This is a genomic window from Serpentinicella alkaliphila (assembly GCF_018141405.1).
Taxonomy (GTDB): Bacteria; Bacillota; Clostridia; order Peptostreptococcales; family Natronincolaceae; genus Serpentinicella; species Serpentinicella alkaliphila.
This window is the reverse complement of the sequence record NZ_CP058648.1, coordinates 880,072-1,110,757: the sequence shown is the minus strand read 5'-3', so window position 1 is coordinate 1,110,757 and position 230,686 is coordinate 880,072. Positions and strand designations below refer to the sequence as shown.

At 33.5% G+C, this 230,686-nt stretch carries 222 protein-coding genes, 28 tRNA genes, 9 rRNA genes, 3 pseudogenes, 2 riboswitches and 1 other annotated feature (2 of these 265 running past the window's edge); of the genes and pseudogenes, 126 read left to right on the top strand and 136 right to left on the bottom strand.

All coding sequences use genetic code 11. The features are described from left to right. Positions 1-135: the end of an argininosuccinate lyase gene (gene argH, locus HZR23_RS05620; RefSeq protein WP_132847454.1), read on the top strand. The gene continues 1,257 nt to the left of window position 1, outside the view; the window shows 135 of its 1,392 coding nt (coding positions 1,258-1,392); its start codon lies off the left edge, out of view; its stop codon occupies positions 133-135. 56 nt (positions 136-191) lie between these two features. Here argH and cls read toward each other — a convergent pair whose 3' ends face one another. The 9 genes from cls to HZR23_RS05575 all read right to left on the bottom strand — a co-directional run bounded on the left by cls (position 192) and on the right by HZR23_RS05575 (position 11,700). Then, positions 192-1,631, bottom strand: a complete 1,440-nt coding sequence (gene cls / locus HZR23_RS05615) for a cardiolipin synthase (RefSeq protein WP_132847453.1) — start codon at positions 1,629-1,631, stop codon at positions 192-194. Between the two features lie 16 nt (positions 1,632-1,647). Beyond that, entirely contained in the window at positions 1,648-2,844 is a 1,197-nt protein-coding gene (locus HZR23_RS05610; protein WP_132847452.1) for a patatin-like phospholipase family protein, read from the bottom strand. Positions 2,845-2,958: 114 nt separating this feature from the next. After that, the gene (gene nifJ / locus HZR23_RS05605; RefSeq protein ID WP_132847451.1) at positions 2,959-6,477 is read right to left on the bottom strand and encodes a pyruvate:ferredoxin (flavodoxin) oxidoreductase; all 3,519 of its coding nucleotides are present in this window, start codon (positions 6,475-6,477) and stop codon (positions 2,959-2,961) included. A 379-nt stretch (positions 6,478-6,856) separates the two neighbouring features. Further along, complete coding sequence (locus HZR23_RS05600) at positions 6,857-7,783, bottom strand: sensor histidine kinase (RefSeq protein ID WP_165913606.1); 927 nt, start codon at positions 7,781-7,783, stop codon at positions 6,857-6,859. Positions 7,784-7,811: 28 nt separating this feature from the next. Then, the gene (locus HZR23_RS05595; protein WP_132847449.1) at positions 7,812-8,267 is read right to left on the bottom strand and encodes a hypothetical protein; all 456 of its coding nucleotides are present in this window, start codon (positions 8,265-8,267) and stop codon (positions 7,812-7,814) included. Between the two features lie 23 nt (positions 8,268-8,290). Further along, positions 8,291-8,413 carry a cyclic lactone autoinducer peptide gene (locus HZR23_RS05590; RefSeq protein WP_132847448.1) on the bottom strand — a complete coding sequence of 41 codons (123 nt, stop codon included), beginning with the start codon at positions 8,411-8,413 and terminating at the stop codon, positions 8,291-8,293. A gap of 18 nt (positions 8,414-8,431) precedes the next feature. Continuing rightward, on the bottom strand, positions 8,432-9,034 hold the full coding sequence (locus tag HZR23_RS05585; RefSeq protein WP_132847447.1) for an accessory gene regulator ArgB-like protein: 603 nt from the start codon (positions 9,032-9,034) through the stop codon (positions 8,432-8,434). 166 nt (positions 9,035-9,200) lie between these two features. Then, positions 9,201-10,592 (bottom strand): asparagine--tRNA ligase, encoded by a 1,392-nt coding sequence (gene asnS, locus HZR23_RS05580; protein WP_132847446.1) that lies wholly within the window; start codon positions 10,590-10,592, stop codon positions 9,201-9,203. A 178-nt stretch (positions 10,593-10,770) separates the two neighbouring features. Next, a complete protein-coding gene (locus HZR23_RS05575; RefSeq protein ID WP_132847445.1) occupies positions 10,771-11,700 on the bottom strand; it encodes an ABC transporter ATP-binding protein in 930 nt (309 codons plus the stop codon). 252 nt (positions 11,701-11,952) lie between these two features. On the opposite strand from HZR23_RS05575, the gene HZR23_RS05570 reads away from it, so the two are divergent. Next, a complete protein-coding gene (locus tag HZR23_RS05570) occupies positions 11,953-12,144 on the top strand; it encodes a hypothetical protein (RefSeq protein ID WP_132847444.1) in 192 nt (63 codons plus the stop codon). Positions 12,145-12,187: 43 nt separating this feature from the next. Here HZR23_RS05570 and HZR23_RS05565 read toward each other — a convergent pair whose 3' ends face one another. Continuing rightward, positions 12,188-12,487 (bottom strand): DUF2325 domain-containing protein, encoded by a 300-nt coding sequence (locus HZR23_RS05565; RefSeq protein WP_132847443.1) that lies wholly within the window; start codon positions 12,485-12,487, stop codon positions 12,188-12,190. A gap of 171 nt (positions 12,488-12,658) precedes the next feature. Continuing rightward, positions 12,659-13,651: a hypothetical protein gene (locus HZR23_RS05560; RefSeq protein ID WP_132847442.1), complete on the bottom strand. Its 993-nt coding sequence runs from the start codon at positions 13,649-13,651 to the stop codon at positions 12,659-12,661. Between the two features lie 222 nt (positions 13,652-13,873). Between HZR23_RS05560 and HZR23_RS05555 the strand changes: the two genes are divergently transcribed. Together HZR23_RS05555 and HZR23_RS05550 are read left to right on the top strand one after the other, a co-directional pair. Beyond that, on the top strand, positions 13,874-15,421 hold the full coding sequence (locus tag HZR23_RS05555; protein ID WP_132847441.1) for an FAD-dependent oxidoreductase: 1,548 nt from the start codon (positions 13,874-13,876) through the stop codon (positions 15,419-15,421). Between the two features lie 27 nt (positions 15,422-15,448). Next, a complete protein-coding gene (locus HZR23_RS05550; protein WP_132847440.1) occupies positions 15,449-16,420 on the top strand; it encodes a tocopherol cyclase family protein in 972 nt (323 codons plus the stop codon). A 12-nt stretch (positions 16,421-16,432) separates the two neighbouring features. Here the strand turns inward: HZR23_RS05550 and HZR23_RS05545 are convergent, their stop codons facing one another. Then, the gene (locus HZR23_RS05545) at positions 16,433-17,350 is read right to left on the bottom strand and encodes a tetratricopeptide repeat protein (RefSeq protein WP_132847439.1); all 918 of its coding nucleotides are present in this window, start codon (positions 17,348-17,350) and stop codon (positions 16,433-16,435) included. Between the two features lie 214 nt (positions 17,351-17,564). Here HZR23_RS05545 and HZR23_RS05540 point away from each other — a divergent pair, with 214 nt between their 5' ends. Together HZR23_RS05540 and HZR23_RS05535 are read left to right on the top strand one after the other, a co-directional pair. Continuing rightward, the gene (locus tag HZR23_RS05540) at positions 17,565-18,650 is read left to right on the top strand and encodes a CAP domain-containing protein (protein WP_132847438.1); all 1,086 of its coding nucleotides are present in this window, start codon (positions 17,565-17,567) and stop codon (positions 18,648-18,650) included. 142 nt (positions 18,651-18,792) lie between these two features. Beyond that, on the top strand, positions 18,793-19,812 hold the full coding sequence (locus HZR23_RS05535) for a branched-chain amino acid aminotransferase (RefSeq protein ID WP_132847437.1): 1,020 nt from the start codon (positions 18,793-18,795) through the stop codon (positions 19,810-19,812). Between the two features lie 50 nt (positions 19,813-19,862). Here the strand turns inward: HZR23_RS05535 and HZR23_RS05530 are convergent, their stop codons facing one another. The 5 genes from HZR23_RS05530 to HZR23_RS05510 form a co-directional block, all read right to left on the bottom strand. Then, a complete protein-coding gene (locus HZR23_RS05530) occupies positions 19,863-21,125 on the bottom strand; it encodes a glycosyltransferase (protein WP_132847436.1) in 1,263 nt (420 codons plus the stop codon). Between the two features lie 84 nt (positions 21,126-21,209). After that, positions 21,210-21,881, bottom strand: coding sequence for an ABC transporter permease (locus tag HZR23_RS05525; protein WP_243098155.1), 672 nt, complete (start codon positions 21,879-21,881; stop codon positions 21,210-21,212). 56 nt (positions 21,882-21,937) lie between these two features. Continuing rightward, a complete protein-coding gene (locus tag HZR23_RS05520; RefSeq protein ID WP_132847434.1) occupies positions 21,938-22,663 on the bottom strand; it encodes a fluoroquinolone export ABC transporter permease subunit in 726 nt (241 codons plus the stop codon). Further along, positions 22,656-23,510 (bottom strand): ABC transporter ATP-binding protein, encoded by an 855-nt coding sequence (locus HZR23_RS05515; RefSeq protein ID WP_132847433.1) that lies wholly within the window; start codon positions 23,508-23,510, stop codon positions 22,656-22,658. Before HZR23_RS05515 ends, HZR23_RS05520 begins: the two co-directional genes overlap by 8 nt. 201 nt (positions 23,511-23,711) lie before the next feature. Then, a complete protein-coding gene (locus HZR23_RS05510) occupies positions 23,712-25,619 on the bottom strand; it encodes an ABC-F family ATP-binding cassette domain-containing protein (RefSeq protein WP_132847432.1) in 1,908 nt (635 codons plus the stop codon). 138 nt (positions 25,620-25,757) lie between these two features. Here HZR23_RS05510 and HZR23_RS05505 point away from each other — a divergent pair, with 138 nt between their 5' ends. Beyond that, complete coding sequence (locus HZR23_RS05505) at positions 25,758-27,347, top strand: ABC-F family ATP-binding cassette domain-containing protein (RefSeq protein ID WP_132847431.1); 1,590 nt, start codon at positions 25,758-25,760, stop codon at positions 27,345-27,347. A 32-nt stretch (positions 27,348-27,379) separates the two neighbouring features. Here HZR23_RS05505 and HZR23_RS05500 read toward each other — a convergent pair whose 3' ends face one another. The 4 genes from HZR23_RS05500 to HZR23_RS05485 all read right to left on the bottom strand — a co-directional run bounded on the left by HZR23_RS05500 (position 27,380) and on the right by HZR23_RS05485 (position 29,103). Continuing rightward, entirely contained in the window at positions 27,380-27,535 is a 156-nt protein-coding gene (locus tag HZR23_RS05500) for a hypothetical protein (protein ID WP_165913605.1), read from the bottom strand. Between the two features lie 6 nt (positions 27,536-27,541). After that, a complete protein-coding gene (locus HZR23_RS05495) occupies positions 27,542-27,982 on the bottom strand; it encodes a DUF421 domain-containing protein (protein WP_213050335.1) in 441 nt (146 codons plus the stop codon). A gap of 80 nt (positions 27,983-28,062) precedes the next feature. Continuing rightward, positions 28,063-28,509 carry a YaiI/YqxD family protein gene (locus tag HZR23_RS05490; protein ID WP_132847429.1) on the bottom strand — a complete coding sequence of 149 codons (447 nt, stop codon included), beginning with the start codon at positions 28,507-28,509 and terminating at the stop codon, positions 28,063-28,065. Positions 28,510-28,671: 162 nt separating this feature from the next. Beyond that, entirely contained in the window at positions 28,672-29,103 is a 432-nt protein-coding gene (locus tag HZR23_RS05485) for a peptidylprolyl isomerase (protein WP_132847428.1), read from the bottom strand. A 307-nt stretch (positions 29,104-29,410) separates the two neighbouring features. Between HZR23_RS05485 and HZR23_RS17530 the strand changes: the two genes are divergently transcribed. Next, on the top strand, positions 29,411-29,542 hold the full coding sequence (locus tag HZR23_RS17530; protein ID WP_283669804.1) for a hypothetical protein: 132 nt from the start codon (positions 29,411-29,413) through the stop codon (positions 29,540-29,542). Between the two features lie 6 nt (positions 29,543-29,548). Then, on the top strand, positions 29,549-29,641 hold the full coding sequence (locus HZR23_RS18005; RefSeq protein ID WP_408641304.1) for a YcxB family protein: 93 nt from the start codon (positions 29,549-29,551) through the stop codon (positions 29,639-29,641). 122 nt (positions 29,642-29,763) lie between these two features. Here the strand turns inward: HZR23_RS18005 and HZR23_RS05480 are convergent, their stop codons facing one another. From HZR23_RS05480 to HZR23_RS05445, 8 genes are all read right to left on the bottom strand, one after another. Then, positions 29,764-30,954 carry an S-layer homology domain-containing protein gene (locus HZR23_RS05480; RefSeq protein WP_207667831.1) on the bottom strand — a complete coding sequence of 397 codons (1,191 nt, stop codon included), beginning with the start codon at positions 30,952-30,954 and terminating at the stop codon, positions 29,764-29,766. Between the two features lie 261 nt (positions 30,955-31,215). Next, positions 31,216-32,304 carry a DUF5305 family protein gene (locus tag HZR23_RS05475; protein WP_132847426.1) on the bottom strand — a complete coding sequence of 363 codons (1,089 nt, stop codon included), beginning with the start codon at positions 32,302-32,304 and terminating at the stop codon, positions 31,216-31,218. Between the two features lie 163 nt (positions 32,305-32,467). Beyond that, positions 32,468-33,190, bottom strand: coding sequence for a hypothetical protein (locus HZR23_RS05470; protein WP_132847425.1), 723 nt, complete (start codon positions 33,188-33,190; stop codon positions 32,468-32,470). A gap of 257 nt (positions 33,191-33,447) precedes the next feature. Beyond that, positions 33,448-34,518, bottom strand: coding sequence for a signal peptidase I (locus HZR23_RS05465; RefSeq protein WP_249536749.1), 1,071 nt, complete (start codon positions 34,516-34,518; stop codon positions 33,448-33,450). A 223-nt stretch (positions 34,519-34,741) separates the two neighbouring features. After that, positions 34,742-35,272, bottom strand: a complete 531-nt coding sequence (locus HZR23_RS05460) for a hypothetical protein (protein WP_132847423.1) — start codon at positions 35,270-35,272, stop codon at positions 34,742-34,744. Positions 35,273-35,297: 25 nt separating this feature from the next. Continuing rightward, entirely contained in the window at positions 35,298-35,936 is a 639-nt protein-coding gene (locus HZR23_RS05455; protein ID WP_243098154.1) for a response regulator, read from the bottom strand. Continuing rightward, on the bottom strand, positions 35,933-37,639 hold the full coding sequence (locus tag HZR23_RS05450) for a sensor histidine kinase (protein ID WP_132847422.1): 1,707 nt from the start codon (positions 37,637-37,639) through the stop codon (positions 35,933-35,935). Before HZR23_RS05450 ends, HZR23_RS05455 begins: the two co-directional genes overlap by 4 nt. 145 nt (positions 37,640-37,784) lie before the next feature. Beyond that, positions 37,785-37,869, bottom strand: a riboswitch (cyclic di-GMP riboswitch). A 264-nt stretch (positions 37,870-38,133) separates the two neighbouring features. Continuing rightward, the gene (locus tag HZR23_RS05445; protein WP_132847421.1) at positions 38,134-39,027 is read right to left on the bottom strand and encodes a LysR family transcriptional regulator; all 894 of its coding nucleotides are present in this window, start codon (positions 39,025-39,027) and stop codon (positions 38,134-38,136) included. Between the two features lie 115 nt (positions 39,028-39,142). On the opposite strand from HZR23_RS05445, the gene HZR23_RS05440 reads away from it, so the two are divergent. From HZR23_RS05440 to HZR23_RS05420, 5 genes are all read left to right on the top strand, one after another. Further along, on the top strand, positions 39,143-40,333 hold the full coding sequence (locus HZR23_RS05440; protein ID WP_132847420.1) for a coenzyme F420-0:L-glutamate ligase: 1,191 nt from the start codon (positions 39,143-39,145) through the stop codon (positions 40,331-40,333). A gap of 133 nt (positions 40,334-40,466) precedes the next feature. Further along, the gene (locus HZR23_RS05435) at positions 40,467-41,174 is read left to right on the top strand and encodes a FadR/GntR family transcriptional regulator (RefSeq protein WP_132847419.1); all 708 of its coding nucleotides are present in this window, start codon (positions 40,467-40,469) and stop codon (positions 41,172-41,174) included. Positions 41,175-41,224: 50 nt separating this feature from the next. Continuing rightward, entirely contained in the window at positions 41,225-41,803 is a 579-nt protein-coding gene (locus HZR23_RS05430; RefSeq protein ID WP_132847418.1) for a hypothetical protein, read from the top strand. A 100-nt stretch (positions 41,804-41,903) separates the two neighbouring features. Next, positions 41,904-42,416 carry a hypothetical protein gene (locus HZR23_RS05425; RefSeq protein ID WP_132847417.1) on the top strand — a complete coding sequence of 171 codons (513 nt, stop codon included), beginning with the start codon at positions 41,904-41,906 and terminating at the stop codon, positions 42,414-42,416. A 24-nt stretch (positions 42,417-42,440) separates the two neighbouring features. Beyond that, on the top strand, positions 42,441-43,115 hold the full coding sequence (locus HZR23_RS05420; RefSeq protein ID WP_132847416.1) for a uracil-DNA glycosylase: 675 nt from the start codon (positions 42,441-42,443) through the stop codon (positions 43,113-43,115). 18 nt (positions 43,116-43,133) lie between these two features. Here HZR23_RS05420 and HZR23_RS05415 read toward each other — a convergent pair whose 3' ends face one another. Then, on the bottom strand, positions 43,134-44,252 hold the full coding sequence (locus tag HZR23_RS05415) for a GerAB/ArcD/ProY family transporter (protein ID WP_132847415.1): 1,119 nt from the start codon (positions 44,250-44,252) through the stop codon (positions 43,134-43,136). A gap of 91 nt (positions 44,253-44,343) precedes the next feature. Between HZR23_RS05415 and HZR23_RS05410 the strand changes: the two genes are divergently transcribed. The 3 genes from HZR23_RS05410 to HZR23_RS05400 are packed head-to-tail and all read left to right on the top strand — an operon-like array spanning position 44,344 to position 47,335. Further along, positions 44,344-45,942 carry a spore germination protein gene (locus HZR23_RS05410; RefSeq protein ID WP_132847414.1) on the top strand — a complete coding sequence of 533 codons (1,599 nt, stop codon included), beginning with the start codon at positions 44,344-44,346 and terminating at the stop codon, positions 45,940-45,942. A 17-nt stretch (positions 45,943-45,959) separates the two neighbouring features. Continuing rightward, positions 45,960-47,111, top strand: a complete 1,152-nt coding sequence (locus HZR23_RS05405) for a Ger(x)C family spore germination protein (RefSeq protein WP_132847413.1) — start codon at positions 45,960-45,962, stop codon at positions 47,109-47,111. Next, positions 47,111-47,335 carry a hypothetical protein gene (locus HZR23_RS05400; RefSeq protein ID WP_132847412.1) on the top strand — a complete coding sequence of 75 codons (225 nt, stop codon included), beginning with the start codon at positions 47,111-47,113 and terminating at the stop codon, positions 47,333-47,335. The genes HZR23_RS05405 and HZR23_RS05400 overlap by 1 nt, the downstream gene beginning before the upstream one ends. Positions 47,336-47,413: 78 nt before the next feature. Here HZR23_RS05400 and HZR23_RS05395 read toward each other — a convergent pair whose 3' ends face one another. The 4 genes from HZR23_RS05395 to HZR23_RS05380 all read right to left on the bottom strand — a co-directional run bounded on the left by HZR23_RS05395 (position 47,414) and on the right by HZR23_RS05380 (position 49,682). Continuing rightward, complete coding sequence (locus tag HZR23_RS05395) at positions 47,414-47,599, bottom strand: hypothetical protein (protein ID WP_132847411.1); 186 nt, start codon at positions 47,597-47,599, stop codon at positions 47,414-47,416. Positions 47,600-47,937: 338 nt separating this feature from the next. After that, the gene (locus tag HZR23_RS05390; RefSeq protein ID WP_132847410.1) at positions 47,938-48,864 is read right to left on the bottom strand and encodes a vanadium-dependent haloperoxidase; all 927 of its coding nucleotides are present in this window, start codon (positions 48,862-48,864) and stop codon (positions 47,938-47,940) included. Positions 48,865-49,285: 421 nt separating this feature from the next. Further along, positions 49,286-49,495: a hypothetical protein gene (locus HZR23_RS05385; RefSeq protein WP_132847409.1), complete on the bottom strand. Its 210-nt coding sequence runs from the start codon at positions 49,493-49,495 to the stop codon at positions 49,286-49,288. 37 nt (positions 49,496-49,532) lie between these two features. Further along, positions 49,533-49,682 carry an SH3 domain-containing protein gene (locus HZR23_RS05380; protein ID WP_165913601.1) on the bottom strand — a complete coding sequence of 50 codons (150 nt, stop codon included), beginning with the start codon at positions 49,680-49,682 and terminating at the stop codon, positions 49,533-49,535. A 766-nt stretch (positions 49,683-50,448) separates the two neighbouring features. Between HZR23_RS05380 and HZR23_RS17525 the strand changes: the two genes are divergently transcribed. The 4 genes from HZR23_RS17525 (at position 50,449) to HZR23_RS05365 (ending at position 52,591) form a co-directional block, all read left to right on the top strand. Beyond that, entirely contained in the window at positions 50,449-50,583 is a 135-nt protein-coding gene (locus HZR23_RS17525) for a hypothetical protein (protein ID WP_279229877.1), read from the top strand. Positions 50,584-50,627: 44 nt separating this feature from the next. Then, positions 50,628-50,897, top strand: coding sequence for a hypothetical protein (locus HZR23_RS05375; protein WP_132847408.1), 270 nt, complete (start codon positions 50,628-50,630; stop codon positions 50,895-50,897). Positions 50,898-50,921: 24 nt separating this feature from the next. Continuing rightward, positions 50,922-51,269: a methyl-accepting chemotaxis protein gene (locus HZR23_RS05370; RefSeq protein WP_132847407.1), complete on the top strand. Its 348-nt coding sequence runs from the start codon at positions 50,922-50,924 to the stop codon at positions 51,267-51,269. Positions 51,270-51,631: 362 nt separating this feature from the next. Beyond that, the gene (locus HZR23_RS05365) at positions 51,632-52,591 is read left to right on the top strand and encodes a M15 family metallopeptidase (protein WP_132847406.1); all 960 of its coding nucleotides are present in this window, start codon (positions 51,632-51,634) and stop codon (positions 52,589-52,591) included. Between the two features lie 81 nt (positions 52,592-52,672). Here the strand turns inward: HZR23_RS05365 and HZR23_RS05360 are convergent, their stop codons facing one another. Beyond that, positions 52,673-52,972: a nitrous oxide-stimulated promoter family protein gene (locus tag HZR23_RS05360; RefSeq protein ID WP_132847405.1), complete on the bottom strand. Its 300-nt coding sequence runs from the start codon at positions 52,970-52,972 to the stop codon at positions 52,673-52,675. Beyond that, entirely contained in the window at positions 52,953-53,387 is a 435-nt protein-coding gene (locus tag HZR23_RS05355) for a YbaN family protein (RefSeq protein ID WP_132847404.1), read from the bottom strand. The genes HZR23_RS05360 and HZR23_RS05355 overlap by 20 nt, the downstream gene beginning before the upstream one ends. A 354-nt stretch (positions 53,388-53,741) precedes the next feature. Here HZR23_RS05355 and HZR23_RS05350 point away from each other — a divergent pair, with 354 nt between their 5' ends. Continuing rightward, on the top strand, positions 53,742-54,398 hold the full coding sequence (locus tag HZR23_RS05350) for an FMN-binding protein (protein WP_132847403.1): 657 nt from the start codon (positions 53,742-53,744) through the stop codon (positions 54,396-54,398). A 126-nt stretch (positions 54,399-54,524) separates the two neighbouring features. Here the strand turns inward: HZR23_RS05350 and HZR23_RS05345 are convergent, their stop codons facing one another. After that, positions 54,525-55,202, bottom strand: a complete 678-nt coding sequence (locus tag HZR23_RS05345; RefSeq protein WP_132847402.1) for a copper amine oxidase N-terminal domain-containing protein — start codon at positions 55,200-55,202, stop codon at positions 54,525-54,527. 348 nt (positions 55,203-55,550) lie between these two features. Here HZR23_RS05345 and HZR23_RS05340 point away from each other — a divergent pair, with 348 nt between their 5' ends. Continuing rightward, on the top strand, positions 55,551-55,868 hold the full coding sequence (locus tag HZR23_RS05340) for an LbetaH domain-containing protein (protein WP_132847401.1): 318 nt from the start codon (positions 55,551-55,553) through the stop codon (positions 55,866-55,868). A gap of 96 nt (positions 55,869-55,964) precedes the next feature. Here HZR23_RS05340 and HZR23_RS18000 read toward each other — a convergent pair. The 5 genes and pseudogenes from HZR23_RS18000 to HZR23_RS05315 form a co-directional block, all read right to left on the bottom strand. Then, positions 55,965-56,318, bottom strand: a pseudogene (locus tag HZR23_RS18000) (DODA-type extradiol aromatic ring-opening family dioxygenase). 134 nt (positions 56,319-56,452) lie between these two features. Continuing rightward, a complete protein-coding gene (locus HZR23_RS05330; RefSeq protein WP_132847400.1) occupies positions 56,453-58,144 on the bottom strand; it encodes an IS1634 family transposase in 1,692 nt (563 codons plus the stop codon). A gap of 133 nt (positions 58,145-58,277) precedes the next feature. Further along, positions 58,278-58,574 (bottom strand): DODA-type extradiol aromatic ring-opening family dioxygenase, encoded by a 297-nt coding sequence (locus HZR23_RS05325; protein ID WP_132847399.1) that lies wholly within the window; start codon positions 58,572-58,574, stop codon positions 58,278-58,280. Positions 58,575-58,626: 52 nt separating this feature from the next. Beyond that, positions 58,627-59,814: an oxygen-binding di-iron domain-containing protein gene (locus HZR23_RS05320; protein ID WP_132847398.1), complete on the bottom strand. Its 1,188-nt coding sequence runs from the start codon at positions 59,812-59,814 to the stop codon at positions 58,627-58,629. A gap of 148 nt (positions 59,815-59,962) precedes the next feature. Continuing rightward, positions 59,963-60,589 (bottom strand): peptidylprolyl isomerase, encoded by a 627-nt coding sequence (locus HZR23_RS05315; protein WP_330571368.1) that lies wholly within the window; start codon positions 60,587-60,589, stop codon positions 59,963-59,965. A gap of 965 nt (positions 60,590-61,554) precedes the next feature. Here HZR23_RS05315 and HZR23_RS05310 point away from each other — a divergent pair. Together HZR23_RS05310 and nspC are read left to right on the top strand one after the other, a co-directional pair. After that, on the top strand, positions 61,555-62,754 hold the full coding sequence (locus HZR23_RS05310) for a saccharopine dehydrogenase family protein (protein WP_132847397.1): 1,200 nt from the start codon (positions 61,555-61,557) through the stop codon (positions 62,752-62,754). 1 nt (position 62,755) lies between these two features. After that, positions 62,756-63,883 (top strand): carboxynorspermidine decarboxylase, encoded by a 1,128-nt coding sequence (gene nspC / locus HZR23_RS05305; protein ID WP_132847396.1) that lies wholly within the window; start codon positions 62,756-62,758, stop codon positions 63,881-63,883. Positions 63,884-63,963: 80 nt separating this feature from the next. Here nspC and HZR23_RS05300 read toward each other — a convergent pair whose 3' ends face one another. From HZR23_RS05300 to HZR23_RS05280, 5 genes and pseudogenes are all read right to left on the bottom strand, one after another. Continuing rightward, the gene (locus HZR23_RS05300) at positions 63,964-64,725 is read right to left on the bottom strand and encodes a MerR family transcriptional regulator (RefSeq protein WP_132847395.1); all 762 of its coding nucleotides are present in this window, start codon (positions 64,723-64,725) and stop codon (positions 63,964-63,966) included. Positions 64,726-64,892: 167 nt separating this feature from the next. Further along, positions 64,893-65,267, bottom strand: coding sequence for a DUF4180 domain-containing protein (locus tag HZR23_RS05295; RefSeq protein WP_132847394.1), 375 nt, complete (start codon positions 65,265-65,267; stop codon positions 64,893-64,895). Positions 65,268-65,346: 79 nt separating this feature from the next. After that, positions 65,347-65,796: pseudogene (locus tag HZR23_RS16905) on the bottom strand (formylglycine-generating enzyme family protein); the annotation flags it as partial. 290 nt (positions 65,797-66,086) lie between these two features. Beyond that, positions 66,087-66,527 (bottom strand): helix-turn-helix domain-containing protein, encoded by a 441-nt coding sequence (locus HZR23_RS05285; protein WP_165913600.1) that lies wholly within the window; start codon positions 66,525-66,527, stop codon positions 66,087-66,089. 173 nt (positions 66,528-66,700) lie between these two features. Continuing rightward, entirely contained in the window at positions 66,701-67,147 is a 447-nt protein-coding gene (locus HZR23_RS05280) for a hypothetical protein (RefSeq protein ID WP_165913599.1), read from the bottom strand. A gap of 478 nt (positions 67,148-67,625) precedes the next feature. Here HZR23_RS05280 and HZR23_RS05275 point away from each other — a divergent pair, with 478 nt between their 5' ends. After that, positions 67,626-68,063, top strand: coding sequence for an acyl-CoA thioesterase (locus HZR23_RS05275; RefSeq protein ID WP_132847392.1), 438 nt, complete (start codon positions 67,626-67,628; stop codon positions 68,061-68,063). Positions 68,064-68,215: 152 nt separating this feature from the next. On the opposite strand, the gene HZR23_RS05270 is transcribed toward HZR23_RS05275, so the two are convergent. From HZR23_RS05270 to HZR23_RS05250, 5 genes are all read right to left on the bottom strand, one after another. Then, a complete protein-coding gene (locus HZR23_RS05270) occupies positions 68,216-69,544 on the bottom strand; it encodes a S41 family peptidase (RefSeq protein WP_207667830.1) in 1,329 nt (442 codons plus the stop codon). 130 nt (positions 69,545-69,674) lie between these two features. Then, positions 69,675-70,424, bottom strand: a complete 750-nt coding sequence (locus tag HZR23_RS05265) for an ABC transporter ATP-binding protein (protein WP_132847390.1) — start codon at positions 70,422-70,424, stop codon at positions 69,675-69,677. Positions 70,425-70,435: 11 nt separating this feature from the next. After that, entirely contained in the window at positions 70,436-72,766 is a 2,331-nt protein-coding gene (locus HZR23_RS05260) for an FtsX-like permease family protein (RefSeq protein WP_132847389.1), read from the bottom strand. 7 nt (positions 72,767-72,773) lie between these two features. Further along, positions 72,774-74,087, bottom strand: coding sequence for an MFS transporter (locus tag HZR23_RS05255; protein ID WP_132847388.1), 1,314 nt, complete (start codon positions 74,085-74,087; stop codon positions 72,774-72,776). A 118-nt stretch (positions 74,088-74,205) separates the two neighbouring features. Then, positions 74,206-74,838 carry a TetR/AcrR family transcriptional regulator gene (locus HZR23_RS05250; RefSeq protein ID WP_132847387.1) on the bottom strand — a complete coding sequence of 211 codons (633 nt, stop codon included), beginning with the start codon at positions 74,836-74,838 and terminating at the stop codon, positions 74,206-74,208. A gap of 221 nt (positions 74,839-75,059) precedes the next feature. Between HZR23_RS05250 and HZR23_RS05245 the strand changes: the two genes are divergently transcribed. The 3 genes from HZR23_RS05245 (at position 75,060) to HZR23_RS05235 (ending at position 78,267) form a co-directional block, all read left to right on the top strand. Continuing rightward, the gene (locus HZR23_RS05245) at positions 75,060-75,665 is read left to right on the top strand and encodes a TetR/AcrR family transcriptional regulator (RefSeq protein WP_132847386.1); all 606 of its coding nucleotides are present in this window, start codon (positions 75,060-75,062) and stop codon (positions 75,663-75,665) included. Positions 75,666-75,769: 104 nt separating this feature from the next. Further along, a complete protein-coding gene (locus HZR23_RS05240; RefSeq protein ID WP_132847385.1) occupies positions 75,770-77,710 on the top strand; it encodes a serine hydrolase domain-containing protein in 1,941 nt (646 codons plus the stop codon). 245 nt (positions 77,711-77,955) lie between these two features. Beyond that, complete coding sequence (locus HZR23_RS05235) at positions 77,956-78,267, top strand: DUF3784 domain-containing protein (RefSeq protein ID WP_132847384.1); 312 nt, start codon at positions 77,956-77,958, stop codon at positions 78,265-78,267. A 736-nt stretch (positions 78,268-79,003) separates the two neighbouring features. Here the strand turns inward: HZR23_RS05235 and HZR23_RS05230 are convergent. The 3 genes from HZR23_RS05230 to HZR23_RS05220 all read right to left on the bottom strand — a co-directional run bounded on the left by HZR23_RS05230 (position 79,004) and on the right by HZR23_RS05220 (position 81,734). Then, complete coding sequence (locus HZR23_RS05230) at positions 79,004-79,564, bottom strand: TetR/AcrR family transcriptional regulator (protein WP_165913597.1); 561 nt, start codon at positions 79,562-79,564, stop codon at positions 79,004-79,006. A gap of 12 nt (positions 79,565-79,576) precedes the next feature. Continuing rightward, positions 79,577-80,551 carry an alpha/beta fold hydrolase gene (locus HZR23_RS05225; protein WP_165913596.1) on the bottom strand — a complete coding sequence of 325 codons (975 nt, stop codon included), beginning with the start codon at positions 80,549-80,551 and terminating at the stop codon, positions 79,577-79,579. 580 nt (positions 80,552-81,131) lie between these two features. Continuing rightward, positions 81,132-81,734, bottom strand: coding sequence for a hypothetical protein (locus HZR23_RS05220; protein WP_132847381.1), 603 nt, complete (start codon positions 81,732-81,734; stop codon positions 81,132-81,134). 388 nt (positions 81,735-82,122) lie between these two features. Here HZR23_RS05220 and HZR23_RS05215 point away from each other — a divergent pair, with 388 nt between their 5' ends. Both HZR23_RS05215 and HZR23_RS05210 read left to right on the top strand, forming a co-directional pair. Continuing rightward, positions 82,123-82,695: a sigma-70 family RNA polymerase sigma factor gene (locus HZR23_RS05215; protein WP_132847380.1), complete on the top strand. Its 573-nt coding sequence runs from the start codon at positions 82,123-82,125 to the stop codon at positions 82,693-82,695. Beyond that, positions 82,688-83,644 (top strand): DUF4367 domain-containing protein, encoded by a 957-nt coding sequence (locus HZR23_RS05210; RefSeq protein ID WP_132847379.1) that lies wholly within the window; start codon positions 82,688-82,690, stop codon positions 83,642-83,644. Before HZR23_RS05215 ends, HZR23_RS05210 begins: the two co-directional genes overlap by 8 nt. A 670-nt stretch (positions 83,645-84,314) precedes the next feature. Here HZR23_RS05210 and HZR23_RS05205 read toward each other — a convergent pair. Beyond that, the gene (locus HZR23_RS05205; RefSeq protein WP_132847378.1) at positions 84,315-86,558 is read right to left on the bottom strand and encodes a U32 family peptidase; all 2,244 of its coding nucleotides are present in this window, start codon (positions 86,556-86,558) and stop codon (positions 84,315-84,317) included. A 732-nt stretch (positions 86,559-87,290) separates the two neighbouring features. Between HZR23_RS05205 and HZR23_RS05200 the strand changes: the two genes are divergently transcribed. Next, on the top strand, positions 87,291-89,030 hold the full coding sequence (locus HZR23_RS05200) for an ABC-F family ATP-binding cassette domain-containing protein (protein WP_132847377.1): 1,740 nt from the start codon (positions 87,291-87,293) through the stop codon (positions 89,028-89,030). A gap of 419 nt (positions 89,031-89,449) precedes the next feature. Here the strand turns inward: HZR23_RS05200 and HZR23_RS05195 are convergent, their stop codons facing one another. The 4 genes from HZR23_RS05195 to HZR23_RS05180 all read right to left on the bottom strand — a co-directional run bounded on the left by HZR23_RS05195 (position 89,450) and on the right by HZR23_RS05180 (position 93,760). After that, positions 89,450-90,382, bottom strand: coding sequence for a phosphotriesterase family protein (locus tag HZR23_RS05195; protein ID WP_132847376.1), 933 nt, complete (start codon positions 90,380-90,382; stop codon positions 89,450-89,452). Positions 90,383-90,433: 51 nt separating this feature from the next. Next, positions 90,434-90,748 (bottom strand): MBL fold metallo-hydrolase, encoded by a 315-nt coding sequence (locus tag HZR23_RS05190; protein WP_132847375.1) that lies wholly within the window; start codon positions 90,746-90,748, stop codon positions 90,434-90,436. 370 nt (positions 90,749-91,118) lie between these two features. Next, positions 91,119-92,051 carry a helix-turn-helix transcriptional regulator gene (locus HZR23_RS05185; protein WP_243098153.1) on the bottom strand — a complete coding sequence of 311 codons (933 nt, stop codon included), beginning with the start codon at positions 92,049-92,051 and terminating at the stop codon, positions 91,119-91,121. 1,541 nt (positions 92,052-93,592) lie between these two features. After that, on the bottom strand, positions 93,593-93,760 hold the full coding sequence (locus HZR23_RS05180; protein WP_165913595.1) for a hypothetical protein: 168 nt from the start codon (positions 93,758-93,760) through the stop codon (positions 93,593-93,595). 97 nt (positions 93,761-93,857) lie between these two features. On the opposite strand from HZR23_RS05180, the gene HZR23_RS05175 reads away from it, so the two are divergent. Both HZR23_RS05175 and HZR23_RS05170 read left to right on the top strand, forming a co-directional pair. Further along, the gene (locus HZR23_RS05175) at positions 93,858-94,400 is read left to right on the top strand and encodes an RNA polymerase sigma factor (RefSeq protein ID WP_165913594.1); all 543 of its coding nucleotides are present in this window, start codon (positions 93,858-93,860) and stop codon (positions 94,398-94,400) included. Between the two features lies 1 nt (position 94,401). After that, on the top strand, positions 94,402-95,706 hold the full coding sequence (locus HZR23_RS05170; RefSeq protein WP_132847373.1) for a DUF4179 domain-containing protein: 1,305 nt from the start codon (positions 94,402-94,404) through the stop codon (positions 95,704-95,706). A 551-nt stretch (positions 95,707-96,257) separates the two neighbouring features. Here the strand turns inward: HZR23_RS05170 and HZR23_RS05165 are convergent. The 5 genes from HZR23_RS05165 to HZR23_RS05145 form a co-directional block, all read right to left on the bottom strand. Further along, the gene (locus tag HZR23_RS05165) at positions 96,258-96,452 is read right to left on the bottom strand and encodes a hypothetical protein (protein WP_132847372.1); all 195 of its coding nucleotides are present in this window, start codon (positions 96,450-96,452) and stop codon (positions 96,258-96,260) included. 242 nt (positions 96,453-96,694) lie between these two features. Beyond that, on the bottom strand, positions 96,695-98,944 hold the full coding sequence (locus HZR23_RS05160) for a M56 family metallopeptidase (RefSeq protein ID WP_132847371.1): 2,250 nt from the start codon (positions 98,942-98,944) through the stop codon (positions 96,695-96,697). A 42-nt stretch (positions 98,945-98,986) separates the two neighbouring features. Further along, on the bottom strand, positions 98,987-99,382 hold the full coding sequence (locus HZR23_RS05155; RefSeq protein ID WP_132847370.1) for a BlaI/MecI/CopY family transcriptional regulator: 396 nt from the start codon (positions 99,380-99,382) through the stop codon (positions 98,987-98,989). Positions 99,383-99,777: 395 nt separating this feature from the next. Further along, positions 99,778-101,451 (bottom strand): recombinase family protein, encoded by a 1,674-nt coding sequence (locus HZR23_RS05150; protein ID WP_132847369.1) that lies wholly within the window; start codon positions 101,449-101,451, stop codon positions 99,778-99,780. 81 nt (positions 101,452-101,532) lie between these two features. Then, complete coding sequence (locus HZR23_RS05145) at positions 101,533-101,676, bottom strand: hypothetical protein (protein WP_165913593.1); 144 nt, start codon at positions 101,674-101,676, stop codon at positions 101,533-101,535. Positions 101,677-101,811: 135 nt separating this feature from the next. On the opposite strand from HZR23_RS05145, the gene HZR23_RS05140 reads away from it, so the two are divergent. After that, positions 101,812-102,852, top strand: a complete 1,041-nt coding sequence (locus HZR23_RS05140) for a hypothetical protein (protein ID WP_132847368.1) — start codon at positions 101,812-101,814, stop codon at positions 102,850-102,852. 163 nt (positions 102,853-103,015) lie between these two features. Here HZR23_RS05140 and HZR23_RS05135 read toward each other — a convergent pair whose 3' ends face one another. The 10 genes from HZR23_RS05135 to HZR23_RS05090 form a co-directional block, all read right to left on the bottom strand. Then, positions 103,016-103,351: a hypothetical protein gene (locus tag HZR23_RS05135; RefSeq protein WP_132847367.1), complete on the bottom strand. Its 336-nt coding sequence runs from the start codon at positions 103,349-103,351 to the stop codon at positions 103,016-103,018. Between the two features lie 402 nt (positions 103,352-103,753). Then, positions 103,754-105,451, bottom strand: a complete 1,698-nt coding sequence (locus tag HZR23_RS05130) for a hypothetical protein (protein ID WP_132847366.1) — start codon at positions 105,449-105,451, stop codon at positions 103,754-103,756. Between the two features lie 61 nt (positions 105,452-105,512). Then, a complete protein-coding gene (locus HZR23_RS05125) occupies positions 105,513-105,824 on the bottom strand; it encodes a hypothetical protein (protein WP_213050334.1) in 312 nt (103 codons plus the stop codon). Positions 105,825-105,829: 5 nt separating this feature from the next. Continuing rightward, positions 105,830-106,060: a hypothetical protein gene (locus tag HZR23_RS05120; protein WP_132847364.1), complete on the bottom strand. Its 231-nt coding sequence runs from the start codon at positions 106,058-106,060 to the stop codon at positions 105,830-105,832. 33 nt (positions 106,061-106,093) lie between these two features. Then, on the bottom strand, positions 106,094-106,288 hold the full coding sequence (locus tag HZR23_RS05115) for a DarP family protein (RefSeq protein ID WP_132847363.1): 195 nt from the start codon (positions 106,286-106,288) through the stop codon (positions 106,094-106,096). 445 nt (positions 106,289-106,733) lie between these two features. Beyond that, positions 106,734-106,961 carry a hypothetical protein gene (locus tag HZR23_RS05110; protein WP_132847362.1) on the bottom strand — a complete coding sequence of 76 codons (228 nt, stop codon included), beginning with the start codon at positions 106,959-106,961 and terminating at the stop codon, positions 106,734-106,736. Next, entirely contained in the window at positions 106,954-107,232 is a 279-nt protein-coding gene (locus HZR23_RS05105; protein ID WP_213050333.1) for a hypothetical protein, read from the bottom strand. The genes HZR23_RS05110 and HZR23_RS05105 overlap by 8 nt, the downstream gene beginning before the upstream one ends. Before the next feature lie 200 nt (positions 107,233-107,432). Then, complete coding sequence (locus tag HZR23_RS05100) at positions 107,433-108,158, bottom strand: NgoBV family restriction endonuclease (protein ID WP_132847360.1); 726 nt, start codon at positions 108,156-108,158, stop codon at positions 107,433-107,435. Further along, positions 108,158-109,447, bottom strand: coding sequence for a DNA (cytosine-5-)-methyltransferase (dcm, locus tag HZR23_RS05095; RefSeq protein ID WP_132847359.1), 1,290 nt, complete (start codon positions 109,445-109,447; stop codon positions 108,158-108,160). The genes HZR23_RS05100 and dcm overlap by 1 nt, the downstream gene beginning before the upstream one ends. Then, positions 109,431-109,673, bottom strand: coding sequence for a helix-turn-helix domain-containing protein (locus tag HZR23_RS05090; RefSeq protein WP_132847358.1), 243 nt, complete (start codon positions 109,671-109,673; stop codon positions 109,431-109,433). Before HZR23_RS05090 ends, dcm begins: the two co-directional genes overlap by 17 nt. 370 nt (positions 109,674-110,043) lie before the next feature. Between HZR23_RS05090 and HZR23_RS05085 the strand changes: the two genes are divergently transcribed. From HZR23_RS05085 to HZR23_RS05055, 7 genes are all read left to right on the top strand, one after another. Further along, entirely contained in the window at positions 110,044-110,661 is a 618-nt protein-coding gene (locus tag HZR23_RS05085; RefSeq protein ID WP_207667828.1) for a recombinase family protein, read from the top strand. A gap of 85 nt (positions 110,662-110,746) precedes the next feature. Further along, positions 110,747-111,013 (top strand): hypothetical protein, encoded by a 267-nt coding sequence (locus HZR23_RS05080; protein ID WP_213050332.1) that lies wholly within the window; start codon positions 110,747-110,749, stop codon positions 111,011-111,013. A 93-nt stretch (positions 111,014-111,106) separates the two neighbouring features. Next, the gene (locus tag HZR23_RS05075) at positions 111,107-111,487 is read left to right on the top strand and encodes a hypothetical protein (protein WP_213050323.1); all 381 of its coding nucleotides are present in this window, start codon (positions 111,107-111,109) and stop codon (positions 111,485-111,487) included. After that, positions 111,484-111,804, top strand: coding sequence for a hypothetical protein (locus HZR23_RS05070; protein ID WP_213050331.1), 321 nt, complete (start codon positions 111,484-111,486; stop codon positions 111,802-111,804). Before HZR23_RS05075 ends, HZR23_RS05070 begins: the two co-directional genes overlap by 4 nt. Further along, positions 111,801-111,959, top strand: a complete 159-nt coding sequence (locus HZR23_RS05065) for a hypothetical protein (RefSeq protein ID WP_213050330.1) — start codon at positions 111,801-111,803, stop codon at positions 111,957-111,959. The genes HZR23_RS05070 and HZR23_RS05065 overlap by 4 nt, the downstream gene beginning before the upstream one ends. A gap of 407 nt (positions 111,960-112,366) precedes the next feature. Beyond that, the gene (locus HZR23_RS05060; RefSeq protein ID WP_213050197.1) at positions 112,367-112,828 is read left to right on the top strand and encodes an IS1634 family transposase; all 462 of its coding nucleotides are present in this window, start codon (positions 112,367-112,369) and stop codon (positions 112,826-112,828) included. A gap of 54 nt (positions 112,829-112,882) precedes the next feature. Then, positions 112,883-113,182, top strand: coding sequence for a hypothetical protein (locus tag HZR23_RS05055; RefSeq protein WP_213050329.1), 300 nt, complete (start codon positions 112,883-112,885; stop codon positions 113,180-113,182). Positions 113,183-113,538: 356 nt separating this feature from the next. On the opposite strand, the gene rlmH is transcribed toward HZR23_RS05055, so the two are convergent. From rlmH to HZR23_RS05000, 11 genes are all read right to left on the bottom strand, one after another. Next, positions 113,539-114,018: a 23S rRNA (pseudouridine(1915)-N(3))-methyltransferase RlmH gene (gene rlmH, locus HZR23_RS05050; protein WP_132848521.1), complete on the bottom strand. Its 480-nt coding sequence runs from the start codon at positions 114,016-114,018 to the stop codon at positions 113,539-113,541. Positions 114,019-114,068: 50 nt separating this feature from the next. After that, entirely contained in the window at positions 114,069-114,236 is a 168-nt protein-coding gene (locus HZR23_RS05045) for a CxxH/CxxC protein (protein ID WP_132848520.1), read from the bottom strand. Between the two features lie 150 nt (positions 114,237-114,386). Beyond that, positions 114,387-115,568 (bottom strand): serine protease HtrA, encoded by a 1,182-nt coding sequence (htrA, locus tag HZR23_RS05040; protein ID WP_132848519.1) that lies wholly within the window; start codon positions 115,566-115,568, stop codon positions 114,387-114,389. A 25-nt stretch (positions 115,569-115,593) separates the two neighbouring features. After that, positions 115,594-116,400 carry an MBL fold metallo-hydrolase gene (locus HZR23_RS05035; protein WP_132848518.1) on the bottom strand — a complete coding sequence of 269 codons (807 nt, stop codon included), beginning with the start codon at positions 116,398-116,400 and terminating at the stop codon, positions 115,594-115,596. 3 nt (positions 116,401-116,403) lie between these two features. Next, positions 116,404-117,657, bottom strand: coding sequence for a UDP-N-acetylglucosamine 1-carboxyvinyltransferase (locus tag HZR23_RS05030; protein WP_132848517.1), 1,254 nt, complete (start codon positions 117,655-117,657; stop codon positions 116,404-116,406). A 244-nt stretch (positions 117,658-117,901) separates the two neighbouring features. Next, positions 117,902-118,774 carry a two-component system regulatory protein YycI gene (gene yycI / locus HZR23_RS05025; protein ID WP_132848516.1) on the bottom strand — a complete coding sequence of 291 codons (873 nt, stop codon included), beginning with the start codon at positions 118,772-118,774 and terminating at the stop codon, positions 117,902-117,904. A 15-nt stretch (positions 118,775-118,789) separates the two neighbouring features. Further along, on the bottom strand, positions 118,790-120,184 hold the full coding sequence (gene yycH, locus HZR23_RS05020; RefSeq protein ID WP_132848515.1) for a two-component system activity regulator YycH: 1,395 nt from the start codon (positions 120,182-120,184) through the stop codon (positions 118,790-118,792). 19 nt (positions 120,185-120,203) lie between these two features. Beyond that, positions 120,204-120,707 (bottom strand): hypothetical protein, encoded by a 504-nt coding sequence (locus tag HZR23_RS05015; protein WP_132848514.1) that lies wholly within the window; start codon positions 120,705-120,707, stop codon positions 120,204-120,206. 104 nt (positions 120,708-120,811) lie between these two features. Then, complete coding sequence (locus HZR23_RS05010; RefSeq protein ID WP_132848513.1) at positions 120,812-122,614, bottom strand: sensor histidine kinase; 1,803 nt, start codon at positions 122,612-122,614, stop codon at positions 120,812-120,814. Between the two features lie 4 nt (positions 122,615-122,618). Further along, a complete protein-coding gene (gene yycF / locus HZR23_RS05005; protein WP_132848512.1) occupies positions 122,619-123,308 on the bottom strand; it encodes a response regulator YycF in 690 nt (229 codons plus the stop codon). A 22-nt stretch (positions 123,309-123,330) separates the two neighbouring features. Continuing rightward, positions 123,331-124,137, bottom strand: a complete 807-nt coding sequence (locus HZR23_RS05000; RefSeq protein WP_132848511.1) for a peptidase MA family metallohydrolase — start codon at positions 124,135-124,137, stop codon at positions 123,331-123,333. A 177-nt stretch (positions 124,138-124,314) separates the two neighbouring features. Between HZR23_RS05000 and HZR23_RS04995 the strand changes: the two genes are divergently transcribed. Then, complete coding sequence (locus tag HZR23_RS04995; RefSeq protein ID WP_132848510.1) at positions 124,315-125,601, top strand: S8 family peptidase; 1,287 nt, start codon at positions 124,315-124,317, stop codon at positions 125,599-125,601. A 76-nt stretch (positions 125,602-125,677) separates the two neighbouring features. On the opposite strand, the gene HZR23_RS04990 is transcribed toward HZR23_RS04995, so the two are convergent. Both HZR23_RS04990 and HZR23_RS04985 read right to left on the bottom strand, forming a co-directional pair. Beyond that, entirely contained in the window at positions 125,678-127,171 is a 1,494-nt protein-coding gene (locus tag HZR23_RS04990) for a peptidoglycan DD-metalloendopeptidase family protein (RefSeq protein WP_165913681.1), read from the bottom strand. Between the two features lie 197 nt (positions 127,172-127,368). Next, complete coding sequence (locus HZR23_RS04985; RefSeq protein WP_243098224.1) at positions 127,369-128,871, bottom strand: M1 family metallopeptidase; 1,503 nt, start codon at positions 128,869-128,871, stop codon at positions 127,369-127,371. Between the two features lie 192 nt (positions 128,872-129,063). Between HZR23_RS04985 and HZR23_RS04980 the strand changes: the two genes are divergently transcribed. Further along, positions 129,064-130,134, top strand: coding sequence for a DnaD domain-containing protein (locus HZR23_RS04980; protein WP_132848508.1), 1,071 nt, complete (start codon positions 129,064-129,066; stop codon positions 130,132-130,134). Between the two features lie 22 nt (positions 130,135-130,156). Continuing rightward, the gene (locus HZR23_RS04975) at positions 130,157-131,137 is read left to right on the top strand and encodes an ATP-binding protein (protein ID WP_132848507.1); all 981 of its coding nucleotides are present in this window, start codon (positions 130,157-130,159) and stop codon (positions 131,135-131,137) included. A 22-nt stretch (positions 131,138-131,159) separates the two neighbouring features. On the opposite strand, the gene HZR23_RS04970 is transcribed toward HZR23_RS04975, so the two are convergent. The 16 genes from HZR23_RS04970 to HZR23_RS04895 form a co-directional block, all read right to left on the bottom strand. Further along, positions 131,160-132,434, bottom strand: coding sequence for an adenylosuccinate synthase (locus HZR23_RS04970; protein ID WP_132848506.1), 1,275 nt, complete (start codon positions 132,432-132,434; stop codon positions 131,160-131,162). 127 nt (positions 132,435-132,561) lie between these two features. Further along, on the bottom strand, positions 132,562-132,762 hold the full coding sequence (locus tag HZR23_RS04965; protein ID WP_132848505.1) for a DUF1858 domain-containing protein: 201 nt from the start codon (positions 132,760-132,762) through the stop codon (positions 132,562-132,564). 139 nt (positions 132,763-132,901) lie between these two features. Further along, the gene (dnaB, locus tag HZR23_RS04960; RefSeq protein WP_132848504.1) at positions 132,902-134,242 is read right to left on the bottom strand and encodes a replicative DNA helicase; all 1,341 of its coding nucleotides are present in this window, start codon (positions 134,240-134,242) and stop codon (positions 132,902-132,904) included. A 26-nt stretch (positions 134,243-134,268) separates the two neighbouring features. Further along, positions 134,269-134,715 carry a 50S ribosomal protein L9 gene (rplI, locus tag HZR23_RS04955; RefSeq protein ID WP_132848503.1) on the bottom strand — a complete coding sequence of 149 codons (447 nt, stop codon included), beginning with the start codon at positions 134,713-134,715 and terminating at the stop codon, positions 134,269-134,271. Continuing rightward, positions 134,712-136,709 (bottom strand): DHH family phosphoesterase, encoded by a 1,998-nt coding sequence (locus tag HZR23_RS04950; protein ID WP_213050328.1) that lies wholly within the window; start codon positions 136,707-136,709, stop codon positions 134,712-134,714. The genes rplI and HZR23_RS04950 overlap by 4 nt, the downstream gene beginning before the upstream one ends. 18 nt (positions 136,710-136,727) lie before the next feature. Next, the gene (locus HZR23_RS04945; protein WP_132848501.1) at positions 136,728-137,663 is read right to left on the bottom strand and encodes a YybS family protein; all 936 of its coding nucleotides are present in this window, start codon (positions 137,661-137,663) and stop codon (positions 136,728-136,730) included. A 20-nt stretch (positions 137,664-137,683) separates the two neighbouring features. Then, positions 137,684-138,013: a MazG-like family protein gene (locus tag HZR23_RS04940; protein ID WP_132848500.1), complete on the bottom strand. Its 330-nt coding sequence runs from the start codon at positions 138,011-138,013 to the stop codon at positions 137,684-137,686. A gap of 12 nt (positions 138,014-138,025) precedes the next feature. Further along, positions 138,026-139,042 (bottom strand): aromatic acid exporter family protein, encoded by a 1,017-nt coding sequence (locus tag HZR23_RS04935; protein ID WP_132848499.1) that lies wholly within the window; start codon positions 139,040-139,042, stop codon positions 138,026-138,028. Positions 139,043-139,128: 86 nt separating this feature from the next. Beyond that, positions 139,129-139,395: a pro-sigmaK processing inhibitor BofA family protein gene (locus tag HZR23_RS04930; protein ID WP_207667876.1), complete on the bottom strand. Its 267-nt coding sequence runs from the start codon at positions 139,393-139,395 to the stop codon at positions 139,129-139,131. Between the two features lie 107 nt (positions 139,396-139,502). Further along, a complete protein-coding gene (locus HZR23_RS04925; protein WP_243098223.1) occupies positions 139,503-139,793 on the bottom strand; it encodes a DUF2508 family protein in 291 nt (96 codons plus the stop codon). 490 nt (positions 139,794-140,283) lie between these two features. Then, positions 140,284-140,883, bottom strand: a complete 600-nt coding sequence (recR, locus tag HZR23_RS04920) for a recombination mediator RecR (RefSeq protein ID WP_132848497.1) — start codon at positions 140,881-140,883, stop codon at positions 140,284-140,286. A gap of 25 nt (positions 140,884-140,908) precedes the next feature. Further along, the gene (locus HZR23_RS04915; protein ID WP_132848496.1) at positions 140,909-141,253 is read right to left on the bottom strand and encodes a YbaB/EbfC family nucleoid-associated protein; all 345 of its coding nucleotides are present in this window, start codon (positions 141,251-141,253) and stop codon (positions 140,909-140,911) included. An 88-nt stretch (positions 141,254-141,341) separates the two neighbouring features. Beyond that, positions 141,342-143,000, bottom strand: a complete 1,659-nt coding sequence (gene dnaX, locus HZR23_RS04910) for a DNA polymerase III subunit gamma/tau (protein ID WP_132848495.1) — start codon at positions 142,998-143,000, stop codon at positions 141,342-141,344. Positions 143,001-143,065: 65 nt separating this feature from the next. Beyond that, entirely contained in the window at positions 143,066-143,788 is a 723-nt protein-coding gene (locus tag HZR23_RS04905; protein ID WP_132848494.1) for a CvpA family protein, read from the bottom strand. 11 nt (positions 143,789-143,799) lie between these two features. Further along, positions 143,800-144,912: a DUF5711 family protein gene (locus tag HZR23_RS04900; protein WP_132848493.1), complete on the bottom strand. Its 1,113-nt coding sequence runs from the start codon at positions 144,910-144,912 to the stop codon at positions 143,800-143,802. Between the two features lie 98 nt (positions 144,913-145,010). Beyond that, complete coding sequence (locus tag HZR23_RS04895; RefSeq protein WP_132848492.1) at positions 145,011-146,078, bottom strand: YkvI family membrane protein; 1,068 nt, start codon at positions 146,076-146,078, stop codon at positions 145,011-145,013. A 150-nt stretch (positions 146,079-146,228) separates the two neighbouring features. On the opposite strand from HZR23_RS04895, the gene yyaC reads away from it, so the two are divergent. After that, a complete protein-coding gene (yyaC, locus tag HZR23_RS04890; RefSeq protein WP_207667875.1) occupies positions 146,229-146,828 on the top strand; it encodes a spore protease YyaC in 600 nt (199 codons plus the stop codon). A 44-nt stretch (positions 146,829-146,872) separates the two neighbouring features. On the opposite strand, the gene HZR23_RS04885 is transcribed toward yyaC, so the two are convergent. From HZR23_RS04885 to HZR23_RS04860, 6 genes are all read right to left on the bottom strand, one after another. Continuing rightward, on the bottom strand, positions 146,873-147,127 hold the full coding sequence (locus HZR23_RS04885) for a YkuS family protein (RefSeq protein ID WP_132848491.1): 255 nt from the start codon (positions 147,125-147,127) through the stop codon (positions 146,873-146,875). 49 nt (positions 147,128-147,176) lie between these two features. Beyond that, positions 147,177-148,058 (bottom strand): diacylglycerol/lipid kinase family protein, encoded by an 882-nt coding sequence (locus tag HZR23_RS04880; RefSeq protein ID WP_132848490.1) that lies wholly within the window; start codon positions 148,056-148,058, stop codon positions 147,177-147,179. 16 nt (positions 148,059-148,074) lie between these two features. Continuing rightward, positions 148,075-148,614: a DUF4446 family protein gene (locus HZR23_RS04875; protein WP_132848489.1), complete on the bottom strand. Its 540-nt coding sequence runs from the start codon at positions 148,612-148,614 to the stop codon at positions 148,075-148,077. 597 nt (positions 148,615-149,211) lie between these two features. After that, positions 149,212-150,360, bottom strand: coding sequence for an aminotransferase class V-fold PLP-dependent enzyme (locus HZR23_RS04870; protein ID WP_132848488.1), 1,149 nt, complete (start codon positions 150,358-150,360; stop codon positions 149,212-149,214). A 26-nt stretch (positions 150,361-150,386) separates the two neighbouring features. Next, positions 150,387-151,271: a ParB/RepB/Spo0J family partition protein gene (locus HZR23_RS04865; protein ID WP_132848487.1), complete on the bottom strand. Its 885-nt coding sequence runs from the start codon at positions 151,269-151,271 to the stop codon at positions 150,387-150,389. After that, complete coding sequence (locus HZR23_RS04860; RefSeq protein WP_132848486.1) at positions 151,272-152,048, bottom strand: ParA family protein; 777 nt, start codon at positions 152,046-152,048, stop codon at positions 151,272-151,274. Positions 152,049-152,223: 175 nt separating this feature from the next. Here HZR23_RS04860 and HZR23_RS04855 point away from each other — a divergent pair, with 175 nt between their 5' ends. Continuing rightward, complete coding sequence (locus tag HZR23_RS04855) at positions 152,224-152,493, top strand: TMEM165/GDT1 family protein (protein WP_132848485.1); 270 nt, start codon at positions 152,224-152,226, stop codon at positions 152,491-152,493. A 36-nt stretch (positions 152,494-152,529) separates the two neighbouring features. On the opposite strand, the gene noc is transcribed toward HZR23_RS04855, so the two are convergent. From noc to rpmH, 9 genes are all read right to left on the bottom strand, one after another. Continuing rightward, on the bottom strand, positions 152,530-153,330 hold the full coding sequence (gene noc, locus HZR23_RS04850; protein ID WP_132848484.1) for a nucleoid occlusion protein: 801 nt from the start codon (positions 153,328-153,330) through the stop codon (positions 152,530-152,532). A gap of 129 nt (positions 153,331-153,459) precedes the next feature. After that, positions 153,460-154,179 (bottom strand): 16S rRNA (guanine(527)-N(7))-methyltransferase RsmG, encoded by a 720-nt coding sequence (gene rsmG / locus HZR23_RS04845; protein WP_132848483.1) that lies wholly within the window; start codon positions 154,177-154,179, stop codon positions 153,460-153,462. Between the two features lies 1 nt (position 154,180). Beyond that, positions 154,181-156,073, bottom strand: a complete 1,893-nt coding sequence (gene mnmG, locus HZR23_RS04840) for a tRNA uridine-5-carboxymethylaminomethyl(34) synthesis enzyme MnmG (protein ID WP_165913680.1) — start codon at positions 156,071-156,073, stop codon at positions 154,181-154,183. Positions 156,074-156,094: 21 nt separating this feature from the next. Further along, entirely contained in the window at positions 156,095-157,483 is a 1,389-nt protein-coding gene (gene mnmE, locus HZR23_RS04835) for a tRNA uridine-5-carboxymethylaminomethyl(34) synthesis GTPase MnmE (RefSeq protein ID WP_132848482.1), read from the bottom strand. A 132-nt stretch (positions 157,484-157,615) separates the two neighbouring features. Then, a complete protein-coding gene (gene jag, locus HZR23_RS04830) occupies positions 157,616-158,236 on the bottom strand; it encodes an RNA-binding cell elongation regulator Jag/EloR (RefSeq protein WP_132848481.1) in 621 nt (206 codons plus the stop codon). Between the two features lies 1 nt (position 158,237). Continuing rightward, positions 158,238-158,903, bottom strand: a complete 666-nt coding sequence (locus tag HZR23_RS04825) for a YidC/Oxa1 family membrane protein insertase (protein ID WP_132848480.1) — start codon at positions 158,901-158,903, stop codon at positions 158,238-158,240. Positions 158,904-158,918: 15 nt separating this feature from the next. Then, positions 158,919-159,143 carry a membrane protein insertion efficiency factor YidD gene (gene yidD, locus HZR23_RS04820; protein WP_132848479.1) on the bottom strand — a complete coding sequence of 75 codons (225 nt, stop codon included), beginning with the start codon at positions 159,141-159,143 and terminating at the stop codon, positions 158,919-158,921. 23 nt (positions 159,144-159,166) lie between these two features. Continuing rightward, positions 159,167-159,502 (bottom strand): ribonuclease P protein component, encoded by a 336-nt coding sequence (gene rnpA / locus HZR23_RS04815; protein WP_132848478.1) that lies wholly within the window; start codon positions 159,500-159,502, stop codon positions 159,167-159,169. A 58-nt stretch (positions 159,503-159,560) separates the two neighbouring features. Beyond that, the gene (rpmH, locus tag HZR23_RS04810) at positions 159,561-159,695 is read right to left on the bottom strand and encodes a 50S ribosomal protein L34 (RefSeq protein WP_132848477.1); all 135 of its coding nucleotides are present in this window, start codon (positions 159,693-159,695) and stop codon (positions 159,561-159,563) included. 582 nt (positions 159,696-160,277) lie between these two features. Between rpmH and dnaA the strand changes: the two genes are divergently transcribed. From dnaA to HZR23_RS04755, 10 genes and pseudogenes are all read left to right on the top strand, one after another. Beyond that, complete coding sequence (gene dnaA / locus HZR23_RS04805) at positions 160,278-161,606, top strand: chromosomal replication initiator protein DnaA (protein WP_132848476.1); 1,329 nt, start codon at positions 160,278-160,280, stop codon at positions 161,604-161,606. A 224-nt stretch (positions 161,607-161,830) separates the two neighbouring features. Further along, entirely contained in the window at positions 161,831-162,928 is a 1,098-nt protein-coding gene (dnaN, locus tag HZR23_RS04800) for a DNA polymerase III subunit beta (protein ID WP_132848475.1), read from the top strand. Positions 162,929-163,161: 233 nt separating this feature from the next. Further along, a complete protein-coding gene (gene yaaA / locus HZR23_RS04795; protein ID WP_330571415.1) occupies positions 163,162-163,371 on the top strand; it encodes a S4 domain-containing protein YaaA in 210 nt (69 codons plus the stop codon). 16 nt (positions 163,372-163,387) lie between these two features. Beyond that, positions 163,388-164,491, top strand: coding sequence for a DNA replication/repair protein RecF (recF, locus tag HZR23_RS04790; RefSeq protein ID WP_132848474.1), 1,104 nt, complete (start codon positions 163,388-163,390; stop codon positions 164,489-164,491). Positions 164,492-164,579: 88 nt separating this feature from the next. Beyond that, on the top strand, positions 164,580-164,888 hold the full coding sequence (gene remB / locus HZR23_RS04785; RefSeq protein WP_330571414.1) for an extracellular matrix regulator RemB: 309 nt from the start codon (positions 164,580-164,582) through the stop codon (positions 164,886-164,888). Between the two features lie 12 nt (positions 164,889-164,900). Continuing rightward, a complete protein-coding gene (gyrB, locus tag HZR23_RS04780) occupies positions 164,901-166,814 on the top strand; it encodes a DNA topoisomerase (ATP-hydrolyzing) subunit B (RefSeq protein ID WP_132848472.1) in 1,914 nt (637 codons plus the stop codon). A 15-nt stretch (positions 166,815-166,829) separates the two neighbouring features. Further along, on the top strand, positions 166,830-169,268 hold the full coding sequence (gyrA, locus tag HZR23_RS04775) for a DNA gyrase subunit A (protein ID WP_132848471.1): 2,439 nt from the start codon (positions 166,830-166,832) through the stop codon (positions 169,266-169,268). Positions 169,269-169,416: 148 nt separating this feature from the next. Next, a complete protein-coding gene (locus HZR23_RS04770) occupies positions 169,417-169,704 on the top strand; it encodes a transposase zinc-binding domain-containing protein (RefSeq protein ID WP_213050327.1) in 288 nt (95 codons plus the stop codon). Continuing rightward, positions 169,647-170,576: pseudogene (locus HZR23_RS16900) on the top strand (IS91 family transposase). Before HZR23_RS04770 ends, HZR23_RS16900 begins: the two are co-directional and overlap by 58 nt. Positions 170,577-170,687: 111 nt before the next feature. Continuing rightward, positions 170,688-170,897 (top strand): hypothetical protein, encoded by a 210-nt coding sequence (locus HZR23_RS04755; RefSeq protein ID WP_213050207.1) that lies wholly within the window; start codon positions 170,688-170,690, stop codon positions 170,895-170,897. Positions 170,898-171,063: 166 nt separating this feature from the next. Here HZR23_RS04755 and HZR23_RS04750 read toward each other — a convergent pair whose 3' ends face one another. Together HZR23_RS04750 and HZR23_RS04745 are read right to left on the bottom strand one after the other, a co-directional pair. Continuing rightward, on the bottom strand, positions 171,064-172,437 hold the full coding sequence (locus tag HZR23_RS04750) for an IS1634 family transposase (RefSeq protein ID WP_213050324.1): 1,374 nt from the start codon (positions 172,435-172,437) through the stop codon (positions 171,064-171,066). Then, complete coding sequence (locus HZR23_RS04745) at positions 172,407-172,787, bottom strand: hypothetical protein (RefSeq protein WP_213050323.1); 381 nt, start codon at positions 172,785-172,787, stop codon at positions 172,407-172,409. Before HZR23_RS04745 ends, HZR23_RS04750 begins: the two co-directional genes overlap by 31 nt. Before the next feature lie 294 nt (positions 172,788-173,081). On the opposite strand from HZR23_RS04745, the gene HZR23_RS04740 reads away from it, so the two are divergent. The 41 genes from HZR23_RS04740 to HZR23_RS04540 all read left to right on the top strand — a co-directional run bounded on the left by HZR23_RS04740 (position 173,082) and on the right by HZR23_RS04540 (position 193,017). Further along, on the top strand, positions 173,082-173,399 hold the full coding sequence (locus HZR23_RS04740; RefSeq protein ID WP_132849903.1) for an STAS domain-containing protein: 318 nt from the start codon (positions 173,082-173,084) through the stop codon (positions 173,397-173,399). Between the two features lie 11 nt (positions 173,400-173,410). Then, complete coding sequence (gene rsbW, locus HZR23_RS04735) at positions 173,411-173,881, top strand: anti-sigma B factor RsbW (protein WP_243098308.1); 471 nt, start codon at positions 173,411-173,413, stop codon at positions 173,879-173,881. Continuing rightward, positions 173,862-174,668 (top strand): SigB/SigF/SigG family RNA polymerase sigma factor, encoded by an 807-nt coding sequence (locus HZR23_RS04730; RefSeq protein ID WP_132849902.1) that lies wholly within the window; start codon positions 173,862-173,864, stop codon positions 174,666-174,668. Before rsbW ends, HZR23_RS04730 begins: the two co-directional genes overlap by 20 nt. A gap of 235 nt (positions 174,669-174,903) precedes the next feature. Beyond that, positions 174,904-176,414 (top strand): 16S ribosomal RNA (locus tag HZR23_RS04725). Positions 176,415-176,621: 207 nt separating this feature from the next. Next, positions 176,622-179,546 (top strand): 23S ribosomal RNA (locus HZR23_RS04720). Positions 179,547-179,600: 54 nt separating this feature from the next. Beyond that, a 5S ribosomal RNA gene (gene rrf, locus HZR23_RS04715) occupies positions 179,601-179,717 on the top strand. A 53-nt stretch (positions 179,718-179,770) separates the two neighbouring features. Then, positions 179,771-179,847: transfer RNA gene (locus HZR23_RS04710), tRNA-Met, on the top strand. A gap of 5 nt (positions 179,848-179,852) precedes the next feature. Next, positions 179,853-179,930 (top strand) — tRNA-Asp (locus tag HZR23_RS04705). 31 nt (positions 179,931-179,961) lie between these two features. Further along, positions 179,962-180,036, top strand: a tRNA-Thr gene (locus HZR23_RS04700). 5 nt (positions 180,037-180,041) lie between these two features. Then, positions 180,042-180,115 (top strand) — tRNA-Gly (locus HZR23_RS04695). A 13-nt stretch (positions 180,116-180,128) separates the two neighbouring features. Further along, a tRNA-Arg gene (locus HZR23_RS04690) sits at positions 180,129-180,205 on the top strand. 11 nt (positions 180,206-180,216) lie between these two features. Further along, positions 180,217-180,308, top strand: a tRNA-Ser gene (locus HZR23_RS04685). Between the two features lie 13 nt (positions 180,309-180,321). Next, positions 180,322-180,398: transfer RNA gene (locus HZR23_RS04680), tRNA-Pro, on the top strand. A 12-nt stretch (positions 180,399-180,410) separates the two neighbouring features. Further along, positions 180,411-180,487, top strand: a tRNA-Ile gene (locus tag HZR23_RS04675). Between the two features lie 113 nt (positions 180,488-180,600). Then, a tRNA-Phe gene (locus HZR23_RS04670) sits at positions 180,601-180,676 on the top strand. 269 nt (positions 180,677-180,945) lie between these two features. Further along, positions 180,946-182,458, top strand: a 16S ribosomal RNA gene (locus tag HZR23_RS04665). 141 nt (positions 182,459-182,599) lie between these two features. Further along, positions 182,600-182,675, top strand: a tRNA-Ala gene (locus tag HZR23_RS04660). Positions 182,676-182,824: 149 nt separating this feature from the next. Beyond that, positions 182,825-185,753 (top strand): 23S ribosomal RNA (locus HZR23_RS04655). Positions 185,754-185,807: 54 nt separating this feature from the next. Further along, positions 185,808-185,927: ribosomal RNA gene (gene rrf / locus HZR23_RS04650) — 5S ribosomal RNA — on the top strand. A gap of 86 nt (positions 185,928-186,013) precedes the next feature. Further along, a tRNA-Leu gene (locus tag HZR23_RS04645) sits at positions 186,014-186,102 on the top strand. Between the two features lie 4 nt (positions 186,103-186,106). Beyond that, positions 186,107-186,181, top strand: a tRNA-Glu gene (locus HZR23_RS04640). A gap of 6 nt (positions 186,182-186,187) precedes the next feature. Next, a tRNA-Val gene (locus HZR23_RS04635) sits at positions 186,188-186,263 on the top strand. Positions 186,264-186,311: 48 nt separating this feature from the next. Continuing rightward, a tRNA-Asp gene (locus HZR23_RS04630) sits at positions 186,312-186,388 on the top strand. Between the two features lie 29 nt (positions 186,389-186,417). Then, positions 186,418-186,492 (top strand) — tRNA-Thr (locus HZR23_RS04625). 8 nt (positions 186,493-186,500) lie between these two features. Further along, a tRNA-Tyr gene (locus HZR23_RS04620) sits at positions 186,501-186,585 on the top strand. Positions 186,586-186,601: 16 nt separating this feature from the next. Further along, positions 186,602-186,684, top strand: a tRNA-Leu gene (locus HZR23_RS04615). Between the two features lie 5 nt (positions 186,685-186,689). After that, positions 186,690-186,764: transfer RNA gene (locus tag HZR23_RS04610), tRNA-Gly, on the top strand. A 27-nt stretch (positions 186,765-186,791) separates the two neighbouring features. Continuing rightward, positions 186,792-186,867, top strand: a tRNA-His gene (locus HZR23_RS04605). Between the two features lie 12 nt (positions 186,868-186,879). After that, a tRNA-Gln gene (locus HZR23_RS04600) sits at positions 186,880-186,955 on the top strand. Between the two features lie 7 nt (positions 186,956-186,962). After that, positions 186,963-187,038 (top strand) — tRNA-Lys (locus HZR23_RS04595). 7 nt (positions 187,039-187,045) lie between these two features. Beyond that, positions 187,046-187,120, top strand: a tRNA-Cys gene (locus HZR23_RS04590). 9 nt (positions 187,121-187,129) lie between these two features. Continuing rightward, positions 187,130-187,203: transfer RNA gene (locus HZR23_RS04585), tRNA-Gly, on the top strand. A gap of 6 nt (positions 187,204-187,209) precedes the next feature. After that, positions 187,210-187,285: transfer RNA gene (locus HZR23_RS04580), tRNA-Lys, on the top strand. Positions 187,286-187,290: 5 nt separating this feature from the next. Beyond that, a tRNA-Ser gene (locus HZR23_RS04575) sits at positions 187,291-187,379 on the top strand. A gap of 8 nt (positions 187,380-187,387) precedes the next feature. Continuing rightward, positions 187,388-187,464: transfer RNA gene (locus tag HZR23_RS04570), tRNA-Pro, on the top strand. 11 nt (positions 187,465-187,475) lie between these two features. Continuing rightward, positions 187,476-187,552: transfer RNA gene (locus tag HZR23_RS04565), tRNA-Ile, on the top strand. 191 nt (positions 187,553-187,743) lie between these two features. Beyond that, a 16S ribosomal RNA gene (locus HZR23_RS04560) occupies positions 187,744-189,252 on the top strand. Positions 189,253-189,394: 142 nt separating this feature from the next. Further along, positions 189,395-189,470, top strand: a tRNA-Ala gene (locus HZR23_RS04555). A gap of 149 nt (positions 189,471-189,619) precedes the next feature. Continuing rightward, positions 189,620-192,543 (top strand): 23S ribosomal RNA (locus HZR23_RS04550). A gap of 54 nt (positions 192,544-192,597) precedes the next feature. Then, positions 192,598-192,714 (top strand): 5S ribosomal RNA (gene rrf, locus HZR23_RS04545). The 16S, 23S and 5S rRNA genes sit together here with 28 tRNA genes alongside, the layout of an rRNA operon. A gap of 144 nt (positions 192,715-192,858) precedes the next feature. Next, positions 192,859-193,017, top strand: a complete 159-nt coding sequence (locus HZR23_RS04540; RefSeq protein WP_165913703.1) for a hypothetical protein — start codon at positions 192,859-192,861, stop codon at positions 193,015-193,017. Between the two features lie 53 nt (positions 193,018-193,070). Here the strand turns inward: HZR23_RS04540 and HZR23_RS04535 are convergent, their stop codons facing one another. After that, positions 193,071-193,571 carry a superoxide dismutase family protein gene (locus HZR23_RS04535; RefSeq protein ID WP_132848784.1) on the bottom strand — a complete coding sequence of 167 codons (501 nt, stop codon included), beginning with the start codon at positions 193,569-193,571 and terminating at the stop codon, positions 193,071-193,073. A 190-nt stretch (positions 193,572-193,761) separates the two neighbouring features. Between HZR23_RS04535 and HZR23_RS04530 the strand changes: the two genes are divergently transcribed. Then, on the top strand, positions 193,762-193,968 hold the full coding sequence (locus HZR23_RS04530; RefSeq protein ID WP_132848783.1) for a hypothetical protein: 207 nt from the start codon (positions 193,762-193,764) through the stop codon (positions 193,966-193,968). A 603-nt stretch (positions 193,969-194,571) separates the two neighbouring features. Here HZR23_RS04530 and HZR23_RS04525 read toward each other — a convergent pair. The 7 genes from HZR23_RS04525 to HZR23_RS04495 all read right to left on the bottom strand — a co-directional run bounded on the left by HZR23_RS04525 (position 194,572) and on the right by HZR23_RS04495 (position 201,283). Next, positions 194,572-195,246, bottom strand: coding sequence for a methionine ABC transporter permease (locus HZR23_RS04525; protein ID WP_132848782.1), 675 nt, complete (start codon positions 195,244-195,246; stop codon positions 194,572-194,574). Further along, positions 195,227-196,261, bottom strand: coding sequence for a methionine ABC transporter ATP-binding protein (locus HZR23_RS04520; RefSeq protein ID WP_132848781.1), 1,035 nt, complete (start codon positions 196,259-196,261; stop codon positions 195,227-195,229). Before HZR23_RS04520 ends, HZR23_RS04525 begins: the two co-directional genes overlap by 20 nt. 20 nt (positions 196,262-196,281) lie before the next feature. Continuing rightward, a complete protein-coding gene (locus tag HZR23_RS04515) occupies positions 196,282-197,103 on the bottom strand; it encodes a MetQ/NlpA family ABC transporter substrate-binding protein (protein ID WP_132848780.1) in 822 nt (273 codons plus the stop codon). Positions 197,104-197,133: 30 nt separating this feature from the next. Then, entirely contained in the window at positions 197,134-198,225 is a 1,092-nt protein-coding gene (locus HZR23_RS04510) for an iron-containing alcohol dehydrogenase family protein (protein ID WP_132848779.1), read from the bottom strand. A 42-nt stretch (positions 198,226-198,267) separates the two neighbouring features. Further along, a complete protein-coding gene (locus tag HZR23_RS04505) occupies positions 198,268-199,551 on the bottom strand; it encodes a homocysteine synthase (protein ID WP_132848778.1) in 1,284 nt (427 codons plus the stop codon). A 132-nt stretch (positions 199,552-199,683) separates the two neighbouring features. After that, a riboswitch (SAM riboswitch) is annotated at positions 199,684-199,792 on the bottom strand. 85 nt (positions 199,793-199,877) lie between these two features. Next, the gene (gene cysK, locus HZR23_RS04500; protein WP_132848777.1) at positions 199,878-200,810 is read right to left on the bottom strand and encodes a cysteine synthase A; all 933 of its coding nucleotides are present in this window, start codon (positions 200,808-200,810) and stop codon (positions 199,878-199,880) included. A 38-nt stretch (positions 200,811-200,848) separates the two neighbouring features. Continuing rightward, complete coding sequence (locus HZR23_RS04495; protein ID WP_132848776.1) at positions 200,849-201,283, bottom strand: RrF2 family transcriptional regulator; 435 nt, start codon at positions 201,281-201,283, stop codon at positions 200,849-200,851. Between the two features lie 163 nt (positions 201,284-201,446). Here HZR23_RS04495 and HZR23_RS04490 point away from each other — a divergent pair, with 163 nt between their 5' ends. Together HZR23_RS04490 and HZR23_RS04485 are read left to right on the top strand one after the other, a co-directional pair. Then, a complete protein-coding gene (locus HZR23_RS04490; protein WP_243098234.1) occupies positions 201,447-201,731 on the top strand; it encodes a metal-sensitive transcriptional regulator in 285 nt (94 codons plus the stop codon). A gap of 11 nt (positions 201,732-201,742) precedes the next feature. Further along, positions 201,743-201,958 carry a heavy-metal-associated domain-containing protein gene (locus HZR23_RS04485; protein ID WP_132848774.1) on the top strand — a complete coding sequence of 72 codons (216 nt, stop codon included), beginning with the start codon at positions 201,743-201,745 and terminating at the stop codon, positions 201,956-201,958. A gap of 18 nt (positions 201,959-201,976) precedes the next feature. On the opposite strand, the gene mltG is transcribed toward HZR23_RS04485, so the two are convergent. Continuing rightward, entirely contained in the window at positions 201,977-203,008 is a 1,032-nt protein-coding gene (mltG, locus tag HZR23_RS04480) for an endolytic transglycosylase MltG (RefSeq protein ID WP_132848773.1), read from the bottom strand. A gap of 122 nt (positions 203,009-203,130) precedes the next feature. Here mltG and HZR23_RS04475 point away from each other — a divergent pair, with 122 nt between their 5' ends. The 3 genes from HZR23_RS04475 (at position 203,131) to HZR23_RS04465 (ending at position 204,456) form a co-directional block, all read left to right on the top strand. Next, a complete protein-coding gene (locus HZR23_RS04475) occupies positions 203,131-203,808 on the top strand; it encodes a TVP38/TMEM64 family protein (RefSeq protein ID WP_132848772.1) in 678 nt (225 codons plus the stop codon). A 164-nt stretch (positions 203,809-203,972) separates the two neighbouring features. Beyond that, positions 203,973-204,161: a hypothetical protein gene (locus tag HZR23_RS04470; RefSeq protein WP_132848771.1), complete on the top strand. Its 189-nt coding sequence runs from the start codon at positions 203,973-203,975 to the stop codon at positions 204,159-204,161. 124 nt (positions 204,162-204,285) lie between these two features. Next, the gene (locus HZR23_RS04465; RefSeq protein ID WP_132848770.1) at positions 204,286-204,456 is read left to right on the top strand and encodes a sigma factor G inhibitor Gin; all 171 of its coding nucleotides are present in this window, start codon (positions 204,286-204,288) and stop codon (positions 204,454-204,456) included. Between the two features lie 40 nt (positions 204,457-204,496). Here HZR23_RS04465 and HZR23_RS04460 read toward each other — a convergent pair whose 3' ends face one another. After that, on the bottom strand, positions 204,497-204,643 hold the full coding sequence (locus HZR23_RS04460) for a hypothetical protein (RefSeq protein ID WP_165913702.1): 147 nt from the start codon (positions 204,641-204,643) through the stop codon (positions 204,497-204,499). Between the two features lie 104 nt (positions 204,644-204,747). Between HZR23_RS04460 and HZR23_RS04455 the strand changes: the two genes are divergently transcribed. The 7 genes from HZR23_RS04455 (at position 204,748) to rsmI (ending at position 211,056) form a co-directional block, all read left to right on the top strand. Next, positions 204,748-206,178 carry an aminotransferase class I/II-fold pyridoxal phosphate-dependent enzyme gene (locus HZR23_RS04455; protein ID WP_132848769.1) on the top strand — a complete coding sequence of 477 codons (1,431 nt, stop codon included), beginning with the start codon at positions 204,748-204,750 and terminating at the stop codon, positions 206,176-206,178. A gap of 21 nt (positions 206,179-206,199) precedes the next feature. Further along, positions 206,200-206,823, top strand: coding sequence for a dTMP kinase (gene tmk / locus HZR23_RS04450; protein WP_132848768.1), 624 nt, complete (start codon positions 206,200-206,202; stop codon positions 206,821-206,823). A 2-nt stretch (positions 206,824-206,825) separates the two neighbouring features. Continuing rightward, positions 206,826-207,821, top strand: a complete 996-nt coding sequence (holB, locus tag HZR23_RS04445; protein ID WP_132848767.1) for a DNA polymerase III subunit delta' — start codon at positions 206,826-206,828, stop codon at positions 207,819-207,821. A 105-nt stretch (positions 207,822-207,926) separates the two neighbouring features. Beyond that, positions 207,927-208,817 carry a PSP1 domain-containing protein gene (locus HZR23_RS04440; RefSeq protein ID WP_132848766.1) on the top strand — a complete coding sequence of 297 codons (891 nt, stop codon included), beginning with the start codon at positions 207,927-207,929 and terminating at the stop codon, positions 208,815-208,817. Positions 208,818-208,835: 18 nt separating this feature from the next. Beyond that, positions 208,836-209,432, top strand: coding sequence for a peroxiredoxin family protein (locus tag HZR23_RS04435; protein WP_132848765.1), 597 nt, complete (start codon positions 208,836-208,838; stop codon positions 209,430-209,432). A gap of 26 nt (positions 209,433-209,458) precedes the next feature. Then, positions 209,459-210,220 (top strand): tRNA1(Val) (adenine(37)-N6)-methyltransferase, encoded by a 762-nt coding sequence (locus HZR23_RS04430; RefSeq protein ID WP_243098235.1) that lies wholly within the window; start codon positions 209,459-209,461, stop codon positions 210,218-210,220. After that, positions 210,220-211,056, top strand: coding sequence for a 16S rRNA (cytidine(1402)-2'-O)-methyltransferase (gene rsmI / locus HZR23_RS04425; RefSeq protein ID WP_132848763.1), 837 nt, complete (start codon positions 210,220-210,222; stop codon positions 211,054-211,056). The genes HZR23_RS04430 and rsmI overlap by 1 nt, the downstream gene beginning before the upstream one ends. Before the next feature lie 21 nt (positions 211,057-211,077). Here rsmI and HZR23_RS04420 read toward each other — a convergent pair whose 3' ends face one another. Further along, positions 211,078-211,365, bottom strand: coding sequence for an AbrB/MazE/SpoVT family DNA-binding domain-containing protein (locus HZR23_RS04420; protein WP_456300197.1), 288 nt, complete (start codon positions 211,363-211,365; stop codon positions 211,078-211,080). 249 nt (positions 211,366-211,614) lie between these two features. On the opposite strand from HZR23_RS04420, the gene HZR23_RS04415 reads away from it, so the two are divergent. Continuing rightward, positions 211,615-213,048, top strand: coding sequence for an HDIG domain-containing metalloprotein (locus HZR23_RS04415; RefSeq protein ID WP_132848762.1), 1,434 nt, complete (start codon positions 211,615-211,617; stop codon positions 213,046-213,048). Between the two features lie 83 nt (positions 213,049-213,131). Here HZR23_RS04415 and HZR23_RS04410 read toward each other — a convergent pair whose 3' ends face one another. Next, positions 213,132-214,571: a nicotinate phosphoribosyltransferase gene (locus tag HZR23_RS04410; RefSeq protein ID WP_132848761.1), complete on the bottom strand. Its 1,440-nt coding sequence runs from the start codon at positions 214,569-214,571 to the stop codon at positions 213,132-213,134. A gap of 174 nt (positions 214,572-214,745) precedes the next feature. Between HZR23_RS04410 and HZR23_RS04405 the strand changes: the two genes are divergently transcribed. The 6 genes from HZR23_RS04405 to HZR23_RS04380 all read left to right on the top strand — a co-directional run bounded on the left by HZR23_RS04405 (position 214,746) and on the right by HZR23_RS04380 (position 220,460). Further along, positions 214,746-215,321, top strand: a complete 576-nt coding sequence (locus tag HZR23_RS04405; protein WP_132848760.1) for a nucleoside recognition domain-containing protein — start codon at positions 214,746-214,748, stop codon at positions 215,319-215,321. After that, positions 215,318-215,854 carry a spore maturation protein gene (locus HZR23_RS04400; protein WP_132848759.1) on the top strand — a complete coding sequence of 179 codons (537 nt, stop codon included), beginning with the start codon at positions 215,318-215,320 and terminating at the stop codon, positions 215,852-215,854. Before HZR23_RS04405 ends, HZR23_RS04400 begins: the two co-directional genes overlap by 4 nt. A gap of 94 nt (positions 215,855-215,948) precedes the next feature. Next, positions 215,949-216,719, top strand: a complete 771-nt coding sequence (locus HZR23_RS04395) for a transposase (protein WP_165913701.1) — start codon at positions 215,949-215,951, stop codon at positions 216,717-216,719. A 97-nt stretch (positions 216,720-216,816) separates the two neighbouring features. Continuing rightward, positions 216,817-217,051, top strand: a binding site (T-box leader). An 87-nt stretch (positions 217,052-217,138) separates the two neighbouring features. Next, positions 217,139-219,103 carry a methionine--tRNA ligase gene (gene metG / locus HZR23_RS04390; protein WP_132848757.1) on the top strand — a complete coding sequence of 655 codons (1,965 nt, stop codon included), beginning with the start codon at positions 217,139-217,141 and terminating at the stop codon, positions 219,101-219,103. 13 nt (positions 219,104-219,116) lie between these two features. Then, positions 219,117-219,890: a TatD family hydrolase gene (locus HZR23_RS04385; RefSeq protein ID WP_132848756.1), complete on the top strand. Its 774-nt coding sequence runs from the start codon at positions 219,117-219,119 to the stop codon at positions 219,888-219,890. Between the two features lie 81 nt (positions 219,891-219,971). Then, complete coding sequence (locus HZR23_RS04380; protein WP_132848755.1) at positions 219,972-220,460, top strand: pyridoxamine 5'-phosphate oxidase family protein; 489 nt, start codon at positions 219,972-219,974, stop codon at positions 220,458-220,460. Between the two features lie 57 nt (positions 220,461-220,517). On the opposite strand, the gene HZR23_RS04375 is transcribed toward HZR23_RS04380, so the two are convergent. Beyond that, the gene (locus HZR23_RS04375) at positions 220,518-221,450 is read right to left on the bottom strand and encodes a polysaccharide deacetylase family protein (RefSeq protein ID WP_132848754.1); all 933 of its coding nucleotides are present in this window, start codon (positions 221,448-221,450) and stop codon (positions 220,518-220,520) included. A gap of 371 nt (positions 221,451-221,821) precedes the next feature. Here HZR23_RS04375 and HZR23_RS04370 point away from each other — a divergent pair, with 371 nt between their 5' ends. The 4 genes from HZR23_RS04370 to HZR23_RS04355 are packed head-to-tail and all read left to right on the top strand — an operon-like array spanning position 221,822 to position 225,595. Next, complete coding sequence (locus tag HZR23_RS04370) at positions 221,822-222,868, top strand: 3D domain-containing protein (RefSeq protein ID WP_132848753.1); 1,047 nt, start codon at positions 221,822-221,824, stop codon at positions 222,866-222,868. 58 nt (positions 222,869-222,926) lie between these two features. Beyond that, positions 222,927-223,463, top strand: coding sequence for a ribonuclease M5 (gene rnmV, locus HZR23_RS04365; RefSeq protein ID WP_132848752.1), 537 nt, complete (start codon positions 222,927-222,929; stop codon positions 223,461-223,463). An 8-nt stretch (positions 223,464-223,471) separates the two neighbouring features. Continuing rightward, positions 223,472-224,344: a 16S rRNA (adenine(1518)-N(6)/adenine(1519)-N(6))-dimethyltransferase RsmA gene (gene rsmA, locus HZR23_RS04360; protein WP_132848751.1), complete on the top strand. Its 873-nt coding sequence runs from the start codon at positions 223,472-223,474 to the stop codon at positions 224,342-224,344. 60 nt (positions 224,345-224,404) lie between these two features. Next, positions 224,405-225,595 (top strand): hypothetical protein, encoded by a 1,191-nt coding sequence (locus HZR23_RS04355; protein WP_132848750.1) that lies wholly within the window; start codon positions 224,405-224,407, stop codon positions 225,593-225,595. A 266-nt stretch (positions 225,596-225,861) separates the two neighbouring features. Here the strand turns inward: HZR23_RS04355 and HZR23_RS04350 are convergent, their stop codons facing one another. Together HZR23_RS04350 and HZR23_RS04345 are read right to left on the bottom strand one after the other, a co-directional pair. Further along, a complete protein-coding gene (locus tag HZR23_RS04350; protein ID WP_132848749.1) occupies positions 225,862-226,299 on the bottom strand; it encodes a hypothetical protein in 438 nt (145 codons plus the stop codon). After that, on the bottom strand, positions 226,296-226,625 hold the full coding sequence (locus HZR23_RS04345; protein ID WP_132848748.1) for a YtrH family sporulation protein: 330 nt from the start codon (positions 226,623-226,625) through the stop codon (positions 226,296-226,298). The genes HZR23_RS04350 and HZR23_RS04345 overlap by 4 nt, the downstream gene beginning before the upstream one ends. A 203-nt stretch (positions 226,626-226,828) precedes the next feature. Here HZR23_RS04345 and HZR23_RS04340 point away from each other — a divergent pair, with 203 nt between their 5' ends. The 4 genes from HZR23_RS04340 to HZR23_RS04325 form a co-directional block, all read left to right on the top strand. After that, the gene (locus HZR23_RS04340) at positions 226,829-227,182 is read left to right on the top strand and encodes a hypothetical protein (protein ID WP_132848747.1); all 354 of its coding nucleotides are present in this window, start codon (positions 226,829-226,831) and stop codon (positions 227,180-227,182) included. 306 nt (positions 227,183-227,488) lie between these two features. Then, positions 227,489-229,033, top strand: coding sequence for an AbgT family transporter (locus HZR23_RS04335; protein WP_132848746.1), 1,545 nt, complete (start codon positions 227,489-227,491; stop codon positions 229,031-229,033). A 134-nt stretch (positions 229,034-229,167) separates the two neighbouring features. Continuing rightward, a complete protein-coding gene (locus HZR23_RS04330) occupies positions 229,168-230,289 on the top strand; it encodes a M20/M25/M40 family metallo-hydrolase (protein ID WP_132848745.1) in 1,122 nt (373 codons plus the stop codon). A gap of 144 nt (positions 230,290-230,433) precedes the next feature. Continuing rightward, positions 230,434-230,686: the start of an aminotransferase class I/II-fold pyridoxal phosphate-dependent enzyme gene (locus HZR23_RS04325; protein ID WP_132848744.1), read on the top strand. Its footprint extends 1,217 nt past the window's final position; 253 of the gene's 1,470 nt are visible here — the first part of the coding sequence; its start codon is at positions 230,434-230,436; the stop codon falls past the right edge of the window.

Here is a 230,686-nt window from a genome sequence, read left to right as displayed (position 1 = left end):
CATGAAATATTTGATAATGATATTTTCGATATTCTTACTCCAGAATCTGCAGTCGATCGTCGATCTACTTACGGTGGTACAGCTAGAAGCGAAGTTAGAAGACAAATAGAAAAAGCCAAATCTTTATTAAAATAAGACTTAAAAAGTGGACATTTGAACTGACATTTGTCCACTTTTACTTATATTACCGATTAAAGTATTGGTGAGAATAACCTTGCTAAAGATTCCTTCATTCTATCAAAAACTGATCTCTTGCTTAATTCTTCTAATGTTATTTCAGTACTATCCTTTAAATCTTCAAAATAGTGTTTTTTCATCTCAGCACTAATTTCACTATTATAAACGAAAGCATTAACCTCAAAATTTAGTTGAAAACTTCTAATATCTATATTAGTTGTACCTATTGTCGTAAAATCATCATCTATGACAATTGTTTTACTATGAATAAATCCTTTCTTATACTGATATATTTTAACTCCTGTTTCTAGTAATTCCATGTAATATGATTTAGATGCACAGAAAACTGTCCTATGATCCGGCTTATGAGGCATTAAAACTCTAACATCTACGCCTCTTAATGCAGCGGTTTTTAAGGCAAGTAATATTGATTCGTCTGGAACTAAATATGGTGTAGTTATATATATGCACTTATTTGCAGAGCTTATAGCAGTAAAAATACCTTGGTGTATTGATTGCCAATAAACATCCGGTCCACTAGCAGTTATTTGTACTGGTGTTATCCCGCAATAACCTTGACTTGGAAAATACTCTTTGCTTTCCAATTCTTCCTTACTTACGAAAAACCAATCCCTAAGAAATATTACTTGCAAGACATATATGGCCTCTCCAGTAATTTTTAGATGTGTGTCTCTCCAAAAACCAAACTTTTTTTCTTTTCCTAAGTATTCATCTCCTACATTTAGACCCCCTAAAAAACCTATCTTACCATCTACTACTAATACTTTTCTGTGATTCCTATAATTCAAACGACTACCGAAGAAAGGAAGAGTAACAGGCAAAAACGCCTTAACTTTAATTCCAACCTCTATCATCGGTTTAAAGAAATCTTTGTTAAGCTCCCATGATCCTACTGCATCATAGATAAGTCTAACCTCTACCCCTTCCTTAGCTTTCTTAATAAGATGCGTTTGAATCCTTCTCCCAATATCACTGTCCTTTATTATAAAGTACTCCATATGTATATGATGCTTTGCACACTTTATTGCTCTAATAATTTCCTTAAATGTTTCATCACCATTTAGTAATATCTTTACATCATTATTTGTTGTGATAGGAGAATCAGCATTATTTATAAGTAATGGGATTACCTTCTCTTTTACACTTCCATCTCCACTGTTAAGATAATCAACATATTTTAGAAAGAATACTTGCGCTCCTAATAAATTCTTTAATATTCTGTAATCCTGTTTCTGCTTAATTTTAAAAGTTTTCTTCTTTCTATGATTTTGCCCAATATATAAATATAGGAATAGTCCTAGAACCGGCACAAAAATTAATATTAATAACCAAGCTACTGTTCTGGAGGAGTTTCGATTATCTAGAACAATTAAAATACTTACGAATATTACAACTATTGTAAATAGCCATGTAAAAGAGCTAAAAGCATTCACTAATACCACCACCCGATTATATATGAATGTACGGTTCATTTAATAAAATAATATCTACAGACCTTTTTATTAACACTTTTTTATTTGGAAATATTTCAGATTTATATTTTTTTGGCTTTGTTCTATCCCCACTATTATACCTTTCAATATTTTCAACTAGCATATCAATTGTATATATATGAAAAGGATTGATTTTCTTTCTTAAGGCCATTTGCTCCAGTATAGCAAAAAATAGATCACTATACCTCGATTGTTCGTCTAAATCTAAAAGGTTAAATAGCTTGGGTATTATGCCCTCTAATAAGGCTCTTGTTAAGGACATATATTGAGGTATATTAAATAAATTACCAAGCATTATTATACTTTCATTGCTTAGGGACATAAAAAATTTAAATGCCTTTTCATCACTAATGTCTCCTAAAATATAATATTCTTTTCCTTTGAGATTCTTGAAGTGTTTTAACGTGTCATAATATCCTAGTTGGAGGTTTCTACGGGCCCGTTCCCTAGAAAAATCTAATATCTTGCCCAAATCTTGGTATGGCTTTATAAATGTTAAATTTAATTCCTTAAAACAGTTCTTTTTAATTATACCCTGACTATTTAATCTTAGAGCTATAACTTCTTTATACCCTTTTTCATACAACATATCCACAGGAAGATTATTATAGAAGGCCCCATCTAAAAATTTTTTTCCATCATACTCCTTTGATCTAAATATAGGTAAACATGAAGAAGCAAGTAAATAATCACCCATTTTACCTATTGGTACATTTTCTTTATATAATTTAAGGGGCTTTAAATCTGTTAGACATACAGTAACAAAGCCAAAATCCATATGAGAGTTACGTATAATGGCCTCCTTAAGACATTTATTCACAAGGAGTTGAAGAGGTTTACTATCTAAACCAATTCCTTTAACAACTTTTACTATTTGCTTATAAATAATATTTAGTTCCTTAGAGCTTATCCTATCATCATCTAGTACTTCATAAATTCTATCATCAACATTAAGAATCCTGTAGGGCTCCATATTGTACCATAGCTCATAGGCCAGATCATAGTCATCCTGTACCATTAATGCACCATTCAAGGCCCCCACAGATGTACCAGTAATTCCATCAAACTCAATTCCTATTTCCCTGAATGCCTTCCATGCTCCAATTTGATATGATCCTCTGGCTCCACCGCCCTCTAAGGTTAGTCCTAACATTAAAATCACCTCTTAAAATTTGCTAATGCAAATATTATGCCCCTCTTAAGTGTTATTTAATTGAAAAAAAGAGACGGAAAACTCTCCGTCTCTTAATATATTATTCAAGTATTATTATAATTGTGCCAATCTTTTGTAACCTTCGTATCTTTCTTTAGCTTCTTGCTCATTTTTCTCAAATAACTTCTCAGCTATTTCAGGGAATGACTTAGTTAATGATTTGTAACGTACCTCACTCATTAAGAAGTCTCTGAATGATGCAGTTGGCTCTTTTGAGTCTAAGATAAATGGATTTTTACCTTGATCTTTTAACTCAGGATTGTATCTGTATAAATGCCAGTATCCTGTTTCAACAGCTCTTCTAGCTTGCTCTTGAGTTTTACCCATACCAGCTTGGATACCATGAGCGATACATGGTGAGTATGCAATAATTACAGATGGTCCGTTATAAGCTTCTGCTTCTTTAATAGCTTTAAGTGCTTGGTTTTTGTCAGCTCCCATAGCTATTTGAGCAACATAAACATATCCGTAGCTCATTGCAATCATACCTAGGTCTTTCTTCTTAGTTTTCTTACCAGCAGTAGCAAATTTAGCAATTGCAGCTGTTGGAGATGCTTTAGAAGATTGTCCTCCAGTATTTGAGTAAACCTCAGTATCCATAACTAAAATGTTTACGTCTTCACCAGATGCGATAACATGGTCTAAACCACCGAATCCGATGTCATATGCCCAACCGTCTCCACCAAATACCCAAGTAGATTGTTTAATGAAGAAGTCTTTTAAATCTAAGATATCAGCAACTACTTTATTGTCTGCAGCTTCTTTTTTAAGAAGAGGTAACATTGTAGCTGTTGCAGCTTTAGAAGCTTTTGCATCGTCTTTACCAGCTAACCATGCTTGGAAAGCTTCTTTTAACTCTGCAGATATATTCATTTCTAATGCTTGATTCATATAGTTAGCAATTCTGTCTCTAATTTGAGCGTTTCCTAAGAACATACCATATCCGAATTCAGCATTGTCTTCGAATAATGAGTTTGCCCAAGCTGGACCTTTGCCTTCTTTATTTGTACAGTATGGTACTGATGGAGCACTTCCTCCGTAGATAGAAGAACATCCAGTTGCATTACCAATTACCATTCTATCTCCAAATAATTGAGTAATAAGTTTTACATAAGGAGTCTCTCCACAACCTGCACAAGCTCCTGAGAACTCAAATAATGGTTGAGCAAATTGGCTTCCTTTAACTGTTTCAATATTTGTTAAATAAGATTTATCCTCGATAGTTACTGCGAAATCCCAGTTTTCTTTTTGTGCTTCAACTTGTGGCTCAACTGGCATCATAACAATTGCTTTGTTTTTAGATGGACAGATGTCAACGCAGTTTCCACAACCTGTACAGTCAAGTGGGCTAACTTGTAATCTATATTGTAATCCTTCGAACTCTTTACCAACAGGTTTTAAGGTGTTAAATCCTTCTGGTGCTTTGCTCATTTCTTCTTCATTTAATAAGAATGGTCTAATTGCAGCATGTGGACATACGAATGAACATTGGTTACATTGTATACAATTTTCTGCAATCCACTCTGGTACTGTAACTCCGATACATCTTTTTTCGTATCTTGAAGTTTCAAGAGGGAATGTACCATCTTCTACTCCAACGAAAGTACTTACTGGTAGAGCATCTCCAGCTTGAGCATTCATTGGTCTTAAGATGTTAGTGATAAATGCTGGCTCTTCTGCAGTAGCAGCAGCTTCTTCAATAGCAACACTTCCCCAAGTAGCAGGAACGTCAACTTTTACTAAAGATTCGATTCCACGGTCTACAGCAGCGTTGTTCATTTCAACAACTTTTGAACCTTTCATTCCGTAGTCATCTACGATAGACTCTTTCATAAGTCTTACAGCATCTTCTAATGCAATTACGTCAGCTAATTTAAAGAAAGAAGCTTCCATAATCATATTGATTTTTCCACCTAATCCTAATTCTACTGCGATATCAGTAGCATTGATTGTGTAGAAGTTGATGTTGTTATCTGCAAGGTATTTTTTCATTTTAGCTGGTAACTTTGCATCTAACTCTTCTTGTGACCACATACAGTTTAGTAAGAAAGTACCACCTGGTTTTAATCCTTTTAATAAATCATATTGGTTAACATATGATTGATTGTGACAGGCAATAAAGTCAGCCTCATCAATTAAATAAGTTGATTTAATTGGTTGTTTTCCAAATCTTAAGTGAGAAATAGTAACCCCACCAGATTTTTTAGAGTCATATGAGAAATATGCTTGAGCATACATATCAGTGTTATCTCCGATAATTTTGATAGCACTTTTGTTTGCTCCAACAGTTCCGTCTGAACCTAATCCCCAGAATTTACATCTAATTGTACCTTCTGGTGCTGCAGAAATTTTATCTGTAACTTCGATTGAAGTGTTAGTTACGTCATCTACGATACCAACTGTGAATCCTTTTTTAGGAGTCTCAGCTTTTAAGTTATCATAAACAGCTTTGATTTGAGCTGGAGTAGTATCTTTTGATCCTAATCCAAATCTACCACCAATAATCATTGGTCTAACATCTTTATCGTAGAACATAGTTTTGATATCTTCTAATAATGGCTCTCCTAAAGAACCTGGCTCTTTACATCTATCTAAAACAGTAATTCTTTTTACTGTTTGTGGTAATACATCAAAGAAGTATTTTTCAGAGAATGGTCTGTAAAGGTGAACTTTAAGAACCCCTACTTTTTCTCCTTTTTTTGCTAAGTAGTCAATTGTTTCTTCAATTGCATCTGTAACTGAACCCATGGCAATGATGATGTTTTCTGCATCTGGTGCACCATAGTAGTTAAATGGTTTGTAATCAGTTCCTCTTAACTTGTTAATTTCTTGCATATAATCATTTACGATATCTGGTAAAGCATCGTAGAATCTGTTTGATGCTTCTTTAGCTTGGAAGAAGATATCTGGATTTTGAGCTGTTCCTCTTAATACTGGGTGCTCTGGATTTAATGCATTATTTCTAAATGCTCTAACAGCATCCCAATCAACTAATTTTTCAAACTCATCGTATTCGATAACTTCAATTTTTTGTACTTCGTGAGAAGTTCTGAATCCATCAAAGAAGTGAACGAAAGGTACTCTTCCTTTAATAGTTGCTAAATGAGCAACCCCAGCTAAGTCCATAACTTCTTGAACACTTCCAGATGCAAGCATAGCGCATCCAGTTTGTCTTGCAGCCATAACGTCAGAGTGATCTCCGAAAATTGATAAAGCATGTCCAGCTAATGCTCTAGCACTTACGTGGAATACTCCAGGTAATAATTCCCCAGCAATTTTGTACATGTTAGGAATCATTAATAGTAAACCTTGAGATGCAGTAAACGTTGTAGTTAAAGCACCAACAGCTAAAGAACCATGAACTGCACCAGCTGCTCCAGCCTCTGATTGCATCTCAACTACTTTAACTTCTTGACCAAACATATTTTTTTGACCATAAGAGCTCCACTCATCAACGTACTCTGCCATATTTGATGACGGAGTAATCGGATAGATAGCAGCTACATCTGTGAATGCGTAAGCTACGTGTGCTGCAGCGCAGTTACCATCCATAGTCTTCATCTTTCTTGCCATGTGTATTTCCCCCTTATTTTTTAAATTAGTGGATATTTCTATCTCAAATTTAGACAGAACAAACAATCTTGGTACTTACACGTTAATGTAATGCCAAAATAAATAACATTTCATATACATCCCATTATAAACGATTTAGTTTGAAAATTGCAATTATTTTTTAATATTAGATATCCCTGTGTTGTCTACAATTATAGGGCTATATACGTATAAGTACTGAAATCATTAGGTTTTACACTTGTTCAGTAATCTAATATAATTAGATACTAAATATGCAACATAATTATAACACAAAGTTATAAAATTAAGCACGTTAAATATTTCCTAAAAGTGTATAAAAAAAAGTCAACTTTCATTCAATTGACTTTTTGTAAACGCTTTAGTTACTTTCTGTGTACATAAGGTTTACATTTTTGAATCTAATTATAAAGTTTGTACCGTATTCCTCATCGCTAACAACCTCTATAGATCCACCGTATTTCTCAACAATATTTTTGACATTATATAGACCAATCCCTGTGCCTTCCTCACCCTTAGTTGTGAATCCCCTCTGAAACATTTTATCCATAATATGTCGCTCTATTTTGGGCCCTTTGTTAAAAATTTCAATGTTTATATCCTCATATTCCTCGTATATATCGATACAAATTTTCCTATATTCCACTGGTAGTTTTTTTACTTCGTAAATTGCATTATCAATTAAATTTCCAAAGATGTTCACTAAATCTATGGGGTTGATAGCACTTAAACGTTGTAAGTCATATAAATTCAATTCCATATCAATATTTGAGTCCTTACATTTATGAAGTTTATTTATTAATAGAGTATATAAGTATGGATGCTCCTCTTTATTAATTTCTGAAATTTCTATCTTATCAGTTTTCAAATCATTGGTAAGTTTCTGAATATAACTTACGGCCTTATCCCGATCATTAATTAACGCTAATCCCCAAATAACTTGTAGACTGTTTAAAAAATCGTGCTTTTGTGAGCTAAGTAGATCATTAGCTTCTTGCATTTGACGTAGTTTTATATCCTGAAGTTCATATGTCTTTTCCTGCTCAGCTATTGAATTCATCTCTTTAAACCAATAAAGACCTAGGCCTCCTATTGAACCGCTTAATAATAAAAGTGAAATAACCAAGTAACTTGAAGGAATAGTTTCATAGTAATCTACATAAAGTCCAAGTTCTCTATAACAGTAATGCATTACTGCTAAAAGAGAAATAAATATTTGCGATAGCAATATTAATATATAAACTTCTAATGTAGTAAAACTTTTCAGCCATTTGGTTATTTTTTTCAATAGCATTCACATCCTATTTTATTCTTAACTAAGCTCTTAACAATACCTTTTTCATGTTAATAAGTCTACCTACTAAAACCATTGTTACTAAAGGAACAATGCCTAAGCCTAAAGCTATCGCCCTGTGTAGAATGTTTTCCTCATATGATTTCATCGTTATATTTAGTAAATTCATAACCGGTAAGCTGATCATACCATCTGCAAGTATTAATACTATAAATACAATTACTGTCATAATAATACTCTGCTTAGCTGATATTTTACACAAGTATGTAAATAGTATTATGCTAATTAATATTAAAATAAATGTATGGGTACCAAATGGTACAGGTAAAAATTCATATATTCTTCTAGAAAGATATACTGAACAGCCATAAATTAATGTGAAAATCAAATGTTGCCTTCTTTCAGGCCTATAGTTTAAAAAACTTAAGGGAGCAAGACAAAAAAACCATGCATGTATAAAGTTGCTTAAGAAAATCACAATATTCCTCCTAAAACTGATTATTATTTTTTAAACTTGTTTGGTAATTCTGGTTGATAAAACGTTATAGTTGATGCTGCTGCCACATTAGTTAGAGCTAAAAAAGTCAATAGAGTTACAAATAAAGAAACTAATTTCTTTTTCATTGGTATTCCCCCTAAACTTTATTTGTGCCCAAATAACATATAAGTTATTGGCCATAGTGATACACTTTGCCAAATCAAACCTAAGCAACTGGCTAAAACAAGCTGCTGTGGCATGGTCGCTCCCCTAAAGCAAACCATCATAAAGATACCCCAAATTAAAAGAGAAATAAATGCTAATGTCTTCAATTTTTTTCTATGTACCTTGGCAGTTATAGGTTTTCCCGGTGCATCTGCCGGTGCATATAAGTAAAAACTAATGACCGCAATGCTAATCACCATAATAAACAATGTTCCTATGTAATTTGTATTTGAAATAGCATTGTTTAAATGAACAGTTATTAAACCTAGTAAATTAAAAATGCAGGCTCCAAATAGGATACACTTAGTAGGGCTGTTTGCATGTGCCCCCCCAGTAAAAGCCCGAAAAAATGCTGCAGTTATCGTAGCTACTAAAACCGTTAGAAATATGCCTAAAATATAGGCTACTCCCAAGATTGAAACAAAGCCGAGAATACTGTTAACTAATAAATTGTATCCAAATAGAATCACTTCTGTATCATCACGACTTAACTTTTGTTCTTCAGCTATTTTATTAATGAAATTAGCCTTTTCTCTAATCATTTATCTCTTACTTCTCTCCCTATTCCCATTTAATATAAAAGAAATACGCTTTGACATTATACCACATTTTAGCTTTCTAGTAAATTATTCATGCTCCTATAGAAGCAGGTCTTTATACTATAGAAAATTAAAAGCCCAGTTCATTATAATAAACTGAGCCATCAAGTTAAAACTCTGCAGTTTTTGGGGTTCTAGGATAAGATATTACATCTCTTATATTAGTAATTCCTGTCATGTACATAATCGCTCTCTCAAACCCAAGTCCGAAGCCTGCATGTTTAACTCCTCCATATTTTCTTAGATCTAAATACCACCAATAGTCTTCTTTACTTAATCCCATGGCAGTCATTCTTTCCTCTAATATGTCTAATCTATCTTCTCTTTGACTACCACCTATTATTTCACCTACACCTGGAACTAATAAGTCCATAGCCGCAACGGTTTTATTGTCATCATTTAATTTCATATAAAATGCTTTAATATCTTTTGGATAATCTGTAACAAATAAAGGCTTCTTAAATGCTTTCTCTGTTAAATATCTTTCATGCTCTGTTTGAAGATCACTTCCCCACTCAACTGGGTATTCAAACTGTTCGCCAGAGTTTTTAAGTATATCTATTGCCTCTGTATAAGTAACTTTTCCAAATTCAGAATTCACTACAAGATTTAGACGCTCTTTAAGACCTTTATCAACAAAGTTATTAAAGAACTCTATTTCATCAGGTGCATTTTCTAAAACATAATTAATAATATATTTTAGCATTTCTTCTGCTAATTCCATATCATCCTGTAAATCAGCAAAGGAGATTTCTGGTTCAATCATCCAAAACTCAGCTGCATGTCTTGCAGTATTAGAATTCTCTGCTCTAAAGGTTGGTCCAAAGGTATAAACATTTCTAAACGCCATTGCATAGGCTTCCACATTTAACTGTCCGCTAACTGTCAAACTTGTCTCTTTTCCGAAGAAGTCTTTTGTAAAATCAATATTTTTTTCTTCGTTTAAAGGCATATTATGAAAATCTAACGTTGAAACCCTAAACATTTCACCAGCGCCCTCGCAGTCACTAGTAGTGATGATTGGTGTATGTACATATACAAAACCTTTTTCTTGGAAAAACCTATGGACAGCATAAGCAGCAATAGAACGTACTCTAAAAACTGCTGAAAATGTATTGCTTCTAGGTCTTAGATGTGCAATTTCTCTTAAAAATTCAAATGAATGTCTTTTCTTTTGTAAAGGATAATCTAAATCAGCTAAGGCATCTACATTTATCTCTACAGCTTTAATTTCAAAGGGTTGCTTTGAATTTGGTGTAATTACTAATTCTCCTACGACTGTAATTGCAGTACTAATAGATAATTTAGATATTTCTTTAAAGTTACTCAAATTCTCTTCAAAAACAACTTGAACATTTTTGAAAAAACTCCCGTCATTTAATTCAATAAAACCAAAAGCTTTAGATGCTCTTACAGTTCTAATCCAGCCTTGTACTTTTATTTGTTGATTTTCATAAGAAGCAGTATCCTTAAAGATTTCTCTTATCAATGTTGCTTTCATGCTCTTACCTCCTTTTTAATGAAAAAAACCTTTCGTCACACTGCAACGAAAAGCTAGTATTTGCTATTGATATTATATTACTTCCATAAATGTATGTCAAAATATTTCATCTTTATGTTAATAATCCCCCAAAAAAAGTTTCATATACATTAATATTTAATCTTTCTTACTTTAAACTTTAATCCCTCAAAGTTCTTCCCGTCTTACTTAGGAACACGTCTTCTAACGTAGGCTCCTTTACAAAAAAAGATGTAATTACGCAGTCTAAATCTTGAGCTATTAGTAAAGTTTTTTGGAGTAAGTTAGAGTTTTTTTCACAAGTAACCTTTATTGTGTCCCCTTCAACTATTAAAGACTTAACATCCTGCATACTTTTAATAGCATCAACTAAATTATTATTAATATATTCAAAATTTATTATGATTGTATTCTCCTTAGTCATGCTTGCTTTTAACTCTTCCTTTGTACCTTGAGCTATTATGTGTCCATCATCCATAATATATATTCTATCACATAAGTACTCGACTTCATCCATATAGTGACTTGTATAAACTATAGTCATACCTTCCCTATTGAGCTTTTTAACAGTCTCTAAAATATAAGTTCTTGATTGAGTATCTATTCCGACTGTCGGCTCATCCATTATTAATATTTTAGGATTATGAAGCAAAGCACAGCCTATATTAACCCTTCTTTTCATTCCCCCGGAATATGTTTTAACTGGAGTTTTTGCCTTTTCACTCATCCCTATAATATTTAAAACTTCATCTATTTTCGATTCCAGCTCTGCCCCATTTAACCCGTATAACTTTCCGAAAAACTTAAGATTCTCATAAGCAGATAATTCAGGATATAAGGCTATCTCCTGAGGTACCATACCCAATAACCTTCTAATAGCTTTAGGATTTTTGACTATATCCTGCCCCTCAAAGATGACTTGTCCCTCCGTCGGTGGGAACAAGGTTGATATAATAGAAATTGTAGTTGATTTTCCTGCCCCATTTGGTCCAAGCAAACCAAGTATTTCCCCTTCCCTTATTTCCATATCAATTCCCTTTACGGCCTCAGTACTTTTATATAATTTTCTAACCCTGATCAACTTAATCATACTTCTACCACCCAGCCCCATTTTTTGTATTTTCTGAAAGCAATCCTATTATGTTCTCATATATTATGAATACACTATTCCCATCAAGTAAATTTGAAATAATATCTGTTTAATTCTACCATATTAGGTATAATAATAAAATTTTCAGAATTTTTCAATTTTTTAGATAATTATATTGATTATAGTATTTTCCCGTGCTATAATTAGTAATTATAAAAACTTATTATTTTTACTTTTATGGAGGTGCTTAGTTTGAAAAATAAAGAAAATTCAATGGAAAAGTTACACAAAATCAATCTACAAACATTTAATGAGAATTCAAAAAAACAAAATAAAGGTGTTAATAACATCACATATAAAGAAATAATGCCTTCTGTTAATTATTTTGGTGCAGGAAGTTCTGATGAAGATAAGAGTTTTAAAGACTTTTTCAACAAATTTTAATAACATTAAAAAAATCAGCTAATGCTGATTTTTCTTTTTTTGTTTAGTTCTTGCACAGATTACAGTTAGTACACTTTTCCATTTGAACAGCTATATCACTAATTGATCTTTTACTAAATATACAAGGAATATCTTTTTGTTTAGCCTTTTCCTTTATAATTTTAGTTATATTGTGCTCTATAAAGTCATAAAAGACAACTACCATGCCTACCTCTGCAGGAATATCCAAACTTCTCATCTTCTTTTTTCTTCCGTCCCAGTGAATATAATCCTGCACACCGTAGTTCATTAATGTATTTGGAATATTCCCTAATTTATCTGCTCCCACTAATAAAGCCTTCATACCCATTCCCCTTTATGTAACAAAATCTATGTACAAATGATAATGATTATCATTTTATACATTAAATATAACATCTTATTCATACTTTGTCAAACTATTTAGGGAAAATAAGCAAATTTTTTGGAAAAATCTATTTCATTTCCAGGTAATGATATGAATTTTAAACAAGAATTATTTCTTATATTGACCTACTGGTAAAACTCTTCCTATATATACCCTGTTTATTATTACATTACCGTACTTTCTGCCATCTGCTCTTCGAACATTAAAATACTCTGTATTATTTGATATTCCATGGGTTGTTCCTTGACTAGACCAATACCTTACTCCTACAACTTTATCTCCTTCTCTAACCCAATTTAAAAATACCCCAGTATGTCCTGTACTGTTTTCTCTACTTATATCAATAAAATCCCCTGCTCGTGCATCCTCTAAATCTTTTATCCCTACCCCTAGTCCATACTTTTCAAGTGCAACAGTAATATTACTTTGTGGTTTTGGACCTTGAGCTGCGTACCAATGCAGTATAAAATCAAACATCTGGTCCCAATTCATCCCATTAATGTCGTCCTTTGGTATGCCAAGCTGCTGATTTCTTCTTTGCATTGCCTTAAAAAAGACTTCAAATGTAATTCCGGAGCAGTGACTAGCCCTATTTCCACTTGGATGGGCTTTTAGTAGGACTTGGTCTTGATAGTAAAGCGTAGTGGTTACTCCATTGTAGTTCTCATAATCATTATTTAGTAAATACGGTGTTTTCCCATATGTTTTTATTATATCTAAAACGTAAGAATTCAAATAGCCTGACAAATTCAATTCCTTTTGTACTTTAGGGATAGTTTCCCTTTCTATAACTGTCTCTTTCTGACTATTTGTTATGTTTTGCTCTTTAGGTCTGTTTTCCGTTGTATTAATACTATTATTTATTTGTTTAGACTCTATTTTTATCTCCTCTTTTTCAGCTACCTCAAAGATCTCTGGCCTTCTTAAGTTAATACTACTAATTGATGTCTCGTAATGCTTATAGTCCATACTGGATTTAAGAATACTAACAGCGTCAATATGTAACGGTTCCATTCTCACAATAGCTGTTACTGGCATAATAGCGCCGATTATTATACAAAATGTTGATATATACAATTTTTGAGTTTTTGTTATTTTCATATCAGCCTACCCTTTATTTTTCATTGGTTTATTGTTTATCAACATTATACAAAAATAATTTTTTTAATCATAGGTCCAATTTATGTAAGCTTTCTCTAGCTTATTTAACCTTATAATTATCCTCTAACCATTTAAAATATTGAAAAAGTATAGGATATTTTTATTTCAATTCGCCAATCATATATTTAATAAACTAATAATTAACTTTGGAGGTTTTAATTCATGAATAATATAGACATTTGCAATATGCATTCAAACTCATATTGGATTGATTCTACACCAGAAACGGATTACCCATCCTTGAACGAAAATATCACAGTAGATGTTGCTATCGTTGGCGGTGGAATGGTCGGAATTACAACTGCGTATTTACTTAAACAAGAAGGCCTATCTGTGGCAGTTTTAGAAGCAGATAAAATAATACTCGGTACAACCGGGAATACTACAGCAAAAATAACCTCTCAACATGGTTTAATATATGCTGACTTAATTAGCACTTTTGGTGAAGAAAGGGCAAAATTATATGCAGATGCAAATGAGCAAGCTATCAAAACTATTTCCACTATAGTTAGTGACAACGACATTGACTGTGATTTTAGCTGGCAATCAGCCTACGTATATACACGATCTGAAGATTATGTTGAAAAAATTCAAGATGAGGTAGAAGCAGCCATTAGCCTAGGTATAGAAGCTACTTATAGAGAGGAAATTCCCCTACCCTTTACGGTAAAAGGGGCTATTGAGTTTAAAAATCAGGCTCAATTTCACCCTCGTAAATACTTATTAAGTCTTGCAAAACAAATTCCGGGTCAAGGTAGCTATATTTTTGAAAATACTAAAGCCATTGATATAGTAGAGGATACTCCTTTGGAGATAATGACTGACTCAGATTATAAAGTCAAAGCTAAATATGTTATAGTAGCTTCACACTACCCGTTTTACGATAATCCAGGTTTATACTTTACGAGAATATATCAAGAAAGATCCTATATTCTAGGTGTAAAAATAAAAGAAGAGTTTCCAGAAGGTATGTATATTAGTGCCGAGAAACCAACCCGTTCCTTAAGATCTCAGCCCTTTGAAGAAGGGAAATTAGTTTTAATTGGTGGTGAGCATCATAAGACTGGACAGGGAGAGGCTCCCTCTAAGCATTACGATAACCTAAAAACTTTTGTTGAGGGCATCTACAATATTGAATCAATCCCCTATAAATGGTCTGCTCAAGATTGCTCCACTGTAGATAACGTGCCCTATATTGGTAAATTAACTTCTACAACACCCAATATATTTGTCGCAACAGGCTTCGGAAAGTGGGGCATGACTAATAGTACTGTGTCCGCATTAATATTAAAAGACTTGATTACAAAAGGGCAGAGCCCCTGGTCAGAAGTATATGATCCAACAAGATTTAATCCAGGTGCTTCTATAAGAAACTATTTAAAAGAAAATTTAGATGTAGCAAAACACTTTATCTTAGGTAAACTTCAGTCTCCTGCTAACAATATTTCAGTTCAAGAGGGTGAAGGTAAGGTTGTAGAGATTCATGATAAAAGAGTGGGAGTTTTCCGTGATAGTAATGGAGAGCTACACTTTGTAGATACGACTTGTTCCCATTTAGGCTGTGAGGTTCAATGGAATGATGCAGAAAAATCATGGGACTGTCCTTGCCATGGTTCTAGATTTACCTATAGAGGTGAGGTAATAGAAGGCCCAGCTATAGACCCATTAGACACCTTAATAATTGATGATTTTGAAGATGAGAGTAATTAGAAAAACAAAAAAAGAGGGAGATTTATAATGCCTAGTTTATATAAGCTATTTAACCCAGAAATATTCCAAGGAAATCTTCATAAAAAGAACTATTTTGAAGGATGGTATATTAAATTAATTAGCAGTTGTCATAATCATGTATGGGCTATAATTCCTGGAATTTCATTAGACAAAGATGGAGATGGACATTGTTTTATACAATTAATAAATGGTATAAATAACGAAAGCTATTATTTTACATATCACATTTCCAAATATAAGTATTCAAATGATAAGTTTGAAGTTATTATTGATAGAAATTATTTTAGCCCTGAATATATAGAACTCAATCTAAAAAATAAGGATATTGAGGTAAATGGAAGTTTAAGCTTTGAAAATATAGTTAAATTTCCTAAAAAACTTTTTTCACCAGGTATTATGGGCCCCTTTTCCTTTATACCTTTTATGGAGTGCTATCATGGTATAGTCAACATTCATCACGAAATTAATGGAACTTTAAAAGTAAATTCTAATGACGTTAATTTTTCAGATGGCTATGGATATATTGAAAAAAATTGGGGAAAATCCTTCCCAAAATCATGGATTTGGATTCAATGTAATCACTTTGTTGAAAAACCTATTTCTTTAATGTTTTCAATTGCTAGAATTCCTTTAATGAGTTTTTCTTTTGTTGGATTTATTTCCTTTTTAAAAGTAAATAAGAAGTTTTATACCTTTGCTACCCATACTGGAGCTAAAATTGAATTATTAAACTGGGAGAATAATAAAATAAAAATACTCCTTAAAGATTTCAGGTATAAACTTTTGGTATGTGGAGAGCTAAACATAGGTGGTAAGCTAAAAGCCCCTGTAAATGGCTTAATGACTCGTGATATTATTGAAAGTATTTCCTCAACTGTATTCTTCAGACTTTATTCTTTCGATGGCATTTTGTTAGAAGAAGGATTTGGAACTAATTGTGGTATGGAGGTATGTGGAGAAATCACTGAACTTTCTTAAATAATAATTATTTTAGTGAAATAAATCAGTGAATTCCTCTATACCCTCAAGCACCTTTAACTCTTCATCTAATTTAGTGTATTGCTTAAGTCCAGGATTTAATAGAAGTGCCATTTTAATATCCTCAAGTGCATTCTCTATTTTATCTAGATGCACTAAAATACAAGCTCTATTATAGTATAAAACGGATACATTGGCATTATAGCTTATTCCTTTATCTAAAACTTTCACAGCCTCTTCATATTCTTTCTTTTCTTTTAATATAATTGCTAAGTTCAAAAAACTAAATGCAAAATTCGGATTTACATTTATTGCCTCCTTATAATAATTAATACTCTCTTCAGTTTTTCCCAGCTTGTTTAGTATTACCCCCATATTAAATAAAGCCTTATAATTATTACTCTCTATACTCAATGCCCTCTCCATCATCATAAGTGCTTTCTCATTTTCATCTAATTCCTCATAAATACATCCAGAATTTACATAAGCCCAAAAATAGAGAGGATTTACCTCTGCAGTTTTGTTGTAATATTCAACAGCCTTTCTTTTATTACCCATTTCATCATAAGCATTAGCAATAAAAAAGTATGCTTTATCATATAGAGGATCAATCTCGATAGCTTTTTTGTAATAGCTAATTGCTCTTAAATAGTCTTTTTGATTATCATAAGTCATACCTAAACTATAATAACCTCTCGCATCCTCCGGGTTATTTTCAATAACCTCAAGATATTTTTTTTCAGCAGATGTGTAATCCTCCAGTTCATCATAAATTAAGCCCATATCTAGCAATAATTCATTATCATTGTCTCCACCTCTACAATTATATGCCTTATTGAAAAAATCTAAGGCTTTATGTAATTGGTTTTGCTCCTTAAAAGTATTTCCAAGTATTTTATAGTTTTTGAACATATAATCCTGATCTTTCATATTTAAATCACACCTTATATAAGAGTCATCAGATCTAAACTGTATTGGTAAAAGTATGTATTACATGTATAGTTTTTATTCAAAATAAATGTGTTTTATATCTTCCTTTATATTTACAAAAAACCATTATTTACTTTGGTATTTTATCTATCGATGCAAATAATATAATTATTCATTACTATTATTAAATATTAATTTGGAGGGATAGTATTATATGAAAAGGAAATTTTTAATACTTACTATTATAGCAATTCTTGCTATTACCGGTTGCAGAGGACAAGAACGTCCAATACCAAGAGATCAATTAGAAACTACTCAATCATCTATCTTTGATATGGCACGTATTGAATACTGTAAAATCACCTCAGATAACGCAGAAGTAAAATCTGGGTTTGGTAATCAGTTTGACAAAATTGGTACTCTAAAAAGAAATGATGTTGTTAGAGTATTGGATCATGTAGGGGACTGGTATGCTGTCCAATTAGATAATAATCGAATTGGCTGTATCCCAACAAATTTAGCACAGCCAGTAATTCGTGAGGATGAAACTGTTACTCCTGCTCCTGATCAGCAAACACCTGACTTAGAAACAGATCCTGATGTAGTTGGAATACCTGCTGAAGAACAAGAGCAACCAGCACGAGACCAAAGAGATATTGCACTTGTACCTACTCCGCAGGCCCCTGGAACTACAAGAACCGTCCCAGGTACACCTGATGATACTAGAATTGGCCAAGATGAATTAGCGCCAGGAGGCCAGACTCCAGGAACTCAAACACCTCAAGCTCCAGAAGTAGAAAGAACTGATACTAGGAGAACTCCTGCTACAACAGAAGAGCCTCCTATTCAACAAACCCCAGCCAGACAACAACCTCAACAACAGCAACCAGCTGAAGGACCTATTAGAGAATTGTCTGATCAGGAAAGACAAATGGTAGATTTAGTTAACCAAGCAAGGCAGCAGAATGATCTTCAGCCTTTACAGGTTGATTTAGAATTAACTAGAGTCGCTAGAATAAAATCTCAAGATATGGTTGACCAAAACTACTTTAGTCATTATTCTCCGACCTATGGAAGTCCTTTTGAGATGTTAGATTCATTCGGAATAAAATACTTGCACGCAGGTGAAAACTTAGCAGGTAATAACAATGTTCAAAATGCTCATACTGCATTAATGAATTCTAGTGGTCATAGAAAAAACATATTGAATCCAAACTTTACTCATATCGGTATTGGAGTCAGACCTAGTAATAGATACGGATATATCTATACTCAATTGTTTATCAGCAAACCTAGATAGCAACAAATTTATAAATATTACTAAATTATTTGAAAAATTAAAAAATAATACTTCAATCAAATTCAATAATCTGTTAAAATATTAATTAATTTATCTAGTATGATTGTTTAAATACATTCATAGTTATTAAGGGGGGGATTTTATGTCAAAGGTAGATATAGATTGGAAAAATTTAAGTTATAATTATACGAAAACGGACTTTCGTTATGTATCGAAATGGCAAAATGGTCAATGGGATGAAGGTGCATTAGTTGAAGATAATATGCTTTCAATAAGTGAAGCCTCAACCGCTCTCCATTACGGTCAACAGTCTTTCGAAGGATTAAAGGCATATCGTAGACAAGATGGCAAGATTCAGTTGTTTAGACCAGATCAAAATGCGAAAAGAATGCAAGATAGTTGTAGAAGGCTTTTGATGCCTGAAATTCCAGAAGAAAAATTTATTGATGCTGTTAAGCAAGTGGTAAAAGCAAACGAGCATTTTGTACCACCATATGGTACCGGCGCTACTTTATATATTAGACCATTTATAATTGGTGTTGGCCATAATATTGGTGTAAAACCTGCTCCTGAATATTTATTCTGTATTTTCTGTCTTCCTGTGGGGTCTTACTTTAAAAGTGGTTTAACTCCTGTAAACTTTATAGTAACAGATTATGATAGAGCTGCACCAACTGGTACAGGAAGGGTTAAAGTTGGTGGAAACTATGCAGCTAGTCTTTATCCTCATAAGTTAGCTGTAGAAAAAGGTTTTGCTGATTGTATTTACTTAGATCCTTTAACTCATACTAAAATAGAAGAAGTAGGCGCAGCAAACTTCTTCGGTATCACTAAAGATAACAAATTTGTTACTCCAAACTCACCTTCAATACTACCAAGCATTACTAAGTATTCTTTAATGCATTTAGCAAAAGAGTACTTGGGTATGGAAGTTGAAGAGAGAGATGTATTAGTTGATAACTTAGATGAGTTTAAAGAAGCAGGGGCTTGTGGAACTGCAGCAGTTATTACTCCTATTGGTGGTATTCACTATAAAGATAATCTACACGTATTCTATAGTGAGAAGGAAGTTGGCCCAGTTACTAAAAAGCTATATAATACGCTTTATGGTATACAATTCGGAGATGTAGAAGCACCTGAAGGATGGATTGTTGAAGTTTAATAATATAATGTATATATCAAAAATAGCTTTCTTTTGAAGGAAGCTATTTTTTATTTATTGCTCATAACTATTTTTTCATGTATAAATTTAATTGTTTTTTCTATCCCTTTTTCACTATTAATTTTAATTGCGATGCTTTCTGCTGTATCCCTTAACCTTTTATTATTAAGTAGCTCTTTTATCCTATCGATAAACGTTTCAACTGACATATCGTTTTCTTTTAATGGGAATGTTGCTACACCTATTTTTTTCATTTGTGTTGCCCAAAAGGGTTGATCCCCAGAAAAAGGACAAATAAGCATTGGCTTACCCGCCTGTAATGCCGCAGCTGTCGTTCCAGCTCCTCCATGATGAATAATTCCTCTAGTTTTAGGAAATAACCATGAATGGGGTATAGAGTCTATGACAAAAATGTTATCATTTTTCTCAGTTTCCTTAATTCCGCTCCATCCAGATATAAAAATTCCCCTTTGTCCAGTTCTTTCTAACGCCTCAACAAACATACGCTTAACCGATAAGGGATTATTTAATGGCATACTGCTAAAACCTATTGCAATGGGTGATATACCCCTTTCTAAAAATCTTACTAGCTCCTTTGGTGGCTCCCATTCTTTATCTTCTAAAAACCAAAACCCTTCCATTGACACATTACTCCCCCAGTTATTATCAAAAGGGATTACAGTCGGACTACATCCGTAAATAATTGGTATGAGTTTACCATCTATCACTAAGTCATTAGTAAATAGAGTGCGTTTGTTTTTTAGTCCTAAAGTTTCTTTGCGCCATTTATTAATTATATTAAAGAAACTAGCCATAATTAAAGAATTTGCTTTATAACTAATTTTATTTAGAAATCCATTATTAATAGAGAAAGGGAGCGCTGGATTTGTAAATAATGTAGTCGGAGCAATAATTGGTATTGGATGAGCTAAAAATACCGGTATCTTAAGCTTTTCTGCAATATCATACCCTCCAAATGCCTTTGGACTATAGATCAAAACCTCTGCATCTTTTGAGGCCTCCCATAAATCCTCTAACATCCTTTCCATCATTGGAAAAATTAAAGTTTTCATATTTTTAAATATTTCTAATGGACTACCACCCATCATTTTCTTACCTTTTTCTGATTGAGTTAACTCTAGAAAGTCAACTCTAACTGGTGAAAAAGACACTCCATTACTCTCAACAAACTCTTTGAAATTCACAGCCGTACATATAGTTACTTCATGTCCACATTGGACTAGCCTACCTCCTAGTGCCACAAAGGGTTGTACGTCTCCCCTTGTACCAACAGTAAGAATTCTTATTTTCATAGGATACCCCTCCATTTTTGAGAATAAACACATAGTTCTATTCTAAATATTTATAATTATATAACTAATATAAGTAATTCAGTTTTAATCTACTTTTACTTTATGAATAAACAGTTTAAATAATAAAATATTTAAAATTAATAAATAGATTATCCCTATTAAATAATACTGACTGAAAGTTAAAAATAGCAAACCTTTGCCTGTAACCATTGAACTTAATGCTTTAACAACCCAGAAGCCTGGGGCAAAGGAAAAAAATAATTCTCTAACATCTCTAAAAAACAATGAAACTATTGGAAATACTAAAATTATTCCGGTCCCTTTCATTATAGCAAACCCCTCAATTTTATTTTTCGCAACAACATTTATTAATAGTCCTGAAATAGGGGCTCCCAAAGATGCTAGCATTGCTAAAACTATAATTTCATAATATGTTAAAGTCCATATGTTTGAAAACCATATTACAAAGAAACATGCAACAAATGATAGAATAAAAACTGTTAACACCTTAAACAATAAAAAATTAATAATATTTAAAGGGGTTACCTTTATTGAAGTAAATATATTATCATCCCTATCATCTAATATTGAGAATCCAATAATTGCTCCAAATATATGAGGTACTAAAAGAATCAGTATACCTAATATTAAGTCAGCAGCCTCTTGAACTGTAAATCCACTACTAGTAGCAATCTTAGGTACAATAAATCTTGCAATAAAGCCTAGTATAATTGGGTATATTAACATGAATTTCATTAAGGAATCTCCAAACCACTTTTTGAGTTCGCTTTTAACAAAATTTATATACATTCTTATACCCCACTTTCTTTAATTGCAAAGTTAGTAAATTTCTTAACTACTTGAACATATAGTAAAGCTGATAGGAAAATAGTATATATAATAGAATAATATATTTCCCAAGTTTCTATTCCTGAGACTGGGGCATTTAAAATAAGTAGAGATGCCTTTGTGGGCAGTATATATAGTAGTCTACTAAACAGTTGGTTTCTTATAAGACCAACTTGCTCTAATAATGGTGGAATCATTAGTAAAAATGTATATTTCATCATCCCCATTAAAAGTTCTGTAAAATCTCTTGATGCATAAGTAAATAAAAAACCGATTAATGAATGTAAAAAAGAGACTAAAATGACCGCAATTCCAAACCATAAAACGTTTAAATTAATCTCTTTAAATATTCTGGCGTAAATATATAGTATAACTAGCGCCTCTAAATTTGTAATTATGTTAGCACAGGTTTTTGCAAGTATATATTCACTCTTATTAATAGGAGAAACCATTAAAGTTTTCAATGCATTCTCTTGCTTCTCATAAAACATTGTTACTCCTATTAGTAATATAGCCATCGAAGTTGCATCTATAAATAATAGTAGCGGAAATATAAAGCCTACATCTTGTACCTCAGTAAAATGTAGCATAGCTACCCATAGCAGTGAAATTACAATGCTACCAGTAAAAATATTGTACTTTTTCATCCTCTGTAATTCACCTAAAAACAATACTTGAAAATTACTCATAGTCTCCCACTCCCGTTACTTTAATAAATATATCATCTAAGGTTGTTTCCTTACTATGAATGGTTATTATATCTTTTGTATTAACTATATTTAAAAACTCTCCATTGTTTTTTAATCTATCTAAACTAAACTCTTCTTTAACTATGCCGTTACCACCAATATATTCTACTTCAACTATTCTTTTTCCGAATTTAAGTTTTAAATTTTTAGGAGAGTCTGTCTCCACAATTTTTCCATCTGCCATGAAAGCAACCCGATCACATAATTCATCTACATCGTTCATTAGGTGAGTCGTCAGTAAAACCGTCCCCCCACTTTCTTTAAACTCTCTAATTATATTTTTTACTATTCTTGAATTTTTTGGGTCTAGCCCATTAGTTGGCTCGTCTAAAAACAATACCTTGGGATTGTTTAGTAATGCCCTAACAAAGTTTAATCTTGATTTCATCCCCTTTGAAAACTCAGCTGCTTTTTTATGTCTATCATCATAAAGTCCGACCTTTTCTAAAAGCTCATCCACATTTGCACTAGTTTTATATAATTTTTTAAAGAATTCTAAATTCTCCACTGCTGTAAGTTTAGAAAAATGGACTGGCATCTCAAAGCCAACGCCTACCTCCTCATAAAATTCCTTTCCAAATCTGTCTAAAGGTTTATTTTTATATAATACTTCACCTTTATAGTTATTTAGTAATTTGATTAGGATCTTCTGTGTTGTAGATTTGCCTACCCCACTAGGTCCTAATAGCCCAAATATCTCACCAGTTTTAATTTCAAAGGTTATTCCTTTTATTGTTTCTTCAATAGCCTTAGGATATTTAAAAGTTAGATCCCTTATTTGGAACAATTCGTTTTCCTCCTATTAAAAGTAATCACCAATAGCATAGGTAATAATAGACCTGATGTCTCGACTGTCGAGTCTACATATTTCATCAGTTAATGTTAAATATTCTTAAAATTAATATTCACTTTTTCCTATATATTTATTATTATCTTACGCTTGTCCTCTAAATAACCATAAAAATAAGCCTAGGTATTACCCTAGACTTCAACCTTTTTGTTTTTGAATTTTATCTGCTAAATCGTTTAAATACATCCATCTTTCCATTTTTTCTTCTAATAGTTTCTCTTTAGTTTCCTTATCGGTTATTAATTGTTGTAAAAGTACATGATTAGAAGATACTTTATTAATTTGTTCTTCTATATCCATAATTTGACTTTCTAAGCCTGCAATTATTCCATCAATTTCCTCATGCTCTCTTTGTTCATTAAAAGAAAATTTTAGCGCCTTTGATTTTTCTCTTCTTGTATCTGTACTACTAGTTTGATTTTTTTCTATATTTAAAATATGTTTTTGACTTTGTTGTTCTTCTTCAAAAGTAAACTTTTCCTTAAAGTCCGAAAAATTACCATTGTTTTGAATGATATTACCGCCCTTATCAATAAAAAATATTTTCTCTACAACCTTGTCTAAAAAATATCTATCATGGGATACAGTAATTACTGCTCCAGGGAACTCTTCTAAATAATCCTCCAATATCATTAACGTTTCTGTATCTAAATCATTTGTAGGTTCATCAAGTACTAAAACATTAGGTGCTTCCATTAGCACTTTTAAAAGGTATAGTCTTCTTCTTTCACCACCAGAAAGCTTCCCTATAGGGGTCCATTGCAATGGTCCTGGAAACAAAAATCTTTCTAACATTTGTGATGCGGTTATTTTATCTCCATCTGCAGTGGTAACAAATTCAGCTACTTCCTTAATATACTCAATTACCCTTTGACTTTCATCCATATGGTCTGTTTCTTGAGAAAACAGGCCAATCTTAACGGTTTCGCCAACTCTAATTTCTCCCTTGTCAGGCTTTATCTTACCAGTTATTAAACTTATTAGAGTAGTTTTTCCGCTGCCATTAGGCCCTACTACTCCGACTCTATCGTCTTTTTGAACAATATATTCAAAATTATTGATAATTACTCTGTCATCATAGGATTTACTTATATTATCTATCTCAATTACTTTTTTCCCAAGTCTACTACTACCTACTGAAATTTCTAATCTATCTGTAGAACTTTCATTTTCAAGTTCATCATTTAATTTTTCAAATCTATCGATTCTAGCTTTTTGCTTAGTTGTTCTAGCCTTTGCTCCCTTTCTCATCCAAGCTAATTCTCTTTTGAAAAGGTCCTTTTTCTTTTTCTCATTAGCCTGCTCTAGTTCTTGACGTTCTAGCTTTTTAACTAGAAACTCACTATAGTTACCCTGGTACTCATAAAGATTTCCTCTTTCTAATTCAACTATACGGTTCACTACTCTATCTAAAAAGTATCTGTCGTGGGTAATCATAAGTAAAGCACCTTTTCGTTTATTTAAATACTGCTCTAACCACTCAATCATGTCACTATCTAAATGGTTGGTTGGCTCATCTAAAATTAGTAAATCAGATTGACTAATTAATGTGGTTGCTAAGGCTATCCTTTTCTTTTGACCACCTGATAAGTTACCGACTTTAGCGTTAAAATCAGTAATTCCTAGTTTTGTTAAAACCGTTTGAGCTTCACTTTCTATATTCCACGCATTTAAAGCATCCATTTTTTGTGTTAAGCTAATTATTCTATCACTTGAAACATTTTTATCATTACTAACTTGTTTATATTCTCTCAAAAGCCTCATTTCTGGTGAGTTGCCCTTTAATACCTGTTCTAATACGGTGTCATTTGGATCAAACTCAGGACTTTGTGAAAGGTATTCTATTACTACTGAATTCCCTTTCATTATTTTACCTTCATCTGGCTGTTCTACCCCAGCAATTATTTTAAGTAAAGTAGTTTTACCTGTGCCATTGATTCCTATTATCCCAATTTTATCGCCGGAATTAATACCTAGATTTATTTTATTAAGTAATTGTTTTTCACTATAACTTTTAGAAATATTCTCTAAACTAATTAAATTCATATAAATTCTCCTCAACATGTATTACATTTGTGTTTTTGTTCCATTATATATTATACACAATTTTACGGATGTTTTTAAAATTAAAATGTGTTATAATAGAAACAATTTGAAAATTTAGTAGTAGAGGAAGGTAAGAAAATGATAAATGTTACAAATCTAAGTTTAAGATATGGAGATAAAAAGCTCTTTGAGGATGTAAATCTAAAATTCACTCCAGGAAATTGCTATGGGGTTATCGGTGCTAATGGAGCTGGAAAAAGTACATTTCTTAAAATATTATCTGGAGAAATGGAAGCTAACTCAGGAGATGTTCATATAGCTCCAGGAGTGAGAATGTCTGTTTTAAAACAGGACCATTTCGAATATGATAATAACGAAGTGCTTGAAACTGTTATTATGGGAAATGCTAGACTATATGAAATAATGAAAGAAAAAGATGCATTATATGCTAAAGAAGATTTCACTGATGAGGATGGAATAAAAGCATCTGAACTTGAAGGTGAATTTGCTGAACTTAATGGTTGGGAAGCAGAATCAGAGGCATCTTCATTACTACAAGGCTTAGGTATTGGAACTGAATTACACTATAAAAAAATGTCAGAACTTCAAGGTTCAGAGAAGGTTAAGGTTTTATTAGCCCAAGCTTTATTCGGCAAACCTGGTATATTAATTTTGGACGAGCCTACTAACCATTTAGATATTAAATCTATTGCATGGCTAGAAGAATTTTTAATAGAGTTCGAAGGAACTGTAATAGTTGTATCCCATGATAGACATTTCTTAAATAAAGTATGTACTCATATGGCAGATGTAGACTTTGGTAAAATTCAATTATTTGTAGGAAATTATGACTTCTGGTACGAGTCTAGTCAACTAGCACAACAAATGATGAAAGATCAAAACAAGAAGAAGGAAGAAAAAATTAAACAATTACAAGAATTCATTGCTAGATTTAGTGCAAATGCCTCTAAGTCAAAGCAGGCTACTTCTCGTAAAAAGCTTTTAGACAAAATTACTATAGATGACATTCAACCCTCAACTAGAAGATATCCTTTCGTTGGTTTTAAACCTGAAAGAGAAGTTGGAAACGATATTCTTTTTGTTGAAGGTATTTCTAAAACTATAGATGGTGAAAAAATCTTAGATAACGTAAGCTTTACAGTTAGGAAAGGTGATAAAATTGCCTTCGTTAGCGAAAACGAAATTGTAAATACTACACTATTTAAAATTTTAATGGGAGAAATGGAGCCAGATAGTGGTTCATTTAAATGGGGAGTAACTATTTCAAAAGCTTATTTTCCTAAAGACAACTCGGAATTTTTTAATGGTGTTGATTTAAACCTAGTTGAGTGGTTAGCTCAATACTCTGAAGAAAAATCAGAAAGCTACTTAAGAGGTTTCTTAGGCAGAATGCTTTTCTCAGGGGAAGAAGCCCTTAAGAAAGTTAATGTTTTATCTGGAGGGGAAAAAGTTAGATGCATGCTTTCTAGAATGATGTTAAGTAGCGCTAATGTACTTGTTCTTGATCAGCCAACTAACCATTTAGATCTAGAATCTATCACTGCTTTAAATAACGGATTAAAAGATTTCAAAAGTAATATATTATTTACATCCCATGATCATCAATTTATTCAAACAATAGCTAATAGAATTATTGAAGTTACTCCAACAGGTGTAATAGATATGGAAATCACTTATGATGAGTATCTTGAGAAAAAGAGTTCATAAAATTTAAAGCCAGGAAACCCTGGCTTTTTGTTTTATGCTAAGAAGCTTTCGTTGTTATCTTTAGTTTCTCTATCTAAAGTAACCTCTGTAAATATATTTGCTTGAGTTCCATTATTTTGCAGTTGCAAAATTAATCCTTCCATCATTTGCTTAAACTCACCAACAGTGAGAGGCTTTTTATCTTGCATTAACTCTTAACCTAACTGGCCATTTGCTTCTATTGTAGCCACCTTTACATCTGTAATATTAGAAGAAATACCCTGTTGGCTTAATCTCATCTCTAGTTGATCAACTGTAAATCTTAGCTTCTTCATATTTTCAACAACTAATCCTCCTTCCTGTATTACTACCTTTGCTTTTCCCATTAGGAAATTTTCCATTAAATTTGATTTTACCTGAATATGCTCTACAAAAATTAGAAATGTAATAAATATTACAGCAGCAACAACTGTTTTCCAAACACTCGTTTCAACAATTGGTTGAATGATTATTGATCCTATTGATATCATTACAACCGTTTGGCTTATGGTCATCTGTGAAATGGATTTACAGCCTGATATTCTAAGCAAAATAATCCCTGCAATTACTAAAATTACAGATTCCCACATAAAACTCATATGTAACATTCCTTTCATAACTATTGTATTTTTAAGTTTCCCAAATTATTTTTAATAAATACATAGAATATATAAAGAAATGATCCTTAACAATAGCATTAATTATTGCTAATATTCTGTTTTATTAGTTCTCTAAAAGCCTTTTCAAAGTTTATATTATCTTCCTTACTTCTTTTTGGAATCTTTGTATACCTTTTTTCTTTTCTTCTTATCTGTTGGTTAATATGTCTTTGCATAAGTAATCCATCTATATTCCCATTGGTATATTCCCATCCATTTTGATTAATTGCCATTGCGTTTTTTCCAAGAGCAAGAGCTGCTACCCCATAGTCCTGTGTAACGATAATATCCCCAGATTTTGTATTGTTTATTAGAACTAAATCAACCATATCCTTTCCTTGGTCTACAGTGATTATAGTAGCATAATCATCATAAATCTCATGACAAATATTTTTAATCATTATAGTTTCAACATTATGCTCCTTAGCTACCTTTAAAATTATATCCTTAACAGGACATCCATCTGCATCAACTAATATTCTCAAATCTCCACCCACTTTTCATATAATATCTATCTATAATTCGTTTTTTCATAACAACTTGTTGAAAACTTAATAATTTAAGTAATCTTATCCACAATATAGCCATTCTTATTATTATATTGTGTATAAATTAAGGCCAACCACTTTGTGATTGACCTTTATTTTTTATTCTTCTACTATTGTTACATTTAACATTTTATCTTGGGCTCTTATATCATCAACAACTTCTAAACCTTCAATTACTTTACCAAATACTGTATGCCCACCATCTAAATGTGGTTGAGGACTGTGACAAATAAAGAACTGACTTCCACCAGTATCTCTTCCGGCATGAGCCATTGATAGAGAACCTCTTAAATGCTTATTAGGATTATCTTTAACTTCGCATTTGATAGAGTATCCTGGCCCACCTGTACCAGTTCCATAAGGACATCCACCTTGGATAACGAAATTAGGTATAACTCTATGGAATGTTAACCCATTATAAAAACCTTCTTTTACTAATTTTTCAAAGTTAGCAACTGTTCCCGGAGCATCCTTTTCAAATAACTCCGCTACTATTGTCCCTTTTTCTGTTTCAAATACTACTTTTTTCAAAATATGTACCTCCTCTTATAACTAAAGCTTATTAATATTTTACCAATAAACACGGTAGTTCATTCAATTTCTACCTATCTTTTTATTATATACCATTTTATATTTTTATTTCCATTAATTTTCACTTAATTAAAATTAACGAATAAGTTAACATTAAAGGTAGCTATCTTGCGTCAAAAGTAATTGTAATCCTATATTTTATTATTTCTAGGAGGAAGTATTTATTTACACTTACAGCTAGAGGGACCACTAATTGTAAAAATAATTACATTGATTATTTATTTGGGCAGTGATGATATTTTTACTTTTGGCATGTCTTGAGTTACAATTAATGCTATCTTTTGATTCAAAGCCTAGAATATTAGGATTACATTCAATTGAAATATACACAGAAGCACTATTTGAAATAACATCTGTTAATGAATCTAAACACGTCTAGAGTGGTATTAGAAACATCTATTCAAATGATTCATATATATTTATTTTTGTTAATAAATTCGTAGCGCATATAATACCTACACGGGCTTTTTATTTATAAATAGCAATAACAAACTAAAACGGTATGAGATTTTTCCCATACCGCTTTTAAGTTAATTGTTTACTGATCATGCATTAACTTCTTTGATACTGCTTGCGAATTACTTCTACTTGAAACTTCATTTAATTTACCACTTCCTGACTCATTTTTAAGAGTCTGCATAAAATGGCGAATACTTCAGCTCTTGTAATACTATTTTTAGGCCGTAAAGTATTATCTGGATATCCGTTTAAGATTCTGTTACCAACTCCAGCCTTAACATAATCTAATGCCCATTCGGATATTTCGTCTTTATCAATAAAACCTAACTCTACTTCTTCCTCTAAGCAAAGACTAAAAGCCCTTATAAATACAGCAACCGTCTGTTCTCTTGTAATAAAGGCATTAGCCATAAACACCCTGCCTCCATTTGCAGGAGAACCAATAAAGATTTCTTGTTCTGTTAAAGCTAGTATATATCCCCTCGCCCAATAAGGGATTGGGTCTAGATACCCAGAATATAGCTTATCAGATGTTTCTAGTTTGAATGCCCTAGCTAGTAACGCAGCAGTCTCTGCCCGTGTAATATAGTTGTTTGGTCTTATCGTCCCATCCTCATAACCAGTGATTATCCCTTTTTCAATTAACCACAATATACAGTTCTTAGCCCAGTGATCTTTAATATCCCAAGGAATTGGTTTTTCAACGGGTTTTTCAATATTAGTTCCCCATCCATCACTACCATTACCGCCATTACTAGCATTACCGCCATTACTACCCTTACCTCCATTGATTGGTTGTTCATGAGCTGCTCTCTCATTAACATTTAGCGTCATCGATATTGTTGCGGTTATATTTTGCAACTCATTACCTGCCTCTTCATGCATAGTTAAAGTGTACTTTAAATCCACAAAGTCATTTTTTTCAATTATGAATCTCTTTCTTTCTTCAAAATTGTATCCTTTTATTAATTGCTCCAAACTAACATTATCAATAATTTTAGTTGAAATTGCATCTAACTTCCCTCGACTTAATGTCAGTCTCATTTTGTTATTAAACTCATTGTATATACTGTCTTTAGTATATATTCTGTTATACTTTTCTAGATTTATTTCAAAGCCAATGTCATCGGTATATATAGGTTTATAATAATTATTAATGCGTATAACTCCACTCTTTTCTTTACCAGGATACCATAAATCCTCTCCAAATAAATTGCCTTCAGTTTCAATAGTCCCATTGCTAAATATTGTTACCATTATATTAGGTTTGCCTAGTGAAAAAGTTGAATATGAAGTTTGCATTAGACTACTTGTGATAAAAATCATTACCATAGTAAAAATTAAAAATCTCCCTACTCTTTTAAAGAAATTCTTGATATTAAACACCTCCATAAAGCAAGTTACCTATCTTTACTATATTTTATATAATTATCGTCAATTTATTCCATTCAAAAGGTTACTTTTAGTGCTACTTTTGATTTAATTTAATAGTCCATCAGTAGTATACTCGTCTATATATTTATTTTTATACTAAAAAAGAAGTCATTTTAGCATCTATTGACTTCTTTTGTTTTTTACTATTTTATTTATAGTTTAACTATTTGATTTGGACTCTACAATAACTCTATTATCTGCTTCTAGTGCCTGATTCAAATCAAATACATAAATTGACGGACTATCTAGAACATAAAACTCTAAAATCTCTTTAATGTTGTTTCTATATTTATATATAATAGGTTTTTCTACTTCATCGGCTATTTTAACTAAATCCTCTATTCCTTTCACACTATACATATTTTCGTAAGTAGTATCTAATTCATTTGTAATAGCAACCAATCGATTACCATGTTGTTTAAATATCATTTTGATAATTTTAAGAACATTATCATCTTCATCACCATTAGTAGTTAGAAACTTCATACTTATTAAAACAGAAATAAAAATAACTAAAATGATTACATATGTTAATATTAATTGTTTTTCAACTGGAAGTTTAACATTTTTAATTTCATCAATGGAGCCTACATCATAAATTGTTCCAAGATTATCAATACTAAAATAACCAACATTAAGCGGAATTACTAGTGTTGGATTTATGGTTTCTTGAACTTTTCCATGATCTGTAGTTACATCCATATTAATAATCATTGATACAATTAATTTACTATTTAATCCAATTTTTGATTCAGAAGTAACTAGTTTAACAAATTCATTGTATTTATCTAAATCAATTGATACTTTCTCTTCTATTAATATTCTCTTACCTATTTCACTAAATTCTGTGCTATTTAAAAGTGTATATTCCTTTGTCCAGATATCTTTCTCTTCTTTGTTTTCTATTGTATATCCTTTAACTTCAGCTATTATCTTATATTCTCCTTTTATTTCTGAACTCTTTTCTCCCATAAATTCGTACCTAAAATGTGCATCTAAATAATCTACAAACTCTGTAACATAAATCTGTCCCTCTGGAAGACTACTGTTATTATATACAATGTTAGGTTTTAATAATACTTCATAATTTATATTCGAAAGTTTTTTATATTCATAAACAGAACTCTTGTGTTCTTCAAATCCAGGGTATTTAATTCCTCTATAAGTTGAAACAAATGTGATTCCAATTAAAAATAACAATACATATATTATACTCATCCTATATTTTTTTCTTATTTTGCGTTTCAACCAAAACCCCTCCTTTTGATCAAATAATTCTATAAAAGCATTTAATCTCCTTTAAAATGTTATACTAACTTTATATTTTTACTACTTATATAGGGGTAGTTTTTATTAAGATCAGGTTTTTATAAAAAAATTGGAGATTTCTCCCCAACTTAATTAATAAAGCTTAGAAATATTTTGCGTTATGTTGTTCCCAATTAATAATAATTTTGAAGTTAGCTATTGCATTTTCAACATCATCTTCATTTTTGACTGAAACAGGTAGTTCTATAGTTAGTGCATGTGATCCTCCACCCGCAGTGCTAAACTCCACAGACTCACCTGGTTCTAATCTTATACCTTTAAGTGCACTATTTAATGCATCTTCTAGAGAAGTTTTTCCATCAGCTCCACCTAGTCTTGAATTCGGAACATCAATACTTTCAACTGACCCATTATTTCTTAATATTTTTGCCTTACCACTAAATTCTAATACTTTTGCTAATTTGTCATTAACATTAATATTTTCAATCTCAACATTGTTTACTACCGCTGGTATTGTTCCGTTATTTTGGGCCTTAGCTGCAATCTTTACCATAGTACCTGGATACATATTACTAATTTTTACTTCTAATGATTTATCGTCAACCTTATTAACAATGAAAGTCCCAGGATCTTGTACATTATCTGCTTTACCCATATAATGTCCATCTCTCCAACTTGCATATGCATTTGGATTTGCTTTATATCTCTCTTTTCCAAACATCCCTTGTCCGGTAAAATCAACCCTAAACTCTCCAGTTGATACCGTACTCGTGATTGTTAGTTGATCAGTCCAGAATGCATAACCTGCCCCCATCATCATAACTGCAACTACTAATGCCATTGCAATAAATTTAGTTTTTTTCATTAATAATTCCTCTCCTTTTAATTTGATTTGTAATTTCGCAAGTAGCATTTATATCTTTAATATACTTGCTATATGTTAATTATAGCCCTGATTTCTTTAGCTCAAATCCCACAAAAGTAGAATTTATACTACCTCTAGAGAACCAAGTTTTTTTAAATGCAAACCATACTTTACTCATTTAGACTTACAATTTATATAACAACTTTTTATTGTTGGTATATAAATTAAAAATAGAGGATAGTTTGTCAACATATCCTCTAGAACACAATTTCATCTAAATTTACATTCTTTCTACTCCTAAATAGCAAAGTAGGCCAACCTACTTTAGGGACAACTTTTACAATTTTGCCTCTTACATATTCAGGCTTGACAATTTCCACGTCTACAGAAGAGTTGTTATCACCTTTGGTTACAAAACCTACTAATGCCCCTCTATCCTCCTCTATATCAATAATTCTGTGAGTTATTAAAATATTGCCTCTTTGAAACTGTATTACATCGCCTTCTTGAAGTTCATTTACTATAATATTCTGCTTCACTAAAATCACATCACCAGGGTAGATAATTGGTTCCATACTTCCTGTAGCTACTGCTGATGGATATATTGGAAATACTCCTAAAGAAAACCATACAATCATTATAGATAACACACTAGTCGTCATCCAACTTATAGGGCTCTCCTGGGTTTTTTCTCTTCTTTTTAGCTTTTTACTCTGTGTAAGGTGAATACTCTGAATAGTAATAAGAAAAAACATTGGAACTAGTATGCCGATTAAGGCTGAAGTTATCCATTTTAAATCTGGTAATATTGGAGACATCCAATGAAAACCTTGCAAAATTCCCATGTAAATAATAGAAGGTATAAGTCCTCCAATAAAAACTAAATAGGTAGCGAGTAGATTATGACAAAATTCTGGTGCAAAGTACTGTCCTACAAACTGTACTTTGCTATCTAATCCCTCTAAGGATAAAATTCTACTTAACTGAAAACTTACAATAGTTATAATAGAGGCTATTATAATAAAAATATATAACTTCTCTTCTTTTAATATTGTATTTACTATATAGTTTCTTATAACCTCTAGGGCCACCAATTTAGGTACAACAAATATGATATTAAAAAATAATCCTGAGACAGAATGGTTATACGGGCTTTTTCCTAGTCCGTCAAACAATCCTGCCACAATTGAAATTAATATAAACATAACTGCGAAATTAAACGCCCACATATTTATATTTTCTCTATACTTTAACTTTGTCTGAGATCTTACCTGTGGAAACATCCACACAAGAATAATTAGCCCACTCCATAAAATAGGCTTTATCACATAATTAAATTTATAACTCCCTAATACCGTGACTAACGGTGAGTTCTCTACTAAATATATTGCTATTGCTAATGAAGTCAATATTATCCACTTTTTTTTAAGTATAATGCCTTGCAAAACACTATAAACTACCACTTATATCCCCCGCTTAACATATGAATCTCTTATAATTAACATCGACTACATTTCCTCATAAGCTTCATTAAAGCAATTTATTTTAATATCACTTTTCTTGTAGTCCGCTATCAAATTCTATTTTTTCAATCCCAACTGTATCTGTACCCAAAACTGGAAGTGGTTCCGTTACATTTATTCCGCCCTTTATCGTTAAATCTTTCTCCCAACCAAAGCCATTATACTGAATATACCTTAGTACTACCTCATAGGTGTATTCTCCAGGAATTTCAGGAGCAGTAAGTTTTATACCATTACCTGTAAAACTAATATCTATATTCGTTGGATATGAATATACATCGTAACCTATAAATTTATGAGGCACGGTTCCAGCATCATGATCAACTTCTATTTCCAACTCAACAATCTCATTCGTTAGTAAATCCAGTGTTCCTACTGAATAGGTTCTACCCCCTGTAGTAAATACAGGATTAATATACCCAGTAGAAACAGTTGATTCAATAATCGTTCCTGTATTCCATAGAGCATAACTTATTCCTACTAGATTCAGTGCAATTACACAAGAAACTATTATTATTTGTTTTCCTATACCAATTCCCTTTCTTTTTTTTCTTGCCAATTTAACTCCTCCTCTAATTTTTGCATCAAATAATCGTAGATCGCTTTAATTTTAATGAACTATTAATATAAAGTGCTGCCTCAGTCCGGTGATGTAAATTTAGCTTGCTTAATATGCTACTGACATGCTTCTTTACTGTATAAGGTGAGATATAAAGTGTTTGTGCTATTTCAATATTGCTTTGCCCTTTACCTAACTCTTCTAGAACTTCCATCTCTCTAGAAGTTAACTCGTCTAATTTTTCTTTTTCTCTTTTATTATTTTTCATGCTCTGTTGCAATATTTCATTATCAATAAACTTTTTTCCCCTCTTAACTATACTTAACGCGTATATGATATCTTCTGTAAAAGCATCCTTTAATATGTATCCATCTACTCCTATTTCTTGAGCTTTTTCAAAGTCTTCCTTTTTATAAGAAGAGGTTATAATAATAAATTTGCTATCAGTTTTTGACTTAGCTTTACTAATCAAATCTAATCCGTATTCTTTTCCTAAGTTTAAATCTAGAATTGTGATTTGTGGGTTATATGTTTCAAGTAAATTCGTTGCCTCTTTAATGTTAGCGGCTTCTTTGATTTCGTTAATATCATCCTCAAGTGATAAAATTGATACTAGCCCCTTCCTAACTAGGGGATGATCATCCACAATTAGTATATTAATCATCCGACTTCCTCCTTAACTAAAAGATTTTCATTATTTGAAACCGTAATTTCTATTATCGTTCCTCCACCGATTGAGCTGTTAAAATAAATATCCCCTCTTAATGTATTAACCAAATTCCTTATATTTCCAATGCCTAATCCCATCTTATTCTCACTCTCTACTCTTTTTATGTCAAAGCCTACACCATTATCTATAATCTCTAAAGTAGTATACTCTCTATCTAAGGTAAGAATTATGTATATATTAGTTGCTTTTGCATGCCTTATGGCATTACTCGTTCCTTCACAAATTATTCTATATAGTGCCTTCTTTTGCTTGAGTGAAAGCATTTCATCTGAACCATTTAGACTAAACTCTATATTTATATTGTTTAATACCTTAGTATCATTTATAAAATTTAGTATTTGTGCAATAAAGTTGTTTTCTCCATTCTTCTTCCAACTAAGCCCGTATACGGTTTCTCTCAGTTCTCTCATTGTTTCATTAAGTGATTTCCTAATAATATTTAAATCCCTTTCAATGTCTATTAGACTGCTTTTTTTAAGTCTTTTAATCGTTTCATAAATTCCACATGAAGTGCTAAATAATCTTTGTAGTGTTCCATCATGTATCTCATCAGCTATTCTATTTTGCTCTTTATTTATTAGTAGCTCCTCTGCAAATTGCTGAAGCTCGAATTTCTCAAATAATATAGAGCTAAGATTTGCTACTAACTTTAACTGCTCTACTACCTCTTCTTCTGTATTTATTTTTAAACTTGAATCCAAATCTATTCCGATAGCGCCAAAGTTTTTGCAATTGTTCCCCACCGATACAAACAAAAACCTTTTATCATTTATAATATGTTCGAGAGTCTCACAGTTAGCTAAGCAAATATTTTTGCTTTGCAACTCATTTGCAATTTTTTTATCTAATTGTTCCATTTCTGACCTAATTGTTATTGGCGTAATACCTTTGGTTTGACTCATAAATATTACAGTCTCAGTTCTTATTACTTTATTACAATACTCTGTTATTATATTAATTAAATCTCTACTATTTTCTTGTGATGCAAACAGCTCAACAGATTTATATAAATCCATAATATGATTCATTGATTCTTTTATTCTATGGTTTGCATAGATTAGTTTACTGTTAGCTATCTTTAAATTATTAGTTTTTTCTTCATTTTCTTGGGCATATTTGGCTAAAAGTAATATAACTCCTGTAATTAAAACAAAACTTAGTATTAGATTTGATTCTTTAACAAAAGCTTCAAACAAATTAACTTGTTCATTAACTAATAAGTTAGTAATGTAAGTTGAATTAAATAAATATATAGCTAAATTTAACCAACAAACCTTATAATCCAGTTTCACTGCAGCTACTAAAATTGTATTCAGTGAATACCATACATATGGGCTATTTAACCCTCCAGATGGAATGAGTATTGCTGAATTTCCTATAGTTTCAATTAGGATTAATACTATCGTATTATATTTAGATTGCTCACTTTTTATGTATAATAGATTAAGTACTATTGCAGATAAACTTATGCAGAATATAATGATCCATTTTCTTAGAAAGGAGTGTTCCACACTTCCAAATAAGTAGAACAATGATGTAATCAATAAAGTTAAATATCTAAAAATAAAAGTGATTTTAATGAACTCTGGATATCCTTGTAATAAAGATATTTTCCTGTATTCTTTAATTTCTAACAAGAAAACCCCTCCTTTATCTAACTGTTACTTTATTAACAAAAAAAAATCATTTTAATTTAAGAGCATCCCTCTTATATATTGATGTTACAGGACCTGTCTCATTTTGCTTTTAAAAAAATCGACCTAAACTATTGTATATTACAACAATAACTCAGGTCGGTTGCACCACTCACTCCATACGCCTTAAAGTGCCCAATTATTAAGCGTACTTCTTCGTCTCCTGTTATATTTATTAAATCTTATTTAAAATTTAGGATTTTATTCCTATTTTTTTCTTTTTTTTAGAATTTTATACCAAAATTAAGTTGTACTATGATTAATTCTTTTTTAAATACACTTTGTACCTCACAAAGTCTTTAATAACCATTGCTATATTTCTGCTTACCTTATTATTTGATCATATTGACATAACCTGATTTTTATATTTACATCAATTTTTTATAAAAAAAATCCACCCTGTCGGATGTTAAAATGTTAGTTTAGTTATTTTCCACTTAAGCAGTATGGCTTTCTTCTAATATCTCAATAAACCTTTTTGATGCCGGAGACAATGATACACTCTTTAAATAACATACTCCCATCCCCCGCTTTGGAATACTTTTATTTAAGTGAATTTTATGAACTAAACCTGTATTTAAATATTCTTGGGAAAATTCCTTAACTACACAGGCTATTCCAAGATTTATTTTTGCAAATTCAAGTAATAGATCATGAGATCCCAATTCTATTTCTGGTTTTATTTTTATACCCTTTGTTAACAAATATTTCTCTACATAATTTCTTGAGTTAGATTTGGGCTCTAGAAAAATTAAAGGATGTTTCAGTAGCACTTCAATATTCATTGGTTCCTTTGTTAGATGTTTAAACTTGTCTCCACATACAAAAATATCATGTATATCTATAATCTTCTTTACCTCAATAGCAGGATCTTTTATAGGTAGATTGCAAATTGCTAAATCTACCTCTCCTGACTTGGTCATATTAATTAATTCCATAGTTGTTCTATTCATTATTTTTAGCTTTATATTAGGTGATAAATTGTGAAACTTTTCTAAATATGGCAATAAGTAATACTTAGAGATTGTATCTCCTACTCCTATTTTTAATTCTCCTGTCATCAAGTCTTTTGATTCCAACAGCTTTTTTTCGCCAACATTTATTAAGTTAATAGCAGAGCTTACATACTCAAATAATATATGTGCTTCATTAGTTAATGTAACTCCTTTAGCTGTTCTTGTAAAAAGTCTAATTTGCAGTTCCTTTTCTAATTGCTTTATTCCTTGACTTACAGCTGGTTGAGTCATATATAGCTCCTTAGCAGCTTTAGAAAAGCTTTGATTTCTCACAACTTCAGTAAATACTTTATATAAATCTAATTTACCAATCATATAACTTCTCCTTATGTGTAATATTACATCTATTTATTTTACTTATATCATAAATATAATATATAGTACAAGTAGAGAATAACTCTATGATAATAAAGTGTTAGGAGAGATACTAATGGAAAGAATAGTTGGAACTATTGTAAGAGGTTTAAGAGCACCAATTATACATAAAGGTGATAATATCGCTGAGATTGTTGTTGATAGTGTATTACAAGCATCAAAATCCGAAGGGTTTTCATTAAATGATAAGGACGTTGTTGCAGTAACAGAGTCTATAGTAGCAAGAGCACAAGGTAACTATGCAAGTATTGATGCTATAGCTAAGGATGTTAGTTCTAAATTTGCAGAAGAGACTTTTGGCGTTATTTTTCCGATTTTAAGTCGTAATCGCTTTGCAATTTGTTTAAGAGGTATAGCAAAGGGTGCGAAAAAAATAGTTTTAATGCTAAGCTACCCTTCAGATGAAGTTGGTAATCACTTAGTTGATATTGAGTTACTTGATGAAAAAGGAATTAATCCTTGGACAGATACACTTACAGAAAAACAATTTAGAGATAATTTTGGATATATTAAACATACTTTTACAGGTATTGATTATATAGATTACTACAAATCATTGGTTGAAGGGTATGGCGTAGAATGTGAAATCATTTTCTCTAATGACCCTAAAACTATACTAAATTATACTAAAAATGTTTTAACCTGCGATATCCATACTAGATTTAGAACTAAAAAAATATTAAAGGCTAATGGTGGAGAAAAGGTATATAGCTTAGATGATATTCTTTCTACCTCAATAGATGGAAGTGGATTTAACGAATCATATGGTTTACTAGGATCAAACAAATCTACCGAGGAAAGTGTGAAGCTATTCCCAAGAAATTGTCAGCCTGTAGTAGATGAAATACACGAAAAACTTAAAGCCTTAACTGGTAAAGCTGTTGAGGTTATGATTTATGGAGATGGAGCTTTTAAAGATCCTGTAGGTAAAATATGGGAGTTGGCTGACCCTGTTGTTTCTCCAGCTTATACATCTGGATTAGAAGGTACTCCAAATGAAGTAAAATTAAAGTATTTAGCTGATAATGACTTCGCAAACCTGCGTGGAGAAGAGCTAAAGAAAGCTATTTCTGAATATATTAAAAATAAAGAGGGTGACCTTACTGGAGCAATGGTTGCTCAAGGAACAACACCAAGACGACTTACAGACTTACTTGGTTCTCTTTCAGATTTAACATCAGGTAGCGGAGATAAAGGTACACCTATAGTACTTGTACAAGGGTATTTCGATAATTACACAAAATAATGGTTTTCAGTCCCTTAGTTTAATCTACAGGGACTTTTTTCTCGTTGTAATGAACTATATCTTAAAGTATAATAAAAACAATAGTGTATTTACTGAAATTGGGCCTTTATATCAATTTTTAGGAGCGTGTGTCATGTTTAGTCCAATAAAGACTACTAAAGTATACGAACAAGTAATTAAACAAATAGAACAAATGATTATTAGTGGAGAACTTAAAAGAGGTCAAAAACTTCCTTCTGAAAGAGATTTATCCGAACAATTACAAGTGAGTCGAGCTTCTGTAAGGGAAGCCTTTAGGGCCTTAGAAATTATAGGGCTTATACATGTTAGACAAGGTGAAGGTAGCTATATAAAAGAAAGCTTTGAAGAATTTTTATTTCAACCACTTACTTTGTTGTTTACTCTACAACAAAGTAACCCTCAAGAAATAATAGAGCTTAGAAGAATTATTGAATTAGAGGCAGCCTATTTGGCCGCAAAGCGATGTACAGATGAAGAAATTGAACTGTTAAGATCACTAGTTGTAGAGTTAATCGAGGCTGATAAAATTAATGATACTCTGAGAAGTGAAATTGCGGATCAAAGGTTTCATTATTCTATAGCCAAAGCTTCTAAAAACCTATTACTTTTAAATATTTTACATTTATCTTCTGGACTAATTGATATTTCAGTTCAAGAAGCAAGGGGTAAAATTACGACAACTGTAGAAAAGAAAGATTTGGTTTCATCACAACATTACAGAATATACGAGGCTATTAAGAATAAACAGCCCTTAGAAGCTAAAGCTTGTATGAAGGAACATATAGATTTCATTGAAGAACAGTATTTGAAAAACTTTTAATTCGCTTTAATTAGTCTATTTAAATGTAATTTTCCGCAAGGATGGTGCAAATGAACTCTTTAATAACTAATATAAAAACTACTGTTAAGAAATTATCTTTAAATAATCCTAAAAGAGAAGTAGAAATAATTGAAAAATTAATTGAAAATCTATCTCTATATAAACAAGAAGTAATAAAATCTGGCGGATTCAATAGCAAATCTGAAGGAAAGTTAAATTATCATGGTTTAAAAATTGACAAGATTTCCGACGAAGTGTTTTTATATAAACCAGTTACCACTAAAAACTATTATGACGATGATTATCTCGAAAAATTTTCGGAGATAAGAACCTCTGACTTAAGCTATAGTGGTGTTTTAGAAATTCATAACAAGTTTTGGGGTGCTCATGAAATAATGTCAGGGAATATTTTTGCAACTACTCCCTTAGAGCTTATTGATAGCTCTCAATGCAAAAAGCTACAAAAACTTAATTGGGAACTTATTAATGCGGATATTTATGAGGTAAAAGCCGATTCTAGCATATCTAAGTTAGCACTTTTAAATGCTATTGAAAAGATGTTTCGATCTTATTTGCTTGTAAGAGAGGTTTCTGGAAATATATTGATGGTAATAGAATTTAAAAAATAAAGTTAAAGAGACTTTTAAGTCTCTATTATTTTAGTTTTTTAAAATATTCTGCAAACATAATTGACATACTAATAAATAAAATAACACTAGGAGGTTCATTTTGAATTTTAGAACAGTGCTAAATCTTATTTATTATTATAGACTCCCTTGGGTAATCTTGGCAATTTTTACATGGGCATTAATTATATTTACCTGCTCACTTCGTCAATTTATATATGCGATGCCTATAGGATTATGGACCATGCTAGTTGGGGGATTACTCGAAAATTTCTTTATCAATGCTAAGTTCTGGCATGAGAGTTTTATATTAATTCCTATAGGTGAATTAGATTTGTTTGTAATGCTTGGACCCTTTTTCACTATAGGTGTAATTTTAGTAAGATACTTACCTAAACGTCCAGTTCATAAACTACTGCTTGTATTACTACTCTCTTTATTAGCTACAGGTATAGAATTAATTGCTATTCGTTTAGGATTACTTACATATGCACAAGGTAAATGGCAAAGCATGCATTCAGTTTTTGCTTATGTACTTGGGTTAATGAGTGCTCTAGGCTTTTACTTTGTATATTATAATCTTCCTACAAAAACTATTTATAAAAATAAAAAATAGCTACACTTGAGTAAAGGTGATCTAATGCAAATATTAAAAAATGATTGGCATTTGCTATTGAAAAATGAATTTAATAAAGAATATTATTTGGGCTTGCGAGATTTTTTAAAGAAAGAGTATAAAACAAAAACCATTTATCCAAATATGAATGATATTTTTAATGCCCTACACTATACACAATATAAAGATGTTAAGGTAGTTATTCTTGGTCAAGACCCCTATCATGGTCCTAATCAGGCCCATGGTTTAAGTTTCTCTGTCACTCCAAATGTTTCAATTCCGCCGTCACTGCTAAATATCTATAAAGAGCTCCTTACGGACTTAGATTGCTACATTCCGAACAACGGCTATCTGAAAAAATGGACAGATCAAGGTGTTCTTCTTCTTAATACTGTATTAACAGTAGTCGAAGGACAAGCTAACTCCCATAAAAATATGGGTTGGGAGTATTTTACAGATAAGGTTGTGAGTCTATTAAATGAGAGAGAAGACCCAGTAGTTTTTATACTATGGGGAAACAATGCCCAAGCAAAAATAAAACTCATTACTAGCTCTAATCACCATATTATTAAATCTGTTCACCCTAGTCCTTTATCTGCCCATAGAGGTTTCTTTGGAAGTAAGCCTTTTTCGGGGGCCAATAATTTTCTACTATCTATAGGCAAAAAACCTATAGATTGGCAAATTGAAAACATATAATATCGTGGAGACAGTTATCTATTGATTAACTGTCTCTTTTTTATTTTTTTTATTTTTATACTTGATTGTTGCATATAACAAAATGGGTATCGGAAAAAACAATGGTATAGATAAAATAAAATATGGTACTACTGTTCGTAATATAATATCAAACTTATGAATTGCATAGGGCATAAATACCCCTATCAATACAGCCACTGGAATAGCAAAGTCCCTAGGTTCCCCTACATTAAACAACTCCGATATAATTTCGCATATCACATAAAATGTTATTAGAAATTTAAAAAAGGTAGCTATATATAATATTGCATAAAAGAATGGATCTAACCTCTCTATAACATCTCCAACCTGAATAATTCTAATTGTACTTAAAGGCGGAAAAGTTAGGGTTTTCAATGTGAATTCCTCGAAAGCAGTAGTTGATGCTAAGGATCTTATACTTAGCAGTATGGTAGCTCCTAGAATACCTAAAAATGAATATTTTATAAATTTTTTACGTTCATTCCTATCCCCTTTAATATGTTTATAAAAAAAGACTACTGGTAGTACTTGAGCATATGGAAAATTTAAATTTGGTATTGCACCTGAAAATACAGGTTTTATGCCATCTGACATAATAGGTAATATTTTTTGATAGTCTAATTTAGGTATAACTAGTAAATATAAAATTATATATATTACTACTAAAATTGGCAATATAAATTCCATGAATCTTATAAAAACCTCCACGCCTAACTTTAAAGCATACATAGTTGGAATAAGAAAAAAAATGATGAAAATGTATCCTGGAGTTTCAGGCATTGTTATCTTTCCTAAATAATATACATCAGAAACAATAAGGAGACTTAAAATAAAAAAGAATAAGAGATAGTATACATTAACTAGCCCACCAAAAATCTTACCCCAATATTTATTTAATGTTTTTGTCATAGAGCCGCCTGGACATAAAGAAAGTGGTAAGTAATTACAGTAAATTACTATATATGCCATAACAGATGCAATAATATTAGAAATCCATACATCTCGTCCAGCCTCTTTCATACCTGGTAAGTACAGAATTGCAGCTCCGCCTAATTGAGCTATTGTTAGAAACAAAATCTGTCTATAGGATATAATTGTTAAATTATTATTATTCATAGTCTTCTCCACCTTTTTTATTTACTTGTCATATTTTAACCATAATTGTACAAAATATTTATTATTATACATGAGGGGGCTTTAAAAGATAATGTTTAATTTCATAAAAAATACTATATCAAAATTATTCAAATCAAATAATAGTAGTGATGCTACAAATGATAACAACAATATAAAATCAATTGAGTTTAATAAAGACTTTAATAAAAATATAGAATTAATTAAATTTTGTTTAGGAAAAAGTGATGATTTGATCTTTAGATATTTTAATATTTCTACACAACCTTATACAAAAGCAGTGGTTATTTATATAGAGTCAATGGTAGATGACAAATCCCTTCAATCTTCAGTATTAGACCCACTTATAAATGAACTTGCCCAAAGAACTACAGAAGATAGAATTTATTTAAAATCAAAAATACATACTTTAATTGAACAATCACTTTCTATCTCTAAACTATCTTTTAAGAAAAATCTAAGTGAAGCAATAAATGAACTTGTAATTGGCAATAGCTTATTACTTATTGATAAAGTACCCTATGTAGTATCTGTAAATACTTTGAAGGCAGATAATAAAGAAAGCACAGAACCCCAAACAGAAAAAGTAGTGAAAGGCCCTCAGCAAGGCTTCGTAGAAAGTATTAATACTAATTGTTTAATGTTAAGACGGCGTATAAAATCCCCTAACTTAATTTTTAAAAATTTTAAGGTAGGACGACAGACGCAAACAGATATTAGAATTGTGTACCTATGTAATATAGCTGACTTAAATATAGTCGATGAATTGTGTGATAGGATAAACAGAATAGATGTTGATGGATTTGTTAGTTCAGCAAGCATAGAAGAGTATATAAATGACAATCCTATAAATCTATTTCATACTACATTTTACTCGGAGAGGCCTGATAGGGTTCAAAGTCTTCTTCTTGAAGGCAGAATAGCAATAATATGTGATGGTACCCCGTTTGTAATAATTGTTCCTGCAATAATTTCAGACTTTTTTATAAGTATGGATGATTATTATCAAAATCAATACTTTGCTTCCTTTTGTCGTTTATTAGGTTACTTTGGAGCTATTTTACTAACTTTTTTACCATCTATATATGTTGCTATAACGACTTTTCATCAAGAGGTACTTCCAACTCAACTTGCTCTTACTATCGCTGCTGCTAGAGGAGGAGTTCCTTACCCTGCTTTTATTGAGGCAGTAATTATGGAGGTAGCATTTGAAGCCCTTAGGCAGGCAGGAACTAGACTTCCAACCCATATAGGTCAAGCCGTAAGTATCGTTGGAGCCCTTATTATAGGCCAAGCTGCTGTTGAAGCTGGTCTAGTTTCCTCAATAGTAGTAATTATTGTAGCAATGACGGCCATTTTTTCATTTACTATCCCTTATACTAACTTTGTATTAAGCTTAAGGCTTGCTAGGTTTTTTATGCTTGTCTTAGCAGGGATTCTTGGGATTTATGGTATTATGACTGGACTTTTAATACTAGCCCTTAACTTAATTTCCCTCAGATCATTTGGCGTGCCCTTTATGGTGCCCTTTGCACCCCTAAGTCTTAAGGAATTGAAAGATTGGTTTTTAAGAATGCCCCTATGGTCGATTACCGAAAGGTCAGGTCATATAGTCAAGAAAAATATAGTTAAAAAAGATAAAAATATAAAACCTACTCCTCCATCAAAATAAGAAAGAAGGAAAACATTATGAAAAAATTTCTTATTATACTTACAACTGTGCTATTCACTACATCTTTAACCTCCTGTTGGAGCCGAAGGGAAATTAATAACCTAGGTTTTGTTATTGGACTCGGCATTTCAAAAACTGACGCTGGACTTTACTCTGTTGTTGCTCAGTTAGCTAATCCACGTTCTATTGCAGCCGAAGGGGTAACTGGAAAGGAAATTTATACCACTATTGGATCCAAAGGCCTTACAATTTTTGATGCTTTAAGAAATATGAGTAAGATAGCTAAAAGACGTCTGTACATCGGCCATATTAAGTCCTTAGTTATTGATGAAAAAATTGCAAAGGAAGGCTTGGGTGAGGTTGTAAGCTTTTTTGCACAAGATATGGAAGTAAGATTAGAAATGATTGTATTAGTAACTAATGACCCCCCTGAAAAAATTTATGATACACCAAATTTTGTCGGTATAGTTCCGGCACTAGGTTTATCTATTATAGCTGAAAACTTTGGAGCAAATAATAAAATATATGTAGCAGATATGCACGAGACTGTTGAAGCTGTAAATAACCCATTTATAAATTATGTAACTACTCTTGTTACTATAGTGTCCCCACCAACAGAATTAGAGAAGCCCGAGTTAATACTTTCTAGAATAGCAATATTTGATAGTGATAAATTAGTTGGCTACTTAGACTATGAAGAGGGTCAAGCGTATAATCTAGTGACTAATAACTTTAAAAATGGTTTAATAGTTTTTGATTATGCTCTGAACAACGATAAAATTACTATTGAAGGTCTAGAGTCTAAAGCTGACATTAAACCAAAGTACGAAAATGGTAAAATAAGATTTGATATTGAATTAAATGTAAAGGGTAATGTAGCTGAAAGAGTATCTACGGAGGACCTACCTCACGAGTTAGATATAGAGATTCTTCAAAGGCAATTGAATAAAGTCTTAGCAGATAAAATTAATAAGGCCATAGTTAATGCCCAGAAAGGTTATGGGGTAGACTACTTTAATTTAAGTGGCTACTTTTTTAGAGAATACCCTAAAGAATTTAAAGAAATTAAGGATAATTGGAATGATGCATTCTCATCTGCTACTATTAATGTTACAGTTAACAGTACTATTATTCACTCTGCACTTAATTTAAATAGGGGGAGAATTTAATGAATATTATAACTACTGTTGTTACAGGGCTAGTAATATTAGTTGATTTCTTAAGAATTGAAAAGAGCAGTAAAAAAATAATAATTGTTTATTTTTTTATTGTAGCATTAGCTATATTAACTAGTCTTGAAAGTAAATATCAATTTTTTGAAATAAGTCCGTTCGAAATTATGATAGATAAGATGCAACCTATAACAGATTGGTTATTTGGTTTATTAGCTTAACTGAATATTGTTAAAATCTCCTTCTTAAAATTTATTATCTAAAAAGGAGATTTTAACTATTACTATATTAGAATTCTTTTATAAGACACTTCCTATTCCAGCACTTTGAACTACTGAATATATACTTTTAAAATGAGGGAAACTAGTATTGGTGCTATCCATAACCCAGATAATTGTAAAATCCCAACCTAAATCAATATGTGTTGTGCTAGTTCTAGCATCATTAAATGAAATGGTATCTCCATTTTCGCCATTCCCTGCCACAAAAATCATCTGATCTAATGCAAAACTATTGCTATAACTTGAACTCCTTGACTTATTCCTACGATCCTGCCAAAGTTCTGAAGGACATAAATGGTCCTGTCTAATAATCTATTTAATGCAGAACTATTATCAATACTACTATTTTGATTGTGCCCACCAATCCTGGTCACTTATAAAAGTCTTAGTGCTTAAATAGATATCCCGTGGAATTACTCTATCAAAACCTTCAAGTATTTTCTTCAATCTACACCCTCTCCTAAACTTTTTAGTAAATATTGTATATATTTAACATATACCTGTTTTTCCCTCTATATTTTAATATGTTTTTATTACTTCCATTATTCAGGCAAAAGTGGCAAATCACATAACCTAGCCCTTGGGGTATAAGGAATAACCTGCTCATATGGTGGTGGGTTTAACTCTGCATGCAAAGGCTTCAGTACTGGCTCATAAATTAATTTCCCATTACTATCAAACTGACCCCTTAAAATATCTACGATTATCCTTCCAATCTGTCTTCCAAGCCTTAATCCTTCATTTATGTCAGCTAAAAAATGTACTCCTCCGTATAAACGTGAAATAGAGTTTTCTTCGGCTAGCTCTTTAAGTTTCTCAGCTTCTGTAGGGAAAAAATAGCTTAAGATTACTTCTGCTGTACCAGAAATTACAGAATGACCAGAAGGGTACGCAGGGAATTTTGGTGTACAAATTACAGTGAGTAAATTATGGTCTAATTGATTTGGGCGAGGTATTTCCCACAAATACTTAAAATACCAGGTAACAACAAATGCATCATTTATTCCCGCCTGTACAGCTGCTATCACTCGAGCAGACTGCGCTGGACTTAAATTATATGTGTCTACAAGTCTATCTATTATTGGAGTCCATTGCTTTGTAGCTGGACCATCTCCCCAATAATCGGCTATTACCTTTTGATGTTTTGTAACATTTCTTAAGGTTTTTTTTACTAAAGCTAATTCTTTGCAAAAGTCAATATTGTCCGGGTTCTCAATATCAAATTTTATAAGCTTACCATCAGAAGAAATAAACTGCCCTTTTCTATTTCTTCTTATGTAATATAAAGGCCAAGACCCTGCGGCTGGATCAATCCCTTTTGGTCTTTCTGTCTCTCCAGCATAAGGCAATTGGTACCATTTCTTCATAGGTCTTTTAATTCTATTTTTTCTGTTATTTTTTCTAGATACTTTTTTATCCTCAACAGTAGCAATCATGTCTTCTAAAGAACCATTTGAATAATTCATCATAGCTAACTCCCCCAAAGGTACATTTTTACTTTATTTTATGTATCATTAGTTTATGGTGCTACTTTGGGGAACACGATTTTTCTTAAATGTTTTCATTGCTTGTACCCGTCCCTTTACTAGTTTAGGCATGTAAAAGAGCTAGCACCTTATGATACTAGCTCGATTTCATTAATATTGGTAATCATAGGAACCATCCCTATAATTCAAGAATTTAGTAAATTACATTATTATACATTAAATATTACTACAATGCACCTATTTCTACTAAAAAAGCCTATTCAACATTATTCAAAGTAGCTCCTGGACCCATAGCTTTTGCTACTTCAGAGATGACATTTACAACATTCTTGCCTTTTCCAATCATAATAGGCTTGTTAAAAGTCTTTAATATACGGTTGCTACAGCTGGTGCAGCAGGGTAATCAACAATAATTGTTTCTTAACCTCACCTCGACTACTTTTTTTTCGTATTCAGCAGTTCCATCTGGACCGCCTGCATTTGTTAGTGCTGTCACTATAACGTTGTATGTACCAGCTTCTGTAATTTCCCATGGAAAACTAAATGAGTAAGCAGAACCACTACCACCCATAGTATTAACTTTTGCCTTTAAAGCATTATTTGCAAAAAGCATTACATATTCTAAACTCCCATTATACTTACTGCTCCTGTTACATTATGTATCTGTGGAAAGCTTGTGTATTGTAAATTTCAATCGGATTAACATTAACATTTATTGTTGTAGTCCCTGCCATAGCTACAACACTCATGCATAAAACCATAAGCAAAGCAAAAAATATCGATAAGCTCTTCTTTTTCATTTCCATTCCTCCTTGTATAATGATGATATAGCCATTGAGGCTACAACATAGTCAATCACTTCTATATCTAAGTAACCGAAGAAGGTATTCTCCCTTCATCAGCAGTTGCTTCATTAGTTATCATGCTTGAAGGTTTCCAGATAGACCCCAGTTGTTTCATAAGGTATCATCTTTAAGGATAGGACAAAGAATCCGCTCATATAGCCCAAGTGTCCTCATACAGGCTATACTTTCTAGCTACCCTTTTATTGCTTCGAGGTGAACCTACTATGTAAGTCTCATCCTCATCACAGTCTCCGTAGCAGGTCTACATCTAGTCTTACAACACAGTGGACGTTTCACTGTTTCTTTTATTCTCAACTGATTGTAACCGATACAATCAGAGTGAATCCGAGTTTTGTAAATCTGTCTCTCTTTTTTTCATTTGTATGCTTTAGTTAGTGCAATAATTGGTATTGTTTTTAAAATTATGCTTGTTTAAAGATATATAGTCGTTTGAAACCTCGTAAATTCAAAGTGTTCGGCAGGTTTTGTCGATAAGAATACTCTTATATAACTTAGATTAAATACATATTTTTTTACAATATTAATTTATTATCTTTGTGTAATCGAATCTGTGCTTTTAAGATTTTATTTTATGAGATTTATTAGAGGGTAGATACTTTAATATAATTATTGCCCTGGAAATGTTAATAATTCTGAATATAATTTGTTAATGCAGGATATTTTATAAATTATTCGAATATTCGAGACAGGGGTTGGGATTGTGCAAAAGAATAAGAAGATAATAAATGACTTTATTAAGATAAGTCCACTATTACAAGAATTGTTTGATGAGGATTGTATAATTGGGATAGGTGATCTAAAACATTTTCAAAGTATTTACCAGGAACTGAACTAGATGTACGTGCTATTGAAGGTGCATCGTTACAATCTTGTGATGTTATGTATAGATGTATTTGTGAAAATAGAAAAATAGTAGAAATTATACCAAAAGAAGTATTCGGGATTCCTTTTAAATCTATTACAGTACCTTTAAGGAACTCTAAAAGAAAAGCCATTGGGTCAATTAACATTGGTAGAAGCTTAAAACGACAAAACACTCACAAAGAGCTTACAGAAAATATTGCTGCTGCTTTTGAAGAAATTATTGCTAGTGTTAATGAAATTTCTAACTCAGCCATTGGTATTGCTAATTCATCTGAAAAACGATGAAAAAACAAAAATGCTATAAATGCAATGTCCCAGAGCGATACTATTTTAAGATATATTAAAGAAATATCTGATGAGACTAATCTTTTGGGATTAAATGCTGCAATTGAAGCTGCAAAAGCTGGAGACCAAGGAAAAGGTTTTTCTGTTGTAGCAGAGAGGATTAGAAAACTATCAAAAGAAACGACTAGTGTAGTAGTTAATATAAAAAATATTTTAGATTCTATCAGTAGTTCTGTATCAATTATGCATAGCAGTCTTGAAACCCGTCAGATTCAACAATACACAGGCTATAAACTCAGAGCAAATATTAAGTGCCCTATAGGAACTTTGTGCAACAACTCAGTTGTTGGCAAATTTATCCAAAACCTTTAGTGCGAATTCATGTACAACTATATTAAGTTACGAAATTAATTAATCAGAAGTGAGGATAATCAAAAATATGCTCACTTCTAAAATAATTAAATATCCTACAAATTAATTTGAGTTATCTTTTCCTAATCTCATCATGGGCCTAACTATTGTTTATCTAGTCTTTTTTTAGTAGTTATGGTTTTTTTCGACTTCTTCTAAATCTATAACTTTCACTAATCTATTTTAAAAATTCTTAGTCTTTAGACACATAAATACATTGCCTACTTTATAACCAGGGTAATATTTATCTAAAGCTAACACATAAAATAATATATCAGCACTTTAAAAAGAATTAGTTTATAAAAATAATAAGTAGGTGAACTATGAAAACCTTTAAAAAGTATACGTTTTTTCTTTTAGTTATATTTGGAGTTTTTTCAGTACTGACAGTCCACTATATTATTGGCAGAACCGAAAAAACATCCGTCAACTCTACTTACGATTATGAGACGACATTGAAGCAAGATATTTTTTCACTTATGCTAGCCTATCCAGAGTATATTATAGATTTAGAAGTTGTGGATTCTAGTAAGGTATACCTCATTTTAAAATCTGGTGAGAAGATCTTATACGACGATGGAAAAGAGAAAACTCACGAACAGAAGTTGAGTAACCCTGATATTAAAGATATGTTGGAGCAAAGGTACGTAATAGGGGCAATAAATAAGCTTATGCCAGAAGACTATAATCCAGGAAGAATAAGAGTCTATCCCCTATTAAATGTAGTTTATGGAGGTACACAACACTTAATAGAAAAAAATCTTGTGGGTGTACAAATAAACTTAAATTATCATCGTTTTAATAGCAATAATAATGCTTCAGATTATCTTAAAGCTGCTATCACAGAATTAAATGCCCTAGCAAAGGAAAAGCCTCTGCTTTGGTCATATATATATCCCTTAGGGGGTACATATAATTATAGGTACATTTCTAAAACTAATAGGTTAAGTCCTCATGCCTTTGGTTTAGCAATAGATTTAGCTAGTAATAAAGATGACTACTGGCAATGGGCATCTAGAGCCGCCGGTGAAAAACGACTTAAGGGCTACCCACAAGAAATAGTAGATATCATGGAAAAAAACTATTTTATTTGGGGTGGTAAATGGGGACAGTTTGATATACTTCACTTTGAATATCGTCCTGAAATAATAATGAAAGCTCTATATTTCACGAACGAAGGTAAAGATGTGTGGTTTGAGAAACTTCCTGTTGATAATAAAGATATATCAGAACTTGTTTGTTTCATAGAAGAAAGACTTGAAAACTTCATTTCTCCTCATTAGTATGTTTTATTTGAAAATGGTCATATTTTTGGAATATGACCATTAATCTATTTACTATATTATTTAATATCTTATCTTACTTTATTTAACAAGGTGTCTTACAAACTCCATGGGTTTATATATTATTATCCTAGGTCCACAATATCTCATTACTTCTTTTATCTTTATTTTCATTTCAGGTCTATAACATGGTGTCTTACACCTTCTGCATGAGCTTTTTCTATTTCCATATTTACAATTACTTAAGCGCATAATAGCATAAGCTAAAAGCCCCTTACATTGATTGCAAATTTCATTTTCATTATTATCATGTTTTCTAGTACAATATAGCCTTATCATTAAATTAATTATATCTTTTTCCTTATCTATTCTGTTGCTCATAAAAATCCACCTGCAATGGCCCTCCTTCCCCACTATCGGCCTCAGCTTTAATAGTTTTGATTCTATATATAAAGTAATAATATTTAAATAAAACAAGAACAATTAAAAATAATCTGACATATAAGTTATTAATAACTATCAAAGGTATTGCAATCATTGTGTCCGCAAACAATAATATGTAAACCTTTTGTCTCAAAGTCATAGCTCTATTATTCACGAACTCTTCTAAATATTTCTTATAGAGCTTCGTTTTTACAAACCAATCATTACATCTTTTAGAGCCCTTAGAAAAACAAAATAATGCTAGCAATAAAAATGGTGTAGTAGGAAGTATTGGGAGAAATGCCCCAATTGCTCCTAATGAAAAAGCTACTACTCCCATACATATATAAATTACTTTTTTTATTTTTTCCATACCTCACCTCTTATTTCTTTTCCTTTTACTTAATTCCACTTATATTAAACATCATTTAAACTAATTGTACATTTTATTACTACATCTTTATATTACCATATTATTGTTAATTTTCTTAATGCTAAATGCTACATTAAATTCCTAGACTATATATACTATTCTATATAACTTAGAATATATCCATCATTATCTTATTTTTATAAAATAACTTCTATTCTCGATTAATTCGTGCATATTTAACAGATATATTAAATAGTTGACATTATTAAGTAATTAGTTTATTATCTTATACAAGACAATGATAACAAGTGTCATTTGATCGAAATATTCATTATATTAAAGGAGGATTTACATTTGCGTTCATTTATCAAATTTATTGCTCTATGTACAGTAGTTTCTATTACTTTACTAGGCTGCAACACTCAAAAGGATACGTCTAAAAAACTAGAGGACTCCAATACAAAAATAGAAATATCAGAAACTAATTTAGAAGATGATGTAGAAACAGAAGAAAGTGATTTAAATGAGGATGTAAAAATAAATGAAGTTGAAGAAGAAAACCAAGAAAAAGCTACTCAGCCCCTTGCTCCTTCAACTAAAGAATCTATAAAAAAAGAGGTTAGTACTAAGGAAAATTCTATACCAAATAATCAAAATAACGGGACTTCACAAAATAGTAATAATAACATAAAGATTGAAAATAATGTAAACATAGAGGAACAAAAGGAACAACCAATAGTAAATACAAATAAATATAAGGATGGTACCTATAAGGGTTCTGCAATGGGGTATGAGGATACTATAGATGTTACAGTGAGCGTTGTTAATGGAAAAATTAATAAAATTGACGTTACATATCATGATGATACTCCTAGTATCGCGGAAAAAGCCTTTAAAACTTTATCAAATACTATCATTTCTTCTCAAGAGCTAGAAGTAGATGCTGTATCAGGTGCAACACATTCATCAAATGGCTTTATAAATGCAGTAAAAAATTCTCTTAATCACTAGTTACTATTATTAAAAGTTAGCATATCATTGATAACGCTAACTTTTTTAGTTTGCTAAAATTTTACCAACAAAAATAGTAGGCACTTTTATACCTACTATTTTTGCTATGTACATATTTAATTTAAATTATTTTTTAGGGTAGCTATATACTCCTCTGTTAAGACTATCTCTAATTGCAGATATTATTTTACCAGATCTTAAAGTTGCTCCTGTCATTGCATCTACTTGACTTGTAACAATTTTTCCTGGATCATAAAGGTCTTTTAAGCTTACCCTAATATCTTTACCTACTAGGTAGTTAATTAAGTCTTCATGTTGTGTTCTTAATCCTATTATTTTGGCATCTTCTTTCTCTGCTCTATAATCAACACCTTTATACGCTAAATGTGCAAATCTAATATTTTGGATTACATTGTTTTTAAGCTCAAATTGAACTGCTACTTGTTGTATCCCTTCATAATCAAAAGTTCCTCTGTAAATCCCATCCTCATATGATACTGTAGCTGGTGCTTTAGTTTGTACTTGGGCTTGAGCCTGTGGTTGAGACTTATCAGTAATATATACAGAATTAGTATTTTTATCATATTCTACATTTGCTCCTAATGTCTCTGCTACGAATCTTAGTGGTACATAAGTTGTATTATCGTGAATAAGTATGTGTGATCCTACAGGTGCCTTCTCTACCCCGTTAAAGAAATACTTAATTGATGAAACAGATGCCTCAACTTTCTTTCCTGACGCATATGCTACACCAGTTGCTAACATTACTGCTACCAATAAACCTGATACAATTTTTTTCTTCATTAAAAAATCCTCCTTGGTTGTCTTTTTATTTTGATTATCCTTTTATAACAACCCCTATCAAACAACTGTCATTCATAATCAATTTTAAATGATAAATTAATTGTAGTGATTGTTTTTGTTATGTGATAACACTTATCAGTAATATTACCATGTTTTTTATATAATGTAAATATTTTTTTTAAATTATTTTGTAACACTTCCAAATATATCGCCTTATGCTATTTACGAGTATTATTCACTATTTTTTTAAATCACTTTCTATCTTCTAATGGATGTTCCTTATTTAAGGTACTTTTATTTTTACTGTTGCATATCATGTAGCAAATTACTCTTATGAGGTGCCTTTAAATGAATAAAAAACATGAGACCGAGCTATTACAGCAGAAGTATTCTTACTGTAGGTGCAATCCTTCAAATATTTATACAGTCTTTATAGGCCCGAGCCCTATAACTTCCTTTACTCCTTACGCATATTATCCAATTATTCATCCCAGTAGTTTTTCGAGTCCATTTTCAAGCATAATAGGGGCTGTTGTAATAAATGAAAATGTATTTATTGCCCCTAGTGCTTCAATTAGGGCAGATGAGGGATTCCCTTTTTATATAGGAACAAATTCAAATATTCAAGATGGTATTATTCTTCACGGTCTAAGAGCCCTTTGTTAATATATGTAGTTAGACTCTCCCTAGCTAGTCTAACATAAGGGTGCCTCTGATTTATTCTTTTCTCGAATGCGTCATACCGTTGTTTTTCCAGCTTGTCTAGTAGCGGTTCTTCTCAGATAATACATTAAACTTCATTACTCCATAGCCTACTCCAAAAGTGCTTTCATAGCTTAGAAGTTCTCCGTTAAACTGCTTGCCTTCTAAGGCACCAAGTAATATAAGTACAGATCTTCTTCCACATTCCGCTGCATTACAAATAGTTTCGTCAGAAATAGCTAGTACCCCCTCAACATCTCCCTTTTGTAAAAAATGAAGAAACTGCTAGTCAAATATTTCACCAGAAATATCATATCCGTAGGGTCCATCTTCTTTAAGCCTATGTGATAACTTCCCACTAGCTGTAATAACCACCTCTTCAGCGATCCCTTCTACTGCCCTATTAATTTGTATACCTAATTTATATAAATCAATATCGTTTAAGGCAGCATAAGTAATATATACAAGCTTATACCCGAGTTTAGAGGTTAAGATAAAAACAAACAGTTCAAACCCCTTTAAACAACTAGGTTTGAACTGTTTATTTATTAGTTTTTGACGTTGTGAACTATTTCCTTTCGGTATAAACGAATCTGCTCTATCCTGACGTTTTTATAATTAAGAGATACATCATAAGCATTTTCTAAGGTTCTAAACACATCATCTTGTTTGTTTAATGAATAGATTCCACTGGTGATTTTTCTGCAAGTAGCATTTTTTAAAGCCTCTTGTATTTTTCTAATCGAATACTTATTGCATAGTTTATTCTCTAGAAGTCTTGTCATTAGAAGGGCTACAAAGCATAATAGAAAGTGTCCTTCTATGCGATCTTCTCTTCTAACATAAACAGGACGGCCTTCTAGGTCCGATTTCAAAACTCTAAATGAGTCTTCAATCCTCCAAAGCCCCCTATACCTCTCAATAATATCCGAATCAGGCATGTCTATTTCACTTGTTACTAGGGCATAATAGCCATCTAAGGCTACATCCCTTTCATATTTATCCTGTTCAAATTTTAAAATTGTTTTTTTATCTTCTACTTCACCGGTTATTGTATCAACTTCAATTTCTTTCAAATATTTTTTTATCCCATGTCGATTTGAAGCTTTGTATTTTGAAGGATTAGTAAGGTACTCGTTAATTTTATCTTCTAATAACTCTCTTTTATGTTTTTCTCTTGAGTCAAAATCTTGTGACCAGAAAGCAACTACTTTTTCTTTTAGCAAGACATCATTTCCATTTTCATCTTTTGTACTTCTTTCTCTTAGAAAAGATTTGATTTTAAATGTTTTCGAGTCGTTATAGACATAGCCATCATCTTCTAATATCTTATTTATGAATGCTTTAGATGAGCCTCTTACCTTTTGTGAAACTATGTAACCATCACCATTGCTAACAAGAAATGCGAGATTTTTACCACTATTGAGCGCTTTATCAGCTGTTAATATAACTCTACCCATTTTATATCGCTCTTTCATATCAATCATAGATGGAATCAACATTGTACTATCATGGGTATTACCAGAGAAAAGCTCATAGCCAACAGGCAGTCCTTCTTGATCGATAGCTAGACTCATTTGAACAATGTGTGTTCTTTTTTTCTCTTTTGAAACACCAACCTTTTTTAACTCATTTTCAATTTCTGTCTCGAAATAATAATTGGTTACATCGAAGAAAATGAGCGAGGTATCTCTTCCTTGGGTTTCGGTAATCTTTCTATGAAGATGTAGCTGTAGATCGCCCTTAATCTCCTTCATCAATGATAGAGTTTCATAGACAGAATCTAAAGTCACATCAAAGGGTTCAAAGAATTGATTTCGATTCTCAACTGTCGCCTTTTTACTAGCTGGATTTAGTATCCTACTATAAAGAAGAAGTTTGAAAACTTGATCCACGTCAAAAACATATTTTTTATTATTCATCTTATTTTTAAAGAAGTTAGATATTTCTAGATCTTCATAAAGTCTTTCTAAAAAGAAGTAACCATAGTTTTGGTCTACTTCCATATCATCATTGGAACTATTAAGATTAAGAGTAATATTCACCTGGTTTTTGGTCATATTTTTTGCTTCGTCTTTTAACTTTTGAAGTATATTTGGATCTTTTGCTTCTAACTCCTCAAGATTACCATATGACTTAACTATTCGTTGTTTTGACTTACCATTTTCATCTCGATAACCTTCAACAAGATATACTTTTGTGAACTTTGAAGTATTACCTTTACTTAGTCTTATATACATAAAATGGCACCCTCTTCTATTATACCAATAACTAACTACAGCTCACAACAATAATTTTATTGAAAAAACATAAAAAAACACCTGAAAAGTCAAGTGCTTTAAGTGTTTTATTTATTTTCTTTTATTTGTTAATTCATATTATCTTCTTTGTGAGTTCTCTACTTAATTGTATTGTCATTTTTACTTCTGGTGCTCCAAAATTCTTTAAATCCCCATTAATCTCATCCTCTGATGCAAGGGCAATAGCATCTTGAAACATTGGGCCATGTGGTGTAATTAATATAATTGTACTAGGCCCTTTCATACTGATATCTGCAGCTATATCATTTAAACTTTCCCTAGTATTTTTAATCTTTTCCTCTGCTCCCTTTCCAACCTCTGGAACTATAATTGGAGGATGAGGAAGCAAATAAAACCCCTGAATGCTCATTAGAATCACCTCTTTTAATGATAGCTCTATATACTTTATTTTGTACCCTTGCTTAGTTTTCCTGCAACTTCTTGCCAAAGCTCTTCCCAAAATCAATGCATTCTTCTAACTCGTCCTTATTTGGTACATATTTAACCTTGAAACTGTCTTGAATAATTTTAACCTTTGCTTTTGTTAATAACTCCTCTAGTACCTTTGTTGATTCTCCACTCCAACCATAGCTACCAAAGGTAGCTCCCACTTTACTAATAAATTTAAGTCCAATCATTTCTTCTAGTACTGGGGCTAAAGAGCTAAGTATTCCATTGTTAACAGTTGATGACCCACATATAATTCCTTTTGACTTGAATATTTCAGTGAGCAAATCATTTTTATCTGTTGTAGCTGTATTATATATTTTATAACTTATGCCTACCTCGTCCAAACCTTTCCCTATGTACTCCGCCATTTTTTTTGTCGCTCCCCACATAGAGTTATAAAAAATAACTACACTGTTTTCTGACTTTCCACTCGCCCACTCGTAGTATTTTTCAACAATCCTCACAGGGTGTTTTCTCCATATTATTCCATGGCTTGGTGCTATCATTTCTATAGGCAAGTTAAAGGATTTCAGCTCATCTATTTTTTGCATAACTAGTTTACTAAAGGGTGTTAGTATGTTAGCAAAATACTTTATAGATTCTTGATAAACCTCTGTTTCATCTACTTCATCATCAAATATTTCAGAAGAAGCAAAATGTTGTCCAAAAGCATCATTTGAAAATAAGATGTTTTTACCTGTTAAATATGTAAACATACTATCCGGCCAATGTAGCATTGATGCTTCAACAAATATTAAATTGTTTTCACCAATATTAATTTTATCCCCTGTTTTTACAATATTAATATCCCATTGCTTATGGTAGTGTCTTTCTATACTTCCCTTTCCATTTCTCGATGCATAAATAGTCGCATTTGGGCAGTATTCCATTATACCTGGCAATGCTCCAGAATGGTCAGGCTCTGCATGATTTATCACTATATAATCTATTTTACTTATATCTGTAACCTCTTTTAATCTTTGTAAAAATGCTTCTGTAAGTGGCTCCCATACCGTATCTATCAGCACAGTTTTTTCATCCTTAATTAAGTAAGCATTATATGTAGAACCCCTATGGGTAGATAACTCAAAACCGTGAAAATGTCTTACTTCCCAGTCCTTTGCTCCAACCCAATAAACCATATCTTTTAATTCCTTCATACAAACATCCCTCCAGTTCCAGTCTTTATATTTAACATTATGATTTGTTCTAAATCTTTTATTATACCTATTAATAGATTGCTTAGGATGTAAACATTAATAACAAAAAAAATTGAGCATCTATCCATAGACGCTCAATTCATCTTAACTATTCTAGTACTGTTATTTTATTAATTACAATATTCTCTTCAGGTGTAGAAACTTCCCCTGAATATATGTTTGGTTTTACTGGAGTCCCTGCAATTTTGTCTAAAGTCTCTTCTCCCTCTATTAGCTTACCAAAAGCAGCATATTTACCATCTAGAAACTCTTCATCTCCGTGCATAATAAAAAACTGGCTACTTGCAGAATTAGGTTCCTTACTACGGGCCATAGAAATAACCCCTCTTGTATGACTTAAAGTGTTTTGAGAAAATCCGTTTTCAGCGAATTCACCTCGTATATTTTTCCCTGATCCACCTGTCCCATCTCCATTAGGATCTCCACCTTGAATCATGAAACCTTCAATAATTCTGTGAAATGTCAATCCATTATAAAACTCAGACTCCACTAAGTTTACAAAGTTTTGAACAGTTTCTGGAGCATATTCTGGGTATAGTTCTAGTACCATTGTACTTCCATCTTGCATCTCTATTTGAATTTTAGGATTTTCCTCAAAGTTGTTACCCTGTGGTGCTTCATTTGTTTTGTTGCTACTACATGCAGTCATAAGCAAAGTAATAGACAGTATAACCCCTAAAATAGATGCTATTGATTTAAATTTTATTTTTTTCATGTAAATTCCTCCTATTGGTCATTTGTCTTAAGTACTTAGTTAATAATTACATACTATTCTTAAGCACAAATGTTCTTAGTAATTTTAGCACAGGTATTATTATATGATATATTTATCTAGAAAACAATAAGTCTGACTTTTCTACTTGGCTGCTCCATATGTATTAATTATTAGTGCTTCAACAGACTTTTATTAAACGTAGCTAGAAATTTAATCTATTTTGAATTAGACTATTAAACTAATGTATAGAATCTTTTAGAAACTTACATACTATGGAAATTAAAGAAATAGCTAATGGCTTTTTCAGAATATATCTTACATTACTAGTATATCTGTTAATCTTGATTAAAATATTTACTCTTAAACCCTTTTAAATGCGCATTAACGCTTGCTTTTTAAGTCTGCAGTCGAAATTTGCGATAATTATAAAATTTCCTATTGCTATTTCTACTATATACTGTTAAAATAAAGAAGCGTTAGTTGGAAAGCTACTATTCAATATATCTATCTGAGTCTTTCCACGCAGATAATTATGACCACTTCCCTAAGAGGTTAAGGCCATACGGACAGCCGGGTCAAATGCCGATTGGCAACTTTAGTTGCTTTATTGATTGAGTTAAAAGCTCAAATTTTATAAGTTGGTTACTTTACAACCAGTGCATATGCACATCAACTTGTGAAACGGTCAATAAGAGTAGTAAAAGTAATTATTTGCTATATAGACTCTGATGATACTAAGATATATTTGAATATTAAAAAGCTTTTTACCTAAAGGTCTATTGACTTATATGGTAAGTGTATAAATGTGGCCATTAGCCACTCTATACTTATTTTTAATATGAATGATTATATCTAAAAGCAAGTGTTGTGCGCGATTATGCGTTTTCACACCTGCTTTTTTTATTGTAAATGGTTATTAACAGTAATAACCTATAAAAAATTTATTTGATAAGGAGATATGAAAAATGGGAAAAGCACTTATCATCGGTTGTGGCGGAGTGGCACAGGTAGCCATTCACAAATGTGTACAAAACAGTGAAGTCTTTGAAGAGATATGTATAGCAAGTCGTACAAAATCTAAATGTGATGATTTAAAAACTAAACTTGACGGTGGAAAAACAAAAATCACAACTGCTCAAGTAGATGCAAATAACGTAGATGAATTAATAGCTTTAATTGAGGAAGTAAAACCAGATATCGTTATGAATTTAGCTCTACCTTACCAAGACTTAACAATAATGGATGCTTGTTTAGCAACTAAAACAAATTACTTAGATACAGCAAACTATGAGCCAGAGGATACAGCAAAATTCGAATATAAATGGCAATGGGATTACCGTGAGCGTTTTGAAAAAGCTGGCATTACAGCTCTTCTTGGTAGCGGTTTTGACCCTGGTGTAACTGGAGTGTTTTCTGCTTATGCTTTAAAACACTATTTTGATGAAATTGAATATATTGATATTCTTGATTGTAATGCTGGAGATCATGGATATCCATTTGCTACTAACTTCAACCCCGAAATTAATATTCGTGAAGTATCAGCTAACGGAAGATATTGGGAAAATGGTGAGTGGATTGAAACTCAGCCAATGGAAATTAAAAGAGTATATAACTTCCCTGAGATTGGTGAAAAAGATATGTACTTACTATACCATGAAGAGCTTGAGTCTCTTGCTGTAAACATACCTGGCTTAAAACGTATTCGTTTCTTTATGACATTTGGACAAAGCTATCTTACACACTTAAAATGTCTTGAAAATGTTGGAATGACTTCAATCGAACCAATTGAATTCGAAGGAAAACAAATTATACCGTTACAGTTTTTAAAAGCTGTATTACCAGATCCTTCTTCCCTTGGACCACGTACAAAAGGTAAAACTAATATTGGTTGTATTTTCCGTGGAAAAAAAGATGGACAAGACAAAACTTATTATGTCTATAATGTTTGTGATCATGAAGCATGCTACAAAGAGGTGGGGTCTCAGGCAGTAGCATATACAACAGGAGTTCCTGCAATGATTGGTGCCATGATGCTAATGACAGGAGCATGGAATAAAAAAGGTGTATTTAATATTGAAGAATTTGATCCAGATCCATTTATGGACGCATTAAATAAATGGGGATTACCTTGGAAAGAAAGCTTCAATCCGGAGCTTGTAGACTAAGATGAGATTTAACGAACTACCAACCCCATGCTATGTAGTAGATGAAGCTTTACTTATAAGGAATCTGGAAATCTTGCGCGGAGTCATGGATCGTACAGGATGTAAGATTGTTTTAGCCCAAAAGGCATTTTCAATGTATAAAATGTACCCACTTATTGGGGAGTATTTAACTGGTACAACAGCCAGCGGTTTATATGAAGCCCGTCTTGGATATGAGGAAATGGGAAAAGAGAACCATGTTTTCGCCCCTGCATATCGTGACGATGAAATTGATGAGATTATATCTATTTGTGATCACATTATATTTAATTCATTTTCTCAGGTAGAAAGATTTAAAGATAAAGTATTAAAAGCTGGTAAAAAGATGGGCTTACGTATTAATCCTGAATGCTCTACACAAGTTGGGCATGCTATATATGATCCATGTTCACCAGGTTCTCGTTTTGGTGTAACAATAGAACATTTTCGCCCTGATTTATTAGAAGGCATTTCTGGTTTACATTTTCACACTCTTTGTCAGCAAAACTCTGATGATTTAGAGAGAACTTTAAATGCAGTGGAAGAAAAGTTTGGACCATGGTTATCAAAAATGGAATGGATTAACTTTGGTGGTGGTCACCACATTACTAGAGAAGATTATGATATTCAATTACTTGAAAGCTGTATTAAAAAAATGCAAGATAACTATGGTTTAAAAGTATATTTAGAGCCAGGTGAAGCTGTTGCTCTAAATGCTGGATATCTTGTTACAACTGTATTAGATACTCACAAAAACAAAATTGATATAGCTATACTTGATACTTCTGCATCCTGCCATATGCCTGATGTATTAGAAATGCCTTATCGTCCTCCTCTATTTGGTTCTGGAGAATCTGGGGAAAAGCCATTTACGTATAGACTTGGTGGTCAAACTTGTCTTGCGGGAGATGTTATAGGTGATTATTCTTTTGATGAGCCTTTAAAACCTGGGGATAGATTAGTTTTTGGTGATATGGCTATTTACTCAATGGTTAAAAATACTACTTTTAACGGAATGCCTTTACCTGCTATCGCTCTTCAAGATAAAGAAGGGGAATGTCATATAATCCATCAATTTGGTTATCAAGATTTTAAAATGAGATTATCATAAAATATCAAACCAGTCATTGCATTGCAGTGACTGGTTTTTTTATATTTATCAATATTTATATTAAATCAAGTCTTTCATAACTATTTTAATCCTGTATACACCAAAATAGCATCTCTTAAAAATTCTGCAATACCTGGCTGATCTTTATCATAATATGCGGTGAATCTTTCATCAGCTACATACATTTGCCCTATACCTGCATGGGCCTCTTTTGAATACTCATTCCAATAAAAGCATAACCATTGACGGTGTAAGTTTGCTGCTTTTTGTGCTAATTCTCCTGATGGATCACCAGTTTTAAATGCTTCATTCAGTGTTTCTAATACTTTCGCTGCTAACTTATTTGCTTGTTCATATTCTTCCTGAGTCATTTTCTTAATCTTGTTATATGATTTATCTACTGCAGCATCTCCATACTTTTTACGAATTTCGCTACCATACTTTGACTCATTATCATCAATAAGTGTCTTCTTAAAGCCCTCAAATTTTTCTTTATCACTCATATTAATACTCCCTTCTTTTGACGCTATAGTCTTATTCACATTACTTATTAATAAGTTTAACTCCTCTATTTTCACTAGAAGCTTATCACGATGATCTCTAAGTGCACTTACCTCATCAAAAGCAGGACTTGTTACAATTTCATGAATATTTTCCAAATTGAGGCCCAACTCTTTATAGAAGAGTATCTGTTGTAATCTATCAACCTCTTTTTTTCCATAAATTCGATATCCTGATGAATTAATTCTTGCCGGCTTAAGAATTCCTATTTCATCATAATACCTTAATGTACGTGCACTTATGCCTGCAATTTGAGCTAGTTTTTGCACTGTGTATTCCATGCTTTCACCTCCTGTTAAAATAATAGTACACCTTTACGCAGCGTCAATGTCAACGGGTAATATAGAATTTCTTTTTTTTTATTGAATTTATTAATCTTTAATTAATTTAAATAAGGTAGGAATTATCCTACCCATTTAATCTTCCCCTTCTATAGTATTCTTAAGGTTTATAGTATAGCTAAGTAAGCTAATTTATCTATAGCCTCTTGCTCATTTCTCAAGAAAAATAAATCTTTTCCATTATTACTCTCATAAATAAAATCAATTAAACTCTTACTTGAATATATTGAAAAATCACCTACTATAGCTACTTTTACCCTATAATTTATAAACTTCTGTAGAATTTCTTCAGCCAGTTTTGTTTTTAAATCGAAAAAATCCTCTACAATTGCTGTTTTGTTTAAAACTATCAAATCACTGACTGTTTCATAATTGATTGTTGCAATTAAATTTAAGGCTGATTGAATATTATATATAACTGTCTCTTCACTTCTAATAACGGCAACATTTGTATTTCCAGTTTTAATAGTTGTTATATGCATAACTTCTCCCCTTTTGCTTTTTCTCTACTATTTATTCCTTGTTGACTCATCTACAATAATAGATTTTGCAATTCTAAAACTAGATCCTTAATATAAAATGTAGGATTTGACTACGGCGGCGATTTGTAGCAAGACAACCTCGCTCTGAATCAGACCATCCACCTCCACGAAAAATACCATATGAGCCGTATACCTTTTCGTCATATAAATCCCAACACCACTCCCAAACGTTTCCTAACATATCTTTTAGGCCACATGAGTTTTCTTCTTTTTTTCCTACCTCGTGGGTTTTACCCTCTGAATTTTCCATATACCAAGCTATTTTGTCTATTTCTCCGTATCTAATTTCTTTAGAGCCTACTCTACAAGCATACTCCCACTCTGCCTCTGTAGGAAGCCTATACCCATTTGACTCTGAATCAAAAATTATACTTCCATCACTATTTACAATGTAGTATTCTTTAAGTTCTTCACTTAGAGAAAGTGAATTACAGAAATTAACTGCATCATACCAAGAAACGTTTTCAACTGGTTTTTGTCTCCTCTAAAAGAAGAGGGTGATTTTTGTGTTATGTTATAATATAACTCCTGAGTTACAGTGTACTTAGCTATCAAAAATGGTTTTATCTCTACTCTCCATTTAGATTTTATTCGGTCGTCATTTAATACAATCCCGCCAGCTGGTATTTTTACCATCATATCACTTGCATAACTTCTGTTTTCTTCACTTGATCCATAGGATCACTCCTAGTATTCTTAATTTTTTATACTTAAACGACTTGTTTTCCTATTCTATTTCGTTACTAATCAAATTTAATTCTATTTAGAATCTATAAGCATTGTTATGGAACTTAACATTCCTTCTATATACTCTACACTCCCCCAAAGGATTACCCTTACTCTTCTGTCTCTCTCATCATACTTGACCTGAATTGTTGAATTCCCTTTTTCTGGCTCATTACAATTAGTTATAGCAATAAGCGTATTAGATATCCTTATATACTCTTCCTTTCCTAGCTGGCTAATATCTACAACAGTTGATACATTTATCCTCTGCTTATTTCTTTTAGCCAGATCAGTTATTGAGTACTCAATACTAGCGACTGCATCATGCTTATACCTGTTCACTCCTATATTGTTTTCCTCAACAAAAGCTATTAAATCCTGTTCAGATATTCTCCACTGTTTACCAATTTTAAAAGCTGCAAGTTTTCCAACTTTGTTTAACTTTATTAACGCGAGACAAACCACATATAACACATAACACAATAAAACTTAAAAATCCCCGACACATATATGACAAGGACTTCTATAACCTTATTTTATTTAATCTAAGCTCTGAAAATATTACACTAGGCATATTTACCTTGGATCAACTATTTAACTTTCCGCACCTAACATTATACTTGAATCCTATTTAAATGTTACAAATACTACTCGCTTATACTATTATTCTTTTCATCCAATAGTTTTTTAATCTCCTCTAGAGAATTTCTCGACACATTAATATCTACTGGGTATGTGTGTTTCAAGAAAAGTAATTTTGACTCTATTATGAGCTCTAGAACTAAATCATTATGTTCTTTACAATTATAATTTAATATTTCTTTCCATAAATAATATTGGTTTGCATACTTAATCCCATTTTCAGCTATATAGTTTTCACCAAACAATAGCTCTGTAATTATATAGATGCTGACTATCATTGATAGTAAATATAATACAATGTAATAAAACGGACTTTCTATAAATATTACAATGAATGCCCCTCCACTTAAAAGAAAGAGAGGAGTTATTATAATCGCAAAAAACCATTTCCAGATTCTAATATGTACATGCAATTCAAATATTACTTTACAGCTTTTAGTGTGTAATTCCATCTCGAAATTAAAAATGCCAGTCCCACAACAATATTTATTATTATCATAACCAATCTAAGGTCGAAATTAATATCTATTCAATTTAAAATTGCATATATCATCTCCAGTGTGGTTATGTAATTAAATTGTAAAAGAAACTATAAAGCTTACCCAAATTGATATTATGCATTTTTTTAATAATCTACTGTTAATATACTCCATCCTCCCATTTTAGCCTACAAATAAATTATCGCAATTTATATTTATTAATTTCTCCATAATTTATTAAGGAAGTGTCTTAAAATATTTGAATGCTAACTATAACTATTTTTCTATTTACGGATAATACAGATTTATAATATTATCTTTTTAAGAATTCTTGTAGTATTGATTATTGTTTGCTAAAATTTAATTCATACAATAATATTTTGTACAAACAAACACACTATATAGAAGGGAGATTATGGTTAATTCTTGATTAATCATACAAAAGTTACATATGAACAAGATAAATTTAAAAAATCTTACACTCAATGACTTTCCACTCAAAACCTTTGACAAAATCAGATATCGTGATACGGATCGCCAAGGTCATGTAAACAATGCGGTTTTCACTACCTTTCTTGAAACCGGAAGAGCAGAGTTTTTCTACAATCCTAAAAGACCCATGTCAAGCCCTGGTGGATCTTTTGTTATTGCCAATATTACGCTTGATCTCTTAGCAGAAATAAATTGGCCAGGAGCAGTTGATATAGGCACTGCCATTTTAAATGTTGGTAAAAGCTCTATTCATTTGGTTCAGGGGATTTTTTATAATGGTGAAATTGCTGGTACTGCAGAAACTGTAATTGTCCATATCAATGATGAAACTAGACGTCCACAACCATTGTCTGAAGAAACAAGAAGCATTCTTCACAATTTTCTGCTTCAAAAATAAAAAACTAATACACCTAATACAAAAAACCGCTGTTATATAGTATACAATTTTAGTATCTATTAAACGGCGGTTTTTTTTATCAGCTTATCATACGGTAATTTTTTTCTGTTTTAATTATAGAACTATATGAAAAATATTACTTAAACTAAAAGTCAATTACTGAGCTTTAGAAATTGTAATGCCTTTTCCATTTGAACATCCCTACCATTTAATATATCTTCTATGCTTGGAGAAATACTAATATGTGGTTTAATTCCTTCATCTTCAGACATTCCATCTACTGCAACCTTATAAGTTAGGGTTGAATAATGAAACCTTAGTCGTGTATTATTAAGTACCTTATCCTTTGAACTGTCAGTGCATACATAAGTTCCACCGGTTTCACTTCCTATAAGGGTCCCTAAATTATGATGTTTTACTAATGCACAAAAGTGTGCAGTCGTTGAAAAAACTGCTCCGTCTATCAAAACTACAACATCCCCATCAAACCTTATATTAGCAGGATAAACAGGCTTTGCATACCCAACTATGTTATGAAGTAATGGCAAATTGCCCTCGAAATATTCTATTTTCTCAGATACTAGATATGATAATAATGTTTTTGTAATAGGAGGTCCACCATAATTTCCTCTGACATCTATTATTAACTTAGAGATGTTTTTTTCTTTCAGGCTTATAAAAAATTCACTAAGATACTCTTCAAACTTAGTTCCTTCTTCTTCAAAAAAGAAACGAATACTTAATATGGCAAACTCATCTCTTATAATACTTTCGTAATAATTTCCGTCTTGAATTTCTGTGAAATGAAGACTCCAAGCAGTTTCATTAAATTCATCTCTATATTTTGAATTCAAGTTAACTTTTCTTATTTCGCCTTTATTATTAGCTATTTCCACAGTAAAGCTATCTGAGTTATCTACAAAATCATAGAACTTGTTATTAAAATGCTTGCTTATAATATATTTAGCCTTCTGATTATTTCGGCTATCTCCACTAACATTTTTAATTAGCATACTAATAATTTCATCATCTGTTCTGCCATTAATTGATAGGATTCTATCTCCTGCATTAATGCCCCTTTCCAAGTCCCCTTCTACCATGTATAATTGATCATCAACGAATGTTACCTTTAATGGAAAAAATGCTGCTGTTTTGACTCTATTTTTAACTAAGGCCTCGGAAATAGAAAGGTTGGTATGCCCACACCTTACAGCCACAGTAATTGGGTTGACTAAACGATAAAACTCTAACTCTGTCATTCCATCTTTAATTTCACCGTAGGCTGATGAAAAAAGTTGTTTTAGCTCAGCTTTATCTGCAAAATATAATGGATTTTCTTTTATAATACACTTTTCTAATTGCTCCAAATCCTCTGTTAGCTCTTTTACTGTGTACCCTTTGGTATTAATAGTATTTACTTCAACAAACCTCCCGAATCCCCCGATACTAAAGAGTATAATTGTAATAATTAACCATGACAAACACCAAAATTTAAATATATTTTTTCTATACCCTTTAAATTTTTTTATACATATAAGCCCTAACCCTATTGTTAGTAATAGGCATATCATAAGAAACAATATTGGAGTGTCTATTGGAATAAAACTAGATTTATTCATTGAGAACAAATTTATCACCTCCTAGTAATAACTCATTTAACCATCTATCCAGTTCCTTTAGGCGGTCTGCACCCTCAACAAATTCCTTACTGGCAGCTATCTGACCATCCCTGATATAAAGCACTTTCTTTGCTCTAGCGGCAACACGGGGGTCATGGGTTACAGTCATAATGGTTATTCCTTCATCGTTTAAATCTTCCAATATTTTTAACACCTGGTCTGTAGCACTGGAATTGAGAGCTCCTGTCGGTTCATCTAGAAATAATATTTCAGGATTATTTATCATAGCCCGGCAAATAGAAGCCCTTTGCAGCTGCCCCCCAGAAACTTCGTTAATATCTCGATCCACTATTTCATGAATATCCATACGCTTCATTAATTCCGCTGCGCGTTTTCTTATATTATCAGGAGATTCTTTTTTTGCTACAAGGCCGGGTAATATAATATTATCAAAGATAGATAGATTTCTTAACATGTGGGGATTTTGAAAAACAATCCCCATTTTACTCAGTCGAAACCTTGATATTTCATCCTCCTGCATTTCTGATATGTTTATTCCTTCAAACAATACACTACCTGAACTAATGCTATCCATTCCACTTATGCTATAAAGAAGTGTAGACTTACCAGAGCCTGAAGGGCCCATAATTGCAACAAAATCTCCACTCGTAATCTCAAAAGATATATCATGCAAAACCAATGTTTTTTTAAATAATTTTCTAATCTTATCTACTTTTATCATGTCTTTCCTCCTTATTCTATAATTTGATTTCTAATATGATAGTTTTTGACTCCTTTGGTACTCACTATCACTGCTAATAATACTATAATCAACTGAATCGCCGGATAAACCAAATATGTGGAAACCGGCTCAACTAGAATTTTTATTTTTGAAGCACCCATAGAAGAAAGCATCCACCCAAAAATTGCCTCACCTGAAAAGTTTGCCATAATTGTTCCGATAAGGATTGCAGCCATTTGGATCATAAGAATTCTCATCCCCAACTGTATTCTTATGTCTTTATTTGAGAAACCGATTGCCTTCTTTATTGCAATTGCACTGTGTTCCCTGGCTATAACAAGCTTTAAAATCAAGGTGGTAATCAGTAAAATTAACAACAAGGAAATAACAATAGCTGCCCGTTCAACTAGTATCATGTTATTTGTAATACCTCCTAATGTCTGGGAAACAAACTCTCTGACCGGAGTTATTTTAATATCATTAAACCTATTTCTTAATTCATTTGCCTTTTCTTGTATATTAACCCCCTCTTGGACATCCAAATAAACTATATAGACTTCTACGTTATTTTTATCAAAATCAATAGCTGCTTTAGCTGTTTTTCCCCCATAAGTAATATCCTGATAAATTCCACTTACCGTAAACAAAAGTTCTTCACCCTGGCAGATTACTTTTATGGAGTCTCCAACCTCTTTTCCTAATTCTAGAGCGCTTAAATAGGAAAGTGCTATTTTTCTGCTGTCAGCCGGTGAGCTTCCTTTAAGATATTTCAATGGGAATATAGATTGGTCTCCATTTTCTACTCGTATACGTTCCCATTCACCCTCCCTATTTTTAATCTGTACATGACCATAACGATAAATTGCATACTTATCAACTTGAGCATCTTTATCTAAGTAGGAACCAACTGCTACTTTTTGTTCCTCTAGCTCCTCGCTGTACTGGATATCAATCCGAATATCACTTTCTCCAACACCCATATAGGTCATAAAAGATGGGTTTTTAATGGTATTCGTTATATTCAACGGTAGTAGAATCAAAAATGATGAAAAAGCATAAACCATAAATATGAGAGTATATTCCATCCATTTACATTGCAGTTCACCGAGTGCTATTGTAAAATTCGGATGTTTAAGCCCTGTTAGGGGTAGAGAGTAATGACCTTCTTTTTTCCTCTTCTCTTCTCCACGGATCAGTTCCATAACGGTCCTCTTTGAACTCTTACGAATAATTCTGCGGCATCCTAGAATGACAAATATGCTAAGAAGAGTTACCCCCACTAGAGAAAAAACCCATTGTATCCATTCAACAGTCCCGTCTCCATAGTACATTATTACAGATGATGAAAATATATCTGAAAATGGAATAGCTCCTATATAGCCAACTAAAGCTGCAACAAGCACAAGTATTATGTACTTCAGCTGATATAATTTCTCTATTTCTTTTCCTGAAAAGCCTATTGCCTTCAGCTCTCCTATGGTATAACTCTCTTCTGCCATTGTTGCTCGAATAATATATGATAAACACAAAAAAGCTATCATTATTAACAAAATACTAATTGCAATTACAATAACTGCTATTAAACCATGAGAAATTGCATTGAGCATGGTTACAAGACTCCCACTTATCCCAACTCCATTAGAAGGCATCCCTGCCTCCATATAATCCCTCTCCAAAGTTGACCCTGATGCACCCTCCTCTAACAGAAATTCAAAGCAATACTCCCACTCCCCCATATACAAGCTTAGTTCTTCAATATCTGTATCATTAACTAGAAAGCGCTTTGACGATGTAAGTGCGGCGTTCATCTGTGCGTCACGAATAAAGGTTGATACAATCAATTTTTTTTGGTAATCGCCTTTTTTTAATGTAATAACATCTCCGACCTGAATACCAAGCTCCTCTACATAATACACCGGGACCCCGATTTCACCTTTTTGCACAGTTGCAATTTCATTATTCATATTAAGAAGGAAATCAAATCCTTCATTCTGTACAATAAACCCATTATCCATAAGATACTTTTCTAGTGTTTCACCCTTATATATGATATTTTCATTCTTGATATTGAGCATCTTTACCACAAGAGAATCCTTAATGTAATTATGGTTTTTTACAAAATTCTCAAAAGCCTCCTGGTCATAGGCTCCCTTATGCATCTGTAAGTATTGTGGCGGAGCAGCAAGTTGATTTAACCCACTAATTGAGGATATTATTGTAACTGTCGTTCTTAATCCTCCCGCCATTAGGAGGAAGGCTAGGATTAGAAATATTGCCAAGACAGCTGTAATAACCCTGTTTTTCTTAAAATCCTTTTGAACAAGATTCAGTAATATTTTCATTCTTTACTTATCCCCTTTCCAGTTCTTTTATATTTTTTATACCAGAAACAACAACCCCCACTACTGCTAAAGTCATACCTGAGATCAATATGAGCAGTGCGTTTCCTCTTCCGGATCCGGCACCAATCACTCTTCCTATCTTAATTGCTAATAAACTATCCCCCCGCATAAAAGGCTCAAAAATATAATCAGAAAGGGCCCCTGACAGTATAAAAGCAATAATATAGCCCATCTGAGTAATAAAGCCTATCAATCCAAAAGCACGCCCTTGCACTTCATTTTTAAGATTTTTACGAATGAGAACCTCTGCTCCTGTATGAACAGCTGGCATAAATAAAAACATCATAAAACCGAAAACTGCTACTAGAAATATATTCTCCTTAATTCCAATCATTGCAATAAAGAGTCCGGAGCCAAGCAATCCCCTAGAAAGCAACCTCACATAAGATTTTAAATTCTTCATGCAGCTAATTATAAAACTACCCACCATCATTCCCAATGCAATAACTGTAGAAATAATCCCAAGTTCTGTTTCACTTGCAAAAGCAAGAATAAGTGGCTTACTTAAAATCTGTACAAACCCAAGGCAAAACGTTGCAATTCCCATAATTCCAATCAAAAATACAATGCCCAGCTTACCTTGTATAGCATTAATCCCTTCTTTCATTTCTCCCCAAAAGCCTAAATTAGAATTTACATTGGGTTTTGAAACCATCCCTTTCCTCATAGTTAAGATAATAAATGCCGTTGTAAAGAAAGTAAGAATATCGATAGCTATCAGGGCACTTACAGTGGTAATCCGTAACAATAGTCCTGCAATAGCTGGTGATATTATAAGCTTTGTACTATTCGCTATTTGAACCATGCCACTGGCCCTAGCAAAATCCTCTTCAGGTAATAAATCCGTAATCGTTGCTTTAAATGCAGGTTCCATCAAAGCTGTAAATATTGAACTAACACCTATACCAATACAAATTAGCACAAGGGAAGGATTTGTACTCATAACTGAAACAAGACACATGACTAACCCTAAGCCAGATAATAATTCTCCGAGAATCATCATTACCCTTCTATCATATCGATCCCCCAGAACACCCCCTACTGGTGACAACAGAATAGCAGGCAGAAACGCACAAATACTAAAAATTCCTGTAGCCATAACAGATTTTGTCAGCGTAAATATATAGATAGCAAGCCCAAAGCTAGTTAATCCACTACCTATACTCGATATAATCTGACCCACAATCAGTATCTTGAACTTCTGCATAGCTTTATCTTGATTTATTATAGTGCTGTTTTGTATTCCATCACTTTGATACATTTTTGTCCTCCTTTAACCTATTGATCTATTTAAACTTTTCTCTATTTAACTTTACTTACTATTCGTAGTTTTTCATCGACCAATGGTCGATTGATGGGTAAAAAAAATTATTCTTGTATTATCTCATCTGTCCAAACATCTGTAAAAAGACTTTAAGTTCTCCATCTTTGGCTCCTAGCATTCTCTCGGTATTACTCAAGAACGCCTGTATTTTTCTAGGATACTCTTCTATGTTCCATTCGCAAACATTACAATCAAACATCATATGTCCCAACAGTAAAATAGATTCTATACATTCTGTCGGATAATCCATTTGAAAAATACCTCGTTCAATACCTTCTAAAACAGGTTCCTGAAGTATTGGAGTCATACGTCTAAGCATCGTCTTTAAATATAGTTGTTCCAGCTTTGCATTTTCAACCTTATGCAATTCATCCTTAATTTCATCTGCTCCTTCAAATTCAGGGGCCTGTGCCATTATGGCCATCATTATACGGTTTACTAAAGGAATATCTTTATTCTTTATAATCTTCTCTGCCTTCCTTGCTCCTTCTTCAACGATATCAAGAATAATTGCCTCCAGAACTTCTTCTTTAGAAGCAAAATAATAGTAAAAAGTGCCTTTTGCAATATTTACAATATTTAGTATATCGTTAACAGAAGTCTGATCGTATCCTTTATTGACGAATAACCCTCGGGCTGCAATTAAAATTTCTCGTTTTCTTACTTCACCATCCTTGACTGTTTTCATAAGTAGCTCCCTTTCTGTCGACCGACGGTCTATAAGAATATGATAGACCTCCTTCTAAAAAATGTCAATACTTATTTGTTATTTTTTAAGCATAAAATCTCTCCTCAAATACTTTATATAATTTTCACTAAAGTGTATTGACAAATCGTCAGTTGAGTGCTATATTATATTGGTAACTGACACTTTGTCAGTTAAAGTCTATTCTTAAAGGGTGTTGTAAAATGAGAGAGATAAAAGATCCTGAAGTTCGTAAAGCCGAAATAATGGAAGCTGCAAAAAATTTATTTTACAAGAAAGGCTATTTAGATACAACAACTCAAGATATCATTAACTCTCTAGGTATTTCAAGAGGTTTGCTCTATTATCATTTTAAATCAAAAGAAGATATATTATTTTCTATTGTAGAAAAGCACATAGAACCCATTATTGCTCGATTCAGATTAATTACTTATGATAATAAACTTTCTGCTAAAGAAAAGGTAAATGCATTTTTAAATAGCACAATCATTGAAGAAAATGCAGTAAATGTAGAGGACTACTCTCTACATGAAGCAATTCATTTACCGGAAAATACCTTTATGATGGATAAAATTAATCATAAATTGTCATATACTATGACAGAGTTTTTTGCTGAAATTATTACTCAAGGAAATAGAGAAGGATTATTTAATGTAAAATATCCCTATGAAACATCTGCATTCTTAATGGTTGGCTATACATTTGTAGTTAACAATAGATCTTTTCATGAGATTGGTCTTGAAAAGGCTACTGAATATTTAAGAGCATATAGACATTTACTTAATCTAACATTATATTCAGACCATTGAATTATAAACTGTCCAATAGAATTCTACTGTTGGATTATTTTATTTGCTACTACTGACTTTTAGTCAGTCTTTTGTAGCATTAATTAAGGGAGGAAATTATTAAAATGAAAAGAAAGTTTTTGTCACTATTGTTTATTAGCTTTTTTATAATTCACACGATTATTAGTACTCTTTTTACACCAGTCTTTGCTCTGAACTTAAATTTATTTGAAGAAAAAACACCTTCAGGTATCCCTTTTAATAAAATGGAAAAGGTGATTGATGAGTATGTGTCAAAATATATTGGAAAAACAACACCTGGTGCTGCTATAGCCATTGTAAAGAATGGTGAAATAGTTTTTCTAAAGGGTTATGGATATGCTGACTTAGAAAATCAGATTCCTGTTGATCCAAAACTTACAGTTTTCGAATGGGCATCTACAAGCAAATTGTTCACATGGACATCTGTTATGCAATTAGTTGAATCAGGTAAATTAGATTTAGATGCAGATATTAAAACATATCTTCTACCAGAATTTGCTGAGAAGCTTAATTACAATCAAACTATAACTATGAGAGATATTATGAATCATTCTGCTGGATTTGGAAATTATGCATTTAATACAATTGTTTTATCTCCAGATAAGTTAGTTTCTTTAGAAGAGGCACTATTACGAGATAAACCCAAACAGTACTATAAAGTAGGTACGGCTAGTGCATATAGCAATTATTCAACATCCCTAGCTGGATATATAGTGCAGAATATTAGCCAGCAACCCTTTGAGGCTTATATAAGGGAAAATATTTTTAATGTACTATCAATGAATAATACTTCATCTCACCCAACACTTGGAGATAATAGTAAAATTATAGAAAAAAAAGCTCAAGGGTACATACCAAGTCAGAAAGGTGGATTTAAACTTGGAAATTGGTCATATGTTTCCCACCTTCCAGCAGGTTCTATCAATGGCACTGCAGAAGACTTTGCTAGGTATGCTATTGCCCTTACTCCTGATTTCAGAGAAAAATCACCCTTATTTAAAGATACAAACACGCTAATAACTATGCTATCACCGAGCTATGACATCAATGGAGAAATGGTTGGTACTTCACATGGTTTTTTTGAGTATGTTGGAAATTACCGTACACTAGGTCATGGTGGTAATACCGCTGCTTTTTCAAGCCAATTTGCAGTAGTGCCAGAAGAACGTTTTGGAATTGTAATACTAACGAATGCTTACCTTGAGATGAATATTTTATTTGGATTGCAGGATTTATTACTAGGAAAAGATTATTCTGACATCAAGGTTCCTAATGAAGAACTTCCTTCTTCAAAAAAGGTTACTGGTAGATATATACCTGTCGATCGACAGGAAGGAAACTTTGTGGCCTTCACAGAGTATTTCAATCTATACACGGTTAAGGCTACTGATCAAAATACAATAATGATGAACATAGGTCCATATAATGGTACTTACCTTCAAACCAAGCCATACTACTATGAACTAATTGATGATAACATACCTTTTTTCAGGAATATGTATCATGTTATTCGATTTAAAATTGAAAATGATGCTGTAAAACATGTTTTTGTAGGTAATGGAGTGGATTTGTCCCCGCTACCTACAGGAAGAACAATGCCATTTTTGATTAGTAGTTTAATAATATTATTAGTAAACATATTATTCTTCATTATAGCACCTGCTGTCCTCATCATCACAATAATAAAGGACAAAAACAAAGGATTCCATCAGGGAAATAAACGCTTTAATTTGTACTTTTTAGTTTTAGTATTACTTGGTTTAGTTACTCTAACTAATAACTTAATTCCTACTTATAAAATAATGATAAGTAGTTTTCGCACTTTTGCAGAGATGAAACCACATATTTTGTTAAATTTCCCATTGCTTATTGCAACGATTACAGTGGCAGTGCTTTCCTTTATATCAGTAAGAAAGGCATCTATCTCAAGAGGATTTAAAGCCCTATATTTAATATCAATTGTTTTATTAATTTCATTATTTTCATTGCTATTTCACTGGAACTATTTTTTTGTTGTTGGATAAATAATAGAAACTAATACTAACGTTTCCTTATAGCCGAAGTCTTTGGTTCTAAAAGAATCACCACTTGGAAAACTTGTCCGGAAAAAGTCATTAGAGCCAACAATACACCACAATATGGGGTAGGGTGTTGGTAAGAAGGATTTGTTTAATATTACTTAACTTGGAATAAAAGTGGTAGTTTATGTTACACAACAGTAAAAAACATTAGATGAAACTTCTATTAAATCAATTAAGGAGGAAAATTTTTGATTAATGAATTTATTGCATGGTTAATAGTAGTATTATTAATAATTCTTTCTGTCATATTGTTATGTGGTAAAGGAGAGTTTTTAATAGCAGGCTATACTATGCTAAGCAAAGAAGAAAAAAAAATATACGAAAAGAATATATTCAATATACTGGGAATAGGCTTAAGTGTTTTAGCTCTAGTTTCTGCTATTAATATATATTTTGGTGAAGAAATACCACCATTTCTAAAATGGACTATGCCTTGGGGTATTTTAATACCTATTGCTCTTATGGTTATTTTAGGGAATACACTTGGACGTAAGAAATAACTTCCTCCGTAAACCTACTCTTTAAGACAATATTTTGGAAGTGAGAAAAGAAGTATTTTAGTTGAGCGTATAGAATCCTTCCTTGCTCTTATTACACGTAAATCGCTGAACCAATTCGTGGTTAAGTATTTAAGCATGTCCATGAATTGATATTTGAATATATCAGTACTTTCTATAACAGTTAGGATCATGAGCACTTCAACATAAGTCATCTTATGATTTTAACGTAAAATATGCAATTTAAAACTTAAAACTTTAATATCTCATATTTAACTTGCCTGGGTATTAGCTGTTCACCGGCCAATAGACTCGTAGCGCTTACGCTACGAGCCATTCCCTGAGGTGCCGGTGTTACTGATAGGTGTTCATGGCTCTAAGCGATAGTCCCCTCCTATCTAATAATTTATTACTCTCTTATTTATGTTTATCCCAATATAATTTACTTTGGTGTACAAAAACATAAATAGTAAATCTTCGTTTCTTTACTCACGTTCTCTACAGCATTATATTATAGATTTTTATATTTCAAAAGATTAGAATACCTACAATTTTCACCTTATATTTGATTTAGTCACTTTTTCCAACATTTCTTATTACACACTCAACAGAATAAGATCAATAAAAGGTTATTCCTAATCTTATAGTTGTTTAAGGTGACAAAGTAGTTGTTTAAGGTGACCAAGCAGCAGACCTTCTATATCCTATTCCAGGCCCCTTATAATTGATAAAGTGTTTTCTAGATACCTAATGCTTTTAGAAAACTTTCCATTATTTCATCGTAGTCATCTAATAAAATAGTATTAGTATTATGTTCTTGCCCTAAATATTTCCTTAATCCCCCTTCTTTCAGAAAGATATATTGAATAGGTGCAACAACTTGAATAGCAAGATATTTAATTTCCTTCTCCGATAAATCAGGCTTAATTTTTTTTAAAAGATCTACAATTGTTTCTGGTGTACTGAAGCGATTACTTAATATCTCGTCTTTAATAAGTATACTCGTATACTTTTGATACTTACAAACCACTATAGCCATTGCTTTTAAGAATATCCTCAATTGCTGCTTTGGTGAATCATCTTGCTTTGACAATGTTTTAAAGGCCTCGGTAGCAGCATCGTCAATAATGCTAGAAATTGCTGCTACAATTAAAGCCCATTTGCTACCAAAATGATAATTAATCAACCCAATGGATACATGGGCTTCGTATGCAATCTGCCTAATCGTTAACTCTTCAACATCAAATCCATCATCAATTAGTGCTATGACCGATCGAATCAGTTGTGCTTTTATCTCCAATATATACCCCCCTTAATAAGCACTGACGAAAAAATGCTTTATAGCTTTAGTAATTTCTTCATGATGGCCGAAAAACATATGTCCACCATCCTCAAAAGAGAGCAATGTAGAGTTTGGAATTTTTTCGTGAGTGTACTCAGCATAATAAAACGGTTGTAACGTATCATCTTCAGCATGGATCACTAATGTCGGGGATTTTATCTCCCAGATTGGATAGTCTTCAGGTAATAATTCTTTAAATTGGATGTTTGCATCGAATATCCCTTGTTTTCTCAAAGAAATAGGATTCATTATTTCAAAGAATTCTTTAGCCATTCGAATTTCATCTTCTGTCATTTTATCCTGAACTTCTTTAGATACACCCAAAACATTCAACAAATCTGATTGGATATACTCTGTAACTATCCAGAAAAGAAAATCATTATGAAATATTGTTCCAAAAACCACTGACTGTACAGTTGTCAGCTTGGGTGGAGTTTTACTCTTTGCGCAAATCATTGTAAGTGATCTTACTCGTTCAGGGTGATTTATGCTAAATTTTAGCGCAGATGGTCCTCCATCAGATACAGCTACCACATGAACTTTGTTTATATCCAGTTCGTCGAGTAAGGCTCTGTAAAGACCCGCCTGGCAATCTGTGGTGGATCCTCCTGGCAATGGGGTATTTAGATATCCGAATCTAGACACTGCAATCACCATGCAATCTTTTGGCAAAAACGCGTCTGCTAGCATCAACCCTTGATCATAACCACCTCCAGCACCATGAATCATTAGAACAGGGTCTCCTTTACCAGAGATTGAATATTCAATTGTTCCCTGATTAGTATCAACTACAATACTGTTTGCATTCAATTTATCAATCTGGTCTGACTTAATCTTTAAGAATTGTTTGTATTGGGTCCCTAGTAAAACAATAGTTGTGCTTATTAATATAAAAATGATAATCACTGCTATTTTTTTTAAAGCATTTCTATTTACTATACTCATCTTCATCATTCCCCTTTGTTGAACATGTTCAATCGTTATAAGTATACCTTGGAGAATGAATTAAATCAATTAGTCTTAGTTTAAATCTAAACCATTGGAAATACTTGAACGTAGTAATTTGTTCAATATATCCTAAAGGCTTCGAATAAAATAACCCCTCTTTCTACTTATATAAAGTTTTCAGTTTAAATTTTATTTCCTTAGGAAATAAATTTGCCCACTTTAGAAACCTTCCTTCATTTTAAAATATTCACTTTTTTTGGTAATCAGTATGAACAATAAGTGAGAAAATGGATAAGGGAAAGAGCATACCACCACTATGAAAACTGTGTCTCATAAGACTCGATATACATAGTTTGATGACACTATAAAGAATGTATCATTAATCATTAAAAATACATTTAACGTATTTACTACTCGAAATTCATCCATTTACAAACCATAACCTTTTCTCTTTTTCCTTTGATTTAACAATATGTGATAAAAAGTAAAACGCTGAAGGTGATTACGCTATTAATAAAAACCACATACAATCAATCTGAGGCTATTCTCTATTCGTTGCAGCAGTTTCTTATTATTTTTAAACTCTTATATCAAAAGTGGTTATTATATCCCTTCTTACACTAATATCAAAATTGCTGCCCTGTTTCCACTTTCTGCTTTTACTTTTCTTATTTTCTTTATCCTTTATGTCTAGGGGCAGAGCTTTATATTCTCCTTTATTTTTAAATTCTTTCATCACATTATTATAAGCACTTATCAATAATTGCTTATCTGGATCCTTTTTATGAATCATGGATATGGTTTCGTTATAAGCCTGTTCTACTTCTTTTTTTGACCTACATCGCTTTAATTTATTCTCTAATGCTTCTCTATTCATCTGAATCCTTTTAATGCGCATATACATAATGGGATTTGTTCTTTGTATATAACTCATCTCCTCTTTAGTAAGCTTTTCACCTAACTTAACCTTTTCACCTATTCTTTTTTCATAGCTTTCTTTTTCTTCTTTTGTTTTAAAATTAGATCCTTCTATAGTTTTCTTAATACTTTCAAATGTCGTTTTAAGTATTGCCTCTTTGTTCTTTTCATAAGGTACCATAGTTTCATTATAATTCGCGTCATTTGAAATTTTTTTTATAATCATGTTCATATTCACTCCTGACTGTTTAACTAACCTCATGTTTCTCATCCTAACTTCTATAATAAACAATTAAGAATTTATTCTTTATAACCATAAAAGTTACCTCTAGATATAAAAGTGTCTATAAAATAGATCGTCAAATTTTTATGAAGACAACAGCTCTGAAATGTAATTTTGTCTAAGTGATAATTCTATATAAGCTTTTGAGAGAACTTAAAAAAAATAGAAAAGCCTCCTTCTACATTTTTATATAAAGAACAGTTGCTATCTCTCACTACAATGTATATAATTGAACTTCAAAAACTCCAGCTTATAGGAAATTACTTTTTAAATTGAAAGTATCTGTAATGAAATAGAGGTTTTTACGTATTAACAGATGAAATTACTTAGCTAAGTAAAATATCAAAGATTGTAGGTGACTCAAGTGATGCAACAATTTACCGTAATCAAACCCTTAAGTGAAAGAACTAATCAGAACCCTTTATGTAAAGAAGAAATATATACTCACATATTCGAAACCTATTATAAAAGAATCTATAACTATATGTATTATCGAATTGCCTGTCAGACTACAGCAGAAGATCTTACAAGTCAAGTTTTTGAAAAATTATTACTTAACCTTAGTAAGTATGAGGAAAAAAAAGGTTCCTTCGAAGTATGGCTCTTTACTATAGCTCGAAATGTTTTAAATGATTATTTCAGAGCTTTAAAAAGGTATAGTATTTTTTCTTTTGAAGGGGTAAAACAAATGGTATCTAAAAGTAAAACTCCTGAGGATGTAGTTCTCTTTACAGAAACCAAAGATAAACTTTCGGAGGCTATTAATACTTTAGATGGAAGAGAAAGACATATCATAGCACTTAAATTCGGTGGATGTCTAAAGAATAATGAAATTGCAAAAATTTTAAATATTACTGAAAGTAATGTGGGAGTCATTATTTATCGTTCGCTAAAAAAGTTAAAACAAAAAATGGTGTCGGAGGAAAAAATATATGAATAAAAAGAGTATGGAATATAAACTTTCTACTGATTTAGATGCTTACTTAGCTGGTATTGAGAATAAAGATGAATTATCACCCCAAGAGTACAAAGAGCTTTTAGAGTTAGGTAAACTTCTCATAGACAATGATTTCAGTAAAAATAGTAATAAAGAGTCAGTATATAATCAAACCTTAAAAAATATTCGCTCATATAGAGTACAATCTCCTTGTAGAATAGCAAATAAATTTAACCGTATTATTGCTATATCAGCATGCTTGATATTGGTATGTGTTTTAAGTATTTCCTTAATCCAACCATCCCTTGCACACAATGTGTTCGAAAAAATAATAAAAACTATAACCCTTGGTCATATAAATGTGGTACAATTCGAGCCTCAGAACACAACTTTAAATATTCCACATCATCTAAAGGGCAAAATCTTTGATGAAAAAGGAGATGAAATAAAAGTATTTTCTGAAACGTACACAGGGAAAATATATACTGCCCAGGGCCAAGAAATAATTGCTTTTGCAAATGGAGAACCAGTTACCAAATCTAATGATAACGAAAACATACTAGTGATACGAGAGTCTCATGATCTTTCTAAATATACCTGCTTTGAAGTTATACTTCCGAGCTATTTACCAGAGGGCTATCAATTTGACAGAGCGGAATTTTATAAAAATGAAGATGGCATTGTAGAAAATACTAAGTATATCAACTTATATTTTACTAACAGTAAAACAGGCAAGTACATTTATATGCAGCAAAGATATGCTGATAAGGAAACAGCATATACATTGTCAACTAACAGTAAGGTGGAACAAATAGAAATTAATGGTGTAAAGGCTATACTATCTGATAACAGAGGCATAGATTGGGAAAGGGACAATGTACTCTATGGGTTATCGAGTAGAGGAGAATTTACCAAAGATGAACTAATCAAAATCGCTGAATCCATTCAGTAATCAATGCTCACAAATGTAGCAATTTAGGATTATCCTTATCTGAATTCATACAAAAAAAGACCTGTTCTCGTTCTTGAAACTAGGTCTTTTTTGAATGTTCTATGCGCTCAAGTAATCATACAAAATAAACACTTTCCTTAGCAACTCTGATTTGATTGTACTCTAATAAACCAAAAAAATGTGTCTATTAACTATGGTAGTCGATCCTTATTAAATAACTTAAAAATGTTTTAACTGCTTCAATAAATGACCTTGCTGTATAATTTAGTCAATAGCAATGTAATTTTATTTCTATCCTTTTATAGACAACCCTTTTATGTGCAATTATATCAAATTTATCCTATAAATTACCTTTAATTCAACATTCTATTTTTTTATGAATAACTGGTAGAAGCACATATATATCTTGACCTTATAAGAAACGGCAGTCTCTTATGATAAGGTTCACAGTATCGCTGTAACTACGGTTTTTTATCAAGTCTAAATAATAGATAGAATTGCAACTTTTCAGGGAAATTTTATCTGTCCCCTTGTCCTTTTAGAATTATCATTTGCTTTTTATATCAACAGAATGAGAATTAATATCACGTTACTTAACTCCAAACACTAAATAAAGCAGGACTTATAGAATTTTCATGGAGGCAACACCCAGATTTGAACTGGGATTTCCCTACAAAATCTCTTTATTAAAATGTCCTCTTGTGTCTGTTTCCTTATTAAAGACAGCATTATTCATTGAGCCATTTAATTTGCCTAAGGCCTTATTAATGGTTTTCACAACCTCCTCTTTTGATTCAACTGTGAAGTTTAGTCTGAATGCCTCGATTCCTTTGATGTTTTGTAGCTCATCTAAAAGATTAAGGGTCTTCCCATTCAGGATAGTCGTTGTACAATCATCATGAGCAATAATAGGGAACGTTCCGTGCTCATCTTTTAACTCATAGGTCTTCGTTCTGCAAATACCGCATTGATTCATTTTTTTCAGCGGACAATATTTTGTAAATAACAAAGGAGCCTTACCATATACAATCATTTCTAGTGCAGGATACCCGTCATTTTCTTCATAATAAGCATTAATTAAATCTTCAATTTGTCTCTTATTCAATTCATAAGATAAAGTGACTCGTTTTGTACTTAATTTATATAATTCATAGCAACTAGTTGCATTAACAACATTTAGAGAATAGTCAGTAACAAAAGGATTAGTTTCTCTGTAGTGATAAATTCCGCCATATCCTCCGATTAGTAGCTGCCCTTCTTTTTCCTTATAATCATTCTGATTTCTTCTAACAACGTTTTCAAAATAGATTTCCTTAATGCCACAGCTCATGCAAGCATCATACTGTTCCTTAGTCGTTACAGTGGCAGTAAGGTATGGTTTTTTAGGAGTAAAGCTTATTTTTTCTTTAGCTTCCAAAGGCTTGGTTCTTTTCTTTTTGCTGTTAAGCTTTAATTCATATAATCCCTGTACAATATCTCTTCTTGCTGCATTTAACTGTTTAGCTGGAATAAATGCATTGCATTCCTCAAACTCTATATGATTAAGTTCGAATATAGTATCATTTAATCTTGAAAATTGCTTTATTATCTGGTCTTTTGTTGTTGGATTATTAATTGCTTCACCTAATATTTCCTCGCTTTCATATAAATAATTAAAGCCTAAGCCCTCAGCATCTATGATAAGCTTTGAATCTGGATATGCATGCACTCTAATGTCTAGGTTGAAACGCTTAAATTCTTTTTCCAGTGATGATTCTAACACTTTGTAATAGAAATAATCCTTCGATATATATACTGAATCACCCTTAGACAACTTTTCTTTGATTTTTATATAGCAGATATCATCTGCTTTGTTGATTAGATTGCCATCTTTATCGTACAGTTTTACAACAGTTAAATTAACATCTTCATTGTTATGACTTATTCTGATTATATCGTTTTGATTTAAAGTACGTGTCAGTGTTATTTCATACATGTCTTTAAGTACCTTGCTAATTTCACCAATTTCATATCCACAGTTATTAGGTCTTAAGATGTTTGTAATATCTTTCGTATCCTCGTAAAACAGATATCCTTTAGTAAATGTTCTATTAAATGTTTTGTTCAGTTTTTCTTTATCTTCTTCGGTTATTTTATTATCTAATGCCATGCGATATCTTGATACAACATTAGCAACATACGCAGGCTCTTTCATTCGACCTTCTATTTTTAAAGAATCAATTTCTTTTAAATCATTGATATAATCGATTGTGTTTAAGTCCTTAGTAGATAGAATATAGTTTTTCCCTAAAGATGTATCTGTTGTCTTATCAATTAATTCATACTCCTTACGGCATGAACCAACACATCTTCCGCGATTTCCGCTCCGATAGCCGATTAACCCAGACATTAGACAGTTTCCAGAATAAGATACACATAAAGCACCGTGAACAAAAATTTCTAAAGGTATTTTAGCTATTCTTTTTATCTCTTTTACTTTTTCAATCTCAACCTCACGGGACAGAACAACTCTTTTAGCACCAAGTTCTTTAAATAATAAAGTTCCGTCTAAATCGTCTATTCCCATTTGCGTTGAACAATGTGCTTCCATATCAAGAAAGTTTTTAACTATATAATCGAAAGCAGCCAGATCCTGAACGATTATGCCATCAACACCGATTTCATTTAATTCGTGCATCTGGGCTTTCATCTCTTCAACTTCGTTTTCAAAAACGATGGTATTCATTGTAACATAGATTTTAACATTTCTCAGGTGCGCATACGTAACAGCCTCTTTTAACGATTCTAAATCAAAATTAGATGAGTATGCACGTGCACCAAATTTTTGCATTCCTAAGTATATTGCATCACAACCATTAGAAATTGCAGCTTTTAAAGCTTCCATATTTCCTGCTGGTGCTAATAATTCAGTCATTTTTTTCCTCCCCAACACCTATAAATTATAAAAGTTTGCAGTTATCTTCAACACCAAATTTATTCAATTTATGATTTTGATTTAATGATTTTTCTAATATTAACTTAATAAAGCCCTTTGAAATTTATATATGGAACATTTTGGGTAATTCAATCCAATAAGCGCCCAATAAATAAATGCATCCTGTGAAACTCACTTGTTGCAAACTCGAATATACCTTGGTGTTTGTAAACACCCCCCGTTGCTACTACCTCCAATTAGTTAAGCGCCTATTTTTATTTTAGTATCACAGTACATTCTTATTTTTATGTATATTATAACAAACAGATGTATCGAAAGATAGTAACTAGTAATAGGAAAGAATTTTTAAGATATTTAGTTTTTAAAACAAACCAGCAGTTATTTATGATAAGACTCGCCGCACCTTTGTATCAGCGGTTTTTACTAAAGTTTTCTGTATAATTAACAAGTCAAACTTCCATTGCATATATACCCCTTGGATATCTACGCCCTTAATCATACCCTCCTCTATGTGTGGTCATGATGTTCATTTTCTTAAAATTTCTATATTAGATAATTGAAATTAGAGAAAGAAAGTGTTATACTATCCACTTAAGTCAAAATAATTACATTGTTATATAATATTGAATTTAAGAATTTCTATTGGCAATATTATATAATAAAGAGCTTATTTTAGAAGGCTCTTTTTGAATGATAAAGAGAGGTAATAATATGATAAAAGTTGATAACTTGTCCTACTCGTTCCCGCAAAAAGATATCTATAAGAATATTTCATTTACACTAGAAGATGGTCAACATTGCGCTTTTATAGGAACAAACGGCAGTGGAAAAAGTACATTAATAGATATACTTATGGATCCAGAAAAATATATGTTTGATGGCAAGTTAGAAATAGATCCTCAGTATAGAATTGGATATGTAAGTCAGTTCTCACAACTAGAAAAAATACACGATACTACAGTTTATGAATTTATAGGAGAAGAATTTTTCAAGTTGCAAAATGAAATAACATACATTTGTTCTCAAATGGAAACATCTTCGGATATTGATGCTTTACTAGACAAATACCAGCTTGCTTTAGACGCATTTAATGCAATTGGTGGGGATGATTTTGAAAGCATGATTAATAAAAAACTGAATCTTGCAAACCTAACTAAGCATAAAGATCTAATGGTATCTGAGCTTAGTGGTGGAGAATTCAAACTTATACAAGTGATTAAGGTAATGCTCAGTATCCCAGACTTAATAATTATGGATGAACCAGATGTATTCTTAGACTTTGAAAACATTGATTCTCTTAAAAACCTAATTGATTCCCATAAAGGAACTCTATTAATTATTACCCACAACAGATATTTATTGAATCATTGTTTTAACAAAATTTTGCACCTTGAAAACAAGGAACTCCAAGAGTTTGATGGAAGATTTATCGATTATAATTTTTCATTACTTCAAACTAAAATTGAGTTGCAAGAATTGGCTATGGCCGATACAGAAGAAATTGAGAGAAACGCTATGTTGATCGATAAATTAAGGTCTATTGCAACTCACAATTCTGAAGCTTCTAGGGGAAAGGCTCTAAAGGCTAGAGTTAAAATTCAAGAAAGATTAGAAGCAAGACGTATTAAAGAACCTTTCGTTGATATTAAGCAGCCGAATATCAGTTTTCATACGGATAATGAGGTCGAAGAAACCATCGCTTTAAAAGTTAATGATTTTAGTGTTGTCTATGATGAAGAGGTACTGTTAGAAAATGTTAATTTCGAGATTAAATCTACTGATAAAGTAGCTCTCATCGGTTCAAATGGTACAGGAAAAACCACTTTGTTGAGGGCTATTTTTAAAAACAATGATTCAATTGAAATTAATCCTAATATAGAAATGGCATATTTATCTCAGAATCAAGGTGAAACACTAAATGAGTCTAATACAATACTCGAAGAGTTATTAGATGCCGGTCTTAGAAATTCAACAGCAGTTATATCCTATATTTCAAACTATGGTTTTGACAGAAAAATGCTTCATCAAAAAATCCAGTACTTATCTGGTGGTGAGAAAAATATGCTTCAATTAGCTAAAATTGCTGTTAGTAAAGCAAATATGTTGCTTCTGGATGAACCAACAAGTCATTTAGATACATATTCACAAATAGCTCTCGAAAAAGCCATAGAAAACTATAAAGGCGCCATATTAACCATTTCACATGATTACTATTTTATATCTAATTGTATGGATTATGTTCTGATAATTGAAAATATGACTCTCAGAAAAATGAGTATGAAGAAATTTAGAAGAAAGATATATGCTAATCATTTTGATAGGGACTATTTAGAAGTTGAACAAAAGAAAAAATTAATTGAAACGAGTATAGAGTTGGCTTTAAAAGATACCAATTTTGAGCTTGCAAAAACTTTATCTGAAGAGTTAGAAGATGTAATTAAGCTGCTTTAAATTGCATCCTTTATAAACAATAACTAACATCCTCTCTTTGCATTAAGATTATATAACAAAGTCTCAATGCTAGAGGGGATTATTTATTCCCAAATAAAGATTTTGGGCTAAATTAACACGTTCTTTCTTTATTGGCCATCTTAGTCCAATTCGCTTACGCTTACTACTATGATAGGACTCTCCTTATCATCAAACTGTACCTGCAGTTTTTTTCAAGTTTGTGCAATATATTAGTGAATATTTTTTAGCTATAACGTATTTTTAACTTTTAATACATTACCTAAACCCGACATCATTTATAATAAGGTTCACCGTATTGTTGTAACAGCGGTTTTTTGTTATATATAATTCTTGTAACACTCCTAAAGAAAGGGGCAAAACATGCAATTGCTTCTTTGTATCAGTTGCAAATAAGATTTCTAAATATCGTAGAATCGTGCAGGATTGTCCACGATCATGCTTTCTATCACATCTTGGGGGATACCATTTTCTATACAATATGGTACAAATACATTGAAAAAGGCACAATATCTTTCTATCCCATCTTTCTTTTTACTCTCTGCATAAAAATCATAATCCTCGGATAGTATCACTTGATGGCTATAATTATGCTCTAGGGCATGATCAATAAGTTCTTTTCTTTCTTCATATTTACCTGCTTGTATCGTATCAAATCCAATCCAATACCCCTTCTTAACAACTTCCAAAATCATTTCACGATTACTTTCATAATCTGCATGGGCCCAGACAAATTTATGGGGTGGTACTTCCATTTTCTCTAGGATCTTCATAACTTTTGGCATATGCTCTGCCTCCAATACATGACAGTGTATCGACATTCCAGTGGCTTTACAGGCTATAGCAGCAGCCTTGAGCATAGCCTTGTCCACATTATTAACGCCGCCTCGTTCAAGAAGCAATTTAATATGTCCAGGTTTTATGCATACATTATCAATCACATCTAGACCTTCCTCAAAGTCTTGAATCCACTTTTTAGCTAGTTGCTCTTCAAATTTTTCAGGGAAAATATGATATGCATACTTAGTGATGTTTATTCCTGTGCTGGCAATGATATTGATGTTGGTTTTGAAGGACAGATCATATAACAGTTTTAAATTTTGTCCTCCAAGAGGAGGTGAAGCTTCCACGATGGTTTGACATCCTGCCTCCCTTAATCCACTTATTATTGGTAACACTTTATCAAATATTTTCTGATTATAGTCCTCATCATACTGTTTGCCAAAATACATTCTGCTTGCAAAATTTTGATCAAATATCCAATCTAGATGCTCATGGGATAGTGTTCTACCCATTTGTGTTTTATCAATTGGTCCTCTTACTGTATAAATCATTTTAAAGCACCTCTCTTCATATTCTGAAAAAATTCAATTTTCATTTCAATTTCAGGCATATATTTTTGAGCTAGTAAATAGAATATTTCTATTTTCAAATTTCTTATCATTAACTCTAATAAGGGATTTTCCATTATGTGTATAAAAGTATATTTGAGATATCCTTTCCAATTGAATAATTGACTCCCATTGCCTTCTTACATCTTCTTTTGTCATACATGGTAATATTGGTTCTCCTTTATTAGAGAACATTAATTCATCTGCTACATGTATATACTCATCATTTATTTTAACAATACTAGTGCATATTGAATGTCCTGGGTATGGTATGATTTCAATTACATGACCTCCAAACTGAACCTTCACAGGTGCTTCAACACAAACTGTTGGAGTAAAATATCTATGCTCTTCTCTCGGCGTCCACCTATCTAGGGTATTCTTATAATAGCTGCTTCCATATTACTAAATGATTTGAATGTAAGTCCTTAATAACTTCCATGGCTTGATGCTTATGGCCTGTGTCTATAAGTATTACCTTGCCTTTGTTGAGCAATGCTGTTATTCTATCTCCAAAATGCAGTCCTTTTTTTCGCTCAAAAACATATTCTATAATATCTGGTGATAATTCTTTCTTTAGAATTCTTCTTCCTCCCTATCTAATAATCATCTTGTTATATGGCATAATTCCTTCCAATTAGCAAGTTCATTATACTAAATAATGACTGACACCATTATGTCAGTCATTATAATTTTCTAATATTCTTTTTAAGTACTTTTTTGTATCTTCTCTTAAATAATTGGGCTCTATTACTTCACACTCACATCCAAAACCTAGTATAAACTTAATTAGTCCCTCATCATATGGAAAAGGCTCCTCAACAATAAAATAACCTTCTCTGTCTTTCTTTATGTTATCCTTAAAAAAGTATTCTGTTAACTGCTCCCCTATTTTGCTACTAAATTTCAACTTCACATTTACATTATTAGTCTCATCGCTTCTACGAAATATTTCGTCTAGTTTCTCCTCCATTATATCTCTTTTAACAAAACTGTCACCTAAGCTTAGGTTCTTCATCCTCACCAGCTTAAATTTCCTATAGTCACTTCTATTTCTGCAGTATCCAGTTACATACCACTGACCATAAGAGAATTCTATTCTAGTAGGCTCCACATTTCTCTCTGCAAGTTCCAAATTCCTATTGATATATTTAAACACCAATAATCTACTTTCTTCTATTCCTTGATTGATTATGTATAAAAACTCTTTTAATTCACTCTCCATACTAAAATGCGACATATCTATATTTAGTTTGTTATTTTTATCCTTTTCATTTTCATAGATGCTCTGAAGTTTAAGGACGATGTCATTAAACTGATGGTTATTCCCAAAAACGATATTTAAGCTATTTAGCACCTCCATTAAAGTATGTAGCTCTCCTTTATTGAAGTATAGATCATCTAGCTTATAATTTTCCATTATATAAAATCCACCAGACTTACCTCCAATTGCTGCAACAGGTATACCAGCCTCGGAAATTTTATCGATGTCTCTATATATTGTTCTTACTGACACATCAAAGTGTTTAGCAAGCTCTTTTCCTGTAACTATAGCTTTTTTTGATAATATAAGAATAATAGAAAGTAATCTATCTGCCCTCACTCTATCCACAATCCCCTTAAAAAGTATTTAGACAATGTTGTTTTCCTTTTATATTCTTTATGTCTATAAAAACATAACAATCTAACCTTTAACTATAAAAACAATTCCTTTACGATTCACTTGTCTTATCTTCCGTACCGTTGTATTAGCGGTTTTAAATCATAAACGGCTGCTACTCCGAAATTTACTATAAAACCCATCAAAATCTCCGTGTTCAAAGTTCCTCACCTCATATAATCATTCTTGCGTGGATTAGAGGTCAGTAAATAAAAAAGTTGTTTTAGTTAAGTAGAATATTTTATTTTATTTTGCGATTATTTTAGGTTGTTTTGAAGTTATATTTAGATTTGATTAGATTTGATTAGATTTGATTTTTGAGGTTTTTTTATTTTTTAGATTTTTGAGAGGTTTTTTAGATTTTAGATTTTTTAAGGTTTTTTTTTTAGATTTTTATTTTAGATTTTTTGAGGTTTTTGGAGGTTTTTGAGTTTGATTTTTAAAGTTTTTTTAAGGTTTTTATCATTTTTATGTTTTTTAAGTTTTTAAGGTTTTGAGGTTTTTTAAATTTCTTAGCTCTAGAACAGCCTAATTACATAAATAGCCTGTACCTATTCCACACTAACAGTATTTTAACATATTTTACTATTATTGAATAGATATTCTTCAGATTTTCAATCTATTAATTTCTATTCAGCATAATTTAGTAATATTGAGAAATGGGTTTACCTTCTATCTATATAGCAATAGCAAAAACAAAAGAAAGGGAAGAGTCTTCATCATCTGAAGATTCTTCCCCTAAGAAGGTTTTATTAAGTTTTTTAATGTCTCACTGAAATGTATCTCAATTGTATCAATCTTTTCTATTGTCACCCACTGTAATTTTATTTACCATTAGTTGTAAGAACATTTTTCGCTGGTCTTTATCTGCACTACTAAGAAGTTGAGCTATTTATTTTTATTTTATCCATAATATCAAGTTTTTTTCTTCCAGTTGCTCTAAGGTAGTTTCTATCTCCTTTAACCGCTCAGTCAACATTTCTTTTGGCAGGTGACCATCTTCGTAGAGGTCGAAGACTCTTTTCTTCTTCACCATATGGCTAACCATCTGCCTCAATTCCTGAACAAACACTACCTACACTTTTAATTTCCATATACTGCCCCCAAATCTTTATAATTAACTTTTCTATAACTGTACTAATCTATTTAAATAAGAACACTTATAGATAATCCAAGTCATAAAGCATATCTAATATGGTTTTTTTGTGAGATATCGATCGTTGGATTTCTCTTAAATAATCATAACATATTCATACACTAATCTCAAAATTTTATAGATTATTAATATTACAATTTTTAGCATTTCCCACTAAGTAATTATTGCAATACATAATATTGTTTAGTCATTATTATTTAGTATTATAAGCACATTCAATGGAAAGTTTATATCACCAAAAAACCGCAATCATTTGTGTGATAGGGTTCACCGTGTCGTTATATTGGGGTTTTTTTTTATAGTAAAAGAGTCAAAAATAACCGTTCCTTTTGACTCATTAGAAAACATGGTATGGTAGGAATTTATAAAAACCACCGTTACAATGTACTATTCCCTCTTTAAATTCAAAAACATCTCCAGCTTCTCCAATGACTATTTCTATCCATAAACGTTTGTCTGCATTATCATAGATGATATTTTTAAAATAATCGTGAACCAATCCCATATATGAAACTGTCTTATATGTAGTACAGTGAAATAATTCCATGGAAATTATAAACTAGTTTATAATGTAAGTATTGGTAAAATAAGGAGGTTAAATTTTGGAATTCACAGAACAATGTCAATTAGGTTCCGCTACGAGCCTTACTGTTATAAAAGCTATTCAAGGTAATAAATCAGCATTTTCTATTTTGTTTAAGGAGTACTATAATACTTCTTATCGTGTATCACGCTCTATTCTCAAAAAAGATAGCGATATTGAGGATGCCCTACAAGAAGCTGCTATTAAAGCCTACAAAAGCATTATCAAATTAAAAGATGCCGATCTATTTAAGTCTTGGTTTATACGTATTGTTATCAATGAAAGCTATAATGTCCTTAAAAGAAAGACACACCTCCCCCTAGATACTTTAACAAATTGCACATCTACTCCTAATGAGATTTGTAATGATATAGATATAAAGAATGCAATTTTAAATCTAGATGATGACCTAAGACTTGTCACAGTCCTTTATTACTATGAAGATTTATCGATAAAGTCTATATCAAAACTTCTTAATATCCCAGAGGGAACAGTAAAATCAAGGCTTTCGCGCGCAAGGAACAAGCTTTATGATATTTTGAGTATTGAGGAGGATATTTAAAATGAATGATAAATTAAGAGAAAAGATAGTAAAAGAAGATTTTATTATGCCAGATAGTACCTCTAAAAAATTAGATGATTTTGTTAATAAGCTACCGAATAAAAGAGTTTTTTATTTGAAGAAATTCATGACTGTAGCATCTTTACTACTGGTGTTCACCATTGTATCTATTGCTGGAGCCTATGCAAATGGTTATAGGCTGAATGATATATATCACTTATTTAGCTTCTACCCTTCAGGCAAGGATCTCTCGGAGTATGTTGTTATTAATAATACCTCTGTACAATCGAAAGGTATTACGGTAACTATAAATGAATCTATCTTAGATGAAAATAATCTTATATTAAGTATGACTGTAAAGAATTATACAGCCTTTGAGAAATCTGATTCATATAATGATCTTGCAGTTGGAGTTATAGAAGGATTTGTGGATGACACATTAGTTTTTAACTCTGGGTCTGGTTATGGGGAATTCATAGATCAACATACCTATAATATGTCTATACATCATATGATAAATACTAATAATCTTCCTGCTGAATTTGGTTTGAAATATGTAATTAAAACGATTAATGATATTAATGGTAATTGGACTTTCCATTTAGATTTAAACAAAGAATCTATAAACAACGCTAGTAAGATTGTTAATTTAAATGAAATAATAGATTTTCAAGAGGGTAAAGTGGTAATTAACAAGGCAGCATTTACACCTATTAGCACAAGAATTTCCCTATTGGGTTCAGCTGAACTACCTGCTCCTAAGTTTCCAGATGATCCTTTAAGGGATGGTTTTATAGTTTACAATCAGGACGGTACAGAAATACCTTTCATAGGTATAGATTACAATATCGACAGTAATGGAAATTATATGGCTTCTATTGAATGTGATCCAGTAGATACCCCACCCTCGTCCCTAACATTAATACCATATAGGCGAATCTTTAGTGATTCTAATAAAGAAATCTCTGCAAAGATAAAGCCTAACACACTACCTATTGTCTTAACTCGGGATTCTGGAACCACTATATCCATTAGTAAAATTGAAGATTCTAAAGATGGTTCCTTGATATCCTTTATATTTGATTTGGTTTCACCCGATAATGGACCAACGTTTGTAATCTATGATGAAACTGGCGACATCATTGAACCAAAGTCAACTATTACTAATAAAAAAGTTGGCTCTCGTATAGAAGCTACACTTTTATATTCCAAACTTTCAGAAGATAAGGAATATGTAATCATATTGGAGAATTCCTATATCTTCGAGATATATGAAAATGAAAAGATAGTAATTCCTATAGAGTAGGCTTCACCCACTTTACTAGTTTCTATATTTCAAATAACCCCTAATTTTTCAAATCAAAAGCTAGGGGTTATTTTTAGGCAACATCTGTAGAATCGATAAACTATAAGTACGAGCCCCATGTGCAGGGACAAATAGGGGATGTCCAAACAACTCTCCTATTTTGTTACACTCTAGCGAGACAGCCCTTTTTTCCATTCGGCGATCCACTCTGTTTTCCCAGTTCCATAACTTTCTTTTTGACCAATATCTTGTAAAAAACTTCTCGTCTACGGCCATCAATTTCTTTAAGTCATAACCCGTAACATTTTTAATGACACGAACAAGATTATATTTATCAAAGATGTGTTGTTCTGGATTTTTGAAACGCTTATTTTGTTCGTCGCTTCTTCTGTATTTTTCAACAATGTATAAAAATAATGTCCCACTGCATGGGCCTTGTCTCTGTTATCATATTACCTTGTACGGTTATGTCTTGCTTAATTATAATTAACCTAATATCAAATATACTCTGTTTGATTTTAAATCTGACTATGTATCGATAATAGTTAATTTCAGAGAAAACCGCCATTACTTATGGTACGGTTCTCCGTAACGGGTATAATGGCGGTTTTTATATATTTTTCTAAGTTATAATCTATAGGGACAGCCGAACCTAAATCTAATACAGAAGCATCTGTCAGCTTGTTCCTTCTTAAATGCATTATAGCCTTTAAGATAACCCCAGTTGTAACATTTGCGGGTTTCATTTTTTCACTACTTAAATTTTATATAGCATTCACAAACTCTGCTTGCTAGTTAAATCATCTCTAATTCTCATATGTTTCTATCAGGTGAACACCCCTATTAGGCATTTTCACAACGCTATAATCTTTTCTCTCTATTTAATCGCTATTTAATTGCCTCATTTATAAAATAGCACTAGTACTTGAGGCCATTATTTTTTAGTAGTTTGATATCAACTGCTTAGAATATCATATTAGATTCTAATTTACCTCAAATAATCAGTAGGATTTACTTGTTTTCCATTAACCCACACCTCAAAATGAAGATAATTTCCCGTTGCATACCCAGTGCTACCTATTTCTGCAATCTTTTGCCCTTCTTTTACTTCATCTCCAACAGATACATTATGATGTGATGCATTAGCATATAGCGTCTCCAAGCCATTTCCATGGTCAATCTTAATTACTTTTCCATACTCCTTTGATTCCTCGGACTTAACCACCTTTCCATCTTTAAAAGCAACAATCTTTTCTCCTCTAGGAGCTGGAACCTGTATTCCTGTATAAAATACTTTATCCTTTGAAATAGGATGTATTCTTTCTCCATAGGGAGTAGCAATTCTATTATACCCTGGCACTGGCCATTGCCCTTTGCCATCAGGTCCTATTTCTTCACTCTGCTTAATTAATTCTTGTGCATCCACAGCCATCTCTTTCAAAACTTTTATAATACCATCGTGTAAAGAGCCTGCAACTTTCTTTCTAAATTCTTCTATCAAAATGTTTTTGGTATCAGAAGGGTTTACGATATAGGCTGGTTCAATAATGACTGCCGGTATTTTAATACCACTAAATTTCAGTCTATTAGGTATTTCTGTTATTTCACTGGTTTTATTCTTGGTTGCATTAATCAGCTCTTTATGTATAATTTGAGCCACTCTTTCCCCTGTTATTATGCTTGTATCTCTATCTGTTGAAGAGTACAGCAGAGCCAACATATCACTTTCAGACGCTCCCCCAAAATTATTGTGAATGCTTACAAATAGAGAAGGATTAAGCTGGTTCACCAATTCTATTCTATTCTCCAAGGGTACTCCAGCATCCTCTTGACGAGTCAATTCAGCATTGACTCCTGATTCTCTTAACATATTATATAGTAAAAGTGATATTTCAAGGCTTAGATTCTTCTCCTTTACCTCACCAAAATTAGGGATGGTATAAACCGCCCCATAGTCATCTCCCCCATGCCCAGGATCAATGAGTACAAGCATATCTTTAATAATATCTTTATAGTTAGGTTCTTCTTCCTTTTTCTTACTCAACAAATTCTCTTGTTCTAATCCCTGTGTAGCATCATCCTTTACAGCTATATTTGTACTTATAAGATTTGTGTTATCAAGACCAGATGGGTTAGTCAGAACCATTCCCCCTATGATTATGCAAAAAATAATAGCTACTATAGATATTTTAAAGGATCCTTTTTTGAACTTTTCTATCATTTTTATTCTCCTTTCCAGTAAGCTGCTTGCTTCATAAAAGCTTACTGAATAAATCTTATTATAATTGCTCCTAAATCCCTTAGCTGAATTAATAATGGTCATCCCATAGGGTATGATTTCTTCTTCTTCTATTATCTCCATCACATACGCATCACAGGCAATCTCCCTATCATGCCTAATATACTTAATTGCAAACCATATGATAGGATTAAACCAGTGAATTAAGACTGCAATAAAAGTAATCAAATTATAAATTAAATCTTTTCTCTTGTAATGAGCCGATTCATGCAGGATTATATACTGAAGTTCAGTATGGTCAGTCTTAGTAGAAATATCTGTTGGCAGATAAATACATGGATTAAAGACTCCTCGAATACATGGACTTCCTATATAATCACTTAAATAGACTGGAATAGGCTTTCTTATATTCAATTTTCTTCTGCTTTCTTCTACTAAAGACTGTAGCTCAGGTGTTGAATGTATTCTTAACATTTTGTATTTGCCTTCAAACATAAATAAGGTGCTACCAAAGAATAGTGTGAATAACAACACTCCAAACAACCATATTCTAGCAGATACTTTTATGAGCTCCCCACTTGACTCTTTAGCTATTATGCTTTCCCCCTGCTCTGCAGAATCATATTCTGATAAGTAATCGTATATGGGCTTTTCCTCAATATAAAGCTCATAATTTGTCTCTTGATTTTTATCAAAATCCCAAGTTCTATAAGCTAGAGCATTCTCCTCGGCAGTAAGTGTTTTAGAAAGATTTTTTTCAACATAGGTTTCTAGGATTACTAAATTATTCTGTGGAAGTAGATTTAAAATGCTAATAGAACTTTCAATGTTGATAGGTATCAATAATCTGATAATCAGTATCATCCATAAGGTATGATGATATCGTGGTCCAATTCGTTGGAAATAGGACTTTTTAACAAGAAAATATGCTATTATAAAAATGCTTGTAGTCAACGATGAATATAGCACATGCAAAAAAACAATCTCTAAAATATCCATCTCCTGTATCCTCTCTTTTTCATAATTATACTTACAACAATTTTATTTTTTATTGTGCTGGTTTTCGTGTTTTTTCTTTTCAAGGATCTTCTGAATTTTTTCGATTTCATTCTCAGATAAGGATTCTTCCTCTAAAAAATTAGAAACAAGCATGCTCAAGGCTCCATCATATACTTTTTCAAGAAAGGATCTATTTTCAGTTTTAATGTAATCTTCTCTAGGAACCAGTGGATAGTATTTATAAATACGACCTTCCTTTTCAAAATCTATTATCCCTTTTTTGAGCAATCTATTTATTAGCGTCTTAATGGTTTGTGCTGACCATCCCATCTTAGGAGACAAAGCACTTATTATTTGTTCAGATGTGCTAGGATTATTATTCCATATAAGCTTCATCACTTCCCACTCTGCATCTGTTATATTTGGAGCTCTTTTCATGATTATTTCCTCCTTTTGTTTACATGTGTAAACGCTAAGCTCAGTTTACATCTGTAAACAGTTTTTGTCAAGAAATTAATGAATGTTTTTGATTTCTTGTTTTAGTTTTTATCGTTTTAACAATAAATGCATTGGTTAAGAGCTTTTATCTTCTTATTCCAATGCACTATATGTTTTTATAATTAAGTTTTTGGTCGATATAATATATTAATATGGCTATCTCTTATACTTGTTCTTATTTCTTCCAACATTTTATCAAATAATTCTTTTTCTCCATTATGAGTACCTACCACTACATAATCTAGACCCTTAGATAATGGAACACATATATAAACATCAAATCAATCCTTTGCATTGTGTTTATACCTGCAAATATGCCTCGTCTATTGCAATTCCTAATATTCAATAAAACCGCCGTTACTTATGGTACGGTTCACCGTATCATAGTTAGGGACATACGGTTTTAAGTTCTCTTTTTTAGCGGAAGTATCTAGGTATTCCAAAACATCCGCTTCACTAAATGCCAAAATGATTTTATCGACCACTCGCTCTTTGAAGTTATCCGACTTCTTTATTCTTATCTCTTTGATGACTGAATGAATCAGTCGTTTCCTTTCTTCATATGTTGCCAGTTCAAATAAAACCTTAAAGTGTTTAAGTGCTAGAGCTATCTGCTCAAAGGTTTGAGTTTCTCTTTCAACCGCTTTGAGTTGGTAATTTACATCATCAATTTCAGCTTCTATATCAGCCATTTTAGTGTTCAAGTCACCAATCATTGCTATAATCTTATCTTCTTTGAGGACCTCGAGTTTGTTGAGGTCACCTAAATAGGAATAATATAAACTTTCTTTATGTTTAAGTTCTTTAAGTGACTTTTGGAGTCTCTCCATATCCTTTAGAAGAGCCGAATTATCAGGCCTTTGACGCTTTTCGGCTTGTTCTGCTATAGCTTTAATTAAGTCTGGGTTTGAAACAAACTCTAAAAGCTTATCAACAGTATATTTTTCAATGGTTTCGGCCTCTACCAAATTCGGAAGACATACACTCGTATCTTTGTTACTATATTGTGAGCAAATGTAGTACCTATACATAATCCCTTCTGGATGCTTTTTGCTCTTTCTCTTTGTCCTATGAGCAACCATACTTGCACCACAAGCAGGACATTTTGGTAGCCCAGATAAAAGCCAATCGCCTTTCCAAACCTTCGGATTTGCTTTGCCTACTTTTTCTCTCTTCGCTCTTGTTTGTTGCCAAAGCTCCTCTGATATGATAGGTTCATGAATATCAGATTTCACCATTGTAAATTTATCAGTAATCCCTTTTCTTCTTTTGTTACTCCAATTTTCACGCAAACCCCATTTGATATATCCAGCATATGTAGGGTTATCTAAAACTGTTCTAACCGTGGCAACAGCCCAAGTGTTTCCCTTTTTAGTTTTCATATTACGTGTGTTCAAATGCTTGCAAATAAGGCTATAGCCATAGTCTTTATTTACATATAGGTCAAATATGGTCTTAACTATTTCAGCCTCATCATCATTCTTTACAAGTTTTTTGTCAATATTATCATACCCGAGTATGATACCGCCACCCCAATGTCCTAATTCAGCTCTTTTGAGCATTCCAGCACGAGCATTTGAAACAATGTTATCACGTTCCATCTCACTTACTGCGCCTACAATCTGAGCCATAAATCGCCCAGTTGCTGTACCTGTATTTATACCGTCTTCTTTACTAATCAGAACAATGTCCTTCTTTTCAAGATATGTCATTAAATGAGTCAAATCATTGAGTTTTCTACTTATTCGTGAGAGTTTCCAGATAAGTATAGCATCTACAGCAGTTGGATTAGAGTCAATGTATGACAACATATCTTGATATTGAGCCCTGTTTTCGGTACTCTTGCCTGAAATACCAGCATCGGTGTATGTGCCAACCACTTTATAATCAAATGCCTTGCAGTATGTCAAAAGACTATCAAGCTGGTTTTGAAGAGAAAACCCCTCAGTTTGTTCCTCTGTCGATACCCTTGTATATATAACAACATTTTTTATCAGTTTGTCTTCCATATCTTCACCTCATAACCAATTCTATCATTAAACCGTGCTTAATAATAGGACAAACCGAATTTGAACATAAAAAAAGACTACTTACGCAGTCTTTGCAGTATCCTTATTCTCATTTTCTATCTTAGCAATAACCTCTTCACCATACTTTTCTATCAGTTCTATCATAATATTTATAAATTCATCCCTCTTTGCTTCCCTTGCTTTCCTATCAGTGCTGTTTGTCATAATCATAAACCCCCTATAAATCGTGTATTTATAGTCGATTTATGAAGGGCTTGACTCGTAGGCACTTAAATATGAAGAAATTTTCATCGGCCTATGGTAAAATATCATAGGCATAGTTAATGGAGGTGACCTGTAATGGCTAAGCAGATAAAGCAAATATCCCGCAAAGACAGACAAGAGCTGATTAAAAGCACTTTAAGAAGAAATCAAGGTCTTTCAAATAAAAAGATAGCTACGCTTTTAGGGTGTAGTCCTACAAGCATAGCTAAGTATAGATTAGAACTGTTTGGAGAGTCCAAGTTGGACTCTATGCCCGTGAATACTGAGGATTGGACGCAGCACCCTTGGGTTCAAAGGCACAAAGATATTTTAGAAAAGAAGAAGTTATCTGATAGAACCCTTAAATGCCTCAGAACTCCGGGCGTACTAGACAAGTTGGTAGAGCTAGAGGGTGTCACGAAAAGCCCACGGCTTGCTCTGACAATTCTAAGGAAAGAACAACGGGAATTGAATAAGAACCCAAGCATAACGGTAACTGAGGACGCTGTGAAGTTGTTCGTGGCTGATTTACGCAATGAGAGTGACTACGACCAGATAAAACCCGAATCCATAGATTTAATCTTAGTCGATTTTATGTACAAGGCAGAGTATGCTGACCTGTATCCACACCTTGGGCGTATAAGTGCTAAACTCTTAAAACCAACGGGGTCTTTGGTTGTGGTATGTGGTCAACTGCTCTTGCCTCAGGCTATGCAAGCTCTCGGGGAATATCTGACATATAATTGGACACATGCTTATATGACCCCCAACGGCACTCAATTAGTACATAGTCGGAGGGTAATCCCAAAATGGAAAGCCATCCTACACTACACTAAAGGTGAACCAGATAAAAACCTTGCGTATATTCCTGACCTACACATACCTCCTCCTCGTGTCGCAGAAGATACCGGCCTACACCCTTATCAACAAAGTGTAGATGTTGAACTTGTAAAGGCGTTTAGCAATGAGGGTGACACGGTCATGGATGTCTGTATGGGAAGTGCTTCATACATCATAGCAACGCTGTTAGCTGGGAGGCGTAAGGTCTATGGCTCAGACGCTAATCCTCAATATGTCGCTACTGCTAAAGCTAGGGTCAAGGAGTTTTGGACAAAAAGAGAACAAGTGGAAAAGTAAAAAGACAGATACTCTGGTGTACCTGTCTTTTTAATATGATTAATTCGCCCTATTAAAGTTTGTAAGGGTCTTTGGAATTGGTTTTAGGGAAAGGTGCTATAAGCCATATAAAACCTCTCTGCGAGCTTTATATGAGGTTTTAAATATGGTGAGGTTAAAAGCCCTATATTGTCTTACATTGGTCATTGTCATAATCTGCGATTACAGCGTCTATATTGTGCCAGTCAAGCACACAACTCGGTATTAAGCACCTATAAGTATCGCTACTTAGTAGGTGTGTCAGAGCAGCATTATGGCTGATTGATTGCTTAACCATCACATACTGGATTAACGCCTCTTTGTAGGACATTACAATGGCCGCATTATTGCTATAATAAATAGCCTTGTCATCTAGCCTGTCACCAAAATACTTATTGACATGATAATCATAACTACCGCCAGATGTATAGTACCTGCGGCTAATCTCTGCTACTATATCCCAAAACTCCTGTTTATCCATATGTATACCTCACCTCTCTGTAAAATAATCTAAGATTAGCATACAAAGCAATGCAGTACAAGATAGTAATGACAGGTGTTATACTCCGTAGCAGATAAAGCCCTTATGTATCTGCTACCCCACATAGCTGTAAGGTTCGCTGTGTATATCCAAGTATCAAAGGCCCCGCAGTCTTGAGGGAAGCATAGAACCTCCCCACGGGCTTGTAGTATTCTACAAGCTTATACAACACATGACAGGAAATAGAACTATTTTAACTATATCTCATAAAATCTTTACACCTTCAACCTGAATGGCTGAAACGCAACCATGACCGCCTGTCTTCCATTTTCACTATCTGACCACTTTACATCATTCCAATTCATAACCAGACATTTTAGGAGGAGTATGCTTTTAAACCCCTTAAATATCCGCATCTTCGTCGCTCTGTTCCTCGAGTGGAAAACGATAAAAATTGAATGATTTCTCAATAGTTTTACCGCCTTTTTTAATGATATTACCTGTTTTTCTAGGTTCAATTTCTAGTAGTCCAAGACTCACCATCTGCTTCGCTGTTCTGGATATACTCCTCTCAGTAAGGTCGAGTAACTTGCCAAGTACATCCTGAGTACATTTCTTTGAGGCATACGCATTACGCCTAATGGCTATGTATAATAATAGCTCTTGCTCACTGATTTCTTTGTTTACAAGCATATCAAATAGTTTAACAGGTAAAGTAATGTACTCTTTTTCCTTTGGTGGTGCATAGTTCTTAGCTTTATAAGTATTGACTACTCCCTCAGTAGATTTATTAATTAACTGCAGCTCTAAGAGCGAATTCAGCGTGCGTGTTACTGTCTGCTCTGAGTAGCCTGTCAATTCTACGAGTTCGCTCACCTTATAAGCATTTTTGTTATCCAATAGAACTTTTATAATTACATAAGCGTAACCCTTAAGATTACATAAGCATTTGTCGGTTACATATCGGCTATCCAAAGTAAAGAACTGGTTGCTGTCCTTTGTTGGACCTCGTCTGTGTTTTGAACATTGGGCCTCATCACAATACTTTGCAAGTATCGGAGAAAAGGTGTTATTATCGGATATACAGCCTAAAAAGTTATATGGTTCTTTTGGATACCATAGCCTTTTGAAATCTTTTGTAACCTCATCTTCTAACTTCTGCTCGTGTTCTTCGCATAATTCATTACATTTACCGTTCCATTGTAGAACTACTTCTAATGCGGAATCATAGTTTTCTTTAGCACAATCACGGAAATAGCTCACTATGCGAGCTAAACATTTGTTTCTCTCACCTTTGGGTACGCCATTATTTAGCATAGTAGCTACACAAGGATACATACCTTTAAACTTACGTGTTATGGATTTCTTTCGAGTTACTGACCTACCTATACCAGCAGCTTTCTCTAACTTTTTGAGTCGGCTCTCAAGATAATCCAGCGTATAACGGCGGAAGCCCTCTTCCTTGTAACGAAACACAATGTTCACGGCTAAAGGAAACTCTCTATCTTTATGGTTGAGTGTACCGGGCAAACGGAGCGACTGAGCTTGACTGATATTAACTCTATCAGCACCACATAGGGCGGCATACCTACGGGTTATTGAGGTTACTCGAGCTATAGCAGTGGTTTCCTCAACACCGATGTAAATATGGTAGCCGTGACCACTATCTATAGCATAATGTATATACAGGCCGCCAGTTGTATCCTTGAAGTGTTTCACAAATTCTTGTATAGTGTTGAACCGACCTTTAAAGTCCTTTTTATCAAAGTCGAAACCAAGGCAGCTCCTACGGTGCATATTTTCAGCTGATTTGGTCAGCTTGCCATTAACAGCTACACAGGTTGACAAAGATATGTAGGTATCACAATCTTTTAAGCCGTTATTCAGCACAAGTTTTAAGTGTTCTTTGTTTTCAAAAAATTCGGTGTAAAAATTATTATTATTCCTCTTGCGGAACAGGGCAATATTCTCCCCGACCAGAAGTTTTGGAAATAGAAAGTCAATATAAGCATCTGTCGCCGATAAAGACTGACCTTCTTCTACTTCTACTACTTCAACATCATCTTCCTCTGGTTCAAAGTAGCTGAAATTGGTTTTCATTGTGATACCTCCATTCCTCTAGATGTTAAAACAGGATGCCCAGCAACGCCGAGCATCCTGTTTAGTCAAGTCCTAGGGCCGCATCAAGCTCGTTAATGCTAACCTCTGCGCATATAATTCTCGTCTGTGGTGTATCCACAGTGATAGTAGTAGTGGTAGTTGATGGTGTCGTCTCTGGTTTACCTGTGCGATAGAAGTTATATAAGTAACCTCCGCTAATTTTACGGTGTGTACCTGTAATAACGGCGTACGAGCTGTCACCTGCACGAGAAATCACCTCTACTGCTGTACCTTCCAGTTGTGCACATCCTCGGATAAAGACTTTGTACTCTCCAGCACTTGTACGCCAAGCACCTGTTTGTATTTTACTCATAACCTTTATACCTCCTTTTTATGGTCTAGTAGTAGATTCACTAAATACCTCGGAGCAGTAACCGCCTCAAATAACAACCCGTTCTCGGTGCATATGTACTGCTCCCTATTTGGGTCTTGCTCTGCCACCGATACTAAGGTAATTTTACCTTCTGCACGAGCTTTCATTACGGTATTGATTGCGGATTGTGATAGTGACCTACCACAAAGGTCGTAAAGTGCATATGCTGTTGCCATTAAATCACATCCTTTTTATATAGTGCTTTTAGATTATTTTTTGTACTTCTCTGGGTCTACCTGATGTTTATAGGGTGACCTACTCAATTTTTCAGTACGGATTACCTTTCCATCAGTACCAATGTACTGTATCTGTCGGCCTCCAGCTACATGGGCTAAGATTACTTTACACTCCACAACTTCACCTGTGGCTGTTTTAACCATTGCATTACTAGATAGTATATCCATAATGGTTTACCTCCGCTCTAATTTGTTATACTAATTCTAACTCTAGGTATTATGGGTGTCAATAGGTGTACACTTTAGTACATATTTGTACACTCTACCCGTCATTACGGGAAGTTCTTCCCAAAAACATAGCATTTATTCTAAAAAATATTCTTATGCTGTTGTAGTTTGGAGCTAGAACGATTGTGCTGTCGGATAAAGCCCCTAAATCAGGTGCAATGCGGGTTTAACAACTTTTTCGCAAATAAAAATAGCAAGAGTATATAATGTATTCTTGCTATTAAACTCTCCCTAATCGCCTACAATGTGCTTGTGATTAATGTTAAGTGTATTTGTATGTCTAGGGGTTCAGGTGGCTCTACGGGCTTCTATAATCCTTATAAAAATAAGAACATCCACAACGATTGTTGTGAGTGTTTTTAGAGGTTAATCTATCCACCAAAACCTACTTTGTGAAACTGCCTGAGTTGTTGTTATTACAAGGTGTCCGCCCGAAGCGCCTATCTCTGGCTGCTTGTGCCTCAATAGGGTCACTATCCTCAGGTTCTTTGAATAGGTCAGCTAGAAAACTCCTTGGCTGTGCCGTCTCTTGAGTAGTAGTAGCGTTATTACTTGTCTTAAAATCTCTATGGTTGTTGACTTTATTGCTGTTGTTTCCATCATATTTATTCATTTTCTTGTCTCCTTTCATTGTTTAATGCTTCACTAATTCTAAGCACACGCTCGATGTCTTTGAGTTGCTTTAGTGTCATTCGTGCCACCAGACGGTATGTATAAGGGCTAATATCTGCAAGCTCACAGTAGTGCTTAATCGTATGTTTGGGTTGCTCTGCTCTACTATGGATAAGTATACCTACTATCTGTTCATCCGTGATGCCTAAAGAACGCCCACCCGGTGAATGATAAGCTTTGCCACACATTGGACACTTTTCAGAAGTTTCCATTTGATGCACCTCCTCGTTTAGTAATTTATTACTATACACAGACAGGCCTAAGACCTTATGCGAATAGAACTTAGCTATAATTTTTTATAATTAATAGAAGAAAGCCGACTGCCACGAATAGAACCAGCTGAAAGCATAAAAAGAGCACCCCGAATAATTTCGAGATGCTCTATAATATTTTTTGTGACTAGCCTGTTGCCCTAACTTCTATATTTTCCAACAATATCACTCCAGCGTGGAATAACTAGCTGTATCCCATAATGTCTTTTATAGCTTGCTAAAAAACTGTTCTTCCAGCTTGCGGCCTCGTTATGAGTTTTAGGGTTCTGGTATACGGTTTCTTCAACTGCAGAAATAAAATCCTCCAAACAAGTGAACATTGGGAATGAGACACGCTGTGTGCTATACCAGACACCGGGGCGTATCTTATGTACAACGCCTTGTTTAACCTGTAAATTTAGAGCCCAATTTTGCATACATCTGGTTATCTCCCAAACCTTCTTAATCCACAAGTCTTTAATAGTAACTATACCCTCATCGCTCATATCATAACCAAAGATAAGATAGTCAACATCAAGCATATAAGGCTTGTCTATAATTTCCTCCTCGTACATCCTAAAGTCGGCAATGTCAAACCCCGGACTTGCAGAACGATTAAAGGCCTTGCCCTCTAAAAGTCCTGTTGTCATATTGTCAGGGTTAAGGTAAAAATCAGGTGGCATTTGTGTATTTTCCGATAAAACATATTCAATTCCTCGTTTATCAAGCCAACCTTGTAACCATTCTTGTATAATGTTCCCAACAACATCCTTCTGCCTCACGATAATATCTACATCACCTAAGTAGAACTTAATCTGACCTTTCAAATCCAATATTTTATCATCGTTAAGCAGTTTGTTATAAATCTCTTGTGCTGTACACCTCATTAATTATTACCCCCACAATATATTTTTAATACCCTCAAAGCAACTTCCTTAATAACGGGCACGACAACTGTATTTCCTAATAGGTCAAACCCGTCCTCAATAGTAGTATCAAATTTAAAGTCATCAGGATAGCCAAAAAGTCGTAATCCTTCACGCAATGATAAAGTTCTTAAGCCGTTACCATCAGGTACAAATAAATGCTGAACATCCATTGCAACAAGTGTTGGTGCTATGCCATCAGGGTCAAGTATCTTACTAATCTCATAAGACATTTTACCAGCGACTATATTATACCCCTTAGGTAATGTAGTATCTTGTACTCTTATATTTCCAACCTTCTTCTTAGGGTGTTCAAGCTTCAAATAACCCTTCTCAACAAGGTCTGTAAGCATATCTTCTAAATTTTCATCATTATAAAATGTGCGTATATGGTCTAGGGTCAGTGGCATACCGTCCATCCAGTCTATACCATATTCCTCGGCCCATTTCTTTTTACGGCGTTCAGTTAATATCTTATTCATCAATTCTCGCTGAGCTGGGCTAATAGGCCCTTTATACTCAATATCCCAACTATGTATATTGTTTTCACCGCCACGCTTATCTTTTATTGACTTTCCATAGAGTTCTTCTATAGGATAGTGACGCAAAACAAGCTGAACAAATTCACTATTAGAGGTGGGTAATCCCGTTTCTAATATATCTCTCAGATGACTCTTTTTATGAGGAAATGTCATTATGTCAGGCTTTTCTTTCTTTGTACCTACTATATAAATACGCTTCCTCTCCTGTGGTACACCGAACTGCTTAGCATTTAGAACATTCCATGCTACCATATATCCTAAATCTTCTAACTGTTCCAAAATAATCGTTAAGGTTCGGCCTACCTTATCTTTTGGGTTCTCTCTATCGTGATTAACTAACCCTTCGACATTTTCTAATATGAAACCAAAAGGTTTCTTCTCTTTGATAATACGAGCTACATCAAAGAATAGGGTACCCCTTGTATCCTCAAATCCTAAGCGTTTACCAGCAGCTGAGAACGCTTGACACGGAAATCCCGCACATAAAAAATCAAAATCAGGAATTTCATTAGCAGGCACTTGTGTAATATCACCGTGCATTACTTCATCTGGGTGGTTCTGCTTCAGCACCTCAACAGCGTATGGTTTTATTTCAGAGGTAAAAACACATTCAGCTGATATACCTAAGTCAGCACAAGCCAGTTCAAGGCCTTTACGAATCCCACCTATACCAGCAAATAAATCTATAAACTTAATTGTTCTGCTCATATTCAACCTTGTCCTCCGTTTCTTTATCATTAACCAATCCAACAATATCTGAGATGTCACAATGTAGAGCCGTACAGATTTTTGTCAGAGTTTCCATTGAAACAGAGTCATTCCGTCCTAACTTAGCGATTACATTTGTGCTAACTCCAGCTATCTTGCGTAAGTCAGTGCGCTTTAAATTCTTATCAATTAACAACTTCCATAGCTTATTGTAACTTACTTCCATTTTTCTAACCTCCGTCATCATTATAGCATAACTACAATACCATAATACACACCAAACATCAAGATTATATACCTATATCGTGATATTTACTATACCATATCAAGCTATCTATCTAGTATCTTTAATGAGCCACGAAGCACGCCACCGTCGAATAAAACTTTGAAAAGAGGCTTGACTAAAGTATCCGTGGCCGTTTACTTTAGAGTTAATAGTAGTGTCAAAGAAAAGAGTTCTTTTCGTTTACACTTAACGCAGAACTAAAACAACCCGTAAACGCAGTAAAAACAGCTCAATTGTGTCAAGGATATTATTTACACCGTTTTGTTGACAAATCGGTTCATAAGACTATAAACATGAGAGGATGATAGGTATGGATTTTGGCTATTGTAGATGTAGTACAAATGAAACTAAGCAAGACATCGACAGACAAAGGAGAGAGCTAAGGAAGCTAGGCATCAAAAACGAGAATATTTATTGGGAATATGTGTCAGGGAGTAAAGACCATAAAGTCGAATGGAATAGGCTACTAAGCGTGGTAGAGTGCGGAAGTACCATAGCTTGCACAGAGGTCAGCAGGCTAACTAGGTCGACTAAACAGCTGTGTGAAATCATAGAAACTGCGAGAGCTAAGCAGATAAAGCTCATTATAGGAACTTTTGTAGTAGACTGTACTTCTGAACTAGACCCTATGACACAGGGGATGCTGCTTATGTGGGGGGTATTTTCAGAAATGGAAAAGTCCATCATTAGTCAAAGAGTTCGGAGTGGAATGGCAAATGCCGCAAGTAAAGGAATTGTTGTAGGCCGCCCCACAACTACTATTGAGAACCTTCCTAACAGCTTTCTAAGGCATTATCCTAAGTATACAAATAAAGAGATTAATGTTACAGAACTGGCTCGTCTGTGTGATGTGAGTCGTCAAACCATATATAAATATATTAGCATTTACAAGTCAAAGGAGGAGAATAAAGATGCAGTTATGCCGTGATTGTAGGTATGTATACCATAGTACCAGTCGCATACCCTGCCTTTCCTGCAACAGCACACGCCTTACCATACCATGCAGCGAGAATTTGGTTGAAATTGTCAATAGTCTGCTCGATAAGGGCATCAAGGTGGTCAGTGCTGCCTGTGACCTACACGATTTAATAGATTATATTGACGGAAAGGTGTGTACTGGTAAGAATGTTCAAATCCAGATAGAACTGGGTTGCCTCTATGATAATCTATTTATGGATTTACCGCCTGATTGGGTGGCCTATGAATACAGCCCAATTATTGACCATAGAATTGGTCCAAAGTGCACAGGATTAAGCCACTCAGAAGATTTTATACCCTGAGTTTATAGGTTCAAAAACTAAAAAGATAATAAAACACTTGAATTTCAGGTGTTTTTTTATTGGAAATTTTGGAAATAATCGTTGTGTACTTCGATGTACTGTGATATAATAAAAGAGGGTGATTTTATGTTTATTAGAGTGACTAAGAGTCCTACAGCTAAGTATAAAAAAGTATATCTTGTTGAAGGCTACCGTGACGAAAATGGTAAATCTAAACAAAGAATTATTAAATGCTATGGCAATCTTGAAGAATTAGAGGCTAATGATCCGGATATTCTACAAAAGCTAAAAGATTCTGCTAAATTGATAACTAAAAACCAAGTAAATCTAACATTGAACCTTAGTGATAGTAACGATGATATGGAAATTGATAAGAACTATGGCTACTTTTTTCTTGAAAGACTCTATAATGAGCTTAGTTTACCTCAGTTTTTAAATCACAAATGCGTAAAAGAAAGCATGTTTTTGACTTGAATGAAGTTTTTCAATTGCTTCTATATGGAAGAATTCTGAAACCTGCTAGTAAAAAATCAACATTTGAAAATAAAGATGAGTATTTCGAATCTTTTAAAGTAACTATAAATTCTATTTACGAGTCTCTCTCTCTAATGAAGGATATTAAAGAAGACCTACAACAACATCTTCATGAACAAGTTTCACAGATCCACGGTAGAGATACTTCACTTGTTTTCTTTGATGTAACTAACTATTACTTTGAATCAGACTTAGAAAATAATCTTAAAAAGTTGGTATCTCTAAACAAAAAAGAACAACGCCAATCGTACAAATGAGTCTAGCAATTGATAGAGCAGGCCTACCTGTTGGGTATGATCTTTTTTCTGGTAATACCCATGATAGTACAATGCTTATTCCTGCCTTAAAGAATATGAAAAATAGATATGCTCTTGAGAGAGTAATTCTAACAAAGAGACAAAGCTCTAAATAGTGGTAAAAACCTAGCTTTTCTTGTAGAAAACAATGATGGTTACATAGTTTCACAAAAGGTAAGAGGTCTTGCTCTAAGACATTTATAAAAGAAATTCTTAAAGATGAAGGCTACGTTTATAACTCTACTAAAACTTTTAAGATTAAATCTTTCTTCAGGGAAAGAAAAACTAATAACGAAAATGGTGAGGAAATTACACTCAAAGAAAAAGTTGTATCTTTCTGGGCCGCGATTATGATGCTAGAGAAAAACACAAAAGAAAAAATTAGAAGAAAAAATTCAAGAGTATCTTGAAAATCCTTCGAAATATAAAGCTTCTAATCGTTATGGTGTAAAAAAGTATTTAAAAGAAATAGAGATAGATACTTTTACAGGTGAAGTGGAAGATAAAAAAACGCTCTTAGAGTTTGAAGTCTAAGTACGAAAGAGATGTGGCCTTAGATGGGTATTATGCTCTTGTTACCAGTGAGCTTGAAATGCCTGATGAAGAAATAATTGAAAGGTATAGAGGTCTTTGGAAGATAGAAGAATCTTTTAAAGTTTTAAAGTCAGATTTAGAAGGTCGTCCTGTCTATGTTCGAAGAGAGGATAGAATAGAAGGACATTTTCTTATTTGTTTCGTAGCATTATTAATTTCGAGAATTTTAGAGAATAAACTCAAAAACAAATACTCTATTAAACGAATACAAGAGTCTCTTAGAAATGCGACGTGTAGATTTATTACCAATGGAATCTACTCACTTAATAAACAAGATGAAATTTATAGAGATATCGAAAAATTATTTGGTGTTTCTCTAAATTACAGAAATATAAGAATCGAGCAAATTCGTTCTTATAGGAAAGAAATAGTTCACAACATAAAAAAATAAAAACAAATCAGCTATGACCTAGTATTTTTAAGGTGTTTAGCTGATTTTTTGTTCTTGCAACCTATAAACTCAGGTGTTCAAATCCAGATAGAACTGGGTTGCCTCTATGATAATCTATTTATGGATTTACCGCCTGATTGGGTGGCCTATGAATACAGCCCAATTATTGACCATAGAATTGGTCCAAAGTGCACAGGATTAAGCCACTCAGAAGATTTTATACCTCTTGATAATGCTGAACTCGAATTTGCTACTAAATTAACCGTAAGTAACTTGGAGCTGTGGCTTGATAGCTACGATAATGACGGGGTTAAGGCTGTGTTGAGGTTAGATGGATATGCAGTCGACCAATAAAAACTTAAAATACAAACAGCTGCAACCTAGTTAAATCAAGGGTTACAGCTGTTCTGCTGTGTATCTGATTGATATGTTACTGTGGCTGCATGAAGCTTTACTATGCCAAATGTATTAAGTTGTCGCACAAAACGGTCATAGGACTTACAGCGACACCCCCGTGAACATAAACAAGTACAGCCTCGCCTACCGTCTAGGTAATAGCTTTCCCAAGCGTCCTCTATGATGGGGTATTGTAAGGGTGGCAGAGTACCTAGGGTCACTATATACATTATCTTATACCTCCTTTTCGTAGTCAGTATAATCTGATATATGGCTACGACGAAGCGATTACAAGAACAATATTCTGTATGTCCCTACTTATGATACGGTTCACCTTTTATTATCCTAAACCCTCTGTATATTTGCTCTAATAAAATAAGTTTCATTAGCTGATGTGGGAAGGTCATGGGCGAAAAGGATAGCTTAAAATCAGCCTTATTTAATATATCGTCTGACAGTCCTAATGAACCACCTATTACAAAGGCAATATGACTATTTCCAGTTAACCCTAAGTCTTGAATTTTAATTGCTAATCCCTCCGAGGAAAGCATTTTTCCTTGTATAGCTAATGCAACTACGTACATTCCGTCTTTTATATGTTTTTGTATACTTTCTCCCTCTTTATTTTTTATTAAAACCATCTCATTGGCACTTAAATTCTCTGGTGCTTTTTCATCACTTACCTCTATAAGATTTATTTTACAATATCTTGATAACCTTTTTGTATATTCATCTATACCTAATTTAATATGCTTTTCCTTTATTTTACCTACAGTAATAATTGTTATATTCAAATATAATCCCTTCTTTCGATTAATTTAAAAAAGCTGAGATAATCTCAGCTCTACACTACTAAATATTTGGGTACCCGGTCGCAATAATCACAGGTTTTAGGAGCAACCCATTCAGTAAACTTTACTTTCTCTAATTCGTAAAGATCTGGTGGTTGTTCATACACTTCAACAAAGTCTTCTATGCCTTCCTCTAAATGCTTATTGCATGTAACGTACATATACTCACTCTTCTTTCCTAAAACCAATATTTATTAGTAGTTTTGCATGTGATTTTATAAAATATACCCACGGCATTAAAAAACTTAATAATACATACTCCGATAGTATTTCACATGAAACATCCCAAACAGACTGTTTGGGATGCTATATTAGTTAAATTTAACAGTAATAGTTTCACTTCTTCCATTCCTCAATACATTAACTTTGATTTCATCACCAGGACGATATTTATATAGCTCTCTAATCAAATCACCCATTGTATTAGTTTTATTACTATTAATCCCAACAATAACATCTCCAGCTCTAAGATCATGTTTCTCAGCTATTGAATTTTCCATTATTTCAAATATATATATACCAGTTTCTGCTTGAAGCTTAGAACCTGTCATTGCTTCAAATTCACTAACATTTACTCCGCGAATACCAAGATATACTCTTGTGAATTCACCTTTTTCAATAAATTGATCTACAATTGGTTTTGCAGTGTTTATAGGTATAGCGAATCCCAAACCTTCACCCCCACCAATTTTGGCAGTGTTTATTCCAATCACTTGTCCCTTATGATTAAGCAATGGACCTCCGCTATTCCCTGGATTAATCGAAGCATCTGTTTGAATCAAATTGTCTATAGTGTGTGTCTGAGTAGCAATACTTCTATTTAAACCACTTATAACTCCCTGGGTTAATGTTCTTTCAAAATTAAGCCCTAGTGGATTTCCAATTGCAATAGCTATTTCGCCAACTTCCAAGCCATCGCTATCTCCAAGCTCTGCAGATATAAAACCAGATCCATCAACTTTTATAACTGCTAAATCTAATGTCTTATCAAACCAAAGAACCTCTGCATTATGTCTACTCCCATCATAGAAAAGAACTGAGACCTCATCTGCATTCCCATCTCCAACAACATGAGAGTTAGTTAAAATATATCCACGTTCATCCACTATAACTCCTGTCCCTAAAGAAGGAGTACGTCTAGTACCAAAGAACCTATCAGTCTGAGTAGTTATTGTTGTTATACCAACAACTGATGGCATAGCCTTTTGTGCAACAGCTGTATAAATAGTTACATCATGACGGGGTTCTATAACTATTGATTGTAAATTGCTTCCAGAAAACACTCCTCTTTGTTGAAGAATTTCTGGTAGAAAAAAGTATACTGTTGATAGGGAAAGTAAGCTTCCTACTAAAGCGCTAACTAAAGCTATAGTAATGATTTTAATTTTTGATTCCTTCTTTTGACCATGATAATACCTATTACTTACATAATAAGAATTTTCCTCACTATTATTACTAACATTATGTTCATGGCTATTAAAATTATTTTCCATACTATCACCTCCGAGTTAATAAGAACTATAACCCAGTCGCAAATGTATATAGTGTGCTCCCTTTCTCTCCATCTATTATATCTATAAATACATCCTTACCTACTCTAATATCATTCTCCTCCATTATATTCCTCACAGTTTGTAAAGCCAGCTCTGGAAAATTATTCTCCTTACTTAAATGAGCAAGCAAAAAAGAATTAACATTCTGTTTAATTAGTTGAAGTATTGCATCTCCAGCAGCTTCATTAGAGAGATGTCCTTCGTCTGAGAGTATTCTTCTTTTTAAAAAGTATGGATATTTCCCAACTTTTAACATGTCCACATCATGATTAGATTCCAAAACTACTAAATTAGACCCCTTTACTTTTTCTAGTATTACCTGATTTATACAACCTAAGTCAGTAGTAATACTAATTTTTACCCCTTGGTTTTCGATAGAAAATCCTACAGGGTCATTTGCATCATGAGAGATACTATAGGGATGAATAATAAAATTCCCTATTTTGAAAGTTCTATCCGTTTTAAAAATTTTTATATTATTTTTATCTACTTTTGAAATTATAGGCATCATGCCTTCCCATGTACCCCTATTTGCATATATAGGAATATCATATTTTCTAGACAGAACACCTGCGCCACTTACATGATCTCTGTGCTCATGACTAATTATAATTCCTGACAGCTTTCTAGGATCTACCCCTAGTTCACAAAGCTTATTGTCTACTTTTTTACCATTTAATCCAGCATCAACAAGCAAAAAGCTCTCGCCATCAGATATATAATGGCAATTTCCTTTGCTACCACTAGCTAAACTACAAAAATATATATCCATTGGTTACTTTACTCTCCTTGCTACAGCCCCTAAAGTTGTCAATTTATCGATAATACCCTCGTAGCCCCTATCTACATAGTGTATATTTTCTATTTCAGTTTCTCCCTCCGCTATTAAAGCGGCTATTATAAGGGCTGCACCTGCTCTTAAATCTGTGGCCGCAACAGATGCTCCCATTAACTTTTTAACACCTTGAATTACTGCAACTCTTCCTTCAACCTTAATATTTGCACCCATTCTTTTTAGCTCATCAACGTGCTTAAATCTTCCTTCAAAAATCGTTTCAGTAATTATACCAGTGCCTTTTGCAACTGATAGCAGACTACTCATCGGTTGCTGTAAATCTGTTGGAAACCCGGGGTATACTAAAGTTTTAACATTTATGTTTTTTAATGGTTTAGTCCCTATAACTCTTATACTATCATCATTTTCTATAATTTCAACATTCATTTCCCTTAGCTTTGCTGTAATGGCTTCTAAGTGTTTTGGTATGACATTATTTATTACTACATCGCCCTTAGTTGCTGCTGCTGCGATCATATAAGTTCCTGCTTCTATCTGGTCTGGTATAACAGAATGCCTACACCCCTTTAACTTGTTAACTCCACGGATTTTAATTACGTCTGTTCCAGCCCCTCTTATATCCGCTCCCATACAATTTAAAAAGTTAGCCACATCAACTATGTGTGGTTCCTTAGCTGCATTTTCAATAACAGTCTGTCCCTCCGCCATTGTCGCCGCCAGCATTATATTGATTGTTGCCCCAACACTTACAACGTCCATGTAAATTTCAGCGCCCACTAGTTTATCTGCCTCAACAGATATCATCCCGTGCTCAACTGTAATAGTTGCACCCATAGCCTCAAAACCTTTTATATGCTGATCTATAGGTCTATTACCAATACAACAACCACCAGGGTATGAAACCTGGGCTTTCTTAAACCGGCCTAAAGCCGCCCCTAAAAAGTAATATGATGCCCTAAGATGTCTAGCCATTTCATAGTCTGCATAACACTCTTTCATATTCGTAGTATTAATCTCTAATGTATGAGCATCTATTTTATTTACTTTAGCCCCTAGACTTTTTAACATCTCCGCTAAATACTTTACATCACTTATATCTGGAAGATTCTCCAAAATGCAGGTTTCTCCTGCTAAAACAGTTGCAGGAATCAGAGCAACTGCAGCGTTTTTAAACCCGCTAATATCAACTATACCCTTTAACTTTTGTCCACCCTTTATTATTAGTTTTTCCATTTATTTATCAGCTTTTGCTGATACTCACCACCCTTTAAGTTCTATATTTCTACCATTTATTTTAGAGATAGTAACACACACGAATCCTATTTTATAGTTACTAAATATTATTGTTATTTTTTTTTAATTATATCATTTTAATTTTAATTTGATAAGTGGCAAACAACGAAATAGCTAAAAACTTAAAAAAAATGAGTGAACTACACAATTCGGTAATCCACTCATTTCAGCAATTTCATAAGATTTAATTTTTATAGCCTTCTACATAGTAAGTTTTTCCATTATTTAATGTAATGCGCCATGTTGGAAAAGCAGTGCCTGATTCAATATCTCTCCAGTCTGCTACATTTACACTTTCTGGATCAAAATAGTAACCTAACTCAATGTTATTTACTATAATATCATCATATGGATTATCATTCACCATATCGTTTATTTTTCTCAGTAATGCTTCTGTAGCTGGTATTATCTTTCTTTTTTGAGGATAAGTTTTGTCATACTCAAGTAACATTGCCTCAAATCCTATTATACCATGTTTGTTCACATAAACATTAATATAGCTTTCACCTAAAAAATGATTATTATATAGCTGTTCATAAACTAAAATATATACGGGATTATCACCAAATTCAACAACTTTACCAAAATATATTTGACTTAAATGTAATTGACTAAAATTAAGATTATGCTCCAACAGGAAGTCTTCACTAATAGTTTTTGCTTTGTTTTCATCTAAAGAGTAAATGGGTTCACATTTTTCAGTTCTTTTGTATGTTATCTTTTTACCGCCTACAATATTTACAATTCCAGACTCTGATGCATATGTATTATTATCAATTTCAGTATATTCTCCTAAAAGCTTGGGTCCTATTTCTTCGATATTAAAAGTATTGTACTTTACAAATAGAACTGGCAACGATTGTGTTTCTAGTGGTATTTCTGTATTAACCTTAATTCCATTTTCGTTTAAATGTGCCTTTACTTCCTCTACATATTTATTTGTAATAGTAAAAAAATTCTCTTGACGCATTATATCCTTTTCTATATTAAACAACAGAAACAGATTAGTAATGATAAAGGCAATTATTAAAATATTCTTTGCTTTTGACCAATCCACCCTATCACCACCATATTAATTTGCAACTGTTTTATATCGAAGAATCCCATCATATGCATCAAAGTAATATACAGAATCTTTAACTATAACCCTCCAGCATGGTATAATAAGTTGATTTGTTACCTGATCTAAAGTATCTAGATATACAAGTTCTACACTCATTATTTCATTCAAAATCATTTCATCAATAGCTACATCCTGATTAGTAAATGAATTTAAATAATCTTCTTTTAACCTGTCATAATTGTCATCTATTATTTTATGAGGCAACATCATCTGATTTGTTACTTCTACGTTTGGTAAATCTACTGGATTTCTTATAAAAGACTTATAGTTTTTTATTTTATCCCCATAAACCTCAACTTCAATAGTATTAGTTGAGTTGCTATCTACAAAATGAATAGGTCTATCATTTACTTTGTATGAGAAACCAAAATAATAGCCTCTGTTTTTTTCAATTGGACGAATTTCTTTTAGATATGTATCCTCTGGAAAAGTACCGTGATTTAATACAAAGTTAATAGCTGAATCTAATGCGTTAATAACATTTGTACTCGATGGGGTTCCTACATCTTCGGAGTACTCAATTCTTCCTCTGTTATTTATTCTAACGCTCTTTTCACCATAACCATAAATAAATACTGTTGAACCACTGGTTTCCTTAATTGTCTTAATAAAATCAAAGTTTCTATCAAAAAAAGTCTTCGCATGTTCAACTACTATACTATCGTCAGCTATGTTGATTTCACTATCCACATACATTTTGGGTAATGAATTACTAAAGCTCAATGGCATCAATACAGGGTTTCCAATATCTAAAAATAACGGATAGAATCTATTATAACTCCGTCCTTCAATATATTGAAATAATTGGTTCAATGTTCTGCTATTATAATTATTATGACTAGCTTTAAAGACACTAGTGCCATTTAATATGTATATATCGCCATTAGCTGTAGCAGGTATTAAAATTTGTTCTATTTCTTTTACATTCCTAACAATCCTATTGTCTATAGACCCAAAAACTGAAGAAATAAGTACAGAAGGGATGTTTTTGCCAAAATGAATCTCTATACTTTTAAGATTTTTTAATTCATTATACTTATCAATGGTAGTAGGTAGAACTTCAGGTTCTCCTAAAAAGTATGACTCTAAAAAATCCTTACTTAAATGCCAAATATCATCTGTATAACCTGGGTTTACATGATATCCGCCTAAGTTAATATTAAATTTTATTGGCCTTAAAACATCATTCCTAATTTCTAATACTTGTTCTTGATTTACTCCTAGGTTAGACGCCTCGGATTGTAGCATAGTGAATGGAGAAATAAACCAAATCTTCTGTGTCAGAAAAATGCACATTGTCACCAAAACTACTAATATGATAGTTTTTACTTTTTCTCTTTTCATTTTCTATCACTCCGAGGTATTATGGCTTAGAGTTAGTGCCTGTAGCGATAAAAATGTTTTTAATTGCATCCCTAGGATTAACAACGCTATCAGTAAGTTGCTTTTTTACTTCTTCAATGTCTCTTACTACTACAACCCGGTTTACAATAAGTTCTTCACCCTTTTCAAAATCAACCTTAAACTCAATCTTATTAGTTCCCTTTCTTAATACCAACTCAGTGAACCCTCTTTGTATAGTCCCTACTTCTACCATAACAGGTTCATCAACCAATACAAATTTTTCTTCATCATTTGCTAAACTTGTATTATGAAAAACTGAAATAGTTACAGTTGATTTTTCAGAAGCATTAAAAGAAACAAACAAATTAGGATCATTTGTTGTTAGATTTCTTGTAAGATTATTAAGTCTGAAAAAAGTTTGAGGTTCTTCTACGATTTTGTTTTCTGGGTTTGCGTGAGCGATAGCACTTAGACTTATTAAAAGAAAAAGTACAGAAAGACACACCATGAATTTTTTTAGCATTACTATCCCTCCTTTATGGAGAATCTAACTTTAAGTATATTATATATAATAATTGTTACAAACATATTACAACATATTTAAAAGTTAATTACACATTTTTTCCTTTATACTACAAAACTTTCCGCCATCTCTTCTATAACTGGTAAAGTAATTGTAACTTTTGTTCCACTACCCTCACCACTCACTATTTTTATTGTCCCCTCATGTGAATCAATAATTTGTTTAGCTATGGAGAGTCCTAGTCCTGTGCCTCCTAATTCCCTAGACCTTGCCTTATCTACCCTATAAAAACGCTCAAACACTCTAGATAAATCCTTAGCAGGTATCCCAATCCCATTGTCTTCAACGGAGATTACAGCATAGTCTCCTTCTTTAAGAAGTTCAATTGTAATTTGTCCCTCTTCATTAGTGTACTTGATTGCATTTGTAATAATATTCGATATTACTTGTTCGATTTTATCTTCATCACCGTTAATTTTAATATTTTCACAGTCTTTTACATATTTGAGTATCTGTTGTTTATTATGTGCAGATAATTCAAGCTTTATTAAGACTTTTTCAATAATATCGTCTATGTATACTTGCTTCTTATTCCATTTATACTGTTGAAAATCTAAATTTGATAACTGCAATAGATCTCGTACTAACCTAGTCATTCTATCAACTTCACTGTCTATAACATTAAGAAACTGTTGCGTAAGCTGTTTATCCTCTATTGTTCCATCTAAAATGGTTTCTGTGTAGCTTTTAATTGTAGTCAGTGGTGTTTTAAGTTCATGAGAAACATTAGCTACAAATTCTTTACGCATATTTTCCAATTTTTCGTGTTCAGTCACGTCTTGTAGTAATAGGATTATTCCTGCTAAAGTATTTGTTTCATTTGTGAATGGTGCATAATTAGCTCTTACTTTTATACCATCACCCATATCAATTATTTGACTTCCAGACCAGGATTCCTTTTTAAAGTAATCTAACGTAAGCCTTGGATTTAGCTCTCTAAATATTTCATCGAAGGACTTCCTATGAACAGCTTCTTCGTCTAACTTTAATATCTCTAGAGCCCTAGGGTTAGTATGTATTATTTCTCCAGTTTCTGTAGCGGCAACTAATCCATCGGCCATATAATTAATAATCGTATCAAGCTTGTTTTTTTCACTAGATACCTCTTGTATCGATGATTTAAGTCTAGCTGTCAAGAAGTTAAACATACTAGCAAGTTGCCCTATTTCATCATTTGACTTAACCTCAACTATTTGGTCGAAATCGCCCTTTGCCATTTTTTCTGCCTTTATTGTTACATCATTTATTGGGCCTGTAATACTTTTAGCTATAAGGTAACCTAATAATATTGTTATAAATAAGGCTAAAAGAGTTGCTCTCGTTAATATATATTTAGATTGATCTAATGTCTTATAAATGCTTTCTAGATTTTTTCTAAGATATACTGCCCCTGCAATCATATTGTTTTCATCAAATAAAGGGAAAACAATATTTTTTGAGCTAGTTGTTTCACCACTTCGTGATATGATGTCCTTTTCTCTTTCGTCCCCATTGAACGCTGCTAAGATTAACTCTGGCTCTAGAATGTGCATTGCATTCTGATTTAAATAAGGTATATTTGTACTTGAAATTATTGTAAAGTTATTGTCCTTATCTATCACATAAATCTCTATATCCATTTTTTCATAGAAAACTATATTTTCTTGAGTATCCTTTTTATTGTGTTGCCAATTTGTGTCCTGAAGAGTTGTTATAATACTACCTGCAATTTGTATTAAATTTCCACTAACGCTTTCTAGATGATATTGCTCAAACTGTTGTATTATAAAAACACTGACAATGCTCATGGCAATAAACACAAGTAAAAAGTAAATGGTTATAAGCTTAATTCTCATACTTTTTATCATGTAATTATGTCCTCCTAAAGTAATATCCTACGCCTCTCTTAGTTAGTATATACTTAGGATAACTTGCATCATCCTCAATTTTTTCTCTTAACCTTCTTACAGTTACATCTACGGTTCTAACATCACCATAGTACTCATAACCCCAAACTTCTTTTAGTAACTGTTCTCTTGAAAAAACCTGCTCCATTTGAATCGCAAGAAACTTCATAAGTTCGAACTCTCTTGATGTTAATTCTATTACTTCATCATCTTTTCTAACTTCATACTTATTTAGGTCTATATAAAGCTGACCATTTTTAATTAGGCTCTGACTTTTAGGTTGAAGCAAAGTATTTGTTCTTCTTAAGTTTGCTTTAACTCGAGCTAATAGCTCTCTCATGCCAAAAGGTTTTGTAATATAATCATCCGCACCCATTTCTAATCCTAAAACCTTGTCTACTTCTTCTTCTTTAGCTGTAATCATCAGTATCGGCATAAAGAAATTCTCTCTTACTTTTCTACATACTTGAAATCCGTCTATCTTAGGTATCATTACGTCCAAAAGTATTATATCTGGTATCATCTGCGCTACCTTATGTAAGGCTTGCTCACCATCGTGAGCAACTTCTACAGAATATCCCTCTTTCTCAAGATTAAACTTAATTATGTCAGCAATTGGTTTTTCATCTTCCACAATTAGAATTTTTTGACTCACAAAACATCACCCCAATAATTTTTTAAGACTTAAAATTCTTTAAATCTACTTTATTCCCTTTTCCTATTTCATCAATAAGCTCTATCAATGATTCTATACCATTTCTCTCTACATAGCCTCTTACAAACCTAAAGGATTGAGTATATGCAGTGTGCACATCTAATGCATAGAAATTATTTGTTAAATTCTCGATTGAGTATACTCGTTCATCAACCTCTAGGCCTACTCCCCATTCATAGCCATCAACCATATACTCTAAATATAAACTTACTCCTTCTGTAAACCACGTAGGAAAATTGCCTCTTCCAATATGGTCTGTAAATTTGTGCGCTAATTCATGAAGAACAGGTCCTTCATAATAAAACACCTTATGCATATCCTCGTCTTCATTAATCCAGTAAATAGGATTATATATATGAATACTGTTTCCAAAGTAAACTCCCATAGGAGCCCTATTTCCTCTTAACATAGTAGTGCTCATCATTTTGTTAACATCATTATATACTATGATTTCGATTTTATCATTAAATTTATAGTTAAATATATCAACTAATCTTGAATATTTATCTTCAGCAGTTTTTACTACTAAATTCATTACTTCTTCATCTACATCTTCATACTTAACTACGAAATTATTAGACTCAACTTGGCTAAAATTTGATGTTTTATATGAAACAAAACCACTCTCAACTGTTCTAATACTAGGCCTAAACGCTGCTACTGCACCATACTCACTAATATATTTTAATGGGACATAGATTGCTAGTGTTAAAATAAATAAAACAATTGCTATAAGAATATTTTTTTTAGTTCTTCCTTGTAATGGCATTTTATCACGCCCTTTCTAATGGAAGGCTATATCTATTATAGCATACGAATATATATACTTCTATAAATGAGCATGCGTCAAATTATGGATACTTTTGTTGCCTTATATAATCACTTTTTTATACCCACTGCATAATCTGTAATATATAAGTGTGAATATAATTAAGGGGGACAAAACATGATAGGTTATAGAAATATATACCATGACTCAATAATAGATCATTTAAGATATTCAAATGAAGATTATATGAATGTTATACTTACAACTGAATCCTGTGGATGTGAAGATTTAGAGCAATGTGTTGCAAAACTTGGGGGTAAAATCAAACGCAAACTAGAAATAATAAATGGTGTGTCAGCATATATTCCTACTACAGGAATTAAAAGTGCATCTATGGAGAGGGCAATTAACAAAGTCTATTTAGACGAGAAGGTTTTTAAGTTAATGGATGTTGCTTCTGTATCTATTGGTGCTGATTATGCCAACGGCTTAGGTCTAACTGGCAAAGGCATAGGTATAGCTGTTGTCGATACAGGTGTTTATCCTCACCATGATTTAGTAAGTCCATACAATCGTATTGTTGGGTTTAAGGACTTTGTTAATAATAAGACGTCACCCTATGATGACGATGGCCATGGTACTCACGTTGCAGGTATAGTTGCTGGTAATGGATTTTCCTCCTCTGGTAAATATATGGGCATTGCTCCAGATGCAAATATTATAGGAATAAAAGTTCTAGATGGAGAAGGTTCTGGTAATATTTCAGATGTAATCGCTGGAATACAATGGGCCATAGATAATCAACAAAGATACAATATTAAAATAATTAATATGTCATTAGGAACAAGAGCAAAAACCTCTTACAAAGATGATCCCCTTTGTAGAGCCGTAGAAAAAGCTATAAACTTAGGCTTAACTGTTTGTGCTGCTGCCGGCAATAGTGGTCCAAAAGCTTCTACAATAAACTCTCCTGCAACAACTCCTAATGCAATTGTAGTAGGTGCTAGTAATACGAAAAAAGGAGCAAAAAGCCCTATAGCTGATTTCTCAAGTCGTGGACCTACAATTGATGAACTTCACAAGCCGGATATATTAGCACCAGGGGTTGATATAACCTCCCTAAAAAATAGCACCAATGAATATCAGACCCTTTCAGGCACATCCATGGCTACTCCATTTGTTTCAGGGTGTTGTGCTCTTCTATACGAGAGTAACCCGAATATAACACCTGGTGAGATTAAGGATTTATTAATTAGAACTGCAGACAATTTAGGTACGGGATATAGTAGGGATGTTCAAGGCTATGGCCAAATAAATATGAATAAAATATTTGCAAATATCAATACTAAAAAGCCAGTTACTCCGAAAGCACCTGAACAAAAAACTGTTCCGAGAAAAAAGATTCTTTTTAATAATGAATGGTTTCTTGTAATTGCTATAGTTGCATTACTATTAATACTATAAATATAATTACAATATATTTGCACATAATTTCAACTCAAAAATAGCGGAGAATATTTTCTCCGCTATTTATATTCAACTAATATCTAACAAACTGGGATGGATTAATAGGTACACCATTTCTTCTGACTTCAAAGTGAAGATGTGGTCCAGTACTTCTGCCAGTACTTCCTATAGTTGCAATTTGCTGTCCTTTAAACACTCTGGTTCCTACACCCACAAGAAGTGAATTACAATGGGCATAATAGGTTTGATACCCATTCTCATGATCAACAATTATTAAATTTCCATATGATCCTGACCATCCAGCAAATGAAACTCTTCCTGCATCCGCTGCTGAAATAGATGTTCCTGAAGGAGCTGCAATATCAATTCCAGTATGTTGCGAACCATATCTCATACCAAAACGAGAAGTTAATCTTCCCCTAGTCGGATTTGCAAAGGACCCTGAAGCTACTGTAGCTGGTCTCGGCTTAGTACCCTCTGCTACTACTCTAGTTTTTGGTTGGGATAGAATATTTTGCTGTAAAACTTCTCTATTAATTTCAACACCATTTTCTCTAACAATATATCCTTTTACTTCTCTTTTTCCTTCAACCCCTTGAACAGTTATCTTCTTATCACCTTTGTATAAAGATTCTGATTTAACTGTTTCTGTCTCAAAAGGTATAGTCTCAACTAACTCCACATACTCTTTTGTTAAAACTGTAATATACGGTTTTGGAACTACTAAACTAATTTCTTGTCCTATTTGAAGCTTGTCTGCCCTTATGTTAGGATTTGCCTTCAATATATCATCTACTGAGATGTTATATTTCTTAGCAATAACCCAAGAATTTTCACCCGATTGAACTTCATGTACCTGCTCTTCATCAGTACCATTTAAAATAAAACTAATAGCATCTCCCTTATCTCTTATACTTGCGATGTCTACTGCTACTTCTTTTATATCTACGCTTTGTGTAAAATTAACAGATTTATAAACACCATCTTCTTTAATATAAGGTGCTTTGATTTCGTCTAAAACTGCCTCTGCTATTCTTTCATTGTTCACTATAGCAACTTCTTGTCCATTAACTACTATTGCCACAGCCTTAACTTTAAAATCCAATTGTTCCTTTAAGTTCTTAACTATTACTTCTGGTTTAGTAAGTTTGCTGTTCTTTGCCTTAATCATTTCATGATTAATGTTTTCTGGAAGAGCAAATTCTTGATTGTATTCATTCCAAACCTCTTCCTTAAGTAGTTCTACTGCCTTAACAAATTGTTCCTCATCTCTTACAATAGCGATTACTTTGTCATCTACTGAAATTTCGTAGGCTAGCATAGATGCATTCAGAGCCAAATTAAATGAAAAAATTAACGTTAAGACCAGTGCCCCTGCACCGCCATATGTAATTGCTTTTCGATGCTTGCTTTGTTTAATCTTTTGTACGAATTCCGATCTATTGATAGTCTCTAAAGCCTTAATTTTACTTATATCAAAATTTTGATTCTTCAATCTGTCTTTTATTTTTTGTTCTAAGTTCTTTACATAGTCTTTTATCTTCTCAGTGTTTCTCTTTATCTCCATATCGTATCCCCTTTCACACATTTGATTTTTTAATAATGTGTAAAATTTTCTTTACTTTCTCGGAGTTTCTGTAACACAATTGTAACATTACTTGTTAATTATAATACATATTACTGCATAAGTTCAAGTGTAAATTGCATCCTTTTTCCAACAATATTATGTATATACTTCCATTATTTTGTCTAAATTCCACAAAATTATTCATGAGTATAATTAAGCCATTGTTTAAATAGCTGGCTTAGGTCTACATCAGACTCTTTCTGAAATGTTTTATAAAAATCAGCAGTAGTTGTATTTTTAAACCTAAAGCTATTGTAATATTCCTTTAAGCCCTTTTTAAAATTCTCTTCTCCCATTGTTTGTCTTAACTCATCAATAAACATGGCACCTCTACTATATACAATACTACTATATTCATATGAACTTTTAAAATCTTCTAATCCCCTTAAAATATCTACGTGAGTATCTTTATACAAATCTTTATAATTTTCATATTGGTTTTTAATTATTTTTTCATAGACCTGTTCTTTTATATGCGCTCCATATTTTTGTTCGAAGTAAAGTAGTGTTGAGTACTCAGTTAAAGCCTCATCCAACCAAGGTTCTTTAGCCTCGTTGTTCCCTACTATTCCATACCACCACTGGTGGGCTATTTCATGGGCTACTACATATTCCAATGGAAAATCCTCTTCCCTCTCATACAAGTGCTTCCCTATCATTACTAAATTAGGATATTCCATTCCACCAATAAAAAAGTCTGTGGCAACTATTGATATTTGTTGATAGGGATATTTACCGAATAATTCGTTAAAAATTACTATTGAATCTAAACCATATTGTAAAGCAAGGTCTCCTTTAATCCCATCTATAGAGAATGACTTGACTTCAATATTATCAGCATTTCCTACCTTTACATCAAAGTCTTTACTAATTATCATTACAAAATTTCTAACATTGTCGGCCTTTACTTGATATGTGTTTTTTTTACTTCTTTCATGCTTTCTAATTACGTTTCCCGTTGTTGCCAAAATATATTCCTTCGGAAAAATAGCAGTGACATCAAATTCACTTGCATCACTATAGAATGGATCTCCTATAGGGTAATAGGGATCTAAATTCCAACCAGAGTTATCATAAACAGAAACTATAGGGAACCAGTTTGCAATATTCACAGTATTTTCTCCATAACCCATTCTACCCATGCTATAGGGTAGTTTTACATTAAAATCGATATATATTTCTACCTTACCCTTAGGCTTTAAGGGTGATGCCAAAGACACCCTTAATAAGGTCAATTCATCTCCTATTAGTTTATACTCCGCTTCCTTCTTACTTTCCTTTACTTCATTAATCTTTATATATCCTGGATCAAAACCTTTTGGGTATGCTCTGTCCATCTCACTTTTTTCAAATGGCGCTTTATCTTCTGTTCTAAATGCATTTGGATATAAATGAAAGTATATATTATTTAAAGTATCAGTGCTATTATTTGTATAAGTAACTTTCTGAGTTGCGTTTAAACTCATAGTTTCTTCAATAAATTCTACATTTATTTTATAGTCAGGCTTATCCAACACTATTTCCTTATCATATTTTATTACTTGCTGGGCTACATGCAAGTCCCAACCATATTGAATTCCTATAGTTATGGTCATAACAACCATTACAATAGCCAATAATCTTAGCTTTCTTTTAATCACTCATCTCTCCCCCTCACGTATTTTTGTACTATTAAAATATTATTTATATTTTTATAGATTTATGATTTATTTCGATAATTACTAATATTATGTTTATAATTAGTGACATCTCACACTAGCTTTTTATGATATAATAAATATCACTATAATGGATATTAATTAATTAAAGTTGCCTAAAACGGAGTGATATCAATGGCTTTTTTTAAAAGTACAACAAATATAGATCTTGGGGATACACTAATTGAAAATATTTTTATCGATGTTTATATGCCAATGGCTAACGGGACCCATGTAAAGGTTTATTTACTAGCCTATAAATATGCCTGTGATAAAGAACAAGCAAATATCATTGATAACACTACTATTGCTAAAAACTTAAATATTCCTCTTTCTGATGTTTTGGGGGCTTGGGATTTCTGGGAAAGTAAAAAAATAGTAAAAAAAATTCCTAATGAACAAGACGAGAACAATTACTCAGTTGAATTTGTAAATTTAAAGCAACTATATATAGATAATAACTATAAAACAATTCATTCCCCCTCTGATGAAACGAGTTTAAGCCCATATACCTGCTCTACAAAGGATATTATCGATGCAAACCTTATTCCACAGGTTAGGGATATGTTCAATCAAATCAATCAAATAATAATGCGCCAATTAGTTCCTAATGAAAAAATGCAAATATTAGAGTGGATGCAAAACTTTAATATCGATCCACCTTTAATAGTTAAAGCCTATAGCTATTGTAAACACAAGAAAAACAATAAAAATGTGAAGTATGTTGGAGCTGTCATAAGAAACTGGTACGATAATGGAATTGCAAGTTTAGAACAATTACAAGAATATCTCCTCAAGCAAGGTGAACGCTATGGATTGTATGATAGAGTATTTAAGGCCATGGGTTTTTCCTACAGGGAGCCTTCTGAATCCGAGAAAAAAATAATGGATAGATGGGTAGAAGAATTAAAATTTTCATTAGAAATGATTCTAAAGGCATGCGAAAATTCCAGCAAAACTCCTAACCCAAATATTAATTATATTAATGGTATTTTACAGGACTGGCATAAAAAGGGTATTCAGGATGTTAAAAGTCTCGAAGAATTAATGGATACAAGCAAATCTGCTCCTTTATCTAAGCTTTCAAAACCAACATCCCCTATAAAACAAAATAAAACTAAGTTTCATCTAGCTACTAGTAGGGGCGACAAGTATTCAGCTGAAGAATTAGAAAAGCTTGTTTTGAATAAACAAAGGAATAAATAATAATCTGGGCGGTGAGTAATGCATGTTCGAACAGCATGTAAAGGATATTATTAATAATTACGAAAGAAAAAGAATGGCCAATGGACGTAAAAAAGAGATTAGAATCAAAGAGGTATATGAAAAAGTCCCAAAAATTGAAGAAATAGATAAAGAAATTAGATTTACAGGAATTTCACTTTCCCGTTCAATTTTAATGGGTCAAGGTAATCCCGATGAAATTATTGAAAATATGAAAAATAAGATAGAAAAGCTAAAACAAGAAAAGGCTATACTCTTAACAGAAAACAATATACCTTTAAACTACTTAGAGGATGAATATGACTGTACCCAATGTCATGATAAGGGATACTTAAGTAATGGCTCTAAATGTAGTTGCTTCAAGCAACAATTAATAAATTATGCCTTTTCTATGTCAAACCTTTCAAATATATTGGAAAAGGAAAATTTTCATACATTTGATATAAATGTTTTTTCAGATGAGCCTTATGAGGAAGGACTTATTTCACCAAGGGAAAATATGTTGGATATTCTAAATGTGAGTGAAGGTTTTGTTTTTAACTTTGACAATGCAAATGAGGAAAACTTATTATTCTATGGTTCTACAGGATTAGGTAAAACTTTTCTTATTAACTGTATATCAAAAGCCCTTTTAAACAAAGGGAAAATGGTTATATATCAAACAGCATTTAAGCTAATTGAAATACTTGAAAGCATACGTTTTGGTGAGAAATCAAATAATAATGATAAATATAACCTTATATTTGATGCTGATTTACTAGTAATCGATGACCTAGGTACAGAAATGACTAATTCTTTTACTAATAGTGAACTGTTTAATATAATTAATAGCCGTTTATTAGCCAATAAAAAGACCATCATATCTACAAACTTGTCCCCTAAGGAAATAATAGAACGTTATGATGATAGAATATTTTCAAGAGTATTTTCAAAATTTACTATACTCCATTTCTACGGACATGATTTAAGATGGGAAGTAAAATAAGCACCTTTGCAGGTGCTTATTTTTAGTCTCTTACTATTGTTTGGGTTCTTTTAGGTCCAACTGATATAATTTTTATTGGTAATCCTACGTATGATTCTATTCTCTTAATATAATTTTTTGCGTTTTCTGGCAAATCTTCATATTTTGTTATATCAGTTATATCTTCTTTCCAACCATCTAACTCTTCATATATCGGTACGCATTTCCCTAAATTACTTATACTTGCAGGAAAATGTTGAAGGTTCTCACCATTAAAGTCATAACCTACACATATTTTAATTTTTTCAAAACCACTCAGTACATCAAGTAACATTAACGAGATTGACGTTAACCCATTCACTCTAGCTGTATATTTAAGCATTACTCCGTCAAACCAACCACATCTTCTTGGTCTTCCAGTAGTAGTCCCAAATTCATTACCTTTTGTTCTAATTAAATCTCCAATTTCATTATCTAGCTCTGTAGGGAATGGGCCTTTACCTACTCTCGTAGTATACGCTTTAACAACACCCACTACCTTATCTATCATATTTGGACCTACTCCAGCACCAACACAAAATCCTCCAGAAGTTGGATGAGATGAAGTAACATAAGGATATGTTCCTAGGTCTATATCTAATAAAGTTCCCTGAGCCCCTTCAAATAGAACATCCTTATTATTTACTAGAGCTTCATGTACAACTACAGTTGTATCTGTAACATATTTTCTTAGTTTATCTGCATATCCACAGTATTTATTATATATTTCTTCTTTATCAAAGCCTTCACTATTGTATATCTTTTCAATAATTTTATTTTTTCTTTCAACTTGTACAAATAATCTTTCCTTGAATAAATCAGGATCTAACATTTCTCCTAATCTTATGCCTGATCTTTCTACTTTGTCCATGTAGCAAGGACCAATCCCCTTTTGCGTTGTACCAATAGGATCATCTCCCCTAGCCGCCTCTTCTAAAGCATCAATTTTTTTGTGGTATGGAAATATTATGTGTACTCTTTCATCAATTAAAATATTATCAGTTTTTATACCCTGTGCTTCTAATATTTCTAACTCTTTTAAAAATCCTTCTGGATCAAAAACTACCCCATTAGACACTACGTTTATTTTATCTTCGTATAAAACTCCTGATGGCATCAAATGAAAAGCATATTTTTTATTATCAACAATTACGGTATGTCCCGCATTATTTCCACCCTGTGATCTAACTACAACATCTGCTTTAGCAGCTAAAAAATCTATAACTTTTCCTTTTCCTTCGTCACCCCATTGAGCCCCTACAATTATAGTTGCACTCATACTATACACCTCTCAGTCAAAATGTTTGTATAACTCCGAATATTACATTGCTATTTTATCCTAAAGTTCATATATAGTCAACAAAAAAGGAAAGCTAGGCCTTTGCCTAGATTTATACCCACAATATTTATTTTTCTTCAAAAAACTTATTAAGTTCAGCAACTAACTTATCCACATCTATTCCGTGGACTCTACCTGCATCAGCAATACTCTCCATAGTTGCCCCTGGGCAACCTAAACAATGTAAACCAAACTTCATAAACACTGAAGCCACTGATCTATCCATGTTCATTACTTCCATTATAGTCATGTTTTCGGTGATTTTCATTTTATTATCCTCCTGTTCCATTTATCCAAAGTTATATTACTATTAATAGTATTCAAATAAACTAAAATTTTATTAGTAATATAATTAAGATTATTCACATTATCCACAGATATATGCACAGGTGTTCGACAAAAATGTGTTATGTTCTATTTTTATCATAATCCATAAATTTTTGAAAATTACCCAACCATACTAATTCTACAGTGCCCGTTTCTCCATGACGATGTTTAGATATCAACACCTCAGCTATATTTTTCTTTTCGCTTTCTTGGTTATAGTATTCGTCCCTATATAAAAACATAACTAAATCCGCATCCTGCTCTATAGCACCAGATTCCCTTAAGTCTGAAAGTATAGGTCTATGATCAGCTCTTGCATCTGGGGCTCTGGATAACTGGGAAAGTGCTATTACAGGACAGTCTAATTCCTTAGCCATAATTTTTAAATTACGGGAAATACTCGATATCTCCTGTTGCCTATTTTCACTTCGCCTTTCCCCTTGCATTAGCTGTAAATAGTCAATTAGAATTAAATCTAAACCTTTTTCCATCTTTAAACGTCTACACTTAGATCTCATTTCTGTTACTGATATTCCAGCAGAGTCATCAAAATAAATATTTGATTTTGAAAGCATAGCAATTGATCTAGCTAGCTTTGTCCACTCTTCTTCATTTAAATGTCCATTTTGTAGTTTATTCAAATCAATCATCGATTCAGCAGCTAAAATCCTTAAAACTAACTGTTCCTTTGACATCTCTAAGCTAAACACTGCCACCGACGCATTAGCCTTTAAAGCAGCATTGTGGGCTAAATTTAAAGCAAAGGCGGATTTACCCATGGCAGGTCTTGCAGCAACTAGAACAAGGTCCGAGCCGTGTAGGCCCCCTAGCTTTCTATCTAGATCAATAAACCCCGTGGTTAAACCAGTAATTCCTTTTTTATTTTCATATAATTCTTCAATTCTATCAAATGTATTGGATAGTAGCTCTTTTATCTCTGTAAAACCTTCTTGTTGCCGATTTTGGGATATATCGTATATATTCTTTTGTGCAGTTTCAATAACTTCAGCAATTTCAAGTTCAGAGTTATATCCAAGTTGAATAATTTCCTCTGAAGCCTTAATTAATCTTCTTAAAGTAGATTTTTCCTCTACTATTTCAGCATAATACTTTACATTGGCTGTTATAGGTACACTAGACGCTAGGCTTGTTAAATAGGGTATCCCCCCTATAGCATCCAATGTGCCCCTTTTTTTTAATTCATCAGTCAAAGTAACTATATCTACTGGTTCATTTTTATTAAAAATAGTTATAATGCTCTCATAAATCTCCATATGTGCTTCTTTATAAAAATCTTCTGGATCTAAAACCTCTAGAACTGTTAATATAGCCTCTTTATCTAACAACATAGACCCTAGTACTGATTGCTCTGCCTCAACACTATGGGGTGGCACTTTATATAGCATATTTTCTATATTCATACTTCTCTCCCTTAACCAATAAAGGCCTACTGTTCGATAACTTGAACTTTTAGCTTTGCAGTAACTTTTGGATGTAGTTTGACATCAACATTTTTAACACCAAGGGCTTTAATTGGCTCTTGCATATCAATTTTTCTTTTATCAATTTTAATACCTGATATTTCTTCTACTTTTTCACTTACCTCTTTTGAGGTTACGGAACCGAATAGTCTTCCGCCCTCACCAGCTTTAGTTTTAATTTCTACAGTTAGTTTTTCAATTTTTTCTGCCAGTGCTTTAGCTTCTTCTAGCATAGACTGTTCTTTAGCCAACACAGCTTTCTTTTCTGATTCTACCTTTTTCATATTTGTATCTGTTGCCTCTACAGCTAATTTTTTAGGAAATAGAAAATTTCTAGCATATCCATCACTTGCATTTACAAGTTCACCTTTTTTTCCTAAACCTTTTACATCTGCTGATAAAATTACTTTCATATTTCTTCCCCCTCATTAATAAAATATTCATCTATCGTATTTTCAAGTGTTTTCAATGCCTCTTCTAACGTAAAACCTTCCAGTTGGGCCCCAGCGATCGTAAGATGTCCTCCACCGCCTAATTTTTCAAGAATAACTTGTACATTTATATCGCCCATAGACCTACCACTTATTATTATTTTATCATTTTTTCTGCCTAGTACAAAAGATGCTCTAATTCCCCTTATGCCTATTAACTCATCTGATGCCTGAGCTGCAATTAGCTGTGCTCCGCGGGTTTGTTCTTCAAAGCAAGAAATAGCTATTACTTCTTTGTAAGTTTTAGCATTTTTAACTACTTCAGACTTTAATCGTACTGTTTCGAAGTCATCTTGGAAAAGTTGTTTCACTGCAGTAGTATCTGCCCCAGCTCTTTTTAACATAGAGGCTGCCTCAAAGGTCCTCACCCCTGTTTTAAATGTAAAATTCTTAGTATCTACTGCGATACCTGCCATAAGAGCCTCTGCTTCAATAGGCTTAATATTTATTTTATCATCCATATAGTAAAGAAGCTCTGTAACTAATTCACTTGTGGAAGAGGCATAGGTTTCATGATAGTTTAATACGGTATTTTGAATATACTCAGTTCCCCTTCTATGATGGTCTATTAAAACTATTTTATTAGTTCTATTTAGAATACTAGGATGTTCTGTAAAGCTCGGCCTATGAGTATCAACAACAACTAGTAGAGTGTTATCCCTTACTCTAGCATTAGCCTCGTCAAAACCAATTATATTTCGCTTATATTCTTCTTCTAATAATATTCTATTTAAAAGTGTTTCAATAGCAGGATTAGATTCACTTAATATTATATGTGCCTCCTTTCCCCTATTTTTTACTGCACGGTAAATACCTAATGATGATCCAAAGGCATCTAAATCAGCATATTTATGGCCCATTATTAATACATTTTCTGATTGCTCAATCAATTGCTTTAATGCATGGGATATAACTCTGGCCCTTACCTTCGTACTCTTTTCTACAGTTTTTGTTTTACCGCCATAAAAGCTAATTTTATCATTCATTTTAACTGCAGCTTGGTCTCCTCCTCTACCAAGGGCGATATCTCTAGCTGTATTTGAAAACTCAAAGGTTTGAATGAGGTTTGTACCCTGAGCACCAACTCCAATACTTAATGTAATAGGAATTTTATTTCCCATGTTTATTTCTCTAATCTCATCTAAAATTTCAAACTTTTTAGACTCTGCCTTTTCTAAATAACGGTTTTCTAAAATAACAACAAATTTATCTTGGGCATGCTTACGTATAATTCCATTAAGTTTATTTACCCAAATGTTAATTCGATGGTCAATTTCTGCTATAACCAAAGGTCTAAATGCATCCTCCGTATTTTGCATTACCTCATCAAAATTATCTATTTGAACGTTAATAGCAACAATTTTTTCTTGATTCATCGTTTTTTTAAGATTTTCAAAATCAGTAGTTTCTATCCAATATAACATAATTATAAAATTAGAGGAGTGTTCCTTTGGTAACTTTATAACATTATGTAATACCTTAAAACTTCTATTATTTATTACTAGGTTATCTTCACTTTTTTGCCTAATTACCTTTCTGAGATCAAAGTTATTAATAATTTCTTCGATATTGTTTTCAAGCAAATCACTTTTTTGTACTAACTCTAAAAACTTTGGATTATACCAAGTTATAGTACCATCTATTTCTACAATAGTAAGTGGCATAGGTAAATTTAAAATTGCCTGTTTAGTTGCAGAGTCTATATCCGCAGATAGATCCTCAATGTACCTAGTCCATTCTTCTCTTCGTATATTTGTAACCTTTAAATTATAGTAAATTAAATACGCCAATAAAAAAATACCAATTATACTTATATAGGGGTTATAATAGGCAATTATACCTGTAAGTACAGTTGTAATTATTAAGTATATACGAGTGTCTGGAACTAGTAATTTAAAAAATTTTTTACTATTCATTATTTACCTCCTTAACAATTACTGCCCTTTATTAAACTTTCTTACGTTAAAAATTGCATCTATAAATCCTGCTAAGGCAACAAATGTTAAAAATGTACGCATTAAAATAACTACAACTAATATAAATACCTTAAAAACTTTATTTAAATTAGATTTTTCCATAAAGTATAAAACTACAGAAATCCCTTGTAAAAACAGTAAAAACATAAATAATGCAGTTATATTATGGAGTAAATTCTCATAATAAATACCTTGAACGTATTGACTTAGGTATGCTAGTGCACTTAATAAGAAAAATCCCATTATAATGTGTTTAGGTAGCTTAAATGAACTAAAAGTTGGAGTTGTACCTGCATATTGATTTGTTCTTCTTAAAACAGAAATTGATAAATAATAGTTTATTACTGAAACTATCATTGACTGTATTATTATTAAAGCAGGAAATATACTTATAAAGTAATTAATTGCTTCATTGATTCTTAGTTCGCTATTTAAATTCATTTGGTTAAGCATGTCCAATTGAGCATAAATAGACTCTTTGAAAATATAAGCTATTTGATCTAATATATTTATTCCACTCACTATGCTTATAATATGTATCGCTATAAACCATGATACTGATGCTGCAATTGTTCCTGCTATTATTACTTCGAACTCATTTCGTTTCTTACTCATTAAATAACTCATCACAATAGCAATTGGTCCAAAAATGACAAATAAGAATAGTGAGTAAACAACCTCTGTAAAAAAGCCTGTAATTATACAAACAGTTATTAAGGATAGCACGGTATATCTAATTGGATATCGTATACCCAATATAATAAAGGCTACAGGCAATATAAAGACTAATATAGTTAGTACGGGTATAAATATGGTCACTAGTACAAAAATAGTCGCCATAGCGGCTATAAGACCTGCTTCAACTAATGGTTTGTTCTTTGTATTGAGATTCAAAAAATATTCACTCCTAAAATTTATTTGCGATAACCTTTAATATGTTTATTTAAACCTGATAAATCCTGATACCACGACTCTAAGGGGTGTTCTTCTAATATATATAGTTTTGCCTTATCTTGTACCTTTTTATCAATTATGTCATAATCTATACCTAATCTTCTACCTAGAGAGTATGTAACTAAAATAATGTTTGCTAAACATTCTATAATTAATTCCTGTCCTTCCTTTACTCCCTTGCTTAAAGTTTGAAAAAGAAGAGCAACGCTATTAAGTAATTCGCACTTCAAAAATTCAATCATTTTTAAATTCTTTCCAATATCAACATTATCTCTTTGGTTCCCAAACATATACATTCCCCCTTAGTAACCTTTCATTAACTTAAATTTTTTCAGGATTTCTTCTAAATTATATAACAGTACTAAAATCTTAACTACATCATCAGTAGGATATTCATTAATTTTTTCACTAAATTTCAAAACTGATTTTGCTTTATTTACTTGTTGAAGTAGTTCATATAGTTCCTCATTTGTTTCACTAGCTGAGCCTAAAATTAATGTTTCCTTTTCTTTAAGTACTTTTATTATATCTTTAATTTGCATAAATTCTTCATATATTAAGCTAATTACTTCAGTTTTAATGCCTGTTTGAAAAATTCTATCAATATTTAATATATTTTGATATATCTCTTCGGCACCGTTTATAAAGCTCACTAGGTCATTACACTTATACTTTCCATATATTAATACCTTTTCTTCTTTTATTTGTAATTCTAAGAACTTTCTTGCCTCATTTAATACTGATTCTATTCCCCTTATTTCATCATCTAACCCTTCAACGTCATTTCCTTGGGGATCGAGATAAACCTCAAAAATATTATATATATAAGTCCAAATGAATTTTGACGCACCATTAATTTCGCTTATCATTTTACGATCATATGTCGGAGGATATATTAAGTAGTTTACTGCAACTGCTACTCCTATACCAATGGTAGTATCAAATATTCTACCTAATGCATATTCTAAATGATTGGTACCTCCATTAAGAAATATACCAATAAATACTACGGTTCCGATAGCAATTGACTCACTCCATTTTAATCTGTTCAAAATATATATTAGTACAATAACACCTATACCTGTAGTAACTGGATTTACAGGTATTGTATATGCAAATGCAGCCCCTATAATTGCACCTACAAATGTACCTAATATTCTATTCAGACCCATTTTCCAGGAATCTGATACCGTCGGTTGCATTGCAATAATAGCTGCAACTATTACATAAAAGGGGTTTCCCGCATTAAAAATAATTGAAATTAACATACTCAAACTTACTGCAATACCAGTTTTAACAGTCCTAAGACCAATTTTCATTATTTGACACCCCAATAATAAATAATTTTAAGCTAGATTAAAAAAAGGACCGTTAATAACGATCCTAATAATATTTATATGAATAATTATACCATATAATTAAATATAATCAATAAAATCACACCTGGGACTCCGAGAAAGCCAGCAATTAGAGCAGTTAATGGATTAATTACAATCGATATATTAAAAAAGCCTCCTATGATGTTAAATACAAATAGGATAATACCCCCGATAATTCCATTCCAAATAAGTCTAATTATTATTTTTATTGGAATAACTAAAATCCATCCTATTAAATACAGAAGTATTAAACCAACTGCATATGCTAATATTACCGATAATTCTAATCCCATATAAATCCCCCTATGGATTGTAGATTTATTAATTTTACAAATATTATTAGGAGTAGTATGTACTACTCCTTAATATTATATATTTAATATTAGAAAATTATAACTTATTAATAAAAATTTGCTCTTGCGCCCTCTTCTTTTGCTTTCTTTACTAAATAAATGTATCTCGCTTTAGCAGCTTCAACTCTAAATATTGCATGGTCAACGAGGTCTGGATCCGATACATTTTGAAAAAGTCTTTCTGCTTCCTTCCATTCATCATGGGCCCGCTTCACAATATCAACTAATTCATTTTCTGGTACCCGATCATCTTCGTACAAATCTGTTACTTTTGTATGAATTCCTTCAAATATATTAGCTAGATTTGATATGCTTAAAAAATTTTTATCTAATCTCACTTAAAAAACCCCCTAAACAAATATATGTATATACTGATTCTGGTCAGTATTTATAAAATTTATACTTGTTATTTTATTAATTTATCTTGAGGTTTTTTAATGTTTAGTCCTAAGTAATTACTTTAATACATTGTATGTATATTATTAGAAAATAAATCCAACTAATTTATTCACCAAAAGCTTTAAATATAACCAGCATAACGGAACAGGAATCTTTATTTTTCAACTTATATGTAATTTTATTTCAATAGGCTATGGATTTTATAATATCCTTTATTCTGACAAAACCTATAACCAAAGTTGTGAAGCTATCTTAAATAGATACCGAACACTCTAATCTACAATTCATCCTCGGAGTAAACAACGGAGGTTTTCTTGTGCTTATTCTATAAAAAAGCAGGAGGTTTTTGGAATTTAATCCATGCTATCTCCTGCTTTTAGAACTTGTTTTGATTGTTAAAGTACTATTATTGGACAATTAGGTAAACTTCTATACTTCTCTTCTTCCTTCTAAAGCCTTTGTTAACGTTATTTCATCAGTGTATTCTAAATCTCCACCTATTGGTATTCCGTGAGCTATTCTAGTTACCTTTATTCCAATCGGCTTTAAAATTTTAGATATGTACATAGCAGTTGCTTCACCTTCAATATTAGGATTTGTAGCTAATATTATTTCCTCTATATCATTATCCTTAACTCTAATAAGTAGCTCTTTTATTTTTATTTGTTCAGGCCCTACTCCTTCTAGAGGAGATATTGCTCCATGTAAAACGTGGTATACACCTTTAAACTCTCTTGTTCTTTCCATTGCAACAACATCTCTAGGATCCTGAACAACACATATAGTCTGGGGATTTCTTTTGTTATCACTACAAATATTACATACGTCTTTATCCGTTAAATTACAACATTTAGTGCAGTAACGTACACTTTGCTTCGCTTTATAAATAGACTCGGATAAATCTTTTACATCTTCAATGTTCATACTAATAACATGAAATGCTAGGCGCTGGGCTGTTTTTCTTCCTACGCCTGGAAGTTTAGAAAAAGACTCAATAAGTTTTGCAATGGGCGTAGAATAATACTCCATATTTTTACCCTCACCTTTCCATCAATTAAAATAAGCCTGGAATGTTCATATTACCTGTAATTTGTGACATTTCTCTATTAGCCATTTCATCTGCAGATCTTAATGCTTCGTTTACTGCTGCTATTATTAAATCCTGAAGCATTTCAATATCATCTGGATCTACAACATCTGGTTTTAATTCTATGCTTTTTAATTCTTTTTTACCACTTACTTTTACTAATACCGCACCACCACCGGCACTTGCTTCAACTATTTTGTTTTCTAGCTCTGCTTGTTTTTCTTCCATTTGTTTTTGCATCTTTTGAACTTGCTTCATCATGTTATTCATATTTGGCATTCCGCCACCAAATCCACCTGGTCTTTTAGACATTTTAATTCCTCCTTATATTTCAATCACTTATATTTATTTCTATTTTTATTCATTTGTTATTATAACATACAAATTTTATTCATATCCATTATTCTATAATTTCAAATATACTTTCTGGTACAATTGATTTTAGCTTTTTAATAACAAGTTCTTCATCATCTTGCTTCTCTTCCCTTTTTTCACCCTGAATACCAAAGACAATTTTCATTGGTTGTCCAATATGCCTTTCAACAACTCCGCTAATATAGTTTTTTACTTTATCTTTATCTAGCTTTTCTTTAAACATTGCCATGTCTTTACTAAGAGATATCTCTAAAAGGTTATTAGATAAAACTGCTAGCATACCTTCTTTAAGTAAAGCTAATGAAGAAGCTGTGGCCTTTTTCTCTTTTCTAATTACATCAATTATAGCTGGCCATTCCGCCTCTATTCTTTCCTGTAATTTTTTATTATCAGTAGAAATGTCTCTATTAATATACTTTACTTCTTCATTTTTTTCATTTTTTGTTTCGTTTTTATCTTCTTTTTTTATTTCATATTTTATTTCATTTAGGCTCTCATAAGTCCTCTCATTTACAATAACATCGTTAACTATACCTTTACTAATCTGTGATTCTAAATGCTGTATTCTCTCTAATAGCCCCTCTTGGCTATTCTCGAACTGTCTATTACAAAGACTAACTAAACCTATTTCAAATAGTATTCTAGGATTTGAAGCATATTTCATCTTAGATTCGATATCAGATAGACTATGAATAGCTGCAATGACCCAATTCTCCTCAACTGTTTTGCTTTGGTCTATTATTAATTGTATCGTTTCCAAAGATAAGGGTATCATTTCGTCTATCTTTACCTCTAATTTAGCTAACAATAGGCTTCTACAATGTTGAATCAAATCTTTTATTAATTGATGTATATCTTTACCTTCTAATACCATTTTATCTAAACTATATAAAGCTTCACTAGTTCTTTTATTTATTAATTCACTTGTTAGATTGATAAGAACATTATGGTTTACAGCACCAATAACATCTAGTACTTCCTCATAATTTAATGTATGTTGGCCAAAGGATATACATTGTTCAAGTAGACTTAATGCATCTCTTAAAGCTCCCTCTGCATGTAAAGCAATTAATCTTAGAGCCTCTTCCTCACTAGTTATATCCATAGAATTACAAATTTTATTAAGTAATTCTATCATGTCCTTTGTTTTAACTGGCTTAAAATCAAACTTCTGACAACGAGATAATATAGTCGCGGGCAGCTTCTGTATCTCTGTAGTAGCTAAAATAAATATAACATGAGCTGGTGGCTCTTCCAAAGTTTTTAATAAGGCATTAAATGCACCAGTACTTAGCATATGTACCTCATCAATTATATAAACCTTATACTTTCCTTTAGAAGGTGGATATTTAACATTTTCTCGAATTTCACGTATATTATCTACCCCGTTATTAGATGCAGCATCTATTTCTATTACATCCATAATACTTTCGTTTAATATGTCTTTACAAACTTCACATTCATTACACGGATTTGCATCTAATTGATTTAGACAATTTACAGCTCTAGCAAATATTTTAGCTGTAGATGTTTTCCCTGTCCCCCTAGTCCCTGAGAAAAGGTATGCATGTGCTATATTTTGAGTTAATATTTGATTTTTTAGGGTTTTAACTATATGTTCTTGTCCTATCACATCTTCAAAGACTTTAGGTCTCCATTTTCTATATAAAGCTTTATATCCCACTATTATCACCTATTCTAAATTGTTTTGAACGTTATAATATTATATCATATTATTTAATTTTTTAGTTAAAATATAATGGCCCCTATCCCTATAAGTAGATACCCAACAAGGTTATTTAGAAAAAACTGTACAAGATATGACTCCTCTATAGATATTGAGATTATCCCCTGTGGACTTGATATAGATATCGGAATTAAAATAAATAACATAATTATAATTAAAAATATTCCTCTTATGCCTCCAAGAACTCCACCTAGCATCTGATTAAATGCACCTAATACTGGCAACTCAAAAACTTTATTAATTGCTAACCCTAAAATGATAATTGTCCATTTTATTAGAAAGAATAGAACTACGATACTGATAACATTTAAAAACAAAGTTGCAATGGTGTCTATAATTTGGTTTCTAATTCCCTCTACTGTCTGTTGTGCAATTGTTTGTACCTCTAGATTATTAACTAATATCTTTTGTATAAACTCAGGCATTTTTATAGAATCTTGATTTATAAAATTTGCTATTCCTTGGGCATTTCCTTCAATAGAAGGGACTATATTTGTCTCTGGCACTTTTAATTCAACATGTGACCCTATTAAATCATTTACTTTATTAGTAATAAAAAACTGATTTTTTATCCAATTAGTAAGATTAGCATAATATCTTCTAGAAAACATAAAGGCTACAATATAGCTCCCAATACTAAATAAAGTTAAAATTAATCCTCTTTTGTAACCAATAATTACACTTAAAACAATCAGAACAATTATTAATAGATCTAACCATGCCATAATATATCCCTCTATTTCTTTTGGAGTTTATTAAAATATATATTCTCTTTAGTAACTACAATTAAATGCCCTTTTTCAAATAAATACACTTCATTTATATCTTTATTGTATTTTTGCTTAAAAACAATATTCCCATTGCTATCCAAAATATATACTGTTCTTTTGGAATATACAACTAACTCCTGATCAAAGCTGTCTATACCAACTATTTGTTCAGATATATTTTCAGTTTCTATAATTTTACCATGGTTCTCTATAATTAAAATATTATCATCCTTTTTCATAAAGCCTTTATTAGGATTTTGAAGTCCATATATAGCTACAGAGCTGCTATCCATTTCTTTAATTAGCTTAACCAAATGCAAGTCTACTGACCATTTAGCTTTTTCCTTTAATAAGGCAGTTATATTTTTATCACTTATTACTATAAGCTTACCTTCTCTATCAAAAAACATATTATATATAACTATATTTCCTAGGCTAGTAGAGTTTAAAAGATTTCCCCTTAAGTTATAGTGTAAAACATGGCTAGCTATTTCTTCTTTACTTGTGTCCAATACCCCTAAGGCTAAAAGGTCATGTTCCACCGAAAGTGTCATATTTAAAACATGCCCCTCAGGTATACCTATACTACTTCTTTTCCTTCCATTCTTTTCAACTATATTTACAACCTTTGATTTGTTATTTAACTCTTCATAAATCAAAACAATATCGTATTTTTGGCCTACATTAAAGCTTTTCATTTTCCCTTCTAAGGTATATCTATATACAACCTTGCCATTACTATCGATTTTAATTAATTGATTTATATTTTCGTCAAAAATATAAATACTTTCAATACTAGTATTTATTTGTGGATTTCTAACATCTAGTTGTACCTTCCATATATTTTGACCTAAGTAATTATTAAAACTTAGTTCCCCTTCAGTAAATTGAATAATGCCATCTTTGAACTTTCTATTAATTTCGCTTTTAAATGGATTTACCTTTTCTTCGATTATGCTTATTTCGAATTCCCCTTTAAAATATGATGCTTTTATACTGCCTCTATCTATAACTCCAAATATTATAATTAGAATTAAAGCTATTCCCATAAAAATAATTAATCTTTGTCTTTTGTTCATCAAACTTCCTCCTGTTTCATATGAAACAAATTAAAATAGTAAAATATAAAATATAAAATATATATTCAACACTGGGCTTAAAAATCCTTTGTATTCCTTTAATTCATCTTCTTACCCTTTATTATTAAAGCTGCCAGAAATAATACTCCTATATATCCAAATATAGGGTAAAAAAATGTAACTAATCTCTTAAACCCCAATGCTGCCATAGGTACTGAAATACAACAAACTAGTAAACTTGTAATCTTCTCATTTATTTTTAATAAATTACTTATTCTTAAAACACAGCCATATCCGTTTGCTATTGCAGTTGTAAACATTGCTACTAACAGAACTACACTATATAGTCTCTTAGAAACATATCCTACAGTGCTGGCAATCGCAATCATTGGTACTTCGAGTCCAACAATATCGTTGTATAAGATTAAAAGGCTTAAGTTTATCAAAAGTGCCATTAAACCTAATCCTACTCCCCCTAAAACACCGCCATAAACTGCACATTTTTTTTCAACTATTAATGACCTTAAAGATGAAAATACAACAATTACACTAATACTATTAAATGCTACATATAGTATAGCGGAACCTAACCAGATAAGGCTATTTAAATCTAAACTAAATTCACTAATTTTGAATATATTATCTGGTGCCAACTGACTAAAAATAAAAGTATTATTGTATACAACATAAATTCCGATATAACAAATAATTATTATTAAGAAAGGGATTAATAAAATATTAGCCTTTGCAATTCCATTAACACCAGTAATTAAAACAATAAAACAAATAAATGCCATAAAAATTATTCCATATAATTGGTCTATTTGAAAATACTCTTTAAAAATTGCTCCACTGCCAGCTAACATTATAAAGAAAGTGACAAATAATAGCCCTATTAACCATATATTTATAAATATAATTGTTTTTCTTTTGAAATATAAGTATAGAAAGTCCTCAAGCCTATTAATCTTTTTTGAATACACTATTTGTAGCAATTTCACTCCTAATATACAAAATAAAATTGTTGCTACAAATATTCCTAATATACTTAGTTTCCCGTATCTAACAAAAAATTGTATAATTTCTTGTCCTGAAGCAAACCCAGCTCCAATCACTGTTCCTATGTAAATACTTGCTAAAGTTATTCCTGACATCTGTTTTTTCATTCTACCCCTCCTCCCTAAATAAATATATTAAAATCCCACTTATAGTTATACATATTTTTAAAATAAAGGTTTTTTAATTACATATCGTATGAATGCATATAATTTAGGTAAAACTAAGTTGAACAAATAAACTAGTAAGGAGGAATTAATATGTCCTTAGTCTGCCCAAAAACTTCTAACTCTGTAAGTATTAATGATTCTATGCCCCATTATGATTTCAGTAGTTTAGTGACTCAATACATAGAATCATATTATAATAAACAATATAAATCCTTAGTATTTTTATGTATTGGTACTGATAGGTCTACCGGAGATTCCCTTGGTCCACTAATAGGCTATAAAATTAAAAGCTCTTTGAGTAAATACTCAAATACCTATGTTTTTGGAACTTTAGATGAACCTGTTCATGCCAAAAACCTAGAAGAAACTATATCTAATATAAAAAGCAGCTGCGAATCTCCTTTTATAATAGCAATAGACGCTTGCTTAGGTAGTGTAGATAGAATAGGCTGTATTAATATAGGACTTGGCCCATTAAAACCAGGAACGGGAGTTAATAAACAGCTCCCATCCATAGGAGACTTACATATTACTGGAATCGTTAATATAGGAGGCTACATGCAATACATGGTATTACAGAGCACTAGACTGAGCTTAGTCATAAAAATGGCAGACACAATCAGTGATGCTATAACATTCTCCCTCTGGAATTTAAATAAAAAGATGTTCTTCCATTACAGTGTTCAATGAAATAAAAAAATAAAAACAGGGTTTTCCTGTTTTTTTAATGTAAATTAAAATAATCTTTCATATCTCCTTGTTTCAATAATATATACTAAATCATCAATACTTCTATTTCTAGCATTAATTATTACTGCACCACTATTGTCACCTTGTGTGTTATTAATATTCATAAAGCCATTACTATTATTTAAATAAATAACAGCATCTACATGTCTAGAATCATTAAAATCCACAACCTCATATCCCCGTTCTTCCAATTCATTTTTTATATCTTTTAAACCTTCTTGTAACGCAACTCTTTTCAAAAAAAACACCTCCTAGGCCTATTATTACTAGAAGGTATGTAAATTATACTTATTCACTTAGTTTTCCAATAACCTTAATAGCTTCATTAATAATTTTAAACTCTATCGGATTATGATTTATAACTTCTCCATCAACATTTATACTAAGATTTTCTTCAGATTTTATTTCTACAAATTGTCCTCTAAAAATTTCAACCTCTTTAAATTTTATATGCTCTCCTTTAAAGATCGTTGGAAATAGGTATAAAAGTTTTAGTTTAGACATTTTATTCACTATACAAATATCAAATAAACCATCATTTACTTTAGCATTAGGGGCTATCTTCATACCACCCCCATAGCAAATAGCGTTACAGATGGCCACTAACATTACATCCTTTTCTATCTCTATTTCATCTATTCTTATTTTTATCTTTTTACTTTTAAATATAATTAAACCTTTGAGAAGTGCTAAAACATATGAATACTTACTTGAAATAAACCTCTTTATTTTATTTGCTTCCTCTGCAATAACAGCATCCAATCCTATACTTGCTATATTTAAAAATAATTGACCGTTTAATTTACCTACATCAACATTTAAGTAGTTTTCTGAAATGATAAACTCTACTGCCTTATCCATAGAAAGGGGTAAATGTAAAGCCCTTGCTAAATCATTTCCTGTCCCCGCAGGGACAATTCCTAATATTTTGTTACTATTTATCATTCCATTAAAAACTTCGTTAACTGTCCCATCACCTCCGACAGCAACAATAACATCAACTGATGTTAATGCAGCCTCTTCGGCCAATAGTTTTGCATCACCAGGCTTTTCAGTAACAATAATATTATAGTTTAACCCTCTATTGCCCATAACTTGATTTATGAATGCAATAGCTTTCTTTCCATTATTTCTTCCTGCAACGGGATTAACAATGAACAAATAGGTCAATAGAGCCACCACCTAGTTATTTATTAACTCTTCCAGATTTTACTTGTACTCCATCTAGATAATTATTCTTTGCTCTCTCTAATGCCTGCTCTTCTTCTGTTGAAATATGGTAATTAGAAACTCCATTTTTAACAGACTTTGCATAAGTATATGATTCGGCTCGTCCATGAATTCCAGTCAAAATAAATCCATTATCATTTTGATCTAAAAGTGCAATTGAATAGCTTAAGTCGCTTCCAACGTCTGAAAATGCGTTATATCTAATAAATCCTACTTTTTGAATTCCGAAACTCAATTTATTATCTAAAATGTTAAGCTTAGAATTATAGTTTTCAAATTCTTTACTAACATTATCAATACGTTCCATATGTTCTAATAAAATACTTTCAATATTTTTACCAGACATACCCTTTGTTAGTTTTTTATACTTGTCCTTCAAACTTGCTGTTGCAGCATAATTACCTACTAATAAAAATATAAGTATTAAATTAAGTAATAAGCTTGCTAAAATAAAGATTGTTACGTTTTCTGTTACTATTAAATTTAATGCATCCACTTAATCCCCACCTTCTTAGAGTAACGTTATGTTTCTATATTACATTGTAAAGGGTAAAAATGCTAGAGTCTATTGATATTTGTTTCTAGATTTGCAATTATATTCATATTTCTGGGTAAACTTAATGCTTGCACTAATTAATAATATTTTATATGAACATAGTAGCATTATCTGTTTCATACTGTCCCCACATTCCTTTGATGTAATGTCAAAATTACATTAACAATTTAATTCTATAACGTTTAAAAGACTAACGAACAGCTCAGAAACAAAGTTGGGCATCCCACAGAACCCATATTATTGAGAAACCACCAAAATCTATTCTACACTAGAATTATAATATGCTGAGATTAAAGATTAAAGACTTTGACTAAATAATAATAATTATAAAATAATAAAAATTATTATTTTATAATTATTATTGCTATAGGTATATATAACAACAAAGATGATATCATTTTAAAATATTAAGTATCTATTATTTTCTGCTTTTAAGTATAAGGCCTTACAACTTGCCTTTCAATTAGCTAGGTGGCAGGTTTTCTTTCAAACCACATCTCTGAAACACACATCGTAAACCATTAAAATAGAGGGGCTTTACCCCTCTATAGAATCACATATGCTTTTTAAAGCTTCTACTGCCCTATCTATTTCATATTCAGTAGTAAAATAACCAAAACTAAATCTTATTGTTCCCTGTTCAAAGGTACCTATAGTCTTATGAGCTAAAGGTGCACAATGGAGGCCTGACCTTACGCCTATATCAAATGACTCATCAAGTAAACAACCTATTTCTGATGAATCTTCATCTCCAATATTTATCGAAACTACAGCTGCCTGTGTACCTATATGGTGAGCTCCATATATTTTAATTTGAGGTATTTCTTTTATCTTAGAAATGAAATATTCTGTTAAAAACTCTTCCCTCTTATGAATTTTTTCCATACCTTCATTAAGTATAAATTGGATTCCTGCACCAAGGGCCACTATACCAGGTGTATTTGGTGTACCACTTTCATATCTATCAGGCATAAACAAGGGCTGAATAAGTTCCTCTGACTTACTACCTGTTCCACCTTCTTTAAAATGATCAATTTCAATACCTTCTCTAATATAGAGTACTCCCAATCCTTGAATCCCTAGTAATCCTTTATGAGCCGGTAGTGCCAATAAATCAATTCCTATTTTCTCTACATCTATTGGATAAATGCCTGCGGTTTGGGCCGCATCAACTAAAAAATAAATATTATTCTCCCTAGCTATTTTCCCAACCTCTTCAATAGGCATAATAGTACCAGTTACATTAGATGCATGAGTTAAAACAATTAGCTTCGTATTACTTCTAATTTCTTTTCTTATTTTTTTTGGATCTAATACTCCAAACTCATCACAATCTACAATAGTATTAGTAACTCCTTTTCCTTCTAAGGCCTTAATTGGTCTTAGTACAGAGTTATGCTCCATACTAGTTGTAATTACATGATCCCCATCTTTAAGTAGTCCTTTTATTGCTAAGTTTAAACTATCTGTAGCATTAGACGTAAATACTATTTGCATTGGGTTTGAAATATTAAATAGCTGGCACAATAATTCTCTAACTTCATATATGGCCTTTCCCGCTTCAAATGCCATTTTATGTCCTGATCTTCCTGGATTTGCAGCAGAATTTTTTAAATGATTTAAAACTGTTTCGTGAACAATTTCAGGCTTTGGAAAAGTAGTGGCTGCGTTATCAAAATAAATCAACTATACCCCTTCCTTCAGGGAACCTATTAGTGGGAGGATTGTAATACTTCTAAAATCCTTTCAAACTCCTCTTCACTATAGTATTCAATTTCTATTTTCCCTCTTTTGTTCCCCTTAACTATATTTACTTTAGTTCCTAATATTTGTTTTAAACTATTTTCAATGTCCTTAGTTAGAAAGTCTTTTTCTTTTTTTACTTTCTCTTTTTTTGCTTCTTCTGGAGAAACTAATGATTTGACCAACAATTCTACCTGTCTTACATTAAGCTGCTCTTGTTCAATTTTCAATGAAAGCTCATACTGTTTAGATTCATCTTTAATGGCTAATAAGGCTCTGCCCTGACCCGCACTTATTCTTCCTTCTCTTATCATATCTAGTACTGGTCCGTATAATTGTAAAAGTCTCATTGTATTTGCAACATGAGGACGACTTTTTCCTAATGCCTCTGCTAGTTGATCTTGTTTGATTTCATATTTATCAATAATATACTTATAGGCTAAGGCTTCCTCGATTATATTTAGGTCTTCTCTTTGTATATTTTCAATTAATGCTACCTCAATCAATTTCTTTTCATCATAGTTTTTAACAATACAAGGTATTTCTGTAAGTTTTGCCTCCCTAGCAGCTCTCCATCTCCTTTCTCCAGCGATAATCATATATCCATCGTCTTTTTTTAATGCTATAACCGGTTGAATTATACCATGTTTTTTTATAGATTCTGCTAATTCAAGTAAAGCCTCTTTTTCAAAATCTTTTCTTGGTTGGTTTTTATTTGGGTATATGCTATTTATATTAATTAATTCGACGACATTATCACTTATTTTTTCCTCTACATCATTCATATGTATAATCTGAGGAATTAGTGCATCTAAACCTCTGCCTAATCCCTTCTTTTTATTTAATTTAGCCATTTAAATCACATCCTCCTCTAAATCAATAAACTCTTCAGCCAAGTCTTTATATGCCTCGGCCCCTTTTGATTTTTCATCATAATAAATAATTGGTTGTCCATGACTTGGGGCTTCTGCCAGTCTAACGTTTCTAGGTATTATGGTTGTGTATACCTTACCTTTAAAATAGTTTTTAACTTCATCTACAACCTGTATTGAAAGGTTAGTTCTTCCATCAAACATACTTAAAACAACACCTTGGACTTCCAAGCTCGGGTTTAAGCTTTTTTTAACTAGCTGAATAGTATTCATTAGTTGACTAACTCCCTCAAGGGCATAATACTCACATTGAATAGGAATTAAAACTGAATCTACTGCAGCAAGAGAATTGATTGTTAATAAGCCCAATGATGGTGGGCAATCAAGGAAAATATAGTCATAATCATCTTTTATTTGATTAATAGCTTTTTTTAGCTTAATCTCCCTTTCTCCTTCTTGGGTGGCTAATTCTATTTCTGCCCCTGCTAAATGTTGACTTGAGGGTATTAAATCAAGTTGATCAAATTCTGTAGTTATAATTACTGAACGTATATCTAAATCGTTTATAATAACATCATAAATTGTATTTTCAATAGTACTTTTATCTATTCCAAAGCCACTTGTCGTGTTTCCTTGCGGGTCTATATCTATAACGCATATTTTTTTTCCTTTTTGAGCGATACATGCACTTAAATTAACATTTGTAGTTGTTTTACCAACGCCACCCTTTTGATTAAAGATAGCTACCACCTTTCCCACATTAATTCCCCCTATTGGACAAGTTTAATTTATTATATATACATTTCTATACAGTTTGAATATTTCCTCTATAAATTTGTTATTAATAATCATCATTTTACTCGAATATAATAGACTTAAAAGCGTTAATTTTTTTGTATTGCCTAAAATCTCTACACATTTAAGGGGGTTAACTATGGTTAAAATAATATTTACTACTTTTTTAATTGTCTTTATTGCAGAACTTGGTGATAAAACACAGCTGCAAACAATGCTACTAGCAACTCAATCTAATACTTTATGGCCTGTTTTTGTTGGAGCATCTATGGCATTAATTCTAAGTTCTCTTCTTGGTGTTATAGCAGGATCCTATTTAACAAGATATGTACCTGCTTCATATTTACAAACTTCAGCAGGAGTAGTATTTATTGTTATTGGAATACTCACACTAGCCGGTAAGATATAAAAAAAGATTACTTAATTTAGTAATCTTTTTAGTAGCTTATTGTTTAGGGATTTTTACTATTAATTCGATAAATTCACCTTTGTCTACTTGCTTAAACTCTGCATTATTTTGTTTGTCCTTTATAGCCTCATAGGCCTGTTTTATAGTATTTATATAAATTCTATAATTCATAAAACTCTTAATCTTTTGGTTTCTTTGTGGCTTATCTTCCTCATTACTAATAGCCTCAATCATACCCTGTATTAATTCTTCCGATTTTTTTACATTTAAATCATTTTTAATAATCCTATTAATTGCTATTAATCTTAACTCATCATCAGGTAACTTTAGTAATGCCCTTGCATGTCTTTCTGTTAAATTATTTTCTACTAATAACTTTTTTACTTCTGCATCTAGCCTTAATATTCTTAGTTTATTAGCAATTGTTGATTGATTTTTTCCTATATAAATTGCTAATTCCTGTTGAGTAAATCCATGATCTTCTATTAAATTAGCATAGCCCTCTGCCTCTTCAATAAAGTTTAAATCTTCTCTTTGTAAATTTTCAATTATTGCTAATACTGCTGAATCTTTATCATTGAAGTTTCCGTGGATTATAGCGGGTATTGTTTCAAACTGAGCCATTCTCGCAGCTTTTAGTCTTCTTTCTCCCGCAATTAACTCATATTTACCTTCGCCCATTTGTCTAACGCTAATAGGTTGGAGAATACCATATTTTTTTATCGATTGACATAATTCTTCTAAACCTGATTGTGAAAATATTTTTCTTGGTTGATATGGATTTGGAATAACAGCATCCAGATTTAATTCAATTACTTTTCTTTCTACACAATTCATCTTACCCATCCCTCTTTTCTTTTAAAAGGATTTACATATAGTTTATTAATTCTATAATAAAACCCCATCTCCTGCTTTAAATTATTTTAACTTGCAATTTTCGTACAACAATAATCACCATTTTTTGTTCTATTTAATAGGCTCTTTTGAGGGTTTTCCTGCTTTTCTAGGGTACTTTGTCGAAGTTTGTTTTATTTTTCTTATTATAACTATGTTATGGCTAATATCACTAAAAGGAAGGGGTACTTCTATTTGTTTTAGAACTTCCCCTCCTAATACTTTAAGAGCTACCCTACTTTCTTCCATCTCTTCAATTAGCTTACTTCCTTTTTGACATATAAAATATCCCCCTACTTTAACAAAGGGTAAGCAATATTCTAATAATATATTAAGTGGAGCAACAGCTCTTGCAACAGCAAAATCAAACTTTTCTCTATAGTTTTTATTTTGACCAACATCCTCTGCTCTACCATGGACATATTCAATATCATTTATGCCTAATTGATTTCCGACCTCTTTTAAAAATCCAATTCTTTTATTTAAAGAGTCTAGTAATGTAAGCTCTATATTAGGGAAAATAATTTTTAAAGGTATACCTGGAAAGCCAGCACCGGTACCAACATCGATAACCTTACCACTATTTCCAATAACTTCACTTTTAGCGCAGGAGATTGAATCTAAAAAATGTTTTATTATTATTTCTTTATCATCCTCAATAGCAGTTAAATTCATTTTTTGATTCCACTCTAACAAAACCTCTTTATACTTCATAAACTGTGCTATTTGTTTTTGGTCTAAATCAACACCTAATTGGTCGCTACCTTCTTTAAGCATATTATTTAAATCCATATTACTCCTCTTCCTTTCTCCTTCTTCTCATTTGCTCTAAATATACTAGAAGCACGGATACATCAGCCGGAGATACACCGGATATTCTGGAAGCCTGTCCAACAGATAATGGCTTTATATCATTAAGTTTTTGCCTTGCTTCTATCCTAAGTCCTTCTATTTTACTATAGTCCATATCCTCTGGAAGCTTTTTGTTTTCAAGCTTTCTAACACTATCTATTTGCTTTAATTGTTTGTCAATGTAGCCTTCATACTTTATTGTTATTTCACATTGTTTAACTGCTCTTTTTAACAATCCCTCAGGTCTATTTATATCTATATCTTTCATATTTTCATAAGTAACCTCTGGTCTTTTTAATAGATCAAGTAGAGAAATACCACCTTTTATAGGAGTACTACCTATTTTTTCTAAGAAAGGATTTGCAGTTTCAGGTGAAACATTTGTAGCCTTTAATCTCTCCATTTCAGATTCTATTTGCTGTTTTTTCATTAGATATTTTTCATATCGTTCTTCAGATACTAACCCAATATTATAGCCTTTTTCTGTCAATCTTAAGTCCGCATTATCTTGTCTAAGTACTAATCTATACTCCGCTCTAGAGGTCATCATTCTATATGGTTCATTTGTTCCCTTTGTAACTAAGTCATCTATTACTACCCCTATATAGGCCTCTGAACGGCTTAAAATTAATGGCTCCTCACCTCTAATTTTTTGGATTGCATTAATACCAGCAATTAAACCTTGAGCTGCTGCCTCCTCATAGCCGGAGGTTCCATTAAATTGACCTGCACAAAATAAATTATTTATATGTTTAGTTTCTAAAGATGGTTTTAACTGAAGAGGATCGATACAATCATATTCTATGGCGTATGCAGGTCTCATCATTTCTACATTTTCTAATCCTATAATACTTCTATACATTTGAATTTGTACTTCTTCTGCTAGACTTGTTGAAATACCTTGAACATACATTTCTTTAGTATTTAATCCCTCTGGCTCTAAAAATAATTGATGGGTTTGTTTATCGCTAAATCTTACGATTTTATCTTCTATAGAAGGACAATATCTTGGTCCAATACTTTCAATATCCCCTCTATACATTGCAGAACGATTCAAGTTCTCTTTTATAGTAAGTTTTGTCTCTGGGGTTGTTCTAGTTAACCAACATGGATATTGTTCAATGTTTAACTCATCATTCATAAATGAAAAAGGGTCAATAACATCATCCCCTGGTTGAATTTCCATTTTAGAAAAGTCAACAGTATCACTGTGTACCCTAGCAGGTGTACCGGTTTTGAATCTTCTCATTCTACAACCTAATTCAGTTAGTCTACCAGAAAGATATTTTGCACTATATAAACCATTAGGTCCTGATTCATAATTTAATTCCCCAATAAATACTCTACTATCTAAATATACACCCGTTGCTAAAACAACAGCCTGTGCATAGTAAATACCACCATTTCTTGTAACAACGCCTTTTACTGTGTTATCCTCTACAATTAAATCAACAACTTCTCCCTGCTTAAGAAATAGATGTTGTTGATTCTCCAGAGTTTTTTTCATTTCTTCATGATATTTTGTTTTATCTGCCTGTGCCCTTAAGGAGTGTACTGCTGGACCTTTAGCTGTATTTAATATTCTACTTTGGATACATGCTTTATCTATATTTAGGGCCATTTGCCCACCTAAAGCATCTATTTCCCTAACTAAGTGCCCTTTTCCTGTGCCCCCTATAGAAGGATTACATGCCATCATTGCTACAGAATCTAATGACATAGTTAATACAACCGTCCTATAACCCATTCTTGCAGCTGCTAAGGCTGCTTCACAGCCAGCATGTCCAGCTCCAACCACAACAACATCATATTTGCCCGCTTCATACCTAATCATCTTTATCCTCCTCGAATCACGCTATTTTCCAATACAGAAGTTTTGGAAAATATGGTCTATTAAATCTTCAGCTACGGTTTCTCCTGTTATCTCACCTAAGGCCTCCCAACAATTTTTTACGTCAACCTCAATAAAATCCATAGGTAACTTTTTATTCATTGCTTCTAATCCCTCCACTATGGAATCTAATGCTCTTTCTAATGCATTTTTATGTCTAACATTAGTTACTAGTAGCCTATCTTTAGTCCGTACGTCTCCACTATAAACCATATCTACTATTGCATTTTCAAGCTCATCTATACCCTTTTCCTCAGCAATAGAGAGTTTAATTATCTTTTTATTTTCAATATATTGACTAATTGCTGACTCATCTAATTTAGAAGGTAGGTCAGTTTTATTTATAATCACCAGTGCTTTTCTAACTTTTATAAGCTCTAAAATTTCAAAATCCTCTTTTGTTAATTCAGATGAAATATCAAGCATAAAAATAATTAGCTCTGCCTTATTGAAAAACTGCTTAGACCTTTCTACTCCTATTTTCTCAACAATATCTTCAGTCTCTCTTATTCCAGCAGTATCTATAATTTTTATCGGTATACCCTTAATGCTTAATTGCTCCTCAATTATATCTCTAGTTGTTCCAGGAACTTCTGTTACGATTGCTCTAGATTCTCCTAACAATGCATTTAATAGAGAGGATTTTCCTACATTCGGTTTACCTATAATTACTGTATTAAGACCTTCTCTAATAATTTTACCCGTATCAGCTGTCTCTAGTAGAAGCTTTATTTCATCTTTAACCTCATTTGATCTCTTTATTAATATGTCTAACGTAACCTCATCTACATCTTCTTCATCTGCAAAATCTATGGAAACCTCTATATGAGCTAAAATATCCATTAAATTTTTAATTATTTCCTTAACTTTTTTAGATAGTGAACCTTCTAATTGATCTAATGCAACATCAAACCCTTTATCAGTTTTAGCACTTATTAAATCCATAACTGCTTCAGCCTGGGCCAAGTCAATTCTTCCATTAAGAAAAGACCTTTTTGTAAATTCTCCGGGCTCCGCTGATCTTGCACCCATTCTTAATACTAATTCAAGTATTTTTTTAACTGGTATAAACCCACCATGACAGTGGATTTCTACAATATCCTCAGTTGTATATGTAAACGGAGATCTCATATATACAGCTAATACCTCGTCAACTTTTTCATTTGTGTCTGGGTTTAAAATATAACCATAATTAACTCTTCTCTCATCAAAATCAACTAAATTTTTTCCTTTTTTTGATTTAAATATTTTATTAGCAATATCTATTGCCTTATTTCCGCTTATTCTAACAATACCAATTCCAGCCTCTCCAGGAGCAGTAGCAATAGCAGCTATAGTATCACTTAAAAACATTTTTACACCCTCTTTTTATATAAGCTTAAATAATTATAATATTATTATTTTAAAACATAACATTTAATATGTGAATAATATTGTTTAATTTCTTGTACCTAGAAACGTATAAAAACCCAGTATTAAACTGGGTTATTTTTTTGGTCCTATAACAACTTTTCTAAAAGGCTCTTCCCCTTCACTATAGGTCTGTATTGCTGGATGACCTTGTAGTGCCGCATGTATAATTCTTCTTTCGTATGGGTTCATAGGCTCTAATGCAATACTTTTTCTTGTTTTCTTTACCTTATAAACAATTTTATTAGCAAGCTTAATTAAAGTCTCTTCTCTTTTTTGTCTATAGTTCTCTGTATCAATAAAGACTTTCAAGTACTTTTCTCTTTCCTTATTAACAACTAAACTAGCTAAGTACTGAATTGAATCAAGAGTTTGTCCTCTTCTTCCTATTACAACACCCATATTTGGGCCTTCTAGATATACCTTAATTACTTCATCTGCTAATTCAGTTACTATTTGAACCTCTAACTCCATAGCTTTGAACATTTTTCTTAAAAACTGTTCAACATCCTTTTCAGGATTATCTTTTACTGTAATTTTAATTTTTGCCTGCTTTGAACCTATAATTCCAAGAAAGCCTTTAGAAGGGATTTCTAGAATTTTAATATCCACTTCATCTTTCTTTTTACCAAGTTGCTTTAACCCTATATTTGTAGCATCCTCTATGGTTCTACCCTCTACCTCAATAAATTTCATATTATGCATTACCCCCTTTATTAGCAAAAGGTTTTGTAATTAGTACTTGTTGAACATATTGCAAGAAGTTACTTATTGCCCAATATAAAACAACCCCTGCAGGCATAGGTGGCCCTATTAACCCTTTAGAGAATGCAAATATCATAACAGGCATCATATATGACATTGTTTTTGCATTTTGATCATTACTTGATGTAGTTAGAGTTGTTAAATATGTTGTAACTGCAGCTAAAATTGGAAGTATCCACGGATCCATTTCCGCTAAATTAGGTATCCATAAAAAACTTTTACTTATAGCTTCATAGGCAGCTTGAGATTCAAAAACATATATTCCAGGATTTCTTAAAGCCGTAAATAGACCTATAATAACTGGAAATTGAATTAATAAAGGTAAACATCCAGCAAAAGGATTTACATTATATTCTTGATACAGTTCCATCGTCTTTTTACTTAACTGTTCTTTATCATTTTTATATTTTTCTTGTAAAGCTTTAATTTTCGGTTGTATCTCATTCATTTGCTTCATTGATTTAGTCTGTTTAATTGTTAAAGGCAACATAACTAACTTAGTTATTATTGTAAAGATAATAATTGAAACTCCGTAGTTACCAGTAAAATCATATACTGCCCTTAGTATAGTTCCAAATAATTGTGCTAATGCTGTCAATTTAATAACCCCCTACTAACTTTCGTCTTTTATTTTTAAAGGGTCATAACCTCCAATATTGAATGGATGACACCTTAATATTCTTCTTAAAGTTAAATAGCTTCCTTTAAAAAAACCGTAATGCTTATAGGCCTCTATACTATAGTTCGAACAGCTTGGGTAAAATATGCAGCTTGGTTTTTTTAATGGTGAAACCCATTTTTGATAAATATGAATTAAACCAATAGCTAGCCTAGACATTTTAATTCCTGCTCTCCATTAATTTATTTAGTCAACTTCATTTTTTTCATTAAGTGCAGTAATGCACTTTCAATTTCTTTAAAGGTCGAGTTTTTACAGTCAGCCCTAGCAATGAAAACAATATCATAAGCTATTTTAAATCTTGAGTCATTTAATCTATAACTTTCCTTCATTAGTCTTTTTACTTTGCTTCTAATTACACTATTTCCTACTTTTTTTGAGACGACAAAACCTACCCGATTATTATTTAAACTATTTTCTGTAATATATATAATTAGAAGTTTATTAGCCATAGATTTTTTTTTCGAGTAAACTACATTAAAATCACTATTTTTTTTTAATCTATTGGCCGGTTTCATATTTTTCCTCCATACCCCAGTAAACAAAATTATAGAAAAAGGCCACAATATGCGGCCTTTACGCAGTCAGTCTCTTTCTGCCCTTTAATCTACGTCTTTTTAAAACATTTCTTCCATTTTTAGTGCTCATTCTTTTTCTAAAACCATGCTCTTTGCTTCTTTGTCTTTTTTTAGGCTGATAAGTTCTTTTCACAAATTACACCCCCTTCGAAGTACTGGCAAGTACTACTATATATCAAGTAAGTAACCATTTTTATAAAAATGTGCAAACTTCATATAAAATTATATCTACAATCATTTGGCATGTCAAGAAAAAAGCAATTAATAAGATTTTTCATGTTGTGGATAAATAATATTCACATTATAAAAAAATGTGGATATTTTGTTGGTTTTTGTTGAAATCTTTCGATGGATTTGTTATGATGTTTTTGCCTGTTGATAATGTTTGTAAATTTATTAACTTTATTAAGAGTTATTCACATCTGTGGATATAAATGTGAATAACATTATTATTTTATAGGCTAATAAATATAATTAACTATTTTTCATTATTTTCTATGTTAATAATATCTTTGTTGATATTGTGTATAAGTCCATATATAATAAAAATAATCCCAACTTTTTTATACTTTTCCACATTGTTAAGCATAACCATGTTAGTAAAAATTATTACTATTTTTTTATGTTTTTTTTATGTAATTGTGGATTATTTTATGGATAACTTTTTAATAACTATAAAAATTAATTTATTTTGCATTAAGGGGGATCATGTTTTATGAACGAAAATCTATCCCAAATTTGGGACAAGACCCTAAGTTTAGTAAAAACAGAATTAACAGAGGTCAGCTTTTCAACTTGGATAAAGACAATTGAACCAATTTCTATTGACGATAACATTGTTATATTAAAGGTACATAACGATTTTAATCGCGATATTATTACTGGGCGTTACTCTACGCTTATTTCTAATGCAATTAAGCAGGTTACTCATAAACAGTATGAGCTAAAAATTATCATACCTAATGAAGAAACTGCTATGCATAAAGAAAAGGTTAATAGGCCTGCTCGAGAACAAATTCAAACTAAAAATCTTAACCCTAAATATACCTTTGATACCTTTGTTATTGGAAATAGTAATAGATTTGCCCATGCTGCTTCTGTTGCTGTTGCTGAGCAACCAGCTAAAGCTTACAATCCCCTTTTTATATATGGTGGTGTAGGATTAGGAAAGACTCATTTAATGAACGCTATAGGTCATTATATTATGCAAAATAACGCTAATGCCAAAATAGCCTATGTCTCTTCTGAAACCTTTACAAACGAATTAATTAACTCTATTCGTGATGACCGGAACGTAGAGTTTAGAAATAGATATAGAAATGTAGATGTACTATTAGTAGATGATATCCAATTTATCGCTGGCAAGGAAAGTACTCAAGAAGAGTTTTTCCATACTTTTAATGCCTTGCATGAATCCAATAAACAAATAATTATTTCAAGTGACCGTCCTCCAAAGGAAATACCAACCTTAGAGGATAGATTAAGATCAAGATTTGAGTGGGGCCTAATAACTGATATTCAGCCCCCTGATATAGAAACGAGAATTGCTATTTTACGTAAAAAGGCACAAATGGAAAATATGGATGTTCCTGATGAAGTTATGTCTTTTATAGCAAGTAAAATACAGGCAAATATTCGTGAGCTTGAGGGAGCCTTAATAAGAATTGTTGCCTATTCTTCATTGGCTAATGGAGAAATAACCGTTGATATTGCTAGAGAGGCTTTAAAAGAAATATTTTCTTCTAAGAAAAGACAAATAAATGTTCCTTTAATTAAGGAAATTGTTTCTAAGAAGTTTAATATTAAAATTGAAGACTTTAATGCAAAAAAGAGGACAAGATCCATTGCATTCCCAAGACAAATCGCTATGTATTTGACTAGAGAGCTAACAGATCTATCTTTACCTAAAATTGGAGAAGAATTTGGTGGTAGAGATCATACAACAGTTATACATGCCCATGAAAAAATATCTAATGATATGAAAAACGACCCTTATTTAAAAGAAAAAATTGAAAAAATTATTAGCAGTCTAAAGGACGAATAATAATACACAGAGGGTGTTAACACCTTGTTGATAACTATAATTTATATTATCTTGATTTAATATGTGGATAACTTTCACCAGGTTATTCATATTTTATTAACACGTGTAACGCAACTGATTACTCTTAATTACCCACTTACTAACAAACTAACAGGCCCTACTACTATTACTACTATTATTTCTTATTTAAACTATATATTTTTATAAGGGGGATTATCCACAACATGCATTTTATAAGCCAAAAAAAATCACTTTTAAATGCTATATCTATTGTGCAAAAAGCTGTTTCTTCAAAATCAACATTACCTATATTAAAAGGGATATATATTGAAGCCGTTAGTAACCATTTAAAATTTATTGCTACAGATTTAGAAATAGGTATTGAACATATTATTGAGTCAAATATTCTAGAAGAAGGAACTGTTGTTGTAGATGCAAGACTATTTAGTGAAATAGTTAGAAAACTTCCTGATTCTGAAGTTGAAATACTTTTAAAAGAGCAACAGATGATTATAAAGTGTCAAAATAGTGAGTTTAACATTTTATATTATCCATCAGATGAATTTCCAGAATTACCAACAATAGAGCAGAGAGCTACTTATGAAATAAATAACCAGGTTTTTAAAAATATGATTAGACAAACATCTTTTGCTACGTCACAAGATGAAATGAAACCAGTATTTACTGGGGTTCTAGTAGAAATTATTGATAATAAATTAAATATGGTTGCACTAGATGGATATAGATTAGCTCTAAAAAAAGTAGAACTTACTGAAGGATATAATAATAAGGCTATAATTCCTGCTAAAACTTTAAATGAAATAGGTAGAATAATGGATGATAGTGATGATACAGTTTACATGACTCTGTCTGACAAACATGCCTTATTTACTTTAGGAGAGACAAAGCTTATTTCTAGGCTTTTAGAAGGGGAGTTTATTAATTACAAACAAATTATTCCTAAGGAATATAAGACTAGAATTAAAGTTAGTACAAGTCTTTTACTAGATAGTGTTGAAAGGGCTGCACTAATTTCAAGAGAGGGAAAAAATAATCCTATTAAATTAAATATTGTTGGAGATAAGCTAATAATTACATCCAATTCGGAAGTAGGAAAAGTACAAGAGGAAATAGATATTGAAACAGAGGGTGAAGATTTAAACATTGCATTTAACTCAAAATATCTATTAGATGTATTAAAAATTATTGAAGATGAGTTTTTATTTATTGATTTCATGACTAGTATTAATCCTGGTTTAATAAGACCTGAGGAAGATATAAACTATAAATATTTGATTTTACCTGTAAGAGTTTCTGAATAAATTAAATAATTATACAATTAACTATATGGCACCTTTGTAGCAAAAACTCTACAAAGGTGTTTTTATGAGACACTTTTTATGGCTAAGAATAGATAGAGGATTAATTGATAGCTATATATTATTATCTTAGGGTTAATTAAGTGGTTTGCTATTAATATTGTATTAAAAAATTAATTGTAAAAAAATAAAAAATGGAAAACTTAAATTATAATACGTTAGTAGGAGTGATTAAATTGATAAAAGAGATTAAGATAGAAAATGAATATATAAAATTAGATTCCTTATTAAAACTAAGTGATGTTGTTTCTACTGGTGGACAAGCTAAATACTATATATTAGATGGAAAAGTTATAGTAAATGGCGAAGTTACAGAGCAAAGAGGTAAAAAAATTAGAGTAGGTGACATAGTCGAGGTAGATGGAGTAAAGATTAAAATAGTGTAAAAAATGAGGGTGCAAAATGATAATTGAGGGGATTCGGCTATTAAACTATCGTAATTATGAAGAATTAGAGTTGAAATTTCATTCCAATCTAAATCTGTTTGTTGGTGAAAATGCACAGGGAAAAACAAATTTATTAGAGGCTATATACATATGTGCACTTGGAAAGTCTTTTAGAAATAACAAGGATCAGGAGCTTATTAATATAAATAAAAACCAGTCACTTATTAAGACCTTTGTGAAAAAAAGGAATAGAGATATAAAAATTGAGTTAATATTGCAAAAGGATGAAAAAAAGAGGATAAAAGTCAATGACGTATCCTTAAATAAATATGGGGAACTACTAGGAAATTTAAATGTAGTACTTTTTTCCCCCGAAGACTTAAAAATAGTTAAAGAAGGCCCAAGTGAAAGGCGCAAATTTATAGATAATGATATTTCTCAAATTTCTCCTAAGTACTATTATCTAATGAATCAGTACAATAAAATACTTCTTCAAAGAAATAAGTTATTAAAAAATAAGGGAGTAAAGCCTATAGATTTACAGGTTTGGAATGAGCAACTTTCAAGTTATGGTACAGAAATAATAATATATAGGAGAAATTTCATAAAAAAACTAAGCCTCCTAGGAAAACTAATGCATAGAAAAATTACAGAATCAAAGGAAAATCTAGAAATTAAATATGATTCAAATATAAATATAAATGAAAATATGAACTCTATACAAATTAAAGAGAGATTTTTAGCAAAAATAGATTCGGTTTATGTCGAGGAGAAGTATAGGGGTATAACTTTATGCGGCCCTCATAGGGATGAAATAAAATTTACGATAAATGGTATGGATGTTAAAAAATTTGGATCTCAAGGCCAACAAAGGACAACTGTCCTTTCCCTAAAGCTATCTGAGATAGAGTTGATTAGAGGTGAAGTAGGGGAATACCCTATACTTTTACTTGATGACGTAATGAGTGAATTAGATGAGTTTAGGCAAAAATATTTATTGAATAATTTAAAAAATATACAAACTTTTATTACAACTACAGTAATCAATCCTTTTGATTTAAAGAATGATAACTATAAATTACATAGGATCGCAAATGGAAATGTTTACAACAATAAATAAACACCATCTTTCTTATTAATTCAAATAAGTGTATAATAATAGAGTTAAGCAAAATTATCTCCTGAAAAATATGGAAGGGGGCATAACTTTGAAGGGGTATTATACAAATTTTGTACACTTAGGTGGAGACGTTGTAGTTAATAAAAGGGATATAGTAGGGATTTTTGATATTAAGCTTTCAATTAAAAGTAAGACTACTAAAAAATTTTTAAAAACATGTAATGATGAAGGTTTCGTATCTAAAATAACAGAAGAGGAAACCCGATCATTTGTCATAGTTAATATAAAAGGGAAAAACAATGAAATAAAAAAAGATAGTAAATGCTCCAGTTTAATTGTTTACTTCTCACCAATTTCTTCTCTAACACTACAGAAAAGAGCGTATTCGAGTTATTAGGAGGTTTTTGTAATGGAAAATAAAGTACAAAGTAATTATAGTGCAGAAGAAATCCAAGTTCTAGAGGGTTTGGAACCCGTAAGAAAAAGACCAGGTATGTATATAGGTAGTACAGGTCCTAGGGGACTACATCATCTGGTTTATGAGGTTGTAGATAATAGTATAGATGAAGCCTTGGCTGGTTACTGTGATACTATACATGTAACTATTAATGAGGACAATTCAATAAAAGTTACTGATAATGGTAGGGGAATCCCTGTTGAAATACATCCTCAAACAGGCAAATCTACTTTAGAAACAGTATTAACTGTACTTCATGCTGGAGGAAAATTTGGTGGTGGGGGATATAAAGTTTCTGGGGGACTTCATGGAGTTGGGGTTTCTGTAGTTAATGCATTATCAGAAAAATTAGTAGTTGAAATTAAACGAGATGGAAAATTATATCGCCAAAGATATGAGAGGGGTAATCCTTTAACAGAAGTAGAAGAAGTAGGTACTTCTGATGGAACTGGAACAACAGTACTATTTAAACCTGATTATTTAATATTCGAAGAGGTTGAATATAAGTATGAAACATTAGAGCACCGTCTAAGAGAATTAGCGTTTTTAAATAAGGGAATTAAAATAACACTTTCTGATAAAAGAGAAGGTCAGGAAAAGGATAGTACATTTTTTTATGAGGGTGGAATTAGAGAATTTGTTAAGCACTTAAATAAAAATAGAGAGCCTCTTCATGATAAAATAATATATTTTGAAAAAGTTAAGGACGGAAATACTGTAGAGTTAGCATTTCAGTATACGGATGTATATACAGAGAATATTTTTAGTTTTGCAAACAATATAAATACTCATGAGGGTGGTACACACTTAAGTGGATTTAAGACAGCCCTTACAAGAATATTAAATGACTATGCAAGAAAAAATGGTTTCCTTAAAGAAAAGGACCAGAATTTTTCTGGTGAAGATGTAAGAGAAGGTTTAACTGTAATTCTTTCAGTAAAGCTACCTGAACCACAATTTGAAGGGCAAACAAAAACAAAACTTGGAAACAGCGAAATGAAAGGTATTGTTGAATCAGCTTCCAGTGAATATTTAGATTCATTTTTAGAAGAAAACCCTACAGAAGCAAGACTAATAATGGAAAAAGCAATGAAGGCGCAACGGGCTAGGGAAGCTGCTAAAAAAGCTAGGGAATTAACTAGAAGAAAAGGTGTTTTAGAAAATACTACATTACCTGGTAAATTAGCTGATTGTTCAGAGAAAGATCCTAGTCTAAGTGAAATATACTTAGTTGAGGGGGACTCCGCAGGAGGTAGTGCAAAGCAAGGAAGAGATAGAAGGACCCAAGCTATCCTGCCATTAAGAGGTAAAATTCTTAATGTTGAGAAGGCTCGATTAGATAAGATACTAAACTATAATGAAATTGGTAATATGATTACTGCCTTTGGAACCGGAATAGGTGCTGAATTTGATATAGGTAAGTTAAGATATCATAAAATAGTAATTATGACCGATGCGGACGTGGATGGAGCTCACATTAGAACATTACTTTTAACATTCTTCTTTAGATATATGAAACCTTTAGTGGAGTTAGGACATATATTTGTTGCACAACCACCGCTTTATAAGATTAAAAAGGGAAGAGAAGAGTTTTATACTTATTCAGATAAAGAGCTAAATATAAAACTTAACGAAATAGGTAAAAACGGGGTAACTCTTCAACGTTACAAAGGTCTTGGTGAAATGAATCCAGAGCAATTATGGGAGACAACAATGAATCCAGATCATAGAACATTACTTCAAGTAACTGTAGATGATGCATTAGCTGCGGATGAAATATTCACTACACTAATGGGTGACAAGGTAGAACCGAGAAGAGAGTTTATTGAACAAAATGCTAGATATGTTACAAATTTAGATGTATAGTAGGGGGATTTGAATATGATAGAAGAAAAAGACAAGGTTATCCCTATAGGTATAGAAGACGAGATGAAAAAATCCTATATAGACTATGCAATGAGTGTTATAGTAGGAAGGGCTTTACCGGATGTAAGGGATGGATTAAAGCCCGTACATAGGAGAATTCTTTTTTCAATGAGTGAGTTAGGTATGACGCCGGATAAGCCATACAGAAAATCTGCCCGTATAGTTGGGGACGTACTTGGTAAGTATCACCCTCATGGTGATACGGCGGTTTACGATGCTATGGTAAGAATGGCACAGGATTTCTCAACCAGAGCTTTGCTTGTTGATGGGCATGGAAATTTTGGATCTGTTGACGGAGATAGCGCTGCTGCAATGCGTTATACTGAGGCAAGACTTTCTAAAATTTCTATGGAAATGATTAGGGATATTCAAAAAGAAACGGTTGATTATATACCAAACTTTGACGATACATTAGAAGAACCGGCAGTTTTACCAAGTAAATTTCCTAATTTATTAGTTAATGGTTCTAATGGTATAGCAGTTGGGATGGCTACTTCAATACCACCTCATAATTTAAGTGAAGTAATTGATGGAGTAATTACCTTAATAGATGAACCTGAGGCAGATGTAGAAATGATTATGGAATCTATAAAGGGCCCAGATTTTCCAACAGGAGCTATTATAACTGGTAAAGAAGGAATGATTGAAGCCTATAAGACCGGTAGGGGTAGAGTCAAAGTAAGAGCAAAAGCAACCATAGAGGAAACTTCAAAAGGAAAACAGCAAATTATAGTTACAGAAATTCCTTACCAAGTTAATAAAGCTAGACTAATTGAAAAAATTGCTGAGCTAGTTAGAGATAAAAAGGTTGAAGGAATATCAGATTTACGGGACGAAAGTGACCGTACTGGTATGCGTATAGTAATAGAGCTAAAAAGAGATGCTAATTCAAATGTTGTACTAAATAAACTATATAAGCACTCACAATTATCAGATACATTCAGTATTATTATGATTGCCCTAGTTGATGGACAACCTAAGGTTTTAAATCTAAAAGAAATCCTCTATTATTACATAGAGCATCAAAAAGACATTATTGTTAGAAGAACGAAATTTGATCTGAATAAAGCTGAAGAAAGAGCCCATATCTTAGAAGGACTAAAAATAGCCTTAGATCATTTAGACCAAGTAATATCTCTAATTAGAGGGTCTAAAAATGGACAAGAAGCAAAAGATGGGTTAATGGAAAAATTTAATTTATCTGAAAGACAAGCCCAAGCCATTTTAGATATGCGTCTACAGAGATTAACAGGGTTAGAAAGAGAAAAAGTAGAGTTAGACTTAAAAGAAACTTTAGAGATAATTAGACAATTAAAAGAGATTCTTGATAATGAACAATTAGTTTTAAATATTATTAAAGAGGAATTAGTAGAGATAAAAGAAAAATACTCGGATGAAAGAAGAACAGAAATAGTTCTAGATCCAGGTGAAATTAATATTGAAGATATGATTGATGAAGAGGATGTTGCAATTACATTAACTCATTTTGGATATATTAAAAGACTTCCGGTAGATACGTACAAGAGTCAGAAACGCGGTGGAAAAGGTATTTCTGGAATGACTACAAGGGAAGAGGATTTTGTTGAGAACTTAATTATTACATCTAGTTTAGATCCTATCCTTTTCTTCACTAACTTAGGAAGGGTATATAAATTAAATGCCTATGAAATTACAGAGGCTAAGAGACAAGCAAAGGGAACTGCGATCGTTAACTTACTACCACTTCTACCAAACGAAAAAATTGCAGCTATGATACCACTAAGTAAAGATAAAATTTCTAAGTTTTTGTTATTAGCAACTAAGAATGGGTTAGTTAAAAAGACTTCTTTAGAACAATTTGAGACTACAAGAAGAACTGGTTTAATTGCTATTAACATAAAAGACGATGATGAACTAATTAGCGTTAGATTGTGCAATGAAGAACAAGAAATTATTATGATTACTTCTAATGGTATGTCTATACGATTTAAAGAAGAAGATGTTAGAGAAGTAGGAAGAAGTGCAATGGGGGTCAAAGGTATAACCTTGTCTCCAGAGGATCATGTTGTGGCCATGGAAGTTATAGAAGATGACAAAGATTTATTTGTAGTGAGTCAGAAAGGTTTTGGTAAGAGAACAGATATAAGTGAGTACCGTCTACAGTCTAGAGGTGGAAAGGGTATTAAAACTTACAATGTTTCAGATAAAACCGGAAACTTGGTCGGAGCAAAATTAGTTAATATTGATGATGAAATATTATTAGTAAATAACGACGGGATTATTATAAGACTAAACGTTAAAAACATTTCTAAGCTAGGAAGAAACACTAAGGGAGTTACCCTGATGAAAGTTGATGAAAACAGTAATATAGTGACAGTGGCTCAATTACCTAATCATGACGAAGTAATAGAATAACAAATAATTGTACTTACTAAGGCGGCTAAAAAACTTTTTAAAAGTATTTGTAACACTTTTGATTAGTGATTTTTAGCCGCCTTATTTTTAATTCTATAGGAAATTATAAAATTAAAAATCTGTGGATAACATATGGTATGATTGAGATATGAATAGAAAAAAGATAACAGTTAAAGAGATATTGGTAGATAGATATGAGGACTTTAAAAACACATACTGGTCTAGAGTTCCTAAGGTTATGAGAGAACATATAGATGATCTAGTAAATAAGGCTATAAATTGTAGCGATGTTAAAAATGGATATGCCGAATATATATGTGAGGATTGTTTTAGTGTAACGAAAGTACCATTTACATGTAAAAGCAAGTTTTGCAATAAATGCGGAAGAGTATATACACTAAAATGGGCCGAAAAGACAAAGAACAGAACATGTTAAGGGTAGGGCATAGACATAGTGTATTTACAATGCCTAAGGAACTGAGAAACTTCTTTTATGCAAGGAGAGAATTATTAAAAGAATTGCAGGATGCAGTATACAACGTAATTTCATATTGGTATAAAAATAATAGGAAATGTGATTATGAAGTAGGTATAATAGCTGTAGTGCACACCTTTGGAAGAGATTTGAAATGGAACCCACATATACATGCATTAGTAACAGAGGGAGCAATAGATAGAAATAATAATTGGTGGAAGAGTGTTGAATATATACCATATCCATTTTGAAGAAAGCATGGCAGAAGGTGCTACTAGAAATAATTAAGAAATATTTTAATAGTTATGAAACCAGGCAAAATAATAAGTGAGATGTATAAAAGATATCCAAATGGGTTTTATGTTAATGCAAAGAGAAAACTGAATGATACAAGACAAGCAGTAAAGTACATAGGAAGATATCTTGCTAGAGCAAATATAGCAGAATATAGAATAGAGGAATATGATGGAGAAAAGGTTACGTTTTGGTATGAAGATCATAACGATGGAAAAAAAGTAAAGATAACTATGGATGTGTTAGAATTTATAGGAAAAATAACACAACATATAGTACCTAAAGGATTCAAGACAGTAAGAAGATATGGACTGTATTCAAGGAGAAGAAATAAGATATCCAAGGATATAGTGCATCTATATAATTTTATGAAGGAAAAGTCTATAGAAAAATTGCTTAGGGATAAGAGAAAAAGTTTTGAAAAGAAAAAGACCTGGAAAGAGAGGATTATAGAGAATTTCGGAAGAAATCCACTTTTATGTGTAAAATGTACCACTGAAAAATTTTATGGAGAATATGGCATAAAGACTATGGGGTGATATATGATATAAGAGAATCTAGGGATATGGAGGAAATATTATATGAGCCCATTAGTAGAGCGCCATTACAAAGAAAAGTTGTACAAATATCATTGTTTGAAGTGTAAGTATTTGGAGTGGGCTCCCGCAGATATTGTGGATGAGTTTGCAGATTTGGATACCTACTGTGACGAAGAGTACGACGAAGAACAAAATAAAAATAGAAAAGGTATGCCGATTATGGTATGCCCTAATTGTAATGAGGATTTTTATTATTTTGGTGAACAAAAAGAAGAAAAACACTCATACCTAGAAGAAGATGATGAGTGTATTCCTTTTTAAACACAGTCCCCGTCAGGGGATTTTTTTATAAAAAAGAAATAATTTAGAAAAAAATTAGCAAAAGTAGTGAAAACTTTATTTTTTTGGTATAACCTGAGTTTATAGGTTGCAAGAACAAAAAATCAGCTAAACACCTTAAAAATACTAGGTCATAGCTGATTTGTTTTTATTTTTTTATGTTGTGAACTATTTCTTTCCTATAAGAACGAATTTGCTCGATTCTTATATTTCTGTAATTTAGAGAAACACCAAATAATTTTTCGATATCTCTATAAATTTCATCTTGTTTATTAAGTGAGTAGATTCCATTGGTAATAAATCTACACGTCGCATTTCTAAGAGACTCTTGTATTCGTTTAATAGAGTATTTGTTTTTGAGTTTATTCTCTAAAATTCTCGAAATTAATAATGCTACGAAACAAATAAGAAAATGTCCTTCTATTCTATCCTCTCTTCGAACATAGACAGGACGACCTTCTAAATCTGACTTTAAAACTTTAAAAGATTCTTCTATCTTCCAAAGACCTCTATACCTTTCAATTATTTCTTCATCAGGCATTTCAAGCTCACTGGTAACAAGAGCATAATACCCATCTAAGGCCACATCTCTTTCGTACTTAGCAGCTTCAAACTCTAAGAGCGTTTTTTTATCTTCCACTTCACCTGTAAAAGTATCTATCTCTATTTCTTTTAAATACTTTTTTACACCATAACGATTAGAAGCTTTATATTTCGAAGGATTTTCAAGATACTCTTGAATTTTTTCTTCTAATTTTTCTCTTTTGTGTTTTTCTCTAGCATCATAATCAGCAGCCCAGAAAGATACAACTTTTTCTTTGAGTGTAATTTCCTCACCATTTTCGTTATTAGTTTTTCTTTCCCTGAAGAAAGATTTAATCTTAAAAGTTTTAGTAGAGTTATAAACGTAGCCTTCATCTTTAAGAATTTCTTTTATAAATGTCTTAGAGGCACCTCTTACCTTTTGTGAAACTATGTAACCATCATTGTTTTCTACAAGAAAAGCTAGGTTTTTACCACTATTTAGAGCTTTGTCTGCTGTTAGAATTACTCTCTCAAGAGCATATCTATTTTTCATATTCTTTAAGGCAGGAATAAGCATTGTACTATCATGGGTATTACCAGAAAAAAGATCATACCCAACAGGTAGGCCTGCTCTATCAATTGCTAGACTCATTTGTACGATTGGCGTTGTTCTTTTTTGTTTAGAGATACCAACTTTTTTAAGATTATTTTCTAAGTCTGATTCAAAGTAATAGTTAGTTACATCAAAGAAAACAAGTGAAGTATCTCTACCGTGGATCTGTGAAACTTGTTCATGAAGATGTTGTTGTAGGTCTTCTTTAATATCCTTCATTAGAGAGAGAGACTCGTAAATAGAATTTATAGTTACTTTAAAAGATTCGAAATACTCATCTTTATTTTCAAATGTTGATTTTTTACTAGCAGGTTTCAGAATTCTTCCATATAGAAGCAATTGAAAAACTTCATTCAAGTCAAAAACATGCTTTCTTTTACGCATTTGTGATTTAAAAACTGAGGTAAACTAAGCTCATTATAGAGTCTTTCAAGAAAAAAGTAGCCATAGTTCTTATCAATTTCCATATCATCGTTACTATCACTAAGGTTCAATGTTAGATTTACTTGGTTTTTAGTTATCAATTTAGCAGAATCTTTTAGCTTTTGTAGAATATCCGGATCATTAGCCTCTAATTCTTCAAGATTGCCATAGCATTTAATAATTCTTTGTTTAGATTTACCATTTTCGTCACGGTAGCCTTCAACAAGATATACTTTTTTATACTTAGCTGTAGGACTCTTAGTCACTCTAATAAACATAAAATCACCCTCTTTTATTATATCACAGTACATCGAAGTACACAACGATTATTTCCAAAATTTCCAATAAAAAAACACCTGAAATTCAAGTGTTTTATTATCTTTTTAGTTTTTGAACCTATAAACTCAGGAATTGTACTTACTAAGGCGGCTAAAAAACTTTTTAAAAGTATTTGTAACACTTTTGATTAGTGATTTTTAGCCGCCTTATTTTTAATAAAAAAGAAATAATTTAGAAAAAAATTAGCAAAAGTAGTGAAAACTTTATTTTTTTGGTATAATTATAAAAAAGTTGTTTGAAACAAATGAAAAAGGGGTGAAAAGTTTATGTCATTACAAATTAGAAGTATGTTTGATGAATCAAATAAACAATGGGTCGTTTACTTACATGGTGAAATTGATATTTATACAGCAGAAAAGCTTAAGGGAGAATTATTAGTATTAATAGAGGATAAAAAGGAGAGTATCAAAATTGACTGTGAAAATCTTCAATACATTGATAGTACAGGACTAGGTGTATTGATAGGAGCATATAAGCATATTAGTGAGGCTGAGAAGCAAATTGTTATAAAGAATGCAAAGCCAAGTATAAAAAAATTACTTGTTATTACAGGTCTTAATAAAGTTTTTAATATTGAGGAGTGAGGTATATAAAGATGATGTTAATAATGGAGGATAGATATGTTATGAATAATCAAAAGGATTTAATAAAATTATCTTTACCAAACAAGCCAGAATATGTAAGTGTTGTAAGGTTAACCTTATCATCAATTGCATCGAGAATGGGATTTGATATTGAAAAAATTGAAGATTTAAAAGTTGCAGTTTCAGAAGCATGTTCAAATGCGATTACCCATGGGGCCAATGCGGAAGAGGGTAATTTTGATGTTGAATTTCTAGTTTATGAAGAGAAGATAGATATATTAGTATATGATAAAGGAAAGGGTTTTCTTGTGAATCAAATTGAAGAGCCAAATGTACATAATTTAAAAGAAGGGGGTTTAGGTGTATTTATTATTAAATCCCTAATGGATAATGTTGAATTTTTACAAAATAAAGGTAAAGGTACAGTAATAAAAATGACGAAATACGTAGGGGATGATTTTAATGAGAAGTATAGCCAGTAATTTAAATTATGAAGATAATAAATACTATTTGTGCTTAACTGAAAAAGAGCTTTTTGTTGAGTATTCAAAAACAAAGGAAACTCATTTAAGAAATGAATTAGTAGGCAGGTATATCTATATTGCTGAAATTCTTTCTAAGAAATATATTAACAAAGGTATCGAGTTTGATGACATATTTCAAGTAGCATCATTAGGATTAATATATGCAATTGAACGCTTTGATACTTCTAAAGGTTTTGAGTTTTCAAGCTTTGCAACACCAACGATAATAGGCGAGATAAAAAAGTATTTCAGAGATAAAGGCTGGGCTATTAGAGTTCCAAGGAGGATACAAGAGTTATCAAAGAGAGTAAATGTAGCTAAAAATGAATTAAATCAGAAACTACAAAAAAACCCTACAATTAGTGATTTAGCAGAATACCTTAAATGCTCAGAGGAAGAAATTATAGAAGCCATGGAGGCGAGTCATGTATATACTCCAAAATCATTAGACGTAACATACGACAATGATGGTGAAGATAAAGATGTTCAATTATTAGACTTGGTAGGGGAAGAGGACAAGCAATTTGATTTAATAGAGCATAAGGACTTTATAAAGAAATCAATGGAAAAACTAAATGAAGCTGAGAAAAAGGTGTTAATTGATAGGTTTTATAATAATAAAACACAAATTCAAGTTGCAAAAGAACTAAATGTATCTCAAATGACAGTTTCTCGTATGGAAAAGAAAATAATAGAGAAATTTAAAAAAGAGCTAGAAAAAAGTATTGACATTGAAAATAAATAATGATAAGATATTAAAAGTCGCCAATTTGACAAGGCATTATTCAATAGTAAATGAGATTAAAACAACAAACAGGCGATACAACAATTTACCAGTGAAAACTAATTGACATAACAAGTCAAAAATGATATATTAGATAAGTCGCCAAAAGCGGCAGATAAAAAAAGGTCTTTGAAAACTAAACAGTATAGAAAGCCAGCAAGAAAAAAAGCATCAAAAAGATGCAACCCAGAAATTTTTAATTAAGAGTTTGATCCTGGCTCAGGATGAACGCTGGCGGCGTGCCTAACACATGCAAGTCGAGCGAGGAGGAGGAAGCTTGCTTCCAAATCCTAGCGGCGGACGGGTGAGTAACGCGTGGGCAACCTACCCTATGCAGGGGGATAACATTGGGAAACCAGTGCTAATACCGCATAAAGCCGAGAAGGGGCATCCCTAAATGGTCAAAGAACTTCGGCATAGGATGGGCCCGCGTCTGATTAGTTAGTTGGTAAGGTAATGGCTTACCAAGACGATGATCAGTAGCCGACCTGAGAGGGTGACCGGCCACACTGGAACTGAGACACGGTCCAGACTCCTACGGGAGGCGAGTGGGGAATATTGCACAATGGGGAAACCCTGATGCAAAGAACGCCGCGTGAGCGAAGAAGGCCTTCGGGTCGTAAAGCTCTGTCCTAAGGGAAGATAATGACGGTACCTTAGGAGGAAGCCCCGGCTAACTACGTGCCAGCAGCCGCGGTAATACGTAGGGGGCAAGCGTTATCCGGAATCACTGGGCGTAAAGGGTGCGTAGGCGGCCAAACAAGTCAGGGGTGAAAGGCTACGGCTCAACCGTAGTAAGCCTTTGAAACTGTTTGGCTTGAGTGCAGGAGAGGAGAGTGGAATTCCTAGTGTAGCGGTGAAATGCGTAGATATTAGGAGGAACACCAGTGGCGAAGGCGACTCTCTGGACTGTAACTGACGCTGAGGCACGAAAGCGTGGGGAGCAAACAGGATTAGATACCCTGGTAGTCCACGCCGTAAACGATGAGTGCTAGGTGTTGGAGGGAGACCTTCAGTGCCGGAGCTAACGCATTAAGCACTCCGCCTGGGGAGTACGCTCGCAAGAGTGAAACTCAAAGGAATTGACGGGGACCCGCACAAGCAGCGGAGCATGTGGTTTAATTCGAAGCAACGCGAAGAACCTTACCTGGACTTGACATCCTTTAGACAGAACCTTAACCGGTTCCTTCTCTTCGGAGACTGAAGTGACAGGTGGTGCATGGTTGTCGTCAGCTCGTGTCGTGAGATGTTGGGTTAAGTCCCGCAACGAGCGCAACCCTTATCTTTAGTTGCCAGCACTTAGGGTGGGCACTCTAGAGAGACTGCCGGGGATAACTCGGAGGAAGGTGGGGATGACGTCAAATCATCATGCCCCTTATGTTCAGGGCTACACACGTGCTACAATGGCCGATACAAAGGGCAGCAAGAGAGTGATCTTAAGCAAATCCCATAAAGTCGTCCCAGTTCGGATTGTGGGTCAAACTCGCCCACATGAAGTCGAGTTGCTAGTAATCGCGAATCAGAATGTCGCGGTGAATGCGTTCCCGGGTCTTGTACACACCGCCCGTCACACCATGGGAGTCGGAAGCACCCGAAGCCGCTACTTAACCAGAAATGGAGAGAGTCAAGTCGAAGGTGAAGTCGATGACTGGGGTGAAGTCGTAACAAGGTAGCCGTATCGGAAGGTGCGGTCGGATCACCTCCTTTCTAAGGAGAAAAGCTTCTATACTGTTTAGTTTTGAGAGACCTTCGATGAAGGTTTTTTCAAAAAGAAGTAATTTAATATGAAGCTCGGCTAATCTTTGAGTACTTCAATTACACCAAATACAAGACTTGGGTAATTAAAGCATGTTCTTTGAAAACTGCAAAGTGAGAAATAAAGTTAAGTAAAGAAATTTACAAGCATCTTTTAAAGGTCAAGCTAGTAAGGGCAAAGGGAGGATGACTTGGCACCAGGAGCCGAAGAAGGACGTGGTAAGCTGCGAAAAGCTACGGGGAGCCGCAAGCAGGCAAAGATCCGTAGATGTCCGAATGGGGAAACCCACTTGAAGTAATATTCAAGTATCTGCTAGTGAATAAATAGCTAGTAGAGGGGATACCAGGGGAACTGAAACATCTAAGTACCCTGAGGAGTAGAAAGAAAAATCGATTCCCTAAGTAGTGGCGAGCGAAAAGGGATAAGCCCAAACCGAAAGTTTACTTTCGGGGTTGAGGACATAGCAAAAAAGGAGAGGTATCGTAGTAGAAGATGACTGGAAAGTCAGGCCAAAGAGGGTAAAAGCCCCGTATACGAAACGAGAAGACTCTAAGCTATGATCCAGAGTACCACGGGACACGTGAAACCCTGTGGGAAGCAGGGGACCACCCCCAAGGCTAAATACTACCTGGTGACCGATAGCGCATAGTACCGTGAGGGAAAGGTGAAAAGAACCCCGGGAGGGGAGTGAAATAGAACCTGAAACCCTTTGCTTACAAGTCGTGGGAGCACGTTAAAGTGTGACCGCGTACTTTTTGTAGAACGGGCCAACGAGTTATGATATGTAGCAAGGTTAAGGACTAAAGGTCCGGAGCCGAAGCGAAAGCGAGTCTTAATAGGGCGAAAGTTGCATGTCATAGACCCGAAACCGAGCGACCTACCCATGGGCAGGATGAAGCGGAAGTAAAATTTCGTGGAGGTCCGAACCAATTGACGTTGAAAAGTCACTGGATGACCTGTGGGTAGAGGTGAAATTCCAATCGAGCTCGGAGATAGCCGGTTCTCGCCGAAATAGCTTTAGGGCTAGCCTCGATTAAATGAGTTACGGAGGTAGAGCACTGAATGACCTAGGCCTTCACCGGTTACCAAAGTCTATCAAACTCCGAATGCCGTAAACTTAAGATCGGGAGTCAGACTACGAGTGATAAGATCCGTGGTCAAGAGGGAAAGAGCCCAGACCATCGCTAAGGTCCCAAAGTATACGTTAAGTGGAAAAGGATGTGGGATTGCATAGACAACCAGGATGTTGGCTTAGAAGCACCATACATTTAAAGAGTGCGTAATAGCTCACTGGTCGAGTGATCCTGCGCCGAAAATGTCCGGGGCTCAAACGTATCACCGAAGCTATGGATGTAGAAATACATGGTAGGCGAGCGTTCTATGTGGGTAGAAGCTATACCGGAAGGAGTAGTGGACTGCATAGAAGTGAGAATGTTGGCATGAGTAGCGAGAGGCAGGTGAGAATCCTGCCCGTCGAAAGCCTAAGGTTTCCTGAGGAAGGTTCGTCCGCTCAGGGTAAGTCGGACCTAAGCCGAGGCCAAGTGGCGTAGGTGATGGACAACAGGTTGAAATTCCTGTACCACCAAGAATCGTTTGAGAGAAGGGGGGACACAGGAGGATAGGTCAAGCGCACCGTTGGTTGAGTGCGTCTAAGCAGGTAGGGAGAAAAGGCAGGCAAATCCGCTTTTTCATAGATCCCGAGATGTGATGGGGAGCGAAAAATAAGTAGCGAAGTGACTGAATCCAAACTGTCGAGAAAAGCCTCTATCGAGATTTAAGGTGCCCGTACCGCAAACCGACACAGGTAGGCGAGGAGAGAATCCTAAGACGAACGGGAGAAGCATTGTTAAGGAACTCGGCAAAATGACCCCGTAACTTCGGGAGAAGGGGTCTTAAGGGATGTGTGAAGGCTTCGCGCCGTAAGCATAACCCGGCCGCAGAGAATAGGTCCAAGCGACTGTTTAGCAAAAACATAGGTCTCTGCTAAGTCGAAAGACGACGTATAGGGCCGACGCCTGCCCGGTCTTTGGAAGGTTAAGGGGAAGTGTTAGGGTTAAGCTCGAAGCACAGAACTTAAGCCCCAGTAAACGGCGGCCGTAACTATAACGGTCCTAAGGTAGCGAAATTCCTTGTCGGGTAAGTTCCGACCCGCACGAAAGGCGTAACGATTTGGACGCCAGTCTCAACAATGCACCCGGTGAAAATTGTAATACCAGTGAAGATGCTTTGGTTACCCGCGACAGGACGGAAAGACCCCGTGGAGCTTTACTGCAACTTGACATTGGATTTTGATACTACATGTACAGAATAGGTGGGAGACTAAGATACTAGGACGCCAGTCTTGGAGGAGTCGACGTTGGGATACCACTCTTGTATTATTGAAGTTCTAACCATGAGCCATGATCTGGTTTTGGGACACTGTCAGGTGGGCAGTTTGACTGGGGCGGTCGCCTCCTAAAGAGTAACGGAGGCGCTCAAAGGTTCCCCTCAAGACGGTCGGAAATCGTGCGAAGAGTGTAAAGGCAGAAGGGAGCTTGATTGCGAGACAAACAGGTCGAGCAAGGACGAAAGTCGGACTTAGTGATCCGGCACCGAGTGGAAGGGCCATCGCTCAACGGATAAAAGCTACCCCGGGGATAACAGGCTTATCTCCCCCAAGAGTCCACATCGACGGGGAGGTTTGGACCTCGATGTCGGCTCATCACATCCTGGGGTCAAGTAGGTCCCAAGGGTTGGGCCGTTCGCCCATTAAAGTGGTACGCGAGCCGGGTTCAGAACGTCGTGAGACAGTTCGGTCCCTATCCGTCGCGGGCGCAGGAAATTTGAGAGGAGCTGTCCTTAGTACGAGAGGACCGGGATGGACGTACCGCTGGTGCACCAGTTGTTCCGCCAGGAGCACAGCTGGGTAGCTAAGTACGGAAGGGATAAGTGCTGAAGGCATCTAAGCACGAAGCCCCCTCAAGATAAGATTTCCCACCCGAAAGGGGTAAGACCCCAGAGAGACTATCTGGTAGATAGGTCGGAGGTGTAAGTGCAGTAATGCATTAAGCTGACCGATACTAATAGGTCGAGGGCTTGACCAAAAAAGATGAAAGCTTTAAAATCTCACTTGTAGTTTTGAGAGAACACTCTCAATAAATCGTGACAATAGCGAAGGGGTCACACCTGTTCCCATACCGAACACAGAAGTTAAGCCCTTCAGCGCCGATGGTACTTGGCGGGCAGCCGCCTGGGAGAGTAGGTCGTTGCGGTTTTAAATATGAATAAGTCCTCTACCTTTTGTAGGGGATTTTTTCACCAAAAATATGGCGGCATAGCTCAGCTGGCTAGAGCGTTCGGTTCATACCCGAAAGGTCACAGGTTCGACTCCTGTTGCCGCTACCATAAATGGCCCGGTAGTTCAGTTTGGTTAGAATGCCAGCCTGTCACGCTGGAGGTCGAGGGTTCGAGCCCCTTCCGGGTCGCCATTAAAAAAACAAAAGAAGTAATATTAAACACGCTGGCGTGGCTCAACGGTAGAGCAGCTGACTTGTAATCAGCAGGTTGTAGGTTCGATTCCTATCGCCAGCTCCATATATGCGGGTGTAGTTCAGTGGTAGAACTTCAGCCTTCCAAGCTGACCGCGAGGGTTCGATTCCCTTCACCCGCTCCATAAAAATAAAAATGTGCCCATAGCTCAGCTGGATAGAGCAACGGCCTTCTAAGCAGTGTGTCCGGGGTTCGAATCCCTGTGGGCACGCCATTTTTAAATAAGGAGAAGTACTCAAGTAGGCTGAAGAGGACGGTTTGCTAAACCGTTAGGTCGTGTAAGCGGCGCGCGGGTTCGAATCCCGCCTTCTCCGCCATTAATATAAATATCCGGGTGTAGCGCAGTTTGGTAGCGCACATGGTTTGGGACCATGGGGTCGGGAGTTCGAATCTCTCCACCCGGACCAGTAGTGAAGTAAGGGCTCATAGCTCAGGTGGTTAGAGCGCACGCCTGATAAGCGTGAGGTCGGTGGTTCGAGTCCACTTGAGCCCACCATTAGGACCTAACCAGATTTATCATGTAAATTGAGGTAGGCCAAACGCAATGAGTATCAAATTTATATGACCAAAGGGAGTAAGTAAATTTGAAATACGAAACTGCGATAAAATGCCCAGATAGCTCAGTCGGTAGAGCAGGAGACTGAAAATCTCCGTGTCGGTGGTTCGATTCCGCCTCTGGGCACCATTAAAGAATTAAATATATTACCAAAATTTATATAATTGACATGATTAGATAAACATGGTACTATATAATTCTGGCTCTGGTGAAGGGCTATAGGGTATAGATAAGAAAATGTAAATAAAAGGATTAACAATACACATTGACATAAACGATAAAACATGATAATATATAAAAGTCGCTAAAAGCGATAGATAAAAAAAGGTCTTTGAAAACTAAACAGTATAGAAAGCCAGCAAGAAAAAAAGCATCAAAAAGATGCAACCCAGAAATTTTTAATTAAGAGTTTGATCCTGGCTCAGGATGAACGCTGGCGGCGTGCCTAACACATGCAAGTCGAGCGAGGAGGAGGAAGCTTGCTTCCAAATCCTAGCGGCGGACGGGTGAGTAACGCGTGGGCAACCTACCCTATGCAGGGGGATAACATTGGGAAACCAGTGCTAATACCGCATAAAGCCGATTAGGGGCATCTCTAAATGGTCAAAGAACTTCGGCATAGGATGGGCCCGCGTCTGATTAGTTAGTTGGTAAGGTAATGGCTTACCAAGACGATGATCAGTAGCCGACCTGAGAGGGTGACCGGCCACACTGGAACTGAGACACGGTCCAGACTCCTACGGGAGGCGGAGTGGGGAATATTGCACAATGGGGGAAACCCTGATGCGGCAACGCCGCGTGAGCGAAGAAGGCCTTCGGGTCGTAAAGCTCTGTCCTAAGGGAAGATAATGACGATGCCTTAGGAGGAAGCCCCGGCTAACTACGTGCCGCCAGCCGCGGTAATACGTAGGGGGCAAGCGTTATCCGGAATCACTGGGCGTAAAGGGTGCGTAGGCGGCCAAACAAGTCAGGGTGAAAGGCTACGGCTCAACCGTAGTAAGCCTTTGAAACTGTTTGGCTTGAGTGCAGGAGAGGAGAGTGGAATTCCTAGTGTAGCGGTGAAATGCGTAGATATTAGGAGGAACACCAGTGGCGAAGGCGACTCTCTGGACTGTAACTGACGCTGAGGCACGAAAGCGTGGGGAGCAAACAGGATTAGATACCCTGGTAGTCCACGCCGTAAACGATGAGTGCTAGGTGTTGGAGGGAGACCTTCAGTGCCGGAGCTAACGCATTAAGCACTCCGCCTGGGGAGTACGCTCGCAAGAGTGAAACTCAAAGGAATTGACGGGGACCCGCACAAGCGACGGAGCATGTGGTTTAATTCGAAGCAACGCGAAGAACCTTACCTGGACTTGACATCCTTTAGACAGAACCTTAACCGGTTCCTTCTCTTCGGAGACTGAAGTGACAGGTGGTGCATGGTTGTCGTCACTCGTGTCGTGAGATGTTGGGTTAAGTCCCGCAACGAGCGCAACCCTTATCTTTAGTTGCCAGCACTTAGGGTGGGCACTCTAGAGAGACTGCCGGGGATAACTCGGAGGAAGGTGGGGATGACGTCAAATCATCATGCCCCTTATGTTCAGGGCTACACACGTGCTACAATGGCCGATACAAAGGGCGGCAAGAAGAGAGTGATCTTAAGCAAATCCCATAAAGTCGGTCCAGTTCGGATTGTGGGTCAAACTCGCCCACATGAAGCCGGAGTTGCTAGTAATCGCGAATCAGAATGTCGCGGTGAATGCGTTCCCGGGTCTTGTACACACCGCCCGTCACACCATGGGAGTCGGAAGCACCCGAAGCCAGCTACTTAACCAGAAATGGAGAGAGCTGTCGAAGGTGAAGTCGATGACTGGGGTGAAGTCGTAACAAGGTAGCCGTATCGGAAGGTGCGGCTGGATCACCTCCTTTCTAAGGAGAAAAGCTTCTATACTGTTTAGTTTTGAGAGACCTTCGATGAAGGTTTTTCAAAAAGAAGTAATTTAATATGAAGCTCAGCTAATGCTGAGTATTACAAACTACACCAAATTAAAATTTGGGAAGTTGTAACATGGGGGCGTAGCTCAGTTGGGAGAGCACCTGCCTTGCAAGCAGGGGGTCAGGAGTTCGACTCTCCTCGTCTCCACCACAAACAAATGCCATCAAGTACCAATTGACATGAAGATAAAAAGATGGTAATATAGTATTCCGGCCAAAAGGCAGGAAGAACAAGTGTTCTTTGAAAACTGCAAAGTGAGAAATAAAGTTAAGTAAAGAAATTTACAAGCATCTTTTAAAGGTCAAGCTAGTAAGGGCAAAGGGAGGATGACTTGGCACTAAGGAGCCGAAGAAGGACGTGGTAAGTCATGAAAAGCTACGGGAGCCGCAAGCAGGCAAAGATCCGTAGATGTCCGAATGGGGAAACCCACTTGAAGTAATATTCAAGTATCTGCTAGTGAATAAATAGCTAGTAGAGGGGATACCAGGGGAACTGAAACATCTAAGTACCCTGAGGAGTAGAAAGAAAAATCGATTCCCTAAGTAGTGGCGAGCGAAAAGGATAAGCCCAAACCGAAAGTTTACTTTCGGGGTTGAGGACATAGCAAAAAAGGAGAGGTATCGTAGTAGAAGATGACTGGAAAGTCAGGCCAAAGAGGGTAAAAGCCCCGTATACGAAACGAGAAGACTCTAAGCTATGATCCAGAGTACCACGGGACACGTGAAACCCTGTGGGAAGCAGGGGACCACCCCCAAGGCTAAATACTACCTGGTGACCGATAGCGCATAGTACCGTGAGGGAAAGGTGAAAAGAACCCCGGGAGGGGAGTGAAATAGAACCTGAAACCCTTTGCTTACAAGTCGTGGGAGCACGTTAAAGTGTGACCGCGTACTTTTTGTAGAACGGGCCAACGAGTTATGATATGTAGCAAGGTTAAGGACTAAAGGTCCGGAGCCGAAGCGAAAGCGAGTCTTAATAGGGCGAAAGTTGCATGTCATAGACCCGAAACCGAGCGACCTACCCATGGGCAGGATGAAGCGGAAGTAAAATTTCGTGGAGGTCCGAACCAATTGACGTTGAAAAGTCACTGGATGACCTGTGGGTAGAGGTGAAATTCCAATCGAGCTCGGAGATAGCCGGGTTCTCGCCGAAATAGCTTTAGGGCTAGCCTCGATTAAATGAGTTACGGAGGTAGAGCACTGAATGACCTAGGCCTTCACCGGTTACCAAAGTCTATCAAACTCCGAATGCCGTAAACTTAAGATCGGGAGTCAGACTACGAGTGATAAGATCCGTGGTCAAGAGGGAAAGAGCCCAGACCATCGGCTAAGGTCCCAAAGTATACGTTAAGTGGAAAAGGATGTGGGATTGCATAGACAACCAGGATGTTGGCTTAGAAGCGACCATACATTTAAAGAGTGCGTAATAGCTCACTGGTCGAGTGATCCTGCGCCGAAAATGTCCGGGGCTCAAACGTATCACCGAAGCTATGGATGTAGAAATACATGGTAGGCGAGCGTTCTATGTGGGTAGAAGCTATACCGGAAGGAGTAGTGGACTGCATAGAAGTGAGAATGTTGGCATGAGTAGCGAGAGGCAGGTGAGAATCCTGCCCGTCGAAAGCCTAAGGTTTCCTGAGGAAGGTTCGTCCGCTCAGGGTAAGTCGGACCTAAGCCGAGGCCAAGTGGCGTAGGTGATGGACAACAGGTTGAAATTCCTGTACCACCAAGAATCGTTTGAGAGAAGGGGGGACACAGGAGGATAGGTCAAGCGCACCGTTGGTTGAGTGCGTCTAAGCAGGTAGGGAGAAAAGGCAGGCAAATCCGCTTTTTCATAGATCCCGAGATGTGATGGGGAGCGAAAAATAAGTAGCGAAGTGACTGAATCCAAACTGTCGAGAAAAGCCTCTATCGAGATTTAAGGTGCCCGTACCGCAAACCGACACAGGTAGGCGAGGAGAGAATCCTAAGACGAACGGGAGAAGCATTGTTAAGGAACTCGGCAAAATGACCCCGTAACTTCGGGAGAAGGGGTGCCGGGATGTGTGAAGGCTTCGCGCCGTAAGCATAACCCGGCCGCAGAGAATAGGTCCAAGCGACTGTTTAGCAAAAACATAGGTCTCTGCTAAGTCGAAAGACGACGTATAGGGGCTGACGCCTGCCCGGTGCTGGAAGGTTAAGGGGAAGTGTTAGGGTTAAGCTCGAAGCACAGAACTTAAGCCCCAGTAAACGGCGGCCGTAACTATAACGGTCCTAAGGTAGCGAAATTCCTTGTCGGGTAAGTTCCGACCCGCACGAAAGGCGTAACGATTTGGACGCTGTCTCAACAATGCACCCGGTGAAATTGTAATACCAGTGAAGATGCTGGTTACCCGCGACAGGACGGAAAGACCCCGTGGAGCTTTACTGCAACTTGACATTGGATTTTGATACTACATGTACAGAATAGGTGGGAGACTAAGATACTAGGACGCCAGTCTTGGAGGAGTCGACGTTGGGATACCACTCTTGTATTATTGAAGTTCTAACCATGAGCCATGATCTGGTTTTGGGACACTGTCAGGTGGGCAGTTTGACTGGGGCGGTCGCCTCCTAAAGAGTAACGGAGGCGCTCAAAGGTTCCCCTCAAAGACGGTCGGAAATCGTGCGAAGAGTGTAAAGGCAGAAGGGAGCTTGATTGCGAGACAAACAGGTCGAGCAAGGACGAAAGTCGGACTTAGTGATCCGGTGACCGAGTGGAAGGGCCATCGCTCAACGGATAAAAGCTACCCCGGGGATAACAGGCTTATCTCCCCCCCCAAGAGTCCACATCGACGGGGAGGTTTGGCACCTCGATGTCGGCTCATCACATCCTGGGGTCAAGTAGGTCCCAAGGGTTGGGCCGTTCGCCCATTAAAGTGGTACGCGAGCCGGGTTCAGAACGTCGTGAGACAGTTCGGTCCCCTATCCGTCGCGGGCGCAGGAAATTTGAGAGGAGCCTTCCTTAGTACGAGAGGACCGGGATGGACGTACCGCTGGTGCACCAGTTGTTCCGCCAGGAGCACAGCTGGGTAGCTAAGTACGGAAGGGATAAGTGCTGAAGGCATCTAAGCACGAAGCCCCCCTCAAGATAAGATTTCCCACCCGAAAGGGGTAAGACCCCAGAGAGACTATCTGGTAGATAGGTCGGAGGTGTAAGTGCAGTAATGCATTAAGCTGACCGATACTAATAGGTCGAGGGCTTGACCAAAAAAGATGAAAGCTTTAAAATCTCACTTGTAGTTTTGAGAGAACACTCTCAATAAATCGTGACAATAGCGAAGGGGTCACACCTGTTCCCATACCGAACACAGAAGTTAAGCCCTTCAAATAAGCCGATGGTACTTGGCGGGCGACCGCCTGGGAGAGTAGGTCGTTGCGGTTTAGATGTTCCAAAGTAGCTCAATGGTGGAGCAACCGGTCTAACCGGTAGGTTGGAGGTTCGAGCCCTCTCTTTGGAGCCATTTATATGCCGAGGTGGCGGAACTGGCAGACGCACAGGACTTAAAATCCTGCGGTCCTTCAAGATCGTACCGGTTCGATTCCGGTCCTCGGCACCACCTAGGCCCCTTGGTCAAGCGGTCAAGACACCGCCCTTTCACGGCGGTAACAGGGGTTCGATTCCCCTAGGGGTCACCAAAATATGGGCGCATAGCTCAGCTGGGAGAGCACCTGCCTTACAAGCAGGGGGTCACAGGTTCAAGTCCTGTTGCGCCCACCATATAAAGCTAAGATTTTATCTTAGCTTAAAAATTTCTTACTGATTAATGGTCCGGTAGTTCAGTTGGTTAGAATGCCAGCCTGTCACGCTGGAGGTCGAGGGTTCGAGCCCCTTCCGGATCGCCATTTAAAACTAAATTAGTAAATATATTAATGCTGGCATGGCTCAACGGTAGAGCAGCTGACTTGTAATCAGCAGGTTGTAGGTTCGATTCCTATTGCCAGCTCCATAAAAAATGGAGGGATTCCCGAGTGGCCAAAGGGGGCAGACTGTAAATCTGTTATCGACGATTTCGAAGGTTCGAATCCTTCTCCCTCCACCATTTTAATTATATATATGCGGGTGTGGCGGAATTGGCAGACGCACTAGACTTAGGATCTAGCGGGCGACCGTGGGGGTTCAAGTCCCTCCACCCGCACCAATTAAGCGGAAGTGGCTCAGTGGTAGAGCATCGCCTTGCCAAGGCGAGGGTCGCGGGTTCGAGTCCCGTCTTCCGCTCCATTTCTTTGTCTTTTTTAAATAGATATGGTGGGTGTAGTCAAGTGGTTAAGACACAGGATTGTGGCTCCTGCATCCGTGGGTTCGAATCCCATCATCCACCCCATTAAATAAATATTGGGATATAGCCAAGTCGGTAAGGCAACGGACTTTGACTCCGTCATCCCCAGGTTCGAGTCCTGGTATCCCAGCCATATAAATGATCCATTAGCTCAGTCGGTAGAGCACCTGACTTTTAATCAGGGTGTCCCGCGTTCGAGTCGCGGATGGATCACCACTTTTAAGGCGGCATAGCCAAGTGGTAAGGCAGAGGTCTGCAAAACCTTTATTCCCCAGTTCAAATCTGGGTGCCGCCTCCAAATAGATATGCGGGTGTAGTTCAGTGGTAGAACTTCAGCCTTCCAAGCTGACCGCGAGGGTTCGATTCCCTTCACCCGCTCCATAACATGATCCATTAGCTCAGTCGGTAGAGCACCTGACTTTTAATCAGGGTGTCCCGCGTTCGAGTCGCGGATGGATCACCATTTTAGGAGAGGTGTCCGAGCGGTTTAAGGAGCTGGTCTTGAAAACCAGTGACTCCGAAAGGGGCCGTGGGTTCGAATCCCACCCTCTCCGCCAATAAAGATCCGGGTGTAGCGCAGTTTGGTAGCGCACATGGTTTGGGACCATGGGGTCGGGAGTTCGAATCTCTCCACCCGGACCACTTTTTAGTGAGGGCCTTTAGCTCAGTTGGTCAGAGCATCCGGCTCATAACCGGCAGGTCCGGGGTTCGAGTCCCTGAAGGCCCACCATGTTACTAAAAAAGAAATGCAAAGAGGCAACTGACATTTATTAACAATATACAAACAATTGACATAACAAGTCAAAAATGATATATTAGATAAGTCGCCAAAAGCGGCAGATAAAAAAAGGTCTTTGAAAACTAAACAGTATAGAAAGCCAGCAAGAAAAAAAGCATCAAAAAGATGCAACCCAGAAATTTTTAATTAAGAGTTTGATCCTGGCTCAGGATGAACGCTGGCGGCGTGCCTAACACATGCAAGTCGAGCGAGGAGGAGGAAGCTTGCTTCCAAATCCTAGCGGCGGACGGGTGAGTAACGCGTGGGCAACCTACCCTATGCAGGGGGATAACATTGGGAAACCAGTGCTAATACCGCATAAAGCCGATTAGGGGCATCCCTAAATGGTCAAAGAACTTCGGCATAGGATGGGCCCGCGTCTGATTAGTTAGTTGGTAAGGTAATGGCTTACCAAGACGATGATCAGTAGCCGACCTGAGAGGGTGACCGGCCACACTGGAACTGAGACACGGTCCAGACTCCTACGGGAGGCGGAGTGGGGAATATTGCACAATGGGGAAACCCTGATGCAAAAACGCCGCGTGAGCGAAGAAGGCCTTCGGGTCGTAAAGCTCTGTCCTAAGGGAAGATAATGACGGTGCCCTTAGGAGGAAGCCCCGGCTAACTACGTGCCAGCAGCCGCGGTAATACGTAGGGGGCAAGCGTTATCCGGAATCACTGGGCGTAAAGGGTGCGTAGGCGGCCAAACAAGTCAGGGGTGAAAGGCTACGGCTCAACCGTAGTAAGCCTTTGAAACTGTTTGGCTTGAGTGCAGGAGAGGAGAGTGGAATTCCTAGTGTAGCGGTGAAATGCGTAGATATTAGGAGGAACACCAGTGGCGAAGGCGACTCTCTGGACTGTAACTGACGCCGAGGCACGAAAGCGTGGGGAGCAAACAGGATTAGATACCCTGGTAGTCCACGCCGTAAACGATGAGTGCTAGGTGTTGGAGGGAGACCTTCAGTGCCGGAGCTAACGCATTAAGCACTCCGCCTGGGGAGTACGCTCGCAAGAGTGAAACTCAAAGGAATTGACGGGGACCCGCACAAGCGCGGAGCATGTGGTTTAATTCGAAGCAACGCGAAGAACCTTACCTGGACTTGACATCCTTTAGACAGAACCTTAACCGGTTCCTTCTCTTCGGAGACTGAAGTGACAGGTGGTGCATGGTTGTCGTCACTCGTGTCGTGAGATGTTGGGTTAAGTCCCGCAACGAGCGCAACCCTTATCTTTAGTTGCCAAAGACTTAGGGTGGGCACTCTAGAGAGACTGCCGGGGATAACTCGGAGGAAGGTGGGGATGACGTCAAATCATCATGCCCCTTATGTTCAGGGCTACACACGTGCTACAATGGCCGATACAAAGGGCGGCAAGAGAGTGATCTTAAGCAAATCCCATAAAGTCGGTCCAGTTCGGATTGTGGGTCAAACTCGCCCACATGAAGTCGGAGTTGCTAGTAATCGCGAATCAGAATGTCGCGGTGAATGCGTTCCCGGGTCTTGTACACACCGCCCGTCACACCATGGGAGTCGGAAGCACCCGAAGCCGCTACTTAACCAGAAATGGAGAGAGTGTCGAAGGTGAAGTCGATGACTGGGGTGAAGTCGTAACAAGGTAGCCGTATCGGAAGGTGCGGTCGGATCACCTCCTTTCTAAGGAGAAAAGCTTCTATACTGTTTAGTTTTGAGAGACCTTCGATGAAGGTTTTTTCAAAAAGAAGTAATTTAATATGAAGCTCGGCTAATGCCGAGTATTACAAACTACACCAAATTAAAATTTGGGAAGTTGTAACATGGGGGCGTAGCTCAGTTGGGAGAGCACCTGCCTTGCAAGCAGGGGGTCAGGAGTTCGACTCTCCTCGTCTCCACCACAAACAAATGCCATCAAGTACCAATTGACATGAAGATAAAAAGATGGTAATATAGTATTCCGGCCAAAAGGCAGGAAGAACAAGTGTTCTTTGAAAACTGCAAAGTGAGAAATAAAGTTAAGTAAAGAAATTTACAAGCATCTTTTAAAGGTCAAGCTAGTAAGGGCAAAGGGAGGATGACTTGGACCAAGAGCCGAAGAAGGACGTGGTAAGTCATGAAAAGCTACGGGAGCCGCAAGCAGGCAAAGATCCGTAGATGTCCGAATGGGGAAACCCACTTGAAGTAATATTCAAGTATCTGCTAGTGAATAAATAGCTAGTAGAGGGGATACCAGGGGAACTGAAACATCTAAGTACCCTGAGGAGTAGAAAGAAAAATCGATTCCCTAAGTAGTGGCGAGCGAAAAGGGATAAGCCCAAACCGAAAGTTTACTTTCGGGGTTGAGGACATAGCAAAAAAGGAGAGGTATCGTAGTAGAAGATGACTGGAAAGTCAGGCCAAAGAGGGTAAAAGCCCCGTATACGAAACGAGAAGACTCTAAGCTATGATCCAGAGTACCACGGGACACGTGAAACCCTGTGGGAAGCAGGGGACCACCCCCAAGGCTAAATACTACCTGGTGACCGATAGCGCATAGTACCGTGAGGGAAAGGTGAAAAGAACCCCGGGAGGGGAGTGAAATAGAACCTGAAACCCTTTGCTTACAAGTCGTGGGAGCACGTTAAAGTGTGACCGCGTACTTTTTGTAGAACGGGCCAACGAGTTATGATATGTAGCAAGGTTAAGGACTAAAGGTCCGGAGCCGAAGCGAAAGCGAGTCTTAATAGGGCGAAAGTTGCATGTCATAGACCCGAAACCGAGCGACCTACCCATGGGCAGGATGAAGCGGAAGTAAAATTTCGTGGAGGTCCGAACCAATTGACGTTGAAAAGTCACTGGATGACCTGTGGGTAGAGGTGAAATTCCAATCGAGCTCGGAGATAGCCGGTTCTCGCCGAAATAGCTTTAGGGCTAGCCTCGATTAAATGAGTTACGGAGGTAGAGCACTGAATGACCTAGGCCTTCACCGGTTACCAAAGTCTATCAAACTCCGAATGCCGTAAACTTAAGATCGGGAGTCAGACTACGAGTGATAAGATCCGTGGTCAAGAGGGAAAGAGCCCAGACCATCAGCTAAGGTCCCAAAGTATACGTTAAGTGGAAAAGGATGTGGGATTGCATAGACAACCAGGATGTTGGCTTAGAAGCGACCATACATTTAAAGAGTGCGTAATAGCTCACTGGTCGAGTGATCCTGCGCCGAAAATGTCCGGGGCTCAAACGTATCACCGAAGCTATGGATGTAGAAATACATGGTAGGCGAGCGTTCTATGTGGGTAGAAGCTATACCGGAAGGAGTAGTGGACTGCATAGAAGTGAGAATGTTGGCATGAGTAGCGAGAGGCAGGTGAGAATCCTGCCCGTCGAAAGCCTAAGGTTTCCTGAGGAAGGTTCGTCCGCTCAGGGTAAGTCGGACCTAAGCCGAGGCCAAGTGGCGTAGGTGATGGACAACAGGTTGAAATTCCTGTACCACCAAGAATCGTTTGAGAGAAGGGGGGACACAGGAGGATAGGTCAAGCGCACCGTTGGTTGAGTGCGTCTAAGCAGGTAGGGAGAAAAGGCAGGCAAATCCGCTTTTTCATAGATCCCGAGATGTGATGGGGAGCGAAAAATAAGTAGCGAAGTGACTGAATCCAAACTGTCGAGAAAAGCCTCTATCGAGATTTAAGGTGCCCGTACCGCAAACCGACACAGGTAGGCGAGGAGAGAATCCTAAGACGAACGGGAGAAGCATTGTTAAGGAACTCGGCAAAATGACCCCGTAACTTCGGGAGAAGGGCGTCCGGGATGTGTGAAGGCTTCGCGCCGTAAGCATAACCCGGCCGCAGAGAATAGGTCCAAGCGACTGTTTAGCAAAAACATAGGTCTCTGCTAAGTCGAAAGACGACGTATAGGGGCTGACGCCTGCCCGGTGCTGGAAGGTTAAGGGGAAGTGTTAGGGTTAAGCTCGAAGCACAGAACTTAAGCCCCAGTAAACGGCGGCCGTAACTATAACGGTCCTAAGGTAGCGAAATTCCTTGTCGGGTAAGTTCCGACCCGCACGAAAGGCGTAACGATTTGGACGCTGTCTCAACAATGCACCCGGTGAAATTGTAATACCAGTGAAGATGCTGGTTACCCGCGACAGGACGGAAAGACCCCGTGGAGCTTTACTGCAACTTGACATTGGATTTTGATACTACATGTACAGAATAGGTGGGAGACTAAGATACTAGGACGCCAGTCTTGGAGGAGTCGACGTTGGGATACCACTCTTGTATTATTGAAGTTCTAACCATGAGCCATGATCTGGTTTTGGGACACTGTCAGGTGGGCAGTTTGACTGGGGCGGTCGCCTCCTAAAGAGTAACGGAGGCGCTCAAAGGTTCCCTCAGCACGGTCGGAAATCGTGCGAAGAGTGTAAAGGCAGAAGGGAGCTTGATTGCGAGACAAACAGGTCGAGCAAGGACGAAAGTCGGACTTAGTGATCCGGTGAGTGAGTGGAAGGGCCATCGCTCAACGGATAAAAGCTACCCCGGGGATAACAGGCTTATCTCCCCCAAGAGTCCACATCGACGGGGAGGTTTGGCACCTCGATGTCGGCTCATCACATCCTGGGGCTCAAGTAGGTCCCCAAGGGTTGGGTCCGTTCGCCCATTAAAGTGGTACGCGAGCCGGGTTCAGAACGTCGTGAGACAGTTCGGTCCCTATCCGTCGCGGGCGCAGGAAATTTGAGAGGAGCTGTCCTTAGTACGAGAGGACCGGGATGGACGTACCGCTGGTGCACCAGTTGTTCCGCCAGGAGCACAGCTGGGTAGCTAAGTACGGAAGGGATAAGTGCTGAAGGCATCTAAGCACGAAGCCCCCCTCAAGATAAGATTTCCCACCCGAAAGGGGTAAGACCCCAGAGAGACTATCTGGTAGATAGGTCGGAGGTGTAAGTGCAGTAATGCATTAAGCTGACCGATACTAATAGGTCGAGGGCTTGACCAAAAAAGATGAAAGCTTTAAAATCTCACTTGTAGTTTTGAGAGAACACTCTCAATAAATCGTGACAATAGCGAAGGGGTCACACCTGTTCCCATACCGAACACAGAAGTTAAGCCCTTCAGCGCCGATGGTACTTGGCGGGCAGCCGCCTGGGAGAGTAGGTCGTTGCGGTTTTAAATATGAATAAGTCCTCTACCTTTTGTAGGGGATTTTTTTAATTTAACACATTTCATAATGGTAAATTTTATTTTTTCAGCAGGAATTTAATTAAAAAAGTAGAATATCTATAATATAAACTCCTATAAGGGAAGTGTGATTATGGATGAGAAAAAAGTAATTAGTTTAACTGAATATAAAGACACTAGACTTCAAAGGAATAAAAGAAAGTCAAATAAAAGTGAAGATATTGAAAGAGTTAAAACTTTGAACCTATTTATGAAAGTATTAGAAACGATACATAAACAGTCCTATAAATAAAAATATATATTGTGTATAGTATAATAAAACGTGTGATGTATTCACACGTTTTATTATTTGAGGGGAACTATAACACCACAGGCTATTCTTTTACCTGCTTCCCCTGTAGGCTGTGATCTGTAGTCATCAGGGTGAAGATGTATAATAATAGACTTTCCAATTACATCCTTTGGTTTGAACCTATTGGTAAAAAACTTCATTCTAAAATATCCATTATTTGAGAATAAAACAGGAAAGTCACCTGCGTGATTACCATGAGGTTGGTTATCAGGATTCCAATGCTCTCCAGCACTTTGGAATGGGTCAGTTGGGTCTAATATGGTGCACTGGCCTACTTCGTGTATATGAAAACCGTGAGGTCCTATTGGCGGTTGAGTATCCGTCCCAGGCTGATATTTAGGTAACCCATCAACTTCTACATACACATCGGTTCCACCTGGTACATCATAAAAAAATACAACGCCCGTTATTTCTGGATATAAAGGGCTTGGTATTAGATATGCAACTGAAATATCTCTTTTGTTTATATGCTGATAAAATTTTGAAGAATTCATAAAAGCACTCCTTTCTATTAAATAATATGTTATTTAATAGACATGGTGATTTTAAAATTATATACTTTTTATGTATAAATAAGGTTTATAATGATAATTCTATATATAAATTGGCATTACCAATAAGCTTAGCTTATACTCTTGCTTAGAATATGCATATCAAATTATTAAAAAGAGAGGGTATGAAGAGATGAATATTAACTTTGATTCCCCAGTTATTAAAAATTTTAAAGAGTATTATGATCAAGGTTACAGATGCATTTTATATGAAGTAGATGATGATGATAACATGTTTACGGTTCATTTAAAAAATTTTAATAATGAACAGACTAAGCTTATTAAGTGTGAGGCTGATGATGGGCAAGTATTAAAAAATTATATTGATAGATTAACTTAAACGCTAAAAAAGGTGAAAACAGGAAATTTAAGCTAAAAGTTCTTAAAGGGAGACCTTAACTACAATGCTATAGGTTATCTTTGGACATCAAGCATCTACTGTCTGTGGAGTATTTCCTAACTAACCTTAATTTCCCAACCTTAATTTAATTGAAGGGTTAAAGGGATATTAGTAGTTCTATTTCATACGGTTGCGGAATGGTTGTTCGACAGCATATCTACTTTCAATTTTTAGGAGCACATATATCTACAATTTACTCCATAGGAATCCACCAGCCTTAACTGGTGTGTCGAAATGTTTCATGAGAAACAATGGATGTTCTATATTCTTAAGGACCTAAGAATCCACATTTAGCTTATAGTAAAAAATCTAGAGTAGTACTCTAGCTAAGTTTATTAAGGCACGATTTTTATATAAACATAAAGGGTAGAATATTTCAGCCTATCAAATTCAGTTGCTAGATGGTTTAAAAGAATGGGATTTAATAAAAATCTACTTAATGATAATAATAAGAACAGATGGAGTGGATAGGATAAAGAGGAGAAAGATTAAAAGTAAGAGTGAACATCTACTATAAGAAAACTTCGGGAAAATCCCGAAGTTTTAATCTTTTTTTAGCTTTGCAGATAATCTATTTCCAAATGTCTGAATACTTTGTACAAGTAATATTAGAATTAATACTGTAGAACGCATAACGCTAGTTTGATATCTTAAATGTCCATATCTATAAGCAAGGTCACCTAGTCCTCCTGCACCAACTAGACCAGCCATAGCTGTGGCCCCTATTAAGCCTATAATTGCAATTGTCATACCTAAAACAATTGAAGGTCTTGCTTCTCTGATTAAAACGTGCCAAATAATATCCTTTGGGCTAATTCCCATAGAAGTATAGGCTTCAATAACACCACTGTCTACTTCAAGAAGGGCGTTTTCCATTAATCTAGCTACATAAGGGGAGGTATATATAACCAGAGGAACTAGAACGCCTTTTACTCCTATGGAAGTACCAACTAAAAATTTAGTAAATGGTAGTAAGAAAAATAATAAAATAATAAATGGTACTGATCGAATCATATTTATAATCGAGTTTAATGTAAGATATACAAATTTATTTTCATATTGTTTACCTGGCCTTGTTAGTATTAATAGAACACCTAAAGGCAAGCCAATAATTAATGAAATAGTTATTGTAATTAAAACCATTTGCAGAGTTTCACCTGTTGCTTTAAAAATAACAGGACCCCACCTATCAAAGAAATTAACTAAATTGGAGTACATTTTCAAGCTCATCTCCTTCCACTATAACACCTTGATCTTTCAAATAAATTATAGATTCAGATATATTACTTGTATCACCTTGTAACGAAACTATAATTTTTCCAAAAGGACCTTTTTTTAGTTGAATAATATGCCCTGATAAAATATTAGGAAAAACATTAAATTTCGTAGGTAAAGTAGCTAATAAAGGCTTATCAGCAGAACTGCCTACAAATGATAAAGATACAATTGGTCCCCTTTTCTTTAATGAATCTAATACAGAAGGCGATATTTGTTTAGGAAATAAGCTATTAATGAATTTCTTTGTTGTTGGATGTTTAGGATGTGAGTAGATATCTAATACACATCCTTGCTCCACTATATTACCATTTTCCATAACAGCAACCTTATCACAGATTTTTTGTATCACTGACATTTCGTGTGTAATCAATAAAATAGTAATACCAAATTCTTTGTTTATTTTTAGTAGAAGTTCTAAAATTGATTCTGTTGTTTCAGGATCTAGGGCACTGGTAGCCTCATCACTTAGTATTATTTCAGGTTCGTGGGCTAGGGTCCTTGCAATAGCAACTCTTTGCTTTTGTCCACCGGATAATTGGTTTGGATAAGCAAACTTTTTATCCTCTAGGCCTACAATAGATAGATAATTATCAACTCTACGATCAATTTCCGATGTAGAAAAACCACTTAACTTAAGAGGAAGAGAGATATTCTCATATACTGTTGCGGTTTTTAATAGATTGAATCCTTGAAAAATCATACCGATTTTTTTTCTGGCTTCTCTTAAAGACTTCTCTGTGAGAAGTGTAAGATCTTGACCATTCACAATAACCTGGCCTTTATCTGGCTTTTCTAATAGGTTTACACAGCGGATTAAACTACTTTTACCTGCACCACTATAACCAATAATACCAAAGATTTCTCCCTTTGATATATTTAAAGAGACGTCGTTTACTGCAACTAATGAACTATTTTTAGTTTTATATGTTTTAAATATATTTTTTAAAGTAATCAATTTTATTCACCTCTTCTATTTTACCACCCTGGAATGATAGAGCCTTGGAATCTATCTACAATAAATTGTCTAACTTCTTCAGATTGATATATTGATATAAACTTGTTTAACACAGCATCGTCTTTATTCTCAGTTCTAACAGCGATTACATTAACCCATGGTGCCTCGCCTGATTCTAAGAAAATAGAGTTTTCAGTAGGAACAAATCCATGCTCGATTGCATAGTTTGCATTTATGGCAGCTGCACTTACTTCACTTAATTGTCTTGGAAGCTGTGATGCCTCTAATTCAATAAACTTTAAGTTTAAAGGATTTTCAACAATGTCCTGAACTGTTGCTTGAGCACCAACACCTTCTGCAAGTTTAATTAAGTTTGCAGATTCAAATAAAATTAATGCTCTTGCTCCATTTGTTGGGTCATTAGGTAATGCTACTTTTGAACCTTCTGCTAATTGGCTAATATCAGTTAATTTATCAGAGTAAATACCCATTGGGAAAATTACAGTTTTTGCAATTTCAACTAAATCTAAATTACGTTCACCTTTGAAATTATCTAAATAAGGCTTATGTTGGAAGCTGTTTATATCAAGCTCTCCTTCAGCTAATGCAATATTTGGAATTACGTAATCAGAAAATACTTTAACATCAATATTTAAACCTTCTTTAGCAGCAAGCTCTTTTACTTTCTCCATTATTTCCTCATGTGGACCTCCAGTTACTCCTACAACTAGAGATGTTTCACTTAAAGGTGTAGGGCCCTGTGTAGTAGGGGCTGATTTTCCACAAGCAGTCAAAGCGATAATTAATGTTAATGATAATAAAGCAATTAATAATTTTTTCATTTTTAATCTTCCTCTCATAATGTAATGCAATTAATTAATTTGTTGTATAAAATTTTCTAGATTTACAATAGCTCCTATAATATCTTCTTCTGAGAAGCTTCCTTTCATAAAGTGAATCGATTCTCCAGGAGATAAAGTTGCTTTAGCTAAAGTATTTAGTACTTCTTCTCGATGAACATCTAACCCAATTATATTTAGACTATAGGGAAGATCTAAATTTTTAAAAAAAGGAATTAGTCTTTCTATTTCATCAAATTTATTTTCAAGAGACAATTGTGCCAATATACCATAGGCAACCTTTTCTCCATGAAGCAAAGAGTGTGTTTCGGTGAATTTAGTTAATGCGTTGTGTATGGAATGAGCTGCAGCAATCCTACCGTATTCATCACCAAGACCGCCCACTAATCCACCAGCAACTATAATAGTTTCGAATACTTTTAATAATTCATCCGATAAAAAACTTCTATCTAAGTCAAACAGTGCTCTTTGACTATATTTTAGAAGAACTTCCTGAATAACCTCGGCAGTTTTTAAAGCAAGTTGAATTGGAAGCCTAGGACTCTCAATATGCTTTGTTAATGCAACGGATTCATATAGTTTAGCTAGAGTATCTCCAATACCTGCTTTAAGGTAATTCGTAGGGGAGTTTAGTAGAATTCTTGGTTCTACTAGTACCATCAAATTATTTCTAGGAAAAATAGTATATTTGACATATTCCCCATAATCATTATAAATAACACTTAAAGGCGTCCAAGCAGCGCAGGTAGAAGCTAATGTAGGAATTAGAATAACATCCTTATTTATTTCAAATGCTACTGCCTTTGCTAGGTCAATAACCTTACCACCACCAATACCAACAATAAAATCAAAACCCTTATTTATATATTTTTCAGTTAAACGTTGAATCTCGTTTTCAGAGCATTCACCATTATACCTTTCAAATAAAAGAGGAATTTCTTTAAATTTTGGAAAATATGGCTCTGTAACTGCCCAAGATTTTTCACCATGAAGTACTACACCACTTTTAAATCTATACCTCAATAATAACTCTTCGAGGTTATCTAAAATATTCAATTCACAGGCATAATAGCTTGGAGACCCTTGAACTTGTAAAGTTCCCATTTGTCATCACCTTTCTAAGCAAGTATAAGAAGATACGCAATTTTAAGCTTTATTTAATGCTTGGTCTAGATCATTTATTAAATCCTCAACATCTTCAATTCCAACAGAAAGTCTAATCATATCAGGGGTAACCCCAGCTGCTCTTTGATTTTCTTCGCTTAGCTGTGCATGAGTTGTACTTGCTGGGTGAATAACTAAAGACTTTGCATCAGCAACATTAGCTAGTAAGGAGAAAATTTCTAAGCTATCTATAAATGTTTTACCTGCTTCAACCCCACCTTTTATACCAAAAGTGAATATGGATCCTGCCCCCTTAGGCAAATACTTTTTAGCAAGTGAATGATATTTATTATCCTCTAGGCTAGGGTAGTTAACCCAAGAAACTTTAGGGTGTTTAAGTAAGAATTCAATAATTTTCTTTGTATTGTATATATGACGCTCAACTCTTAAAGAAAGAGTTTCTAAACCTTGTAACAATAGGAATGAGTTAAATGGGCTTATTGCTGAGCCAGTATCTCTCAAAAGCTGAACTCTTGCCTTAATTATATAAGCTAAAGGGCCTAGGTCATGTGCATAACGAATTCCATTATAGCTTATGTCAGGTTCTGTAAATCCAGGGAATCTGCCACTTTTTGCCCAATCAAATTTTCCACCATCAATTATTAGACCACCTATAGAAGTACCATGACCACCGATAAACTTAGTTGCAGAGTGAACCACTATATCTGCACCAAATTCAATAGGGCGGATTAAATATGGTGTTCCAAAAGTATTATCAACAATTAAAGGAATATTGTTTTCATGTGCGATATTAGCAACGGCTTCAATATCAATTAAGTTAATACCTGGGTTCCCAATGGATTCAATATAAATTGCTTTTGTTTTTTCGTTTATAGCCCCTCTAAAGTTCTCCGGATCATCAGGGTTTACGAATTTAGTGTTTATACCTAATTTAGGTAATGTAATTGCAAATAAATTATAAGTTCCGCCATATAATGTACTTGCTGAAACAATTTCATCTCCAACTGACGCGATGTTTAATATTGAGTAAGTAATTGCAGCCTGACCAGAGGAAACTGCTAGGGCCCCAACTCCTCCTTCTAAAGCAGCTATTCTTTGTTCTAGTACGTCATTGGTAGGATTCATAATGCGAGTATAAATATTTCCGGCTTCTTTTAAAGAAAATAAATTGGCAGCATGCTCTGCATTTTTAAAAACATAAGAGGTAGTTTGGTAAATAGGCACCGCTCTGGAACCTGTAGTAGGGTCTACCTGTTGTCCTGCATGGATTTGTAAAGTGTCAAACTTTAATTTTTTCTCACTCATTCTATCTCTCCTCACAAATATATATTTTAACTTCAGAAAACCTGAAAATAAAAACAACCTCTATCATCTTTTTTGAATAGATGAAAGAGGTTGAATATATATTTGCACCAAAAATATAAGATTCAAAAGCCTCTCTCATCTCTCGTTATTTTTAACGCTGGAATTGGCACCTTTCATAAACGAAATTATGAAGGTTGCCGAGGTTTCATTGGGCCAGTCCCTACACCTCTCTAGATGAGAAAATTATTTAATTTATTTGTTAATTAATATTACTTTAAATTTTCAGAAGTGTCAATAAATTATTTTAATTAAAATTTTGCCAAATGTTACTCAACTTGAAAAAGTGTAGTAGATAAATATCTTTCTCCCGTATCAGGAAGGAGTACAACAATGTTTTTCCCTTTATTTTCTGGTCTTTTAGCAACCTGCTCTGCGGCAAAAGCAGCAGCACCAGAAGAAATCCCAACTAATAGACCTTCACTACTAGCAATACGTCTTGTAGCATCAAATGCATCATCATTACTAACTTTAACTATTTCATCAATAATTCCTGTGTTTAGAATAGCCGGTACAAATCCTGCTCCAATACCTTGTATTTTATGAGGTCCAGGATTACCACCAGATAATACAGGAGAGTCGGTTGGTTCTACAGCGATAATTTTAATATTTGGGTTTTTCTGTTTTAAAACTTCACCTACACCAGTTATTGTCCCACCTGTACCTACTCCAGCAATAAATATATCTACTTTACCATCTGTATCTCTCCAAATTTCTTCAGCTGTTGTATTTCTATGAATGCTTGGGTTAGCTGGATTCTCAAATTGCTGTGGCATAAATGCATTTTTTGTCTCACTTACTAATTCTTTAGCTTTTTCAATAGCACCTTTCATTCCTAATGGACCAGGTGTTAAAACTAGTTCTGCGCCTAATGCTTTTAATAAATTTCTTCTTTCAATACTCATTGTCTCAGGCATTGTCAAAATTAACTTATAACCTTTAGCGGCTGACACAAAGGCTAAAGCGATACCAGTATTTCCACTAGTAGGTTCAATTATTACTGTATCTTTATTGATCAGTCCTTTTTCTTCTGCATCTTTAATCATAGCAAATCCAATTCTGTCTTTTACACTTCCCCCTGGATTAAAATATTCTAATTTTCCAATAATTGTAGTAGGAATGTTATTAGCCTTTGCAAAACCTTCTAGCTCAAGCAGGGGCGTATTTCCAATTAATTCAGTAAGATTCTTTTTAATATTCATAAGACCACTCCTATTTATTATTAATGTATTAAAAGTCGTTAAATATAAAACATAAAACTTGAATCATCAAACATTTTCTTATAATCGCTTACTAAGTGCTCTAAAGTTATATTATCAATAAATTCATTGACATTTGCGTCTAATTTTTGCCATAAGTGTATATTTAGGCATTGCTCAATAGTATTATCTAAATTCTGATTATTTATTACAGATAAGTTGCCTTCAAGAGCCCGTAAAATAGAGCCTATAGTAATATTTGCTGGACTATCACCTAATGTATACCCGCCTTGAGCGCCTTTTACACTTTTAACAAGCTTAGCTTTTTTTAAAGGTGAAAATAGTTGCTCCAAATAATTAGTTGAGAGATTTTGTCTGTCAGCGATGACATTAAGAGGTATAAAACTTCCATTAGAGTTTAAGGCTAAGTCAATCATTGCAATTAGACCATACTTTCCTTTTGTAGATATTTTCAAAATATAACACCACCTAAACATACTAAACTTATAAGATTAATAATATAATATGACTTTAAAATGATTTTGTCAATAGTTTTACCAAATTTTATTTATTATATTTATGCATTTGAAATACAGTAGGGGGGTATAGTATAATATATAGAGAGAGAGGTGAAAAATATTGGAAAAAAAGCCTACAGAGGAATCATTAAAAGTTCAAAAATCAATTATAGATCGTTTAAATAGAGTAGAAGGACAAATTAGAGGAATTAAAAACATGGTTGAAAAGGGAACATATTGTGACGATGTTATAAATCAAATAGAAGCATCTAGGTCTGCCTTAGGAGCCATTGAATTAATTTTAATGGAAAGTCATTTTAAAAATTGTGTAAAAGAACAAATTCAGTCAGGGAACGATGAGGCTATGGAGGATTTGTTGAAAATAGTAAAAAAACTTATGAAATAGGAGGAGCTAGTGTGAAAAAGCAATTAATAATTGAGGGTATGAGTTGTGGACATTGTGTTAATAGAGTGGAAAAAGCTCTAAGGGAACTAAATGGAGTAGAGAAAGTAGAAGTTGATCTGTCTAATAAAAAGGCTGTTATACTATTAAGTGAAACTATTGAAGATGCAATTTTGAACGAAGTAATTGATGATGCTGGATATGAGGTAATAGAAATAAAAAATGTATAAGGAGACCTGAGGGTCTCCTTAATTGTTATTAACCATTTGTCTATATTTAGCTACATTTACTTGATGTTCTGCATAGGTTTTACTGAAAGCATGTCCATTTTGTCCTACAACATAATATAGATAATCATGCTCTGAAGGATATAGGGCAGCATGAATTGACTTTTTACTCGGGGCACCTATTGGCCCCGGTGGAATACCCAGCCTTCTATAAGTGTTAAAAGGATGAGGTTCCTCTAAATGAGAGTAAAGAACTCTATTTATATGCTTTTCTCCTCTTCCAATACCATAAATAATAGCTGCGTCAATTTGAAGAAGCTTATTAATTTTAAGTCTATTATAGATAACACCGCTAATTAATTCTCTTTCACTATCATGATAGGTTTCTTTTTCAATTAAAGACGCAATAGTCAATATCTCATGTTGTGTTAAATTGAGTTCTTTAGCACGCTCTAAATATTCCTCAGTAAAAACCTTTTGCATTGTACTTGTCATATGAAGCACAATATCATCTACAGTTTGTCTTTTAGAGAAATAATAGGTATCTGGATATAGATAACCTTCCATTTCATAAAAAAGTTCACTAGTATCAAAATCAAGATTACTGTTTATAAAATGGCGTTTTGTAGACTCTATAAAATCCTCTTTACTTCCAATTCCTGCCCTTTCTATTCTCTCAGCAATTTGATAGACCGTAAAGCCCTCAGGAATTGTAACTATTATAGGTTGCTCCATCTCACCTTCTTGAAGAATGTGAAGTAATTGATTCAAAGAGATATTTGGGGAAATATAATAAGTACCGGGTTTAATTGATCTATCAAGGTTTTGACTCTTTGCTAAGTGCTTAAACCATAATCTGCTCTTAATAACTCCGCTATCATATAGGCCTTCTGCCACAGCATGTAATGAAGAACCAGTGGATACAGTAACTTCAACAACTTCACTATTAGAAGTAACAGAAAAAACGGAGGGTAGGTATGTTAATGATAAAAATAGAATACCGACTAAAATAAGAACAATATAGACAAAATGCTTAAAAATATATTGTTTCATGCGGGACCTCCTGAAAAATAGTAAAACTTATAAATACATTAAATAATTATATCATATAAAAATCCCTTTTGTATAACTTATAATATAATATAAGTGTAATCAAAATAGAAAGGAATTAAAAAATGAATAATAAATTAATAGGAAAGTGGTTAAAACCAACCATAGCTCTAGCAGTTATAATAGTACTTTATATTTTTTTATGGTCTAATAATCCAAATTTTGATATTGAGTCAATCCAAGTATTTGTAGATAGATATGAACCATATAGTGCATTGGTATATATTCTTATTGGTAGTCTTAGAACTATTTTTTTTATTCCTACCCCTATCTTATTTATAGCTGGAGGTATTATGTTTGGTACTCTTATGGGAATCATTTATACGATTATAGGAGTGATTATCTCAACTAGCATTTGTTACTTATTAGCTAGGAGGTATAAGAGTTTTTTTGCGAAGTTTACAAATAATTGGGTTAATGACAGAATTGAAAGCATTGACAATAACAGGGTTATGGGGACTATATTTACAATGAGGGCAATTCCTGGAATTCCTTACGATGCAGTAAGTTTTTCAGCGGGAATAGTAAATCTTAATTTGGTACATTTGCTAATAGGAACGGTTCTTGGAATTTTACCAAAAGCGATTATATTGGGGTCATTAGGAGATAATCTTGATAATATTTTTTCTTTAAAAGTAATACTTGGATATATTCTAGTAATTTTAATTTGCTTAGTTCTTTTATATTCATCTCCAAAAAAGTATATTCAAAAGGCTTATAAAAAAGCATGTAGTAAGCAATAAAACATCCTAATTCTTATAAATGGCTTTAAAATATAGTGCTACAGAATTATTTTTTAAAAAAATGCAAAATTATGCAAGTATAAGTAGGAGTTTGTATATATTTGTAGAATTTTAATTTATATTATAATTCTATTACACGTATATATTTATAAGGATGTGATAACATGTTTAAATTCAGTATAAATATTGCATTTTTAACCCTACTTATTATACCAATAGCTTTTGGATTCTTAATTTTAATAAAATATGTTATTAATGATATTGCTACAAAGGAGACTGTAGCTAGACATAGAGAGCAACCTAGGGAGTATGTTGAGGATTATCCAATTCCGAGATTAAGAGTTGTAAAATAACCTTAGCTTTATAGGATAATAGATTAAATAAATTAAGAATAGTATTAACATTGTACGTGGCCTCTGAATAAAATAATAATTAAAGGTAATACTTCTAGGTATAAAAAGCTGAGGGGGGTATTCAATGAAGTTTGAGTGTTGTATTTGCAATGAATATCATGAAAAAGGGATTGTATTAATGCATAAGTTTATTTGCCGAAGTTGTGAGTTAAGTATAGTTGATACACCACAGGATCAATTGAAATATGAAATATATAAGAAAAAGATAAAAGAAATTGTAACTAATATTATTTAAAATTTGATAAACATAAATTTAAGGGACTATAAAAAGTCCCTTATTTATCTTTAGTTGTAGCGTATTTACTTGAGAGCTTAATTTGATCAAGAGGGATATCTAACATCCTAGATATTTCAATGTCAGATTTTCTTTGACCATATACTTTAACAAGGTCTTTTAAGGTATTTATTTTTTTTGGGTACATTTATTATACACCACCTTGTTAATTTTATAGGAAGCCTCATAAATATATTTAACATAAAAATTCATTTTTATACATTTTTTTTAATAATTATGGGAGGGCAGTATATGGAATTACCTATAATAGAGTATTTAATTAAATTAGAAGAAAGCAATGTGGCCTCATTTCATGTGCCAGGCCATAAAAATGGTAAAATATTCAAAAACTTCAACCATTTATTCCATAAACTTAGCAGTATAGATACTACGGAGATTCCGGGTAATGATAACCTCCATTATCCAACTGGTATTATTAAAGATTCTTTAGAGATTGCAAAGGAAGTTTTTAAGAGCAATGAAACTTTTTATTTAATAAATGGTAGCACATCAGGAATATACAGTATGATTATGGCAGTTACTTCTCCCGGAGATAAAATTATAATAAATAGAAATTGTCACCAATCAGTAATTCATGCCTGTGTACTCGGGGAATTGAGCCCAATTTATGTATATCCCAATATAGATTTAAAGACCGGAATACCCCTTGAAATATGTCCTGAAGAAATTGAAAAACAAATCTTATCTAATATGGATGCAAAGGCTATTCTAATTACATATCCTACATATGAAGGCGTAGCTTCGGATTTAAAAAAAATAGCCGAAATCACTCATAAATATGATAAAATACTTTTAGTGGACGAGGCTCATGGGGCACACCTTGGGTTAAGCGATGATTTACCAATGACAGCACTAGAATGTGGGGCTGACGTAGTTGTTCAAAGCACGCATAAAACCTTATCTGCACTAACACAGGGGGCAATGCTGCATGTACAGGGGAACAAAATAGATATAGATAAGCTAAAATTTATGTTACGTATGCACCAGAGCTCTAGTCCTTCGTACATTTTAATGGCATCATTGGAGTTTGCTGTGATGATGTATAAAAATTATGGACCAGCTCTTATGAACAGGCTTCTTTTAAATATAAAAGATTTTCAAAAATCTATGCTGGATATAAGCTCAATTGGTTTATATACTGTTAATTTAAAAGGACAACATAATATATTTAGCCACGATTCAACAAAACTATTTCTTTACTCTAAGGACAATGAATTTAGTGGAATATGGCTAGAAACTCATTTAAGAGACAAGTATAACATTCAAATGGAATTATCAAACTTAAACGGAGCCCTAGCTATAGCTTCCATTGCAAATGATAAAAATGATTTTGATAAATTGTTAAATGCTTTATATAATTTGGACAAGCAGAAATCAGGAAAAGTCAGGGTGTCAAGCTATTTAAACAGCTATCCAACAGTATATCAAAAATTAAAACCAAGAGAGGCTATATATAGCCAAAAAAGAAGAATAGAAGTAAAAAGAAGTATTGGGCATATAAGCGGAGAATTTATTACTCCTTATCCTCCCGGGATTCCCCTTATAATTCCTGGGGAAGTTATAACAGAAGAAGTAGTTCAGTATTTATTTCATGGATTAAAAACAGGCATTAATATTGTTGGATTAAAGGATAAAATGTTTGAATATATTGAAGTCATTTAAATAAACATTTGGGGTGAAGACATGAAGGGGTTATTTATTACTATTGAAGGACTCGATGGGGCCGGTAAAACTACACAAATAGCATTTATAAAGGAATATTTAATTAATAGAGGCTACAATGTTATTGTAACAAGAGAGCCTGGTGGAACAAGAATAGGAGAAAAAATAAGAAATATTATTTTAGATAGGGAAAATGAAGAAATGTGCGGGATGACAGAGGCCTTGCTGTATGCTGCATCTAGAGCACAACATGTATCGGAAGTAATAATTCCTGCTATAGAAAGAGGTAATGTTGTACTTTGTGATAGATTTGTGGACTCAAGCATAGTATACCAAGGGGCAGGGAGAGGTCTAGGTTACAATATAATAAAGACAATTAATGACTTTGCTACTAATTATTTAGAACCAAATCTAACTATATTTTTTGATATACCCCCTGAAATAACTGTTGAAAGAATAAAAGCCTCTAGGCAAAGTGATCGACTAGAGCAAGAGGAAATACATTTTCATAAAAAGGTTTATGAGGAATATAAAGAATTAGCTAAAAAATTCCCTAATAGAATAAAAATAGTTAAAGCGGATAATACAGTTGAAAATATAAAGAATGATATAGAGGTAATAATTAAAGAGCTATTGGAGGCGTAAACATGGCCTTTGAAGAAATAATAGGACAGGAAAGACTCGTAGACAACTTAAAGAAAATTATTCGTAGCAGTGAGATTTCTCATGCCTATTTAATTGATGGATTAAAAGGTGTTGGCAAAAAACAGTTTGCTATTTCTTTAAGCAAAGCCATTCTATGCTTAAATACTAGTCGAGAATCAATTGGTTCTGACAATTGTACTAGCTGTAAAAAGTTCAAAGATAATAATCATCCTGAATTTCATTTGATAGAGCAGGATGGGAGTATTAAGATTGAAGAAATAAGAGAGATTCAGAAAAATATTCATATCAAGCCCTATGAGGGTAACAAAAAGGTCTATGTTATTTTAAATGGGGATAAAATGACAGTACAGGCACAAAATGCACTGCTTAAAACTTTAGAAGAGCCACCGGGGCATTCAACAATTATTATAACTACTAACAATTTAAAAGCTTTACTACCTACTATTATCTCCCGTTGTCAATTACTTAAGCTAAGGCCCCAGGGGGTGGAAAGAGTTGCAAATTATCTAGTTGAGAAGCTAGGTATTAATCAGGAAGAAGCCAGGGTTACTGCGACATTTTCAAATGGACTAATAGAAACGGCTAAAAATATATATTATAGTGAGGAGTTTAAAAGAAGACGATTTAAAGTAATAGACATTGCGGAAAAACTATTATCCACAAACACAATGAATATTTTAAATGAGATTGAGTTTTTTAATGCAGAAAAAGATGACATAGAAGAAATCATTGACCTATTTATATACTGGTATAGGGATATACTAATATATAAAGAAACTCAAGAAGATAGCTTAATTATAAATTATGACCAATATATAAAAATACAAAATCAGAATAAAATAATAGAATTTGCAAAACTTAGAAAAGCAATTATGATTTTAGAAGAAAAAAAACAACAGATTAGAGGTAATGTAAACTATTTACTAGCCATAGAGTCAATGCTTCTAAATTTGCAGGATTTATTTAATAATAATTAACAATTGTTTTCTAAAAGCATATATAATAAGGTTCAGAGCTATAAATATGGATTAATTGACTAGAATTTGTTAAAATAATGGTAATTGAAAATTAGGAGGGCGGACATGGTTACAGTCGTAGGCATACGTTTTAAAAAAGCAGGGAAAATATATTATTTTGATCCTCATGAAATTGATATAAAGAAATCTGATTTTGTAATAGTTGAAACTATTAGAGGCGTGGAATTTGGAGAGGTAGTAGTAGGGCCAAAGGATGTTCCGGAAGAAGATATTGTTGCGCCTTTAAAAAAGGTTATTAGAGTAGCAACAGAAGAGGACAAGGTAAGAAATCAAGAAAATAAAGAAAAGGAAAAAGACGCCTTTAATATATGTTTAGAGAAAGTTATTAAGCATGGATTAGATATGAAACTAACAGATGTGGAGTACACTTTCGATAATAACAAAATTATTTTCTACTTTACGGCAGATGGTAGAGTTGATTTTAGAGAATTAGTTAAAGATTTAGCTGCAATTTTTAAAACTAGAATAGAGTTAAGACAAATAGGGGTTAGAGATGAGTCAAAAATGCTTGGTGGAATAGGACCTTGTGGAAGACCATTATGTTGCTCAACATGGCTAGGAGACTTTGAACCTGTATCTATTAAGATGGCAAAGGAACAAAACTTATCACTAAATCCTTTAAAAATCTCCGGTATATGTTCCCGTTTATTCTGTTGCTTAAAATATGAGCATGATATGTATCAGCAGATTATAGACAAACTTCCTGGAATTGGTTCAACAGTAATTACTCCATATGGAGAGGGAATTGTTGAAGAAACGAATGTACTCCTAGAGCAGGTAAAGGTGAAAGTTAAAAATTCAGATGAAAATACTGAGGAATTGAAATTATTTAGCCTTAATGAAATTACAAAGATTAAAGATGGGCAGCCAAGTCTTAAAGAGCAATTATTAATTAGAAAAGATATAGAAGAGGAGTTAAAGAAGTTAGAGGAATAACACATTGGAGGATGACGAATGAAAAAATTAAAATCCTTTTATATGATTACAGTTGCATTGGTATTAACAGCATCTCTTTTATTCGGTTGCACAAGGACTAATTCAGAGACAAATACTGAAACCCTTCAACAGATTGATAATTCAAAAAATATAAAGGGTGAAGAAAAACAAGAGGGCTTAGAAATAAACTTAGATAAGGCGAAGGAATTTTCTTTATTAAATATAGATGATAAAGAGGTAGCATTGGGAGACTTTAAAGGTAGTCCGATAATTTTAAATTTTTGGGTAAGCTGGAATGAGGATTCAATTAAGCAGTTGGAAAAACTACAAAATATATATCCCCTTTTAGAGCAAGATGTAATAATTTTAGCTATTAATGCCACTTCCTTCGAAACCATGGAAGGGCAGTCAGTAAAAAATTATATTAAAGATAAGAATATATCCTATGATGTTCTAATTGACAAAGCTGGGGATGTAACCAAATCCTATTACGTTGGAAATTTTCCAACTACATTTTTCATCGATGGTTCTGGGGATATAGTGAAAATGGTTACAAATAATATTGAAGAGGATCAATTATTAGATGAAATAGAGCTACTATTAGAGATGAATTAATGTTTGAGGAGGCCTTTTATTTGGATATAAGAAATATTATTAAATGTGGAGAACGGTTGGATGATTTACAAGTTAAGGATTTAAAAATTATACAAAACCCGCAAGGGTTTTGTTTTGGTATAGATGCGGTTCTTTTAGCTAATTTTGTTCAGCTAAATAAAGGAGACAAAGTAGTTGATCTAGGAACAGGAACGGGGATTATACCCTTATTAATAGCAGGAAAATCAGAGGCAACGCACATTACAGGAGTAGAAATACAAGAGGAAGTTGCAGATATGGCTCAAAGGAGTGTAATTTTAAACAAATTACAGGATAGAATAGAAATTATCAATAAAGATTTAATTGGAGTGGAAAACTACCTTCCAATTAATCATTTTGATATAGTTACATCTAACCCCCCATATATGCACCCCCATGGGTTAAAAAACACAAATGACAAAAAAGCCATTTCTAGACATGAAATTAAATGTACTTTAGAGGATGTGATAAAAACTGCATCGAAGCTTGTTAAACATATGGGAAGGTTTTTTATGGTCCATAGACCAGAACGGTTGGTTGATATACTAACCTTATGTAGACAATATAAATTAGAACCTAAAAGAATGCAGTTCATTCATCCAAGTTATAAGAAAAAACCAAACCTCTTATTAATTGAATGTAGAAAGGCAGCAAATCCAGAGCTAAGACTAATGGACCCTTTTTATGTCTATGATGAAAATGGTAAATATACAGCTCATACCTACGAAATATATGGAAAAGAAAGTATACAGATCGGAGATGAAGATTAGTGTCAGGGAAACTATATATATGCCCAACACCTATAGGAAATTTAGAAGATATAACATTGAGAACAATAAGGGTTTTGTCTGAAGTAGACTTAATTATAGCTGAAGATACAAGACATACATTGAAACTCTTAAATCATCTTCAAATTAATAAACCTTTATCTAGTTATCATGAGCATAATGAAAAAACTAAGGGACTAGTTATTTTAGAAAAATTAATGGATGGAAATAATGTTGCTCTAGTTTCAGATGCTGGAATGCCCGGTATTTCAGATCCAGGTGAAGTTTTAATTAAAATGTGTATAGAAAACAATATAGAAACAGTAATACTGCCCGGTTCAACGGCAGCAATTGTTGCTTTAGTTGGATCCGGCCTTAGTACAGAGCGGTTTGCATTCGAAGGATTTTTAGGTCATCATAAGAAAACAAGGAGAGAACGGTTAGAAAAAATTAAATATGACGATAGGACATTAATATTTTATGAGGCACCCCATAGAATAAAACAAACATTAAAGGATATGGAAGTCGTCTTAGGGGATAGAGCAATTACTGTTGCCAGAGAAATAACAAAAAAATATGAACAATTTTTAAGAGGATCTATAACAAATATTATAGAGTATTTTGAAAAACATGAACCAAGAGGGGAATTTGTTATAGTTTGCCAGGGTAGCAGTGAAGAAAATATTGAAAATAAAGATGAACTTGCAAATATGTCCATAAAAGAAAGTCTTCTTTATTATATTGATTTAGGTTTTGATAAAAAGGAAGCTATAAAAAAAGTTATGGAAAAGAAAAAACTTCCTAAGAAGGAAGTTTATAAGGAATCTATTGATTTATAAAGGAGGTATCAATAAATTTATCTATTTTTTAATATCTGTTACACATTCTGTGCAGATATTTTTACCTTTATATATATTAATATTCTTAGCATTGCCACAAAATATACATGCAGGCTCATACTTTTTTAAAATAACTGTCTCCCCATCTACATATATTTCTAGTGCATCTTTTTCGGCAATATTAAGTGTACGCCTTAATTCTATTGGAAGAACAACCCTACCTAATTCATCGACCTTTCTTACAATCCCTGTTGACTTCAATTTCATCTCCCTTTCTATTCTCATACAAACATCTACAAATTTCGACATTATTCATCATTTAAATGGTACCAAATATTCCATAAAAAGTCAATAAGCTCTCTAAAATATTTTGGTTGTTAAAAATATATTTTAACTTGGTTTAATAATACACATACTATATACTAAAGTTAGAAAGTAATAATAACATAAGACATAGACTATAATATATTGGAATATCAACAGTTAATGAAATAATTGATTTAAGGGTATAGAATTATTTATTATTTTCAATATAGAATGATTTTAGGAGTTGATAAGATGAGGGATTATTTAACCTTTATTATTGAAACCATTAATACTATTGAAGCGAATACATATATTGTCGGAGGTACAGTCAGAAACTTCATATTAGGTAGAACTATAGAGGATATAGATTTTGTAATTTGTAACAATACTCATGAAACTATTGAAAAAATAGGTAAGGCTCTAAATGGAAGCTATTTTATTCTGGATGAACAAAGAAAAACTTACAGAATTCATTTGAAAGAATATAATATAAACCTCGATTTTAGTGAAATGAGAGGTAATTCAATTGAAGAAGACTTAGGATATAGAGATTTTACAATTAACGCTATGGCATACCCAACTCATCTAGGGTTGCCAATGAAAAGAGGAGAAATTATAGATCCTCACAATGGGAAACTAGATTTAGATCGAGGTATAATACAACTTGTAAATGATAGGGCGTTAGATGATGATCCTATTAGAATAATGAGGGCAGTAAGACTAATGTCCCAACTTGAGTTTGAAGTAGATGAACATACATTGGAGCAATTAAAGGGAAAAGGACATCTAATCACAACAATAGCTAAGGAAAGAATAATAAATGAATTATTTTTAATATTAGCCGAGAAAAGATCATATTTCTATTTGAACTTTATGGATAAACACATTAAGATATTAGACAAATTATTTCCTGAAGTCATAGCAATGAAAGGTGTGGGCGAGTGCAAATATCATGTAGTTGATAGTTGGACACATTCAATATACACATTAAAAATGATTGAAAGCTATATATATGCTAACTCATTTTTCGAAGAACATATTAAAAAAGCCTATGAGGAACACACAAATGAGATATTAGCAGGTAGAAGAACAAGATTACAACTATTAAAGCTGGGGGCTCTATTTCATGATATTGGTAAACCATCAGCACGATTCGTTGATAAGGATGGACGAGTAAGATTTAGAGGACATGAGATTACTGGTGCGGACATAGTTAAAAACTATGCTGATGATTATAAGCTTAGCAATAAGGAGAAGCATATACTGAGTAAATATGTTTTTAGTCATATGTGGCCTCTTAATTTATACAAGTGTAATGATGTTAGTGGAAAATCCCTATATGAAATGTTTTGTGAGACTGGCACTGAAACTTTAGATATTTTGTTAATTGGGTTGGCAGACATTGTGGCAACAAGAAAATTGTTAGATCCTGAAGAAGAGATGGGTATTTTTAAAGTACATGTTGAATATATTGCAAATAATTATTTAACTAGGTATAAGGACGTAGAAGATATATCTAAGATTATTTCCGGTAAAGAAGTAATGAATATTATAAACATACCAGAGGGTAAAGAAGTAGGAATAATTCTTGAAAAGATTAGAAAGGCAATGTTTTTCGGAGAAATATCAGCATCAAAAGAAGGGGCACTGAAATATTTAAAAAATATGCTAGGAAAAAAGAGTTAAATTTTATTAAAAATAGATAATATCTAAGGAGGCAAACTAAGAATTACATTAACCTCTTAGGTACAGAAAAAAGAAAGTGGCGATCAAATTTCGCCACTTTCTTTGTATTGATTAACCATAGTTTGTTTTAAATCCCAAAGCTTTTTAGATAAATCCACTTTATAAAACTCTGGTTTTTTTAGTCTTAAGTATTCTGGCCACAAGGTGGAGATCTCTTCTTTTACGTAGTTTTGTATATCCTGTATGCTTTGTTTTTTATATTTTAGAATACCCTCTTCGAATATTGGTATCAACAGTTCTCTAACTTCATAATTAGCAATCACTTTTTTCTTCCAAGTATATACTGGATGAAAAATAGTTAGAGGTTTGTTTCTTTCGATAATTTCATCTTCTAACATTATCAAGTCAGCTTGGGCCTTTCCTGAGCATTTTTCATATATACGTACAACCTTTTTATATCCAGGATTAGTTATTTTCTCAGGATTTTCAGAAATTTTAATCTTTGGAATTAGGCCATTATTTTTTTCAACAGCAGCCAATTTATAAACACCGCCAAGAGCTGGACAATCTTTAGAAGTTATTAGATTTGTTCCAACACCCCATCCATTTATTACTGCACCTTGAATTTTTAGACTATGAATCGTATCTTCATCTAAATCACTGGATGCCACTATAAGTGCATTAGGAAACCCCGCTTCATCTAACATTTTTCTAGCTCGTTTAGATAAATATGCTAAATCTCCAGAATCAATTCTAATTCCTCTAGGCTCATATCCTAATTGTCTTAGCTCATTAAATACAGTAATTGCATTTGGAACACCGCTTTGGATTGTATCATATGTGTCAACAAGCAACATACACTTATCTGGATAGGTTTTTGCATAGGCACGAAAAGCTTCGAGTTCAGTATCAAATGTTTGAATCCAGCTATGAGCCTGTGTACCAACAACAGGTATATCAAACATTTTACCTGCCAAAACATTAGATGTGGATGAGCAACCTCCGATTACCGCTGCCCTAGCACCATAAATTCCAGCGTCAGGACCTTGAGCTCTCCTTAGGCCAAACTCAAAAACCGAATCACCCTTTGCAGCAGTACATATACGTGATGCTTTTGTCGCTATTAGAGACTGAAAGTTAACGATATTTAGAATTGCAGTTTCAATTAGTTGAGCTTCAAAACAAGTAGCCTTGACCCTTATAATTGGCTCACCTGGGAACATGACTGAGCCTTCTTTTACGCCATAAATTGTACCACTAAACTTAAAGTTTCTTAATTCATTAATAAATAAATCATCAAAACCTAAGGATTGTATATAATCTAAATCCTCCTCAGTAAATTTAAGATTTTCAATATATTCAATCATTTGCTCAATACCTGCAATAATTGTAAATCCATTATCACAAGGATTTTTTCTAAAGAACATATCAAAAACAACAGTGTCCTTATGTATATTATTGTTTAAATATCCGTTCATCATTGTCAATTGATAGAAATCAGTTAAAAGAGCCAGGTTTTTCATTTAATTCCCTTCCTTTGCTGTGTACTATAAAGATCAATCCTCACCATTAATATGGTCTATTATAACAAAATTTACGCAAAAGGGAAACTTTTAAGATATTTTAAATTAATCATAAAGGATAAGCCCATATTCATATAATGCTTAGACAAAGTTAGCTTAAAAGAGGTGGATTTAATGAACTTAATTTGGTTTTTGATGATATCCTTTGGGATTGTCGTTGCAATAATTACAGGCAAAACAGAAATTATTAATCAGGTAATTATTAAGGATAGTCAAGAGGCAGTAATATTTGCTATTGGCCTAACGGGTATAATGGCATTTTGGTTAGGATTAATGAATATTGCTAAAAAGTCAGGCTTAATAAATAATCTAGCTTCTTTAATGAAGCCTATTACAAAATTACTATTTCCTGATATTCCGCAAAATCACCCTGCCATTAGTGCAATTATGATGAATATGGTAGCTAACATGTTTGGGGCAGGAAACTCTGCCACAGCTCTTGGAATAAAAGCAATGGAAGAATTACAAGGTTTAAATAAGAATAAAGCAGTTGCAACAAATGCTATGTGCATGTTTTTAGTGATAAATATGTCATCTATACAGCTTATACCATTAACAGTTTTAAAGGTTAGGGCAGATACGGGCTCCCTAATGCCAACGGAAATAATTTCAACTACAATTTTAGCAACGGCTGTATCAACGATAGTTGGGGTAGTAGTGTGTAAACTTCTGGAGGTGAGGAGAAGATGACAAAGTACATAACATATACTTCTGTTTTTGCTATTCCGATAATGATAACAATAATTCTAGTCCATGGGTATGTAAAAGGTGTTTCGATGTATGATGCATTTGTAGAAGGGGCAGCTGAGGGCTTTAAAACAGCCATAAGAATTATGCCATATCTAATCGCTATATTTATCGCAATAGGGCTAATGAGAGGGTCAGGTGCTATATATTATTTAGTCAGGGGCTTAAGGCCTATAACATCATTACTCGGCATCCCTGGAGAAATACTTCCATTAGCACTTATGAAACCAATATCAGGTAGCGGATCCCTAGCAGTGTTGCAGGATATTTTAGTACACAACGGCCCAGACTCTTTTGTAGGAAGAGTTGCATCAACAATGATGGGTTCATCAGAAACAATATTTTATACAATGGCAGTATATTATGGAACTATAGGAATCAAAAAGTCTAGACACACTATCCCATCAGCCCTAGTAGCACACCTAGCAGCAATACTAGCAGCCGTATTCTTCTGCAAAATCCTACTGAGTCAATAGGGACGGTTCTTTTTGACTCAAAAAAAGATTTATGTGTTAAATCCTTTGACTAACGCAAGTTGTTATGGTATATTTCACCAAAAGGGGTGATTATATGCCTAGGCAAAATAGGTTCCCCAGCAGCACAGGGATATATCATATAATGTTAAGAGGGAACAATAAAAATGATATTTTTTTGTGTGAGAATGATATGGTTAAGTTTTTAGAAATATTAAAGACAAAACGTGAAAATAAAGAGTATTCAATCTTTGCATACTGTTTAATGACTAATCATGTACATCTAGTATTAAAAGAAGACAACGACACTTTACCAGGAATTATGAAGAAGATAAATGTTAGCTATGCTATGTATTTTAATAAAAAATATGATAAGATTGGACACGTTTTTCAAGATAGATATAAAAGTATAAATGTAGAAAACGAAGGGTACTTAATTAGGCTGATAAGGTATGTACACAATAATCCAGTAGAAGCAGGCATAGTAAAAAAATCATGGCATTATAACTGGAGTAGTATGAAATCATATATAAATAAGGATTTTTCTTTAATAAATGGTGAGGAAATACTTAGCTTATTTTCTAATAATATTAATTATGCAATTAAACAATTGAAAACCTTTACAATCGATTTAGAGGATAGAGGAGATTTTTTGAACCTTTTGGATTCTCAAGCCAGAACTAAAGAAGGTAGAAATCTAGTTGAAAAATATTTAAATGAGCAACAAAAGAGATTTTGTGATATTCAAACTGATAAAGAAATAAGAAATAACTTAATAGAACTATTGAAAAATAAATATGGTTTATCTATTAGAAGAATTGCAGAAATATTAAACGTTAATAGGAATAAAGTACAAAGAGTTAAATAATTTGTAGATGAAAAAATATATTTTTATGTATAGAGTTGACATCATATGAATATTTTTATATATTTTAATGTATAATACAAACATTAATTAATAAATGAAATGAGCGAAGAAGGGAAGAGTAAGTTGGTCTAGTCGTTATAGAGAGCCGGATAAGGTGAAAGCCGGTACGATGTAACCCTCTGAACATGGCCCCTGAGCATTATGACTGAGGTTCGGCACTTAAGTCATAACGGTTTGCATCCGTTATGTTGCTAGGTTTAAATACCGATGGAGGCTATTATTTAATTAATAGCATACTAGGGTGGTACCGTGAGTTAACCTTCGCCCCTATTTTATAGGACGTGGGTTTTTTTGTATTTAAAAATAAACAAAAAGAGTCAAAAATAACCGTCCCTTTTGACTCAGAAGGAGGAATTATAGTGAAAAAAGGAAATTATTATGTTACAACACCAATATATTATCCAAGCGCTAAATTACATATCGGACATACGTATACGACTGTAGCAGCGGATGTGTTAGCTAAATTTAAAAGATTTACTGGATATGATGTTGTTTTTTTAACTGGAACTGATGAGCATGGTGAAAAGATACAAGAGGCAGCTTTGAAAAATGGAAAAAATCCTAAGGAGTATGTTGACGAAATAGTAGAAGACATTAAAAAGATATGGAACAGAATGGAAATATCTTATGATGTTTTTTATAGAACTATGGATGAAAAACATAAAAAAGGTGTTCAGAAAATTTTTCAAAAGCTTTATGACCAAGGGGATATTTATAAAAGTGAATATGAGGGATGGTATTGTACGCCTTGTGAATCTTTTTGGACTGAAACACAATTAAAAGAAGAAAAAGGCTGTCCGGATTGTGGAAGACCAGCCCATTTAGCAAAAGAAGAAGCATACTTTTTTAAATTATCTAAATATCAAGATAGGCTAATTAAATATTTTGAAGATCATCCGGAAATCTGTTTTCCTGAGTCTAGAAAAAATGAAATGATTAACAACTTCTTAAAGCCTGGATTAGAAGATTTATGTGTATCTAGAACAAGCTTTGATTGGGGTATTCCTGTACCATTTGACCCTAAGCATGTTATTTATGTGTGGTTTGATGCGGTAAGTAACTATATTACAGCATTAGGATATGGAAGTGACGATGATGAGCAATATAAAAAGTTTTGGCCAGCGGATGTGCATATAGTGGGAAAAGAAATTGTAAGATTCCATACTATTATATGGCCGGCTATGTTAATGGCCCTTGGGGAACCACTACCTAAAATGGTATATGGACACGGTTGGATTTTATTTGGTGCTGATAAAATGTCAAAATCGAAAGGCAATATAGTTTATCCAGAACCGCTTATAGAAAGATATGGAATAGATGCATTAAAATATTTCCTATTAAGAGAATTTACTTTCGGACAGGACGGTAACTTTACTAATAGAATATTCTTGTCCCGTTTTAATTCAGACTTAGCAAATGATTTAGGAAATCTTGTAAGCAGAACGATTGCAATGGTAGAGAAGTATAATGATGGAGTGGTTATTAAATCAAATATTTCTGAAAGCATAGATGAAGATCTTAAAAAAGTTGCAACAGAGGCTGCTGATAAAGTAGAATCGGCAATTAATAAGCTTCAGTTTCATGATGGCTTAGAAGAGATTTGGAAGGTAATAAGAAGAACAAATAAATATATTGATGAAACAGCACCATGGGTTTTAGCAAAGGAAGAGGCAAATAAGGGTAGATTAGATCAAGTGCTGTACAACTTAGTTGATACTATAAGAATTATTTCTATACTAATTAAACCATTTATGGAACATACTTCAGATAAGATATGGAAACAATTAAATCTTTCACTGGAGTCCATGAACTGGGAGGAGGCAAAAGTATTTGATAAAACTCCTTCTGAGCTTAAGGTTAATAAGGGTGAAATCCTATTCCAAAGGCTAGAAATAGATAAAGAAGTAGAAGCAATAGAAAAGGAAAATGAAGCATATATAAATGCAACAAATAAAGATGTACAAAAAGAGGAAGTACAAGAAGTTATAGAACCTAAAAAAGAAGAAATAACAATTGATGATTTTGCTAAAGTAGAATTAAGAACAGCGAAAATACTTAAGGCAGAAAAACATCCTAAGGCTGATAAGCTATATGTTCTTCAGCTGGAGGTAGGAAAAGAGCAAAGACAAGTGGTATCAGGTATAGCTAAACATTATACGCTAGAAGAGTTAGTTGGAAAAACAGTAATTTTAGTTGCTAACTTAAAGCCTGTAAAGCTAAGAGGTGTAGAGTCACAAGGTATGATATTAGCTGGAGCTGATGATGATAAACTATCTTTGGCAACTTTATATAGTGAATTGCCAACGGGTACATTAATAAGTTAGGAGAGATATTTTAATGTTATTTGATAGTCATGCACATTTAGATAGTAGAAAGTTTGATAGAGATAGAGATAAAATATTAAGAGATGCAAAGGCAAATGGATTATCATATATTATGAATGCTGGGGCAGACTTAGCATCTTCAATTAGAGCCGTTAATTTAGCTGAAAAATATGATATGGTATATGCCTCGGTAGGGGTTCATCCACATGATGTTAAAGACATGGATGAAGATACAATAGAGGTATTAAAGGCGCTCAGTGCAAAGAAAAAGGTTAAGGCTATTGGAGAAATTGGCTTAGATTTTCATTACGATCGATCCCCAAGAGATGAACAGAGAAAGTGGTTTAAAAGACAAATTGAGTTGGCTAAAGAGGTAAATCTGCCAATTATAATTCATGACCGTGAGGCAAACGGAGAGGTTTTTGAAATATTAATGGAACATAAGGTTTGGGATATAGGATGTGTGCTTCATTGTTATTCTGGAAGTGCAGAGCTAGCAAAGGAATATGTGAAAAAAGGAATTTATATATCTATAGCTGGACCTGTTACTTTTGGTAATGCAAGAAAAACACAGGAAGTAGTGAAAGCTATACCGCTAGAGTGGCTATTAATTGAAACAGATTGTCCTTACCTAACACCTGTTCCGCACAGGGGTAAAAGAAATGAGCCTGCTTATGTTAGATATGTTGCAGAACATATTGCTGAGGCAAAGGGTCTTTCCTATGAACATGTTGCAAAAACAACAACTGACAATACAAAAAGACTATTTAGAATTGGGGATGCGTAAGCATCCCTTCCTTTTCGTATAAATCTACTCCATATTCTAAATAATAGAATAATAATAACTAAATTAAAGAGGTGGATTTATATGAAAAAAGAAATGTCATCCCAAGCTTTAAGTGAAGAAATAGAACATTTTTTAATGGAGCATAAGGATGCTGCCCTAGGAACTTGTATGAATCAGAAGCCTAGAGTAAGTCCTGTACAGTATTTTTTAGGGGCAGATTTAGAGTTATTTATCCTATCTGCTGGAGGAGACAAGTTTAAGGCAATCAAAGAAAATCCTAATGTTTGCTTATTAGTAAATACTGAATTTATAACACATAGAAAAATTAAAGGAGTGCAAATATTCGGTACTGCAACTACAAGCATAGAAAACTATGACCTATTTGATGAGGCTATGCAATTTTATCCTGATCCAAACATGATGAACTTTAATAGAGAAGACTTAAAGGTTATAAAAATAATACCAGAAGAAATCGTGTATTTAAATGCCATTGAAGATGGAGATAGAACAAAACAGATACTTTCTGATAATCAAGTGAGTTTAAAAGAAGATAATCTAATGCTTCATTAACTATATTTATTATAAAAATAAAAAAATAAGGGGAGACTTCCCCTTATATAACCATAATCATTGGTTATTAATCATATAATTAAACTTTGAAATAGAAGTACTTGGAAAAATACCATACCTATTTAATTCTAAAGGAGAGTCACCTTTTTTAACAGGACCTGATTTAACTGTAAAAGCCATCTTTATACCTACAGACTCTAATATATCTAAAACTTCATCGTTATAATGTCCATAGGGATATGCAAAATATTTACAGTTAGTTAAACTCATATTCTCCAATGTATCTTCATATACATAGTCTATTGGCTTTGAAATCATAAAGCCTTTATTATTTTCTAGATGATGTAAATCGTGGGTATGGTTAGAGTATTCAAAAACATCTAGAGTACTTACAATATCTTCCCATGTTAAGTATTGTAGTACATTTGGGTCAAAAGGTTCACTTTCTTCTTTAGCTGTATTTGTAATTAAAAATTGGGATGCTTTAAAGTTGAAATTTTTTAATATTGGATATGCATAAATATAATTACTTAAATAACCATCGTCAAAGGTTATGGAAACGGATTTTTTAGGAAGCTCAATTTCTCCACTTAGCCATTTTTCAAACTCAAGTAAAGTTACTGTAGTGTAACCACTTTTAAATAAGATTTCCATCTGCTCGAAGAATGTTTCAACATCAAGTATAGCACTATTACCCTTAAAGTTATTTTCTGAGCTTAGAAGGAGGTGATGATACATTAAAACCGGGATTTCATCTGCAACACCATTGATTAATTCAAAATCACGAACTACTTTATATTTTGCCTGTCCTCTAATAAATAAATCATGAAATGTTTCATTATCATTTAATACTATGTATTCTTTTTGGAGACTATTAATAATTGCAAGTAAATCCTGATTTATTGAAGAAGTAGAGCTAAAATTACAAGAAACAAGCCCTATACAGAGAATAATAAATATCGTTGTTGAAGCCTTCTTTTTATTATACATACAATCTCCCCTTAAAACAATTAAACAACACAAATATAAAAACAGTATAACAAAAAACAATATGAGTAAGCAATAAATGGAAAAAAATTATGACTCATAATAAGACATATTTCCTCAAATAAAACTAATTTCCTGGGAAATCTTAGTCGAAGCAAAAAACTTTACAAATTTGTAACAAAAGCATATCATTATAGTAGGGGTAGTACAATCTTTATAGCTAAGCATTGAAATGTATATATTTATGAAATGTTGGTAATAATCAAAAATGCAAGTCTAGATTGTTAGACAAGGCAAAAACTTGACAATTTTACCGAGTTGGAATAGAATTTATAAAAGTTCCAATCTCAATAAAAATGGTAGGAGGAAAAATTATGGAGACATTTCGGAGTAATAAGGAAGCTTACGTAAGAATTATGAAAAGTAAGTTCTTTATTACGACAATCATCTCATTTGTGTTAGTTTTGGTATTCGGGGTAATGATATTGCACAAAACTATTATTATTAACCAAAACGGGCATCAAATGGAGGTGAAAACCTTTGCTTTCAATGTAAAATCATTATTAGATAAGCAAGGAATAGAAATCAATGAAAATGATCATATAACCCCGGAGTTAAACACAAGATTAAAGGACGGAGATGAAGTTATCATCCGTAAGGCCTTTGAAGTGAAGTTAATAGACGGTGACATCGAAAGTAGTATATTTACAGTAGAACAAACAGTTGAACATATATTAGCTAGTCAGAACATAGAAATTAACGAGTTTGATATTTTAGAGCCGTCTTTGGAAGCACTTGTAACTGAAGGTACTGACATCAAAATTACTCGTATTAGGAAAGAAATAGTGTATGAAACCCATGAAGTTCCCTATAAAACAGTAACTAAATTTACAGATGAGCTAGATCATGGGAAAACTAGGAAAGTACAAGAAGGTTCAAATGGATTGAAAGAGAAAAAATATGAAGTGATATATGAGAATGGATTGGAAGCTAAAAGAGTAATTTTAGAGGAAACTGACAAAATAGTTGCAGTAGAAGAGGTTATTGAAAAGGGTACCTCAGGGTTTGTAGTCACTTCGAGGGGTGAAACTAGGAGATATTCAGATGTCTATGTAATGCAGGCTTCTGCATATACAGCAGGGTATGAGTGCACCGGAAAGAAACCTGGAGATCCTTACTACGGCATAACCAAAAGTGGAACGCAAGTAAGACCTGGAGTTGTAGCAGTTGACCCTAGAGTTATTCCATTAGGTTCTAGATTATATATAGAGTCAATGGATGGAAAAGTGAGCTATGGAATTGCATACGCAGAAGATACAGGTAGTTCAATTAAAGGAAATAAGATTGATATCTATTATGAGAATCTAGCGGATGCCAAAAAGTTTGGAAGAAGACAGCTTAAGGTATATGTATTAAAATAGTTAAATAAACAAAAGGGCCAGGGTAAACTCTGGCCTTTCTTAAGTTAGGAGAGATTGGATGATAAAGGAAATAATAGTAGTTGAAGGAAAAGATGACGTAGCGGCTATAAAAAGAGCAGTAGACGCAGAGGTTATTATTACTGGTGGATTTGCCCTTAGACCTTCAGTTATTAATCAAATAAAAAAGGCACAGGAAAAAAGAGGCGTAATAATATTTACTGATCCAGATTTTGCTGGTGAAAAAATTAGAAAATACATAACTTCTAGAGTAGAGGGGTGTAAACATGCTTTTCTTTCTAAGGAAGAGGCAACTAAAGATGATGATATAGGAATAGAAAATGCATCCCCTGAAAGTATAATTGAGGCATTAAAAAACGCTAGAAGTCAAATTGTTGATAGAAGAACAGAGTTTACACAAAAAGACCTTATAGAAAATAAATTGTTAGGCAGTGATCAGGCTGCATATAGAAGGAATGAGATAGGAAAAATATTAGGTATAGGGTACTGTAATGCTAAACAGCTACTAAGCAGATTGAATAACTTTGGGGTAACAAGAGAAGAATTTATTGAAGCACTAAATAAAATTGAAAAGTAGGGACTGCTATGGAACATATATATAATATAAACAGAACAAAAGAAATTGTTAAAGAACATGGTTTTAAGTTTTCAAAAAGTTTAGGACAGAACTTCCTAATTGATGGCAATATATTGAATAAGATAGTAGATGGAGCAGGGATTACAGAAAATGACAATGTGTTAGAAGTAGGGCCTGGTATTGGAAGTTTAACACAATTTTTAGCAGAACGGGCTAAAAAGGTTTTAGCAGTTGAAATAGATAAAAGTCTATTACCAATATTAGAGAAGACTTTAGGCTCCTACGATAATGTACAGGTTATAAATAAAGATATACTAGAAGTTGATTTAAACAGTCTAATTGAAGAACATTTTCCAAATAAAAAGCCTAAAGTTGTAGCGAACTTGCCTTACTATGTAACGACACCTATTATAATGAAGTTTTTAGAAGAAAAAATAAATATTGAATCTCTAGTTGTAATGATTCAAAAGGAGGTTGCAGATAGAATGCAGGCAGCCCCAAATACAAAAGACTATGGAGCATTATCTATTGCAGTTCAATATTATTGTAACCCTAAAATACTATTTAAAGTTCCACCGTCAGTTTTTGTTCCGCAGCCTAAGGTAGAGTCAACCGTGATAAAACTTGAAGTAAGAGAAACTCCTTTGGTTGTAGTACATGATGAAAGATTGTTTTTTAATATTATTAGAGATTCTTTTAGTAAAAGAAGAAAAACCCTATTAAATGCTTTAAGCACAGGAAACTTAAAATTAAATAAGGAATTAATAAGAGAAACTCTAAATTATTATAATATCAATGAAAACATTAGAGGAGAGGCCCTTTCAATAGAGGAATTTGCACAAATTTGCAATTATATTAAGGGCAATCTAATAAAATCGTAAATTATTTTAAATTACCCCTCATATATTATGGTAAAGAGAAAATGTAAGAGGGGGTAAATTATGAAACGACTATATCGACGATATTTTGTACTATTAGATACTGAGGATTATAGATATGGATTTGCAGAAGGGAATCCACCTAAAGGATATGCTAAGGTTGAAGTAAAAAATGATAAAGCAGTATTAAGTGTGCATTGCCAAAGTATGAAAAAACTAGACGAAAAAAATGAAAGATATCGGATATTTCTTTTAAAAGTAAATAACATAAATGCACCTATTAATATTGAGTTAGGCCCAATTGAAGTTGATGATAGAGGAACTGGTGAAGCAGTATTTGAATTTAACTCAGAAAACGTAAAAGGGTCAAAAACTCCAATAGATGATTTTGATGCTATTGTTGTTTTTGTTGATAAAACCCTAAATAAGGCAGATATTATTGCGCCTTTAGTTGGTTATGTACATAAGGAGAAAATAGCTTGGAAGAATGCATTCAATAAACCTATAGTAAAAGAAAGTTCTAATAGTTTTATCAAAGAACCTAAAAAAGAAACTCAACAACTAATTTTTGAAAAAAAACCAAAACAAGAAACAATGGATATAAAATTAGATTTTAAAATTGACAAGGATGTAAATAAACCTGACCAAGAATGTAAAATAGTAAACACTGAAAATACAAAGGAAAGGGTAGATATATCTATGAAGCCAACAAGTTCATATAGCTTTGAAGAGGATTCTGAGGATGTTTTAAAATATCAACAGGAAAGTATAAATGCTCAAAGTCACCCTCAAATAAATCATATTCAATACTATATTGAATCGACCTTGAAACTTTATCCGAAAGTAAATCCTTTTGAAAAAAATTTAAGTGGATACGAGTGGTGGCAAATATATCATAACCAACAGACTATTTATAGGGCATATATGCCATTCATTGCATATTTAGAGATGATGAATAATCCTCATCAATATCATTATCCTCACTACTATCCTTCTGATTATTACAGGCTAATATATATGTACCAGCACTATTTATTTGGTATATGTTATGATGAACAAAGGCAAGCCAAGTATTTTGTCTATGCAATACCTGGTAGAAAAATGAAAGAAGAGCAGCCTTTTGGTGGGAATACAGGCTTTGTTTATTGGAAATCATGTATGCAGACAAATGAAGAAGGCATCGGATATTGGATGCTTCATATTGACCCAATGACAGGATTGGTAGTTGAGCCAATGGAAAAGACAATGTGTTAAATAAAAAAGCAGAGGCATTTAAAGCCTCTGCTTAATTACATTTTTAGATATAGTGTGTAAGGGAAATATTGTGAAATTAAAGCCTGCTTAAAAACGGGGTATGTATGAGCAGGACGGGCTTTTTGTCTAAAGAGGAAAGCAAATAAAGAGACAATGACTATCAATAATATTATTACAGCAACATAAATATGACGCTTTTTAAAAATCAAAATACGCATATGGATCACCCCTAATAAAATAATCTTACTTAGTTTAAATATATTTAGTTACCTAGCATTTATTCCAATAGAAATAGTTTCGTTGATAATAATGTATTTCAATATTAAAGTGATTTTCTTCTCATCGATTTCTAGAATTCTTTGATGAATAATTTTATAAATCATATCTCCATCCACTTCTTTTACCTCCCGACCAACTAAATCATTTAAATAGAATTTAATTGTAGTTTCAATATCTTCAATTACACGGGGGTTACCTTCGTAATCAATGTTTATCTCTAAGTTTTTAACTATAAAAACTTTTTTTTCATTAGCACTTTCATTAAATTTCTGTAGTTTAATTTCTTTGTCTAGCAATTGATTTGTTAAATTCGTCTGTACTCTATAAAGTCTGTCAATAGTATGAATTTGAAATAAGTTCATTGTAACTAAGCCCAGTAAAAAACCCAAGGTTATAGAATATATTTTTAAATAGATCGGTTTCATAATCGGCCACTACCTTCAAAATAATAGATTAATTTATATGCCAATTGAGCTCCCCCCAGGGCGCTTACAATATAAATTACTTGCTTAATTATACTTTTAAACTCCCCATTAAAAATACCCGTGTCAAAAACCTGAAAAGAGGTAAAAGTACCACCAAGGGCTACAACTACTGCCCATATCTTTATTTTGTCACATAAATCAAGCATAGCTTTAAGTGGAGGGTGGCCATTTAATGTGGCGGCCAGGGCACCAAAAACACATCCACCTAACATAACCCCTAAAGATATAAAAAAGTTATATAAGATATTTTGAAAAACGATAATCATTTTAAATCCCCCGTGAATATTGAATATATGTCTTAAATATTTGTGGATAAGCAAAAAGTTCAGGCAATTTATTAACAAAATTAAAAATGAATGTTTGTTGTTTAATTATATGTCAGAAAATTAAAGAAATTTACTTATTTCATAACAACTAGTAACATAAAATTTGATTAGTGAATAGTATGTACCGAAAAGGAGGGATAAATATGCATCCGATGTATCCAATGTATCCATACTACGGCATGCCAGAAAGTTATATGGATATGTACTATGATAATAGCGGTTTAGCAGAAATGTACCCAGATGTATATAGAAGAGTACAGCCTAGAGTTACAGAAATCTGTGATCAATACGATATTTGGGGAAATCCAAGAATGTATCCTAGAGTAGATCCAAGACTAGTAGAAGAGATGGTTGAAACAGTTTATAGAAGAGAGATAACACAGCCCTATGCCCAACAATTTACAGCTAGAGGTATTTTTAGAGATTTAATAACTATACTAATAATTCAAAATCTTTTAGGAAGACGTAGAAGAAGGGGCTACGGATACTTTTTCTAAATTCATGTATCCTTGACTAGACAAGTGTCTAGTCTTTTTTTGTGTCATTTACAAAAAAGTAATTTGAACGGAAACCATTTTGTGGAAAAAATAGTTGAGTGATGATCTTTTGCTAGTGTTGCCTGTGAGTTAGAATCCTTTGAAATATAAACAAAATACAAGTGTGTTTTTTCTAAAATTATAAAAATAAACGCAAAATTTAGATTTTTCAAACATTTGACAAGTTTACATAATGTATATATACTTTTCATTACGACTGTATATATCGAGATCATTTAACATTTATTAGAGTAAGGAGGAAGAACTATGAGCACAAAAGCTATAACTAAAAAAAGAGGTATATTTAATAGATTTCTTGACGCAGTAGAATTTGTAGGAAATAAACTACCACATCCGGTAACTCTATTTGTTATGCTGGCATTAATAGTAGTTATTATTTCTGATATAGCTGCAAGAGCAGGGGTAGCAGAAGAATTTGAAAGAATTACAAACGGAGTACCGGAAAACGTTAGAATAGAGGCTGTTAGTCTTTTGACAGTGGCAGGTATTAGAAGGATATTCTCTGAAGCAGTATCTAACTTTACAGGATTCCCACCTTTAGGAACTGTACTTGTTGCGATGCTAGGTGTAGGGGTAGCGGAAGGTACTGGCTTAATCCAAGCTTCCCTTAGAAAACTAGTACTAGTTACACCAAAGAGATTTATTACTTTAGTAGTTGTATTTGCGGGAATTATGTCAAACGTTGCATCAGACGCAGGATACGTAGTATTAGTTCCCCTAGGTGCATTAGTATTTTTAAGCTTTAAAAGACATCCACTTGCTGGACTAGCTGCAGCTTTCGCTGGAGTATCAGGGGGTTTTAGTGCTAACTTAATTATTGGTACTTTAGATCCATTACTAGGTGGAATTACTATGTCAGCGGCAAATATGTATTCTCCAGGATATATAGTTGACCCTACAGCAAACTGGTATTTTATGATTGCTTCAACATTTGTAATTATGATAATAGGAACATTTGTTACTGAAAAAATCGTTGAGCCTCGTTTAGGTGCATATAACGGGGATGAGACAGTTGAAATTGAACGAATAAGTAACAAAGAATCAAAGGGGTTAATTTGGGCTTTAATTTCATTAGTTGCGTTTGTTGCTGTAATAGCTTTTCTTGTTGTACCAGCTAATGGTATTTTAAGAGATGATGCTGGAAAAATTCTTGGTACTACACCGTTTATGAGTGGATTAGTTCCAATTATAGCTTTATCATTCCTGATACCAGGTATTGCCTTTGGTATTGCTGCTGGAACCGTTAAAAGTGATAAAGATGTAGCTAATCATATGGGTAAGGCTATGTCCACTATGGGTGGATATTTAGTACTAGCCTTTGTAATGGCTCAGTTTGTAAGTTATTTTAGCTGGACAAACTTAGGTACAATTTTAGCAGTTAGAGGGGCAGATGTTCTAAGAGCCTCAGGTTTAACTGGTATTGGAATGTTAATCGGATTTATTTTAGTTTCAGGATTTATTAACCTGTTTATCGGAAGTGCATCTGCAAAATGGGCTATTATGGCACCAATATTTGTACCAATGCTAATGGATTTAGGGTATACACCAGAGTTTACTCAGTTAGCTTACAGAATTGGTGACTCAACAACAAATATTATTACACCACTTATGGCATACTTTGCGGTAATAGTTGCATTTGCCCAAAAATATGATAAGAAAACAGGAATAGGAACCTTAATATCTATGATGGTACCATACTCACTATTATTTATGATTGGTTGGGTTTTACTATTTGTACTATGGTTTATGGTGGGGTTACCAATCGGACCAGGGGTATTTGTGAGGTTCTAGATAAAAATAATACTACAGGCACTTAAACGAGTGTCTGTTTTTTTTATGGTAAAAAAAGTGTATAATGATTTTGTTAATCAGTTTTTTAATGTTTGGATATAATAAACTAAAATACATATGGAGGTATATGGATAATGGTTAAGGTTAATGAGGATAGAGTAGTTAAAGAGTTTATGGAGCTAGTTCAGATAGCAGGTCATTCAGGAGAGGAAGGAGAAATTGCAAAGCACTTAAAGGAGAAGTTAGAGGGATTAGGTTTGAAAGTTTCTATTGATAAGGCTGGAGAGAAAATGGGGGGCCAGACTGGGAATATAATTGGCAAACTAAAGGGTACTAAACCAGGGGAAAAAATTATGTTTAGTTGCCATATGGATACAGTTAAACCAGGAGAAGGTATAAAACCACAAATTAAGGATGGGGCAATATATAGCGATGGTACAACAATATTAGGTGCAGACGATAGAGCAGGAATAGCAGCGATTTTAGAAGGTATAAAACTACTTAAGGATAACAATATAGAGCATACAGATGTAGAGGTTGTATTTAGTATTTGGGAAGAGGGCGGACTTAATGGTGCAAAAAATTTAGACTTAGACCAAGTTGAAGCAAAATATGCCTTTGTTTTAGATAGTAGCGGTTCTCCAGGTGAAATTATAATACAGGGGCCAGCTCAAGATAGAATAAATGTAAAAATTAAAGGTAAAAGTGCTCATGCTGGTCTATACCCTGAAAAAGGCATTAGTGCAATTATGATTGCTGCTAGGGCAATTGATAATATGAAGCTTTTAAGAATAGATGAGGAAACAACAGCAAATATTGGAGTTATAAATGGTGGAGAGGCTACTAATATCGTAACTGCAGAGGTTTCTATTAGTGCAGAAGCAAGAAGTATAAATGAAGCTAAGCTTGATAAACAAACGAAGCATATGGCTGAAATGTTTGAAAAGGCAGCATCGGATTTTGGGGGCGTTGCGGAAGTTATTACTTCTAGAGAATACCCTTCATTTAAGATTTCAGAGAATGAAGATATTGTAGTTAAGCTTAAGCAAGTGTTTAAAAATATTGGTATAGAAGGCCATACCACATCTACTGGTGGTGGAAGCGATACTAATATTTTAAATGGATATGGAATTAAGGCAGTTAACCTAGGTATTGGTGCTAGAAATCCGCATACCTTTGAAGAACATATAACTATAGAAGACTTAGTGAATGATGCAAAAATGGTAGTTGAAATAATAAAAGAATTTACAAATTAAAATTAAAATGTAGTAAAGCAATCTTAGACATTATGTTTAAGATTGTTTTTTTCAAAAAACATAAATAAACTATTGATTTTTATAGAAAAATAGTTTTAAATATATCTATTGATTATTTTTAGAATTATTTAGGTGGTGAAGGAAATGGCAGGAATTAACCAAAATGAAACTCCAATTTTTACTGCATTAAAGGAATATCATAAAAGGAATGTAGTTGCATTTGATGTACCAGGACATAAACACGGAGTAGGTCTAAAGGAATTTACGGATTTTGTAGGTCCAAATGTAATGGAAGTCGATGTTAACGCTATGAAATGTTTAGACAATATTTGTAATCCAATTGGGGTTATTAGGCAAGCTGAAGAATTAGCGGCCTATGCCTTCGGTTCAGATAATG

Coding starts and splice junctions, on each gene's coding strand:
- HZR23_RS05610 (WP_132847452.1), bottom strand. CDS start 2,844: ATGTTAGGACTAACCTTAGAGGGCGGTGGAGCCAGAGGATCATATCAA.
- nifJ (WP_132847451.1), bottom strand. CDS start 6,477: ATGGCAAGAAAGATGAAGACTATGGATGGTAACTGCGCTGCAGCACAC.
- HZR23_RS05590 (WP_132847448.1), bottom strand. CDS start 8,413: ATGAAAAAGAAATTAGTTTCTTTATTTGTAACTCTATTGACTTTTTTA.
- HZR23_RS05585 (WP_132847447.1), bottom strand. CDS start 9,034: ATGATTAGAGAAAAGGCTAATTTCATTAATAAAATAGCTGAAGAACAA.
- asnS (WP_132847446.1), bottom strand. CDS start 10,592: ATGAAAGCAACATTGATAAGAGAAATCTTTAAGGATACTGCTTCTTAT.
- HZR23_RS05575 (WP_132847445.1), bottom strand. CDS start 11,700: ATGATTAAGTTGATCAGGGTTAGAAAATTATATAAAAGTACTGAGGCC.
- HZR23_RS05565 (WP_132847443.1), bottom strand. CDS start 12,487: ATGAAGGCTTTATTAGTGGGAGCAGATAAATTAGGGAATATTCCAAAT.
- HZR23_RS05560 (WP_132847442.1), bottom strand. CDS start 13,651: ATGAAAATAACAAAAACTCAAAAATTGTATATATCAACATTTTGTATA.
- HZR23_RS05555 (WP_132847441.1), top strand. CDS start 13,874: ATGAATAATATAGACATTTGCAATATGCATTCAAACTCATATTGGATT.
- HZR23_RS05550 (WP_132847440.1), top strand. CDS start 15,449: ATGCCTAGTTTATATAAGCTATTTAACCCAGAAATATTCCAAGGAAAT.
- HZR23_RS05545 (WP_132847439.1), bottom strand. CDS start 17,350: ATGAAAGATCAGGATTATATGTTCAAAAACTATAAAATACTTGGAAAT.
- HZR23_RS05540 (WP_132847438.1), top strand. CDS start 17,565: ATGAAAAGGAAATTTTTAATACTTACTATTATAGCAATTCTTGCTATT.
- HZR23_RS05535 (WP_132847437.1), top strand. CDS start 18,793: ATGTCAAAGGTAGATATAGATTGGAAAAATTTAAGTTATAATTATACG.
- HZR23_RS05530 (WP_132847436.1), bottom strand. CDS start 21,125: ATGAAAATAAGAATTCTTACTGTTGGTACAAGGGGAGACGTACAACCC.
- HZR23_RS05525 (WP_243098155.1), bottom strand. CDS start 21,881: ATGAAATTCATGTTAATATACCCAATTATACTAGGCTTTATTGCAAGA.
- HZR23_RS05520 (WP_132847434.1), bottom strand. CDS start 22,663: ATGAGTAATTTTCAAGTATTGTTTTTAGGTGAATTACAGAGGATGAAA.
- HZR23_RS05510 (WP_132847432.1), bottom strand. CDS start 25,619: ATGAATTTAATTAGTTTAGAGAATATTTCTAAAAGTTATAGTGAAAAA.
- HZR23_RS05505 (WP_132847431.1), top strand. CDS start 25,758: ATGATAAATGTTACAAATCTAAGTTTAAGATATGGAGATAAAAAGCTC.
- HZR23_RS05500 (WP_165913605.1), bottom strand. CDS start 27,535: ATGCAAGATAAAAAGCCTCTCACTGTTGGTGAGTTTAAGCAAATGATG.
- HZR23_RS05495 (WP_213050335.1), bottom strand. CDS start 27,982: ATGAAAGGAATGTTACATATGAGTTTTATGTGGGAATCTGTAATTTTA.
- HZR23_RS05480 (WP_207667831.1), bottom strand. CDS start 30,954: ATGGTAATGATTTTTATCACAAGTAGTCTAATGCAAACTTCATATTCA.
- HZR23_RS05470 (WP_132847425.1), bottom strand. CDS start 33,190: ATGAAAAAAACTAAATTTATTGCAATGGCATTAGTAGTTGCAGTTATG.
- HZR23_RS05455 (WP_243098154.1), bottom strand. CDS start 35,936: ATGATTAATATACTAATTGTGGATGATCATCCCCTAGTTAGGAAGGGG.
- HZR23_RS05445 (WP_132847421.1), bottom strand. CDS start 39,027: ATGATTGGTAAATTAGATTTATATAAAGTATTTACTGAAGTTGTGAGA.
- HZR23_RS05440 (WP_132847420.1), top strand. CDS start 39,143: ATGGAAAGAATAGTTGGAACTATTGTAAGAGGTTTAAGAGCACCAATT.
- HZR23_RS05435 (WP_132847419.1), top strand. CDS start 40,467: ATGTTTAGTCCAATAAAGACTACTAAAGTATACGAACAAGTAATTAAA.
- HZR23_RS05430 (WP_132847418.1), top strand. CDS start 41,225: ATGAACTCTTTAATAACTAATATAAAAACTACTGTTAAGAAATTATCT.
- HZR23_RS05420 (WP_132847416.1), top strand. CDS start 42,441: ATGCAAATATTAAAAAATGATTGGCATTTGCTATTGAAAAATGAATTT.
- HZR23_RS05415 (WP_132847415.1), bottom strand. CDS start 44,252: ATGAATAATAATAATTTAACAATTATATCCTATAGACAGATTTTGTTT.
- HZR23_RS05410 (WP_132847414.1), top strand. CDS start 44,344: ATGTTTAATTTCATAAAAAATACTATATCAAAATTATTCAAATCAAAT.
- HZR23_RS05405 (WP_132847413.1), top strand. CDS start 45,960: ATGAAAAAATTTCTTATTATACTTACAACTGTGCTATTCACTACATCT.
- HZR23_RS05400 (WP_132847412.1), top strand. CDS start 47,111: ATGAATATTATAACTACTGTTGTTACAGGGCTAGTAATATTAGTTGAT.
- HZR23_RS05390 (WP_132847410.1), bottom strand. CDS start 48,864: ATGATGAATTATTCAAATGGTTCTTTAGAAGACATGATTGCTACTGTT.
- HZR23_RS05385 (WP_132847409.1), bottom strand. CDS start 49,495: ATGCTTTTTGCAAATAATGCTTTAAAGGCAAAAGTTAATACTATGGGT.
- HZR23_RS05380 (WP_165913601.1), bottom strand. CDS start 49,682: ATGAAAAAGAAGAGCTTATCGATATTTTTTGCTTTGCTTATGGTTTTA.
- HZR23_RS05375 (WP_132847408.1), top strand. CDS start 50,628: ATGTATAGATGTATTTGTGAAAATAGAAAAATAGTAGAAATTATACCA.
- HZR23_RS05370 (WP_132847407.1), top strand. CDS start 50,922: ATGTCCCAGAGCGATACTATTTTAAGATATATTAAAGAAATATCTGAT.
- HZR23_RS05365 (WP_132847406.1), top strand. CDS start 51,632: ATGAAAACCTTTAAAAAGTATACGTTTTTTCTTTTAGTTATATTTGGA.
- HZR23_RS05360 (WP_132847405.1), bottom strand. CDS start 52,972: ATGAGCAACAGAATAGATAAGGAAAAAGATATAATTAATTTAATGATA.
- HZR23_RS05355 (WP_132847404.1), bottom strand. CDS start 53,387: ATGGAAAAAATAAAAAAAGTAATTTATATATGTATGGGAGTAGTAGCT.
- HZR23_RS05345 (WP_132847402.1), bottom strand. CDS start 55,202: ATGAAGAAAAAAATTGTATCAGGTTTATTGGTAGCAGTAATGTTAGCA.
- HZR23_RS05340 (WP_132847401.1), top strand. CDS start 55,551: ATGAATAAAAAACATGAGACCGAGCTATTACAGCAGAAGTATTCTTAC.
- HZR23_RS05330 (WP_132847400.1), bottom strand. CDS start 58,144: ATGTATATAAGACTAAGTAAAGGTAATACTTCAAAGTTCACAAAAGTA.
- HZR23_RS05325 (WP_132847399.1), bottom strand. CDS start 58,574: ATGAGCATTCAGGGGTTTTATTTGCTTCCTCATCCTCCAATTATAGTT.
- HZR23_RS05320 (WP_132847398.1), bottom strand. CDS start 59,814: ATGAAGGAATTAAAAGATATGGTTTATTGGGTTGGAGCAAAGGACTGG.
- HZR23_RS05315 (WP_330571368.1), bottom strand. CDS start 60,589: ATGAAAAAAATAAAATTTAAATCAATAGCATCTATTTTAGGGGTTATA.
- HZR23_RS05310 (WP_132847397.1), top strand. CDS start 61,555: ATGGGAAAAGCACTTATCATCGGTTGTGGCGGAGTGGCACAGGTAGCC.
- nspC (WP_132847396.1), top strand. CDS start 62,756: ATGAGATTTAACGAACTACCAACCCCATGCTATGTAGTAGATGAAGCT.
- HZR23_RS05300 (WP_132847395.1), bottom strand. CDS start 64,725: ATGGAATACACAGTGCAAAAACTAGCTCAAATTGCAGGCATAAGTGCA.
- HZR23_RS05295 (WP_132847394.1), bottom strand. CDS start 65,267: ATGCATATAACAACTATTAAAACTGGAAATACAAATGTTGCCGTTATT.
- HZR23_RS05280 (WP_165913599.1), bottom strand. CDS start 67,147: ATGGAATTACACACTAAAAGCTGTAAAGTAATATTTGAATTGCATGTA.
- HZR23_RS05275 (WP_132847392.1), top strand. CDS start 67,626: ATGAACAAGATAAATTTAAAAAATCTTACACTCAATGACTTTCCACTC.
- HZR23_RS05265 (WP_132847390.1), bottom strand. CDS start 70,424: ATGATAAAAGTAGATAAGATTAGAAAATTATTTAAAAAAACATTGGTT.
- HZR23_RS05260 (WP_132847389.1), bottom strand. CDS start 72,766: ATGAAAATATTACTGAATCTTGTTCAAAAGGATTTTAAGAAAAACAGG.
- HZR23_RS05255 (WP_132847388.1), bottom strand. CDS start 74,087: ATGTATCAAAGTGATGGAATACAAAACAGCACTATAATAAATCAAGAT.
- HZR23_RS05250 (WP_132847387.1), bottom strand. CDS start 74,838: ATGAAAACAGTCAAGGATGGTGAAGTAAGAAAACGAGAAATTTTAATT.
- HZR23_RS05245 (WP_132847386.1), top strand. CDS start 75,060: ATGAGAGAGATAAAAGATCCTGAAGTTCGTAAAGCCGAAATAATGGAA.
- HZR23_RS05240 (WP_132847385.1), top strand. CDS start 75,770: ATGAAAAGAAAGTTTTTGTCACTATTGTTTATTAGCTTTTTTATAATT.
- HZR23_RS05225 (WP_165913596.1), bottom strand. CDS start 80,551: ATGAGTATAGTAAATAGAAATGCTTTAAAAAAAATAGCAGTGATTATC.
- HZR23_RS05220 (WP_132847381.1), bottom strand. CDS start 81,734: ATGAGGTTAGTTAAACAGTCAGGAGTGAATATGAACATGATTATAAAA.
- HZR23_RS05215 (WP_132847380.1), top strand. CDS start 82,123: ATGCAACAATTTACCGTAATCAAACCCTTAAGTGAAAGAACTAATCAG.
- HZR23_RS05210 (WP_132847379.1), top strand. CDS start 82,688: ATGAATAAAAAGAGTATGGAATATAAACTTTCTACTGATTTAGATGCT.
- HZR23_RS05205 (WP_132847378.1), bottom strand. CDS start 86,558: ATGACTGAATTATTAGCACCAGCAGGAAATATGGAAGCTTTAAAAGCT.
- HZR23_RS05200 (WP_132847377.1), top strand. CDS start 87,291: ATGATAAAAGTTGATAACTTGTCCTACTCGTTCCCGCAAAAAGATATC.
- HZR23_RS05195 (WP_132847376.1), bottom strand. CDS start 90,382: ATGATTTATACAGTAAGAGGACCAATTGATAAAACACAAATGGGTAGA.
- HZR23_RS05180 (WP_165913595.1), bottom strand. CDS start 93,760: ATGGGATTGGTTCACGATTATTTTAAAAATATCATCTATGATAATGCA.
- HZR23_RS05170 (WP_132847373.1), top strand. CDS start 94,402: ATGAATGATAAATTAAGAGAAAAGATAGTAAAAGAAGATTTTATTATG.
- HZR23_RS05165 (WP_132847372.1), bottom strand. CDS start 96,452: ATGAAACCCGCAAATGTTACAACTGGGGTTATCTTAAAGGCTATAATG.
- HZR23_RS05160 (WP_132847371.1), bottom strand. CDS start 98,944: ATGGATATTTTAGAGATTGTTTTTTTGCATGTGCTATATTCATCGTTG.
- HZR23_RS05155 (WP_132847370.1), bottom strand. CDS start 99,382: ATGAAAAGAGCTCCAAATATAACAGATGCAGAGTGGGAAGTGATGAAG.
- HZR23_RS05150 (WP_132847369.1), bottom strand. CDS start 101,451: ATGGAAGACAAACTGATAAAAAATGTTGTTATATATACAAGGGTATCG.
- HZR23_RS05145 (WP_165913593.1), bottom strand. CDS start 101,676: ATGACAAACAGCACTGATAGGAAAGCAAGGGAAGCAAAGAGGGATGAA.
- HZR23_RS05140 (WP_132847368.1), top strand. CDS start 101,812: ATGGCTAAGCAGATAAAGCAAATATCCCGCAAAGACAGACAAGAGCTG.
- HZR23_RS05135 (WP_132847367.1), bottom strand. CDS start 103,351: ATGGATAAACAGGAGTTTTGGGATATAGTAGCAGAGATTAGCCGCAGG.
- HZR23_RS05130 (WP_132847366.1), bottom strand. CDS start 105,451: ATGAAAACCAATTTCAGCTACTTTGAACCAGAGGAAGATGATGTTGAA.
- HZR23_RS05125 (WP_213050334.1), bottom strand. CDS start 105,824: ATGAGTAAAATACAAACAGGTGCTTGGCGTACAAGTGCTGGAGAGTAC.
- HZR23_RS05120 (WP_132847364.1), bottom strand. CDS start 106,060: ATGGCAACAGCATATGCACTTTACGACCTTTGTGGTAGGTCACTATCA.
- HZR23_RS05115 (WP_132847363.1), bottom strand. CDS start 106,288: ATGGATATACTATCTAGTAATGCAATGGTTAAAACAGCCACAGGTGAA.
- HZR23_RS05110 (WP_132847362.1), bottom strand. CDS start 106,961: ATGAATAAATATGATGGAAACAACAGCAATAAAGTCAACAACCATAGA.
- HZR23_RS05105 (WP_213050333.1), bottom strand. CDS start 107,232: ATGGAAACTTCTGAAAAGTGTCCAATGTGTGGCAAAGCTTATCATTCA.
- HZR23_RS05100 (WP_132847360.1), bottom strand. CDS start 108,158: ATGAGGTGTACAGCACAAGAGATTTATAACAAACTGCTTAACGATGAT.
- dcm (WP_132847359.1), bottom strand. CDS start 109,447: ATGAGCAGAACAATTAAGTTTATAGATTTATTTGCTGGTATAGGTGGG.
- HZR23_RS05090 (WP_132847358.1), bottom strand. CDS start 109,673: ATGGAAGTAAGTTACAATAAGCTATGGAAGTTGTTAATTGATAAGAAT.
- HZR23_RS05085 (WP_207667828.1), top strand. CDS start 110,044: ATGGATTTTGGCTATTGTAGATGTAGTACAAATGAAACTAAGCAAGAC.
- HZR23_RS05075 (WP_213050323.1), top strand. CDS start 111,107: ATGTACTGTGATATAATAAAAGAGGGTGATTTTATGTTTATTAGAGTG.
- HZR23_RS05065 (WP_213050330.1), top strand. CDS start 111,801: ATGAGTCTAGCAATTGATAGAGCAGGCCTACCTGTTGGGTATGATCTT.
- HZR23_RS05045 (WP_132848520.1), bottom strand. CDS start 114,236: ATGTACGTTACATGCAATAAGCATTTAGAGGAAGGCATAGAAGACTTT.
- htrA (WP_132848519.1), bottom strand. CDS start 115,568: ATGGAAAATAATTTTAATAGCCATGAACATAATGTTAGTAATAATAGT.
- HZR23_RS05035 (WP_132848518.1), bottom strand. CDS start 116,400: ATGGATATATATTTTTGTAGTTTAGCTAGTGGTAGCAAAGGAAATTGC.
- HZR23_RS05030 (WP_132848517.1), bottom strand. CDS start 117,657: ATGGAAAAACTAATAATAAAGGGTGGACAAAAGTTAAAGGGTATAGTT.
- yycH (WP_132848515.1), bottom strand. CDS start 120,184: ATGAAAAGAGAAAAAGTAAAAACTATCATATTAGTAGTTTTGGTGACA.
- HZR23_RS05015 (WP_132848514.1), bottom strand. CDS start 120,707: ATGCTAAAAAAATTCATGGTGTGTCTTTCTGTACTTTTTCTTTTAATA.
- HZR23_RS05010 (WP_132848513.1), bottom strand. CDS start 122,614: ATGATAAAAAGTATGAGAATTAAGCTTATAACCATTTACTTTTTACTT.
- HZR23_RS05000 (WP_132848511.1), bottom strand. CDS start 124,137: ATGCCATTACAAGGAAGAACTAAAAAAAATATTCTTATAGCAATTGTT.
- HZR23_RS04995 (WP_132848510.1), top strand. CDS start 124,315: ATGATAGGTTATAGAAATATATACCATGACTCAATAATAGATCATTTA.
- HZR23_RS04990 (WP_165913681.1), bottom strand. CDS start 127,171: ATGGAGATAAAGAGAAACACTGAGAAGATAAAAGACTATGTAAAGAAC.
- HZR23_RS04980 (WP_132848508.1), top strand. CDS start 129,064: ATGGCTTTTTTTAAAAGTACAACAAATATAGATCTTGGGGATACACTA.
- HZR23_RS04975 (WP_132848507.1), top strand. CDS start 130,157: ATGTTCGAACAGCATGTAAAGGATATTATTAATAATTACGAAAGAAAA.
- HZR23_RS04970 (WP_132848506.1), bottom strand. CDS start 132,434: ATGAGTGCAACTATAATTGTAGGGGCTCAATGGGGTGACGAAGGAAAA.
- HZR23_RS04965 (WP_132848505.1), bottom strand. CDS start 132,762: ATGAAAATCACCGAAAACATGACTATAATGGAAGTAATGAACATGGAT.
- dnaB (WP_132848504.1), bottom strand. CDS start 134,242: ATGAATATAGAAAATATGCTATATAAAGTGCCACCCCATAGTGTTGAG.
- rplI (WP_132848503.1), bottom strand. CDS start 134,715: ATGAAAGTAATTTTATCAGCAGATGTAAAAGGTTTAGGAAAAAAAGGT.
- HZR23_RS04950 (WP_213050328.1), bottom strand. CDS start 136,709: ATGAATAGTAAAAAATTTTTTAAATTACTAGTTCCAGACACTCGTATA.
- HZR23_RS04940 (WP_132848500.1), bottom strand. CDS start 138,013: ATGTTTGGGAACCAAAGAGATAATGTTGATATTGGAAAGAATTTAAAA.
- HZR23_RS04935 (WP_132848499.1), bottom strand. CDS start 139,042: ATGAAAATTGGTCTTAGGACTGTTAAAACTGGTATTGCAGTAAGTTTG.
- HZR23_RS04930 (WP_207667876.1), bottom strand. CDS start 139,395: ATGGGATTAGAATTATCGGTAATATTAGCATATGCAGTTGGTTTAATA.
- recR (WP_132848497.1), bottom strand. CDS start 140,883: ATGGAGTATTATTCTACGCCCATTGCAAAACTTATTGAGTCTTTTTCT.
- HZR23_RS04915 (WP_132848496.1), bottom strand. CDS start 141,253: ATGTCTAAAAGACCAGGTGGATTTGGTGGCGGAATGCCAAATATGAAT.
- HZR23_RS04905 (WP_132848494.1), bottom strand. CDS start 143,788: ATGGCATGGTTAGATCTATTAATAATTGTTCTGATTGTTTTAAGTGTA.
- HZR23_RS04900 (WP_132848493.1), bottom strand. CDS start 144,912: ATGAACAAAAGACAAAGATTAATTATTTTTATGGGAATAGCTTTAATT.
- HZR23_RS04895 (WP_132848492.1), bottom strand. CDS start 146,078: ATGAAAAAACAGATGTCAGGAATAACTTTAGCAAGTATTTACATAGGA.
- yyaC (WP_207667875.1), top strand. CDS start 146,229: ATGTCCTTAGTCTGCCCAAAAACTTCTAACTCTGTAAGTATTAATGAT.
- HZR23_RS04865 (WP_132848487.1), bottom strand. CDS start 151,271: ATGGCTAAATTAAATAAAAAGAAGGGATTAGGCAGAGGTTTAGATGCA.
- HZR23_RS04855 (WP_132848485.1), top strand. CDS start 152,224: ATGGTTAAAATAATATTTACTACTTTTTTAATTGTCTTTATTGCAGAA.
- noc (WP_132848484.1), bottom strand. CDS start 153,330: ATGAATTGTGTAGAAAGAAAAGTAATTGAATTAAATCTGGATGCTGTT.
- rsmG (WP_132848483.1), bottom strand. CDS start 154,179: ATGGATTTAAATAATATGCTTAAAGAAGGTAGCGACCAATTAGGTGTT.
- mnmG (WP_165913680.1), bottom strand. CDS start 156,073: ATGATTAGGTATGAAGCGGGCAAATATGATGTTGTTGTGGTTGGAGCT.
- mnmE (WP_132848482.1), bottom strand. CDS start 157,483: ATGTTTTTAAGTGATACTATAGCTGCTATTGCTACTGCTCCTGGAGAG.
- jag (WP_132848481.1), bottom strand. CDS start 158,236: ATGAAATTTATTGAGGTAGAGGGTAGAACCATAGAGGATGCTACAAAT.
- yidD (WP_132848479.1), bottom strand. CDS start 159,143: ATGTCTAGGCTAGCTATTGGTTTAATTCATATTTATCAAAAATGGGTT.
- rnpA (WP_132848478.1), bottom strand. CDS start 159,502: ATGAAACCGGCCAATAGATTAAAAAAAAATAGTGATTTTAATGTAGTT.
- dnaA (WP_132848476.1), top strand. CDS start 160,278: ATGAACGAAAATCTATCCCAAATTTGGGACAAGACCCTAAGTTTAGTA.
- dnaN (WP_132848475.1), top strand. CDS start 161,831: ATGCATTTTATAAGCCAAAAAAAATCACTTTTAAATGCTATATCTATT.
- recF (WP_132848474.1), top strand. CDS start 163,388: ATGATAATTGAGGGGATTCGGCTATTAAACTATCGTAATTATGAAGAA.
- gyrB (WP_132848472.1), top strand. CDS start 164,901: ATGGAAAATAAAGTACAAAGTAATTATAGTGCAGAAGAAATCCAAGTT.
- gyrA (WP_132848471.1), top strand. CDS start 166,830: ATGATAGAAGAAAAAGACAAGGTTATCCCTATAGGTATAGAAGACGAG.
- HZR23_RS04770 (WP_213050327.1), top strand. CDS start 169,417: ATGAATAGAAAAAAGATAACAGTTAAAGAGATATTGGTAGATAGATAT.
- HZR23_RS04750 (WP_213050324.1), bottom strand. CDS start 172,437: ATGCGTAAAAGAAAGCATGTTTTTGACTTGAATGAAGTTTTTCAATTG.
- HZR23_RS04745 (WP_213050323.1), bottom strand. CDS start 172,787: ATGTACTGTGATATAATAAAAGAGGGTGATTTTATGTTTATTAGAGTG.
- HZR23_RS04740 (WP_132849903.1), top strand. CDS start 173,082: ATGTCATTACAAATTAGAAGTATGTTTGATGAATCAAATAAACAATGG.
- rsbW (WP_243098308.1), top strand. CDS start 173,411: ATGATGTTAATAATGGAGGATAGATATGTTATGAATAATCAAAAGGAT.
- HZR23_RS04730 (WP_132849902.1), top strand. CDS start 173,862: ATGAGAAGTATAGCCAGTAATTTAAATTATGAAGATAATAAATACTAT.
- HZR23_RS04540 (WP_165913703.1), top strand. CDS start 192,859: ATGGATGAGAAAAAAGTAATTAGTTTAACTGAATATAAAGACACTAGA.
- HZR23_RS04535 (WP_132848784.1), bottom strand. CDS start 193,571: ATGAATTCTTCAAAATTTTATCAGCATATAAACAAAAGAGATATTTCA.
- HZR23_RS04530 (WP_132848783.1), top strand. CDS start 193,762: ATGAATATTAACTTTGATTCCCCAGTTATTAAAAATTTTAAAGAGTAT.
- HZR23_RS04525 (WP_132848782.1), bottom strand. CDS start 195,246: ATGTACTCCAATTTAGTTAATTTCTTTGATAGGTGGGGTCCTGTTATT.
- HZR23_RS04515 (WP_132848780.1), bottom strand. CDS start 197,103: ATGAAAAAATTATTAATTGCTTTATTATCATTAACATTAATTATCGCT.
- HZR23_RS04510 (WP_132848779.1), bottom strand. CDS start 198,225: ATGGGAACTTTACAAGTTCAAGGGTCTCCAAGCTATTATGCCTGTGAA.
- HZR23_RS04505 (WP_132848778.1), bottom strand. CDS start 199,551: ATGAGTGAGAAAAAATTAAAGTTTGACACTTTACAAATCCATGCAGGA.
- cysK (WP_132848777.1), bottom strand. CDS start 200,810: ATGAATATTAAAAAGAATCTTACTGAATTAATTGGAAATACGCCCCTG.
- mltG (WP_132848773.1), bottom strand. CDS start 203,008: ATGAAACAATATATTTTTAAGCATTTTGTCTATATTGTTCTTATTTTA.
- HZR23_RS04475 (WP_132848772.1), top strand. CDS start 203,131: ATGAATAATAAATTAATAGGAAAGTGGTTAAAACCAACCATAGCTCTA.
- HZR23_RS04470 (WP_132848771.1), top strand. CDS start 203,973: ATGTTTAAATTCAGTATAAATATTGCATTTTTAACCCTACTTATTATA.
- HZR23_RS04465 (WP_132848770.1), top strand. CDS start 204,286: ATGAAGTTTGAGTGTTGTATTTGCAATGAATATCATGAAAAAGGGATT.
- HZR23_RS04460 (WP_165913702.1), bottom strand. CDS start 204,643: ATGTACCCAAAAAAAATAAATACCTTAAAAGACCTTGTTAAAGTATAT.
- HZR23_RS04455 (WP_132848769.1), top strand. CDS start 204,748: ATGGAATTACCTATAATAGAGTATTTAATTAAATTAGAAGAAAGCAAT.
- tmk (WP_132848768.1), top strand. CDS start 206,200: ATGAAGGGGTTATTTATTACTATTGAAGGACTCGATGGGGCCGGTAAA.
- holB (WP_132848767.1), top strand. CDS start 206,826: ATGGCCTTTGAAGAAATAATAGGACAGGAAAGACTCGTAGACAACTTA.
- HZR23_RS04440 (WP_132848766.1), top strand. CDS start 207,927: ATGGTTACAGTCGTAGGCATACGTTTTAAAAAAGCAGGGAAAATATAT.
- HZR23_RS04435 (WP_132848765.1), top strand. CDS start 208,836: ATGAAAAAATTAAAATCCTTTTATATGATTACAGTTGCATTGGTATTA.
- HZR23_RS04420 (WP_456300197.1), bottom strand. CDS start 211,365: ATGTCGAAATTTGTAGATGTTTGTATGAGAATAGAAAGGGAGATGAAA.
- HZR23_RS04415 (WP_132848762.1), top strand. CDS start 211,615: ATGAGGGATTATTTAACCTTTATTATTGAAACCATTAATACTATTGAA.
- HZR23_RS04410 (WP_132848761.1), bottom strand. CDS start 214,571: ATGAAAAACCTGGCTCTTTTAACTGATTTCTATCAATTGACAATGATG.
- HZR23_RS04405 (WP_132848760.1), top strand. CDS start 214,746: ATGAACTTAATTTGGTTTTTGATGATATCCTTTGGGATTGTCGTTGCA.
- HZR23_RS04400 (WP_132848759.1), top strand. CDS start 215,318: ATGACAAAGTACATAACATATACTTCTGTTTTTGCTATTCCGATAATG.
- HZR23_RS04395 (WP_165913701.1), top strand. CDS start 215,949: ATGCCTAGGCAAAATAGGTTCCCCAGCAGCACAGGGATATATCATATA.
- HZR23_RS04385 (WP_132848756.1), top strand. CDS start 219,117: ATGTTATTTGATAGTCATGCACATTTAGATAGTAGAAAGTTTGATAGA.
- HZR23_RS04380 (WP_132848755.1), top strand. CDS start 219,972: ATGAAAAAAGAAATGTCATCCCAAGCTTTAAGTGAAGAAATAGAACAT.
- HZR23_RS04375 (WP_132848754.1), bottom strand. CDS start 221,450: ATGTATAATAAAAAGAAGGCTTCAACAACGATATTTATTATTCTCTGT.
- HZR23_RS04370 (WP_132848753.1), top strand. CDS start 221,822: ATGGAGACATTTCGGAGTAATAAGGAAGCTTACGTAAGAATTATGAAA.
- rnmV (WP_132848752.1), top strand. CDS start 222,927: ATGATAAAGGAAATAATAGTAGTTGAAGGAAAAGATGACGTAGCGGCT.
- rsmA (WP_132848751.1), top strand. CDS start 223,472: ATGGAACATATATATAATATAAACAGAACAAAAGAAATTGTTAAAGAA.
- HZR23_RS04355 (WP_132848750.1), top strand. CDS start 224,405: ATGAAACGACTATATCGACGATATTTTGTACTATTAGATACTGAGGAT.
- HZR23_RS04350 (WP_132848749.1), bottom strand. CDS start 226,299: ATGAAACCGATCTATTTAAAAATATATTCTATAACCTTGGGTTTTTTA.
- HZR23_RS04345 (WP_132848748.1), bottom strand. CDS start 226,625: ATGATTATCGTTTTTCAAAATATCTTATATAACTTTTTTATATCTTTA.
- HZR23_RS04340 (WP_132848747.1), top strand. CDS start 226,829: ATGCATCCGATGTATCCAATGTATCCATACTACGGCATGCCAGAAAGT.
- HZR23_RS04335 (WP_132848746.1), top strand. CDS start 227,489: ATGAGCACAAAAGCTATAACTAAAAAAAGAGGTATATTTAATAGATTT.
- HZR23_RS04330 (WP_132848745.1), top strand. CDS start 229,168: ATGGTTAAGGTTAATGAGGATAGAGTAGTTAAAGAGTTTATGGAGCTA.